A 220,895-nucleotide genomic window follows, 5' to 3' on the forward strand; every position below is an offset into this window, starting at 1 on the left:
CCTCAGCGAAGCAGTTTGAGGTCGACCTGCAGACGATGTCCGCCAACGACGCGGCCCTGAAGTGGAATGACACTCTCGCGGCGCAGAAGCAGGCGTTCATCGACTCGTCGATCGAGGCAGGCTACAACGCCGACCGGGTGCACGACCTCGCCGACGAAGTCTTCAACATGCCGACGCCGGAGCAGATCAAGATCACCGTCGATACCGCGACGGCGAGGACGCAGATCCACGACTTCATGCGCGACTACGGCTCGCAGACGATCAACGTCTGGCTGAACCCGAAGACGCAAGCACTCAACGATGCATTCGCCGGCTACCTCAACGGCATCAAGAAGGCCGACGGCGGGATCGTGAACTTCGCCGACGGCGGGATCCGACCATCCATAGCGGCCTTCGCCCAAGGCGGCATGTCGGAGAATCACGTGGCACAGTTCGCCCGCGCCGGCGAATACCTCATCTGGGCTGAGCCTGAAACGGGCGGCGAGGCGTACATCCCTCTCGCGCCGTCGAAGCGCGCTCGCTCGGAACAGATCATGGCCGTCACCGCCGAACGCCTCGGCGGCAGATACATCCCCTCGGATGCGGCCTCCTACGCCGACGGCGGCGGTTCCGTCGTACCTGGTGGCCCTGCGTCATCTGGTGGGCCCACGTACGTGTTCCCCGCGACCATCCACAACAGTGACCCGCGGTTCGCGGTGCGGCAGGTGGCGGACGAGTTCCGGAGGGAGTTCGGATCCGAATAGGCCACCGGGGTCGACGGACACACCTGGCGCGGAGTACGCTCAGCGGAAGAGCACGGCAGTCGGTTCACTAGGACCTTCCAGCCGTGCTCTTTCCTCTCTCAGCACCTCGGGCCAGTTCGACCGCAGAACCGCTCAATGACTCGGCTGCGCATCGATCCATGCTTCCACGACCTCCGGCTTCCAGCGCAAGTATTTGCCCACCTTGAAAGCGGGCGGCCCGTACTGCTTCGACCGCCAGGCGTAGACCGTGTCCACCGGCACCTGGAGCACGTCCGCTACCTGCTCGATCGTCATCAGCTGATTCATGTGGCGACCGCACCTCGGCCTCGAAGAGTCGCACGGGCCACCGCCGTCACCTTACGTTCGGTTCGACGGATGCACGGTGGCGGCATCAATCGCACGTAGCTCGTCGGCGCTCAGGAAGTAGGCGTCGCGGTCAAATCTCCGCTCACGGGTCTTCATGATCTTCCGGTACTCCGTCAGCATCCGCATATAGATGTCGAGCATCTGCATGTGAGAGTTCCCGTCGTCGGCCGCCTCAGCCTGCGGCTGCAGTTCCGCCCAGTGAAGTTCATCCCGCATCTGGTAACGGACGTACCGCGCCATGTGCCCCTCGAGCGAGTCGTTGTGGTCGAAGCCACGGAAGCGAAGGCCATAGAGCAAGCCCTCGTCCAGCTTCTCGCCCTGCTTCTGCAAGCGCTCGATACTGAACGTGATAATCCGAAACATCTGGAGGATATCGATCACTCGACGGCAGTCCTGCTTCGAGAGCTCGGTTTCGAAGCCGGCAACTTCGAACCAATACTCGCCTGTAAAACCAGATTCGATGATCTGAGCCTTCTGCAGCTGATAGTCCATGTTCCCGTCGTCGCCATCCGCATCCTCCGGAAGAACGCGAGCGAGGATGCGATGGAGCAGAGACAACATCAGGCGATCTCGAGTGCTGAATGAATCGGGCGCGGGTTCGTCGCCATGCTCTCGCGGCAACGGTACGACAAACTCCAGGAGTCGATCACGAACAAACTCACTCAGCGAGCTACCTTCGGCTTCCGCGAGATCCTTGAGGCTCTCGTATGCGTCGTCGTCCAATCGGACGTTCAGAACAGCCATAATTTTCCTTTCATGTTGCGTGTATGACATACCTGTCATACAGTCATACAGTCATACAGTCATACAGTCATCCAAGCATACACTGGAACGGCCTCGCACATCAGGACACGCAAATCACCTGCGATCTCCGGCCGACGCACTCTGCTGCTTGCTCCGTGGTCATCAGCTCGCGCGTCCGATCACATCTCTCAGCAGCCGAACCCGCTCCTGCGGCAACATCGTGGCAACACATCGAGTAATCCGATGGGCACCAAGTCGACCGTCATGAGCAAGAATCTCTGTGCTGACGCGGGATCGCGGGCCGATCCGCGCCATCATGAGGGATCGATTCGGGTTCGAATCCCGCCGTCACCGCCAAACAAGAAGAGAGCCCCCGCACCAGCGGGGGCTCTCTTCTTGTCGATGGGGCGTGGGGGACCCCGAAGGGGCGGGCACCGGGGCCCGCCCTCGCCGCCTGAATCGCGAGGGCTCAGCCGTCGAAGCGCACGCCGTAGATCTGACCCCCCGGCTCCGCCGGCAGGCGCGTCATCCCGAGCCGCTCGTAGAAGGCGGCGGCACCGGCGTTGCTCGGGTCGATCCCCAGGTGCAGCCCGCGCACCCCACGCCGGGTCAGCTCGGCGAACAGCGTCTCGATGAGCTGGCGACCGAGGCCCTGCCCCTGGGTCTCGGGAAGCAGGTCGATGTGCAGGTGGGCCGGGTGATCCGCGACGTTCGGCTCGATGCCGGCGGCGCGGCTGTATCCGTAGTCGATCATCCGATCCTCCCGCGTGGCCACCTCCACCGGCCGGGGGTGGCGTCCCTCGAGCGTCGGCCACCACTCCTCACGGAACCAGGTGTAGAAGGCGTCGGTGTCGTCCGTCGCCACGATGTAGCCGATCGTGCGCTCGTCGTCGCTCTCGACCACCCACGCGAGATCGGGATGACGCTCGGCGTAGGGCACCGCGAACAGGTCGCCCCACAGCGAATCGTCCGACAGCACACCGGTCGCATCCGCCCCGGCATCCGCCGTCTTCACGCAGATCTCGTACAGCGCGGCACGATCGGTGGGGCGGTACGGACGAATGCGGGACACGGCGACTCCTCGGGAGGGAACGGGTCCTGTCAGCCTATCGGCGCCTCGACCGCGACTCTGTTGCGCTGCACCCACGGGAGCAGCCAGGCGGCGAGCACCAGCACGACACCGGCGCCGACCAGCGCACCGCCGAGGGTGTCGGTCGCCCAGTGCACCGAGAGGAAGGTGCGCGAGAGCGCCATCGCGAGCACCCATGCCGCCCCGACGATCGCGACCCAGACCCGCGGGAAGAGCACCCAGAGCACCAGCGCGATCGTCGCGGCGTTCGCGGTGTGACCGGAAGGGAACGAGCCGTAGTCGCTCACCACCAGCATGTCGTCGGGCCGCGCACGCCCGAAGAGCTGCTTGAGCAGCTGCACACCGGCGGCACTCGCGGCGAAGCAGAGAGCGGCGAACAGCGCACCACGCCACCGCCGTGCGATCACGAGGACCAGGATCGTCAGCAGCGGCACTCCGAGGATGGCGACCCAGCCGCCACCGACCCAGTTCAGCGCGAGGGCGAAGTCGACCATCCAGTCCGCACGGGCCCCGGCGATCGTGTCGTTCCACCACCGATCGAACCCGGGGGTCGCCGGGTAGGCGAACACGACCACGGCACCCAGCACCGTCGCGAGCGCGAGGAGGCCCACTCCCCACCACAGCAGCATCCGCCTGTTCATCGTCCCATTCTGTCGGACGATGCCTGAACACTCAGGGAGCGAGCATCCCGACCGTGCGCGGACGCACGACGAACCAGAGCGACAGGATGCCGATCGCGGCGCATCCGACCATGACGGAGGCCATGGTCGTCGCGGTGATCCCGGCGTCGTGCGAGAGCCATCCGACGACGGGCGAGATGAGGCCGGCGACGCCGAAGTTCGTCGCGCCGATGATGGACGCCGCGGTTCCTGCGGCCTTTCCGTGACGGTCGAGCGCCAGCACCTGCACGTTCGGGAACGTGAATCCGCACGCGGTCATGAACACGAACAGTGGGATCACCGTGCCCCACAACCCGAGGCCGAGCTGATCGGTGACGATGATCGCGACTCCGGCGAGCAGCAGCACCGCGGTCGAGTAGGCCATGACCCACTGCGGCCCGAAGCGCGCGGCGAGTCGGGACGCGGTCTGCACGCCGAAGACGACACCGAGCGAGTTCACGGCGAACAGCAGACCGTACTGCTGCGCATCGAGCCCGTGCGTCACCTGGAACAGGAACGGCGATGCCGACAGGTAGGAGAACAGGCCGGAGAAGGTCATCCCGCCGATCACGAGCACGCCGAGGAACACCCGGTCCGAGAGCACGGAGCGGTACCGCTGCAGCATGGTCGCCCCTCCCCGGCCCTGGCGACGTGCGACGGGCAGGGTCTCCGGGATGAACAGGATCGTCGACAGCAGCATCACCACGCCGTAGGCGGCGAGCACGCCGAAGATCCCACGCCAGGGCATGAGCGTGAGCAGCCACGAGCCGATCAGGGGCGCGATGACCGGAGCCACACCCGAGACCAGGGCGAGGCGCGAGAGCATGACGACCAGTCGCCGCCCGCCGAACAGGTCGCGCACGATCGCCATGGCCACGACGCCACCGGCCGCCGCTCCCACGCCCATGAGCACGCGGGCGACGCTGAGCAGTCCGAGGTCCGGCGCGAAGGCAGCCCCGACGCTGGCGAGCACGTGCAGCGCGGTGACCGCGATGAGCGGCACCCGACGCCCGACCTTGTCACTGAGCGGTCCGACCACGAGCTGACCGAGCGCGAACCCGATCATCGTCCCGGTCAGGGTCAGCTGGATCGCGGCGGCCGTGGTCTGGAAGTCCTCCTCCAGCACCGGGAATGCCGGGAGGTACAGGTCGATCGTGAACGGGCCGAGAGCCGTGAGCGCGCCGAGCAGGATGATGTACAGCGTCCGGCGGCCGAGGGAGATGGCATCTCCGGGGTGCAGCATGACCGGAGCGGTCGCGGGGTTCGCGCCGAGTGTGCGGATCGCGCCGGTCGCGCTCGGGATGCGGATGCTTCCCGTCGCGGTGCGCTCCGGCTGCGGGGCCTGCTGCGCGTCGGCGGCGGAATCGTCCGCCTTCACGACGGGGAGGGAATCAGTGCGGGGAGCGTCGGACACGACGTCCTTCCAGAGTTCGGGGGAGTACATGGGTCGAATCGATTCGACCTGGGGAAGCCCCTATGTTACCGCCGCTCTGCCCTCCTCCGACCGCCACAGATCCGAGACGCACCCTGGCAGCTGCGCGGGATGCGTCTCGGATACCGCGTCTCGCGCGGTCAGCGGGAGACGCGGTCGAGCGCCTGCTCGAGGTCGGCGATCAGATCGCTCACGTCTTCGATGCCGACCGAGAGCCGCACGATGTTCTCCGGGACCGCGAGCTCGGTGCCGCGCACGGAGGCATGCGTCATGTCCGGCGGGTACCCGATGAGCGACTCGACGCCGCCCAGCGACTCGGCGAGCTGGAACAGCGAGGTGCTCTCGACGAACGCCCGTGCCGTGTCGGCTCCCGCGGCGAGCCCGAACGACAGCATCCCGCCGAATCCGCTCATCTGCTTCGCGGCGATCTCGTGGCCGGGGTGCGAGGGCAGCCCGGGGAAGTACACCTGCGCGAACTCCGGACGCTCCTGCGCCCACTCGGCGATGGCCTGCGCGTTCTCGGAGTGCTGCCGCATCCGCAGCGCCAGGGTCTTGATGCCGCGAGTGGTCAGCCAGGCATCCAGCGGCGCAGAGACGGCACCGACCGCGAACTGCTGGAACTTGACCTGGTCGAAGAAGCGGTCGTCGGCGAACACGACCGTGCCGCCGAGCACATCCGAGTGCCCGCCCAGGTACTTGGTCGTGGAGTGCACGACCACATCGGCGCCGAGCGCGAGCGGCTGCTGCAGCGCCGGCGAGGCGAAGGTGTTGTCCACGACGACGATCAGACCGGCCGCGTGCGCGATCTCGGCGATCAGGGCGATGTCGACGATCTTCAGGAGCGGATTGCTCGGCGTCTCCAGCCACACGACCTTCGTCTCGGGACGGATCGCCGCACGGAGGGCATCGACGTCGGAGAGCTCGACCGTCGTGGTCTCGATGCCCCAGGGAGCGAGCACGCGGGTGAGCAGCCGGTACGTGCCGCCGTACACGTCGTTGCCCAGGAGGATGTGGTCACCCGGCTTGAGGATCCCGCGCAGCAGTGCATCCTCGGCGGCGAGTCCGGATGCGAACGACAGCGCGCTCGCACCCCCTTCCAGGGTCGCGAGCTGCGTCTCGAGCGAGGAACGCGTCGGGTTGCCCGCACGGTTGTACTCGTATCCGCCGCGCAGACCGCCGACGCTGTCCTGCACATGCGTCGAGGACTGGTAGATCGGCGGGATGATCGCGCCCGTGACGGGGTCTGGCGCTTGTCCTGCGTGGATGGCTCGGGTGGCGAAGGCGTGATCGGACATGCCCCTCAGCCTACGTCCGCCCTCGCGGGGACGGCCTCCCGGTTACGCCCCGGGTCGGGGCATCGGCTCAGCGCGACAGATACGCCAGCAGGTCCTGACGCGTCAGGACCGTGTGAGGCTTGCCGTCCTCGGTCACCAGAAGCGCGTCGGCGTCGGCGAGCGCGGCCTTGGCCTGCGCGACCGAGGTGTGGATGCCGACGAGCGGAAGCCGCTCCCCCACGTGCGCGCCGACGGCATCGGCCGCATTCGCCTCGCCACGGAACAGCAGATCGAGCAGCCCTTTCTCGTCGACCGTGCCGACCACCTCGCCCATCATGACCGGCGGTTCGGCGCTGAGCACGACCAGCTGCGAGACGTCGTACTCGGTCATGATGCCGATCGCCTCGAGCACCGTGTCGGTCGGGTGGGCGTGCACGAGGTCGGGGATTGCGGTGCCCTGCCGGGTCGGACGAGCTGCGAGCACGTCGGCGACGGTCTCCCCGTCCTCCACCTCGCTGAAGCCGTAGGAGCGCATCCATCCGTCGTTGAAGATCTTCCCCAGGTAGCCGCGCCCTCCGTCGGGAAGCAGCACCACCATCACAGCGTCCGCCGGCAGCTCCCGCGCCACGCGCAGCGCACCGACGACGGCCATGCCGCTCGACCCGCCGACGAGGATTCCCTCCTCGCGCGCGAGGCGCCGCGTCATCGCGAAGGACTCGGCATCGTCGACCGCGACGATCTCATGCGGCACCGTCGGATCATACGCGCCGGGCCAGATGTCCTCGCCCACGCCCTCCACGAGGTACGGCCTCCCGGTGCCGCCGCTGTAGACGCTGCCTTCCGGGTCGACGCCGACGATCCGCACCCGTCCTTCCGAGATCTCACGCAGGTATCGGCCCGTCCCCGTGATCGTGCCGCCCGTGCCGACGCCCGCCACGAAGTGCGTGACCTCGCCGTCGGTGTCGCGCCAGATCTCCGGTCCCGTGGTCTCGTAGTGGCTGCGCGGACCGTTCGGGTTCTCGTACTGGTTCGGCTTGAACGCCCCGGGGATCTCCCTGGCCAGTCGGTCGCTCACGCTGTAGTACGACTCCGGGCTGTCGGGAGAGACCGACGTCGGAGTGACCACGACGTCCGCGCCGTAGGCCCGCAGCACGTCGATCTTGTCCTCACCGACCTTGTCCGGCAGCACGAACACGCACTTGTAGCCACGCTGCTGCGCGACCAGCGCCAGGCCCACGCCGGTGTTGCCGCTGGTGGGTTCGACGATCGTGCCCCCGGGCTTCAGATCGCCCGATGCCTCGGCGGCGTCGATGATGCGCGCGGCGATGCGGTCTTTCGAAGAGCCGCCGGGGTTCATGTACTCGAGCTTGACGAGCACCGTGCACGCGACGCCCTCGGTGACGTGCTGGAGCTTCACGAGGGGCGTGTCGCCGACGAGGTCCACGATGGAGTCTGCGTACTTCATGACTTCAGGGTAGACGCGCGGATGCCGCGGCCGGGGATGTGTTGCACCCGACCGCGGCATCCGTCCTCGAAAGGCCCCCGTCGTCTCTCGAAGATCAGCCCTTCGTCGATCCGGCCAGCAGGCCGCGGACGAAGTAGCGCTGCAGGGCGAAGAACACGATCAGCGGCACGATGATCGAGACGAAGGCGCCCGCCGTGAGCAGGTACCAGTCGTTTCCTCTCGTGCCCGTGATCTCGGCGAGCAGCTTCGTGATCGGCGCCGCGGCGCCGTCGGCGAACACCAGTCCGACGAGCAGGTCGTTCCACACCCACAGGAACTGGAAGATCGCGACGGACGCGATCGCCGGCATCGTCAGGGGCAGCACCACGCGGAAGAAGATCTGTCCGCGGGAGGCGCCGTCGACGCGTGCCGCCTCGATGATCTCCCCCGGGATCTCCGACATGAAGTTGTGCAGGAGGTAGATCGCCAGCGGCAGCGCGAACATGGTGTGCGCGATCCACACCTGCGCGTAGCCCGAGGACGCATCCAGCGGTGTCGTGACCTGCAGCCCGAAGAGGTTGATGCCTCGGGAGAACGAGCTCAGCAGCGGCACCAGCGCCATCTGGATCGGCACGATCTGCAGGGCGAACACGAAGATGAACAGCGCGTTGCGGCCCTTGAAGTCGATCCATGCGAAGGCGTACGCGGCCATCGACGCGATCATCAACGGCACCAGCGTCGCCGGGATGGTGATCGCGATGGAGTTGATGAACGATTCGAGGATGGTCAGCTGGGTCGTGCCGGACTGCAGCACGTCGACATAGTTCTCGATCGTCACCTGCGGGTCGGAGAAGAACGTCCACCAACCGGTCGACTGGATCTGATCGCGAGGACGGAACGAGGAGATGAACAGCCCCAGCGTCGGAAGGGTCCACAGCACCGCGATCAGGATGGAGGCGACGGATGCCCAGGGGCGCGACAGCTTCTTGCGAGTGCGCCCTGCGGCGCCGTCGAGGCCGCCTCCGGTCGTGATCGCTCGCGTGCTGACAGCGGTTTCGGACTTCACGGTGTCGGTCATCGGATCTCCCGCTGCTTCTTGATCTGGCGTGCGTTGTAGATGACGATCGGCAGCACCAGGATGAACAGGATGACGGAGAGCGCGGCGCTGCGGCCGGCCTCGAACTTCGAGAACTGCGTGTACATCTCGTTCGCGAGCACCGAGGTTCCGTAGTTGCCGGCGGTCATCGTCCGCACGATGTCGAACACCTTGAGAGAGGCGATGGAGATCGTGGTCAGCACCACGATCAGAGCGGGCCGGATGGACGGGACGGTCACCGAGACGAACCGCTCCCAGGCGTTCGCACCGTCGAGTTCCGCCGCCTCGAGAAGCTCCTGCGGCACACCCTTGATCGACGCCGACAGCAGCACCATCGCGAAACCGGTCTGCACCCAGATGAGCACGACGATGAGGAACAGAGTGTTCCACGGCTCGTTCAGCAGCCACTGCTGCGGCTCGCCCCCGAACCACACCATGATCTGGTTGAGGAGTCCGATCTGCTCGAACTGGGGCCCGCGGTACTCGTACATGAAGCGCCAGATGATGCCGGCGCCAACGAACGAGATGGCCATCGGCATGAAGACGAGGACCTTGTAGATCTTCTCGCCGCGGGTGCGATCGATGAACACCGCGTAAGCCAGACCGACGATCGTCGAGACGGTGGGGACCACGAGCACCCAGATGATCGTGTTGACCACCGCGGTGATGCCGTCGGACTGCGTGAAGATCCACAGATAGTTGGCGAACCCGACGAAGTCCTTGCCCGACGAGCTCAGGAACGACGAGTACATCGTCTGGATCGACGGCAGGATCAAACCGACCAGCAGCAGCAGGATCGCCGGTGCCATGAAGGCGACGAGCTGGATCAGGTATCCCGCGCCATCGCGTGATCGATAGTCCAGCCAGAAGAACAGCGCACCCACGGCGACGGCCACACCCATCGCCCAGTAGTAGGAGTTGAAGAACCACATCACGGCGAGCGGGATGAGCAGGCACATCGCCAGCCGGATGCCGGTGTACAGCGCCCCCCTGCGTGGAGCGATGTCCACGAGGAGCAGGATGACCGCCACGACCACCGCGAATGCGATGACGACGGCGACCGCCTGCAGGATCGGCGGGAGCGAGCCGATCCACTGGAAGAAAATTGTCGCGTTCACGGATTCCCCTTCATCACGCGGAGCGGATCGACGACCGCACATCGACGTGCGGCGTCATGAGAGAAGAAGGGCCGCCCCCCAGAGGGCGGCCCTCCTCTTCTCTCAGCTGGCGGGCCAGCCCGTCTGGATCTGCGTGAGGACGTCGTCCGTGGGGGTGCCGTTGACCCACGCCACCATGCCCTTCCAGAACGTGCCGGCGCCGACAGCACCCGGCATCAGGTCGGACGCGTCGAAGCGGAACGTCGTGTTCGGGTCCTGGAGGATCTTGATGGTCTCCTGCAGGATCGGGTCCTTCGCGTTCGCGGGGTCGAGCCCGTTGTTCGCGGAGGTGACACCGCCCAGGCTGACGCGGCTGTTCGCCCACTCGGGGCTGGACAGGTACGCGAGCACCTTCTGGGTGGCCTCGGAGTCGCTGAACGCTCCGACGATCTCGCCGGCACCGGTGACGGCGGAGTCATCCGCAGACTCACCCGGGAGCATGAACGCCCAGACGTCGCCGTCCTCGGCGACCTCCGTGCCGTCGGGGAAGAAGCCCGAGAGGAACGAGGCCTGGTGGGTCAGCGCGCACTCGCCGCCGGCGAGCTTCGGAGCGACATCACCGAACGCGGTGGAGTTGATCGAGCGCACGTCACCGAAGCCGGCGTTGACGTTGGCCGGGTTCAGCAGGACCTCGCCGACCGAGTCGAACGCCTGCTTGATCTGCGGGTCGGTGAACTTGACCTCGTTGGTGACCCACTGGTCGTAGACGTCCGGACCGGACTGACGCAGCACGTAGTCCTCGACCCAGTCCGTTCCCGGCCATCCGGTCGCGGTGCCCGACTCGAAGCCGGCACACCAGGCGGGAGTGCCGGTCGTCGCCTGGATCTTCTCGGTGAGGGCGCCCATCTCGTCGAGCGTCTTGGGAACCTCGACGCCCCATTCGGCGAACTTTGCCGGCGAGTACCAGATCCAGCCCTTGACGTTGGCCATCAGCGGCGCACCGTAGAACGTGCCGTCGACCGTGCCGTAGTTGACCCAGTCCTCGGTCCAGTACTCGTTGGCGTTCTTCTCGACCTCTTCCGGCGCGGGCTTCAGGTAGTCGCGGTTGGCGAAGTCGGCGAACAGACCCGGCTGCGGGAAGATCGCGATGTCCGGCGGGTTACCGCCCTGCGCACGCGTACCGAGCTGGGTCTCGAAGTCCTGGCTGCCCTCGTACTTGATCGTGATGCCGTTCTCGTCGGCCCAGTCCTTCCAGGACTCCTGGAGGAGCTTCGCCTCATCATCGACGATCGTGCCGTAGATCGTGACGGTGGCGTCGCCCCCGTCACCCCCGTCGGTGCCGGGTGCCCCACCCGGAGCCCCACATCCGGCGAGCGCGATGCCCGCGACCCCCAGCAGGGCGAGCGGCGCGTAACGCCGGGAACGCTGTGACAGAGCCATGTGAATTCTCCTCTTCGAGTACAGGTTCCCGGCTGTGCGATGCCACCCCGGGGCATCGTTAGGGAACCGATTCCAGGCCAACCTACTGGCCATCCGCATCCCTGCACAACACGCTAGGGTCACAAGCTCGCAACCATTCGATGCACCGGCTCCCGACAATATGGGAGCGCTCCCTCGCCGTGCGCCTGGAACCGGTTCCCTTTTTCGGCGACGACGACTACGCTGTGACGCGGCGCGCACCCCGCGTCGAGGCCACGCAGGCCGCGTGATCAGGTCGAGGAGGACCGATGAGCACGATCGCGGATGTCGCGTCACGTGCAGGCGTATCGAAGGCCACCGCCAGTCGCGCCCTGAGCGGCCGCGGATACGTGTCGGAGGCGACCCGGAAGCGCGTCGAGAGCGCAGCTCGCGATCTCTCCTATGTCGCGCACTCCTCCGCTACGAGCCTGGCGACAGGACGCACCCAGACCGTGGGCATCGTCATGCCACCCGTGGACCGGTGGTTCTTCGCCGAGCTGCTCGCCGGGGTGCAGGAGTCGCTGTTCGCCCTCGACTACGACCTTTCGCTGTACGGCGTCCCCGAGGGGTCGAAGACCAGGGAGCGGCTGTTCGAGAGCGTGCTACCCGGGAGGCGCTTCGACGGGATCATCGCCGTGGGCATCCAGCCGAGCGCTCACGAGCTCGAGCGGCTGCAGCGAACAGGACGACCGCTCGTCAGCGTCGGTCCGTACAGCGACGGCTCGAGCGCCGTGTCGATCGATGACACGGCGGCCGCGCGCATCGCCACCGAGCACCTCATCGAACTCGGACACACCGACATCGCCTTCGTCGGCGGCTCGACGGACACCGCGGAGCTGAGCTTCGGCGACGCCCAGCGTCTCGAGGGGTACCGCGGCGCACTGCAGGCCGCAGGACTCGCGGCGCATGCGCGCGTGGCCGGCGCCGCCCCGACCATGCCGGGCGGCTACACAGCAGCGGCGGGGCTGCTCGGCGACCGGCGACGGCGCCCGACGGCCATCGTCGGGGTGTGCGACGAAGCCGCGATCGGCGCGATCATCGCCGCCCGGCGACTGGGAATCGCCGTGCCGACCGAGCTGAGCGTCGTCGGCATCGACGACCACGAGCACGCGGACATGTTCGCCCTGACCACGATCGGGCAGTCGCCACGCGACCAGGGACACGAGGCGGTGCGCCTGCTGACGCGGCAAATGGAACACCCCGATGCCCCGCTCGAACTCGTCGACGCGGCCTCCGCCCTCGTGGTGCGCAGCTCCACGGCTCCCCCGCGCTGAAATCGCGGCACTCCGGCATGCGGGGCGGCCGCGAGACCGGCGGGAAACGCACGAAGGCCCCGGGGCGAACCCGGGGCCTTCGTTGAGAAACGCGTGAGCGTCGCGATTACTTGAGGGTAACCGTTGCGCCTGCCTCTTCGAGAGCAGCCTTGGCCTTCTCGGCGGTCTCCTTGTTGGCGCCCTCAAGGACAGCCTTCGGGGCACCGTCGACGACAGCCTTGGCCTCGCCGAGACCCAGCGAGGTGAGCTCGCGGACGGTCTTGATGACCTGGATCTTCTTGTCGCCAGCAGCCTCGAGGATGACGTCGAAGGAGTCCTTCTCTTCCTCAGCCTCAGCAGCGCCTGCGCCACCCGCAGCACCGGCGACGGCGACGGGAGCAGCAGCGGTGACCTCGAACTTCTCCTCGAACGCCTTCACGAACTCGTTGAGCTCGATGAGGGTCAGGCCGGCGAACTGCTCGAGCAGTTCCTCGGTGGAAAGCTTCGCCATGATGTATCTCCTAGATAGATGGGGTTTGTAGACGAGATCGCAGGTCGCTTACGCGGCCTCTGCGGTCTCCAGCTTTTCGCGAAGAGCATCGATGGTGGCGGCAGCCTTGCCCATCGTCGCCTTCATCATGCCCGCAGCCTTCGCCAGCAGAACCTCACGGCTCTCGAGCGCGGCGTACTTGTTGACCTCGTCCGCGGTGAGGGCGTTGCCCTCGAAGATGCCGGACTTGATCACGAGAAGCGGGTTGGCCTTGGCGAAGTCACGCAGAGCCTTGGCGGTGGCGACGAAGTCACCGTGCACGAACGCGACAGCCGACGGACCCTTGAGGTCGTCGTCCAGCGCGGAGATGCCAGCCTTGTTGGCGGCGATCTTGGTCAGCGTGTTCTTCACCACGGCGTACTCAGCGTCCTGACGGATGCTGTTGCGCAGCTCCTTGAGCTGGGCAACCGTCAGACCGCGGTACTCGGTCAGCAGAACGGCAGTCGAGTTCTCGAATGACTTCGTGAGCTCGGCGACCGATGCATCCTTCTGCGCCATGGTCACTCCTTGGTGTGTACGAGGCGCCGCACGGTGGTGAGGCGCCGACCTGGACCACCTGCAAAGAGAAAAGCTCCGGCGCAAGCGCACGGAGCTTTGGAAAGTTCGTGTCCTGCGCGGGCCCCTGCTGTGCAGAGCTTCGATCGTTGCGCACTTTCGCACACGACGATGACCAGCGGTCTTCGGTTCGGGATAACTGTACCCCACCCGCACCTCTCCCCCCAAATCCACTCGCCCCCGTCCCTCTCCCTCTCCCCCTCCCCTGACGCGACCCACGCGCCCTGATGAGACCCACGTTCCCCGCCGAGGCCCACACTTGGATACGCATCCGAGCATGGGTCTCGGAGACACGCGTGGGTCTCGGTAATGAGATGGCGCGAGAGCAGACCCCCTGATGAGACCCACGTTCCCCGCCGAGGCCCACACTTGGATACGCATCCGAGCGTGGGCCTCGGCGGCACACATGGGTCTCGGAGACGTGGCGCACAGGAGCGCGCGGCGCGGGCCAGCGCACGAGAGGTCTCGAAGCCCGGGATCAGGGGCGGAGGCCGAACGCACCGAGCCGCGCGCCGAGAGCATCTGACGTGACGAGGTGCTCGGATCCCCAGCGGACGATCCGCCACCCGGTGACACCGCGAATCGCATCCTCCCGATGCTTCTCCGCGAGCACCACGGCCTCCGCCGACATCCCTGTACGCAACGTCGGATCGAGGTACTTTCCTCGCCCGTCGAACTCGCCGAACGTCTGCGCTCCCCGAAAGGCGAAGTCGAGCCGATAGTCCTCGCCATGCGGTCCGGTGACGCGCGACTGCAGATCGACCTCGGTGAACCCGAGTCGGTGAAGGTGCAGACGACTCACGCTCTCTCCAGGAAGCTGGGCGCGGCCATCCGAGAACGCGATCACCTCTCGGGCCTGACGGATGCCCCGGTTCGAGAGGGCTTGCGCCCGCCTCCCGAGTTCGTCCCTCCACTCTGCGGCGGCGATATGGTCCTGCTCGTGTCTGCGCACGGCGATGCGCCGCAGCGCCGCGTCGGCGACGGCGATCGCCGCTTCAGGCGTGAGCCGGGACGCCAGATCGAGCACGGTCCTCTCGAGCGAGGTGCATCTGATGCCCTCGACTTCCACGAGGTCGCTCTCACGAAGTGTGAGGTCGTGCCTCGCGACGCCCCACTTCACCCTGCTTCGACTCGTCGGGCCGAGAACCGCGTGAACGTACGTCGTCGAAGTCCGATAGAGCGGGAGTCCGTGGATCACGGCCGCCGAGGCGAAGCAGAATGCGGCACCACCGCCGGCGGATTCCCGATGCACGGCGAGCACCTTCATCAGATGGCGACCTTCGGCCCAGAGCTGCTCCCACTCCGCTGAATCCACATACCAGCCGCGACGCACTCGCACGATCGAGCCGTTGTCGACCATGGCACGGAGTTCGCGCTCAGATACCCCTCGAGCGAGCACATCGCTTCTGGCGAGAAGGAGCCGGCGCGCTTCTTCGATGGTGACGGACTTGCGCATGAACTCGATCCTCACTCGTCGCGCGCGCCACCCGCATCGCGAAGACTCCAACTTCCGAGAGGTGCGGACAAGTCGCTTCACATCGCCGCCGTGCAGAACGGCAGGCAGAGGAGCTCCTGACCGCCTGGCGGCACCCGGACCCATGCTTATCGCCGAGACCCATGCCCCCACGCGACTGCGGGCGTGGGTTTCGGCGACCACCGTGGGTTTCGGCGACCACCTTGGGATGCGGGAGGGGTACGCGGATGCGGGAGGGGCGGACGCGTGAGGGCGGCGTGTACGGGAGGGAGGGTCGGCGGGCGGGGTTAGGGTCGAAGGGTGACACCGGAACTCTCTGCACGCATCGTCGCGGACTCCCGCGACCGCGTGGCGTGGCTGAGGGCGCGCTCGCGAGGCATCACCGCCACCGATGTGGCAGGACTGACCTCGGAGAAGTCGATCGCCAGGGCGGCCGACTCCAAACTGGGCGGAGGGCCCCGCTTCGGCGGCAACGCCTACACCGATCACGGTCGTCGGCGCGAGCCGGAGATCGCCGCATGGGTCGCGGCGACCCACGGCATCCTCCCCTCCTCGGCGCTGTTCCGCGCCGAGGTCGAGCACCGCCACCTCGCCACCCCCGATGGCATCGCGGTCGACGCCGACGGGCGTGTGAAGCTCGCCGAGATCAAGACCACGAACAAGGCTTTCCGCGGCATCCCCCGCACCTACCTGCGCCAGGTCTGGTGGCAGCAGCACGTGCTCGGAGCCGAACGGACCCTGTTCGTGTGGGAGGAGCACGTCGACTTCGCTCCGATCCACGATGAGCCGCGCTGCGTCTGGATCGACCGCGACGACCGCGAGATCGCGAAGCTCGTCGGCCTCGCCACCGACCTCATCGATGAGCTCTACCGACGCACCACCGGCCAGCAGGTACCGAGCCGGATGACGGATGCCGCCGCCAGCCGTCGCGAACAGCTCCGCGAACGCGATGCCTTCCGCGCGCTGGCACTCGCCGACTGACGAGGCATCCGACCGGTGCGACGCACCGCTCAGGTGCAGGTGTTGTTGCCGCCGAGCCCCAGGAGACCGCCGACCGAGAGCGAACGCGTCGCCGGAGTCGAGGTCCACGACGTTCCGCTGTAGGTCGCCTCGACCTTGACCGCATTGGTCGATCCGAGAAGACTCCCCAGCAACGTGTTCAGCACGCCCGAGCTGATCGTGGACGAGAACGTGTAGGGCCCTGATCCGGTTTGAGTGACGTTGGCGTTGTTATCCACGACGACGTTGTTGATGGAGAAGCGCTGCTGCACCTTCGGATAGGGCGACGTCCACGTGATCGTGAAGCCCGTGAAGGTGCCCAAGAAGCTCGTCACCGTGCACGAGGTCACCACGGGCTTCGCCAGCGTCGCGGCCGTGAACGACCCGGCGGCGTACTCGCTGTCCGTGAAGGCGGCGTCGGTCATCTGCACGGCGGGCGATGACCCGACCCCGACCAGCACGGCGAGCCCGACGACGCCGGCGAGGATGCGCGCACGCGCGTTGCGCCTCATGTCCTCCTCCCCTCCTCGGGCACCGCGCCTCTGCGACGGCGGACCGCGAGCACCGCACCCGACACCGCGAGCGCCGCTCCGACCACGACGGCACTCGCGGCTCCCGGTGGCAGTCCCGTCGTCGCGAGCCCGCCACCGGACCCCGCGATCACGGTCTCGCCTGCCCCCTGCGCGTGCACGCGGACATCGGTGCTGCCGGCACCCGAGCCCCCTGCGGGATCGAGGAGGATCGAGAGACGGAGGTGGGCCGTCTCGGTGTCCGCCATCTGCGTGAGCGGAACCTCGACCCCGTCGCGCGGGATGCTCCAGCCCACGCGCAGCGCGGTCGCACCACCAGGGCATCCTGTCTCGGTCCAGGCCTCGGGGCACGTCGAGACGTCGAGGAGCAGCTGCGCCTCACCCGTCGCGCTGACGGCGATCCGCACGACTCCCGGATCCGGGGCATCGGCGCTCACCGCGATGTCCCATTCCACCGGCTGCCCTGGCAGCAGCCTGCCGGCCGCCGCCCAGTCGGCGACCGAGACGAGACGGAGGATCGAGCCCTGGATGACCTGCGTCGTCGGCGCCGCCCATGCGGCGGTCGGCATCGCGAGCGCGAGGACCGCGAGCAGCACGACGGCGACCGCGCGCCTCATGGTCCGCTCCCGTCAGGATCGTGAGCGGACCGACGCTGCCCACGCGGCCAGAACGCCCACACCACCAGGGAGGTCGCGGCGACCGTCAGCGCTCCCAACACGATCGGGTCGCCCATCCCGGCGACGATCAGCGCGATCCCGGGAACGGAGAACAGCACCTTCCGCACCGACGACACCGTGTAGGGGAACGGATCATCTGCGGCATTCGCGTCGCCGCGCATCGTGATCACCCGCTCCTGCGCGCTCGGTCCCGGCGTGATCGTGGTGATGCGATGCGTCACCGGCAGCTCGCCAGGACGATCGACCGTCACCACGTCCCCGACCCCGATCTCGGCCGCGGGGATGCGCTGCACCACGGCCACGGATCCTGCCGGGATGGTCGGCGACATCGAACCGGTGCGGAACATGATGAGCGTGATCTGTGCGGTGAATGCGAGCACGACGAGCAGGATGCACACCGTACCGGCCACCGCGGCGATCCAGAGCAGCACGTCGCCGATCAGCCGCCCGGGGCGGAGCCGGGTGCGCACGTGTTCGGCGGTCGGGTGCGGATCCGCCGGGGCGGGGAACGGGGCCGCCTCACGCAGGCTCCGCCGTGTAGTCGGGGTCGTCATCTCGTCCTCCTCTCCGTGCGCCTGCTCTCGCTGCTGCGACTACGACGACGTCCCGAGGAACTGCCAGGTCTGCGTCATCGTCAGCCCCTGTGCCGCGTTCGGAGCGGCGAGCGGAAGCGTCACCGCGAAGCAGTAGTTGACCTGGGCGGCCCCGTTCGCCGTCACGGCCTGGGTCGTCGCGCCGCCCGCGGTGAGGGCTGAACCGTCCGCCACGACCGCGGTCCCTGCCGCATACGTGGTCGAGTTGCAGGTGGTTCCGGCGATCGTGCGCACGCCGTACGTGAGATGCGCCGCGAGCCCGGTGCCTGTCGGTGTTCCCGCGATCAGTTGCACGGTTCCCGCCACCGACGGGTTCGCGGTCTTCACACTGAACAGCGCATAGGTCGAGTTGCCCGGTGCCATCGCGGTCGGAGCGAGCTGGAAGTTCAGCGTCGCAGCCGTGCCCACGGTCGCGTGGTTCGAGAACGTGGCTCCGTCGACCGCACCCACGATGTCGAACTTCCCGGCCGTGAAGCTGGCGGATCCGTATTCGGAGTCGTTCCAGGCGGCAAGCGTGGCGGCGACGCCGATGCCGAGCACGAGCCCTCCCGCGAGGACCGCTCGCAGTCGACGAGAGCGCAGCCGCCGCCTCTCCCGCACTTCTCTGCGGGTGATCATCACATGCTCAGTTCGTCGACGTGGCCGTGAACTTCCAGGTGGCGTTGGTCACCAGGCTCGGTTCGAGCGCGGCGTCCGCCGTCACTTTGAAGCACAGCTGCACGGCCGTCCCCGGATCCGTGGAGGTCGCCCCCGCGGTGAGCGGCACGGTGGTGACGCCGGTCTGGAGGTCGAGTGTCGTCCCGGTCGCCACCGGTGTTCCTGTCGCGGATGCCGCATCACAGGTCGCTCCCGGCGCCAACTGATAGATCGAGTACGACAGGTGGTCGGAGTTCGACGTGGCCGCGGCATCGGCCGTGGTGCCATCGGCGACGAGATCGGCGCCGCTGGTGGTGCCGGCTGCGAGACGCACCCAGAACCCGGCATAGACCGAGCTGGTCGGCGACATGTTGCCCACGAGTCCGGCCGGCAGGGTGAACGCGAGAGTAGCCGCGCTGCCGGCCGAGTCGTGATCGGCATACGCGGTGCCGTCGGTAGAGCCCTGCAGATTGAACGCGCCGGCGGTGAACGTGCCGTTCGCGAACTCGGAGTCGTTCCAGGCCGCGAGCGTCACGGCGGTGCCGACGCCGAGAACGAGCCCGCCCGCCAGTACCGCCAGCACCTTGCGCTGGGTTGCCTTGGTTGCCATGTCGCTTCCCCCTCAGGAATTCGTGAGTCACGCGAATGCCTGTGTTCCGGTCGCCCCTCAACGACCCCGCATCTGCGCGTTTGCGCCATCCTCTCRTTGCCCCATCCGCAGAACAAGGCGATTTCGCGCACGAGATTCGATCATCCCGCGCAGAATCGACTCCTCGCCCGCCGTGCCCTATCGCGATCGACGGGCCGGGGCGCCGCCGAGAACCCGTCGCGCCTCGGCGGCGATCTCCGCGGCGATGGTGTCGAGCAGGTCCGAGCGCAGGTTCCACTGCTGCCAGAACAGTTGCACGCGAAGGGTCGGTCCGCCCAGAGGAACGAGCCCGCTCGATTCCTGGAGCACCGGGACCATGCCCCAGCCGAGCCCGAGCGTGACGGCGAGGGCGTAGTCGTGGGATGCGGGGACGTAGTGCCGGGGCACTCCCTCCTGCGCCACCGACATCTCCCTGAGCCATTCGTGTTGCAGGGTGTCCCTGCGATCGAAGTCGACGAACGGCGCCGCAGACAGGGCGCTCTCGGTCGCTCCCTCCGGGAACCAGCGCGCGGCGAATGCCGGCTCGGCCATCGCCCGGTATTCGAGCACGCCGAGAGGCGACACCGAGCACCCGGAGACGGCGCTCTCCTCACTCGTGACAGCCGCCATCACGGTGCCCGATTCCAGCAGGCGGGCGGTGAAGTTCTGATCGTCGCGATGCAGGTCGAAGTCGATGTCGTGTCGGGCGGAGAGTCGTGCCAGCGGGGCGAGGAACCACGTGGCCATCGAGTCGGCGTTCACCGCGAGAGGTATCGTGATCCGCCGATTGCCCTCTGCTTCATCGATGCCGACGCCGACGAGCGCGTCGTGCTCCAGGAGCGCGACCTGTCGGGCGAGACGCACGATGGCCTCCCCCGCCTCGGTGAGCCGTGCGGGCTTGGTGCGCACCACCAGGATGCGACCGAGCTGCTGCTCGAGAGTCTTCAACCGCTGACTCACTGCCGAAGGGGTGATCTGCAGCCGCTTCGACGCGGCATCCAGCGTCCCCTCGTCGACGATCGCGGCGAGGGTGGTCGCGAGTTCCGGATCGATGCGCACATTAGTGATGCTAATGGTGCGATAGGAATCTTCGCTTCACTTCATGTATCTCTATTCCTAGGCTGAACCCATGCTCACCGCTCTCGCCGGCCTCGGACTCGGCCTCTCCCTCATCGTCGCGATCGGCGCGCAGAACGTCTTCGTGCTTCGTCAGGGGATCCGGCGCGAGCATGTCCTCGCCGTGGTGATCATCTGCGCCCTCTCCGATGCGGCGCTCATCGCCGCGGGCGTCGCCGGACTCGGCTTCGTCCTCTCCGCCGCGCCCTGGCTGGTCGTGGTCGCGCGTTGGGCGGGGGCCCTGTTCCTGCTGACCTACGCAGCGCTGGCCGCCCGTCGCGCCTGGCGAGGGGGCGAGGAGCTCGAGGTCGACGCGACGGATGCCGCGTCCCCCGATTCCCGCGCGACCGGTGGCGCGAGCGCGACTCTCACCCGCAGCCGGCTGGCCCCCGTGATCCTGACCACCCTCGCCCTCACCTGGCTCAACCCGCACGTGTACCTCGACACCGTGCTGATGCTCGGGTCCATCGCGGCCACGCACGGCGACGAGCGCTGGCTGTTCGCGGCCGGAGCGATGGCCGCCAGCCTTCTGTGGTTCACCGCGCTGGGGTTCGGGGCGCGCTACCTCGGACGCTGGCTGCGCACGCCGCGGTCGTGGCGCATCCTCGACGCCGTGATCGCGGTGGTCATGGTCACGATCGCGATCAGCCTCGTGCTGCCCGTCCTGGGGGGCTGATCGGCTTCAGGCGCCGTCGATCTGGGCGAGCCGAGCACGGACGAGGCGTTCGAGGACCTCGCTCGGAATCGAGTGCTCGGGCTGGAACCGGATGGTCCCCTTGTCGACGCTGACCCCGGGATACCCGTCGAGAACGTCTGCGACAGCGGCGACGGCATCCGGGCTGAACGGGTAGATCCCGATGTGCTTCTTGGCGCGCATCACCGAGAGCAACGGCTTGCCGCCGTGCACGAGCGCGGGCATGCCATACCCCTTGCCCTGCTCCGCATCCGGCGCCTCTCGGCGCGCGACGGCATAGACACGATCGATCGCGTCACGATCAGCGGCAGCGAGGTCTGCGAGGTAGTCGTCGATGGTTCCCACGAGGGCATCCTGCCACCGATCCGCGCGCGGGGCGAGGGTCAGCGGGATTCAGGCGCCGTCGAGCGGACGCATGATGCGGGTGAGGAATCGCTGCGTGCGCTCATGCTGCGGGGCGCTGAAGAGCGCGGCCGGCGGCCCCTGCTCGACCACCACGCCGCCGTCCATGAACAGCACATGATCGGCGGCGTCTCGGGCGAAGCTCAGCTCGTGGGTGACGACCGCCATGGTCCAGTTCTCGTCGGCGAGCTCTTTGATGACGAGCAGCACCTCCCCCACCAGCTCAGGATCGAGCGCACTGGTCGGCTCGTCGAACAGCAGCAGATCGGGCTTGAGAGCGAGCGCGCGCACGATGCCGACACGCTGCTGCTGCCCGCCCGAGAGCTGATGCGGACGCGCATCCGCCTTGTCGGCCAGACCTACGCGATCGAGCAGCGCGAGTGCCTCGGCCACGACCTCGGCCTTCGGTCGACCCTGAACCCGCCACGGCCCCTCGATGACGTTCTCGAGGACGGTGAGGTGCGGGAAGAGGTTGTGGTGCTGGAACACCATCGCCGAGCGGTCGCGCAGTGCGAGCCGCTTCTGCTTCTGCACGCGGGGCGAGGGCTTCGCCTCCGGGGCGAAGTCGATCTCGGGGCCGCCGTCGACGACGATGGTGCCGGCATCCGGTGTCTCGAGGCCGTTGAGAGCACGCAGCACGGTGGTCTTTCCCGAACCGCTGGGCCCGATGAGCACGACGACCTCGCCGCGGTGCAGCGTCAGGTCGATGCCGCGGAGCACTTCGTTGTCGCCGAAGCTCTTGCGCAGGCCACGGGCGGTGAGTAGAGCCTCTGAAGTGTTGTCAGTGCGCGACACGGCTGTCGAGCCTCCTCTCGAGAGCGCTCTGGCCGAACGACAGCACCAGACAGAACACCCAGTAGACCAGCGCGGCGGCGAGGTAGAGCACCATGAACTCGTAGGTGGTCGAGGCGATCTGCTGCGCCACCTTGAACAGTTCGGTCACGAGGATCAGCGACGTGAGAGAGGTGTCCTTCACCAGCGAGATGAACGTGTTCGACAGCGGGGGAACCGACACGCGCGCCGCCTGCGGCAGGATGATGCGAGTGAGCGTGCGGGTGCGGTTCATGCCCACCGTGTACGCAGCCTCCCACTGCCCCTGCGGGACCGACAAGATGGCGGCGCGGACGACCTCGGCACCGTAACCGCCGACGTTGAGCGACAGCGCGATGATGGCACTCGGCCACGGGTCGATCGTGATCCCGATCGACGGCATGCCGTAGAAGATCACGAACAGCTGCACCAGCAGCGGCGTCCCGCGGATCACGGAGATGTAGAACCGAGCGACGCCCGAGAGGATCGGGTTCACCGAGATCCGCATCAGAGCGATGCCGACGGCGATGAGCAGCCCCAGGGCGAACGATGCCAGCGCGAGCGGCACCGTCGCCGTCAGACCCGCCCAGGCGATCGGCCCGAGCGCGTCCAGGAACAGCTGCCAGGGACTCTCCATCGGCTACTGGGAGACGTCTTCGCCGAAGTACTTCTTGCTGATCTCGGCCAGCGTGCCATCCGCGCGCAACTCGTCGAGCGCGGCGTCGACCGCCGTGACGAGGGCTTCCTTGTCCTTCGCGAAGGCGAATGCCTGCTCGCCCGCCTCATCGGTCTCCGCCGCGATCTTCAGACCGGTCGGGCTGTTGGTCGTCTCGTAGTCGAGGAACGTGAGCTTGTCGTTGATGGTGGCGTCGACCCGTCCCTGGCGCAGGAGCTCGACGGCCTGCGCCCAGCCCTCGACACCCTCGACCGTGGCGCCCGACTCGGCGGCGAGGTCGTTCCAGTTGCTCGTGAGCGACTGCGCGGTGGTCTTGCCGTCGAGGTCGGCGAACGACGAGATCGTGTCGTCGTCCTCGGCCACGACGATCACGCCGGGAGAGACGGTGTACGGCGTGCTGAAGAGGTACTTCGCCTCACGCTCGTCGTTGATCGTGACCTGATTGGCGATCACGTCGAACCGACCCGCGTCGAGGCCCGCGAAGATCGCGTCCCACTGGGTCTCTTCGAACTTCACCTCGAGGCCGAGCTTGTCGGCGACGGCTTCGATGATCTCCACGTCGTATCCGGTCAGCTCGCCGGCGCCGTTGTCGCCGTGGAAGCTGAAGGGACGGTAGGTACCCTCGGTCCCGACCGTGAGCGTGCCGTCCTTCGCGAGCCCGAACTCCGAGCTCGCGGAGCTCTCGCCGCTGCCCGCAGTGCTCTCAGGTGTGCTCGACCCGCTGCAGGCGGTCAGAGCCGCGGCGGCGACGACGAGTGCGGTGACGGCGATGAGACGACGGGACATGAACCCTCCTGGGGTGTGAAGCGCGGTGCGAGTTTACGCGACCGTCGCGGGAACTCCCCCACAGTACGTGGCACGGGGCGGTTCGCCGCATCCGATGACGTTTCGTTTCGCAGGAGCTCGGAAGACGCAAAAACGCCCCCGGGAGAACCCGGGGGCGTTTGTGCGAGTCAGACTCAGATGGAGTTGACGTCCAGCGGGATGCCGGGGCCGAACGTGGTCGACACCGCACCCTTCTGGATGTAACGGCCCTTCGAGCTCGACGGCTTGAGGCGGACGATCTCCTCGAGCGCTGCGCCGATGTTCTCGTTCAGCTGCTCAGCGGTGAAGGAGGCCTTGCCGACGACGAAGTGCACGTTGGCGTGCTTGTCGACGCGGAACTCGATCTTTCCGCCCTTGATCTCCTCGACGGCCTTGGCCGGGTTCGGGGTCACGGTGCCGGTCTTCGGGTTCGGCATCAGACCACGCGGTCCGAGCACCTTTCCGAGACGACCGACCTGGCCCATGAGCTCCGGGGTGGAGACGGCGGCGTCGAAGTTGGTCCAGCCATCGGCGACCTTCTGGATGAGCTCGGCGCCGCCGACCTCATCTGCACCTGCGGCGATCGCTGCCTCGGCCGCGGGGCCGGTGGCGAAGACGATGACGCGGGCGGTCTTACCGGTGCCGTGGGGCAGGATGACGGTGCCGCGCACCATCTGGTCTGCCTTGCGGGGGTCGACGGCGAGCTTCAGCGCGACCTCGACGGTCGAGTCGAACTTCGACGATCCGGTCTCCTTCGCGAGCGCGACGGCCTCGGTCGGAGTGTAGAAACGGTCTGCCTCGATCTTCTCGGCGGCAGCCTTGTAAGCCTTGGACTTGGTAGCCATGATTATTCTCCTCAGCCCTCGACCGTGATGCCCATGGAACGGGCGGTGCCGGCGATGATCGAGATCGCGGCCTCGATGTCGTTGGCGTTCAGGTCAGCCTGCTTGGTCTCGGCGATCTGGCGGACCTGGTCCTTGGTGATCTTCGCGACCTTGACGGTGTGCGGGGTCGCGGAGCCCTTGGGGACGCCGGCGGCCTTCTTGATGAGCTCCGCGGCAGGCGGGGTCTTCAGGACGAACGTGAAGCTGCGGTCCTCGTAGACGGTGATCTCCACGGGGATGACGTTGCCGCGCTGCGACTCGGTCGCGGCGTTGTACGCCTTGCAGAACTCCATGATGTTGACGCCATGCTGACCGAGCGCGGGGCCGATCGGCGGCGCCGGGTTGGCTGCACCGGCGTTGATCTGAAGCTTGATCAGGCCGGTCACCTTCTTCTTCGGTGCCATTCTCTTTCCTTTCATCGAATCGGATGCCGGAGCACCCGCTTCTCCCACAGATCCGGCGTTTCCGGACCGTGGTCGTCTGCGCGCACGCCGAAGCGCCGCACAAACCACACAAGTCTACCCGATCGGGAGACCGTTCGCCGCCGAAGGCCACCGAGCGTGCGGGCGATGCCGGCGGTGACGCGAGAACGGCCGCCCCGAAAGGGACGGCCGTTCTCGTGAGGAGGGGTGTCAGATCATCTTGGTGACCTGGTCGAACGACAGCTCGACCGGGGTCTCGCGCTCGAAGAGGGAGACGAGCACCGTGAGCTTGCCGCTCTCGGGCTTGATCTCGCTGATCGAACCGGGAAGACCCGCGAACGAGCCCTCCTTGATCGTGATGGTCTCGCCGACCTCGAAGTCGACCTCGGCCGGGAGCGGACGAGCGACGGCGAGGCCGCCCTTCGACGCGATGTTCTTGGCGGTGGGGACGTCCTTGACCTCGACGAGCGACTTCAGCATGTTGAAGGCCTCTTCGAAGCGCAGCGGCGTCGGGTTGTGGGCGTTGCCCACGAAGCCGGTGACGCCCGGGGTGTGGCGGACGACCGACCAGGTGTCTTCCGTGAGCTCCATGCGCACCAGCACGTAGCCGGGGATGCGCACGCGGGTGACCATCTTGCGCTGGCCGTTCTTGATCTCGACCACGTCTTCCATCGGGACCTCGATCTGGTAGATCTCGTCCTCGACCTCGAGCGTCGACTTGCGCTGCTCGATGTTGGCCTTCACCTTGCGCTCGAAACCGGCGTAGGAGTGGATGACGTACCACTTGCCCGGGAGCATGCGGAGGTCCATGCGGAAGGCCTCGTAGGGGTCTTCCTCGGCATCCTCGTCGTCTTCGTCCGTCGAGGAGTCCTCGTCGCCCTGCACGTCATCGGCACCGAGCTCGGGGCCGTCGTACGGGGTGACCTCTTCGGCCGCCGCAGCATCCAGCTCGGCGACTTCTTCGGCCACAGATTCGTTGAGGACCTCAGCGGCAGCCTCAGACTCAGCCGCTTCGTCCAGGTTGAGAGCGTCGTTCACGATCGCGTCCGCCTCCGGGTCGTCGATGTCGATGTCGGTGTCAACCGTGTCATCCTCTTCGCCGTCCTCGTCTTCGACGTGGACCGCGACGTGCTCAGCCGGGGTGACCGAGAGCTCTTCCTCAGCGAGCACGTTGCCCTCCTGGGCTTCGTCTTCCTCGCTGGACTGCTCTGCGGCGGTCGCCCAGTCGGCGTCGTCGGAATATCGTTCAGACACGTTGTTTCTTCTCCATAGCTGCGGTGTGAGCCGCGGGGGTCATCAGCCAGGGATTCCGAACACCCAGTGCGTCACGAACGCGAACAGCGTGTCCAAGCCGTAGACGATGCCCATGACGATCAGAACGAAGACGAGCACCACCCCGGTGAACTTGAACAGCTCCTTGCGAGTCGGGGTGACGACCTTGCGGAGCTCGGCGATGACCTGGCGGATGAACAGGGCGATGCTCCCGAAGAACCGGGAGAAGGGGTTGCCCGTCTTCTCGCGGGTGGCGCCGGCCGCGACGACCTCGCCGCGCGGTTCGTCCTGATCCATCCTGAATGTACCTTTCGTGTGTCAGCGTTGCGCTGACGCGCAGGGCGGACAGGAATCGAACCTGCAACCTGCGGTTTTGGAGACCGCTGCTCTGCCAATTGAGCTACCGCCCTAGAGACCGGGAGGTCTCGGGGTGTTCCCTCCACTCTGCCACCGTGACCGTGATCGGAAGACCCCAGGCATGGCGAAAGAATGCAGACAACAACTGCCCCTCAAGCATACGGCATCGATCCGGTGGTGCCGAACCGGGATCGCGTTGGCGTGTTCTTGTTAGGCTCAGCGAGCGTATGCAGGAGGAGGGAGCGCCGGTGAGCGCTGAAGTGCAGCAGTTCCAGGTGGATCTGCGCGGAGTCGTCGATCTGCTCAGCCGGCACATCTACTCCAGCCCTCGGGTGTACCTGCGGGAGCTGCTGCAGAACGCCCGCGATGCGATCACCGCCCGCCGCGAGGTCGACGGCGGCGGGGGACGCATCCGCATCACCCCATTGACCGCGGAGAGCGGCGAGTTCGTGCTGCGCGACGACGGTGTGGGGTTGACCCTCACGGAGGTCGCCGATCTGCTGGCGACCGTCGGCCGCAGCTCGAAGCGCGATATCTTCGACCTCCCGCGCAGCGACTACCTCGGCCAGTTCGGCATCGGCCTGCTGAGCTGCTTCATGGTCGCCGACACGATCGTCATCCGCTCCCGCAGCGCCCGCGGCGGCGCCTCGGTGGAATGGACGGGCAGCGCGGACGGCACGTTCCAGGTGGCCGAGATCGACGAGGAGCTGCCGATCGGCACCAGCGTGCACCTCGTCCCGCGTTTCGACGCCGACGAGCTGCTGCGCCCCGCGGCGGTGCACGAGCTGGCGACGACGTTCGGGGAGTTCCTCCCGGTGCGCGTGACGATCGACACCGCAGCCGGAGACATCGACATCACCAGGGATGCGCCGTTCCTCGACGCGGCAGAGGATCCCGAGGCGGCCGTGGGCTACGGGCGGGACCTCCTCGGTGCGAGTCCGCTCGACGTGATCGAGCTGAACGAGCCCGCCACGGGCACCCGCGGCCTGGCGTACGTACTGCCCCTCGCTCCGCCTCCCGGCGCGCGCCAGGCCACGCGCATGTACCTGGGGCGGATGCTGCTCTCCGAGCGCGTGGACGATGTGCTCCCCGACTGGGCGTTCTTCGTGCGCGCCGTGATCGACTCCACCGGCCTCGCCCCGACCGCGAGCCGGGAATCGCTCGTCGAGGACGCGGCGCTCGAACGCGTGCGGGAGCAGCTGGGTGCCGGCATCCGCCGCTGGGTGCTCGAGCTGGGGCTGCGCGAACCGCACCGCCTCGCGCAGTTCGTCGCCGTGCACGAGGTGGGGCTCAAGTCGTTGGTGCGCCACGACGAGGAGCTCGCCCGCTTCATCTCCCGCTGGCTGACCGTCGAGACCACACACGGCACCCTGCGCATCGGCGACCTCGTCGAGCGGTACCCGCACATCCGATACGCGCAGACGGTGGACGAGTTCCGCCAGGTGGCCGGCATCTCCCCCTCCGACGAGGTGCTCGTCAACGGCGGCTACCTCTACGACGCCGACCTGATCCGGATGCTGCCCGACCTCTACCCGCAGATCACGGTCGAGCAGGTCGACGTCACGGGAGAACTCGACCGGCTCGACCCGCCTCCCCTCGATGACCGCGACGCCGCCGTCGCCCTCGAGGCGCGCGCCGGTGCCGTGCTCGCCGCATCCGACTGCTCCGTCGTCGTGCGCTCCATCGACCGCCCCGACCTGGCCGGGCTCTACGTGGCCGACCCCGAGGTGCTGCGGGCGATCGATCGCGGGCGCACCAAGGGCATCACCGGCGCCCTGTGGGGCGGCGTGCTGGATCGCATCGACCAGACCCTGTCCTCCGCGCGCGAGGACGATCTGCGGGCTCGGCTGTGCCTGAACTGGTCGAACCGCGTCGTGCGCGCCCTGGTGCGCGTGCAGGACGACGCGGTGTTCGCCCGCACGGTGCAGCTGCTATACATCCAGGCGCTGCTCGCCGGACACCACCCGCTCGCCGATGCCGACAGGGCGCTGATGACCAGCGCCCTCGCCGACCTCGTCTCACTCTCGGCCGGTCTGGAGGGGGACACCATCCCCTTCGGCGACGCCCGCTGAATCCTCCCCGAAAGGTTCCGTCCATGGCACGTCCGAAGAAGCGCTTCCAGCAGCTGATCGAGGAGATCGATCGCACCCCCTGGGGGCCCGCTGAGCAGGCCCTGGTCGCCGAGGCCGTCGCCCTCGCCGTGGAGATCGGCGACGAGCGTCTCGAATACGAGGCACGGATGCGTCAGACGGCGTCGGCGAACATGAACGGCGCGACCGACGTCATGCTCAATTCGTTCGCATGGTGCCTCGCCCACCACGACGCCGACCCGCAGCGCTTCCCCGCCGACCTCGACAACGGCGGCGCCGACCTGATGTGGCAGTTCAAGTGGATGGCGTCGTCGCTGCGGTCCTCCCCCGCGTTCTCGCAGGAGCAGATCGCCGCCGTGCTCGACGACATGGAGTCCCACTACCGTGCGGCGGGCCTCGGCGTCAGCGGCGTGCTCACCGCCCGCTTCGAAGATGCCTGGGATGCGGGCCGCATGGATGAGGCCGAGGCACTGCGGGTGCAGCTGGAGGCCACGCCGCGCGACGAGCACAGCCACTGCGACGCGTGCGGGCGCAGCCAGATCGCCGGTTTCTTCGCCGACACCGATCGCGACGCGGAGGCGATCGTCCTCGTCGAGGAGATGATCGAGGGCGGCTTCTCCTGCGGCGAGGAGCCGGAGCACGCCCTCTCGCGCGTGCTGCTGCCCTACCTGCGCGCCGGACGCCTGGATGAGGCGAAGACCGCGCACCTGCGCAGCTACCGGCTGGCCAAGGACAACCCCGACAACCTGCGCATCGTCGCCAACAACATCGTGTTCGCGGCCGTCACCGGCAACGAGGCCCGCGCTCTGGCGCTGGTCGAGAAGCACATCGCGTGGCTCGCGCACGACGGGCTGAACGTCGACGCGCACTTCGCGGCCCTCGCCGCCCTCGCCGTGGCGCTCGACCGGGTCACCGCCGTCGGGCACGGCGACTCCCCGGTGCGCGGTGCGGAGTCGGCAGCCCTCGTCCCCTTCTTCGGCGAACACGATGGCGCCTGGAGCGCCGCCGACCTCGCGGCCGCAGCGTGGGCCGCCGCCGAGCGGATCGGAGCGGGCTTCGACGGACGGGACGGGACGGACGGCCACGCGCGCAGCCTCGAGCGGATGCGCGCGCTCGCGGACGAGCAGTACGACGTGCCGATCCGTTCGGATGCCTTCGTGGCCCCCGCCCCCACCACCATTCCTGTGGACGCGGATGGCTGGTTCGAGCGGGCGATGCAGCTCGCGCAGTTCGGTGCGGAGCACGAGACCCTCGAGGCGCTGCCCCACGCCCTCGCGGTCGAAGACCCCGCCAAGCGCGCGCAGCTGCTCTCGATGCGCCTGGGGATCCTGATCGCACTCGATCGCGCAGAAGAGGCCCTGCAGCTGCTGCCGGAGCGTGTCGCCGCGCTGCGGGCGGCCGGCCGTGACGCGCAGGCCGATCTGGAGGAGCGCATCGGCCTTGCCACCTTCGGCCTGAACACCCCGGAGACGACCGCCGCGCTGGAGGAGGAGATCGGCGCATCGGACGACCTCCCCGCCTGGACACGCGGCGACCTCGCCATCAGCCGTGCCGCCCTGCACCTGCAGTCCGGCGAACCCGACGCCGCGCTGGATCACGCCGAGGTGGCCGCACGGTCCTTCGCCGAGGCCGAAGACACCCGGCTGACGAACACCACGACGCTGCTGGCGATCTCCGCCGTGCTGAGCAAGGGCGACCTCGAAGCGGGAAGCGCACTGCTCGACCGTCTCCTCGCGCAGGACGACCTCAGCACCGGCCACCGGGCGCAGGCGCTGCAGACCCGCGCACGTGTGCGCGGCGGCGGCAGCGCCTACGTCGAGGGCGCGGTCGACGCCGATGAGGCCTGTCGGCTGCTCGCCGAGCTGGGGGCGACCCGCGCTCTCGGCGACGCGCACCTGCTCGCCGGCGCCCTCTGGGAGGACGCGGACGAGCCGGAGAAGGCCGTCTCGCGCTACCGCCTCGCCGCCCGCCTAGGAGGCGAATCGGGAGGCGACACGACCGGCCTCGACTTCCGTCTCGCGCGCGCCATGCTGCGTGTCGGCGATGCCGAGGAGGCCGCTGAGCTCTTCGGCGACGTGCTGCAGCGCGAGGAAGAGGCAGAGGTGCCCGCCGGCTCCCGCGCCATGACCGCATCGATGCTCGCACGGGCTCTGAGCGCGGCCGGTGAATTCGGCCAGTCCGTCGGCGCGCACGGCTACGCCTCCGAGCTGTTCGGACAGGCCGAGGAGCACGCGGATCAGGCGATGTCGATGACGGAGCAGGCCAAGATCCTCGCGCGCTTCGACGAGCACGACGACGCGATCGCCCTGCTCGAGTCCGCGACCGAGATCGTGCGGCGCGCGCCCGATGCCGTCGGTGCCCTCACCGAGGTCCTGCACAGCCTCGGTCAGGCCTACGGCGGGCGCGGCGACGAGCGGGCGTTCGGCCTCTTCGACGAGGTCGCCGCTCTCGCACAGCAGCACGAGGCCGGGTGGCTGCTCGCCGATGTGACCGACTCGCGGGCGCGTGCCCTGGCCGAGCTCGGCCGTGTCGACGAGGCGGTCTCGGCCGCCCTCACCGCGGCCGACGGCTTCGCGGCACTCGGCGACGTCGGGTCCGCCGGAGGGTCAGAGCTGTTCGCGGCTCGTGTGCTCGCCGGCAACGACCGCGCAGCCGACGCCGTGCCGGTCTACCGCAGCGCCATCGAGCACGCGGCCAGCCACCCGCCGCTGATGCAGGTGGCCACCCTCGAGCTCGGCAACGTGTTCGAGGCGCTCGGTCGGCACGGCGAGGCCGCCGAGATCCGCGCGCAGCTGGAGAGCTGAGCGCCGACTCAGAACAGCTGGCGCCAATTCGCCTTCGCGAGGTCGAGGAGCTCGTCGCCGCGCCCGGACATGACCGTGCGGATCGCGTAGAGCGCGAAGCCCTTGACCTGGGCGGCCTCGATCGCGGGCGGCATGGAGAGCTCCTGGCGCTCGGTCACCACATCCAGCAGCGCGGGGCCGTCGTGGGCGAGCACCTCGCGCACGGCGTCGGGGAGGTCCTCGCTGCGCTCCACGCGGCGCGCGAAGATCCCCATCGCCTCGGCGATCGCGGCGAAGCTGGGGTTCTCCAGCCCCGTCCCGTAGGTGACGAATCCGGCCGCCTTCATCTCGAGTTCGACGAAGTTCAGCGACGAGTTGTTGACCACGATCGTCTTCACGGGCAGCCGGTTCTGCGTCAGGGTGAGCAGTTCACCGAGCATCATCGAGAGACCTCCGTCTCCGGCCAGTGCGACCACCTGACGGTCGGGATGCGCGGCCTGCGCCCCGATGCCGTGCATGAGCGCGTTGGCCATGGAGCCGTGGGTGAAGGAGCCGATCAGGCGACGGTTCTCGGTCATCGACAGGTAGCGGGCGGCCCACACGGTGGGCGAACCCACGTCGGCGGTGAAGATCGCGTCATCGGCCGCGTGCTCGTCCAGCAGACGCGCGAGGTACTGCGGGTGGATGGGGCGATCGCCCTTGGTCGGCACCGCCAGCTCGTCGAGCTTCTTGCGGGTCTTGCGGTAGTGGGCCGTGGCGTCGTCGAGGTGCGTGCGGTCTTCCTTCCGCGCCACCCGCGGCAGCAGCGCCTCGGAGGTGGCGCGCACGTCACCGACCAGCCCCAGATCGAGCGGATGCCGCTTGCCGAGCTGGGCGCCGCGGATGTCGACCTGGATGGTCGTGGCGTTGTCCGGGTAGAACTGCTCGTACGGGAAGTCGCTGCCCAGCACCAGGAGCGCATCGGCTGCTTCCATCGCCCGGAAGCCCGAGGCGAAACCGAGGAGCCCCGTCATCCCGACGTCGAAGGGGTTGTCGTACTCGATGAACTCCTTGCCGCGCAGAGCGTGCACGATCGGCGCGCCCAGCTTGTCGGCGAGCGCGATCACCTCGTCATGCGCGCCTTCGACGCCCGCTCCGGCGAGGATCGTGACGTTCTTCGCCGCGTTCAGCAGCGTCGCCGCCTTCTCGAGCTCGGGCGCGCTCGGCACGACCACCGGGCGAGCGCGCTCGATCACGACGGCCCGGTCGTCGGCGATGTCGGCGAGGGCGACATCACCGGGGATCACCAGCACGGCGACGCCGCGCTCCTCGATCGCGGCGCGCATCGCGATCTCCATCAGTCGCGGCATCTGCTTCGGGTCGGCGACGTACTCGACGTAGACACTGCACTCGCGGAAGAGCTCCTGCGGATGCGTCTCCTGGAAGTACCCGGTGCCGATCTCGGTGGTGGGGATGTGCGCGGCGATCGCGAGCACGGGAACGCGCGAGCGGTTGGCGTCGTACAGGCCGTTGATCAGGTGCAGGTTGCCGGGTCCGCAGGATCCGGCAACGACGGCGAGCTCCCCGGTCGTGGCCGCATCGGCTGCGGCGGCGAAGGCCGCGGACTCCTCATGCCGCACATGCACCCATCGGATCGTGCCGTCCTTGCGCAGCGCGTCCGTGAAGCCGTTCAGCGAGTCGCCCGGGATGCCGTAGACCCGGTCGATCCCGTTGGCGTGCAGAGTCTTGACGATGTTCTCAGCGACGTTTGCCATGCTTCGACCCTACGCCCGGGTCCGGGGGCGAGGCTCGTCCGGACCCGCCGCGGAGGGTCGGTCAGTACTCCTGGGGACCGTCGAGCTCCGGCTCGGCACTGCGACGGAACGCCCGTCCCGAGACCGACGTCGGGGCGATGCGCACGTACACCCGCTTGACGGTGGGGATCCACGGACGAAGCCCCGCGGTCTCCGCCCGCTGCACGTCGGCATCCGACTCCAGCGCCGTGGCATACCCGCGGATGATCACGCTCCAGGCATCGGTGTCGGTGTGGTCGTCGACCTCGAACAGCACATCGGTGTTGACGGTCAGCTCGAACAGCTTGCTGCCGGGCGCTGTGCGGAACAGGATGCCTTCGCCGTCGACCACGTAGTTCACCGGGAAGATGTCGATCGTCTCGCCCACATGGGTGACGAGTCTTCCCAGTTCCTGCGTGCCGAGCAGCTCCCAGCTCCGGTCGGAGGTCAGCATCTCGATGGGGTCGGTGTGCGCGCTCATGTCGCCATTGTCTCCCACTCGGTGTCCTCACCGACAGGGCATCCGTCACGCGATACGAGGCGGGCACGCGAACGGCCCCTCGCGCTGTGCGAGGGGCCTTTCGTCGTACGCTCAGCCGATGCGGATGAGCTTCTTGTTCACGAACTCGTCGGCGGCCAGGTGACCCAGCTCACGGGCGGTTCCACTGCGCTTCACACCACCGAACGGCAGCTCCGGGCTGTCGGCCAGCACGAGGTTGACGTAGACCATGCCCGCCTCGATCTTGTCGGCGACGCGCGCGGCCTGCTCGGCATCCGTGGTGAAGACGTAGGAGCCGAGACCGAAGGTGGTGTCGTTCGCGAGTTCGACCGCCGCATCCTCATCCGCCACGCGGTAGACGACAGCCGCGGGACCGAAGAGCTCCTCGCTGTACACGTTCATCTCGGGCGTCACATCGGCCAGCACGGTCGGAGCGAAGAACGCGCCGTCGCGGGTGCCACCGGTGAGCAGCGTGGCGCCCTGCTCGACAGCCTGATCGATCTGCTTCTGCAGGTTGACCGCGGCCGTCTCGGACGCGACCGGGCCGAGGACCGTGTCATCGAGCATGGGGTCGGTCGCCGTGACCGCCGCCATCGCGGCCGTGAACTTCTCGACGAAGGCGTCGTAGAGCTCGTCGACGATGATGAAGCGCTTGGCCCCGTTGCACGCCTGCCCGTTGTTGTCGAGACGGGCGTCGACGCCGGCCTGCACGGTCGCGTCGAGGTCGTCGGTGGAGAGCACGATGAACGGGTCGGAGCCGCCCAGCTCCAGCGCGACCTTCTTGAGGTTGCGGCCGGCGATCTCGGCGACCGCCGCGCCGGCGCGCTCCGAACCGGTCAGCGAGACGCCCTGCACGCGCGGGTCGGCGATCATCGTCGCGATCTGCTCGTTCGTGGCGAGCACGTTCTGATACGCGCCCTTCGGGAAGCCGGCGTCCTGATAGATCTTCTCGATCGCGCTCGACGACTCCGGGCACTGCGGTGCGGGCTTGAGCAGGATCGTGTTGCCCACGATCAGGTTGGGAGCCGCGAAGCGCACGATCTGATACGCGGGGAAGTTCCAGGGCATGATGCCCACGAGCGGGCCGAGCGAGGAACGGCGGATGATGGCCGAGCCCTCCCCCAGGATCGCGATCGGCTGGTCGGCCATGATCGACTCCGCCTGGTCGGCGTAGTACTCGGCGATGTCGGCCGCGAAGTCGACCTCGCCGAGGGCGGCCTCGCGGGGCTTGCCCATCTCGCGCACGAAGATGTCGGCGAGCTCTTCACGGCGCTCGCGGTGCAGTTCTGCGGCACGACGGACGAGAGCCGCGCGTTCGGCGACCGTCGACGAGCGCGACCACTCGCGGTGGGCCTCGTCGGCCGCGGCGAGCGCCTCGTCGATCTGGGCGTCCGTGAAGGTGTCGAAGGACGCCAGCGTCTCTCCGGTGGCGGGGTTGATGACGGAGTAGTCGGTCATGACTTGTCCTCTCTTTGGTGGTGCGGGGCCCGACGACGCGGGCCCCGCATCGGAATTCAGGAGACCGGGATCAGCGTGTACTTGGTGGACAGGTACTCGTGGATGCCCTCGAAGCCGCCCTCGCGGCCGACGCCGGACTGCTTGACGCCACCGAAGGGTGCGGCCGCATTGGAGACCACGCCCACGTTCAGACCCATCATGCCCGTCTCGAGCCCGTCGATCATCCGCTGACCGCGCTGCAGGTTCTCGGTGAAGACGTAGGACACCAGTCCGTACTCGGTGTCGTTCGCGAGACGCACGGCTTCTTCCTCGGTCTCGAAGGTCGCGATCGCGAGCACCGGTCCGAAGATCTCCTCGCGGAGGATCGCGCTTCCGGCGACGACGTCGGTGAGCACGGTGGGCTCGTAGAACGTGCCCGTGCCCTCGAGGGCCTTGCCACCGGCGAGCAGCGTCGCACCGCGACCGACCGCATCGTCGACCAGCTCGCCGGCCTTGGCGACGGCGTCCGCATCGATGAGCGGTCCGATCGCCACGCCGTCCTCGGTGCCACGGCCGATCTTCATGCCGTTGACGCGCTCGGTCACGCGCTTGGCGAACTCGCCCGCGACGTCCTTGTGCACGATGAAGCGGTTGGCCGCCGTGCAGGCCTGGCCGATGTTGCGGAACTTCGCGGCGAGCGCGCCCTCCACGGCCTTGTCGAGGTCGGCGTCGTCGAACACCACGAACGGCGCGTTGCCGCCGAGCTCCATCGACACGCGCAGCACGCCCTGCGCCGCCTGGGCGATGAGCTTGCGGCCGACCTCGGTCGAGCCCGTGAAGGAGAGCTTGCGCAGACGCGGGTCGGCGATGATCGGCGCCGACAGCGCGCTCGACTTCGAGGTCTGCACGACGTTGACGACGCCGGCGGGGAGGCCGGCCTCTTCGAGCAGCTTCGTGAAGTACATCGTGGTCAACGGCGTGAGTGCCGGGGGCTTGATCACGACGGTGCATCCTGCCGCGAGCGCGGGGGCGATCTTGCGCGTCGCCATCGCGAACGGGAAGTTCCACGGCGTCACGAAGAACGACGGTCCCACCGGGCGCTGCGAGACGACCATGTGGCCGGTGCCTTCCGGGTTGATCCCGTAGCGACCGCTGATGCGCACGGCCTCCTCGCTGAACCAGCGCAGGAACTCACCGCCGTAGCCGACCTCGCCACGCGCCTCGGCGAGCGGCTTGCCCATCTCGAGCGTCATGAGCAGTGCCAGGTCTTCCTTGTGCTCCTGCACGAGGTCGAACGCACGACGGAGGATCTCGCTGCGCACGCGCGGAGCTGTGGCCGCCCAGCCGTCCTGAGCGGCGACCGCGGCGTCGAGCGCACGGATGCCGTCGGCGGGCGTCGCATCGGCGATGGTGCGGATGACGGCACCGGTCGCGGGATCCTGGACGTCGAAGGTGCCGCCGGTCTCGCCGTCGATCCACTGACCGCCGATGAAGAGGCCGGTGGGGATGCTGTCCAGGAGCGCCTGTTCGGTCTGAGTGCTCATGATTCTCTTTCTGTGGGGAGGGCTAGGAGCGCTTGCGTCGGCTGGGCGGTGCGTCGATGCCCAGTGTCTGTCCGCGGAAGAATGCGGGCCGTCGGACCGCGTTCCAGATCATGACGACGAGGCCGACGACGATGATCAGCATGCCGAGGATGAAGACGATGCCGACCCCGCCGATCTGCGAGCCCGAGCCGTAGGCCGGGTCCATCGAGTCGATCAGCGTGGTGAAGAACAGCACCGCGAGGATCGAGCCGCCGATGAGCGGGAACAGGAACGTGAAGAAGACGTTCCGCGCCGAGTCGAACCACTGCTTGCGGAAGTACCAGACGCACGCGAAGGCGGTGATCCCGTAGTAGAAGCAGATCATCATGCCGAGCGTGAGGATGGTGTCCCACAGCGTGTCCTCGCTCACGATGCGCATCACGGCGTAGAACGCCGAGGCCACCACGGCCGAGACGATGGTCGCGTACCCCGGGGTGAAGAAGCGGGGGCTGACCTTCGCGAACGACTTGGGCAGTGCACCGTAGTGCCCCATCGCCAGCAGGGTGCGCGCCGGTCCCACGAAGGTGGACTGCAGCGACGATGCCGAGCTGGTGAGCACCGCGAGCGACACGAGGAACGCGAGCGGGCCGAGGATCGGGCCGGAGAGGTGGAAGAACACGTTCTCCTGGATGTCCTCGTTGCCGAGTCCCAGCGCGCCGGTGCCGACACCGGCGAACATGATCATGGCGACGGCGAGCAGCAGGTAGAGCGAGACGATCATCAGCACCGTGACGGTGGCCGCGCGACCCGGGGTCTTCTCCGGATCCTTGGTCTCCTCGTTCATGGTGAGAGTGACATCCCAGCCCCAGAAGATGAAGATCGACAGCGACAGACCCGCAGCGACCGCGCTGAAGGACGAGATCGCGAACGGGTTGAACCAGTTCAGATCGAACGGCTGGTAGTCGAAGCCGTTGCCGCTCACGGCCTGCACGATCGCCGCGCCTGCGAAGAAGAGCAGCACGAGGATCTGGAAGCTGACGAGCCAGTACTGCAGCTTCTGGGTCGTCTGCATGTCGCGATAGGAGATCCACGTCGCGCCGAGCATGAACAGCAGGCACACCCCGATGTTGATCCAGGTGACGCTCGCGAGGCCGGCGATGTCCGGGTTGCCGGTGATCTGGGAGATCAGCAGGAACAGGAAGTCGACCGCGATGCCGGCGAGGTTGGACAGGACCAGGATCGTTGCGACCACCAGGCCCCAGCCGGCCATCCAGCCGACCCACGGACCGAAGGCGCGTGCGGCCCAGGTGAACGAGGTGCCGGAGTCGGGCATCCGGTTGTTGAGCTCTCGGTACCCGAAGGCGACCAGGAGCATGGGGATGAAGCCCACCAGGATGATCGCGGGAATCTGCGACCCGACCGTGGAGGCCACAGGCCCCACAGCGGCGGTGAACGTGTAGGCGGGCGCGATGCACGAGATGCCGATCACGACCGCGCCGATGAGGCCGACCGTTCCGGCGCTCAGGCCCTTGGTGGAGATCCCGGTCGTGACACCGGATTCGGGCTCCGTCGCCCGGTTGGTGCTGCTCATCAGCGTTCTCCTGCTTCGTTGCGGGTGCGCGGGACGACGATCATGGGGACGGGCAGCTCGTGCAGCATCTTCGCCGCCGTGGAGCCCAGGAACAGACGACGAGGCTGTGCCAGCCGGCTGGAGCCGACCAGGACGACCTCACCGGGAAGCCACGAGAGGTTCGCGACCGCGTCTTCGACGCTGTCTCCCGGAGCCTTCTCGACGGCGGCGGTGCGTCCGTCCGGAAGCTTCTCGGTCGCCATCGCGAGGACTTCCTGCCCGTGGGTGTCACCGACCGTGCGGATCGCGCCGGTGTCGAGCCCGGGCGGCACATCGAACGGCACGAGCGAGACGAGTCGGAGATCGACTCCGCTGTCACCGGCGAGGGCGACCGCCTCGTCGAGCAGCGCGTCGGCTCCCGGCCGGGAGCCGACGGCGACCGTGACGCGCGGGAGGACGTGATCGTCCTGCAGAGCGGTGCCGGCGGGAGCCAGCGCCACCGGGATGGTGGACGAGTGCAGCAGCTCCGACGCGACGCTTCCGAGTCGGTGCCGCCCGAAGATGCCGCCGCCCGCGGCGCCGATCACGATCACGCGGGCTCCGAACTCCTCACCGGCGGCGATGAGCCCCTCGGCGAACGATTCGGAGAAGCGGACGTGACCGCTGCGGGTCAGCTCCTGCGGCAGCCGGACGACGGCGTCGGCGAGCCACTTCTTCGCCTGCGACCTGATGTGCTCCTCGTAGGCGCGCTCCGGCGGGACCGCGGCGTTGCGCGTGCCCTCGTTCGGCAGCACGATCACCAGGTGCACGGTGGCCCCGAGGCTTCGGGCGATACGCGCGCCCAGCGCTGCGGCATCCGCTCCCGCATCCGTCGCCGTGTAGCCCACGACGACCGAGCCGGTCATCAGCTGCCGCTCTCGACAGCGCCGGCGTCGCGACTGGCGTCGACGATATTGGAGGCGACGAGGTGTCCCATGCGGATCGCGCCGTCGACGTGCTGGTATCCGGCACCGGCCATGTCGCTGCAGGCGAAGTGGATCGGACCGACGGCCGTGCGAAGGTCGGCGCCGTAGCGGTGCAGGCCCCCCATGTCGAAGCTCGCGGCGTAGGCGCCGCGCGTCCACTCCTCGCTGCCCCAGTCGCTCTCGTAGTAGACGACGGGGTTCTTGGCCTCGGGGCCGTAGTAGTGCGACAGCGACTCGAGGATCCGCTCCTTGCGCTCCTCGGCCGACAGCTCGAACACGCCGTCGGCGTTGGCGTCGGACACGAAGCCCACCAGGGTGCCGCGCTCGTCGCCGTGGTTGGTGTTGTCGTAGGCCTCGTGCGAGAGCTCGTACGGGCTGAACGCCGTGCCGCTGAGGCCCTGCTCGCGCCAGAACGGACGGTCGTAGACCGCGTGCACCTTGATGACGAAGCCCATCGAGAGGTGCTGGTGCAGCTGATGCTGGCGACGCGGCAGCGGCGGGTCGAACGAGATACGGCTGTACAGCACGGGAGCGTGCGCGAGGATCGCGTGGCGAGCGCGCACGGTGAGCTCATCGGTGGTGGCCACGACGCCGGCGTCCGACCACTCGAGGCTGCGCACGGGCTGGTTCAGCAGCACGTCCTGGCCCAGGCGCTCGGCCAGGCGCAGCGGAACCTGCTGCAGACCCCCGACCACGCGCTTGTCGAGGATGAAGTCGGCGTCGACGAGGTTCGAGTAGGAGCCGGCGGATGCGGCCATCAGCAGCGACTGCAGCAGCGAGAACGAGTGCGTGGGCTTGGTGAGCATCGCGGAGCCCGTGGCGAAGGCCAGGTTCCGCACGGCCTCGTCGTCGTCGGTCTGCGAGCGCAGCCAGGCGTCCCAGGTGATGGAGTCCCACTCCGCGGCGTTCGGGTGCTCCCACGGCCGGTCGGGGTCGATCTCGGCCACCAGCGCGTCGAGGATCCCGGTGATCCGTGCGATCACGGCCTCTGTCTCGGCGGAGACGGGGAACATCTCGCCGGTGAAGCGGTGCGTCTTCCCGTCGGGGCCGACGTAGACGCTGTCGCCCTCGCGGTAGCGGCTGTAGGTCTCGAGCCCGAGCTCTTCGATCGTCTCCTTGAGAGCATCCTGATCGGGCGAGACCCACTGGCCGCCGATCTCGAGCATGGCGCCGTCGATGACGTCGGTCCACAGGCGCCCGCCGACGCGGTCGCGGGCCTCCAGCACGGCGACCGACAGGCCGGCCTTGCGCAGGTCGTTCGCCGCCGTGAGCCCTGCGGCTCCGGCACCGATGATGAGTACGTCGCGGGTGATCTCAGACATCTGCAACTCCTTCGTTGGGTGAAGTAGTGCCGGTCGCGACCCGAAATCCCCCGATTGGGGTCGCGACCGGACAGGGGGTCAGGCCGCGCGGGAGCGCGGCCTGCATGCTATTCGGCGGCGGCCAGGGCGGCGGCCACGATGTCGAGTCCCTCGTTCAGCAGGTCGTCGCCGATCGAGAGCGGAGGAAGGAAGCGGATGACGTTGCCGTACGTTCCGCAGGTGAGGACGATGACGCCCTGTGCGATGCACGCCTTCGCGACGGCAGCGGTGAGAGCGGCATTCGGCGCCTTGGTCTCGGGGTCGACGAACTCGGCCGCGATCATCGCACCGTGCCCGCGGACATCCCCGACGCGGGGGTCGTTCTTCTGCATCGCGGTGAGACGGTCGGTGAGGATCGTACCGATCTCGCGTGCCCGCTCGATCACACCGTCGTTCTCGAACACGTCGATCGCGGCGAGAGCTGCCGCGCAGGCGATCGGGTTGCCGCCGTACGTGCCGCCGAGGCCGCCGGAGTGCGAGGCGTCCATGATCTCGGCGCGGCCGGTCACCGCGGCCAATGGAAGACCGCCGGCGATGCCCTTGGCGGTGGTGATCAGGTCGGGCTCGATGCCGAAGATCTCGCTCGCGAACATGTGTCCGGTGCGGGCGAAGCCGGTCTGCACCTCGTCGGCGATGAAGACGACGCCGTTCGCGCGGCACCAGTCGACGATCGCGGGCAGGAAGCCATCGGCCGGGACGATGAAGCCGCCCTCGCCCTGGATGGGCTCGATGATGACCGCGGCCAGGTTCTCGGCGCCGATCTGCTTCTCGAGCTGCAGGATGACACGGGCGGCTGCCTCGCGTCCGTCGAGGCCGTCGCGGAACGGGTACGACATCGGGGCGCGGTACACCTCGGGAGCGAACGGACCGAAGCCGCTCTTGTAGGGCATCGACTTGGCGGTCAGCGCCATGGTCAGGTTCGTGCGGCCGTGGTAGCCGTGGTCGAAGGCGACGACCGCCTGGCGACCGGTGTGCTTGCGCGCGATCTTGATCGCGTTCTCGACCGCTTCGGCGCCCGAGTTGAACAGTGCGCTCTTCTTGGCGAAGTCACCGGGGGTGACGCGGTTGAGCGCCTCGGCCACCTCGATGTACGACTCGTACGGCGAGATCATGAAGCAGGTGTGCGTGAACTGCGCGGCCTGTGCGGCGACGGCGGCGGCGACCTTCGGGTGCGCGTTGCCCACCGTGGTCACGGCGATGCCCGATCCAAGGTCGATGAGCGAGTTCCCGTCCGCGTCGACGACGACTCCGCCACCGGCGGCGACGGTCGCGACGGGCACGGTGTGGCCGACACCGGCGGCGACGGCATCCGCCTTGCGTGCCAGGATCTCGGCCGAGCGGGGCCCGGGGAGTTCGGTGACCAGACGACGCTCCTGAGGGAGCTCGGGTCCGCCGAGGGGAACTGCAACAGCTGCGGTGTCGAGGAGTGCCATGCTCGCGAGCGTACGGCTGCGAGAGAGGCGGCTGCACTCACCGCTCTGTATAATCTGGAATAGGTATTCGCCGAGGTGTACAAGAGACGAGGGTGCCGTGCCCGTCATCGCCCAACCGACGCTGCGCGCGCTGCTGCAGCGCCGCGATCTCGGCCTCTCCCTGATCCCCCGTGAAGCCGACGTCCCCGAAGGCGCGCTCGACCGCCCCCTGCGCTGGGTGCACAGCTCGGACCTCGCCGATCCGACCCCGTTCCTCTCCGAGGATCTGGCGCTGCTGACCACCGGAACCCAGTTCGACGACGCCGTGAGCATCGACACCTATGTCGGACGGCTCGCCGACCGCGGGGTGATCGGCCTCGGATTCGGCACCGAGGTGCATCGCTCCGGCATCCCCGAAGAGCTGGTCGACGCGTGCGCCACCCACGGCATGCCGCTGTTCGCGGTCCCGTACCGCACGCCATTCATCGCCGTCGCCCGCGCGCACTCCGAAGCCATCGCGGCCCAGGCCTACGCCCGACGATCCTGGGCTCTGGACACCCAGCGCGCCCTCGCCCTCGCGGCCCTTCGTCCGCACGGCCTCGATGCGACCATCGCCGAGCTCGGACGCCGGCTGGGCGTGTGGGCCGGGATGTTCGACGCCGCAGGCGCCCCGACCTTCTCGCACCCACGCGAGGGCATGGATGCCCGTGTGCTCGACGAGGTCGGAGACCGCGTGGTGGAGATCCTGACCCGCGGACTGGAGGCGGGACAGTCGCTCAGCATCGAGGAGCACTCGTTCATGCTGTTCACGGTCGGTCGCGGCGGGCACCTGCGCGGCGTGATCGCCCTGGCCACCGACAGCCTCGACTCCGAAGCACGGTCGGTCGTGACCTCGGTGATCGCCATGGCAGGGCTCGCGCTGGAGCAGAGCGAGCAGCTCGCCCGCAGCCGCCGACGCCTGCACGCCCAGCTGCTCGGATCGCTCCTCACCGACGATCCCGCCCTCGCCAGGAGAGTTCTGGGCAGTCTCCCTCCGGCTCCCGTGCTGGTGGCCGTCGCCGCCGACGCACCGGCGGGCCCGCTCGCGGACTGGTGGGAGCGCCACCGCGCCGAGCACGGCACCTCGATCTTCCTCGCCGAGTCCGAAGACGGCGTCACGATGTGCGTGTCGGCCGGCGATGAAGGCCTGCTCGACGAGGTCGCCGCACGCTTCGGCATCCGCATCGGCGTCTCCGATTCCGAGGCCTACGATTCCTTCGCCCGCGCCCACGCGCAGGCGCTCACGGCGCTTCGTCAGCAGGGCACGCACGGGGTCGCCCGCTACGCCGACACCGTAGGCTCGAGCATCCTCACCGCACTCGCGACCGACGAGGCCCGGCTGGTCGCCGAGTCCCGCCTCGCTCCGGTGCGCGAGCACGATGCCCGCACGGGAGCCGATCTCGAGCGGTCATTGCGCACCTGGCTGGAGCACGATGCGAAGGCGGAGTCCGCCGCGGTCGCGCTCGGGGTGCACCGGCACACGCTGCGCTCGCGCATCGCCCACGCCGGCGCGCTGCTCGACATCGACCTGTCGACCTTCCCCGCCCGCGCCGAGCTCTGGACGATCCTGCAGACGGCCCGCGACTGAGGCGGGTCAGTCGGCAGCACCCTCGCCGAGGTTGACCGAGACCACCTCGAGGGCGTGGGCGCGCGCCTGGACCGCATCCACGCCGCGCTCGGCCGCGACCGCCGCGGCGAACACCTCGGCGAAAACGAGGTAGGCCACACGGGACGTGTGCTCCAGCTCGTCGCGGAAGCTCACCCCGGTCGGAGCGATCACGAGCGACAGCGACGCCGCCTCGGTCAAGGCCGACGAGGCGAACGACGTCAGGGCGATCACGGTCGCACCGCCCCGCGCGGCCGCCGTCGCGACGCGCAGACTCGCCTCGTTCGCACCGGAACCGCTCACCACGAGGCAGACGTCTTCGGGCGTGAGGTGGCGGGCCGCGATCTGCTGGGCGATGGCGTCGGCGATGAACTCCGCCGAACGCCCGGCGGCGGTCAGCCGCATGGCGAGGTCGTTGGCGATCGGCGACGACAGCCCGTTGGCGAGCACGAGCAGACGACGGGCGGATGCTGAGAGGCGCACGGCCTCGGCGACCGAATCCGGGTCGAGCAGGCTGGCGAGCGCCGGCAGAGAGCCCGCCAGACGATCGATCTCCCCCCGCATGCGTCCGAGCACGCCGGGACCGTGGTCGACGGCCGCCTCCCCGGGCGTGCTGCCGAGTTCGGCTGCGAGGGCGACCCGCAGCTGCGGATACCCGCGATAGCCGATGCCCTGGCAGGTTCGGACCACGGTGGCGCGGCCGACGCCGGCCCGCTCGGCGAGCTCCTGCGCCGTCCATTCCACGACCTCGTCGGCCGATTCGACGATCAGCTCGGCGACGCGGCGCTCTGCCGGCTGCAGGGTGTTGAGCACGGCCGCGATGCGTGCGGTGGGCGGCGCGCTAGGCGAGAACACGGGCTCGGGCTCCCTCCATGATGCGGCGACGGATCGCACCGGATGCCGCATCGATCAGCATCGTTACCACGACGACCACGATGAGCAGGACACCCACCGTCGACCACTCACGGTACTGGGTGTACGAGGTGAGCATGTCGCCGATTCCGCCGACGCCGATGAGTCCGAGCACCGCAGAGGAGCGCACGTTGATCTCGAAGCGGTACAGCCAGAACGACCAGAACGCCGGTTCGACCTGCGGCCAGACACCCCAACGCAGCACCTGGAGGGTGCCGCCGCCGGCCGCGCGCGCCGCTTCGATCGGACCGCGGGGCACGGCCTCGACCGCCTCATACCCCCATTTGCCGAGAGTGCCGACGCCGTTGATGGCGAGGGCGAGCGCACCGGTGAACGGAGTGAGGCCGGTGACCGAGAGGATCACGATCGCGATGATGATCTCGGGGACCGCCCTGATCAGCGAGAAGAGTCCGCGCAGGAGCGCCCTCAGCCACGCGGGGCCGAAGCCGCGCGCGGCGACCAGGCTCAGCGGTGTCGCGAGCACGATGCCGAGGATCGTGCCGACCCAGGCCATCTCGATGCTCCGCCACGTCTGCCACAGCGCCTCCGGCAGCTTCTCCCAGTTCGGATCGGCGAACATCAGGAACGTGTACCGGATAATCTCGGACGGCAGATCGGTGAGACGAGACCAGTCGACGTCGATCGACCAGAACGCTAGGACCACGACGCCGGTGACGAGGGCCCATCCGGCGATCAGCCAGGGCCGGCGAGGCTTGGCGGGGATGACGGTGAGCGCCGCACTCATACGAGCCTCCGTCGGATGGCATCCGAGACGAGGTCGATCACGATGACGACGATGAGGATCTCCAGGATGATGAGCGAGAGCTGGTCGTAGCGGTAGAACGTGCGTACCGCGTCGATCAGCAGGCCCATACCACCGGCGCCGACGAGGCCGAGCACGGTCGAGGCACGCACGTTCAGCTCGAACACGTACAGGGTCTGGTTGGTGAAGGCGGGCCAGGCGTCGGGCAGCGCGAGCGTGCGGTTGATCTTGGTCTGCGTCGCACCCACCGCGCGTCCGGCCTCGAGGGCGCCGCGGTCGTTGGTGTCGATGGCCTCCGAGACGAGTTTGACGATGATGCCGACGTTGAACAGCAGTAGCGCCAGGATTCCGGGGAGCGCACCGACCCCGACCATCGCGACCAGGATCGCCGCGTACAGCAGGTCGGGCACGCTGCGGATGACGTTGAGGATGCCGCGCACGATGACGCGCGCCGTGGTGTTCGGGTTGGTAGCGCGCGCGGCCCAGAAACTGAGCGGCAGCGACACGGCGGCTCCGATGGCGGTCGCGATCACCGCCATCTGCAGGGTCTCGATGAGGGGCGCGACAGTACGGGGGAAGAAGCTCCAATCGGGCAGGAGCAGCTTCACGATCTTGTCGGCGCCGTTCTGCCAGTTGCGCGCGATGGCCGAGAGGTCGACGCCGATGCCGATCACCGGCAGACACATCACGACCGTGACGGCCACGACGGCGGCCAGGATCACGGGCCCCTTCCACGCTCCTCGCGGGCGGGCGGGGATGTCGAGGACGGACGGGTTCGGCGTGCCGCTCATGCGTCCAACCTGTCGTCGGGCGTGAGCGAACGACCGTAGATGCTCTCGAAATCGGCGTCCGTCGCGCTGGTGGCGGGCCCGTCGTAGACGATCTCGCCGGCACGCATGCCGATCATCCGCGCCCCGTACTCACGGGCGAGGTCGAGCAGATGCAGATTGACGAGCACCGTGATGCCGAGGTCCCGGTTGATGCGGCGCAGGTCGTTCATCACCCCGTGCGCGGTGGGCGGATCGAGGCTCGCGACCGGCTCGTCGGCGAGGACGATGCGCGGTTCCTGTGCGAGGGCACGGGCGATCGCGACCCGCTGCTGCTGGCCGCCCGAGAGCTCGGAAGCGCGGGAGTGGAGCTTTGGCAGGATGCCCACGCGATCGAGAGCGTGGTACGCGCGCTGCTTGTCCACTTCGGGATAGACGCCCAGGAGCGTGCGCCAGAGCGGCGTGTGGGCGAGACGCCCGACGAGCACGTTCTGCATCACGCTCGCGCGGCCTGCGAGGTTGAAGCTCTGGAAGACCATGCCGATGTCACCGCGGAGGCGGCGGAGAGTCCGCGACGAGGCGCTGCTCACCCGGTGCTCCCCCACGTCGAGGGCGCCGCTTGTCACCGGCACGAGGCCGTTGATCGTGCGGATGAGCGTGGACTTGCCCGAGCCGGAGAGCCCGACGACAGCGACCATCTCGCCGGCCTCGATGTCGAGCGACACCCGGTTCAGACCGATGGTGCCGTTGGGGTAGCGCACCGTGACCTCATCGAGGCGGATGGACCACGGCGTGGACGCCGCAGCCGGAGCTGCGGCGTCCACGTGCTGGATCTGATCCGACAATTTACTGGAGCCCCAGAGCCTGTGCGGCACGGGCCACGACGTCGAGCGAGTCGGGGTCGGCCGGCGCGAGCTTGGTGATCGAGTAGATGCTGGTGAGGATCTCGGAGCCCTCCGGGGTGTTCGAGAAGTCCTCGAGCGCCTTCGTGATCCGTTCCTGCAGCTGAGGCGACAGCTCAGACGAGAGTGCGACGCCGTCGTTCGGGATCTCCTCGGTCATGGCGAACACAACGACCTTCTGGCCGACGTCGGGGGTGTCCTTCGCGACGATCGTGCGAGCGTCCCAGAAGCTGAAGCCCACCTCCGCGTCGCCGTTGTAGACCGCGAGAACGGAGGCGTCGTTCGCGGTGACGGGGATCTGCTGGATGTCGGTGTCCGTGTCGAGCCCGGCCTCCTGCAACGCGACGATCGGGTAGATGTAGCCGGCGGGTGACCCGGGGCCGAGCACGGCGACCTTCGCGCCCTTCACCTTGTCGATGCTGTCGAGACCCGCAGGGCCCTTCATCGCGTCGGCGCCGTTGCAGAACAGCATCCCGTCGCGCTCGACCGGCTCGTCGTCGCAGTACTTGTCGGGGTTGTTCGTCATGAACTGCGCGGGGTAGGTGATGTTGCCGTTGCGCTCGGTCTGCAGCACGACCTTCGCGTCGTACATGTCGTTCGCTTGCCACAGCTGCAGCGACGGCAGGAAGCCGATCTGCGCTTGGCCTGCACCCATCGCCTCGACGGCGGCCTGGTAGTCCTTCGACACCACGCCGGTGACCTCGATGCCGAGCTCCTCCGTGAGGTAGTCGGTGAGAGGCGCTGCGGTGTCGACGAGTCCGTCCTGGTCCTGCGAGGGCACGAGGGCGAGCACGATCGAGTCGGGGTCAGCAGCGGGGGCTGCGGATTCCTCGGGCGCGGCGGTGCTGCTGGAGCAGCCGGCGAGCACCACGGTCAGCAGGGCGCCGACCGCGACGACGCTCGCTGCAGAAGAGCGGAGAGAGGTACGCATGTTCATCCTTCGATGGGGGTGAGTGTGTGAGAGAGGGGTAGGAGCGGGGAGGGAGAAGTCTCAGCCGCGCAGCCAGGCCTCGAGCTGGGGAACCAGCGTCGAGAACTCGGCGGCGCGGAAGGTAGGGGTGGCGTCTGGGTCGGAGAATCCGCCGATCAGCGCGGTCGCTTGGCCGCGGGCGTGCGCGGGGGCCAGGTCGTTGTGCCAGATGTCACCGATGCTCAGCACTCGGGCGTCGACGGGGAGGTCGTCGAGCACGGCCTCGAGCCCCTGGGGCTTGCCGGCATCGGTGACGATCCGGTCGAACAGTCCGCGAAGACCGAGTGTCTCCAGGGCGTCGACGATGCGGATGGCCGGCGCGTTCGTGACGAGGATCCGCTCGGCGTCGACCCCGGCCAGGAAACCGGCGAGCCCGTCCGGTGCGGTGATCGGAGCGTCTGCTGTGCCGAGCTGCGCGCGACTGGCGAGATAGGCGGCGCTGAGGAGACGGGCATCCGCTCCCCGAGTCTCGGCGACCCGACGCACCGCGTCATAGCCGTCGAGCGCATCCCCGTCGGCTGCAGCGAGGATCGCGCGGACATCGTCGAGGAAGGTGCCGTCGTCACCGAGGCCGGCAGCGACCTGCTGTGCGTAGGCGAGGACCGGACCGTCGCCGAGTGCGATCGTGCCGTCGAAATCGAAGAGGAGGATGGAGTTCACGGAGTTCTTTCTGTGGGGACGCTCCGTCCATGATGAGGAAGGATTGTGGACAGAAGGTCCTGAACGCGTGAACACCGTGTGAACAATCCGTCCACTGGACTCGCGTATGGTGAGCGCCGTGTCCGAACTCGAACAGCTCACGCAGGCGGCGCACCTCGCCACCGACGGAACCGCGGCTGGTGCGCGCGCCGCAATCGACACCCTCTCCTGGCTGGCGAGCGCGATCCACGATGACCGCACGGCCGGTCGATTCATCGCGTGGGGGCGATCCTCGGTGATCGATGAGAACACGGGCGCGGGGATCATCCCCCGCGCGCTGTTCGAGGAATTGCACGTGCAGGCGGATATCGCCGCCGACTGGCCGATCGGCAATGCGGGAGTACTGCACTGCTACGGCTACCTGCTGTCGCTGGAGCCCACCCCGTACGGGCTCAAACGCGAACGCTGGACCGAGGGCGTGCTGGCTCATGCATGCCACCTGCCTCCAGATGCGTTCCACCCCTGGCGCGAGGGTCCGACACTGCTCGCGCGAGCCACCGCCGTCGCATCCGCGCTCCTCAGCTCTCCCGCTGCCGGCGCGACCCAGGTGATCGACGCGCGCGAGACCAGGCTGGCGCTCGGTGCCGTGCGAGGCTCGACCGCCCTCGCCTACGCCGTCGCGCCGAGCGCGGGCGCCACCCCCCTGTTGGTGACGATGTTCCCGGTCGCCGATGCGATCGTCCCTCTCACGGAGTTCCGAACCGATCCGCGCCTGCGCTGGAACGCGGCCTAGCACCCGGCCCCGCTACCTCCGGTCGCACTTCGTGTCGCCCGCGCGGCTTCTGAGCGGCAGGATCCGCGACCGGGGCAGCAAGTCAGTGGCGGATCCGAGCGTGATCGCCCAAGAGAGACCGGCAACGGGCGACGTCGTCCGCGGTCTGCGCGATCAACGCATCGACGCCGTCGAACTGCAGCGTCGGGCGGAGTCGCGCGACGAGGGTCACGAACAGGCGGCGGCCGTACAGATCGAGATCGGCATCATGCAGGTGCACCTCGACCCGTCGCTCGCGGTCGCCGGCGAACGTCGGGTTCGTCCCGACGCTGACACTCGCCGCCCACGGCTGCGGATCATCGTCGATCCGCGTCCAGGCCGCGTAGATGCCGTCGCCGGGCGCCTCTGCGCCGTCGAGCGCCAGATTCGCCGTGGGGAAACCGAGGCCTCGGCCGCGACCGTCGCCCGGGACGACCACTCCGGCGATCGCCCCGAGCGGCGCAGTGCTCACGCGCTCTCGGGGGCGGCGATGGCGCGATAGCGGCTCTGATGGAAGACCAGCGGCTCGACGTCGTCGAACAGGGTGATGTCGGAGATCTCGTACAGCGCGATCTCGTGATCGCCGCCGTCGAAGGTGCTGTGCAGGCGGCAGGTGAGCCAGAGTGCCGCGTCGGAGATCAGCACCGCACCACCGTCGGTGCGCTTCCACTCGTGACCACCGAAACGGTCGCCCTCTCGCGCTGAGAGCGAGCGGCTGAGCGGCTCATGGTGCGCGGCGAGCACGCTCATGCCGAGTTCCGGAACCGTGCGCAGCACCGGCCAGGTCTTCGACGTGCGCGCCGCGCTGATCGCGACGAGCGCGGGTTCGAGCGAGATCGAGGTGAAGGAGTTGACCGCCATCCCGACGGCGCGGTCATCGACGTGCGCGGCGAGAGCCACGACGCCGGTCGGGTACACCGAGAAGGCCCGGCGGAGGGCGAGGTCGCGCGGCAGGGCGTCGGTCACGGCAGTCGTCATTTCGGCTTCCTTTCGTTAGTCAACTTTGACTAGTTTTGATAATAGACAATTTTGATCATGCAAACAACAGGAATCTGTGATGCCAGCCGTTAGCATGAGGGGCATGTCGACCACCCGCCTCGTCGTCCTCGGCGCCGTGAAGCAGTTCCAGCCCGTGCACGGGTACTTCCTCCGCCGAGAGCTCATGACCTGGCACGTCGACGAATGGGCGCACATCCAGCCCGGATCGATCTACAACGCGCTGCGCGCCCTCGAGGTCGACGGCTACATCGCCGAGAGCGGCACCGAGGCCGAGGGGAAGCGCCCCGCTCGCACGACCTACCGCATCACGCCCGCCGGCGAGGTGGAACTGCAGAGGATGCTGCGCGAGAACCTCTGGAACGTGGCGGCCTTCGACACCCAGGCCATCATGACCGTGGCCTCGTTCATGTTCGTCCTCAGCCGGCAGGAGGTGATCGCCGGCCTCGAGCATCGGCTCATCAAGAGCGACGCGATCATCACGCAGAACGGCTTCGACGTGCAGGACACCCTGCGCTCCGAGACGACGCCGAAGTACGTGCGGGAGATCTTCGACCTGTCCACAGCGCGCCTCACGGCCGAGAAGCAGTGGCTGCTCGATCTGCTGGAGCGCCTGCGCGGCGGTGAGTACACCTTCGCCGGTGAGACGGTCGAGGGCGCAGCGCCGGCCGACGCCGCACCCTCGAACTGACCTCAGCGCGACACGACGAGCGCTGCGATCGACGCGGGCGAAAGCTCCGACGTCGTCGCCCCGCGATGCTGAGCCACGACGGCTCCGGCGGCGCAGGCTCGGACCAGCGCCTGCTCGATCCTCTCCCCCTGGGAGAGCGCTGCGGCCAGCGCACCGCAGAAGGCATCGCCGGCACCTGTCGTGTCCACCGGATCGATCCGGAACGCATCGATGTGCAAGGGCTGTTCGCCCGTGCGATGCAGGGTCACTCCCCCGGCACCCTGCGTGAGCACGATGATCCGCGCTCCGGCTGCATGCAACCGGTCGATGCCGCCGAGCTCGGCGCACTCCGTCTCGTTCACGACCAGCACATCGACGTCGCCGAGCATGTCGATCGTCGCGACGTGTGCGGGAGCCGCGTTGAGGATCGTCAGCGCGCCCGCCGCTCGCCCCGCGCGCAGTGCGGCGGCTACGCTCGCGACGGGTACCTCCAGCTGAGCGAGCACGACCGCGGCTCCCTCGATGCCGGCGACGGCGTCGTCTGCGTCGAGTTCTGCGTTCGCGCCGGCCGCGACGATGATGCTGTTGTCGCCATCCTCGAACGCCAGCACGTGGGCGACGCCGGTCGGAGCGACGGCGCTACGGCGCACGGCCGCCGCCACTCCGGCATCGACCAAGGTCTGCTGCAGCACATCGGCCGCCTCATCCGCTCCGACGACGGCGCAGAACCGGGTCGGTGCCCCACTGCGTGCGCAGGCGACGGCCTGATTCAGGCCCTTGCCTCCGGAGAAGCGACCACCGGCCCGGCCCAACAGGGTCTCGCCGACGAGCGGGGGGCGCGAGACCTCGACCACGAGATCGAGGTTCGCGCTCCCCACCACGGCGACACCGGTGAGGGTGTCAGACACGCGACATCGTCCGCCGGTACTGCGAGCCCGTGTGCGAGTCGGCGAGCGCCGGCGTCGGCGTGCCGATCAGGCGCTCGCGCAGCGACTGCGGCTCCGATGAGGGCTCCACGATCGCCCCGCGCTCCTTGAGGATCGGCAGCACGTGCTCGATGAAGTCGACGGTCGATGCCGGCGGGATGACGGGGGCGAACAGGAATCCGTCGAGGTCGGCGCCGTCGGCGAGCTCGATCATCCGGTCCGCCACCTGCTCCGGGGTCCCCACGATCGGGCGGGCGCCGACGCCGTGCGCGTGCCAGTCGCCGAGCACGTCGCCGACGGTCTTGTCGGCGAAGCGGGCGACCTGCGTCTGCGAGAGCTCGGTGCTGAGCTCCGACATCGGGGTGTGGGGCGCGTAGGCCGAGAGGTCGAGCCCGGTGAACCAGGCGTAGGAGGCCACCGTGACGTCGGGGTTCTGCGCGTCGGCCACCTCGGCGTACTTGCGTCGCGCCTCCTCCTCCGTGCTGCCGACGATCGCGGCGAAGGCCGACATGATCTTCACCTCGTCGGCCGCGCGGCCGTTCTTGACGGCCTCCTCGCGGATCGCGGAGGAGTGCGCGCGCAGCTGCTCGACCGAGCCGCTGCCGACGAAGATCGCCTCGCCGTGCTTGCCGCCGAACTCACGGCCTGCGGGCGACGCGCCGGCCTGGAACAGCACCGGCGTGCCCTGCGGCGAGCGCGAGGTGTTCCCGTAGCCGTGCGAGCGGAAGTACGGGCCGTCGTGTGCGATGCGGTGCACCTTGGAGGGGTCGGCGAAGCGGCCGGACTTGTCCCGCTCCAGGGCGCCTTCCTCCCACGCCTGCTCCCAGAGCTTGTAGACGACCTGCATGAAGTCGTCGGCCATGAGGTAGCGCTCGTCGTGTCCGACCATGGGCACGCCGAAGCCCTGCACGGCGGTGTCGGCGGTTCCGGTGGTGACCACGTTCCAGCCGATGCGACCGCCGGAGAGGATGTCCAGCGTCGCCATCCGACGGGCGAAGGAGTAGGGCGGCTCGAGCAGCGTCGATCCGGTGGCGACGAGTCCCAGCCGCGTGGTCTCGGGGATGAGGGCCGCGAGGATGATCGCGGGGTCGAGCCGCGGCAGGTCGAGACCCTCGACCGAGCAGATGTCGGGACGTTCGCCCGCGACGTCGGCCCAGCCCCAGGCATCCGCGAGGAACAGGAAGTCGAACCCGGCGTCCTCGACCATGCGCGCGGTGTCGCGCCAGTACTCGAGCTTGTCGAACAGGTAGCGCCCGTTGTCGGGGTGCCGCCAGGTCGCGGTGCCGGAGTCGTTCGCCTGCGCGTTCTCGAAGAGGCCGAGACGCAGCGGCTTGACGGAGTTCTGATCGGTCATGTGCGGGTGCCTTCCTTGTGGGTGGTTCTGGGTGTTCTGAGGTGGTTCCGGGCACGCCGGAGGAACCCCGGGACGGGTGGGGGCGCCCGTCCCGGGATGAGGGTGCCGCGTCAGCCCTTGGCCGTGACCTCGCCGTCGCTCCACCAGAGCACGCGCTTGCGCACCAGGGCGAGGACGATGATCAGGAGCACGCCGAGCAGGCACAGCAGGGCGATGCTGGCCCAGGTGACGGCGAGGTTCGCCTGCGCCGCAGAGGTCGTGACGAGCGAGCCGAGACCGGCCTGCTGTCCCGCCGCGACGAACTCGGCGACCGCCGCGCCGACCACCGCGAGCGGCAGGGCGATGCGGAGCCCTGCGAACACGTAGGGCATGCTGCCGGGGAAGCGCAGCTCGCGGAAGATCTCCCACCGCGAGGCGTGCAGCGTCTTGAAGACGTCGAGCGCCTTCTGGTCGACATCGCGCAGACCCGCCAGCGAGTTCACGAGCATCGGGAAGAAGACCACGAGCCCGGTCACGATGAACTTCGGCACCATGCCGAAGCCGAAGGCGACCACCAGCGCCGGGGCGATCGCCACGATCGGGGTCACCATCACGATGATCACGAGCGGCATCACGGCCCGCTCGATGATCTGGAACTCGGCCATGATCACGGCCAGCAGGAAGCCGGCCAGGATGCCGGCGGAGGCGCCGACCACGACCTCGAGCAAGGTGACGAGGAAGTTCGACCAGTACATGCCGGCATCGTCGACGAGGCTCGTGCCGATCGCCTCCAGCGTCGGGAGCACGTACGGGTTGGTCCAGGCCACGACCTGCCACAGCAGCGCGGCGATCACGAAGGTGATGAGGGTGGGTCCCCAGGATCCCCAGCGCAGCCACGGCGGGATGCCACGGCGCGGCTGGGCCTTCAGGCGGGCGGTCGCGAGGGTCGCGGTGGTGTCTCTCATCGTCAGCTCAGACATGGGCCTTCTCCGTCTGCGCGCGCAGCGCATCGCGCACGACTGCTTCCATCTCGCGGAACTCCTCCGTGGCATACGACTGCTCGTCGCGCGGCCGCGGCAGGTTCACATCGATCACCTGAGCGATGCGCCCCGGGTGGGCTGCCATCACCACGATGCGGTCGGAGAGCATGATCGCCTCCGGCACCGAGTGCGTGACGAACATGACGGCCTTGCGGTTGGACTGCCAGAACTCCAGCAGGGCGATGCGCTGCAGGTCGCGGTTCATCTCGTCGAGGGCCGAGAACGGCTCGTCCATCAGCATGATGGCCGGGTCGAACACGAACGCCCTGGCGATCGCGGCACGCTGCTGCATGCCGCCGGAGAGCTGGCCGGGGTACTTCTTCATCGCCTGTCCGAGTCCGAAGGTCGCCAAGAGCTCGGCGGGATCGCGCAGTGCGCGTCCGGAGTTCGCCTTGGCGTTGATGCGCACCGGCAGCTCGACGTTCTCGCGCACGGTCTTCCACGGCAGCAGCGCGGGCGACTGCGGCACGAGGCCGATCTTCTTGTCGCGCGAGGCCGCGGTGACGCTCTCGCCGTCGATCGTGACGGTGCCGGAGTCGGCGTCGAGGAGACCGGCGACGACCTTGAGCAGTGTGGACTTGCCGCAGCCGCTGGGGCCGATCACCGACACGAACTCGCCCATGCCGATCGTGAGGCTCACATCGTCGAGCACCGTGACCTTGGCGCCGTCCGCCCCGAAGGACTTCGAGACGTTCCTGACCTCGACGCCTGCTCCCTGTGCGACCGACATCACTTCGCCGGCCATGTGAGGGTGTCACCGTCGTAGAGGTCGGCGACCAGGTCGGCGTCCATCATGTCGGCGATCGCCGGCAGGTTCTTGACGTCGCCGTACTTCTTCACGAGGGCGTACTCCGGCTCCCACATGGATTCGTTCTGCACGCCGGGGTTGCCGCCGGCGCTCTCACGCACCCACGCGGACTCGACCTCCCACGTGCGGGCCAGCTGGTCGCGCGGGAAAGCAGCGCCCTGGTTGTTGTCCTCGGCCAGCTTCGCGAGCTTGTCGATGCAGGCATCCGACTCGTCCAGGCAGTACTGCAGCGCCTTGAGGCTCGCGCGCATGAAGTCGGCGGCGACCTCACGGTGCTCGTCGAGGAACCGGGAGTTGACCTCCATCACGTTGTAGGTGCCCTCGACGCCGAGGTCGGAGGGGAGGAACTCGCTGAACGGCAGTCCCTGCGCCTTGAGCGACTGCGGCTGGTTGGAGGCGTAGCCGACGATCGCATCGACCTGCTCGCGCACCACGACCGTCGGGTCGTAGTTGGTCATCTTGACCATCTCGACCTTCGAGACGTCGACACCGGCCTCATCGAGCATGGCCGAGGCGATCGGGGTCAGGTTGATGAAGTAACCGAGCGATCCGCCCTCGAGGTCCTTGAGGCTCTCGAGCCTCTCGTTGCCGAAGATCGAGAACGGCGGGGTGGTGCCGTAGGTGGCGACCGCCGTGAGGTTCTTGCTGTTCGCCGCGGCCAGCATCACATCGGATGCGGAGCCGAGGGCGGTGAACTGCGCCTGACCGGAGGCGACGAGCTGCTGCCCGTTCGCCCCGGAGGCGTTGATCTCCACATCCAGGCAGAGATCGTCGAAGTAGCCCAGCTCCTCGGCGAGGAACACGTCGAGCTGACCGGCGCTGGCGGAGTAGCCGTAGCCGGAGATGTAGGTGATGGTGCCGGCATCCTGATTCCGCTTGCAGGCGTCGGTGTCGCTCGCACTCGTGGGGGCGGTATCGCCGCCTGGCGTCTGCGCGGAGCATGCTCCGAGCGTCAGCGTGGCGGCGAGAACGCACGTCAGGGTGGCAGTGATGCGGAATCGGGTTTCCGCAGAGGAAGTAGCCATGAGGGTCCCTTCTCGGCCGTTCGTCATTGATGGCTCGATGAAAGTAACATAGTCAAGATTGACTAAGCAAGATCAAACTAACTTTTGACGAACGGCGGGAGCGGACTCCCGCACTCAGCGAGGGGCGTGCGCCTCCAGGAACTCGTACACGTCTGTCGTGTCGACGCCCGGGAAGGCCCCGGTCGGCAGGGTCGCCAGCAGCGTGCGCGGAGTCTTCACGTTGGGCCAGGAGTTCTCGCGCCAGCGATCCTCCAGGTCGGCGGGGGCACGCCGGCAGCAGACCTCGACCGAGTGCTTCGAGACGCCGCGGTGCGAGGTGTCGCGCCCTACGAACCACTTCGTGTCGTCGAAGCGCACCCCGACGCTCACCGAGTGCAGCCCCTCGCTCGAGGACTCGACCCGCGCCGTGCACCAGTACGTGCCGTTGCCGGTGTCGGTGTACTGGTAGTACGGGTTGAAGCGGTCATCCTCATCGAACACCACGCGCGAGGTCCACCGGCGACAGCACATCTGGCCTTCGATGGCCCCGAGGCGGTCGGTCGGGAAGTTCACGTCGTCGTTCTCGTACGCCTTGGTGATCGTGCCCGACTCGTGCACCTTGAGGAAGTGCACGGGGATGTCGAGGTGTCGTGTGGCGAGGTTCGTGAAGCGGTGCGCCGCCGTCTCGTACGATACCGAGTACGCATCGCGCAGGTCCTCGATCGAGATCGCCTTGCGCTGCTTGGCGTCCATCAGGGCGGGGACGACATGCGCCTCCGGGATGAGGAGGGCACCGGTGAGGTAGTTGGTCTCCACGCGCTGGCGCAGGAACTCGGCATAGCTGCGTGGTTCGGAGTGTCCGAGGATGCGGCTCGAGAGCGCCTGCAGCACCGCGGTGCGGGCATCGCCCTTCGCTGGCACGCTGCTCGACAGGTAGAGCCGGCCGTTCGCGAGGTCCGCGACACTGCGCGTGGTCTGCGGCAGGTCGGGGGCGTAGTGCAGGGTGAAGCCCAGATGCGCCGCGATCTCGGACGCCGTGCGCTGCGTCAGAGGACCGCCCGGATGGCCGACCGCGGCCAGGATCTCAGCGGCCTTCGCCTCGAGATCGGCGAAGTGGTTGTCCTGTCGCCGCATGAGGTGCCGCAGCTCGACGTTGGCCCGCCTCGCCTCCTCCGGCGTCGCGGCCCGCTCATCCTTGAGCCGATCGATCTCGCTGTGCAGGGCGAGCAGGGCCTTCAGAGCATCCGTCGGCAGGCTCTTCGCGATACGGAACGGCTCGATGCCCAGCGCCTGGAACGTCTGGCCCTTCATCGCCCGCTCGAGGGCGATCTCGACCGCGCTGCGCTCATCGAGCGGCTCACCTTCCAGCAGCGCATCGATCGTGACCCCGAGCACGCGGGCGATCGCCTGCAGCTGCGTGAGCTTGGGCTCGCGCTTGCCGGTCTCGATCATCGACATCTGACTGGGCGCCCGATCGACGGCGGAGGCCAGGTCGTCGAGGGTCATCCCCTTCGCCGTACGGAGCTGGCGGATGCGCCGGCCGATCGTGAGGGCGTCGGTCTCTTCTGCAGCGTCGATGGTGCTCATGCGGCCGATTCTGTCACAGAAACAGAATTTCGTCCGATCTTCTCTCCCAGATCGGTCGTTGGGGCTTCCGAACTTCACGCACAGTGGAACCACGCCACACCGGCACAGCCGCCGGATCCACCGAGGAGACACCATGACGAACACCGCCCACACCCCGACGCCCCGCCCCGCCGGTCTGCGAGCCGGCGACCAGGTTCAGACGGCCGCCGAGCTCCAGGAGATCTGGGACACCGACCCGCGCTGGGACGGCGTCGAGCGCACCTACTCGGCAGAAGACGTCATCCGCATCCGCGGTTCGGTCCGCGAAGAGGCCACGCTCGCCCACCGCGGCGCCGACAACCTCTGGAACCTCCTGCACACCGAGGACTACGTCCGGGCGCTCGGCGCGTACACCGGGGGCCAGGCCGTGCAGCAGGTGCGGGCGGGGCTGAAGGCCATCTATCTCTCCGGATGGCAGGTCGCCGCCGACGGCAACCTCGCCGGTCAGACGTACCCCGACCAGTCGCTGTACCCCGCCAACTCCGTGCCGGCCGTCGTGCGCCGCATCAACAACGCCCTCATCCGCCAGGACCAGCTGGAGCACGCCGAAGGTGAGACGACACAGGACTGGCTCGCCCCGATCGTCGCCGACGCGGAGGCCGGTTTCGGCGGACCGCTGAACGCCTACGAGCTCGCGCAGTCGCTCATCCAGTCCGGTGCCGCGGGCATCCACTGGGAAGACCAGCTGGCCAGCGAGAAGAAGTGCGGCCACCTCGGCGGCAAGGTGCTCGTGCCCACGCAGCAGCACATCCGCACCCTGAACGCCGCTCGCCTCGCGGCCGACGTGGCGGGAGTGCCGACCGTCATCATCGCCCGCACGGATGCCCTCGCCGCCGACCTGCTCACCAGCGACGTCGACGAGCGGGACCAGCAGTTCACCACCGGCGAGCGCACCACGGAAGGGTTCTACCGGATCCGCCCGGGCATCGAGTCGGTCATCAGCCGCGGACTCGCCTTCGCCCCCTACGCGGACCTGCTGTGGGTCGAGACGGGAGAGCCGGACATCGAGCTCGCCCGCAACTTCGCCGCGGCGATCCACGCCGAGTTCCCCGGCAAGCTCCTGGCCTACAACTGCTCGCCGAGCTTCAACTGGAAGAAGCACCTGTCGGACGCCGAGATCGCGACGTTCCAGCAGGAGCTGGCCGACCTGGGCTACAAGTTCCAGTTCATCACCCTGGCCGGCTTCCACGCCCTGAACTACTCGATGTTCGACCTCGCCCGCGGCTACGCCGATCGCGCCATGAGCGCCTATGTCGAGCTGCAGGAAGCCGAGTTCGCCGCGGAAGCAGACGGGTACACCGCCACCAAGCACCAGCGCGAGGCGGGCACCGGCTACTTCGACGTCATCTCCACCGCGCTCAACCCCGACAGCGCGACGCTCGCCCTCGCCGGCTCCACCGAAGCCGCGCAGTTCCACTGATCCCCACTTTCTCGTCCCCGTCTCGCCGACACCCATCGGCGCCGTCGAGACCCACCGCCGCGATCGCCTGCAGCGATGGGTCTCGACGACCACCGTGGGTCTCGACGGAGCCGAAGGGGACCACCACGCAAAGGACTCACGATCATGACCACTCCCACCACCACGGCTCCGATCCAGACGACCCAGCAGGGTCCCGCGATCGAGGTCACCGGCCCCCTCCGTGACCGCTACGAGGAGATCCTGACCCCGTCGGCGCTCGCTTTCCTCACCGAGCTGCACCACCGATTCGCCGCGCGTCGCCACGACCGTCTGGCCGACCGGATGCGTCGCCGCTTCGAGATCGGCAACGGACACGACCCCCAGTTCCGCGACGACACGGCACACATCCGTGAGGATCGGGACTGGCGGGTGGCCGGCGCCGGCCCCGGACTCGAGGACCGTCGCGTCGAGATCACCGGGCCGACCGACCCGAAGATGACGATCAATGCGCTGAACTCCGGCGCGCGGGTGTGGCTCGCCGACCAGGAGGATGCCACGAGCCCCACCTGGAAGAACGTGATCGAGGGGCAGCTGTCTCTGCGCGATGCGATCCGCGGCGAGCTGTCGTTCACCTCGCCGGAAGGCAAGGAGTACCGCGTCACGGCGGAGCGCACGCCCACGATCGTGATGCGCCCTCGCGGATGGCACCTGCCCGAGAAGCACATCGCCTTCATCGACCGCGCCGGTCGTCGCACGTCGGCATCGGGATCGCTGGTCGACTTCGGCCTCTACTTCCTGCACAACGCACAGGCGCTGATCGACAGCGGGCGCGGGCCGTACTTCTACATCGCCAAGATCGAATCGAGCGAGGAGGCGAAGCTGTGGGACGACGTCTTCTCGTTCAGCGAGGAGTACATCGGCATCCCGCACGGCACGATCCGCGCGACCGTGCTGATCGAGACCCTGCCGGCCGCCTTCGAGATGGACGAGATCCTCTACGAGCTGCGCGACCACTGCGCGGGACTGAACGCCGGCCGCTGGGACTACATCTTCTCGATCATCAAGAACTACCGCGGCCGCGGGGCGCGCTTCGTGCTCCCCGACCGCAGCGAGGTCACGATGACGGTGCCGTTCATGCGGGCGTACACCGACCTGCTCGTGCAGACCTGCCACAAGCGGGGCGCCTTCGCGATCGGCGGCATGAGCGCGTTCATCCCGAACCGGCGCGACCCCGAGGTGACGGCGCGCGCGATCGAGAAGGTCACCGCCGACAAGAAGCGCGAGGCCGGCGACGGCTTCGACGGCACCTGGGTGGCGCACCCCGACCTGATCCCCACCGCCCAGGCGGAGTTCGACGCCGTGCTGGGCGACCGCCCCAACCAGGTCGACCGGCAGCGCGACGATGTTCACGTCGAGGCCCGCGACCTGCTCGACCTGCACATCGGTCGGCCGATCACCGCGCAGGGCGTACGGGACAACGTGTCCGTCGCCATCCGTTACCTGGAGGCCTGGCTGCGCGGGCTCGGCGCCGTGGCGATCGACAACCTGATGGAGGATGCCGCGACCGCCGAGATCAGCCGCTCGCAGGTGTGGCAGTGGATCCACCAGGACCGCACCACGCAGGACGGCACCCCCATCACGGCTGAGTACGTCGAGGATCTGATCACCCAGGTGCTCGCACAGGCGACGCGCAGCCACGGCGACAGGTACGACGACGCGGCGGAGATCTTCCGTGAGGTCGCCCTGCGGGAGGAGTTCCCCACGTTCCTCACGCTGGGCGCCTACAGCCGGTTCCTGGTCGACGAGGACTGAGCGCGCGAAGGAGCCCTCGGGCCGCGGCCGATGCCGTGACCGAGGGCTCTTTCGTGTGCGGAGCCGGTGCCACCGCACGGGCGTAGCCTGGGGGCATGACCGACGTCTGGGCGGATATCTCCTCCGAGTTCCTGCACTTCTACCCGCGCGGCCGGCGCCTGCTCGCGGTGGCCGGGGCGAATGCCGAGCGCTCGCGGCAGGCGGCAGATGACCTCCTGTCCGCGCTGACGGCATCGGGGCAGCAGGTCGTCCGCGAGCACTCGCCGGACGGTGACGAGGTCGAACTCCGCGCCGCGGTCACCGCGTTCCGCGAGGGTCCGAAGAGCGACGACATCCTGCTCGTCTCGGGGCCGTCCGCTCTGCTCGGCGAGCGCACCAGAGGCATGTGGAACTACGCGGTGTGGCAGTTGGCGGGCGATGAGCCGCCGCACACCGTCGCGGGTTCGATCGTCGATGTGACCGACCCCGCGCATCCGGCCCGTCGGTTCGCCGACTACTGCGCGCTGCCCTCCTCCTACGGCGCCTGACCCGCAGCGGCTCCCCGCCTCAGCGGAACGAAGCGGCCACCGAGTTGCGGTGGTAGTCGAACACGATGCTCGTGCGGGTCGAGGCGACGCTGCTCTGCGCCGAGAGGTGCTCGAGCACGAATTCGCGCATCTCGGATGAGTCGGCGACCGCGATGTGCAGCAGGAAGTCGTCGTCGCCGCCGAGGAAGAACAGCTGGATCACCGGAGGCAGCACGCGCACGCGATCCGCGAACTCGACGATGCTCTCCCGCCGTCCGCTCGGACGCAGCGTGACGCCGATGATCGCCTGCAGCCCTGCGCCCAGCATCCGCTCGTCCACACTCGCGTGGAAACCCGTGATCACGCCGCGGTCCACGAGGGCGCGCAGCCGGGTGTGCGCCGTCGAGGGCGCGACGCCGAGACGTGCGGCGAGCTCGGCATTCGTCATACGCCCGTCGGCCGTGAGCAGCTGCACGATCCTGGCATCGATCGCATCCAGGGCCGGTGCCCGAACGGTGTTCGGCTCCGGGGCCTGTGAGGTCGTCTCCATACGAAGCATTATTCAGGATTTCCGCGTCATGCGAATGATCTTCACCGATTCTGTTGTTCTGTCGATGTTTCTGCGATCCTGGGTGCCGCACCGCATCACACCTGGAGGATCAATGAAGATCGGCGTCCCCACCGAGGTCAAGAACAACGAGAACCGCGTCTCCCTCACCCCCGCCGGCGCCGACCGCCTGGTGCGCGAGGGCCACCGGGTGCTCGTGCAGTCCGGCGCCGGGCTCGGCTCGCGCATCACAGACGACGACTACCGCGCGGCCGGCGCCGAGATCGTGGCGACCGCCGCCGAAGCGTGGGGTGAGGCCGACCTGGTCATCAAGGTCAAGGAGCCGATCGCTCAGGAGTACGGCTTCCTGCGCGACGACCTCACCCTCTTCACCTACCTGCACCTCGCCGCCGACCGCGCGCTCACCACCGCGCTCGTCGAGGCGGGAACCACCGCCGTCGCCTACGAGACGGTGCAGCTGCCCGACCGCAGTCTGCCGCTGCTCGTGCCGATGAGCGAGATCGCCGGGCGCCTCTCGGTCACCATGGGCTCGTACTCGCTGCTGCGCTCGCAGGGCGGTCGCGGCATGCTGCTCGGCGGTATCGCCGGCACGCCGCGCGCCAAGACCGTCGTGATCGGCGGCGGTGTCGCAGGAGAGCACGCCGCGGCGAACGCGCTCGGGCTCGGCTCGAAGGTGACGGTGATCGACGTCGCCCTGCCGCGCCTGCGGGAGCTCGAGCACCGCTACGGCGGTGCCCTCGAGACGCGCGCGTCGAGCCGCTACGACATCGCCGAGGAGCTCAAGACCGCCGACCTCGTGATCGGCTCCGTGCTGATCCCGGGAGCTGCGGCCCCCAAGCTCGTGACCGACGACATGGTCGCCGCGATGAAGCCGGGCTCCGTGCTCGTCGACATCGCCATCGACCAGGGCGGATGCTTCGAGGGCTCGCGCCCCACGACCCACGACGACCCCACGTTCGCGGTGCACGACTCCATCTACTACTGCGTCGCGAACATGCCGGGCGCGGTTCCCGAGACGGCGACCCGTGCCCTGACCAACGCGACCCTCCCCTATGTCTCGGCGATCGCCGGGAAGGGCTGGGAGCGCGCGGCGTCCGAAGACGCGGCACTGGCTGCGGGTCTGAACGTGCAGGGCGGGCGCATCACGCTCGCGGCCGTCGCGCAGGCTCACGGTCTCGACGCCGGCTGACCTTCCGCACCCGAAAGAACCTCGGATCTTGGCGGCATCCCACACCTCACCTGCCGCATCGACCCGAGTACGCTCGTAATCGTGACCGAACGCGCTCCTCTCTCCCGCAAGCTGTCCGCCATCGCCGAGTCCGCGACCCTCAAAGTCGACGCCAAGGCCAAGGCCCTCAAGGCCGAAGGCAAGGACGTCATCTCGTACGCCGCCGGCGAGCCCGACTTCGCGACGCCGCAGTTCATCGTGGATGCGGCGGCCGAGGCTCTGGCCGATCCCGCCAGCTACCGGTACACGCCGGCCCCGGGTCTTCCGGCGCTGCGCGAGGCGATCGCCGCGAAGACGCTGCGCGACTCCGGCCTCGAGGTCTCCCCCAGCCAGGTCATCGTCACCAACGGCGGCAAGCAGTCCGTCTACCAGGCCTTCCAGGCGGTGGTGAACCCCGGCGACGAGGTGCTGCTGCCCGCGCCGTACTGGACCACGTACCCCGAGGCCATCCGCCTCGCCGACGGCACCCCCGTCGAGGTCTTCGCGGGCGCCGACCAGGAATACAAGGTCACGGTCGAGCAGCTCGAGGCCGCCCGCACCGCCCGCACCACCGCCCTCGTGTTCGTCTCGCCGTCGAACCCCACCGGCTCCGTCTACACCGCCGAGGAGACCAAGGCCATCGGCGAGTGGGCGCTGGAGCACGGCATCTGGATCATCAGCGACGAGATCTACCAGAACCTCACGTACGAGGGCGTCAAGGCCACCTCGATCGTCGAGGCCGTCCCCGAGGTCGCCGGTCAGACCATCCTGGTCAACGGCGTCGCGAAGACCTACGCCATGACCGGCTGGCGCGTGGGCTGGATGGTCGGCCCCGTCGACGCCATCAAGATCGCCGGCAACCTGCAGTCGCACCTCACCAGCAATGTGAACAACGTCGCCCAGAAGGCGGCGATCGCCGCCCTCACCGGTCCGCAGGACGAGGCCGAGAAGATGCGCCAGGCGTTCGACCGCCGCCGCCAGCTCATCGTCTCGGAGCTGTCGAAGATCGACGGCCTCGTGGTCCCGAACCCGCTCGGCGCGTTCTACGTGTACCCCGACGTGCAGGGCCTGCTCGGCCGCACCTGGGGCGGCGTGACGCCGACCACCTCGCTCGAGCTCGCCGACCTCATCCTCGACCAGGCCGAGGTCGCTGTCGTCCCCGGTGAGGCCTTCGGCCCGTCCGGATACATCCGCATGTCGTACGCGCTCGGCGACGAGCAGCTGCTCGAGGGCGTCCAGCGCCTGCAGCGCCTGTTCGCCTGACCGGCTGCACCTCTGCCGAGACCCATCGTGCGCACCGAGACCCACGCCCCCAGTCGCCTGCGGGAGTGGGTCTCGACGTCGACGATGGGTCTCGACGCGCCTGGGGGAAGCAGGAGGAAGAGCGGATGCCGGTGACTCTGCGGGTGGCCTTCACCATCCTGAGCACGGTGACCGTGCTGGTCTTCTTCCTCTCCCTCGTCGTCGCTCCCTTCATGTGGTACTGGGGAGGAGGGTGGCTCAGTGTGCTCCCCTTCGTACCGGTGGTCGTCTACGCGACCACCACCGTGCTCGTGATGAGACGGAAGTCGTGGGCCCGATACGCGACCCTGCTGTTCCCGCTCCCGCTCGCGCTCTACGTTCCGGCGGCAGCTGCCCCGATCTGGGAGTTCTGGGCCGGCCTCGCGGCCCTCGCCCTCACCACCGCGGCAGTCGTGTTGGTCTTCCTGCCCTCGTCTCGTGCCTACTTCGACGGGAAGCAGGTTCAGTCCTCGGGGTGGAAGCCGATCAGCCAGCGGATGCCGTAGCGGTCGATGAGCGTGCCGTCGTAGTCGCCCCACGGACGCTTCTGCAGCGCGTCGATCACACGGCCGTCGGCCGCGAGCGTGTCGTACCAGCCGGTCAGAGTCAGCGCGTCGGCCGTGCCGAGGAGCGAGAGGAACATACCGCCCATCTGCACAGCGTCGTCGTCGGCACCGGCATCCGCACCGGCGAGCTCGACCAGTCCGCTCAGCTGCCCGTGCGCGATCGCATCGCCCGGCCCGTCGTGCCGGCCCGCGGTGGCGTAGTCGAGCACCTGCAGGTCGCCGCCGAACACCGACTGGTAGTGACGCAGCGCTTCTGCGGCGTTGCCGGGGAACAGCAGGTACGGGATCAGTCCGCTCATGCCGCGAGTGTAGCCCCGCCGTCCGCCGCGGCTGCCGAGCAACGCTCTACAGGTCGACGCCGACGAGCACCGGTTCCGGCTGCAGCACGAGACCGAATTCGGCGTGCACCCTGCTCTGGATGAACCGTGCCAGCTCGGCGACCTCGCCGGCGGTCGCGCCGCCGCGGTTGGTCAGCGCGAGCGCGTGCTTGGTCGACACCGATGCTCGTGAGCGCGGAAGCTTGAACCCCTTGCGGATACCCGCCTGCTCGATGAGCCAGGCCGCGCTCACCTTGACGTCGGAGACGGTCGCGGGCTTCGACGTCGGAACCATTCCGTCGTACGAGGCGAGCGGGATCACGGTCACCGCATCGAGGTCGGGGGCGACCGGCCAGCGCGGGCACTCCGTGGGCAGCGCCCTGGCCACCGCCGCCGTCACGATCGCGTTCTGGAAGAAGGAGCCGACGCCATGCGTGTCGGGGTCGTCCGCGTCGAGCAGCATCCCCTTCGACGCCCGGGTCGCGAGGATGCGCTCGCGCACCCACCCCAGCGGAACGGGCGTCTCATCGGTCAGGCCCAGCGCCCGACGCAGCTGCTCGCCGCGCACCACGCGCTCGCCCGCGATGAGCAGGTCGACGGTCACTGAGAGGATCACGGCTCGGCGCAGCGGCACACTCCCGTGGTGGTGCTTGAGCACCGAGGTGCGAAAGCCGAGTCCGAGCTCGGCGGCGGAAACCGTCGAGATCTCTCCGGTCGACTCGTCGATCAGCTCGACCTCGACCAGCGTCTCCTGGATCTCCTGCCCGTAGGCGCCGATGTTCTGCACGGGGGCGGCGCCGACCGTGCCGGGGATCCCGCTCATCGCCTCGAGGCCCGCGTAGCCGTGGGCGACGGCATAGGCGACCAGGTCGTCCCAGCCGTGTCCGGCCTGCGCGCGCAGACGGATGCGTCCCTGATGCGGTGACGGCAGCTCTTCGATGCCCTCGGTGCGGACGCGGATGACGGTGCCCTCGAAGGGCTCGTCGCCCACGAAGAGGTTGGAGCCGCCGCCGAGCACGAACCACTCGTCACCGCGCGCCCACGTCTCGCGCAGGGCTTCGACCAGGCCGGCGGTCGTCGTCGCCTCGAACATCTGCTCCGGCGCCGCACCCGTGCGCAGCGTGGTCAGCTCCGCGAGTCGGACCGGCTCGATCTCCCGCATCACAGCGTCCTCATCAGACGGCGACGCGCAGCTGCGCCTTGACGAGCACGGTGGTCTCGCCGAACGTGACCTTGAGGTCGATGCGCGCGACCTCGTCGTCGACAGCACCGACGGTGGCGACGACGGTGATGTCAGCGCCCTCGACGGGGTCGACGACGACGGGCTTGGTGAAGCGCACGCCGTAGTCGAGGATGCGGGTGGCCGGGTCGAGCGCCGCGACCACGACCGAGGAGGCGATGCCCATCGTGAGCATGCCGTGCGCGAGCACGCCGGGAAGCCCGACGGACGCCGCGACGTCATCGCGGTAGTGGATCGGGTTGAAGTCTCCGGATGCCCCCGCGTAACGAACGAGCGATTCGCGGGTGAGGTGAACCGTGCGCTCAGCGAGCACGTCTCCGACGGTGTAGCCCATCAGGCGCCCTCTCCTTCATCCGCACTCGGCTCGGCACCGACCAGCAGCACGCTGGTGGCGGTCACGACATGGGCACCCGCGGGGTCGGTGATCTCGGCCTCGCTGGTGATCATCGCGTTGCCGCCCATCATGCGGATGCCGGTGACGCGCAGCTGCGCGGTGAGCTCGTCTCCCGCGACGATGGGGCGCGTGTAGGTGAAGCGCTGCTCGGCGTGGATGGTGCGCGCCAGCACGATGCCGGAGTCCTCCTGCCCCAGCAGCTGCTGGAGCGTGAGGTCCTGGATGACCATCGCGAAGGTCGGCGGCGCCACGACGTCGGAGAAGCCGGCCGCGCGGGCCGCCTTGAGGTCGGTGTGCTGCGGGGCATCGGCGAAGACGGCGCGAGCGAACTCGCGCACCTTCTCGCGGCCGACGAGGTACGGGGCCGTCGGCGGGAACTCCCGGCCGACCAGTTCTTGGTTCACTGCCACCCCTCGATCCTACCGAGGCAGGCGGAGCTCAGCCGCGCTTGCGGCCTCTGATCGCCTTGATCGCCATCTGCACCGCGATCACGACCAGATAGGCCGCGAAGAGCATGTTGCCCAGCGTCGGGTCGACGATCGTGGCCAGCCACGCCCCGAGCGCGGTCGTCGTGCAGGCCGAGATGCCGATGATCAGCGCCGCGAGCAGGTCGACGTTGCGGTTGCGGAGGTTGCCCACGGTGCCGGAGATGGCGGTGGGGATCATCATGAGCAGCGAGGTGCCCTTGGCGACCAGGTCGCTCGTGCCGAAGGCCAGCATCAGCACGGGTACGACGATCACTCCACCGCCGACGCCGATGAGACCGGCGAGGATGCCGGTGCCGATTCCCACGCCGACGAGGGCGATGCCGGTAAGCCAGGAGAGTTCGAACGCGGCGTCGCGTGAGGGGATCACCAGGAAGAGGCTGACGATCACGACGACCAGGAAGCCGACGAAACCCCACCGCAACGCCGTCTGCGAGATGCGCGGCAGCAGCCGTGTGCCGATCTGCGCGCCCACCACGGCACCCGCCGCGAGGATGATCGCGGGCACCCAGGCCACCGAACCGGTCGTGGCGTAGGAGATGACGCCGACGCTCGCCGTGGGCACGATCGCCGCGAGCGAGGTCCCGGCCGCGAGGCGCTGATCGAAGTGCAGCAGGAGCACCAGCAGCGGGACGATGACCGTGCCACCGCCCACGCCGAAGAGTCCGGAGAGGAGGCCGGCGAGAAGGCCGATACCGATGAACGCCGCGTAGGCACGAGGCCCACGTGCGGGGGCCTGTACGTCATTCACCGGATCAGCCTACTCGCGGCCGCCTCCCCTCTCGTACCCGCCGTCTCGAACTCAGACCTCGGAGTCCGCCTTCATCGGCAGCGCGATCGACGCGGTCAGCGCCTGCTCGTACCGACGCTGGCGACGCCGCAGCCACAGTCCGCCGACGATCAGCAGCGCGAGCACGCCGTAGGCGATCGCGGCGAACGGCTGCATGACCAGCGTGCTCAGATCCCCCTGGCTCAGCTGCAGCGCCTTGCGCAGTTGCTCCTCCGCCATCGGCCCCAGGATCATGCCGACCACCAGCGGCGCCACCGGGTATCCGTACCTGCGCATGAAGTACCCGAGGACACCGACGATCAGCAGGATCACGATGTCCGTCGGCGAGCTGTGCAGCGCATACGCCCCGAACACCGCGAACAGCAGGATGCCGGCGTAGAGGTACGGCCGCGGGATCTGCAGCAGCTTCACCCACATCCCCACGAGCGGCAGGTTGAGCACGATCAGGATCACGTTGCCGATGTAGAGGCTCGCGATGAGCGCCCACACCAGGTTCGACTGGCTCTCGAACAGCAGCGGCCCCGGCTGGATGCCGTACGACTGGAACGCCGTGAGGATGATCGCCGCGGTCGCCGTCGTCGGCAGGCCGAGCGTGAGCAGAGGCACCAGCACGCCGGCGGCGGCGGCGTTGTTGGCCGACTCCGGACCGGCGACCCCTTCGATCGCGCCACGTCCGAACTCGTCGCGATGCTTCGACAGCTTGCGCTCGGTCGCATAGGACAGGAATGTGGCCACGTCGGCGCCGCCCGCCGGGATCGTGCCGATCGGGAAGCCGATCGCCGTGCCCCGCAGCCAGGGCTTCCATGACCTCCGCCAATCGGCCTTGGTCATCCAGGAGCGCCACCCGCGTGTCACGGGGATCACGTCGACGCCGCCGTGCCGCAACCGGGCGGCGATGTAGAACGTCTCCCCGACCGCGAACAGCCCGACGGCCACCAGGACGATGTCGACGCCGTCGGACAACGCGGGAAGCCCCAGCGTGTAGCGCTGCTGTCCGGAGAGCCAGTCGGTACCGACGAGACCGAGGAACAACCCGACGCCGAGCGAGAGCATCCCGCGCGAGATCGAGCTGCCGATCAGCGCGCCGACCGTGATGAACGCGATCACGATGAGGGCGACGTAGTCCGCCGGTCCCAGGTTCACCGCGAACTGCGCGAGCAGCGGAGCCAGCAGCGTCAGCCCCAGCGTCGCCAGGGTGCCGGCGATGAAGGACCCGATGGCCGCGGTGGCGAGCGCGGCGGCACCGCGCCCCATCCTGGCCATCTTGTTGCCCTCGATCGCCGTGACTATCGAAGCCGACTCCCCCGGCGTGTTCAGGAGGATGCTCGTCGTCGAGCCGCCGTACATGCCCCCGTAGTAGATGCCCGCGAAGGTGATCAGCGCGGCGGCGGGATCGAGCGTGTAGGTGAGGGGAAGCAGCAGCGCCACCGTCATGGCGGGGCCGATGCCCGGGAGCACTCCCACCGCGGTGCCGACGAAGACGCCGAGGAAGGCGAACGCGAGGTACTGCGGCTGCAGCGCGGTCGCGAAACCCTCCAGAAGCAGGGTCCAACTGTCCATCAGAACATCCTTCCGAGCCAGCCGAGAGCGGGACCCCAGGGCAGCGACAGGCCGAGCAGACCGCCGAACACGACCTGGATCACGAGCGCGACCGCGATCCCGATGAGGAAGGCCATCCACCAGCGCTTGGCGGCGAGCGACCACGCGACCCCGCCGAACAGCAGGGCGGCCGCGGGCGCCCACCCCAGCGGCTCGATCAGGAGCAGGTGGGCGACGACGAGACCCGCCAGCTTGGCGAGGGTGACCCAGTCGGTCGGCAGGCTCTCATCGATGTCCTCCGCCTCCTCCGCACCGCCGCGTTCGCCGCGCAGCACCCCGATCAGGACCGCGACCGCGGAGGCGAGCAGGATGACGGAGACGAAGATCGGGAAGACCGTCGGGCCGGCTTTCATGCCGACGGGGACGTGGATCAGGAAGATGCCGACGACGGCGAAGACGCCGAGCGCAACCATGATTCCGGCGAACACGAGTTCGCCGATGGGGACGGAGGAAGTGCGGCGTGCGGGTCGACCGCCGTGGTCGACCCGCACCCCCTGCTCCCCGGTCCCCGACGATGCGGGGACCGTCATGTCACTGCACCAGGCCGATGTTCTTCAGCGTCGCGGTGACCTCTTCGATGTTCCCGGCGAGGAACTCGTCGAAGTCCGCACCGACCAGGAACGCGTCGGTCCATCCCTTGGTCTCCAGCTGCTCGGTCCATGCCTCCGACTCGTGGAGCTCGGTGATCACACGGACCAGCTCGTCCTTCTCTCCGTCCGAGATCCCACCGGGGGCGATCACCCCGCGCCAGTTCGTCAGGACGACGTCGTAGCCTTCCTCCGTGATGGTCGGGACGTCGGGGAGCTGCGACACCGGCTCCTCGCTCGACACCGCCAGCGCCTTCAGCGCGCCGCTCTCGATGTGCTGGGCGAACTCGCCCACACCCGAGATGCCCGCGGAGACCTTCCCGCCGATGAGCAGCGGAACCGCCTCACCGCCGCCGGAGTTCGGGGTGTAGTTCAGCTTCTCGGCGATCTCCGCACCGTCCAGCCCTGCCTCCTCGAGCATGAGCCCGGCGAGGATGTGGTCGGCGCCTCCCGCGGACCCGCCCGTGACGGTGACCGACTGACCGTTGTCGACGATGTCCTCCACGAGGTCTTCGAGGGTGTCGTACTTCGAGTCCGCCGGTACGACGACGACGAGCGGCTCGTCCGTCAGGCGGGCGATCGGGGTGGTGTCCTCGATCCGCACCGCCGAGGCGTTGGTCTCGACTGCTCCGACCATGACCAGACCCATCACCATGAGGGTGTTCGGGTCCTTCTCGTTGGCGAGCTGAGCGAGGCCGACCGTGCCACCGGCGCCGCCCACGTTGGTCACCGGGGCGGAGGCGACGAGGTCGTCCTGGGTGAGCACCTGCGACAGCGCTCGTCCGGTCTGGTCCCATCCCCCGCCGGGGTCGGCCGGGACGACGATCGAGACGTCGGTGATCGTGGCCGCTTCGGATTCCCCTCCGCCGTCGTCGGTCGCGGCGCTGCCTCCGGCGCACGAGGTGAGGGCGAGGGCTGCGACCGCGGCCATTGCGGCCCACGTTCCGATGCGGGCGGGGGGTGCGATGCGTGCGTTCTTCATGTGCGCTCCTCCTTGAGCGTTGTGATGCTGTCGCTCCACCCTGGAGCGTGGGACACCCGCGGTGCGGCTTCGGAAACCATTGGTCGGAGTTTCGGAACTATTGGTCGCGAGCATCGCTCTCCCTCGCTCGCACCGCACGCGGTGAGGGGCGACAATGAGCAGGTGGCCTCGAAGATGACGCTCCGCGTGCAGCTGCTCGTGCTGCAGGCGCTGATCGTGTTCCTGGTGACCCTTGCGACCGGCATCGTGGCCGGCGCGTTCCAGGAGCACGCCCTCCGTGACGCCTACAAGGACCGGATGCAGGCCGTGGCCCAGTCGATCGCAGCGCTTCCCACCGTGCATGCGGCCTTCGACGACGCCGAGCCCTCCGTCGCGATCCAGCCCATCGCCGAGGTCATCCGCGAGGCGTCCGACCTCGCCTATGTGGTCGTGGCCAACGACGACGGCATCCGGTACTCGCACCCGAATCCGGCGCGCATCGGCGAGAAGGTCTCCACCGACCCGTCGATCCCGCTCTCGGGCGAGGTCTACGTCGGCACGCAGACCGGCACGCTCGGCACCTCCTGGCGGGTCAAGGTGCCCATCCGCGACGACGAGGGCGCCGTGATCGGCACCGCATCCGTCGGCATCCTGGAGTCCGAGCTCAACGAGGAGTTCTCGGCGAACCTGGTGTGGCTGATCTCGGCGATGCTGGCCGCGGCCGTGCTCGGGGTGTTCGGATCCGCATGGGTGACCTCGATCATCCGACGGCGCATCTACCGCCTCGAGCCGCATCAGATCGCCGCCCTGGTGAAGAACCAGGAGACCACGCTGCACGGCCTCAGCGAAGGTGTGATCACAGTGGACGACGCCGGACGGATCACGCTCGTGAACGATGCCGCCGCCCGTTTCCTGGACAGGGACGCCGCCGACCTCGACGGCGAGCTCGCCGCCGAAGTTCTGGGCACGGAGCTTTCGACCGTGCTGCGGGAGGGCGAGTCCGCCGGTCGGCCGGTGATCGTGGGATCGCACGTACTCGTGGCTCGCAGCACCGGGAGCGAGGCCGACCGTGGAGGAATCGGGGCCACGCTCCTGCTACGCGATCACACCGAGCTGCACGATGTGGTGCGACGAGTCGAGGCGGCTGACGCGATCATCGCCTTCCGGCAGCGCCTCGGACTGCCCAAGGGGCTTAGCGCCGAGACGCTCGACCGTGTCTCTGCGGCGCTCGTCGCACGCCCCGACGCCTCGGCCACCGAGATCGGTGAGGACCTCGACATCTCCCGGGTCAGTGCCAGGCGCTACCTCGAGCACCTCGCCGCATCGGGAAGGGCGACGCGCGCGCTCGACTACGCGACCAAGGGTCGCCCGAGCACCCGATACCGCGCCAGCGACGCCGTCTGACCTGCACACAGCCCTGGGACGCAGTGCCATTCTGTGCGACACTGGATCGCATTCGACATCGACGTCAGCCTGCCCGGATCGAAGGAGATCGCATGGTTCGCAGTACCTATCCCGATGTGGAGATCCCCGAGGTCTCCATCCACGACTTCCTGTTCGGCGACCTCTCCGAAGCCGAGCTCGACACCGTAGCCCTCGTCGACGGGATGAGCGGGGCGACCACCACCTACCGGCAGCTCGTCGGGCAGATCGATCTGTTCGCTGGTGCCCTCGCGGCGCGCGGTGTCGGAGTGGGCACCACGGTCGGTGTGCTCTGCCCGAACGTCCCCGCGTTCGCCACCGTGTTCCACGGCATCCTTCGCGCGGGCGCCACGGCCACCACCATCAACTCGCTCTACACGGCAGACGAGATCGCGAACCAGCTCACCGATGCGGGCGCGACCTGGCTCGTGACCGTGTCGCCCTTGCTTCCCGGTGCGCAGGCCGCCGCCGAGAAGCTCGGATTCGATGCCGACCACGTCATCGTGCTTGACGGTGCCGAAGGCCACCCCTCCCTCCCGGAGCTTCTCGGTGAGGGGCGCCAGGCACCGGACGTGTCGTTCGACCCGTCGACGCATCTGGCCGTCCTCCCCTATTCCTCGGGAACGACCGGACGCCCCAAGGGCGTGATGCTCACCCACCGGAACCTGGTCGCCAACGTGTCCCAGTGCCAGCCGGTGCTCGGCGTCGATGCGAGCGATCGCGTGCTGGCCGTGCTGCCCTTCTTCCACATCTACGGCATGACGGTGCTGCTGAACTTCGCGCTGCGCCAGCGGGCCGGGCTCGTGACGATGCCGAGGTTCGACCTCCCCGAGTTCCTGCGCATCATCGCCGAGCACCGCACGAGCTGGGTCTTCGTCGCTCCCCCGATCGCCGTCGCCCTCGCGAAGCACCCGATCGTCGACCAGTACGACCTCTCGGCGGTGAAGGTCATCTTCTCCGGCGCCGCCCCTCTCGACGGCACGCTGGCATCCGCCGTCGCGAACCGCCTGGGCTGCATCGTCACCCAGGGCTACGGCATGACCGAGACCAGCCCCGCCGTGAATCTGATCTCCGAAGCGCGCACCGAAATCGACCGCTCGACCATCGGCCCGCTCGTACCGAACACCGAGGCACGACTCGTCGACCCCGACTCGGGTGAAGACGTGGCGGTGCCCGCAGAGGGTGCGAGCGAGCCCGGCGAGCTGTGGGTGCGCGGACCGCAGGTGATGGTCGGCTACCTCAACCGCCCGGACGCCACGGCCGAGATGCTCGACGCCGACGGCTGGCTGCACACCGGCGATGTCGCCACGGTCACCCACGACGGCATCTACCGGATCGTCGACCGGCTCAAGGAACTCATCAAGTACAAGGGCTATCAGGTCGCGCCGGCCGTGCTGGAGGCGGTGCTGCTCGAGCACCCCGCCATCGCGGACGCCGCGGTGATCGGCGCGTTCGATGACGATGGGCAGGAGGTGCCCAAGGCCTTCGTCGTGCGACAGCCGGATGCCGACCTCGACGCCGACGCGGTCATGGCGCACGTCACCTCGCACGTCGCGCCGCACGAGAAGGTGCGGCAGGTGGAGTTCATCGACGTGATCCCGAAGTCGAGCTCGGGGAAGATCCTGCGCAAAGACCTTCGCGCCCGCTGAGAACACCGCCGGATACACGAAGAAGCCCGCCATCCCTTACGGGGTGGCGGGCTTCTTCGTGAGTGAAGTGCTTACTCGGACTTCTTCTCGACAGCGTCCTCGGCGGCAGCCTCGGCTGCTTCGCCCTCGGCCTGCGACTCGGCGCCGGCGTCGACGGTCTCCTCGGCGGGAGCCTCCTCGACCGGAGCCTCCTCGACGACCTCGGCCGGCTTCTCAGCCTTCTCGGCCTTGGGAGCGGCAGCAGCCTTCTTGGCCGACTTCGCCTTCGGGGTGACGGGCTCGAGAACGAGCTCGATCACGGCCATCGGAGCGTTGTCGCCCTTGCGGTTGCCGACCTTCGTGATGCGGGTGTAGCCACCCTCACGGTCAGCGACGAGCGGCGCGATCTCGGAGAACAGGACGTGCACGACTTCCTTGTCACCGATGACCGACAGCACGCGACGACGCGCGTGCAGGTCGCCACGCTTGGCGAAGGTGATCAGACGCTCGGCGAGCGGGCGAAGGCGCTTGGCCTTGGTCTCGGTCGTCTTGATCGACTTGTGGGTGTAGAGCGCCGCCGCGAGGTTGGCAAGCATCAGGCGCTCGTGTGCGGGGCCGCCTCCGAGGCGGGGACCCTTAGTGGGCTTGGGCATAATCGTCTAGCTCCTGGTCAGAAAGGTCGGGTATCAGAAGGACTCGTCTTCGCTGCCGCCGTAGAAGTGGGCGCCGTCGAAACCGGGCACCGAATCCTTGAGCGACAGACCGAGCGAGATGAGCTTGTCGCGCACCTCGTCGACCGACTTCTGGCCGAAATTGCGGATGTTCATGAGCTGCGTCTCCGACAGGGCGACGAGCTCAGAAACGGTGTTGATGCCCTCACGCTTCAGGCAGTTGTACGAGCGGACCGAAAGGTCGAGGTCCTCGATCGGCATCGACAGCTCGCTGGAGTTCACTGCCTCCACCGGCGCCGGGCCGATCTCGATGCCCTCGGCCTCGACGTTCAGCTCGCGGGCGAGACCGAACAGCTCGGTGAGCGTCTTGGCAGCCGAAGCGACGGCGTCGCGGGGGCTGATCGCCGACTTGGTCTCGACGTCGAGGACGAGCTTGTCGAAGTCGGTGCGCTCCCCGGCACGGGTCGCGTCGACGCGGTAGCTGACCTTGAGGACCGGCGAGTAGATCGAGTCGATCGGAATCTGACCGGCCTCGGCGTACTCGTTGCGGTTCTGCGTCGCCGAGACGTAGCCACGGCCACGCTCGATCGTGAGCTCGAGCTCGAACTTCGCGGTCTCGTTGAGGGTCGCGATGACGAGCTCGGGGTTCTGGATCTCGACACCGGCCGGAGCCGAGATGTCAGCGGCGGTGACTTCGCCCGAACCGGTCTTGCGCAGGTACGCGGTGATGGGCTCATCGCGCTCCGACGAGACGACGAGCTGCTTGATGTTGAGGATGATCTCGGTGACATCCTCCTTCACGCCGGGGATGGTGCTGAACTCGTGCAGCACGCCGTCGATGCGAACGCTGGTGACAGCAGCACCGGGGATCGACGACAGCAGGCTGCGGCGCAGCGCGTTGCCGATCGTGTAACCGAAGCCAGGCTCCAGAGGCTCGATGATGAACCGGCTACGGTTCTCGACGATCTTTTCCTCGGTCAGTGTGGGACGCTGTGCAATAAGCACTCTGTGTTCCTTTCGATCACATGCCCGCTATATGACATGTGGTGGGGTGAGGTCTTGAGTTGTGGAAGTCGATGCCCGCACGCGGGCGTCGAGCCGCTCGGACCACGGAGGGACCGAGCGGCTCGACACGCGAATCAGACGCGGCGACGCTTCGGCGGACGGCAGCCGTTGTGCGCCTGCGGGGTGACGTCCTGGATCGAACCCACCTCGAGGCCGGCGGCCTGCAGCGAGCGGATCGCGGTCTCGCGGCCGGAGCCCGGACCCTTCACGAGGACGTCGACCTTCTTGACGCCGTGCTCCGCAGCCTGGCGGGCTGCCGACTCGGCAGCCATGCCGGCGGCGTACGGGGTCGACTTGCGGGAGCCCTTGAAGCCCACGCCACCCGACGATGCCCAGGCGATGACGGCGCCGGACGGGTCGGTGATCGAGACGATGGTGTTGTTGAACGTCGACTTGATGTGGGCCTGGCCCAGCGCGATGTTCTTCTTTTCCTTGCGGCGCGGCTTGCGCGCGGCGGCCTTGGGTGCAGCCATGAAAGTGTTCTCCTAGTCCCTGAGGCCGCGCTTAGCGGGCCTTCTTCTTGCCTGCGACGGTGCGCTTCGGGCCCTTGCGGGTACGGGCGTTGGTCTTGGTGCGCTGACCACGGACCGGGAGACCACGACGGTGGCGGATGCCCTCGTAGGAGCCGATCTCGACCTTGCGGCGGATGTCTGCTGCAACCTCGCGGCGCAGGTCACCCTCCACCTTGTAGTTGCCTTCGATGTGGTCGCGGAGGGCGATCAGCTGGTCGTCGCTGAGGTCCTTCACGCGGATGCTCTCGTCGATCTCCGTCGCCTTGAGGATCTCGACCGAGCGGGTACGGCCGACGCCGTAGATGTAGGTAAGGGCGATCACCACGCGCTTGTCGCGCGGGATGTCAACGCCGGCAAGACGTGCCATGCGGTTCTCCTGGGTGTTGTGGAGGTATGGAACAGGATCGGTGCCCGGGCCTCCGCCCGAGGTGTCCCCCGCTTGCGCGGGTTCTGATCCTGCCGTTGTGTGTTTTCAGTTGTGAGATGTGCGTGAGCGATGCCGCGCAGCTCGGGACCGTCGAACGGATCGGCGGGCCCGCCGGGGACTCAGCCCTGGCGCTGCTTGTGACGCGGGTTGCTCTTGCAGATCACCATGACGCGGCCGTGACGGCGGATCACCTTGCAGTGATCGCAGATGGGCTTGACGCTGGGGTTGACCTTCATGATGTTTCCTGTTCGCTGTCTTCGTACCGCCCCGGACAGGGGCAGGCCGTTACTTCTCGACCGATCAGCGGTAGCGGTAGACGATACGGCCGCGGGTCAGGTCGTAGGGGCTGAGCTCCACGACCACACGGTCCTCGGGGATGATACGGATGTAGTTCTGCCGCATCTTGCCGGAGATCGTTGCAAGGACCTTGTGCCCGTTGCTGAGCTCAACGCGGAACATCGCGTTGGGCAGAGCCTCGGAGATCACGCCCTCGATCTCGATGACACCGTCTTTCTTAGCCATAGCCTCGCTGACGCTTCTGCAGATCGGTCGATCTGCGGTGGGTGGTTGGTTTGTGGTGCTGCACCGCCGGACACGCCGAAACAAGGCACAAAGCACCAAAGATCTATGTTAGACGCTCCGGAGCCATCCGGCAACTTGACCGCCAGAGGCGGGAAGCCGCCGGCTCAGCTGATCAGGTCGGTGAACTTCTTCAGGTCGGCCTGGTCCTGCAGGTTGAGGCGCGTGCCGTTGATGTCCACCGTCGGCGTACCGGCGATCTCGTGGGACTTCGCCTGCGCGGCACCGAACTTGCGGTACGTCTCGTCGGTGATGCAGGAGACCGCGCCATCCGCACCCACCTGGGTCGCGAAGCCGGCGAGCTGGTCGTTGGTCAGACCGGAGGAGTTCTCCGCGGGCTGGTTCTCGAACAGCGTCTTGGCGAAGTCGAGGTACAGCTCGGGGTTCGACTCGGCGACGCAGAACGCGGCACCGGCCGAGCGCGAGGAGAATTCCGTTCCCTGCGAGAAGCGGTCGAGGATCGCGATCGGGTGGTACTCGAGGGTGATGCGACCATCGGCGGCTGCGGCCTCGAGCTGGGGGCCGAACTGGTCCTCGAAGGTCTTGCACACCGGGCACTGGAAGTCGACGAACACGGCGATGGTGTCTTCCCCGTCGCCGAACGAGATCGCGCCGGTCTCCGGGTCGAAGGTGTCGTTCGCGGTGGGCGCCACGCCAGGCGACGTGGCCTGGTTGTTGAGGAACACCACGAGTCCACCGATCGCCACCAGCACCACGACGACGGCGATCGAGACGCCGATCGCGAACCAGTTGGTGTTGCTCTTCGCCGCTGCCATTACTTTCCGATCTCTCGAGGCTCGACCCCGAACGGGGCGAGTCCGGCTCTTCCACCATCGGGCGCAGTCAGCACCCAGATACCCCCATCATGCAGGGCGACGCTATGTTCCCAATGGGAGCCGTCCGTGCCGTCCACCGTCGTGACGGTCCAGTCGTCCTCTTCGATGAAGGTCGCATCCCCGCCGGCGGTGACCATCGGCTCGATGGCGAGCACGAGTCCGGGCTTGACGTCTTCGCCGCGGTCGGGGGTGCGGTAGTTGAAGACGCTGGGGGCCTCATGCATCTTGCGACCGATGCCGTGACCGACGTACTCGCGCAGGATCCCGTAGGGCTCGCCGGAGACCGCGGACGGCCCCTGAGCCTCGATGTAGTCCTGGATGGCCGCACCGATCTCGTCGATCGACGATACGGACGCCATGGCCGCGATTCCCGCCCACAGAGAGCCTTCGGTGACGCGGGAGAGCTCTTCACGGCGTGCGACCAGCTCAGGCCGCTCCGGGTCGGGCACGACCACGGTGATCGCGCTGTCGCCGTTCCAGCCGCGGAACTGCGCACCGCAGTCGACCGACACGATGTCGCCGGGCTGCAGCACCCGCTCCCCCGGGATGCCGTGGACGACCTGCTCGTTCACCGAGATGCAGGTGGTGTGGTGGTAGCCGCGCACCAGCTGGAAGTTCGACTCAGCGCCACGGGCGAGGATCGTGCGATTCGCCACCGTGTCGAGCTCGAGCGTGGTGACGCCGGCCTTGATCAGCGGGCGGACGGCATCCAGTGCCGCGGCCGTGATGAGCCCGGGCTCGACCATGGCTCGCAGCTGAGCCGGGGTCTTGTAGATCGACCGGCGGAACATCTCAGGAGGCGGAGGCCGCGAGACGCAGGCCGCGCGCCGTCAGCGCCTCGCCGATGCGCTCGGTGATCTCGTCGAGCGAACCCACACCGTCGATGCGGTCGACGATGCCCTTGGCGCCGTAGACCTCGAGGATCGGGGCGGTCTCGCGCTCGTAGATGTCGAGACGGTGACCGATGGCCTCCGGGGTGTCGTCGGAGCGGCCCTGCTCGGTCGCACGGAGCGTCAGACGCTGCAGGCTCTCCTCACGCGGCACGTCGAGGAGGATGACGGCGTCGAGCGCCTGCCCCCGCTCGGCGAGGAACGACTCGAGGTGGGCGACCTGCGCGGTGTTGCGCGGGTAGCCGTCGAGGAGGAACCCGTGAGCGGCGTCTTCCTGCGACAGGCGGTCGCGCACGATCTCGCTGGTCAGCTCATCCGGGACGAGGTCACCCTTGTCGAGGATCGCCGTGACCTGCTGGCCGAGGGGCGTCCCCTCCTTGATGTTCGCGCGGAAGATGTCGCCGGTCGAGACGACCGGGATGCCGTAGGACTCGGCGATGCGCACGCCCTGCGTGCCCTTGCCGGAGCCCTGCGGGCCGACGATGAGAAGACGTGCGGATGCTGTCATCGGAGGAGCCCTTCGTAGTGTCGCTGCTGCAGCTGCGCGTCGATCTGCTTGACCGTCTCGAGACCCACACCGACGATGATGAGGATCGACGCACCACCGAACGGGAAGTTCTGGTTGGCGCCGACGGTGGCCAGAGCGATGAGCGGGATGAGCGCGATCAGACCGAGGTACAGCGAGCCCGGAAGCGTGATGCGGGTGAGCACGTAGTCGAGGTACTCGGCCGTCGGGCGGCCCGCACGGATGCCGGGGATGAACCCGCCGTACTTCTTCATGTTGTCCGCGACCTCGACCGGGTTGAACGTGATCGCCACGTAGAAGTACGTGAACCCGATGATCAGCAGGAAGTACGCGGCCATGTAGACCGGGCTGTTGCCCGTGGTGAAGTTCGTCGTGATCCAGGTCACCCAGGCAGCCGGAGTCGATCCGTCCTGCGGGGTGTTGAACTGCGCGATGAGTGCCGGGATGTACAGCAACGACGAGGCGAAGATCACGGGGATCACACCCGCCATGTTCACCTTGATCGGGATGTAGGTGTTCGTGCCCCCGTAGGTGCGCCGACCGACCATGCGCTTGGCGTACTGCACCGGGATGCGTCGCTGGGACTGCTCGACGAACACGACGAGCCCCATCACGATGATTCCGACCAGCAGAACGAGCAGGAAGACCTCGAAGCCCTTGCTCTCCCAGATCGTCCACATCGCGCCGGGGAACGTCGCGGCGATCGAGGTGAAGATGAGCAGCGACATGCCGTTGCCGATGCCGCGCTCGGTGACGAGCTCGGCGAACCACATGATCAGACCGGTACCGGCCGTCATCGCCATGATGATGAGCAGCTGTGCCCACCACACGTCGTTCGTCAGGAGCTGCTGGCAGGCCGCGAGATCGGTCGTGCCGAAGAGCTGACCGCTGCGCGCGACCGTGACGAGAGTCGTCGACTGGAGCAGCGCGAGGGCGATGGTGAGGTAACGCGTGTACTGGGTCAGACGGGCCTGGCCGGCCTGTCCTTCCTTGTGCAGCGCCTCGAAGTGCGGGATGACCACGCGCAGGAGCTGCGTGATGATCGTCGCGGTGATGTACGGCATGACGCCGAGCGCGAAGATCGACAGCTGCAGCAGCGCGCCGCCGGAGAAGAGGTTGACCAGTCCGAGCAGGCCATCGGTGCCCGCGTTGGCGGCGAGACACTCTTCGACGTTCGGGAAGTTCACGAACGGCGCCGGCACGTTGGAACCGAGCCGGTAGATCGCAACGATGGCGAGAGTGAAACCGATCTTCCGACGCAGGTCGGGGGTGCGGAAGATCCGCGCGATGGCGCTAAACAAGGACGTTCCTCCTGAAAAGGTTGCCGATTCCCGAAGGACGGCTGAAAGACCAGGGTAACGCAAACCGGGCTTCCCGGAATTCGCCACCGATACCAGGCCCGCCGGATGCGGCCCCAGAGCGAGGTCTCGGAGTGTGAAACCACAAGAGGGGCCGGAGATTCTCCGGCCCCTCTTGCTGTGCGGTTACTTGACGGATCCGCCAGCCGCGACGATCTTCTGCTCGGCAGAACCCGAGACCTTGTCGACCGAAACGGTGAGCTTCACGGCGATGTCGCCGTTTCCGAGAACCTTGACCTTCTCGTTCTTGCGAACGGCACCCTTGGCGACCAGGTCGCCGATGGTGACATCGCCACCCTTCGGGTACAGCTCCGCGAGCTTCTCCAGGTTCACGACCTGGTACTCCACGCGGAACGGGTTCTTGAACCCGCGCAGCTTCGGGGTGCGCATGTGCAGAGGCATCTGCCCACCCTCGAAGCCGACGCGAACGGTGTTGCGCGCCTTGGTGCCCTTGGTTCCACGACCAGCGGTCTTACCCTTGGAGCCCTCACCACGGCCGACGCGAGTCTTGGCGGTGTTGGATCCGGGGACGGGACGCAGGTGGTGCACCTTCAGCACGCCGGGGCGGGATGCCGGAGCATCCTTCGCAGGCGTTGCCTTCTTGGCAGCCGGCTTCTTGGCAGCGCCATCAGCCTTGGCGGCAGCGGCAGCGGTCTTGGCCGGAGCCTTCTTCGCAGCCGGCTTCTTCTCAGCGGCAGCCTTGGGAGCTGCAGCCTTCTTCGTGGCCTTCTCAGCCTCGACGGCCTCGTTCTTCTCAGCCATTAGTCGATCTCCTCAACCTTGACGAGGTGTGCGACGGTCTTGACGTAACCGCGCGTCTGCGCGTCGTCGGGGCGAACGGTGGTGTCACCGATCCGCTTCAGACCGAGGCTGCGCAGCGTGTCACGCTGGTTCTGCTTCTCGCTCACCTTGGACTTGATCTGCGTGACCTTCAGTCGCGCGGCCATCAGGCACCTACCTTCTGTGCGGCGATGGCCTCGGCCTCGGCGCGCACGAGACGCGCAGGGGCGACCTGGTCGAACTCGAGGCCACGACGTGCGGCGACCGCACGAGGCTCCTCGAGCTGCTTCAGGGCGGTGACCGTCGCGTGCACGATGTTGATCGTGTTCGACGAGCCGAGCGACTTCGACAGCACGTCGTGGATTCCGGCGCACTCGAGCACGGCGCGGACGGGACCACCGGCGATAACACCGGTACCGGCAGCGGCCGGACGGAGCAGGACCACACCAGCGGCGGCCTCACCCTGCACGGGGTGCGGGATGGTGCTGCCGACGCGCGGCACGCGGAAGAAGTTGCGCTTGGCCTCTTCGACACCCTTCGAGATCGCCAGAGGGACCTCGCGAGCCTTGCCGTAACCGACACCGACCAGACCGTTGCCGTCACCGACGACCACGAGGGCGGTGAAGCTGAAGCGACGACCACCCTTCACGACCTTCGAGACGCGGTTGATGGTGACGACGCGCTCCAGGAACTGGTTGTCGCCACGGTCACGCGAGTTGCGGTCACGACCGCCACCCTGGTTGCGGTCACGACCGCCGCGGCGGCCATCACGCGAATCGCGAGCCGGCTCAGCCTGCGTGGTGCCGGCAGCCGTCTCGGAAGTGGCAGCAGCCGCTTCGGTCACTTCGTTCTCCTTGTTGTCACTCACAGTGCCAGACCCCCCTCGCGGGCGCCGTCGGCGATGGCGGCGACACGACCGGCGTAGCGGTTGCCGCCACGGTCGAACACTGCCTCGGAAACGCCGGCAGCCTTCGCACGCTCGGCGAGGAGCTCGCCGACCTTGCGGGCCTTGGCGGTCTTGTCACCCTCGAGCGAACGCAGGTCGGTCTCGAGCGTCGATGCCGACGCCACGGTGTGACCCTTGCTGTCGTCGACCAGCTGCACGAAGACGTGGCGGGCCGAGCGGTTGACGACGAGACGCGGACGCGCCTCGGTGCCGACGACCTTCTTGCGAAGGCGGGCGTGACGACGCGCGCGGGCGTCAGACTTTGACTTGAGAGCCATGGTTACTTACCACTCTTTCCGGCCTTGCGACGCACGTTCTCGCCGGCGTAGCGCACACCCTTGCCCTTGTACGGCTCGGGCTTGCGGATCTTGCGGATGTTCGCAGCTGCCTCACCGACAGCCTGCTTGTCGATCCCGCTGACGGTGAGCTTGGTGGTGCCCTCGACCGTGAGCGTGATGCCGGCGGGCGGGTCGATCAGGACCGGGTGCGAGAAGCCGAGAGCGAACTCGACCGAGTTGCCCTTCTGCTGCACGCGGTAACCGGTGCCGACGACCTCGAGACCCTTGGTGTAGCCCTGGGTCACGCCGATGATGTTGTTGTTGATGAGCGTGCGGGTCAGGCCGTGAAGCGACCGCGACTCGCGCTCGTCGTCGGGACGGGAGACCAGAACCTGGTTCTCCTCGACCGCGACCTCGATGGGGCTGGCCACCGTGAGGGTGAGTTCACCCTTGGGGCCCTTCACCGCGACCTCACGGCCGTCGACCGAAACGGTCACGCCCGCAGGAACGTCGATGGGAAGTCGTCCGATACGCGACATTTCGAATTACCACACGTAGGCGAGAACTTCTCCGCCCACGCCCTTCTGCTCAGCCTGACGGTCGGTGAGAAGACCGGAGGAAGTGGACAGGATTGCCACGCCAAGGCCGCCGAGGACCGTGGGAAGCTCGGTGGACTTCGCGTAGACGCGGAGGCCGGGCTTCGAGACGCGCTTGATACCAGCGATCGAGCGCTCGCGGTTCGGGCCGTACTTCAGCGTCAGCGTGAGGTTCTTCCCGACGCGAGCGTCAGAGGTCTCCCAACCGGCGATGTAGCCCTCCTGCTGGAGGATCTGAGCGATGTGCGTCTTGAGCTTGCTCGACGGCAGGGTCACAGAATCGTGGTGCGCCGAGTTCGCGTTGCGCAGACGGGTCAGCAGATCTGCGACCGGGTCTGTCATTGTCATTGTTGATTTCCTTTGTTCATGAGGTTCCGGCTGCCGTTACACGACAGACGGCCTGCGATGACACGCAATTTTCAATTGTACGTGCACATCGACGGGCTCAGTGACACGAGACCACTGAGCCCGTCAAGGTTGTTACGCCTGTGCGTCTTCCGAGCGGAACGGGAAGCCGAGGTGGCGGAGCAGTGCCCGACCCTCGTCATCCGTCTTCGCGGTGGTGACGACGGTGATGTCGAAACCGCGAACCCGGTCGATCTTGTCCTGATCGATCTCGTGGAACACGCTCTGCTCCTGGAGACCGAAGGTGTAGTTGCCGTTGCCGTCGAACTGCTTGGCCGAGAGACCGCGGAAGTCGCGGATACGGGGCAGTGCGAGCGAGACGAGGCGATCCACGAACTCCCACGCGCGGTCACCACGGAGGGTGACGTGCGCGCCGATGGCCTGACCCTCACGCAGCTTGAACTGCGCGATGGACTTGCGAGCCTTCGTGACGATCGGCTTCTGGCCGGTGATCTTGGTGAGATCCTCGACCGCGCCATCGATCACCTTGCTGTCGCGAGCTGCCTCGCCGACACCGGTGTTCACGACGACCTTGACCAGTCCGGGGATCTGCATGACGTTCGCGTAACCGAACTCTTCCTGCATCGCCTTCTTGATCTCGGCGTTGTACTTCGCCTTCAGGCGGGGCTGGATCTTGCCAGCCACCGCGGCGTCGGTGCTTGCCATCAGAGGTCCTTACCGCTCTTCTTCGCGTAGCGCACGCGGACGGTGCGCTTCACGCCGTCCTTCGTCTGCTCCTCGACCCGGTGGCCGACCTTGGTCGGCTTCTTGGTCGAGGGGTCGACGAGTGCGACGTTCGAGATGTGGATGGAGGCTTCGACGGTCTCGATGCCTCCGGTCTTGGTGCCACGCTGCGTCTGTCCGACGCGGGTGTGCTTGGTGACGTAGTTCACGCCTTCGACGATGACGCGGTTCTTCTCGGCAAGGACGTCGAGGACCTTGCCCTGCTTGCCGCGGTCGCCGCCACGCTCCTGCGTGGCACCGGTGATGACCTGAACCAGGTCACCCTTCTTGATCTTCGCCATGATTAGATGACCTCCGGCGCCAGCGAGACGATCTTCATGAACTTCTTGTCACGAAGCTCACGACCGACCGGCCCGAAGATACGGGTGCCGCGGGGCTCCCCGTCGTTCTTCAGGATCACTGCGGCGTTCTCGTCGAACTTGATGTAGGAGCCGTCCGGACGACGGACCTCCTTCTTGGTGCGGACGATGACCGCCTTGACGACGTCGCCCTTCTTCACGTTGCCACCGGGGATCGCGTCCTTGACGGTCGCGACGATGGTGTCGCCGAGGCCCGCGTAACGACGCTTCGAGCCACCGAGAACGCGGATGGTGAGCAGCTCCTTGGCGCCGGTGTTGTCGGCGACCTTGAGTCGGGATTCCTGCTGAATCACTTGGCCTTCTCCAGAATCTCCACCAGGCGCCAGCGCTTCGTGGCGCTCAGCGGGCGGGTCTCGTTGATCAGGACCAGGTCGCCGATGCCGGCGGAGTTCGCCTCATCGTGCGCCTTGACCTTCGAGGTGCGGCGGATGACCTTGCCGTAAAGCGGGTGCTTCACGCGGTCCTCGACCTCGACCACGATGGTCTTGTCCATCTTGTCGCTGACGACGTAGCCGCGACGTGCCTTGCGGTAACCGCGGGCAGCGGCGTCGCGGACGTCGTGCTCGGACGACTCGTGTCCTGCGGCCTGCGTCTCCACAGTCGCTTCCTTCTTGGTGGCCATCACTCAGCCTCTTCCTTCACGGCGTCGTCGGCGGAGTCCGCCTTCTTCGCCTTCGACTTGGTCGCCTTCTTGGCCGGAGCCTCGACCGGAGCAGGCGTCGCACGGATGCCCAGCTCGCGTTCGCGGATCACGGTGTAGAGGCGCGCGATGTCGCGCTTGACGGCGCGGATGCGGCCGTGGCTCTCCAGCTGGCCGGTGGCCGACTGGAAACGGAGGTTGAACAGCTCCTCCTTGGCCTTGCGCAGCTCCTCAACGAGGCGCTGGTCTTCGAATGTATCGAGCTCTGCCGGGGCGAGCTCCTTGGTGCCGATCGCCATTACGCGTCGCCCTCCTCGCGCTTGATGATGCGTGCCTTGAGCGGCAGCTTGTGAATTGCACGGGTCAGAGCTTCGCGTGCGAGCTCCTCGTCGACACCCGCGACCTCGAAGAGGACACGGCCCGGCTTGACGTTGGCGACCCACCACTCGGGGGAACCCTTACCGGAACCCATGCGGGTTTCGGCAGGCTTCTTCGTGAGCGGACGGTCGGGGTAGATGTTGATCCACACCTTTCCACCACGCTTGATGTGACGGGTCATCGCGATACGAGCGGACTCGATCTGACGGTTCGTCACGTAAGCGGGCGTGAGGGCCTGGATACCGTACTCGCCGAAGGAGACCTTCGTGCCGCCGGTGGCCTGACCCGAGCGACCCGGGTGGTGCTGCTTGCGGAACTTGACCTTACGGGGGATGAGCATTATGCCGACGCTCCTTCTGCGACAGGTGCCTCGTTGCGCGGGGCACGGCGGCGGTCGCCACCACGGTCGTCACGACGAGCCTTGGGTGCGTTGGCCTGCTCGCGAGCGAGCTCCTTCGCGGTCAGGTCGCCCTTGTAGATCCAGACCTTCACGCCGATGCGGCCGAAGGTGGTCTTCGCCTCGTAGAAGCCGTAGTCGATGTTCGCACGAAGCGTGTGCAGCGGCACACGGCCTTCGCGGTAGAACTCCGAACGGCTCATCTCGGCGCCGCCGAGACGGCCGGAGACCTGGATGCGGATGCCCTTGGCGCCGGCGCGCTGAGCGCCCTGCAGACCCTTGCGCATCGCACGACGGAACGCCACACGAGCAGAGAGCTGCTCGGCGATGCCCTGTGCGACCAGCTGAGCGTCGGCCTCGGGGTTCTTGACCTCGAGGATGTTCAGCTGGATCTGCTTGCCCGAGAGCTTCTCGAGGTCGCCGCGAATGCGCTCGGCCTCGGCTCCACGACGACCGATCACGATGCCCGGACGGGCGGTGTGGATGTCGACGCGGACGCGGTCACGGGTGCGCTCGATCTCGATGTTCGAGACACCGGCGCGGTCGAGCTGCGTCTTGAGCAGGTTACGGATCTTGATGTCTTCGGCGACGTAGTCGGCGTAGCGCTGACCCGGCTTCGTCGAGTCAGAGAACCAACGCGAGACGTGGTCCGTCGTGATGCCGAGACGGAAGCCGTACGGGTTTACCTTCTGTCCCATTACTTGCTCGCCTTCTTGTTGCTGTCGCCCGCGGCGGCCGGAGCTGCCTCAGGCGTCGAGAGCACGACCGTGATGTGGCTCGTGCGCTTCTTGATCTGGAAAGCGCGACCCTGTGCACGGGGCTGGAAACGCTTGAGCGTGGTGCCCTCGTCGACGTACGCGTTGGCCACGTACAGGTCCTTCTCGTCGAGGAACTCGCCGTCGCGATCCGCCTTCACCTGCGCGTTGGCCATGGCCGACGCGACAAGCTTGTAGATCGGCTCGCTGGCGCTCTGCTGCGCGAACTTCAGGATCGCGAGAGCTTCCTGTGCCTGCTTGCCCTTGATGAGCGCGACGACACGACGAGCCTTCTGAGGGGTCACGCGGATGTGTCGCACGCGTGCGATCGATTCGACCATTAGCGGCGCCGCCCCTTCTTGTCGTCCTTCTCGTGGCCGCGGAAGGTGCGGGTGGGCGCGAACTCGCCCAGCTTGTGACCGACCATGGTCTCGGACACGAACACAGGGATGTGCTTGCGTCCGTCGTGGACCGCGATCGTGTGACCCAGCATGGCCGGGATGATCATGGACCGACGGGACCAGGTCTTGATGACGTTCTTGGTGCCGGCTTCGTTCTGCACGACCACCTTGCGAAGCAGGTGATCGTCGACGAAGGGGCCCTTCTTAAGACTGCGAGGCATCTTCTCTTACTCCTACTTACGCTTCTTGCCGGCGTTACGACGACGCACGATGTACTTGTCGCTTTCCTTGTTGGCGTGACGGGTACGACCCTCAGCCTGGCCCCACGGGGAAACGGGGTGACGACCACCGGAGGTCTTACCCTCACCACCACCGTGCGGGTGGTCGACCGGGTTCATCGCGACACCACGCACGGTCGGGCGGACGCCCTTCCAGCGCATGCGGCCGGCCTTACCCCAGTTGATGTTCGACTGCTCGGCGTTGCCGACCTCGCCGATGGTCGCGCGGCAGCGCGCATCGACGTTGCGGATCTCGCCCGAGGGCAGACGCAGCTGGGCGTAGGGGCCGTCCTTGGCGACGAGACGGACGGATGCACCGGCCGAACGTGCCATCTTCGCGCCGCCGCCGGGGCGGAGCTCGATCGCGTGGATGACCGTACCCGTGGGGATGTTCTTCAGCGGGAGGTTGTTGCCCGGCTTGATGTCAGCCCCGGCACCCGACTCGACGATGTCGCCCTGCTTCAGCTTCGCCGGAGCGAGGATGTAGCGCTTCTCACCGTCGAAGTAGTGCAGCAGCGCGATGCGCGCGGTGCGGTTGGGGTCGTACTCGATGTGAGCGACCTTGGCGTTGACGCCGTCCTTGTCGTTACGACGGAAGTCGATGACGCGGTACTGGCGCTTGTGGCCACCACCGATGTGACGGGTCGTGATGCGGCCCTGGTTGTTGCGACCACCGGTCTTCGAGAGCGGGCGCAGCAGCGACTTCTCCGGCGTCGATCGAGTGATCTCGGCGAAGTCAGCCACCGACGAGCCGCGACGGCCCGGGGTCGTGGGCTTGTACTTGCGAATAGCCATTATTGTCCTTATCCCCCGGATCAGCCGATTGCCGTGAAGATGTCGATGGTGCCCGACTTCAGGGTCACGATGGCGCGCTTGGTGTCCTTGCGCTTGCCGGTGCCGAAGCGGGTGCGGCGAGCCTTGCCGACGCGGTTGAGGGTGTTGACCCCTGCGACCTTGACGCCGAAGATCTTCTCGATGGCGAGCTTGATCTCGGTCTTCGAAGCGCGCGGGTCGACGAGGAAGGTGTACTTTCCTTCATCGATGAGCCCGTAGCTCTTCTCGGACACGACCGGCTTCAGGATGATGTCGCGCGGGTCCTTGTTCAGGGCCGTCTGGAGAACAGATGCCTGCTCGCTCATGCGGAGACCTCCTGGTTGGCGCCGGACTTGGAGGCGATGAAGCCCTCGAGCGCGGCCTGGGTGAAGACGATGTCGTCGGAGACGAGCACGTCGTATGCGTTGAGCTGGTCGAACGTCAGCACGTGCAGGTTCGACAGGTTGCGGATGCTCTTCAGCGTCACGTCATCGTTGCGCTCGATCACGACGAGCACGTTCTTCGACGAGACGACGTTGGTGAGGAAGTTCACCGCGGTCTTGGTCGAAGGCGTGCCGTCGATCCCGAAGGACTCGATGGCGTGGATGCGGTCACCGCGGAAGCGGTCGCTGAGCGCGCCCAGCAGGGCTGCAGCGATCATCTTCTTGGGGGTGCGCTGCGAGTAGTCGCGCGGCTTGGGGCCGTGGACGATGCCACCACCGGTCATGTGCGGCGCGCGGATGGAACCCTGACGGGCGTTACCCGTGCCCTTCTGCTTGAAGGGCTTGCGGCCGGCACCGGAGACCTCGCCACGACGCTTGGTCGAGTGCGTGCCCTGGCGAGCCGCCGCGAGCTGCGCGACGACGACCTGGTGGATGAGCGGGATGTTCGTCTTGGCGTCGAACAGCGCGGCGGGAAGCTCGATGGAGCCTGCCTTCTTGCCGTCTGCCTTGAGGACGTCGAGCGCGAGAGTGGAGTCAGCCATGATCAGGCACCCTTCACTGCGTTGCGGACATAGACGATGCGACCACGAGCACCGGGGACGGCGCCCTTGACGAGCATGAGTCCCTTCTCGATGTCGATGGCGTGCACCGTGAGGTTGAGGACGGTCACGCGCTCGCCACCCATACGGCCGGCCATGCGCATGCCCTTGAAGACGCGGCTCGGGGTCGACGATGCGCCGATGGAACCGGGCTTGCGGTGGTTGCGGTGCGAACCGTGCGAAGCCGAGACGCCCTTGAAGTTGTGACGCTTCATGACACCGGCGAAGCCCTTGCCCTTGCTCGTGCCGACGACGTCGACGAGCTGGCCTGCTTCGAAGGTGCCGTCGACCGTGAGCTCCTGGCCCAGGGTGTAGTCGCCGGCGTCCGCGGTGCGGATCTCGGTGACGTGACGACGCGGCGTGACGCCGGCTGCCTCGAAGTGGGCGGTGAGCGGCTTGTTCACCTTGCGGGGGTCGATCTGGCCGTACGCGATCTGCACGGCGTTGTAGCCGTCCTTCTCGGGCGTGCGGACCTGGGTGACCACGTTGGGTGCCAGCTCGATGACGGTGACGGGAACCAGCTTGCCGCTCTCGTTCCACACCTGGGTCATACCGAGCTTCGTGCCCAGCATGCCCTTGGAAACCTTGGAGTTGATGTCAGCCATGTCGAACCTCAGAGCTTGATCTCGATGTTGACATCGGCAGGCAGGTCGAGGCGCATCAGCGAGTCGACAGCCTTGGGCGTCGGGTCGACGATGTCGATCAGACGCTTGTGGGTGCGCATCTCGAAGTGCTCGCGGCTGTCCTTGTACTTGTGCGGCGACCGGATGACGCACACGACGTTCTTCTCGGTCGGAAGGGGCACGGGTCCGACGACGGTCGCGCCCGCACGGGTCACGGTGTCGACGATCTTGCGTGCGGACGTGTCGATGACCTCGTGGTCATACGACTTCAGGCGAATGCGGATCTTCTGTCCCGCCATTGTCTGCTCTCTCTCTTTAGGCGTCTTACCGTCCGGGACCGGGTGGCCCTGGGGCATTGGACGCACGTCGGCGCTGTTCGCGCCTCGGCACGAGAACGGCTCTCACGAGTCGATCTGCTGCACCACTGTTCTTCTGTCAGCCGGACGCTGCGAAGCGACCGGATGCCGACCTTCCGCCGCGCACGGCAGAACCCTTCATGAAGAGGGGTGTCGGGGTGTGTTCTGCTACCCGCGGCCTAGAACCCTGCACCATCCCGGAGGAGGCGCCGTCTATGCACAGCCCTGGCAGTGATCCATCGCACGCACAGCGGCGACGGAATATCGAACCTGTCTATTCTGCCACGGCTGATTTCACTTCCGCAAACCCGGGCGTGTCGCGCCCGGTCGGCCGACCTCGGAACGGGTCGGGAACCGCGTCAGTTCGCCGGGGAGAGCGGGGCGAGGCATCCCCATGCCTCGCCCCGCTTGGGGAGGGCGTTCAGTGCGAGGGGGCACACCGAACGCGAGTAGTCCGGCGTGAAGGGACGCCGAACTCCTCGACCGAGGGCGCGGCGGAAGACCCGCCGCGCAGGCAGGGAGACGCTCAGGCGCAGTGACTGCGCGCGTCGCACGATGATCCCCAAGATCGCTATCCCCAGTTTGTACGCGGAAGACCGCGTGCTTCGGGAGACCGAACCCCTTCGGCTTCCCCGACCGCAAGATCCCCAGGCAGTCGAGTCGATCCTACTGGATGCAACCGTGAATACGCCACATCCGACGGCATTCCGAGCCTGATGCCCGGTGCCCGCACGCGCAAGAGCGGCGATCCACCCGTGGTGGATCGCCGCTCAGGAGACGCGGAGTTCTACTCGTTGCCGACGGCCTTGTCGGCGCCGTCGCGGATCTCGTCGATCTTGTCGGCCGCACCGGGAGCGATCTTCTTCGCGAAGTCTGCGACGCCGTCGAGCACCTTGTCGCTGATGTCCTCGGCCTGCTCGCTCTTCACGGCCTCGGCGATCTTGTCCTTGTTCTGCTCGTACAGGTCCTTGCCCTTGTTCACGGCGTCTTCGATACCCATGTGTTTCCCCTTCTGAAGGTGTGCCGCCGACCGATCGGGCCGACCACACTCATTGTGCATGTCCGCAATCGTAAACGGAACCCTCGAGACGCCGTGTTAACGACAGAGGGGCCGGACCCGAAGGTCCGACCCCTCTGCGAGGAAGCAGATGCTTACTTGATGATCTTCGTGACCGTACCGGCGCCGACGGTGCGTCCACCCTCACGGATGGCGAAGCCGAGGCCCTCCTCCATGGCGATCGGCTGGATCAGCTCGACCGTCATGTCGGTGGTGTCGCCGGGCATGACCATCTCGGTGCCCTCAGGCAGCGAGATGACGCCGGTGACGTCGGTGGTGCGGAAGTAGAACTGCGGGCGGTAGTTCGTGTAGAACGGGTTGTGACGGCCACCCTCGTCCTTGGACAGGATGTACGCGGTGCCCTCGAAGTCGGTGTGCGGCGTGACCGAACCCGGCTTGACGATGACCTGACCGCGCTCGACGTCCTCACGCTTGGTGCCGCGGAGCAGCAGACCACAGTTCTCGCCGGCCCAGGCCTCGTCGAGCTGCTTGTGGAACATCTCGATACCCGTGACCGTGGTCTTGACGGTCGGACGGAGTCCGACGATCTCGACCTCGGAGTTGATGGCCAGCGTGCCACGCTCGGCGCGACCCGTGACGACGGTTCCACGACCGGTGATCGTGAAGACGTCCTCGACGGGCATCAGGAACGGCTTGTCACGGTCACGCTCCGGGTCCGGAACGCTGTCGTCGACAGCCTGCATCAGGTCCAGGATCGCCTGGGTCCACTTCTCGTCGCCCTCGAGGGCCTTGAGAGCGGAGACGCGGACGACAGGAGCGTCCTCGTCGAAGCCCTGGCCGGCGAGCAGCTCGCGGACCTCGAGCTCGACGAGCTCCAGGATCTCCTCGTCGTCGACCATGTCGGACTTGTTCAGCGCGACCAGCAGGTACGGCACGCCGACCTGCTTGGCGAGCAGCACGTGCTCGCGCGTCTGAGCCATCGGGCCGTCGGTGGCGGCGACCACGAGGATCGCGCCGTCCATCTGAGCCGCACCGGTGATCATGTTCTTGACGTAGTCGGCGTGGCCGGGAGCGTCAACGTGCGCGTAGTGGCGCTTCGGGGTCTCGTACTCGATGTGCGAGATGTTGATGGTGATACCACGCTGGCGCTCTTCCGGCGCCGAGTCGATGGAAGCGAAGTCGCGCTGCACGTTGGTGTCGGACGGGTACTTGTCAGCAAGCACCTTCGAGATCGCTGCGGAGAGCGTGGTCTTGCCGTGGTCGACGTGACCGATCGTTCCGATGTTGACGTGCGGCTTGGTCCGCTCGAACTTGGCCTTAGCCACTGGGTCCTCCTCAGGACGTCGTTGTAGAGGTGACCGGGCACTGGTTTGCGACCGGTTCTCTACGGGTTAGGTTCTCAGTTTAGTAGAGAGGGAATGTGAAGTTGTAGGTGACCTGGGAACCCCGCGGCGCTTCGCGGTGCTCGGCGCCGCGGGGAACCCAGAAGGGTGATTACTCGCCCTTGGTCTTCTGGACGATCTCGTCGGCCACAGCGCGGGGAACCTCAGCGTAGCTGTGGAACTCCATGGAGTAGACGGCACGACCCGAGGTCTTCGAGCGCAGGTCGCCGATGTAGCCGAACATCTCGGACAGCGGAACCTGTGCACGGACGACCTTGACGCCTGCGGCGTCTTCCATCGACTGGATCTGGCCACGACGCGAGTTCAGGTCACCGATGACGTCGCCCATGTACTCCTCAGGAGTACGGACCTCGACGGCCATCAGCGGCTCGAGCAGCACGGGGTTGGCACGGCGCGCGGCCTCCTTGAAGCCCATGGAGCCCGCGATCTTGAACGCCATCTCCGAGGAGTCGACGTCGTGAGCCGCACCATCGACGATGGTCGCCTTGACGCCGACCATCGGGTAGCCCGCGAGCACACCGACGTTCATCGCGTCCTGGAAACCGGCATCGATCGAACCGATGTACTCACGAGGGATGCGACCACCGGTGACGGCGTTCACGAACTCGTAGATCTTCTCGGAGTCGAGGTCGAGCGGCTCGATGGTGAACTGGATCTTTGCGAACTGTCCAGAACCACCGGTCTGCTTCTTGTGCGTGTAGTCGTGCTTCTCGACGGTCTTGCGGATCGTCTCGCGGTACGCCACCTGCGGCTTGCCGACGTTGGCCTCGACGTTGAACTCGCGCTTCATGCGGTCCACGAGGATGTCGAGGTGCAGCTCGCCCATGCCCTTGATGGTCGTCTGACCGGTCTCGGGGTTCAGCTCCGTGCGGAAGGTCGGGTCCTCTTCAGCGAGCTTCTGGATGGCGACACCCAGCTTCTCCTGGTCGGCCTTGGTCTTCGGCTCGATCGCAACCTCGATGACGGGCTCGGGGAACGTCATCGACTCGAGGACGACCGGAGCTGCCGGGTCGGTCAGGGTGTCACCGGTGGTGGTGTCCTTCAGACCGATGACCGCGTAGATGTTTCCCGCGGTGACCGAGGGGACCGGGATCTCCTTGTTGGCGTGCATCTGGAAGATCTTCCCGATGCGCTCCTTCTTGTTCTTGGTCGAGTTGATGACCGCAGAACCGGAGTCCAGGTGACCCGAGTAGACGCGCACGTAGGTGAGGCGACCGAAGAACGGGTGCACCGCGACCTTGAACGCGAGGGCGGCGAACGGGTCATTGGCGTCGGGGTGACGCTCGATGATCGTGTCGTAGTCCTTCGGGTCGTGCGCCTCGATCGAGCCCACGTCGAGCGGGTTCGGGAGGTAGTCGACGACCGCGTCGAGCATCGGCTGGACGCCGCGGTTCTTGAACGCGGAACCGCAGAGCACCGGGTAGATCTCCGAGGCGACGGTCAGCTTGCGGATCGCACCCTTGATCTCGGCGACCGTGAGCTCCTCGCCACCGAAGAACTTCTCGAGCAGAGCGTCATCGGTCTCGGCGACGGTCTCGAGGAGCTGCTGACGGTACTCCGCAGCCTTCTCCTTGAGGTCTTCCGGGATCTCCTGGATCTCGTAGGAGGCACCCATGGTGACGTCACCCTTGGAGTCTCCGGCCCAGACCAGTGCGCGCATCTCGACCAGGTCGACGACGCCGATGAAGTCGCTCTCCGCGCCGATCGGCAGCTGAATCACGAGGGGCTTGGCGCCCAGGCGGTTGATGATCGTGTCGACGGTGAAGTAGAAGTCGGCGCCGAGCTTGTCCATCTTGTTGACGAAGCAGATGCGCGGGACGTTGTACTTGTCGGCCTGACGCCAGACGGTCTCGGACTGGGGCTCGACGCCCTCCTTGCCGTCGAACACAGCGACAGCACCATCGAGGACGCGGAGCGAGCGCTCCACCTCGACCGTGAAGTCCACGTGGCCGGGGGTGTCGATGATGTTGATCTGGTTCTTGTTCCAGTAGCAGGTCACGGCGGCAGACGTGATCGTGATGCCGCGCTCCTTCTCCTGCTCCATCCAGTCGGTGGTCGAGGCGCCGTCGTGCGTCTCGCCGAGCTTGTGGTTGACGCCCGTGTAGAACAGGATGCGCTCGGTCGTCGTGGTCTTGCCGGCATCGATGTGCGCCATGATGCCGATGTTGCGGACCTTGCTCAGGTCCGTGAGCACGTCTTGTGCCACAGGAGTGTCCTTATCTTTTGGAGCAGTCGTACTGCGAAGAGGGGGTGCCCGCCCCTCGGCGAATGGCCGAGGGGCGGGCGAAGCTGTTTACCAGCGGTAGTGAGCGAACGCGCGGTTCGACTCGGCCATCTTGTGCGTGTCCTCGCGGCGCTTGACCGCGGCACCCAGGCCGTTGGAGGCGTCGAGGATCTCGTTCTGCAGACGCTCGGTCATCGTCTTCTCACGACGGCCCTTCGCGTAGCTCACGAGCCAGCGCAGAGCGAGCGTGTTGGCGCGGTGAGGCTTGACCTCGACCGGCACCTGGTAGGTCGAGCCACCGACGCGGCGGCTGCGGACCTCGAGCGTCGGGCGCACGTTGTCGAGCGCCTTCTTCAGCGTGGCGACGGCGTCCTGACCGTTCTTCGCCTCGACGCCGCGGAGGGCGCCGTAGACGATCGACTCGGCCAGCGACTTCTTGCCGTCGACGAGGATCTTGTTCACCAGCGAGGTGACGATCGGTGCGCCGTATACCGGGTCGTTGACGACGGGGCGCTTCGGGGCGGGTCCCTTACGAGGCATCTAACTCAACCCTTCTTCGCGCCGTAGCGGGAACGAGCCTGCTTACGGTTCTTGACTGCCTGGGTGTCCAGGGCGCCACGGACGATCTTGTAACGCACACCGGGGAGGTCCTTGACACGACCGCCACGCACGAGCACGAGCGAGTGCTCCTGCAGGTTGTGGCCCTCACCGGGGATGTACGCGGTGACCTCGGTGCCGTTGCGGAGCTTCACACGAGCGACCTTGCGCATCGCCGAGTTCGGCTTCTTCGGGGTGGTGGTGTAGACGCGGGTGCAGACCCCGGCCTGCTGCGGGTTCGACTTGAGCGCCGGTGCCTTGGTCTTGGTGACCTTGGGCGAGCGACCCTTGCGAACCAACTGCTGAATGGTTGGCACGTTCTCTCCTCATAGTGCTGCACGGTGACAGCGTGATGGGTTTCACATCATGACCCACCGGCACGTCGGAAATGACGAGCTTTTGGTGTGATGGGTATGCCGTGGGGGCGGACCGGCAGGTGCCGGCGCCCAGCGCACACGCAGAGGCGTGCACACACCTGATCAAGTGTAATGCCGCGTAACCTGACGGTCAAATGAATGCCCCTCCGACCGTGTGCGTCGGCCGCACACGTCAGGGCAGGTCGGGGTCGAACGGCGAGTCCAGCGACTCGGTGAGCTCGGCCAGCAGTGCCTCGATCTGCGGTTCCACATGCTGCGAGATCGCGGCCTGGATCGAGATGCGGTGCCGCAGCAGGATGCCGCAGATCTCGCGTCCGACCATGTTGGCGTACTCGTCGGCGAGGGCGACCTCCTGCCGGAGGGCGACCTTGGCTTCCTCCGTCAGCGGAGGAAGAGCGGGCAACTCGGCGGCGGAGTCGTCGGCCAGCCCGGCGATGGTGAACAGGAACGGAGCCCCTGGTACAGGGTCGGGGTCGAGGGGCAGACCGTCGAACTCGGGATCGAGATCCTCGGCCGGACGGTAGCTGCGAGCGCGGTTGCGCGCGGCCTGCTGATCGAGCTCGCGCTGCAGCATCGGCAGATTCCGTGCGGTGTACTCCGCAACGGCGTGATCGACGATGGTCTTGATCCGCGTGGACAACCCGTGCTGCACGCCGTGCGGCACGTTCGCCCCGATGCCGGCTGCCGAGAGGATGGGCGATCCGAGACATCGGCGACACGGCGCGACGCGACCACGGTGGGTGGCCGGCTCCCAGCGCGGCACCCAGCGCAACCATGCCTCGACGGCCTGGTCCACCTGCGTCTCCAACGAACGCTCCACCCCACCAGCGTACGGCGCGTCGCCCGTCGCCGTCGCGATTTCCCGCTCCCGGCGGGGCGGGAGGGGAACGATCACTCGCGGGTCACTCGTCGTCGTCGCGCTCCCACGGCCACCGCGGATGCTCGGCACGGGTGCGACGCAGCGCGATCCCGCCCCACGCGGCGATCAGCGCCGCCAGCACGAGCACCGCACTCGCTCCCTCGCGCACGAGATGACCTGCGACCGCGGTTGCGAGCACGAAGCTCCCCGCGGCGATGAGCACACCGACCCATACGGCTGCCAGATGGACGAGACCTGCGACCAGGGCGATCGCGATCGTCGCGACATACGACGGCTGTGGTCGACGCAGCGTCGACCACAGCATGAGCGCGAACGAGACCACGGCGGCCAGCATCCCGATCACCCCAGGCGTCTGCCCGAGGTCCGGTACCGCGATGATGTCCGTGTCGGTGGCGATGCTCAGCGCTCCGAGCCCGAAGACCGCCAGCGCGAAGAAGCTGATGGTGGCGAGCACGACCGCCAGGACAGCCGAAACCCCCGCGGACTCGGGTCCGCGGGGGTTCGGCATGGTGGAGTTCGTGATTACCTCGACAGCGTCGGGCCGGCTTCGAGGGTGCGCTCGTACTCGCGCTGCGCCTCGGCGTTCAGCTCGGTCTTGCGGGCACCGCTGCGGGCGACCCAGGCCCCGAACCAGATGGTCAGCTCACGGGCGAACACGAAGGCCGCGATCGCGAGCGGGGCGAGCAGCTGCTCTCCGACGAGGTCGAGCCCCTGACTCGCGCTGAGCTTCCAGAACGGCGCCTCGAACAGCTGGCCGAGGATGTGTCCTCCATAGGCGATGACGCCGACGATGATGCCGAAGACGACCCAGAGTCCCCAGCGACCGCGGTTGATGATCGCACCGAGCAGCCAGAAGCCGAGGAAGAAGACCACGACGGGCGTCCAGAATCCCCAAGTCGTCAGCGGAGCGATCGCGGTCTGCCCGATGTTCTCCCCGGTCACATCACCGGTGATCGCGCCGAGCCCCAGCGCCGCACCGAGGTACAGCACCGCGAAGACGAGCGTCGCGAGGAGTCCGATGGCTCCCGCGGTGCCACGGTTTCCGCGGTCGCGCGGCGGCTCGGGAGCCTGCACGAAGATGGGCTGCGGCTGTGCCGCGGCTGCAGCGACCAGCGGTTCGGACGGCACGACGCGCGTGTCGGCCTCATCGCCGTACTGGGCGTAGGCGGCACCCGCCATGCCCGACTGCTCATGACCGAACGCGACGGGCTCGCCGATGACCGGCTCAGGGAAGAAGGAGGAGGACTCGGCGTCGGCGCGCGTCCTGACCTCGTCGGCGTAGTCGTTCGACGCGACGGACGCAGCGGGGGTCACTGCCGGGGGCGGCGACGCGAAAGTCCCGGGGTGATCGCGCTCGGCCTCTTCGAACGCAGCGAGGTCGGGATCGACCGGCGCAGCGGCGGGCTTCTCCTCCACGCCGTCGTTCGAACCGGGAACATCCGCACCTGCGGCAGCGGCGGCATCCAGACCCGCGTTCGCACTGCCGACGACGTCGTCAACGTCAGCCGGCTTCTCGGGCTGGGGAACGTCGGGGTCACTCATGGGGTGCGCCTCTCATCGGATACGTGCATTGTGAGGGTACCTCCGCGCAAACGGCCGCTCGCGGAGGCGTGCCGACGTGTCGTCATACGCGAGGACACCGCACTGTCTCTTGGGTTTCAGGGGAGCGCGTTGCGCAGTGCATCACCGGCGAACTGCGCGAGCACGGGAACAATCGGCAGCGACAGCCACACCAGGGCTCCGATGATGGCGACGCACACGATGCCGGCGAACCAGCTCATCCCGAGGTTGCGACCACCCACGCGTGCCATGCCTCCACGCTACGACCGAACGGTGCGAGAGCCCGGGCGCAACGCCGACAGCGGCGGTTGCCCCGCGGCAGTCAGCGCGCGACGCGACCGCGCAGGCGCCAGAGCAGCCAGAGACCCGAGAGCGGGATGAGGAGGATGCCGATTCCCGCGAGACCGCCCCAGATCATGTCGTACCACGCAGGAAGCAACGGATTGTTGGCGGGCGGCGGGGTTCCTGTTCCCGAGGAGCTGCCGCTCGATTCCCACGCGGAGATGGTGACCATCGTCGAGATGACGAGGATCGACAGACCGCCCGCGACGAACGGCACGACGATCGCCACGACCTTCTCCCCCGTCTTCCAGAGCGAGCTCAGACTCACGAGCACGGCACCGACGAACCACCCGACGATCGGCACGACGATCCCGCCGAAGCTCAGCGTCAGAGCCGCGGCGATCGCGAACCCGCGCGTGGACGTCGTCGACGGACCCGGTGCCGACGGTGCGGACGCGGTCGTCGGCACCGCGAGAGGCGAACCCGCCGGCAGCTCGGCCTGTGCCTCGCGGACGATCGCGCCGGGATCGCCGAGCTGAGCGATGCGCACGGCCGTGGCTTCGGCGTCGAGTCCCTGGAGCTCTTCGACGATGCCCCCGCGGATGTCCGTCGCGATGCCGTGCGGCAATCCGCGCATCGCCTCATCGAGTCGTGTGAGGAAGTCCTCTCGCAGGGCGACAGCGGTGGTTTCGGTCATGATCGTCCCTCTCCGACGATGCCCGTGACGACACGGGCGAACGGTGCCCACTGGGCGCGGAATCGCTCGAGCTGATCGACGCCGACCTCGGTGAGCCGGTAGTACCTGCGCACCGGGCCCGACTCGGACGGCTGATCGAACGTACTGACCCAGCCGTTGTCACGCAACCGCCCCAGCAGCGGATAGAGCGTGCCGATGCTGGCGATCAGGCCGGCGCCGGTGAGAGCCTCAGCCAGCTGCCATCCGTACATAGGCTCCCGCGCGAGCAGGCCGAGCACGCAGTACTCGACCACTCCCTTGCGCATCTGGGCGCCGACATCGGCTGTCATGCATGACAAGGTAGCATGCGAGACAAGAGAGCGGGAGAACCGCCCGCGCGACTGCGGGCGTCGCCGAGGCGACACCCGCAGGAAGCGCTCAGCCCTTGGTCGCTCCGGCGGTCAGCCCACCGACGATGTACTTCTGCAGGAAGAGGAAGAGGATCATCACCGGGATCGCCGCCATCACCGCACCGGCGGAGAAGGCCGACCAGTCCGCGTAGCGCGGGTTCGCCACGAGCTTGGTGAGTCCGACGACGAGGGTCTGCTGATCCACGTCGACGAGCATGACGCTCGCGATCACGTACTCGTTGACCGTGCCGATGAACGACAGGAGCCCGACTACCGCGAGGATCGGAGCGACCAGACGCAGGATGATCGTGAAGAAGATGCGCGCGTGACCGGCGCCGTCGATGCGCGCCGCCTCGTCGATCTCCTTCGGGATCGTGTTGAAGAAGCCGTACATCAGGTATGTGTTCACCCCGAGCGCTCCCCCGAGGTACACCAGGATCAGACCGGTGTGGGTGTTCAGACCGATCGCGGGGAACCAGTCCCCCAGTGTCGACATGAGCAGGAAGATGGCGACCACGGCGAGCAGCTGCGGGAACATCTGCACGACCACGATCGTCACGAGCCCCACACGGCGCCCGGCGAACCGCATGCGCGAGAAGGCATATGCCGCGCAGGCGCCGATGAAGACGGTGACCGCTCCGGTGACCACCGCGATCAGCAGCGTGTTGAGGAACCACGTGCCGTAGGGGTTCTGCGGGTCGCTCAGGATGCGCACGTAGCTGTCGATCCCGATCGCGGAGAAGAGCTGGTTCGATCCCGTCAGCGTCCCCTTCGGGTTCAGCGAGGCGGAGATCACGTACAGCAGGGGGAACAGGGCGAACGCACTCACAACGATCGCCACGAGGTGGCGCCATCCGGTGTCGGCGAACCAGGCGCCGAAGCTGCGACGGCGGGGGGCGAGGCTCTGCACGCTATCGGTGGAGCGAGTGGCGGCGGATCGCTCGGTGGTGGGGCTGGTGGTGCTCATGTCAGTTCAGCTCCTCGAGGGCCTTGGTCTTGCGGAAGCTGATGATCGAGATCGTGGCGACCACGATGAAGATCAGGATCGTGAAGGCAGAGGCCAGACCGTAGTCACGCGTCTGCCCCGTGAAGGCCACCTTGTAGACCATCGAGATGAGGATGTCGGTGTGCCCGACGGGGATGGACACGTCGCTGAAGCGCGGGCCCCCCTTGGTGAGCATGTAGATCAGGTTGAAGTTGTTGAAGTTGAACGCGAAGGACGAGATGAGCAGCGGTGCGACGGTGACCAGCAGCAGCGGCAGCTTGATCCGGCGGAAGACCTGCCACGGGTTCGCGCCGTCCATCACCGCGGCTTCGTTCACATCCTCGGGGATGCCCTGCAGGGCGCCCATGCAGACGAGGAACATGTACGGGAAGCCGAGCCACAGGTTCACCAGCAGCACCGACACCTTCGCGAGGGCGGGGTCGGTGAGCCACGGGATCTCGGCCCCGCCGAAGATCACCTGGTTGATGAAGCCGAAGCTCTCGTTCATCATTCCGGCCCAGACGAGCGCCGACAGGAACGCGGGGAACGCATACGGGAGGATCAGGATGATGCGGTAGCCGTTGCGGAACCGCATGCGGGTGTTGTTGAACACCAGGGCCAGGAGAAGGCCGAGGAAGAACGTCGTCGCGACCGAGATCAGAGCGAACGCGAACGTCCAGAGGGTGACCGAGATGAGCGGTCCGCGGATGGAGGAGTCGGTGACGGCGCGGATGAAGTTGTCGAAGCCGACGGTCGTCTGCCAACCGGGGAGCAACTGCTCGCCGCCCTCGGCGGTGAAGGCCCCGTCGCCCGTATCGGAGTAGACGGTCCCTGTCGTGGTGTCGGTGATGGTGTCTGCGGCCTCGTCGTACTCCAGCGTCGAAACGTACAGGTAGCCCTTCTGCCCGTCCGGGGCGCGCAGGCTGCCGTCGTTCGGGTCGTCGCTGAACGGCACCGACAGCTTCTCGAGCTCTTCGGAGAGCGTGAAGACGGTCGCGAGCGGAAGCGTGGTCCACCCGTCGACGGCGACGGCCGTGCCGTCTTCGAACCGGGCGTCGACCTCTTCCAGCGGCTGTTGCGCTGTACCGAGGAGCGCGTCGCCGGATTCCGGGTCGGTCACGAGCAGACCGTAGGTGCCGAACTGCTCGACGACCGTCACGGGATAGGTCGGCGAGTCCTCGACCCGCTCCTGCGCCGAGGCGAGGAGGGAGGAGATCGCCTGGTCCTTGGTGCCGTTGTGGCCTGTGCCGTAGTTCGTGAACCCGATGTACCCGGTGTAGAGCAGCGTGAACACCTGGAAGATGACCAGGAAGATGATCCCGGGAGTGAGGTACTTCGCGGCGATGCGCTTGCGGGAGAAGTAGATGTAGTTGACGAGGACGGCGACCGCCACGACGATGCCGAGGATCAACCACTCCCGCTGGGCGAAGAGCACGAAAGCGGCGTAGAGCGCGATCGCGTCGACGACGGCCAGCAGGAGGATCTTCAGCAGCATCCAGCCGATCGGTCCGGATGCGGCCTCCGCGATCTTCGCGGCCTGGCGCTGACGTCTGGTCGGAGGAGCTGTGCGCTCGTCGGTGTCTGTCATGTCATCCTCGTCATGATCCTGCCGGGGCGGGCGAAGGCCCACCCCGGCAGAGTCCGTGTTCTGGCTGTTACTTGATCGCGGCGGTCACGTCGTCGACGAGCTTCTGCCACGTCGTCGCCGGGTCTTCGCCGTTGATGACCGCGGCCTCGGCCACGCCCCAGAACTCCCAGACCGCGCCCATGGCCGGGATCGCGGGCATCGGGACGGCGTCGGCGCCGACGGCCTGGAAGCCGGCGATGATCGGGTCGGCGGCCGCGGTGTCGGCGGCTGCGGTCAGGGCGGGGAGGATGTTGCCGGCCTTGAACAGGTCGAGCTGCACATCTTCGGTGCCGATGTAGTTGACGAGGAAGTCGTTCGCGGCGACCTTGTTCTTCGACTCCGAGCTCACGAAGAAGCCCTTCACGCCGGCGAACGGCGAAGCGGTCTCACCGGTCGGGCTCGGGATCGGGTCGATCGCGACGTTGATGCCCGCGTCGGTTGCCGCGCCCACGTTCCACGGACCGGTGAGCCAGAAGGCCGCGGTGCCGTCGAGGAACTGCTGCTTGGCGATCTCGCCGTCGACGTCGGTGTTCAGAACACCCGCAGCGCCCTGTGCGCCCAGCCAGTCCGCGAACGCGAAGCCGCCCTCGCTGCCGAGCTGGAGGTCGGTGGAGTCGTAGCTGCCCGTGTCGTCAGTGCCGAACACCGGGGCGCCGAACGCCGTCTGGAACGGGTAGAGGTGGTACGGGTTGCCCTCGGTACCCTGCTCGACGACGAAGGTGCCCTTCGAGAGCATGTCGTCGAAGCTGGTCGCGGCGGCCGGAACCAGGTCGGCGTTGCGCAGCACCGCGATGTTCTCGACGGCGTACGGGAGCATGTAGACGGTGCCGTCGTACGTGGCGGCCTGGAGCGCGACCGGGAGGTAGTCCTCGGAGCTGTCGCCGAGCTCGATGGGTGCGACGACGCCGTTCGTGGAGAGCTCGCCCAGCCAGTCGTGCGCGCCCATGACGATGTCGGGGCCCTTGCCGGTCGGAACCTGCTGGATGAAGTCGTCCTTCATGTCGTCGACCGACTTGCCCGTGAGCTCGACCTTGACGCCGGTCTTCTCCTGGTAGGCGTCTGCAGCGCCCTGCAGTGCGTCGACGCGCTCGGCGTCGACCCACACGACCAGCTTCCCGCTGTCGTCGGAGCCGGAGGTGTCGTCGCTGCTGGTCCCCGTGGAGCAGCCGGCAAGCGTCAGAGTCGAAACGATGGCGATCGCGCCCGCGGCGACGATGCCCCTCTTGTTCACCTTCATTGGTGTGTGCCTCTCTCAGTGCTGATCACCTGCAAGGACTGCAAGCGCTTACAGTATGCATCGAAATCAGCGGCGTTTGCAACGAGAGAAGGCGTTGATATCAACCCGTGATAGAGAACGGAGCGCTGCTGGGATGTGAAAACGCTTCCATGAGACGGGGAAGCGAGACCCGTAGACTGCCGGAATGACTCACGGTTCGCACCGCATCGCCCGAATGACGACAGGTCTCGTGCTGGCGCTGTCGGCGGCCGCACTGAGCGGGTGCACCGCGTTCACCACGGACTACGCGGTGCTGGAGCGCGATGTCGAACCCGCGGACGCGTTGCCGGACGCGTTCATCGAGCAGGACTCCGGCGACGGCGCCGAGCTCTCGTCTGCGCGGTTCGTCGGCGAGCATTCCGGCAGCTCGCTGTGGGTGCTGCGCGGGGTCGACCAGGGAACGGTCTGCGTGCTCGCCTACCGGGACGAGACCGCGGGAACCATGGCGTGTGGCGGCGAACGCGGCCCCGTGGAGATGAGCGGCCCGGCCGGTCACTTCGTGCTGGTCCCCGACGACCACCCCACGCCGGACGGAGCCACCCGGATCTCCGACAACGTGTACGCCCTGAGCCCCTGAGTAGGATGAAACCATGGCTGACAGCTCATTTGACATCGTCTCGAAGGTCGACCACCAGGAGGCGGAGAACGCCCTGAACCAGGCCCGCAAGGAGATCGAGCAGCGCTACGACTTCAAGGGCACGGGTGCGTCGATCGCCTGGAGCGGCGAGAGCATCCTGATCATCGCGAACACCGAGGAGCGGGCCAAGGCCGTGCTCGACGTGTTCCAGTCCAAGCTCATCAAGCGCGGCATCTCGCTGAAGAGCCTCGAGTCGGGCGACCCGTTCGCCAGCGGCAAGGAGTTCCGCATCGTCTCGACGCTCAAGGACGGCATCTCCTCGGAGAACGCGAAGAAGATCAACAAGATCATCCGCGACGAGGGCCCCAAGGGCGTGAAGAGCCAGATCCAGGGCGACGAGCTGCGCGTGCAGTCCAAGAGCCGCGACGACCTGCAGTCGGTCATCGCGCTGCTCAAGGGCGCCGACCTCGACCTGGACCTGCAGTTCATCAACTACCGGTAAGCCACCGGGACACATCGAAAGAGGGGGTCGAGTGCAGCACACTCGACCCCCTCTCTCGTCATTGTTGGATTGCATACTGATATATGGGTTTAGGTACCCAAGACTGGAAGCGGTCGACTCGATGCGACCGATGACGCGAACGCCGCGTGACGCACTGCCGTCGTAGGGCTACGCGATTTCGGGATTGCGAGCTTGCCCTCGTGGGGACGAGGCCGCGGCAGTTCCATGCGCTCGCGTCTTCGGTGGCCGGCGGATGCCCAGCATCCGCCGGCCACGGAACCCACGAGTACGAAGAACACGGGCACGACGAGCCCACCTGAGCCACGATGCGCGCCCCCACGCGGACTGCCGACTCAGGTGGGGGATATTGGCATCCGACGCGACTTCATGATGTAGTTGCCCTCCCGGGCGAATCATGGGGCGCTCGGGATCAGAAGGGCAACTGGGGGCGGATCCATGGGGAATATCGGATCGACGAACGTCGGCGAGAGCAAGCAGCTCTTGGCCGAAGAGGTCTTCCACCACATCGGCAGGCAGATCATCGACGGCACGCTTGCCGCGGGTGAGCGCATCCGCGATGTCGATGTCGCGGAAGAACTGCACGTGTCACGGACACCGGTACGCGAGGCGCTGCAGCGGTTGGAACGGCTGGGCATGGTCACGATGTACCCGAGCCGGTACACGGAGGTCACGGCGGTGACGGCGGAGACCATCGCCCAATCGCTCGTGTTCGCCGGCTACCAGGCGGGAATCGCCGCGCGACTGGCGGTGCCGCAGATCACGGCCGCTCAACGCGAGCATGTGCTCGCGCTGGTCAACGCCATGCGCGCAGCTCTGGAAGACGGTGCCGGCACCTCGAACGCCCGATGGGCGGTGTTCTCCTACCTCGGCGAGCACAGCGGCAACGCGCAGCATCGCACGCTGATCGACGACGCGAGCATGGTCCTGTTCCGCAACCTCCGCGACTGGGTGGTCCCGCCGTCCGATCGCGCACGGATGGCGCAGATCTACGTCGACTTCGGCGACGCCGTGCGCAGCGGCGACGGCGACGGCGCCGAGCGCCTCGTCAGGGAGATGTACTACCTGTGAGAGCTCACTGCGCTGCGCGCCATCCGGTCACCCATCGGTCCAACCGCCGGTAGGCGTCTTCGCGCGCCTCGTGCCGGGAGAGGAAGACGTCGTGCAGCGCGCCGTCGATGCGCTCCACGGTGACGCTGGGACCGAGCCGGAGCGCTGCGCGGGCGATGTCGTCGACCACGAGCACCGAGTCGGCCGACGTGAGGTCGTCCGACCACCGGGTCGGCGGCACGAATCGTGCCGACAGCAGCACGCATACGGGCGCCGTGATCGACAGCCCCGACGCCACCGCCTTGTGGCCGGAGAGGATGGCGTGCAGCCAGCCCGCGTACACCGCCATGGTCTGCGCGGGCCGCCATACCGGGTTCACATCCATCGGATCGTCCGGGTCGGCGACCTCCTGCTGCGCGCGGGTGTAGAAGCCGAGGTCGACCTGCGGCGCGGCCTCCATCGGTCGCAGCCTCGCCTGCAACTCGACCATCGGCGCGATCGCCGCGCGGGCCGGCGCGAACTGGAACTCCAGCCACGGGCTGTTCAGGATCACCGCGTCGGCGGAGCCCGGATGGCGGGAGGCCCACAGACTCAGCGTCAGCCCCCCGGTGGAGTGCCCGAGCAGGAGGAGTCGACGGGCGGACTCGGCGCCCCCCTCCCCGCGGCCCATCGCCTCCAGCGCAGCTCCGATGTCCTCGTCGTAGATGGCGAGGTCGGCGACGTAGCCGGGAGTCTGGCCGTCGCGCAGGCTGCGACCGTACTTGCGCAGGTCGAGAGCGAAGAACCGGGCGCCACGCGAAGTCCAGAAGCGGGCCAGCCGCTTCTGGAAGAAGTAGTCGGACCAGCCGTGCACGTACAGCACATCGACCCCGTCGAGAAGCGGTCGGCGGCCGCTCGCCCGCGCCCACAGGCTCGGCCTCCTCGGCAGCGCGCGCACGAGGGTCGCAACGACAGGCCCCTGGTCATCCGTGCCGAGATCGAGCGTCAGCTGCTCGAACTCGTCACCGAGAACATCCGGGATCCACTCGGTCATGCGTTCCTCCCCCGTCGTCGCCAGGCTAGCCGAGCGCGCGACCGGGTGCGGGAGGCCCGACCGTGACGGCTCTACTCGCCGCGTGAGACCCGGACCATCTCGTCACGCGGGACGACCTTGACCCTGGCGCGCTCCGCCGGAGCACCGAGGGCGATCTCGTGCTCGTCGAGCCGGTGCCACCCGTCCAGGTCGGTCCAGCGCACGCCGCGCTCCTGAAGGAGCTCGACGATGGACTCCTCCGAGGGGTCCTCCGGGTGCCACCACGCGCTCTGGTCGTTGATGATGTGACGCACGGTCTCCATCGCGTCGGACTTGGTGTGCCCGATCAGCCCCACGGGGCCGCGCTTGATCCATCCGGTCGCGTAGATGCCGGGCACGCGTTCGTTCGAGTCCTTGGCGAGCACCTGACCCTCACGGTTCGGGATGACACCGTGCTTCTTGTCGAAGGGAACCCCGGGAAGCGGCGAGCCGAAGTAGCCGATGGCACGGTACAGCGCCTGGAGGGGCACCTCGCGCAGCTCTCCCGTGCCGACCGCGCCACCCTGGCCGTCGGGCCGGGTGCGCTCGTACACGAGGGCCGCGACGCGACCGTTGTCGTCCTTGCGGACCTCGACCGGCTTCGCCCAGAAGTGCAGGTGCAGGCGTCGCGACGCCGTGCCTCCGGCGTTGTTGACCGAATCGCGCTTGCGCCAGGACTGCAGGATGCGGTCGATGACCATCACCTGCTTGTTGCTGGCGACGGCGTCCTTCGCGGCGTCGTCGTAGTCGAAGTCCTCGTCGTAGACGACCATGTCGACATCGCGCAGTTCGCCGAGCTCGCGCAGCTCGAGCGGCGTGAACTTGACCTGCGCCGGTCCGCGACGCCCGAAGACGTGCACGTCGGTGACCTGGCTGGCCTTGAGGCCTTCGTAGACGTTGGCCGGCACCTCGGTGACGAGCAGGTCCTCCGCGTGCTTGGCCAGCATGCGGGCGACATCGAGGGCGACGTTGCCGTTGCCGAGCACGCCGACCGAGGCGGCATCCAGCGGCCATTCACGCGGAACATCGGGGTGGCCGTCGAACCAGCTGACGTAGTCCGCAGCGCCGTACGAGGCGACCGCATCGATGCCGGGGATGTCCAGCGACGTGTCGCGGATGGCCCCGGTCGCGAAGATCACCGCGTTGTAGTGCTTCTTGAGGTCGTCGAGAGTGATGTCCTCGCCGAAGCGGACGTTGCCGAACAGGCGGATGTCACCACGGTCGAGCACGTCGCGGAGGGCGTTGACGATGCCCTTGATGCGCGGGTGGTCGGGCGCGACGCCGTAGCGCACCAGCCCGTACGGTGCGGGGAGCTGCTCGAAGAGGTCGATCGAGACGTCGAACTTGCGCTCCGCCTTCAGCAGGATGTCCGCCGCATAGATGCCGGCGGGGCCCGCACCGACGATGGCCAGTCTGAGCTTGGTCATGGGAGGTCCTTTCGTATGCCGTCGCAGAGCCGGCGCGCAACCCTGACGGGCCGCACGCACAGAGTCAGCTGGAGCGTTCGGCGAGGGTCTCAGCGAATCGGGTCAGCGCCTCGCGCACAGTGCCGCGAGGGAGCAGCTGGAGAGCGTCGACGGCATCCCGGGTCCACGCGTGCGCGAGCTCGAGGGTCTTCTGCGTCACCGGGTGGTCGCGCAGCGCGTCCAGCGGCCCGTCGAGGATGGCGGGGTCGGCTCCGTCGGCGATGAGGGCCACACCCTCGTCGATGCGGGCTGCGAGGTCGATGGCGTCCGCGTCTCCCTCGGCCTTGAGCAGCAGGTAGGGCATGGTCGGAACGCCCGCACGCAGGTCGGTCCCCGGCACCTTGCCCGTCTCCTCCGGCTTCGCCGAGAGGTCGATCACGTCGTCGAGAAGCTGGAACGCGACGCCGATCTTCTCGCCGTACACGCGTACCGGCTCTTCGTACTCCGAGGGGGCGTTGGAGAAGATCACGCCGCCCTGCGTGGCCGCGGCGATCAGGGAACCCGTCTTGTCGGCGAGCACCTGGATGTAGAACTCGATGGGGTCGTCGCCCTCTTGCGGGCCCAGGGTCTCATGCATCTGACCGAGCACGAGTCGCTCGAAGGTGTCGGCCTGGAGCCGGATGGCGCGTTCGCCCAGCCGGGACATCAGCTGGCTGGCGCGGGAGAACAGGATGTCGCCCGTGAGGATCGCGATGTTGTTGCCCCACACGGCGTGGGCGGCGGGTACTCCGCGGCGGCGGTCGGCTCCGTCCATGACGTCGTCGTGGTACAGCGAGCCGAGGTGCGTGATCTCGAGCGCCTTGGCCACGTCGATGACCTCGGGGGTGTTCCCGTCGCCGAGCTGTGCGGCGAGGAGCGTGAGCACCGGACGGATGCGCTTGCCGCCGGCCTCGTACAGGTAGCGGCTGGCGGCGTCGGCCAGTGGATCGGCGACGCGGACGTCGTCTGCCAGTCCGGTCTCGACGAGCTCCAGCCCGTCTTCGATGGCGCGCGCGACACGTCGGGCGGCAGGACCGATGAAGACGCGATCGCTGAAGCCGAGACGGCTCGCCAGTCGCGAACCCGGGGCGATGGGGCTCGAAGTCACGTTCCCAGCCTACCTTCGTCGGATGTCACGGTTTCGCCCGGAAGGTTCACTCCGGCTTGCGCGCTCTGTGCAGGGCCACGATGCCGAAGGTGAGGTTGCGATAGGCGACCTCGGCCCAGCCCGCCTCGCGGATCCAGGCGGAGAGTCGCTTCTGGTCAGGCCATTGAATGATCGACTCGTTCAGATAGTCGTAGGCGTCGCCGTTGGTGCCGGCGACGCGAGCCACCCGCGGCAGCACCTGGGCGTTGTAGAAGCGGTACGCCCCGCGGAAGAGCTTGCCCGGCGGGGTCGAGAACTCGTTGATGACGAGCCTGCCCCCCGGCTTGGTCACGCGGTAGAGCTCGCTCAGGGCTTTCTTCGGGTCGTTGACGTTGCGCAGCGCGTACGACATGGTGACCGCGTCGAACGTCGCGTCGGGGAACGGCAGATCGGTGGCATCGGCCTGCACGAACGACAGGTTGCGCATCGCGCCGTGTCGACGCTCGCCCTCCGCGAGCATGCCCGGGGAGAAGTCGGCCGCGACCACCTCGGCCCCGCTGCGTGCGAGGGAGGCCGACGATGACGCCGTGCCCGCGCCGAGGTCGAGGATCCGCTCCCCCGGCTTCGGAGCGACCGCCCGGGTGGTCGCCGCGCGCCACAGGACGTCGTTGCCGAACGTCATCGCCGTGTTGGTGCGGTCATACCCTGCGGCGACCTGGTCGAACATGCCGCTGACGCGGGCGGGGTCCTTGCCGAGATCGGCGCGGTTCTTCTCGTTCGAGGTCACGAGTTCAGTCTAGGCGCGAGGCCCAGGGCTTCGAGGCGGTCGAGCCAGGGATCGGCGGTGGCGTCGTCGAACGGAGCCATCTGCGCGCGCACCCGCTCCTCGAGGTCGAGCGCGAGGCCCTCGAGGTGCGCCATGACGTCGGCCGGGTAGCCGTAGCGCGCACTGTGCTCGGCCCACTCGTCGCGATCGTCGACCCAGGTCCCTCGTGCACCCTCGACGCGCACCACATCGAGGTCCATGTCGATCCCGGTCGCCAGCAGCGGATCATCGGACCAATGGATGTCCCACCCCAGGTCGATGTAGATGCGCATCCCCCGGCGATGGCGGCGGTTGACGGTCAGCGCGTGGTCACCGCTCGGGGGAACCAGGGTGACGTTCGGACCCCCGGCATGGAACTCGGCGCCGGGGCGCACGCTGTGCCATCCGACGGGCTGCCCGATCCAGTCCCCCCACTCGTCGGCGCCGAGGTAGACGCACTCGTGCCGCCAGTGCGGTGATCCGTCCCACTTGCGCCATTGGAAGACCATCTCCGTGCCGGGTGCGGGGCGTGCATCGCTCATCCGCTCACCCTACGACCACGAGAATCCACGCTCCCTGAGCGGCATAGGCTGGACGCGTGCACACCACCCACCTGGTCGTGGAGACCACAGAGATCGAGCCGGTCGAAGACCTCCTGGCCTATGCGGACCCTTCCCGCCCGCTCGCGTGGCTGCGCCGCGGAGACGGGATCGTCGCCGTCGGCGAGACCCTGGCGGAGCTGCGGCCTCCCGCGGGCGGCGATCAGTCGCGCACCGAGAAGCTCGCGACCCTGTGGCGGGACATGGCAGCGCAGGCCGAGATCTCCGACCCGATAGGACTCCCCGGCACCGGGCTCGTGGCCTTCGGCGCGTTCACGTTCGACGAGGACTCGGCAGCGGACAGCGTGCTCATGCTTCCGACGCAGGTTCTGGGACGACACGGGGACCGGTTCTGGCGCACGACGATCCGCGTCGCCGATGCCCCGGGGAACGCTGATGAACTCGCGACGCAGCCCTACGGCCCGCACTGGGCCGGCACCGTCGGCCCCGGAGCGCAGAGCCCGCAGGGCTACCAGGACTCGGTGCGCCGCGCCCTGGCCCGCATCGCCGACGGAGAGCTCAGCAAGGTCGTGCTCGCCCGCGACCTGACAGGCAGCATCCCGGCGGGGTCCGACCTGCGCCGACTGGTGCGTGCCCTCTCCAGCGGCTACCCCGACACCTGGGCGTTCGCGGTGGACGGGCTGATCGGCGCGAGTCCGGAGACCCTCGTCACCGTGCACGAGGGAACCGTGACCGCGCGGGTGCTGGCCGGCACGATCGGCCGCGGCGCCGACGCGGATGCCGACACCGCCGCTTCCGCACACCTCGCCTCCAGCACCAAGGACCTCGACGAGCATCAGTACGCCGTGCAGAGCGTGCTCGCCTCGCTGCGGGCCCACACACGGGCGCTGGCCGCGAGCGAACAGCCTTTCCTGTTGAAGCTGCCGAATCTGTTCCACCTGGCGACCGACGTCGAGGGCGAACTGGGCGACGGCGAGTCGGCGCTCGACCTGGTGCGGGTGCTCCACCCCACCGCCGCCGTCGCCGGCACACCGACCCCCTCGGCCATCGCCGCGATCCGCGAGTTCGAGCCGTTCGACCGGGGTCGCTACGCGGGACCTGTGGGCTGGGTGGATGCCGCGGGCAACGGCGAGTGGGCGATCGCCCTGCGCTGCGCCCAGTTCACCGTGCGCCAGGACGAGATCGGGGTCACGGCCTACGCGGGCGCCGGGATCGTCGCCGGATCCGATCCGGAGAGCGAACTGCTCGAGACGCGCGTGAAGTTCCGCCCCCTGGTCGACGCCCTGGCCTGACCGCAGAGACCGACGCTCAGCTGGCGGCCAAGCGTTTCTTCTCGGACTCGACGTCGAAGTCGGCGCGCGGCCACTCGGGGTCGATGTCCTCCAGCGCCGCGAGCAGCAGCTCCTGCACGGCCAGTCGCGCGTACCACTTGGCGTTCGCCGGAATCACGTGCCACGGAGCCACCGCGGTCGAGGTGCGATCGAACACGGTCTGGTAGGCCTGCATGTACTGCGGCCACACCAACCGCTCGTCCACATCGCCCGGGTTGTACTTCCAGTGCTTGTCCGGACGGTCGAGGCGTTCCATCAGCCGCGTCTTCTGCTCTTCGGGCGAGATGTGCAGCATGACCTTGACGATGCGCGTACCGGATGCCGCGACGCGGGCCTCGAACTCGTTGATCGCGTCGTAGCGGCGCTCGATCTCCGCGGGCGGGGCGAGCTCGCGAACCCGTCCGATCAGCACGTCCTCGTAGTGGGAGCGGTCGAAGACGCCGATGAAACCGGGATCGGGCAGACGCTTCTCGATGCGCCAAAGGAAGTCGTGCTCGCGCTCCTCGGCCGTCGGCGCCTTGAACGCGGCGAGCGCGACACCCTGCGGGTCGACACCCCCGACCACGTGCCGCACGATCCCGCCCTTGCCGGCGGAGTCCATGGCCTGAAGCACCAGGAGCACCGCATCCTTGGCCACTCCGGCACGGCTCTCGGCGAACAGCCGCTCCTGCAGCACGTTCAGGTCTGCCAGGCGGGCGGCGAGGTCGGCGACCCCGCGAGCCTTGCCCTGGTCGTATCCGGGCTTGGCGTCCGGGTCGAGATCGGCGAGGCGGAATCCCTCGTCGACTCGCAGCGTCTGCGTCCAGGTGTGCGCGTCCATACGCACATCCTGCCAGTCAACGCTCCAGCGGCACCTCAATGATCTGACGTCCGCCGCGGGGCGAGGTCAGCGCCTGATCGAGTGCGGTGCGGGTGGTGACCCGCTGATACTCCCAGCCGTAGGCGAGGGCGAGGTGCTCGAAGCGGACGGTGTGCGGCGTGTAGAAGGCGCGGTCGAGGTCGCCGGGGCGGGCGGAAGACGCCACCTCGAGGGAGTCGAAGATCGTCCCCCCGCCGTCGTTGCCGACGATGACCTGCAGTCGGGGCTCTGTCTCGTCGGGCGGCAGCAACAGGGCGCCGACGTCGTGCAGGAACGCGAGGTCGCCCAGCAGCACCCTGGTGACCCCGGGCGCACCGGCGGCCTGACTGGCGATGGCGATGCCGGTCGCGGTGGCGATCGTGCCGTCGATGCCGGCGAGGCCGCGGTTGGCGTGGACGGGGACCTTCTTGCCGCCCAGCACCTGATCGGCGACCCGGACGAGCCGGGAGGAGCCGAACACCAGACGGTCGTGCGGCCAGGTGGCGCGCCACACCGCGTCGGCGAGCAGTTCACGGTCGAGCGGACGGCGGACCGCGTCGAGCTCGGCCTTCACCGCCTCCCTGCGCGCCGCGAAGTCGGTGGAGGCCAGCGCCTCGGGATCGGGGGCGTGCTCGCTCAGATCGACGATCTCCGCAGCGGACGCCCGCATCCACTCGCCGAGCCAGGTGCGGTCGACGGCGCCGGGGGCGACGATGACGGCGTCGACCCCGCGCGTGCGGTGGTTGAGGTTGAGTTCCTCGCCGCCGCGGTGCACCGCCACCACATCCACGTCGTGACGGGAGAGGAGCGACGCGACCTCGCGGCTGAGCGTCGGGTGCCCGAGCACGACGACCCGTTCGATGCGTCCGCCGAGGTCCTCCCGGGCCAGCAGGCGACGGTAGCCGTGCACGACCTGCCGCCCGAACCGCGCACCGCTCACGATCTCGGCGATCAGCGGCCAGCCCCCGGAGTGCGCGATCTCTTCGGCATCGGGACCGGCGTCGGCGCCCGCGATCACGACGGTGCGCGGCCCGCGGTCGAGCACGAAGGGTTCGTCGCGCAGCGCCTCGGGCGCCTCGCCCCTGAGGACGACGATGGAGGGCAGATCGCCCGAGAGGGGCTCTCTGGACGGAAGATTCAGATGCACTGGTCCGGCGATGCCACGGAGGCCGCTCTCGACCTCGCGAGCGCCCATCGCGGCGGCCACGGCCTGTTCGGCGAGCCCGGTCCACTCGCCGTCGCCCGGCACCGGAGCATCGAGCTCGTCGCGCACCCACGGGTGGAACAGAGCGTTCTGGATCGTCGCCTGGTTGGCGCCGACCCCGCGCAGCTCGGGCGGACGGTCGGCGGTGAGCAGCAGCATCGGCACCCCGGAGTGGAACGCCTCCATCACCGCGGGAAGGAGGTTGGCGACGGCCGTCCCCGAGGTGCACACCACCGCGGCCGGCACTCGGGTCTCGCGAGCGATGCCGAGTGCGGTGAAACCGGCGACACGCTCATCGATGCGCACATGCACGCGCACGTGTCCGTCGTCGGCGGCGCGCACCGCGGCGAGCGCGAGGGCCTGCGAACGCGAGCCCGGAGACACCACGATGTCGCGCACGCCCTGGGCGACGAGGTCGGCGATCAGGGACGCCGCAGCATCCATCGCCGGCGATGAGGTCACGGGCGCTGGTCCGTGGCGGGAGGCTCGTCGGTCTCCTCGTCCAGACGGGCGAGCTCCTCTTCGAGACGGCGGATGCGCGCATCCTGCTCGGTCTTGCTGATGCTGCGGAGGAACGCGGGGTCGTCATCCGGTGCGATCACCGGACGGACACCGGGATCGTTCGCGCGCCGGCGGCCGATCACGAACCAGAGGATGCCGCCGATCACGGGGAGGATCACCACGATCGCGAGCCAGACGGGCTTGGACACACCACGGTGCCGCGTCGCCGGCTGCACTGCGCAGTCGACGATGCTGAACACCCAGAACACGGCGGCGAGGAAGCCGCCGACGATCAGTAGTCTCGCCACCCTTCCAGTGTAGGCGTGTCGAGGGTGCCACGGCCCCGGAGACGGCAGAGGCTCCGTTGCTAGACTGCGCGGGAAATGCTGCCCCCCTCGCCGGATCTGATGCCGCGAGCGCGGGCCGAGCGGATGCTGGTCGCCCGGGTGATCATCGCCGTCGGCCTCGCGCTCCTGCTCGTCGTGGGCGCGTGGTCGACCTCTCGTGGCTCCGCCGATGTGCACGCGACGCTGTGCCTCGCCTCCGGTGTCTCGGAATCGCAGGGGGCCGCGCCCGTCGCAGACGGCCAGGAGGCGACGACGACGATCGATGTGCTCTCGTCGAGCGTGGGGATCTGCGTGCTCGCCGTCCTCGGCGGGGTCGCGCTGGTCCTGGTGTTCCGGCAGCTCATCGCCCACAGAACCCGACCGCTCGGCACCCGGGGCCTCGGCACGTCGTCGCCCCGCCGCGCCGGTCCGCTCGTCATCGTCCCGGCTCTCAGCCTCACCCAGCTGTCGATCTCCCGTACCTGACACCGACGCGCGCATCGAGCCGCCCACGGCGGCATCCTTCCCTCGTCGTACCCCTGTGTCTGGAGACCCCATGAAGAACTCTGTCAAAGCGACCCTGATCGCCATCGCCGTCGCCATCGTCCTGCTGATCGCCGGTGTCGTGTTCGCGATCAGCCAGCAACAACCCACCGCACCGGCCGAAGGCGGGGAGCCGAAGCCGACCGTCCGCACCGATTCCCATGTGCTCGACGACGGGGGCGAGGGCGCCGTCACCGTCGTCGAGTTCCTCGACTTCGAGTGCGAGGCGTGCGCGGCGTTCTACCCCGTCGTCGAAGATCTCCGAGAGAAGTACGACGGCGAGATCACCTACGTCGTGCGCTACTTCCCCCTGCCCGGTCACATCAACTCCACCCAGGCGGCCCTGGCCGCGGAGGCCGCCGGTCAGCAGGATCGCTTCGAGGACATGTACCACCGCCTGTTCGAGACCCAGGCGCAGTGGGGCGAGCAGTCCGAGGAGACGCCCGAGGTGTTCCGCGGGTTCGCCGAGGAGCTCGGCCTCGACATGGCCGCGTACGACGCGGCTATCGCGGATGCGGCCACCGCGGAGCGCGTGCAGTCCGACAAGGCCGATGGCGAGAAGCTCGGGGTGGACAGCACGCCGAGCTTCTTCGTGGATGGTGTGAAGGTCGAGCTGCAGGAGTGGGACGACGTCGAGGAGGCCATCGAGAAGGCCGTGAACGGCTGACCCGGCGGGCGGGGTCGCGCCGCTTCCGTGTCGAAGCCGCGCGGTCCCGCCGCACCGATATTCTGGCCGCATACCCAGGAGAGGGCCAGAATGACCATCGATATCTCGACCGCTTTGCAGACGACACACAACGCTCGTGAACTCGCCGGGTTCCCGACCTCCGGAGGCGGTCGGCTCGCATCGGGCCTCCTCTTCCGGTCGGATGCCCTCGCTTCGCTCACCGACGAGGGGCTGCAGGCGCTCGCCGACCTCCGCATCGGCACCGTGATCGATCTGCGCACCGATGGCGAGCGGGCCCGTGCCGCAGATCTTCTGCCCGATGACGGCAGCGTGACGCTGCTGGCTCTGCCCATGCAGGGCGGCGCGATGGACGAGATGGTCAAGAAGCTGCTCCCTGCGGCTGGCAGCGCCGGACTCTCGGTGACCCAGGTCGCCGAGGTGCTGAAGCGGGTGCCCACCCTGGAGGAGCTGTACATCTCGATCCTGGAGGCGAGTGCAGCGCAGTTCGCGACCATCGCCCGCACGGTGCTGGAGTCGTCCCGCACCACTCGGCCCGGCGTGCTGTTCCACTGCACCGCGGGCAAGGACCGCACCGGTCTCGCCGCCGCGATCCTGCTGCTCGTCGCCGAGGTGCCTCGAGAGGCGATCGTCGCGGATTACACGCTGACCGAGAAGAACCTCGCGCGCGGGTTCGCCGAAGCGCTCACGGGGCTGATCACCTCGCTCGGAGTTCCGCTCACCCCGGCGCTGACGACCCTGGCGACCAAGTCTCCGGCGTCGGCCATCGAGGCGGCGATGGACTGGATCATCGCGAACCACGGCGATGTCGCGGGGTATCTGCGAAGCGGCGGCATGGCCGCTGAGGAGATCGCCGATCTCCGCCGGGTTCTCCGCGGCGAGTAGGAGCGGCCTCCGCGGAGACGGGGCCTCCCTCGCTACGCTGAGCGCATGACTGAGGAGCACTCCCCCTCTCCGCGTCCGTGGATCGCCGTCGTCCGGCGGATCCCGGCGACCCTCACGATGGTGCTGCTCATCCTCGTGGTGGGGATCATCTGGGGTGGACTCTGGTCGCCCTTCGAAGACACGGCGCTGTTCAAGACCGTCGCCTACGGACTGCCGAACCTCGTCGACGGCAAGTGGTGGACGCCCGTCACCGGCACGTTCTTCGTGAATCAGCCCTGGGTGTATGTGTTCACGATCGCCGGCTTCTGGGGAATGGCCTACCTGGAGTACCGTCGCGGATCGCGCGTGGCGGTGGCCTACTACGCGATCGGTCAGCTGTTCGCGATCTTCGCCACCGCACTGCTGCTGTACCTGCTCTCGCAGTTCCCCTGGGCCTGGGCGACCGAGCAGGCGCAGGCGCTCGACGTGGGGGCGTCCGGCGGCACCATGGCGTGCATCGCCGCGGCGGTCGGCCTCTTCCGCCCGCCGTGGAGGGTGCGCGGCTGGCTCATCCTGCTCGGCTTCGTGTTCATCGCGATGCTCTTCTGGGGCAAGGTCGCCGACCTCGAGCACCTGCTCGCCGTGCTGCTGATCCTCGTCGTGGACCGCACGCTGCGGGTTCGGCACACCACCGTGCGCGAGCAGCGGCTGATCGCGGTCGTGGCGATGCTGGTGCTCGGCGCGGTCGAGATCATCACCACGCTCCTGCCGACGGACGGCCCGTTCGGCCCGACGGAACCCGTCTCCGGCGGATTCATCAGCCTCGCGATCGACCTGGTCGTGATCCTCGTGCTCGTGAACGGCCTGCGCCGGGGCCGACGCTTCGCGTGGGTGCTCGCCCTCCTGCTCGGGATCTTCAACGTCGTGATCGCCGCCCTCGTGCTCACCCTGATCACCGTGTTCAGCCAAGCTCAGCTCGACGTGCGCTGGGATGGAGAGACCGAGCTCGAGCTGGCCAACGGCTTCCTCTGGCTGATCATGCTCGTGTACCTGGTCTGGGTGCGCCGTGCCTTCCGGGCCAAGCGCCGTGCGAAGCTCGGCATCCAGCCCGCGCCCACCGTGGACGACGTGAAGCACGAGCTGCGCACGCACGGCGGCGGAACGCTCTCGTGGATGACGACGTGGGACGGCAACAACTACGCCAGGGTGAACGGCGGCATCGTGGCCTACCAGCGCCGCAACGGTGTGGCACTGGCGCTGGCGGATCCGATCGGCCCCTCGGAGGCGCGCGCCGAGGCCGTCACCGACTTCATCCACGCGGCCGAGCTGGCCGGTCTCGTCCCCTGCTTCTTCAGCGCGGACGAAGCCACCCGCGCCGCCGTGCCCCCGAGCTGGCGGAGCATCGTCGTCGCCGACGACACGATCGTCGACCTGCCGGGACTGGAGTTCACGGGCAAGCGCTGGAACTCGGTGCGCACATCGCTCAACAAGGCCGGCCGGGAGGACATGACCTTCCGGATGACGCAGCTCAAGGCGGAGCCCTGGGGTGTGCAGCAGCAGCTGCGTGCGATCTCGGAGGCCTGGGTCGGTGACAAGGATCTGCCGGAGATGCGCTTCACCCTCGGCACGCTCGATGAGGCCGAGGACCCGGAGGTGCGGCTCGCCCTGGCCCTCGCGCCCAACGGCGACGTCGACGGGTTCCTCTCCTGGCTGCCCGTGTACGGCGACGAGGGTGCCGTGCGCGGCTGGACCCTCGACCTCATGCGTCGCAGGGAGGGCGGCTTCGGACCCGTGATGGAGTACCTGATCGGATCCTCGGCACGGCAGTTCGCCGATGAGGGCGCGCAGATCATGTCGCTCTCGGGAGCCCCACTCGCCCATGACTATCCGCCGGACGCCGGGATGATCGCCGCCCTGAGCGACCGGCTGGCCGATGCCCTGGAACCGGTGTACGGCTTCGGGTCGCTGCATCGGTTCAAGCAGAAGTTCCACCCCCGCTACGAGACCATGTATCTCCTCTTCCGCGACGAGAGCGACCTCACCCGCATCGGTGGAGCACTCACGAGGGCGTTCCTGCCGGATGCGACGCTGCGACAGTTCGCGGGTGCCGGGCTCGAACTCGTGCGGGGCGGGAAGGACTGAAGTGACCGTCCGCTTAGAGCGTCCGATCCGGACGTGATCCAGAGCCTCGGGAACCACCCTGCAGTGCTTCTCGAATGCTCTGGACGTTGTCCCACATCGTCTTGGTGCGCTCGTCGCCCTCGCCGTACACGACGATGTGGTCGCGCAGCAGTTCCTCGTAGAGCGCGAGGGGGCGCGGAAGCTCACCGCCGCGCAGGCGAGCATACGTATGACTCACGCGCGCGTTGAGTGAACTCGGGTGCAGCGATCCGAGCACTCGCTCGTGCTCGGCGACGGCGAACTCGAGCAACCGGATCGCCCCGCGCAGGTCGCCAGACGCTTCGTATGCGTTCCCCACGTTGTTGCGGGAGACCAGCGTGTGCGGGTGATCGGGTCCGAGCACCCGCTCACGGTCCTCGAGCGTCCTTTCGTGCAGGCGCACCGCACGTGCGGCGTTCCCCGCCAGTTCGAAGGTATGGGCGAGGTTGTTCCGGCTCGTCATCGTCTCCACGTGATCGTCACCGAGCCGGTTCTCGCGCAATGCCAGCGCGAGCTTTCGCGACTTGAGCGCTTCCACCCATCGCCCCTGGGCGTCGCGAATATGACCGATCGTGTCATGGATGCTCATCGTGAGCAGGCTCTCCGTCCCCGTCACGTCGACGGACAGGGCCAGCGCTTGCTCAATCTGCTCGGACGCGTGCTCCAACTCACCGACATCGGCGAGCACCTGGGCGAGGTTGTGCCGGGTGATGATCGTGTCGACATGTCGAGAACCGAGGTGCTGCAGCCGGTCGGACAACAACTGTTCCAAAAGCGGGAGGGCCTTCGCGGGTTCCCCGTTGGAGCCATGAGCGTAGGCGAGGTTATTCCGTGACAGCCAGGTGTGCCGGTGGTCGACGCCCAGGACGCGTTCTCGTTCCGCGAGGGTGCGAGCGAGCAGAGGCATCGCGCGCGCGAGATCGCCTGAGGCCTCGTAGGCGGTGGCAAGGTTGGCCCGAGATGCCAGGGTGTCCGGGTGCTGGTCGCCGAGTGCCGATACCCGCGCGTCGAGAGTCTCCTCATGAAGAGCGACGGCGCCGACCAGGTCGCCAGCGTCTTCGCATGCGTTGGCAAGATTGTTCTGGCACATGAGCGTGAGCGGGTGCGACCGTCCGCGGACCTCACGGAGCTGCGCCACCGCCGTCTCGAACATCTGCACAGCGAGCGCCGCCTGCCCCTGGGAGGCGGCATACGTTCCCGCGGCATTGAGAAGGAGGGCGATCGGTTCGCTCGGGGTTCCCTCTGCATGTCGGGCCAGCACCTCGATGTGCGGCGTGAAGATCTGCCACCGCGGCCAGCTCTCCGGCATGTCCGCGTCTTCCTCCGGGACGAGCGCGAACAGCGCCTCGAGCGCCGCTCTCAGTGCTCGCTGAACGAGGGCGCCATCTCGATGACGATCAGAGCTGTCCGGTGTGCGGTACACCACCTGGACCACATTGTGCACGGAGACGGCACCCTGCGGCCCGTGACGGAGAAGGCTATAGGCTGCGAGCCGTCGGACTGCCTCCGCTGCGACGAACGGGTCCGGTTCGATTGCCGCGATGACCTCACGGGAGACGGCGGATCCGTCGAGCCAGGACAAGATCCTAAGCAGGTCCGCCGCTTGGGGCGTGTCGTCGATGCGATCGAGCGTGAGGCTCCACAAGCGGGAGATGGTGCGAGCGCTCTCCACACCCTCAGCGTGCGCTGCGAAGGTTTCCGCGGGGTGCGTCGACAAGAGCCGACGGTACTCGCCCACCGAGATTCCACTTTCCGCGATGTATGCCGCTGCTTGTTCGAGAGCCAGGGGAAGATGCCCCAGCTCCGCGCACAGCTCGACCGCCTCGGCGTGATCCCGCTCCCCGGGGGCGACCGCCAGGCCAGCGCGGCGCTGGAGAAGCTCCATGGATTCCGTCTCGGGTAGATCGTCGAGAGGCAGAACTTCGAAGAGATCGGTCCATCCGCTCGGTCGCAGAGTCGTGACCATGAACGTGCCTCGGCCGCGCAGCCGCGCGACGAGCTCATCGACGTCCTGGGGATGGGCGACGTTGTCCAGGATGATGAGCCATCCGGGATGTGAGTCGAGCCATTGGATCGCCCTCTCGCTGAGGGCCGCCGTCCCGAGGGGGACGGCGTGGATCTCGAGAGCGGAAGCCAGGGCGGCTAGACCCGCCTGCACTCGTGCTGCCGAGTCCGCTGCGATCCATCGCACGGGTCGTGTCCACCGACGCCGAGCCCATTCAGCCGCAAGGCTGCTTTTGCCTCGACCACCCAATCCGTAGATCACCGCCGCGCGGTCACCCCCGGAGAGGATCCCATCGAGGCGATCGAGTTCGTCCCGCCTGCCGACGAAATCGCGGGGCGCGGGAAGCGAGGAGAACCCTGCTGGCGCTTCGACGAGGGTGATGGGTGTCGGCGGGTCGTAGACGTTCACCACGTCGGCCTGAATGTTGGTCGCGAAGTCGCCTGTGCTGAGGATCCCTCGGTTGCCCCCTCGGATCAGCTGACGTCCGATCCCTCGCGAGCGATCTGACCCGGTCACTTCGGTTCGCGTCGATGCTGCATGTTGGTCGCGTTATCGCCGAGCGACACGATCCCCGAATTGTCGCCGCGGAGCGAGACGGAACGTCCGGCCGAAGTCCGCTTCCGCCTGTGCACGACGGCTGCAGCCATCAGTGACAAGCCGGCCAGCGTTCCCACAGCGGACCCGATCACCGGCAGCCGGTTCATGGCGACGCCGTTGATGACCAGATCGGCGATGAGCCAGATGGCGAACAAGACGGTGAGGGCGCCACCTATCCAGATAAGAACGCGGTTGAGCATTGACTCAAAATAGCGAACGACGAGACGACACGCGAGCGGTGATCACGTGGAAGGCGAACGGCTCTTCTCCCGAGAGGAAGGAAGAGGACGGTCACGCCGCAAAGCGGTTTCGTGTGAGTACGATCGGTGTCGTGCTCGACGAAGAACGCCTCCGCTCCATGGCCGATGAACTGAGCCGGGTGTCCGGCGTGCGGGCCGTCGCACTGGGAGGCAGTCGCGCCCGCGGCACGCATCGTCCCGACTCCGACATCGATCTGGGTCTGTACGTCGACGCGGACCTCGACCGCGCCGGCCTGGCACGGGTGGCGAGCGGCTGGACCGGCGAAGCCGTCGAAGTCGCCGAGCGGGGCGGATGGGGACCATGGGTCGACGGTGGGGCCTGGCTGATCGTCGACGGCGTGCCGGTCGACCTCATCCTCCGCGATGTCGCCCGCGTCGAGGAGCAGTGCGCCCGTGCAGTTCTTGGCGAGTTCGCCTTTCACGCCCAGCCGGGGCATCCCCTGGGCTTCCTCGACGTCGCCTACGCGGGCGAAGTGGCGACGAGTGTGCCGCTTCGCGATCCGGAGGGGATCCTGGTCGCGCTGGCGCGCAGTGTCACCCCTTACCCCGAGACTCTCCGCGACGCATTCATCGCCAACCTCTGGCAGGTCGATTTCCTGCTGAACGCGGCCATGAAGGGCGCGAAGGCGGGTGACGTCGCATACGTGTCGCTGTGCGGGACCACGACGACGATGCTCACCGCGCACGCCTGGCATGCCTCTGCCGGCAACTGGGTCACGAACGAGAAGGGCCTGGTGCCGAACGTGGCTCGCCTCGCCATCGACACCCGCGGGTTCAGCGCGGCAGCGGCAGCGGCGCTCGGAAACCTCGGAACGTCGCCGGAAGAGCTTCTGGCCACGATCACACGACTGCGGGAGCTGCCGCGCCCGGCAACTCCCGCAGGTGGATCAGACCTCAGCTGATCGACGCCTGACCGGTCTTCAGCCGACCGTCTCGGCGAGCTCTGCGGGAGTCTCGCCGGTCGTGTCGCCGGTGGGACGCTTGGCCGTGTTCGCGATGTGCGCACGGCTGACGACGACCGCGGCGACGATCATGAGCGCGACACCGAGCCAGTAGGGCGCGGCGTGGCTGACCAGGGCGTAGAGCGCACCCGCGATGAGCGGCGCTGCCGTGCCCATCGCCGCGTTCAGCGACTGGGTCGCCCCGCCGAGCCAACCCTGCTCGTCATCGCCGACGGCGTTCGACATCGCGCCGTCCATGGCGGCCTGCGATGCGCCCTGGCCCGCCGCGAGCATGAGCGCGCCGACGATGAAGACCCAGGGCTGGGCGAAGACGGAGGCGACGATGGCGAGGGCCGCGAGACCGATCATCTGCGCGATGATGCCGCTCACGATCACGCCGCGCTCGCCGATGCGCGGAAGCAGGATGCCCAGCAGCACACCCTGGATGACGATGTCGATGATGCCGACGGCCGCGGTCAGCAGACCGATCTGGGTCGGGCCCCACTGGATGGAGTCCAGGGCGAGCACGCTGAAGTTGTTCACGAAGAACCCGAACGGCAGGGCGAGCAGACCGAAGCCGATCATCAGTCCGCGCAGCTCCTTGCGGCCGAACGCGTCCTTGAAGACGGCGAACGGCTGGACGTCGCGCAGCTTGATCGTGGCGATGCGATTGCCTGGTTTGAGGCTCTCGGGGAGCAGGAAGATGCTGAGGATCGCGATCGCGAGGGCGACGGCGGCAGTGAGGAAGACCGGGAGCTGGATGCTCACGGCGGCGAGCAGTCCGCCGATGGCCGGCCCGATCATCGTGCCGATGCCGGAGAGCGCACCGAGGAGGCCGAAGCGCTTCGCGCGCTGCTCCGGCGGGGTGATGTCGGCCAGGTAGGCGAAGAGGGCAGGGAGATCGCCCGCAGTCAGGCCCTGGATGACACGGGCGAGGACGAGGACCCAGATCGCGCCGCCGAACCCGAACAGCGCCATCGAGAATGCGGCGCCGAACGCGGCGACGATGATGACCGGTCGCCGCCCGAAGCGGTCGGACAGCCTGCCGAGGAAGGGAGCGGCCAGGAAGGCGCAGAGTCCGTTGACCGCTTCGAGCACACCCACCCAGATGGCGAGGTCGCTCTCGTGCGAGACGTATTGCAGGACGACGAAAGGGAGAACGGGGAGGACGACCGTCATGCCGATGACGGTCAGCATCGTGAGCACGATGAGCATGATCCACGCGCGGTTCTGGTCCCGCCGCGTAAGGGAGATAGGTGAAGTCATACCGAAAGTGTATCGATACCACTTTTGGTGTCAAGCCAGTTTCGGAGTCGATCGGTAGGCTGGTTCCATGACGAACCCAGAGCCCCTCGGACGTCGCGAGCGCAAGAAGGCCGCGACCCGCAAGGCGATCTCCGACGTCGCGACGATGATGTTCCTCGAGCGCGGCTTCGACAACGTCAGCATCCGCGAGGTCGCGGATGCCGCCGATGTCTCCCCCACGACGGTGTTCGCGCATTTCCCGCAGAAGGAGGCCCTCGTCTTCGACGAGGATGACGAGCAGCGCGACCGTCTGGTCTCGGCCGTGCGCGACCGGCCCGACGGACGCACGATCAACCGCGCGATCCACGACTTCTTCGCCGCCGAGATCAGGGCGAACGTCGACGAGCACGGCGATGACGTCACCCGTGTCTTCATGCGCTTCCTCAACGAGACACCTGCCCTGCGCGACTACGCCGCGAAGATGTGGCTGCGACACGAGGATGCCCTCGCCGCCGCCATCGCCGAAGAGCTGGGCCTCACGGAGCCCATCGCCGAGATCCGCGTCTACGCCCGTTTCGTGTTGCAGATGCAGCTGCTCATCAACGACAGCACGGACCCGCTCGAAACCGTGGACGCGGGGTTCCGAGTTCTCGAGAGCGGTTGGGCCCCCGTCGAGGAACGCCTCGCCGGGTGATTCGCCGGCGCCGGGTCAGTCGTCGCGGGGACGCCGACGCAGGCTCTTGACGTCGGTACGCCGCTGCTTGGCCTTAAGCCGACGCTCCTTCGATCCACGACTCGGCTTCGTCGGCCGCCGCGGAGGTGCCGGCGGGCGCAGCGCCTCGGCCACCAGAGCGACGAGCCGCTCCCGCGCCGCATCCCTGTTGCGCAGCTGCGCGCGGTGCTCGGATGCGGCGATCGTCAGCACGCCATCCACCAGACGGCCGCTCAACCGGTCGAGGAGCCGTTCCCGCTGATGCGGCGAGAGCACCGTCGAGTTCGCCGCATCCCAGACGAGTTCTGCGCGGGAATCCGCGGTGTTCACCCCCTGCCCTCCGGGCCCGGAAGACCGCGAGAAGCGCCACGACAGCTCGGCCTCGGGGATCGTGAGACCCGACGAGACGCGCAGACCGGGGCGATGGGCGGAAGGCATGCCTCCATCATCGGTCCTCACGGAGCAGTCGCGCCTCACCCCGTTAGCATGGCGGGGGTGGCAGAACCGATCTTCCCGAGCGTTCGGGGCGGCCGTCACGCGGAGCACGAATGAACTCATATCGGCAGGACGACTGGGCGGCGAGCCCCACGTATCCGTCGACCGTGAACGAGCCGTACCTGATGGGCACCGGCGTGGTCACCGCCGACGACACCGGCACCCGCCCGCTCTCTCCGCCGCACAGCCACGCCGATCCGATGCTGGCCTGGTGCTACCGCGGCTCGGTGTGGGTGCATCTGCAGGATGCGCGGTGGCGACTCGCCCCCGGACAGGGCGTGTGGATCCCCGCGCGCACCCCGCACACGGCCCATCACGAACCCGACTCCATCGGCTGCTACACCTACATTCCCGACTCGTCGCTGATCGCCCCGATCGATGACATCACCCGGGTGCTGGTACCGCGCGCCGTGCAGGAGATGCTCCTCCATCTCGGCATCAACGACATGCCCACCGACCTGCGTGTGCGCATCCAGTCGGTGCTCATCGAGATGCTGCAGCAGCCGCTGCCCGAGGCCGCCAGCGACTGGGGCGAGGTGCCGATGCCTGCGGATGAGCGGGTCGTCCCGCTGGTTCAGGCCGTGCTCGCCGACCCCGGTGACCCCCGCAGCGCGATCGAGCTCTTTCTCGCGCACGGGCTCCACGAGCGCACAGTGCTGCGCATCTTCCAGCACGACGTGGGCATGAGCTTCGGGAGATGGCGCACCGGTGTGCGCATGACCCTCGGCGCGCGACTGATCGTGGACGGCACCCCGATCGGTGCGGCCGCGCACCGCTGCGGGTACGCCACGACGAGCGCCTTCTCCGCGGCGTTCAAGGAGCGCTTCGGCCTCACTCCCCGGCAGCACGTGGCGCGCGTGCAGGCCGACGCGGCGCACCAGCTGTACTGGCGATGACCCCGCGGCGGTCCTGATCGCGACCGCGCATGGGCGACTGCGAGCCCTCTTTGTCGGTTCCGCGACATAAGTCGTCGCTCCCGCGACACTGGGCGTCGCATCCGCGTCCTAGCATCGATGTGTTAGGGCATGCTTACCTAACTTCTCGCCGCGTCGACGCGGCAAAACCCCTCCCCCCCCTTCCCGAAGGAGAACTATGTCGCACGCTTCTGCGCGCCCGAAGATCCGCCGAGGCTCGGCCCTCGTCGCTGCGGCCGTCGCCGCCGCCCTCACCCTCGCCGGATGCTCGTCCACCCCGGAAGAATCCCGCACCGACTCCACGGCAACGGACGGCGTCGTCATCGAGCACGGCCACGGGAAGACCGTGATCCCCGAGAAGCCGCAGCGCATCGTCACCCTCGGGTGGATGTCGGCGGACATCGTCGCCGCACTCGGCACCAACCCCGTCGGCATGGAAGAGGTCTGGGGCGCGGGCGAGAGCGGCTACCAGCCCTGGTTCGAGGACTACGTCACCGAGGAGTACGGCGAGACCCCCGAGATCATCCCGTTCCTCGAAGACGGCCCCAACTACGAGGCGATCAAGGAGCTCAAGCCCGACCTGATCCTGAGCCTCTACTCGGGAGTCTCCGACATCGAGTACGAGCGCCTCACCGAGATCGCCCCGACCGTCCCCTACATCGAGGGCCCCTGGAACCCGGGCACGTGGGAGGACATGACCCGCACGGTCGGCAAGGCGCTGTCGGAGGAGGACAAGGCCGACGAGCTGATCGCCGAGACCGAGGAGCAGATCACCACCCTCGCCGGCGCGCACCCCGAGTTCGAGGACAAGACGTTCGTGTGGGGTCTGACCCTGAACGAGGGCGGCACCGATCTGGGCGTCTACCTCGAGTACGACCCCCGCGTGCGCATCACCGAAGCACTCGGCTTCACCTCGACCTCGGCGATGGACAGCTTCCTCAAGACCGCCGAGGGCGACAACTGGTACACCGGCGTGAGCCTCGAGAACCTCTACGACGTGGAGGCCGACCTGTTCGCCGCCTGGGGCGGCAGCGCCGACGAAGGGGCCTACACGGTCGAGAACAAGGTGATGTCGCGCTGGAACCCGATCGCCAACGGCTCCTACGTGATCTACGGCGACGCCGCCGAGGCCTCGGCCATCAGCGCGCCCACCGTGCTCTCGCTGAAGTACGTCCTGCCGAAGTACGTCGACGACCTCGCCGCCGCGCTGCAGGGTGAACCGACCATCACCGGCAAGTGACCCCCGAGATGTCCCTGGCGACGCACGACGGCACGGACGTCTCGAACACGGGTGCGGGGAGTCGCACGGACGACTCCCCGCACCGCAACGGGACGCTCGTGACGGGACTGGTCATCTCCGTGGCGGTGCTGGTCATCGCCGCCATCGCCTCGCTCGCGGTCGGCAGCCGTGCGATCGACCCTGCCACCGTGCTGCAGTCCCTCTTCTCGTACGACGACGAGAACCCGCTTCACCTGATGATCATGGAGCTGCGCGTGCCCCGCACCCTGCTCGGCATCGTCGTGGGTGCTGCTCTCGCCGTGTGCGGTGGCCTGATCCAGGCGTTCACGCGCAACCCGCTGGCCGACCCCGGCATCCTCGGGGTCAACGCCGGTGCATCGTTCGCCGTCACCTTCGCGGTCGGCGTGCTCGGGTTCACCACCCCCGGCGCCTACGTGCCCTTCGCCCTCGGCGGAGCCTTCGTCCTCACCGTGCTCGTCTACATCCTCGGCTCGTTCGGCGCTTCGGGTGCGACCCCCATGAAGCTCACTCTCGCCGGCGTCGCCCTCGGCGCGGCCTTCACCGGATTCACCACCGCGATCGTGCTCCGCGACCACAGCACCCTGCAGGTCATGCGCTTCTGGGGTGTCGGCTCGATCGGCGGACGCACCCTCGACCAGCTCACCTGGGCCGTGCCCCTGATCGTCGCCGGCCTGCTGATCGGACTGCTGTGCGCGCGCTCCCTGAACGCCCTGGCCCTCGGCGACGACCTGGCGCAGGCCCTCGGCGCCCGTGTGCGGGTGACCCGCATCCTCGTCATCATCGCCGTCACCCTGCTGGCCGGGACCAGCGTCGCCGCCGCCGGCCCCATCGCCTTCGTCGGGCTCATGATCCCGCACGTCGTGCGCTGGTTCACCGGTCCCGATCAGCGCTGGGTGCTCGCCTACTCCATGATCATCGGCCCCGCCTTCCTGCTGTTCGCCGACATCCTCGGGCGCATCGTGCTCCCCAACGGCGAGATGCGCGTCGGCATCGTCACCGCCCTTCTCGGAGCCCCGATCCTGATCGTGCTCGTGCGCCGCAAGCGGGTGAGCGAGCTGTGAGCATCGACCAGAAGCCGGTCACCGCGCCGAGCTCGCCGACCCCGGCAGCCGTGTTCCCTCCCGTGGATCACGGGCGACGCCTGTTCCGGATCGAGACCTCGCGCATCGCCACGCTCATCCCCGTGCGCGCGGTCGTCGTCAGCGTCGTGCTCGTCGTCGTGATCATCGGAGCAGGTCTCGCCTCCATGACGCTCGGCGCCTACGAGGTCGACTTCGCCGCCGTCATCCGGGCGATCGTCGACCCGGCATCCGATCCCGACATCCGCCAGGTGGTGTTCGAGTGGCGCCTGCCGCGTGTGCTGTTCGCCGTGCTGTGCGGCGCGGCCCTCGCCCTCGCCGGTGGGATCTTCCAATCGCTCACACGCAACCCGCTCGGCTCCCCCGACATCATCGGCTTCGGCATCGGCGCGCAGTTCGGCGTGACGCTCGTGATGATCGTCTTCGAGCTGAACACCTACATGTTCAAGGCGGCGGGTGCGCTGATCGGCGGCCTGTTCACCGCGCTGCTGGTCTACGTGCTCGCCAACAAGAACACGATGTCGTCCTTCCGGCTCATCATCGTCGGCATCGGCGTCTCGGCCGGACTCGGATCGCTCACCTCGTGGATCCTGATCTCGGTCAGCGTCGAGAAGGCGATGATGGCGGCGACCTGGGGTGCGGGTTCGATCGCCTCGCTCGGCTTCGATCAGCTCATCCCGGCGGCGATCGTGTTCGCGATCGTGACCCTGCTGTCCCTCCCCCTCGCCCGCACGCTGCCGGTGCTCGAGATGGGCGACGATGCGGCGACCGCCCTCGGGATCAGTCCCGGTCGCACCCGCCTCGCGGCGATGGTGTTCGGTGTGGCCCTGGTGGCGCTCGTGACCGCCGCCGCCGGACCCATCTCGTTCATCGCCCTCGCGGCCCCGCAGATCTCGCAGCGCCTCACCCGCTCGAACACCCCGATGGGCACGGTGCCGGTGATGCTGACCGGCGCCGCTCTCGTGGTGGTGTCGGATGCGGTCGCCCAGCTCGTCGCCGTGCCCGTGGGCGTGGTGACGGTCTCGGTGGGCGGCCTCTACCTCGCCTGGCTGCTCGCCGCCCAGTACGCGCGCCGCACCTGAAAGGAACACCCATGACCGCTTCGTTGCTGGCCCGCGACATCACGCTGGGCTACGGGGAGACCCCGATCATCTCGGACCTCACGCTCGAGGTGCCCGACAACTCGTTCACGATCATCATCGGACCGAACGCGTGCGGCAAGTCGACCCTGCTGCGCGGATTCGCCCGATTGCTGCGCCCGACCACCGGTGCGGTGCTGCTCGACGGCGACGAGCTGCGTGCGCTCAAGCCGAAGGAGGCCGCCCGCAAGCTGGGGCTGCTCCCCCAGTCGTCGATCGCCCCCGACGGCATCACGGTCGCCGACCTCGTCGGTCGCGGGCGCTTCCCGCACCAGAGTGCCCTGCGCACATGGAGCAGCGCCGACGAGCGCGCCGTTTCCGAGGCCATGGCCGCAACCGGGGTCACCGACCTGTCGCGGCGCCTGGTCGACGAACTCTCGGGCGGGCAGCGGCAGCGCGTATGGGTGGCGATGGCCCTCGCGCAGCAGACCAAGCACCTGCTGCTCGACGAGCCGACGACCTTCCTCGACATCGCGCACCAGATCGACCTGATGGAGCTGTTCGCCGACCTGCACCGCGACGGCACGACACTCGTCGCCGTGCTGCACGACCTGAACCACGCCGCCCGCTACGCCACACACCTGGTGGCGATGCGCGACGGAGCCATCGTGGCGCAGGGCGACCCGCGCGAGATCATCACCGCCGAACTCGTGCAGGCCGTGTACGACCTGCCCTGCAGGGTGATCACCGACCCCGTCTCGGGAACCCCACTGGTGCTGCCGCTCGGACGGCGGACGCCGTGACGTCCACCCCGCGGAGGCTCTTCGGGATCGCGCTGAAGTCCGAGGGACGCGGTATCGCGCTCGCCGGGGCGACTGGTCTGCTCATCGTGCATGCACTGGCCGAGGCGACGATCCCCGTCATCATCGGCGCGACGATCGACCGCGCCGTGCTCCCCGCCGACCCCGCCGCCCTCGCGCTCTGGCTCGGCGTGCTGGTGGCCACGTTCCTCGTGCTGACCGCGAGCTACCAGTCGGCTTCCCGTCTCATGGTCTCGATCTACGGCTACGGCGAGCAGGCGCTGCGACACCTCACCCTCTCCCGCATGCTGCGCCCCCGGCTCTCCCGCCGCACGTTGACCCCCGGGGAGGCGCTCACCTTCGTCACCTCCGACACCTACCGCGTCGCGGGTGTCGCCTGGTCGGTGGCGCAGCAGTGCTCCACGATCGCCGCGATCATCGGAGCCGGACTCGCGATGCTGGTGATCTCACCCGTCGCGACCATCGTCGTGTTCGGCTCGACCGTCGCGATGATGTTCGTGATGCAGGTCGTCTCGCGTCCCCTCGAACGCCGGGGGTTCGCCGAGCAGCAGGCGGCGACCGAGGCAGGAGCGGTCGCCGCCGACTTCATGAGCGGATTCCGGGTGCTCGTGGGCATCGGTGCCCGTGAAGAGGCTGTGCGCAGGTACGTCGCCGCGAGTGATGCCTCTCGTCGGGCGGCCACGGCGGCCGGTCGTTCGCTCGCCTCGTATGAAGCCATCAGCGGCACGCTGGCTGCGGTCGCCACGACCGCGCTCGCGGGGATGTCGGCGTGGTTCGCCACTGAGGGCCGCATCAGCATCGGTGAGCTGGTCACGGTGCTCGGGCTCGCCCAGTTCATCAGCGGCTACCTGGCGTACGCCGGCTCGTTCCCCTCGAACTGGATCCACAAGCTCGCCTCGGCCAAGAGGCTCGCCGAGGTGATCGACGCCGAAGACCTGCTCGACCCTCCTGCGGCGTCTTCGACCCTGGCGGATGCGGCCGGTGATGTCGTGCTGACCTTCCGCGCGGGATCTTCCGCGGATCCGGTCGAGGTGCGGGGACGGGAGATGCTGGGCATCCGCCCCGCCGACAGCGACTCGGCACGTGCCCTCTCGCGTCTCCTGGGCCTGCGCACCCGGGTCGATCGCGGCCGGGTCGCGCTCGCGGTCGAGGGAGAGCTCCGCGACCTGACCGACCTCGACCCGGTGGAGTACCGGCGTCGGGTCATCGCCCCTCCCCACGGACAGACGATCGTGAGCGGGTCCCTGCGCGAGGCGGTGCGCGGTCACGGCGTGGAGGAGCCCGCGCACCCGCCCTTCATCGAGATGGCGGCGCTGCACGACACCGTGGTGCAGGTCGGCGGGTGGGAATCACAGGTCGGTGAAGCCGGACGCCGTCTCTCGGGCGGGCAGCGGCAGCGCATCGGCATCGCCCGCGCCCTGCATGCGGATGCCGATGTGCTGGTGCTCGACGAGCCGACCTCGGCCGTCGATGCCATCACCGAGGCGCACATCGCCCGCGCCCTCGCGGAGCACACCGAGACGGTGGTGGTGATCACCACTTCGCCGGTGCTTCTCGCAGCCTGCGATCGGATCATCGATCTCCCCTCCGAACGATCGGATGCGCACCATGCATGAGTCGAGCTCGACCACGGCCCTGCTGCCGATCGCCTCCAGCGCACGGGTGCGCGGCGTCGTCGGCGCACTGCTGCGGCAGCACCCCGGTCGCACGGCGGCTGTCGCCGCGCTCTTCCTCGCGGCATCCGCCCTGGGCATCGTGATGCCGACGTGCCTGGGACGCATCGTCGATGCCGTCTCCTCCGATGCCGGTTTCGCGATCATCGCCGCCTGGGTCGCCGGTGCGGGCCTCGGCGCGATCGGCGCCGCCGTGGTGATGCTGTGGGCGGTGCGGGTGCTGACCGGGCTGGTGCAGGACATGCTCGCGACCCTCCGCGAAGACGTGTTCGCCTCGGCGATGCGACTGCCGGTGAGCGAGGTCGACGACGGCGAGAGCGCCGACCTGCTCTCCCGGGTCACCGGCGATGTCGATGCGGTGGCCGAAGCCGGCGGGAACGTCGCCCCCACCCTGCTCTCGGCGGCGTTCGCGATCGGGGTCTCGGTGGTCGCGCTGACTGCACTCGACCCCTGGCTCGCGCTCGCAGGACTCGTCTCCGCTCCGTTCTACGTGCTCGGCACCCGGGCGTTCCTGCGCAGGTCGCGCGTGGTGTTCCGTGAGGTGCGGGTGCGCGAGGCCGCCCGCAGCCAGGCCGTGCTCGACGCGGTCGAGGGCATCGAGACCCTCACCGCCTTCAATGAGCAGGAGCACGCGCTCGATCGCGTGCGGGAGCGGGCAGAGGCGTCGATCCGGATGCAGATCGAGGGCGTGCGGGTGACGAACCGGCTGTTCCGCTGGATCAACGGCGGCGAGCTCGTCGGCCTGGCTGCGATCCTCGGCACCGGCTTCCTCCTGCAGTCCGCAGGAGCGATCACGGTGGGCGCTGTCACCACGGCGGCCCTGCTGTTCCACCGACTGTTCGGACCGGTCGGGCAGCTGATCTTCGGGCTCGACGACATCCAGCGGGCAGCCATCGGGCTCGCGCGACTCGTCGGGGTCATCGACCTCGCGCCCCCGGATGTCACGTCGCATCGGCAAGCGGATACCGCGCCGCAGTCCTGTGCGGGCATCGAGGTGCGCGGCGTCACGTTCCACTACCCGACCACCGGCCGCGGCATCAGCGACGTGAGCCTGCGCGTCGATCCGGGCACCACGGCGGCACTCGTCGGCACCTCGGGGTCGGGCAAGAGCACGCTCGCTCGCGTGATCGCCGGACATCACCCGCCCAGCTCGGGTAGCGTGCACCTCGCATCCGACAGGGAGGCGCCCTACTACCTGTCGCAGGAGCTGCACCATTTCCGGGGCACGATCGCCGACAACCTGCGGCTCGTCGCTCCCGAGGCGGACGACGACGACATGGTGGCGGCGCTGCGGGCGGTCGGCGCACAGTGGGCGATCGAGGCGCTGACCTCCGAGAACGAGGGCGCGGCGTCGGAGGCCGTCGTGCCGTTGGACGAAGGGCGCATCCAGCAGCTCGCGGTCGCCCGGGCCTTCCTCGCCGACCCGGATGTGGTGATCCTCGACGAAGCCACCGCCGATGTCGGACTCCACCACCGGGAGGCCGTGGAAGACGCGATCGCCGCGCTGCGCGAAGGACGCACGGCGCTGCTCATCGCGCATCGGCTGCAACAGGCCGTCTCCGCCGAGCAGATCATCGTGTTCGCCGACGGTCGGACGACGCAGCGCGGTACGCACGAGGAGCTGCTCGCCGCCGACGGGCTGTACCGAGACTCCTGGCTCGCCCAGACCCGCACCACTCCTATCCCCCCTTCCCCCATCCCCACGGGTCAGAACCCCGGCCCAGAGACGGAGACACCGTGAGCATCCACCGCGGCATCGTCAGCAGCACGACCACCCTCACCCCGACCCTCGTCCGCGTCACGCTCGGCGGCGAGGGGGTCGCCGACTTCCTCAGCACCGGCATCGGCGATGAGTATGTGCGGGTGTTCTTCCCGCACGGTGACGACCCGAAGGACGTGTCGCTGCCCGTGCCGGCGGGTGACTGGTGGGAGACGCCGGAGGGAGCCCCCGAGGCGCCGATGCGCACCTACACGATCAGCGGTGTGCGCCCGGATGCCGGCGAGCTCGACATCGACTTCGTGATCCATGCGGCGGGTGTCGCGGGCCCCTGGGCCGCGCGTGCGGAGCCGGGACACGTGCTCGGGCTGAACTCCCCGACCGGCCTGTACTCACCGCCGGAGGGCATCACGTGGCAGGTGCTCGTCGCCGATCTGACCGGGCTTCCGGCCGTGGCGCGCATCATCGCCGAGGCTCCCGAGGGCGTGCGCACCCGGGTCGTGCTCGAGGTGCCGAGCGAGGCGGATCGCGTCGCCCTCACGACGGGCGCGGATGTCGAGGTCACCTGGGTGGTCGGCGGCAACGGCCATGGCCCCAGCGCGCTCGGTCCGCTCGTGCGCGGCATCGTCGACGACCGCCTCCCGCTCGACGAGGGTTATGTGTGGGTGGCCGGTGAGACCGTGGCACTGCGCGACGTGCGCAAGTACCTGCGCAAGGAGCTCGGTCTGCCCGCGACCCGCTTCAAGGTCGTCGGCTACTGGACGCCGGTCGCCGCCTGGGACGAGAAGTTCGCTGCGCTCCCCGACTCCGTGCAGAAGGAGCTGGACGCGATCTGGGCCGATGCCGACGGCGATGAGCCCGAAGACGTGCAGGTGCGCTTCGAGGAGCGGCTGGACCAACTGGGGTTGTGAACCGTCGTCTGCGCTTCCCCTACCCTGACCGGAGCGGGGCCGACACTGTCGAAGTGGACGCGACGGCGGGAGTCGAACCCGCAACGCCTTCAGGTATGAACTGAGGCCCGGGACCGCCCGGATCGCCGCGATGAGATCGACGTTACCCGGCCGTGATCTTTCCCGCCAGGATCATTGCCTGGGATAACACCATGAGTCCGCGGATGACGGACACCGGACATCCGCGGAGCGCAGGATGGCGCACCTCGGACGCTGAGCGCACCGACGCCCCGAAGGTTCAGCGCCGGAGGGAGTCGTCGAACGGGTTCGGCTCGAGCGTGTAGTCGGTCGAGGCGTCGGCCCAGGTGCCGCCGCCCGACGGCGGCCTGCGCCGACGCAGCGCGGCGAGTGCCCTGGTCGCCGGAGAGCCCACGGCGAGCGCCAGAGCCCCCTGCACCGTGGGGTCTTCCGCACCGAGCACACTCGCCCGATGCCAGGCCTCGTGCAGTGAGCCACCGCGGGCCGCGGGCACACGACGGGCCGGCAGAGCCCCGGAGCGCCGCAGCGCCACGAGCCGTTCCACCCGCTCCCACCACGTCGACTCGCCCTCGGGGTGGAAGTAGTTGTCTCGAAGCCAGTCGGGATGCGGATGCCGGAAGCGCCCGGCCACGACCTCGCTGCGGCCGCCGAGCAGTCCACTGCCCACGAACACCGTGTTCAGCAGGCTCTTGCTCACGCCGAAGGAGTCGAGCGCGATCACGGGCACGCCGAGCGCCGTGGCCTCGATCGCGGCCGTGGAACTCACCGTGACCAGACCCGCCGCCGTCTCCAGCGCGGTGCTCATCGAGTCGTAGGAGTAGACGAGGTTCTTCGGAACACGCGACGGCAGCAGCCCGGCGTACGGGTCACGTTCCCGGTGCGTCTCCGACTCCCCCGGCCGCGACCGCAGCTTCACCACCACGCGGCGTCCTGGCTCCGCTTCGGCGGCCCGCACGAGCACGGCCGCGATCTCGGCGCGCTCCTCCCTCGCGACGGGCACGAGCGCCTGCGCGGCGAAGACGATGTCCGTCGCCGGCGGCTTGACCGGAGCGGTCTGCGGAGGGCGTTCGGCGACCGCCACACCACCGCGCCGCGCGGCCACGGCGTCGATCCTCATGCGTTCGGGGCGCAGCATCCGCTCCCTCCGCCGGGCGAACGGGAGGGTCGCGAGCGCCACCGGCGTCTGCACACCGATCCTGCGGCCGAGGTCCTCGAAGGCCCGCACCTCACGGTGGGAGTGCACCACCAGCAGGTCGCTGTGGCGGCGATAGTCGAGTGCCCCGCGCTGGGCGGGGATCGCCATCCCGGGCAGCCCGGAGACCGTGACCGGCCGATGCTCCAACGTGTCGATCACGCGTCCCATCAGCCGCACGAACGGTCCGCGCCCCGCGAGCAGCACCACGTCAGGGCACTGCGCGGCCAGCCAGGCCGCCGTCTGCGCGAACCCGATGCGGGTGACGTCCCGCGGCCCGAGCGTCGTACCCGCGAGCGCGGTGCGCTGCTGCTCGACGCTGGCCGTGAGCGGGGTGCGCACGAGCAGCAGGTGCGGACGCAGCCCCGGCACGGACCCGAGCAGGGCGGCGGCCCACTTCACGAAGGAGTCGGCGTCCGCGATCGCGACGACACGGATGCCGGTGGCACCGCTCATACCGAGATGCGGCGCAGCTTCGCCATCGGCGCGCGCTCGCTGTCGAACACGCGCTTGACCCCGTCTCCGGTCGCACGCTCGATCACGCGGATGTCGCGCACGAGGTGCTCGAGGCCGGTCGGCTCGAGCGAGGCCGCGTGATCGGAGCCCCACATGGTGCGATCGAGCGTGATGTGGCGTTCGACGGCGACGGCGCCGATGGCCACGGCGGCGAGCGAGATCTGGAGTCCGCGCTCGTGCCCCGAGTAGCCCACGGGCACACCGGGGTAACGGTCGCGCAGTGTGGCGATCACCCGCAGGTTCGCCTCCTCAGGCTCCAGCGGGTAGGTCGAGGTGGCGTGCATGAGGACCACGCGATCGGTGCCGAGGGTGTCCAGCGCCCGGTCGATCTGCTCGATGGTCGACATGCCCGTGGAGAGGATGACAGGTTTGCCCGTCTCGCGCAGGGCGACCAGCAGCTCGGTGTCGGTGAGGCTGGCCGAGGCGACCTTGTGCGCCACGACACCCAGGTCTTCGAGGAAGGCGACGCTGGGCACGTCCCACGGCGAGGCGAACCAGTCCAGGCCGAGCATCGTGGCGTGGTCGCCGATCTCGACGTACTCGTCGCGGCCGAACTCGACCCGGCGGCGGTAGTCGAGGTAGCTCATCACGCCCCACGGCGTCTCGCGAGGGACATCGCGCATGTGCTCAGGAGTGGAGATCTCCGGCGTGCGCTTCTGGAACTTCACGGCGTCGGCACCGGCGCGAGCCGCGACGTCGATGAGCTTCTTGGCGATGTCCACGTCACCGTTGTGGTTCAGGCCGATCTCCGCGATGACGTAGGCAGGACGCCCGCCGCCGATCACTCGTGAGCCGATGCTGACAGTCATGATTCCTCCGGTGTTCGAGCGTTGGTGCAACCCCTCCCTCCTGAGTACGGGCCGAGGATGAACACCGGGCGACCACCGGGTTACCGGGATCGGTCAGCTCGACAACACCCGTTCGATCAGCTCCCGCACGGCGCCTTCTCCACCCCGACGGCTCAGCACGACACGGGCCTCTTCGAGCACCAGCGGATGCGCGTTCGCGACCGCGACCGGCCACCCCACGATCCGCATCGCCGGCAGGTCGTTGACGTCGTTGCCGAGGTAGGCGATGTCGGCGAGTGGCAGCTCGTTGTCCCGCGCCCAGTTGCGCAGCGCCTTCTCCTTGTCGTCGATGCCGTGCAGCACCGGCACCCGGAGCTTGTCGGCGCGGGCGCGGACCACCGGGTTGACCTCGGTCGACAGGATCAGCAGCGGCACACCGGCACGGCGCAGCAGCGCCACCCCCATGCCGTCTTCACGGCTCACCCGCACCCGCTCGCCCCCGTCGGCGTCGATGATCGCGGTGTCGTCGGTGTGAACGCCGTCGAAGTCGGTCACGACGGCGCGGACCGGGATGGGGCCGGGAACCTCATGCAGCGACGCGAGTGCACGGGCGGCGCGGAGCTGATCCGCATCATCGATCTCGATCGCTGTCCATTCCGGCACCGCGGCGATGCGGGTCCTGCCGAAGAAGCGATGCCTGCTCTCGCGGAAGCCCGCCGCACGGAACACATAGAACGCCCCGGTCTCAAGATGGTGGGGCTCGCGGTCCTGCCGGCGCGGGCGGTGCGCGGCCTCGTGATTGATCGCCACCGCGTCACCGCGGTCATCCTCCCGCCACAGGAACCCGTACGTCTCGTGGGCCGCGAACACGCTGTCGGCCCGGTCTGCGCGGATCTCCTCCACCGCCGCGGCGAGCGCGTCGCTCGGGATGAACGGTGATGTCGCCTGCAGGAACGCCACGATCCCGACGCTGTCTCCGCGTGCCTCGAGCTCGTCCAGCGCGTGCAGGAGCGCGCTCTCCGAGGTCGCCGTGTCTCCAGCGAGCTCGGCAGGGCGGCGGATGACACGGGCGCCCGCAGCCGTCGCCACCGCTGCGATCTCGTCATCGTCGGTGGAGACCACGACCAGGTCGATGCCGGAAGCTGCGGCCGCGGCGCGAACCGCGCGCTCGACCAACGGCACCCCGCCGACGCGCTGCAGGTTCTTGCGCGGCACCTGCTTCGACCCTCCGCGCGCCGGAATGATCGCCACCGTGCGGGGCTTCTGCTCGTCCATCGTCCACATCCTCGTCGTCGTCATCGTCATCGTCATCGGCCGCGTATCGCCCGCCAGGCGCGCCCGGCACGTCGCCGCGCGCCGAGGGCGTGGAGCCGCCACTCCTCGATCCTGCCCACTCCCCCGGCGGGACGCAGTGCACGACGCACGACGTTCTCGATCGGCGCGCCGGGCAGTCGCAGCTCGGCGAGCCGTCGGGGCGTGAAGTACCGATCGCGCTCATCCGGGTCGAGTCCGCGCAGCAGTTCCTCGGCGCGACCGCGCAGATGCCCGGCGATCTCCGGCTGCATGGCGTAGCCGACGGCGTCGATCAGCAGTTGCAGCCGCGCGGGATCGGCATACGGAGAGCCCTCGCGCGTGAGGGCGTCGACCAGGGTCGCGGGAATCCGGTTGCTGTTCTCGAACGGCGTCAGTGCGGCGAGGACGGTGTCGTTCCCCGCCGAGCCGATCGCCCGTCCGAAGAGGGTGTGCACGGTCGGCAGCGCCGTGGAGAACCCCGCGACGACGGCCACCGCGTCCAGCCGCTCGGCGAGCAGTTCGGCGGCGAGAGGCCCGCTGTACTCGACGAATTCGATACCGTGCGCGGCCGCGCGCCCTCTGACGGCTGCGGTCACCAGGGGCGGCGCGGCCGGATGCGGCTTGAACACGATGCGCTGCGGTGCCCACTGCGCGGCACGGTCGATCAGGCGCTTCTGCAGATCGATCTCCTCGGCCGGCGTCATCAGCCCGAGGGCCGACAGATACTGGCCGAGCACGAGCACCGTGGAGGCACCGTCGTCGCGGGGATCGCACGCGGTGGCATCCGTCTCCCGCAGCGCCGCGGCGAACGACGCCGGAGGCACCGGCACGACCTCTGCACGGGGAGACCCGACGAGGGGTCGCACTCCCGGCACGACGTCGGCGTGCACGACCCGCTCGATGCGTGCGGCGACGGGGTACGGCATCCGCACGCGCATCGGCGAGTAGGTCATGAGGCCGTCGCCGACGATCGTGATCCGCGCGTGGGGGAACAGCGCCATCAGGGTGCGGGCCGGCGCGACCTGCGGGCTCTGCACGAACAGCTCGAGGTCATGGGGGTCGATGTGCCAGGCGCGAGCGAACAGCCGTTCCAGCAGGGGGAGGTCGGCATCGGCCGGTTCCCAGGAGCTCGGATGCAGCGGGCCGAGCAGGTCCGCCAGTGGCTCGATGCGGTCGAAGCGCGCCCGCAGCGAGCGCAACCCCGGGTCCTCCGCGATCCCGACGACGGTCTCAGGCACACGGGAGGAGGTGAAGGGAACCAGGAGGCGCTCGCCCGCGGACACGGAGGACGGGGCATCGAGGAGTCCGGAATCGATCGCGGCGGCGGCGGTCGCGAGGCCGTAGCCGCTGTGCAGGGCGAAGATCTGCGTCATGCCGCCCTGCCCGTCTGCCGGAGGATGCGCGCGAGCACGCGGCGGCGCGGCCCGTCGAAGCGTCCCAGCACCGCGGTCACCTCGTCAGCGGGCAGTCGACCGAGCATGTCGCGGATCGCGGCCCGCATCTCCCTGCGCAGCGGCGGGCTCATCCGGCGGGCCCGCACGAGATGGTGGGAGCTGAGGGCGAGCGCCGTCCAGACGACCTTCGGCAGGAAGCGCTCGGCCTCCGCATCCTGCTCGACCACCGAGATGACCTCGTTCATCGCCCTGGCGAAGTCGAGCTGCCGGCGGTCACGCACCTGTGTGAGCGATGTGGCGACGCCACGGCGGTAGAGGAGGGCGGGCGCATCGACCACGGCGAACGATTCGGCCTGCAGGTGCAGTCGCCAGATCCAGGGCCGGTCCTCCGCCGTGAAGAGTCCCTCGGGGAATGCCGCCAAGCCGCTGTCGATGACCCTGCGGTGGAAGAGCCCGGCCCAGGCGTAGGGATAGTCGACCATGGTCGACTCGTTCTCGGGCAGGATCGCGTCTCGCGGCGAGGTCACCCGGTCGCGCCACGGGTGCGGTGCGCGGATGAGCGCCCGCTCGCCGCCGGTGACCGTGACGTGATCGGTGCGCACGAAGTCGCACTCGAGCTCGCGCAACCGCGACACCAGCACCTCGAGCCGTCGCGGCTGCATCCAGTCGTCGCCGTCGAGGAAGCAGAAGGCATCGCCCTCGACGTGCGCAAGCCCCTGGTTGCGGGCCGTCGCCAGCCCGCGTGCCGTCGGATTCCGCAGCACCGTGGCGTGCGGGAACCGCTGCGCGCACTGCTGCATGAGAGCACCCGTGTCGTCGCGGGATCCGTCGTCGATCGCGACGAGCTTGACGGCTGCGGCATCGTCGAACTGCCGGGTGAGCGTCTTGAGCGTCGTCCCGATGTACTCCCCGGCGTCTTTCGCGGGCAGGATGACGGTGAGGAGGGGTGTGCGCACAGGACTCCCGGAGACGGACGGTGTCCGGGAATGGTGCCAGGCGGTCGTTGCCGGATGGGGACGCGCAGGTGAACGACGAGTGTCCGCGAGACATGCGCGGGGCCGGCACTGCGGTGTGGTCCCGTACCCGAACGGGACCACACCTTCCAGTGCTCAGCACTGCCGAACGTGACACGTTCGGGATGCGGGATCGCGCAGATGCGATCCCGCCTGCCACGCGGCCGCCTGACCCCCATCAGGCGACCCCGAGACCGTTGTGGTCGCCGCGTCGACTTCGAGAAGACGAACGCGGCGCCACGGTAAAATAATACCCGCTGGAATGATGTGGGCGGTTCGGTTCGCACGCGCTCGCCGCATCGGCGACGATGGGGAGCATGCTCTGGCCCTTCGGATCGACCTGGCGCCCCGTGCGTCAGCGGCGTGGCGACACCGTCGATCTGCGATGGCTCAGCGCGAGGACCTGGACCAGACGCTGGTACCCGCAGGGGATCGACGTCGGCGAATGGCGCGGGCGGCGCACTCTGGCCGTCAGCTGGTTCCGACAGGAGCTCTCGGGGGAGCATCTCGCCTCCCGCGTGACCCTCATCGACCTGGCGCGCTCCCGTCATCTCGACGTCCTGCTCGCGGTCATCGACGACGATGGCGAACTCCAGCCGGCGCGGATCCACGCCGGCGGGCTCGCCTGGTTCGGGGATCGGCTGTTCGCGGCGGCGACCGGCCGCGGCATCTGGGAGTTCGACCTCTCCGACATCCGCGAGGTGCAGGGAGCACGGGCCCACCGGCTCGCCGGGGCCCGTCGTCGCGGCGGTCGCGGCACCGCGCTCATCGCGGTGCGCACCCGGGTGCATCCGATCCCGCTGCGCTGCTCGTACATCGGCCGCGTGTTCGACGACGGCGGCACCCCCCTCCCCCGCGTGCTCATCGGCGAGCACCGCACGGACGAGAGCGGACGGATCGGTGAGTTCTCGATCGCCGAGCACGTCGACGACGCATTCACCGAGGTGGACCGCTTCACCCCCGGCATCAAACGGATGCAGGGCGCGGTCCGCCGGGGGGACCACCACTTCGTCTCGCAGTCCGACCGCCTGCACCCCGGCACACTGTGGAGCGGTCGGCGCGACGCGCTGACCCCGGATCCCGTCCGACTCCCGGTCGGATGCGAGGACCTGGCCCTCGACCTCGAGGCCGGGCTGCTGTGGTCGCTCGGAGAGCACCCGTGGCGGCGCGTGGTGCGCGGTATCCCGCTCCACCGTCTCGGCATCGCCTCCGGCACCGGCGACGGAGCCTCTTCGCGGCGAACGTAGACTGGAGAGGTGAAGAAGCCCGCGCCTTTCCTCGTCTACACCGTGCTGCGGCTGCTGGCGTTCCTCGTCCCGCTCGCCATCCTCTGGATCTTCCCGATCTTCCGAGAGTTCTGGTGGCTGGCCGCGATCTTCGCCGCACTGATCGGCATGAGCATCTCGATGCTGTTCCTGCGCACGCCGCTGACGGATGCCTCCGCCCGGCTGCAGGAGCGCCGCGAGAGCCGTTCCTCCGGCGGCCAGGCCGACGCGGACGCCGAGGACGAGGCGATCGAAGGCTCGACCGACCCCGTCGACGGCGACGCCAAGGCCTGAGGCCGGCTCAGCCCACGAACGCCCAGAACAGGGCACCTGCGTACAGCAGCGACGTCAGCGACGTGAGCGCGAGTGCGGTGACCAGCTCCTTCGGCTGACGGTAGGACCAGACGATCGCGATCGCCGGGAGCCCCGCGAGCAGAGCCAGCAGTGAGATCCACGCGATCGGGAACAGCAGGGCCAGGAAGGCCGCGATGCCGAACGGCGCGAGCACGAAGAGCGTGAACAGCACCTGGGTCGCCCTGCGCCCGATCAGCACCGTCAGGGTGCGCTTGCCGACCTCGCGGTCCTGGTCGATGTCGCGCAGGTTGTTCGCGAGCAGCACCGCACAGGCGAACAGCCCCGCGGCGATCGCACCGAGCCAGGCCTGCTGCGGCAGGGAGAAGATCTGCACCCAGGTCGTGCCGAGCGTGGCGACGAGCCCGAAGAAGACGAAAACGAAGACCTCGCCGAGTCCGGCGTAGCCGTAGGGGCGCTTGCCGCCGGTGTAGAACCATGCGGCGACGATGCAGGCCGCGCCCACCGCGAGCATCCACCACTGACCGGTGCGCACCACGATCGCCAGACCCACGAGGCCGGCAAGCGCGAAGAACACGAGTCCGATGATCAGGACCGTGCGAGGCTTCACCCGCCCGGAGGCGGTGAGACGCGCGGGACCGACCCGGTGGGCGTCGGTGCCGCGGACGCCGTCGCTGTAGTCGTTCGTGAAGTTCACGCCGATCTGCAGCAGCACCGCGACGGCGAGGCAGGCGAGCGCGATGACCCAGTGGAACTCGGGTCCGGTGCTGCGCGCGGCTCCCGTGCCGATCACGACCGGTGCAATCGCGAGAGGGAGGGTGCGCAGACGAGCCGCCCCGATCCAGTCGGCAGCCGTCACCGGGCCTGCTTCGACGGCAGGACGCTTCGCCGGGTTGCCGCTCGTGCGGACCGGCGTGCGCTTCGCGGTCGGGGTCTTCTTCTTGCGCTGGGAGGATGCTGCCACGCAGGGAATCCTACTGGCCGGGCCCATGCCCGACCTCAGCGGGACGACGGATCAGGCGTTCGGGTTGCTGTCCTTGCCGTCGAGCCACAGGGTGTCGGACGCATCGCCATGAGCGCCACCCTTGCCCACGTGCTTGTCGCTGATCTGCGGCCCCTTGGTGATCACGTGCACGAGTGCCATCGCGTGCCCCTGACCCAGCTGGTAGTCCTCTTTCAGCCAGGCGACGATCGGCGTCGCCTTGGTCGTCTGGTCGAACCCCTTCTCGGTGGCGAGTTCGATGAACTGCCGCGGGGTGAGACCGGTCTTGGTCTCGATGTTGTCGAGGTATGCCTGGAAGGACATGTGTGCTCCTGATGGTCAGTCCTCGTCGAGGAAGGTCTGGATGATGGTGGCGGAGGCGTGGACGCCGATGATCGTGAGAACCCCGTCCCCCACGTTGGTGAAGCGGTGCGGGATGAAAGCGGGGCCGGTGGCGGTGTCTCCCGCTCCGGCCACGAAAGTCTCCTCGCCCACTGTGATGGAGGCAACACCCTCGATCACGACCCAGGTCTCAGGATAGGGATGCCAGTGCAGCCCCGGCCCCTCCCCCGGCTGGTTCTCGACGAAGAAGTACGACACCTCGGCACCGTGCTCGGCCCCGACGAACCTGCGGCTGCGCCCCGAGCCGATGCGGATGTCACTCCCGGCGACGATCCCCGAATGAGGTGATGTGCTGTTCATGATTCCAGTCTCGACAGCCTCGCGAGCAGCCCCTAAAGTTTCGATGTGGATCGAAACTCCGGCCCGATCGAGGGCGTCGAGCACCCTGACCATCGCGTCGAGTTCCATCTGAGCCCGGGCGACGTCGAGGCGGTGCGGTTCGGCATCTCGCCCGGGCACGAGCTGGCCCACGCCGTTCGGGTGTTGCGGCGCCCCGCCGCGCATCCGCTGCAGTGGGGCTGGCTGCGAGCCGTGCGCGACCGCCTGCCCCGCGAGGACTTCGCGCTGCTCACGACCGTGATCGGCGACGACGGCTATCTGCCCGACTTTCTGACGACCGCACCCCGTTGGGACCTGACGCCCGAGGTAGAGCTCGACGAGCTGCGAACCGCCCCTCTCGACCCCATGCGCGTCGATTTCCGGAAGATGGTGGTGCGATCGAGCGGAACCAGGCAACAGGCTCTGCGCGAGATGCAGGATCACCCCGAGCGGGCTCGCGGGATGATCGCCGATGCCTGGGCCGCCGTGTGGGAAGCGGTGCTCTCTCCGGTGTGGCCGCAGCTCGAACGACTGTTGCGTGCTGACATCGCCGTCCGCACGCGCACGATCGCGAGCACGGGCATCGCGGGCATGGCCGGTGATCTGCACCGACAGGTGACCTGGGGGTCGGGTGCGGTCCGCGTCTCGCTGCGACGCCACAGCGAACAGGTCGACTGCCGGGGAGGTGGCCTGGTGCTCGTCCCCTCGGTCATGTCGGCGTGGGGCTGCATGGTGCTCACCGAGCCACCAGCGCAGCCCACCCTGTTCTATCCGGCCCGTGGCGTCACCGCCGGCTGGGCCCGCGACGCCGCCGACATCACCGCCGCTCTCAGCGCCCTGCTGGGTCCGGCACGAGCGGGCATGCTGCTGCGCGCCGGCACCGCCCGCACGACGTCGCAGGTCGCCCGTGATGCCGGCCTCGCGATATCGACCGCCTCGCATCACCTGGCCGTGCTGCGCGGTGCAGGACTGATCGCCAGCGAACGCGACGGCACCAGGATGCTCCATCTGCGCACCCCGCTGGGTGAGGCGATGGTGGGCGCGGTGCTCTGACTCCCGGCGCCTACTCGGCCGAGCCCACCGGGATGATCGGTCGGTGCTCGTAATAGGTCTGCAGCACCACGGTCGTGCGGGTGCTGACGTTCGCCGCGAGTCTCACATCGCGCACCAGCTCTTCGAGCGCACGGGGGGACGGCACCCGCACGAACAGCATGTAGCTGGCGTCGCCGGCGATGGAGTGGCAGGCCTCGATCGCGTCGAGGTGCTCGAGCAGCTCGGGGGCGTTGTCCGGCTGGGCAGGGTCGAGCGGCGTGATCTCGATGAACGCCGAGAGCGGGGTGCCCACCTGCTCGGGGTCGAGGATCGCCTGATATCCGGAGATGACCCCCCTCGTCTCCAATCGGCGCAGGCGCGACTGCACCGCAGAGACCGACAGGCCGACGGCGTCCGAGAGCTGGGAGAGCGTGGCGCGGCCGTCGCGGGAGATGGCGGTCAGGATCGCGCGGTCGACAGAGTCATCCATAGCTGTAAGATTATCGTCAGGATTCCGTTTGCACAGGAATCTTTCCGTCAAAAACTCCGATCGGAGGTCCCGATGTCCCTTCTTTCCGCCAACAGTTCCGCTGTCCAGGCCATCGTCGGCGAACCCGAGGTCGTCGAGGACGCATCGATCGCCGAGCAGTCCGCCGCCTGGGCGCAGCTCAAGGACGCCGCGATCGCGATCCGCGAGATGCAGATCAAGGACGGCTCGATCCCGGACGCCGCGCACCACGCCGCGGCCCGCGAGCTCGTCGGTGCGCTCACCGCCGCGATCCGCGCTCTGGCCCCCGCCTTCCCGCACGACGCCGAGTACCTCGCCGCTTCCGTGGTCGACTTCGACCGTTGGGCCGCCTCGGACTTCGGGGTGCCCGACTTCCTCGACTCGCTGATGGCTTTCCAGCCGCAGCAGCACCGTGTCGACGGCATCCGCCACCTCGTGGTCTTCCCGATGTACACGCAGAACGGATCGAGCGACCGCCTGGTCGAGGCGCTGATCGTCGAGACGATCTGGCCGGAGTTCATCGCGGCGCTCGAGGCCGGCGACTACGGCAACAAGCTGTTCGTCTCGCTGCGCCTGGTCGACTTCACGCCCGGCTACGACACGAACTCGGCTGTGCTGTTCCCCGAGACCGTCGCGATGCGCGAGATCCCGACCTTCACGTGGGGCGCGATCTTCCAGGACCGCGAGGCCGCCCGGTACCGCCGCGTCACGCGCGCCGCTGCCGCGATCACCAACCTCGACCTGCCGGAGCGCGCGAGCGCGATGCTCGACGACCAGCAGGTGGCCGAGAAGACCTTCGTGATGTGGGACATCATCCACGACCGCACCCACATGCGCGGCGACCTGCCCTTCGACCCGTTCATGATCAAGCAGCGGATGCCGTTCTTCCTCTACTCGCTGGAGGAGATGCGCTGCGACATGACGGCGTTCCGGGAATCGGTGAAGATCGAGCGTGCTCTCGCTGCCCGCATCGCCGCCGGTGAAGAGCTCACCGAGACCGAGCAGGAGATGCACGACTACGCGCACCTCGTGCAGTACGCGGTGATCTTCGACCGGATCTTCCGCTTCTCGATCACGGGCACCCGCACGCGCAACTACGACGCGGTCGGCGGACAGCTGCTGTTCGCGTGGCTGCACCAGCGCGGTGTGCTGCACTGGACCGACACCGCTCTCGCGTTCGACTGGGACAACGTGCCCGACGCCGTGGTCGCTCTGGGCGATGCGATCGACGATCTGTACTGGCACTCGATCGACCGTCCCAAGGTCGCGCACTGGCTCGCCGCGTACGAGCTCGTCCGGGGCACGCTCACCCCACACCCCGCATCGCAGTGGGCCCGCGGCCTGTCGGACGAGATCCTCGCCGGCGCACCGAAGGGCTACACGGATGCCGTGATGGACGACGAGTTCCCGCTGTCGATGTTCTTCGAGACACTCGACAAGAAGATGAAGCCGATCATCGAGTCGACCGTGGGCATCCGCGGCACCGACGACTGACGATCACGCGCGCACCGCGCGCGTTCCGAGTGTGACGCTGGGGCGCACCGCACTGCGGCCGGAACCTGTCCTGCGGATACCTCCGCGGGTTCCGGCCGCAGAAGCCCCTCCGACCCGGAAGAGTGGAAGACATGGCTGAACACACCGACTCGACGGCTTCCACGCGCACCGTGGTCCTCGCCGGAGCCACCAGCGCGGCCGGTCTCGCCACCGCGCGTGCGCTGATCGCTGCGAACGCCCGCGTCATCGCCACCGGTCGCTCGGTCGAGCGCCTGCAGGAGCTCGCCGACGCCGGGGCTCAGATCGAGATCGCGGATGCGACCTCCTTCGAGGGCATGACCGCCCTGGCTTCCCGGATCGGGCCCGTGGACGCGGTGGTGCCGCTGGTCGGAGGCTGGCGCGGAGGCGGGGGTCTGGCCGGGCAATCCGATGAGGACTTCGCCGCCCTGCTGCCGGCCCTGCACGCCGTTCGCGCCACGAGCCGGGCTTTCGACGATGCGCTGCGCGCCTCCGATGCCGGACGCTTCGCGATCGTGTCGTCGACGTCTGCCGCACGTCCCCTGGCCGGTGGGGCGAACTATGCCGCCGTCAAGGCCGCGAGCGAGGCTTGGACCAGAGCCGTCGCTCAGGGCTATGCCAAGGCCGCACGCGAGTCCGGAGAACGGCTGCGCGCAGCAGCCGTCGTGTTCCGCGCGAAGGCACTCGATCCCGAGGCCCTGGCCGCACGGATCGTCGCGCTGTGGGCCGAGGACGCCGCCGAGCTCAACGACCGGGTGTTCGATCTGGGCTGAGCCGTCGGTGTGATCACGGCCTCGTGCGCCTGCTCCGTCATCGGGTTTCGGGCGGCATCCCCGGGACGACGGGCGGTGCATCGGCGTACCTGGTCGCGGACTGACCGTTCTCACGGTCGAGCGCGACCGTGGTCTCGCCCGCGCTCTCGTTCCCTGGCTCCTCGATCTCCTGCTCCGGAGCCTCGGCATAGAGTTCGGTGAGCCTGCGGTAGGACCGGGTGAAGAACGCCAGCGTGGCGGCGACGACCATGATCAGTCCGGCGAACAGGCAGATGAGGGCGATGCCCCGGGCCTCGCCCTCACCGAGCAGCCACCCCCACTGCTGCTGCCCCTCGGCGGTGTTCATGTACGGGATGATCAGGAACTCGGCGATCGGGGCGATCATGAACGCCGTGATCGGCGCGGCGGCGGCCTCCATCGCGGCAGCCACGCCGAAGACGCGGCCCTGCCGCTCGAAGGGCACGACCTTCTGGATCACGGTCTGCTCGGCGGCTTCGACGGGCGGCACCAGAGCCATGTACACCCACATGCCGACCACATACAGCGGCCACCACTCCCGCAGCATGAACACCGACCCGAGCAGCCCCATCGCGATGACCACGAGCAGCATCGTGCGCATGGGTCTGGGCCCCAGACCGAACTTGGCGACCAGCCCGCCGCCGACCAGGAATCCCGTCGAGGCGAACGCCAGCGCGAAGCCCCACGTCTGCGCGTCGAAGAGTGTCAGTCCGTAGGGATCCATCAACGCCATGTAGACGCCGCCGATGAGGTTGTTGAACGTGGAGAAGATGATCAACGCGAAGAGCCCGGGAGCCAGACGGATGGCGCGCACGCTTCCGCGGAAGTCGAGTGCGCTGGAGGCATTCGGGTCGGGTTCGGGAGTCCCCTCGGGGATGCGCACGAACAGCAGATGCACGAACGTCATCGCCATGGCCGCGATGGCGATCGCGAGCGTCCACCCCATGCCGAGGAAGCCGATCGAGAGCCCCGAGAAGACGCTCGTCACCAAGAAGGCGATGCCCTGCACCGTGCCGACCAGGCCGTTGGCGTTCGCGCGCTTGTCTTCGGGGATGAGCAGGGTGACCGTCGTCGACAGCGCGATGTTGCGCAGCTGCTCGATCACACCGCCGAACAGGATGACACCCGAGAACAGCCAGAACCAGGGCCCTCCCAGATCGAGAAGAGCGGCCTCGGGCTGCCACAGGTATAGCGCTCCGGCCACGAGGAACGCGCCGGCGGAGATCACGCTCGAGATCACCATGACGGTGTGTTTGCGGTTGCGGTCGACGATCGTGCCGAACGCCATCGCGAAGAACGCGACGAAGAGCATGTAGGCGCCGCCGATGATGCCCGTGGCCAGCACCGACCGCGTCTCGATGTAGACCCAGAACGTGAGCGCGAACCACAGGAAGCTCGTCGTCACGTTCGCGATGAGCGTGTTGACGAGGACGTTGGCGAAAGCCCTCTTCGCTGAGGTGCGCTCCATGGTTTCGAGGGTAGAACCGACCCCCGACATTGGGAAGTCCCCACCGGGTCGGAGGCCCGATCACCGGACCGAGAGCAGCACCGGGACAATTAGGCTGGGGAGGTGAGCATCCAGCATGACCCCGCGATCCGGGGCTTCGCCAGTGACAACTACTCCGGCATCCACCCCGAGGTCCTCGCGGCGATCGCCGTGGCCAACGGCGGCCACCAGAGCGCCTACGGGGAGGACGCGTACACCGCGCGCCTGCAGGAGGTGTTCCAGGAGCACTTCGGTGACGGCGTGCAGGCGTTCCCGGTGTTCAACGGCACCGGCGCCAACGTGACCGGCCTGCAGTCGATGCTGCCGCGCTGGGGCGCGGTGATCGCCGCCTCCACCGCGCACATCAACGTCGACGAGGCCGCGGCCCCCGAGAAGATCGGCGGCTTCAAGCTGCTCACGGTCCCCACCGACGACGGCAAGCTCACCCCGGAGCTGATCGACCGCGAGGCGTGGGGCTGGGGCGACGAGCACCGCGCGCAGCCGCTGGTCGTCTCGATCACCCAGACCACGGAGCTCGGCACGCTGTACACGGCGGAGGAGATCCGCACGATCGCCGACCACGTGCACGAGCGCGGCATGAAGCTGCACCTCGACGGCGCCCGTCTGTCGAACGCCGCCGCCGCCCTCGATCTGCCGCTGCGTGCATTCACCCGCGACGCCGGCGTCGACGTGCTCACCTTCGGCGGAACCAAGAACGGCGCCATGCTCGGCGAGGCGATCGTCGTGCTGAACCCCGAAGCCGCCGACGGTCTCACCTACTCGCGCAAGTTCAACATGCAGCTCTCCTCGAAGATGCGGTTCGTCTCCGCCCAGCTGATCGCGCTGCTGGAGGGCGACCTCTGGCTGCGCAACGCCCGGCATGCCAATGCCATGGCGGCGCGCCTGCGCTCCGAGATCGAGGCCGGGATCGCCGACGGATCCATCCGCGGTGTGGAATTCACCCAGCCGACCCAGTCCAACGGCGTGTTCGCCACGCTCCCCGACGGCGTCGCCGACCGGCTCCGCGACTCGTTCCGCTTCTACGACTGGGACGCGGCACGCAAGGAGGTGCGCTGGATGTGCGGCTTCGACACCGAGGAAGCCGACGTCGACGCGTTCGTCGCCGAACTCGCCCGCCTCACCACGGCCTGAGCTTCCGGAGAAGTCAGCGCAGGAGGCCGAGGCTCGCGAGAGCCTGGCGGATGAGCGTGCCGCGACCGTTCTCCATTTCGGCGGCGACTGCATCGGATGCGGCGGCCTCCGGCGAGAACCAGGTGACCTCGAGGGCATCCTGGCGCGGCTCGCACGTACCGGTGACCGGCACGACGAAGGCCAGGGACACGGCGTGCTGCCGGTCGTCATGGAAGGCGCTCACGCCGGGCATCGGGAAGTACTCCGCGACGGTGAAGGGCAGCGGCTGCGGCGGCATCAACGGGAAGGCCATCGGACCGAGGTCGTTCTCGACATGCCGGAACAGGGCGTCGCGCACCGTCTCCCCGAAGCGGACGCGCCCCGACACGATCGTGCGCGTCATCTCCCCCATCGGCGTGGAGCGCAGGAGGATGCCGATCTCAGTCACCTGGCCGGAGCCGTCGGTGCGTACGGGAATCGCCTCGACGTAGAGCATCGGCAGACGGCGTCGCGCCTCTGCGAGCTCGAATTCGCTCAGCCAGCCGGGGTTCGCATCCGGGGAGGGCGGGTTCGACTCCCGGAAAGCGCCGAGACCTTCGTCGTCGGGCTCCGGCTCGGGATCAGGTGTGCGGACCGCCATGTGTCCTTTCTACCAGCCGCCTTCCTGAACCGACACCGTGTGCACGTCGGTCGCCCCTGGCAGGATGACGATGTGAGCGAGAACCTGACGATCGACGACACCGCGACCAGATGGTCATCCCCCGACCGCGGCGGGATGCCGCTGCTGGTCCTGCTCCACGGCTACGGTGCCGACGAGCACGACCTGTTCGGACTCGTCCCCTACCTCCCCGAGGGCATCGCCGTCGCATCCGTCGCCGCGCCCCTCGCACCCCCGTGGCCGATGCCAGGGCGCTCGTGGTATCCGATCGAGGGACTCGACGGGCGCAGCTCCGCTGCCGTCACCCTCGCGGCGGAGTCCTTCCTGCGCTGGCTCGACACGGCGGCGACCGAGGCCCCCTCGATCGCGCTGCTCGGCTTCTCGCAGGGCGCGGCGGTATCGCTGCAGGCCCTGCGGCTGGCACCCGAGCGGTTCGGCGCGGTGGTGGCGCTGAGCGGCTATGCGTCCCCGGGAGAGCTTCCGAACGACGAGGCCCTGGAAGAGCTGCGCCCACCCGTGTTCTGGGGCCGAGGAACGCACGACGACGTCATCCCACCCGCGCTGATCGATCACACCGCGCAGTGGCTGCCCACGCACTCAGAGCTGTCGGGCCGGGTGTACACCGGGCTCACCCACAGCATCTCCGAGGAGGAGCTCACCGACGTGCACCGGTTCCTCACGAAGTGGCTCGACGGGGTCGCCGCGAGCTAGCCACATCGTCGTGGTCGACGACCGAGCCACGAACCGACACGCCCGGGGTTGCGGGAATGCGACACGCCCGGGTATCGTCGGGGAGTCCTGTCCGCCGTGTCTGGAAGTCCTTTGATCTGATCCGTCGCCTCCGCGCTCTTCTTCCCGCGCGCTGACCCGACGATCGCCGACTCCACGGCAGACCCTCCCCTCCGCATCCTGTGACGCGTGTCACGAGCCGGTAGGGCTCGGTGTCAGTGCACCCATGCACTCGACAGGAGACACTCATGTCAACCCCCACCGCTCTTCACCCATCGGTCGTGCTCGACCGACTCACCTTCACCTGGCCCGACGGCTCGATCGCGCTCGACGGCGTCTCGGGCGCATTCGGCTCGGGACGCACCGGCCTCGTAGGTCGCAACGGCGCGGGCAAATCCACGCTGCTGCGGCTGATGGCAGGCTCGCTCGAAGCCACATCGGGCGCCATCACGGCATCCGGCGAGGTCGCGTACCTTCCGCAGCAGTTGACTCTCGACGTCGACCGCCGCGTCGCCGAGCTCCTCGGCGTGTCCGCGGCACTCGACGCCGTGCGGGCGATCAGCGCGGGCGACGTCGACCCCGCCCACTTCGATGCGGTCGGCGACGACTGGGACATCGAGGCGCGCGCCGAGGCGTCGCTGGCGGAGGCCGGGCTCGCTCCGGAGTTCCTCGACCGCAGGGTCGGCGAGCTGTCCGGCGGCGAGGCCGTGCTCGTCGCGATCGCCGGCATCCGCCTGCGCCGTGCACCGATCACGCTCCTCGACGAGCCGACCAACAACCTCGACCGCGACGCCAGGACCAAGCTCGCGGCGATGGTGCAGGCCTGGAAGGGCACGCTCATCGTCGTCAGTCACGACCTGTCGTTGCTCGAGCTGATGGATGACACCGCCGAGCTGTACGCCCAGACGCTGAGCGTGTTCGGTGGCCCCTATTCGCAGTGGCGCGCCTGGCTGGACGCCGAGCAGGATGCTGCGAGACAGGCCGAGGTCACCGCCGCCCAGGCGTTCCGCAAGGAGAAGCGCCAGCGGATCGAGGCCGAGGTGAAACTCGCCCACCGCACCCGCACCGCGAAGAAGGCGGAGATCGAGAAGCGCGTCCCGAAGATCGTGGCGCACGGCCGCAAGATGGCCGCCGAGGTCTCAGCGGGCAAGCTCCGCACCGAGGTCGGGGCGAAGGAGGATGCCGCGCGATCGGTGCTCGACGAGGCCGGGCGACGCGTGCGCTCCGACGCCTCGATGAAGATCGAACTGCCCGACCCGCAGGTGTCGCGCAGCCGCCGTATCGCGACGATCGGCGATCACGAACGGGCCTGGGTGATCCAGGGGCCGGAGCGTGTCGCGCTGATCGGCCGGAACGGTGCCGGGAAGACCACGCTGTTGGAGCGGTTGATCGCCGCCGGTGTTCACGACTCGGAAGGAACGGCTCCCGACGGGCCAGAGGGGGCGGAGCGCGTCGGATCCGGGACGGAAGCCCTGGGTCGTGCGCGGCCGCCTTTGCATGCCGAAGCCCACACCGATCTGATCGGCTACCTGCCGCAACGCGTGGACGGCCTCGACGAGCGGCGGTCGGTGTTCGAGAACATCGCCGCCGCGGCGCCGCACGTGCCGGAGAAGGAGCTGCGCAACCGGCTCGCCCGTTTCCTCATCCGCGGGGCCACCGCGGAGCGTCCGGTCGCCGCCCTCTCCGGCGGCGAGCGCTTCCGCGTCGCGCTGGCGAAGCTGCTGCTCGCCGACCCCGCACCGCACCTCGTGGTGCTCGACGAGCCGACCAACAACCTCGACCTCGACACGGTCGCCCAGCTCGTCGAAGCCCTCCACGCCTACCGGGGCGCGGTGCTCATCGTGAGTCATGACGATGCGTTCCTGCGGCGGCTGGATCTCGACCTGACACTCGAGATCGATGCGGAGGGCGCGCTCCAGGAGGTCTCACTGGAAGCGTGATGCGCGGGAGATCGGAGAGGCGGGTGTCGGGGCGAGGGCCTTCCCGACACCCGCCTTCGCCGGACCCGTGCTGTCAGACCACCCCGGCCTCGTAGGCGAGGATGACGGCCTGTACGCGGTCGCGCAGATCGAGCTTCAACAGGATGCGGCCGACGTGGGTCTTCACGGTCGACTCGGACACGAACAGGCTCTTGCTGATCTCGGTGTTGTTGTAGCCCTTGGCGATCGCGAGGAACACCTCGCGCTCCCGCTCGGTCAGCACCCCCAACCGCGGATCCACCGTCTCGGACTCCCGGGGCAGGCGGGTGGCGAACAGGTCGAGCATCGATCGGGTCACACGCGGCGAGACCAGGGCGTCACCCGCGGCGATCGCTCGGATAGCGGTGGTCAGCTGCCCGGGAGGCGTGTTCTTCAGCAGGAATCCGCTCGCTCCTGCGCGGAGGCTCCCGAACGCATACTCGTCGAGGTCGAAGGTCGTGAGCACCAGCACGCGGCTCGACGGCGTGCCTCTGACGATGCGGCGGGTCGCCTCGATGCCGTCCATCTCCGGCATCCGGATGTCCATCAAGATCACATCGGGTCGCAGATCCGCGGCCATGTGCACGGCCTCCGCACCGGAAACCGCCTCGCCCACCACCTGCATGTCGTCCTCGGCGTCGAGCACCATTCGCATACCGCGCCGGATCAGCTCGTGATCGTCGACGATGAGGAGTCGGATTCGTTCCTCGGTCATCGCTGTTCCTCCTGCTCGGGGATCTCCACCCGCACGCGCCATCCGCCGCCGGGCGCGGGGCCCGCCTGCACGGTTCCGCCTGCGAGTCGTGCACGCTCCCGGATTCCGAGGAGGCCACGTCCCGACCCGACGGATGCCGCCGGCGGGCCCTGCCGTCCGTCATCCGAGACCTCGACCGTCAGGACCTCTCCACGGAAGTCGAGGTTCACGAGCACCTCGCGCGGATCCTTCGCGTAGCGCAGCGCGTTCGTGAGCGCCTCCTGCACGATGCGGTGGATCGTGTTCTGCAGAGCCGGTGATGAGGGCGCCGCTCCCTGCGTGCGCACCGTGACCGGCAGCCCGGCCGTGCGGAAGGTCTCGACCAGAGCGGTGAGCTCGCTCAGCCCGGGATTGGGGCGCAGCGGACTCTGCTCGTCCGCGTCGACGGTGTCGTCTCCGAGGGCTCCCAGCAGCTGCCGCATCTCGATGAGAGATTGCCGACCGACCTCGCCGATCTCCTGAACGGCACTCCGCGACCGCTGGGGGTCCTTTTCGGCCAGCGCGCTCGCACCGTCCGCGAGAGACACCATGACCGACACGCTGTGCGCCACGACATCGTGGATCTCGCGGGTGATCCTCGCACGCTCGGCCAGTGTCGCGATCCTCGCCTGCTGGTCGCGTTCGCGCGCGAGCTGGTTGGCGCGGTCGAGGATCGCCCCGATGTAGCGGCGCCGGTCACCCACGGTCACTCCGAGGAGTGCGGCGATCAGCATCACGACGAGGAAGAGCAGGCTCACCGCCACGGAGAACGAACCGCCGAGATCGCCCCGCCGCAGGCCGTCCAGCAGCGGGAACACGAGGATGCCGCCGAGGACCGTGATCCCGAAGGCGATCCAACCACTGCGGTTCGAGCGATAGACGAACACCGCGTACAGCGCCAGGGCGATGCCGATCGGGTCGGCGGGGGTGTCGATCACGATCGTGATCGCCGCGACGATGACGAACACCGCGAAGGTGATCCAGGGACGATGGCGCCGGACGAGCAGGCCCGCGGCGCCGACGAGCGCGAGGATCAGCGGGATGAGAATCGGTGGGAGCGGCGACCACTTTCCCGACGACAACGGGGTGACCAGCACCCAGAACCCGCTCAGAAGGAGATAGAAGAAGGCGAGCAGCCCGTCGAAGAGCCAGGGGTGACTCCCCCAGAACCGCCGCACCACTCCCGGTGGCCGTGGCAGGTCCACCGCACGGACCCCTCCATCGCCGGCCGGTGCTGACTCTCGCATGTGACGACTCTACGCACCGCACTCGCGGCTCCCTCAGCGGGAGACGGCGACGAGAGAGATCGTTCCCGTGCTGCGCGCGGTGCTCCTGCGGACTTCGACGGCCTGCAGCACCGGCTTCCATGTCTTGCGCCGCACCCGCCGCTGCGCGACCGCGGTGTCCATTCCGAGGATCGCGAGCCACCCCATCCCGATGGTGGTAGCGACGAGTTCGAGGATGCTCCCGATGTCGGTGCGGAACTGCAGGAGCGAGAGGATGCCGCCGGCCGCCGCGATCGCTGCGGTGGAGACACCGGCGCCGAGCGAAAGCACCCGCAGCGTCCGTCGACCCTCCACGAACGAGACCTGGAGCATCGCGAAGGCGGCGAGCGCGAAGGCGAGAACGGCGACGGTCGTGTGCACGAGGTCCTGCCACGTGAACGCGGGCCCGACCGGCAGCGGGCATCCGGTCGTGCACGTGACCTGCGAGGCCACCAGGAACAGCGACGACGCCATCGCCACCGAGAACGACGGCGACCAGACGCTCAGCCACGGCACCGTGGAGCGCAGCCCGCGCGCGGCCCAGGCCACAGCGAAGCCCCCGACGACGAGCAGGAGCAGCGCGAGTTCGAACCATCCGGCAGTCGGCTCACCGTCTGCGCCGAGACCACTCACGTACAGGACCCGATCGATGCTCAACCTGGCGATCCAGATGATGCTCAGCGCGACGGCGACGAGCACGCTTCCGACGATCGAGGCGATGACGCGCAACGCGGTTCCTGCGGGATGGGAGACGGTGTTTCCGGTGGGCATAGGGAGACGGTATGAGCGCAGGCCGCCCCGTCGCGTCGGCCCGAAGTGCCCACTGCGCCGGGGCGTCGTACTGCGGTACGACGCCCCGGCGCAGGTGGCCTGCTCGGCCGGACAGACCTCGGCGACCTCGATGAAGGTGTCGAGGTCGCCCTCCGCCGACATCGTCACGACCCCGATGTCCCCGGCCTGCACGAAGATGGAGGGATGAGCGATGTGCTCGACCGCTTCACCCCCGCGACGCAGGACTGGTTCCGGGGTGCCTTTCCCGCGCCCACTCCCGCTCAGGCGGGCGCGTGGGACGCGATCTCCGCAGGCAAGCACGCCCTCGTGGTGGCCCCGACCGGCTCGGGCAAGACGCTCTCGGCCTTCCTGTGGGCGATCGACAGCGTGTTCCGCGAGCGCATGGCGGAGACCTCCGCGCCTGCGAAGGGCGAGCCGCGCACGCGCATCCTCTACATCTCCCCGCTGAAGGCGCTCGGCGTCGACGTCGAGCGCAACCTCCGCTCCCCGCTCATCGGCATCGGGCAGTCGGCGAGACGGCTCGGAGTGCCCTCGCCTGCGGTGACGGTCGGCGTGCGATCGGGCGACACGACCTCGAGCGACCGGCGCAAGCTCGTGTCAGATCCGCCCGACATCCTCATCACGACCCCCGAGTCGCTCTACCTCATGCTCACGAGCCGGGCGGGCGAGACCCTGCGCGGGGTGCACACCGTGATCATCGACGAGGTGCACGCCGTCGCCGCCACCAAGCGCGGCGCACACCTCGCCGTGAGTCTCGAGCGTCTCGACGCCCTGCGCCGCGCGAACGGCATCGAGAAGCCGGCGCAGCGCATCGGGCTCTCGGCCACGGTGCGTCCGATCGACGAGGTCGCGCGGTTCCTCGGCGGGTCGGCTCCGGTCGAGATCGTCGCACCTCCCGCATCCAAGACCTTCGAGCTCGGCGTGGTCGTGCCGATGGACGACATGACCAACCCGCCGCCCCCTCCCGGTGTGCCGGGGGACGCGGCCGATGCCGAATACTCCGAGGTCACCGGATCCGTCTGGCCGCATGTCGAGGAGGCGATCGTCGACCGCATCCTGCAGAACAACTCGACGATCGTGTTCGCCAACTCCCGCCGGCTCGCCGAGCGCCTGACGGGCCGACTGAACGAGATCTACTCCGAGCGCATCGGCATCGAGCTGCCGGCGGCGACCATACCCGCCGCCATGATGGCGCAGGCCGGAGCCACCGCGGGCGCCGATCCCGTGCTCGCGAAGGCGCACCACGGGTCGGTCTCGAAGGATCAGAGGGCTCAGGTCGAAGAGGAGCTGAAGTCGGGGGTGCTGCGCTGCGTCGTGGCGACGAGCAGTCTCGAACTCGGCATCGACATGGGTGCGGTCGACCTCGTGATCCAGGTCGAGGCGCCCCCGTCCGCGGCTTCGGGCCTGCAGCGCGTCGGCCGCGCCGGGCACCAGGTGGGCGAGATCAGTCGCGCCGCGCTCTTCCCGAAGCATCGCGGCGACGTGCTGCACACCGCGATCGTGACCGAGCGGATGCTGGCGGGCAAGATCGAGGCCATCCAGGTGCCACGCAACCCGCTCGACATCCTGGCCCAGCAGACGGTCGCGGCGAGCGCGCTCGGCGCCATCGGCGTGGAGGAGTGGTTCGAGACGGTCCGCCGGTCGGCGCCCTTCCAGGCCCTTCCGCGTTCGGCCTACGAGGCGACTCTCGACCTGCTCGCCGGCCGCTTCCCCTCCGACGAGTTCGCGGAGCTGCGGCCGCGACTGGTGTGGGATCGCGACGCCGGCACCTTGACCGGACGCCCCGGTGCGCAGCGCATCGCGGTGACCAGTGGCGGCACGATCCCCGACCGCGGCCTGTTCGGGGTCTTCGTCGCCGGCGAGACGACCGGAGCACGCGTGGGCGAGCTCGACGAGGAGATGGTCTACGAGTCCCGGGTGGGAGATGTGTTCACGCTCGGCACGACGAGCTGGCGGATCGCCGAGATCACCCACGACCGCGTCAACGTGATCCCCGCCTACGGCCAGCCCGGCAAGGTGCCGTTCTGGCACGGCGACGGCATCGGCCGGCCGTTCGAACTCGGCGAGGCGCTGGGCGCGTTCTCCCGCGAGGTGTCGGCGGCCACCCCCGAGAAGGCGGCGCAGCGACTCATCGATGCCGGGCTCGACGAGCAGGCACGGGCGAACCTCATGGCCCACCTGACCGAGCAGCGCGAGGCGACGGGCACGCTCCCCACCGACCGCACCCTGACGGTCGAGCGGGGACGCGACGAGGTCGGCGACTGGCGCGTCATCCTGCATTCCCCGTACGGGATGAAGGTGCATGCCCCCTGGGCGCTGGCGATCAACGCGCGGGTGCGCGAGCGTCTCGGCGTCGAGGGGTCGGCGGTCGCGAGCGACGACGGCATCATCGTGCGCATCCCCGACGCCGAGGCCGAGCCGCCCGGCGCCGAGCTGTTCGTGTTCGACCCCGACGAGCTGGAACACCTGGTCACCGAGGAGGTGGGCGGTTCCGCCCTGTTCGCCTCCCGGTTCCGCGAGTGCGCGGCGCGCGCGCTGCTCATGCCGCGCATGAACCCGAACAAGCGCACGCCGCTGTGGCAGCAGCGGCAGCGGTCGGCGCAACTGCTCGAGGTGGCCAGACGTCATCCGACGTTCCCGGTGATCCTGGAGACGCTGCGCGAGGTGCTGCAGGACGTCTACGACCTCCCCTCACTGCGCACACTCGCGACGTCGATCGCGGATCGCCGCATCCGCCTGGTCGAGACCGAGCCCGGGCAGCCGTCGCCCTATGCCCGCGACCTGCTGTTCGGCTACGTGGGCGCGTTCATGTACGAGGGCGACTCCCCTCTCGCCGAGCGCCGAGCGGCCGCACTCTCGGTCGACCCCGCGCTGCTGGGCGAGCTGCTGGGCACGGTCGAGCTGCGCGAACTGCTCGACCCCGATGTGATCGCCCAGTTCGAGCGCGAGGCCCAGCGTCTCGACCCCGATCGCCGGGCACGCGGGCTCGAGGGCGTCGCCGACCTGCTGCGGATGCTCGGGCCGCTCGACGCCGACGAGGTGGCCGCGCGCCTCGACCCCGAGTCGATCGCCGACACCTCGGCCGGAGCGCTGCTCGACGAGCTGATCACCGCGCGCCGGGCGATCCCCGTCACGATCGCCGGCACGAGCCGCGTCGCCGCGATCGAGGATGCGGGGCGTCTGCGCGATGCGCTGGGAGCGGCGCTGCCCACCGGCATCCCTGTGGCGTTCCTCGAACCCGTCGCCGATCCCCTCGGCGACCTCGTCGCCCGCCATGCCCGCACGCACGGCCCGTTCACCACGGATGCCGTCGCCACGCGGTTCGGACTCGGCGCCGCCGTCGCCCGGCACACGCTGCAACGCCTCGAGACCGCAGGGCGGATCACGAGCGGGTACTTCCTGCCCGAGGCGGCCGGCAGCGCAGACGCCATCGAATGGTGCGACACCGAGGTGCTGCGCCGCCTTCGGATGCGCTCGCTCGCCGCGATCCGCGGATCGGTCGAGCCCGTCTCCCCCGAGGCCTATGCCCGATTCCTGCCGGACTGGCAGCACATCGGACGACCGCTCGAAGGCGTCGACGGCGTGCTCACCGTGATCGAGCAGTTCGCGGGCGTGCCGATCCCCGCGAGCGCGTGGGAGTCGCTCGTGCTCCCCTCCCGGGTGCGCGACTACTCGCCCGCGATGCTCGACGAGCTGACGGCCGCCGGAGAGGTCATCTGGTCAGGCCACGGCACGCTGCCGGGGCGCGACGGCTGGGTGTCGCTGCATCCGGCAGACCTCGCCCCCTTCACCCTGCCGGAGCGCGACGCCGAGATCGCGTCCGATTCCCTGGAGTCGCGCATCCTCGTCGCCCTCGACGTGGGCGGTGCCTACTTCGCCGGGCAGTTGAAGGAGATGGCGGCGGCCGAGAACGAGCAGTCCGTGCTCGAGGCGCTGTGGTCGCTGACGTGGTCGGGCCACGTCACCAACGACACGTTCGCCCCGATCCGCTCCCTTCTCGCGGGCGGCTCGCAGGCGCACAAGGTCAAACGCCGCGCTCCCCGTGCCCGCACCTACCGTGGCGTGTCCTTCACGGGTGCCGCAGCTCCCCGGCCGCCCTCGATCGGCGGGCGCTGGTCACTGCTGCCCGCACTCGAGACCGATCCCGCCCGCCGGGCGACCGTCACCGCCGGGCTCCTGCTCGACCGCTACGGCGTCGTCACCCGCGGCGCCGTGCAGGCCGAGGGCGTTCCCGGTGGTTTCGCCCAGGCCTACCGGGTGCTCGCCGGTTTCGAGGAAGCCGGCCACTGCCGCCGCGGCTACGTGATCGAGAAGCTGGGAGCCGCGCAGTTCGCCGCCTCCGGAACGGTCGATCGTCTGCGCACCTACGCCGGACTCGCCGACCCGCCTCCCCGCAAGGCCGTGACCCTCGCGGCGACCGATCCCGCGAACCCCTACGGTGCTGCGCTCGGCTGGCCCAAGCTCGACGGGGTGTCGCACCGCCCCGGGCGCAAGGCGGGCGCTCTGGTCGTGCTCGTCGACGGCACCCTCGTGCTCTCCCTCGAACGCGGCGGCCGCACGGTGCTGTCGTTCAGCGACGACCCCGAGGTGCTGCGCGCCGCAGCCGCCGACCTCGCGACCACCGCGCGCAGTCGCCGCCTCGACACCCTGACCGTCGAGAAGATCAACGGCGAGGGCGTCTACGGCACGGGACTCGCCCTCGCCCTGCAGGAGGCCGGCTTCGTGGCGACTCCGCGCGGGTACACGCTCCGCAAGGCCGTCTGAGCGATGCACCTACGCTGGAACCCATGATCCGAGAGTTCGCGACCGGCATCCGCACCCTGCTGCGCGGGTTCGGGCTGTGGCGCACCAGGCCCGGTCTCATGATGCTCGGGCTGATCCCCGCGATCATCGCCGTGGTCGTGCTCGCGGCCGCCCTCATCCCACTGGTGCTCAGCATGCCGTCGCTGTCCGCCTGGCTGACCCCGTTCGCCGAGGGATGGTTCGAGCCGTGGAGGGGTCTGCTGCGCGCCGCCGTGGGCCTCGTGATCGTGGCGGCCGCACTCGCGCTCGCCAGCGTCGTCTTCAGTGCCCTGACCCTGACCATCGGCGACCCCTTCTACCAGCGCATCTGGCACGCGGTCGAGGTCGACCTGGGCGAGGCGCCTCCGGCGGACGGCGGCAGCTTCTGGACAACGCTCGGCGAGGGGCTCCGGCTGATCCTGCTCGGCATCCTGATCGCGATCCTCGTGCTCCTGATCGGCCTCATCCCGGCGGTCGGCGGGTTCCTCGGCGCCATCTCCGGTGTGGTGCTCACCGGTCGGCTGCTCGCCCGCGAGCTCACGGGGCGCGCCTTCGACGCGCGCGAGCTCAGCCCGGCCGATCGCGCCGCCCTGTTCTCGGGCAGCCGGGCGCGGGTCCTCGGTTTCGGCTTCGCGACCCAGCTCTGCTTCCTGATCCCCGGCGGCGCGGTCGCGATCATGCCCGCAGCCGTCGCCGGCAGCACCATGCTGGCGCGGGACATGCTCGCCCGCACGGGCGCCACCGCACCGAGCCTGCCGGCGACCCCGCCACCACCCGCAGCACCGCAGCAGGCACCGCGCCCGCCCCACGCGCCCCTCGGAGCGCCCTGATGCCCGAGGGCGACACCGTCTTCCGCACCGCACGGCGCCTCGACGAGGCCCTGTCGGGTGCGGAGGTCACCCGATTCGACCTCCGGGTCCCCCGGTTCGCGACCCTCGATCTGACCGGGCAGCCGGTGCACGGTGCACTCGCGCGCGGCAAACACCTGCTGCTGCGCGTGGGCGACAGCACACTGCATTCGCATCTGCGCATGGACGGCGCCTGGTTCGTCTACCGACCCGGCGAGAAGTGGCGCCACCCGGCCTTCAAGGTGCGCGCGATCGTCGGCACGGCGCACCGCGAAGCCGTCGGCGTGGACATCGCCGAGATCGAGGTCGTCCCCACCCGGGACGAAGACCAGCTCGTCGGTCATCTGGGTCCGGATCCCCTCGCCGCCGACTGGGATGTGGCAGAGGCGGTCCGGCGCCTCGGAGCCGACACCCGCAGCATCCATGTCGCCCTGCTCGATCAGCGCAACGTCGCGGGATTCGGAAACGAGTACGCCGCAGAACTCCTGTTCCTGCGGGGAATCCTGCCGACGACGCCGACCCCGGAGGTCGATGTCGCCGCCCTCCTCGACCTCGGCGTGCGCACGATCCGCGCCAACCGCGATCGCGCCGACCGCACGTTCACCGGCGTCAATCGCGGCGGCCAGACCACCTGGGTGTACGGCCGCGCCGGACGCCCGTGCCGACGCTGCGGCACCCTCATCAGACGCGGTGAGCAGGGCGCAGATCCGACCCGAGAACGCATCACTTTCTGGTGCCCGTCCTGTCAACGCTGACAACATCCATCCGCGGGAATGAATCCGACCTCGCCGTGGTTGTTGGTATATCCGGAGAACTCCGGAGCACGGGAGGAATCGTGGGCAAGAACTACGTCGACATCGAGAACGACCAGGGCGCGACGCTGCGGTACCGCAAGCACGCGAACGGCCGGGGTCTCGTCGCGCATGGCGCGAAGGTGCACCCGAAGGCGCATATCGAGGCGGGTGCCTATATCGAACCGGGAGCGCGCGTCGGCGCCGGCGCGACGATCGCGCGCGGCGCCTGGATCGACGAAGACGCAGTGATCGGCGAGGGCGCGTTCGTGGACGCGCACGCGCACGTCGGCCACGGCGCGGCGATCGGCGATCACGCCTACGTGGGCGTGCGCACCGACATCGGCGCCGGGGCGCGCATCGTGCGCGGCGCGAGGATCGGCGACGACGAGACGGTTGCCGCCGGGCTCACCATCGCGACGGATCAGAAGGGTCTGTGGCTCGCCGCCTGAGGCGTCCGACCGCAGAGCCGGCTCACAGCAGGCGCCGCTCCGAGGCCCAGGCCGTGAGCTCGTGACGCGACGACAGCTGCAGCTTCCGCAGCACGGATGACACGTGTGTCTCGACCGTCTTGATCGAGATGAACAGCTCCGACGCGACCTCCTTGTACGCGTAGCCCCGGGCGATGAGGCGCATGACCTCCTGCTCGCGCGCCGAGAGCCGGTCGAGTTCGTCGGTCGCCGTCGCTGTCTCGCCGGCCACCGCACCGAACGCGTCCAGCACGAAGCCGGCGAGCCGCGGAGAGAACACCGCATCCCCGTCGGCCACTGCGCGCACCGCGCTGCTAACCTCCACACCCGACGACCCCTTGGTGATGTAGCCCCTGGCGCCGGCGCGGATCACGCGCACGACATCGGCCGCCGCGTCCGACACGCTCAGCGCGAGGAACCGGGCGGCGGTGGGAGACGAGCCGCGGATCACGGCCTCGCCTCCGGCCGCATCGTCTCCGCTGCCCCCTGGCAGGTGCACGTCGAGGAGCACGACATCGGGCTGCGTCTCGCCGATCACCGCGATCGCGGACGGCACGTCGGCGGCCTCTCCGACCACGTCGACGCTCGCGTCGAGGTCGGCGCGCAGCCCGGAGCGGAAGATCGAGTGGTCGTCGACGATCACGACCCGGATGCTGTCAGCCATGGTTCTCCTCCCGCGAAGGGGTCTGGCGCGGCGCCGGTCGATCCTGGAGCGCGCTCGTGGTGATGCGAAGGCGCACCTCGGTGCCGTTGCCATCGCTGCGGACCTCTCCGGTGCCGCCCGCACGGCGCATCCGGCCGATGATCGACTCCCGCACTCCCAGGCGATCGCTGGGCACGTCGTCGAGTCGGAATCCCGCCCCCCGATCGCGGATGAACACGTCCACCCCCGAGGCGCTTCCCTCGATGTACACGGAGATCTCCCCACCCGCGTGCCGGGCCGCGTTCAGGATCGCCTCCCGCGCCGCCGCGGCGAGCTCCCCGCTCGCCCGCTCGGTCGACAGCCCGGCCGAGACGACGTCGATGCGCACGGGGTAGTCGAGTTCGAGCGCTCCCGCATAGTCGCGCAGATCGGTCGGAAGATCACTGTCGGCGGGGGCATCGCCGTCGTACAACCAGGCACGCAGCTCGCGTTCCTGCGCCCTGGCGAGCCGTGCGGCTTCGCTGGAGGCCCCCGCCCTGTTCTGTATCAGCGCCAGTGTCTGCAGCACCGAGTCGTGCAGGTGGGCGGCCATCTGACTGCGCTGCTCCTCCCGGATGCGGCGCACCCGCTCGCCCGACAGCTCCCGCCACCGCGGGATCAGCGTCGACGACACCACGGCGGCGAGCCCGACCAGCGGGAGGAGCACCAGCGCCACACCCGACCGCGCCACCGGCCAGGACAGCAGAACCGTGACCAGCAGGGCGAGCAGCAGGATCGAGAGGATCCGGATGCTCAGGGTGTGCCGGGGCCCGCGCGCGGTGTCGGTGCGATCTATGAGCGTGGCCCAGAGACCGGCACCCGTCGCGAAGGCCACGGTGCCACCGACGACGACGGCCGCGGTGCCGGGCGGGATCGATCCGCTCAGCCAGTCGCTGCCTCCTCGCCAGACGAGGACGACGAGCATCCCGACCGCGGCAGGGGCAAGCAGCAGCCAGGCCACCGGCATCCGTCTGGTCGGCGCGCTCTCGCCCTCCGCCCAGGGCGTGAACATCCAGCACCATGCATAGAGGAGGATGCCGGCGCCGCCGCACAATGTCAGGGCGATGAACAGCGCCCGCACCAACGACACCCGCACACCGAGATGGCGGGCGAGCCCCGTGCTGACGCCGGCCACCAGGCACTCACGATCCCGGGTCAGCGGCGGGCGCGGTGGAGCGGCCACGCGCGGAGGCCGCGCAGGAGCGTGCGCCGAAGAGGACATGGGGCAATCCAATCACCCGCGCGCCCGCTCGGGGTGCTCCCCTGCCCAGAATCAGGGGCCGCTCAGGGGTTCCCCCCATGGCAGGCATCCCCCTGCGGCCGCCAGGATCGAAGCATGACGATTCCGACTGCGCCCCCGCCCCCTGCCGACCCCGCCGCTCCGGCCGGTGGCGCTGAGGGCACCGATATCCCGCGGGGCGCCGATCGCTTCCTGCTCTGGGTCGCCGGTCTCGGCGTCGCCCGCTCCGAGGGCTGGCTGGGCGGGGTCGCCGCTGGCATCGCCGCGCGCCTGCGCATCGACCCGCTGATCGTGCGGGGCGTGCTCGTGGTCGCCGCGCTGTTCGGACTGCCGGTGATCTTCCTCTACGCCGCCGCCTGGGCGCTGCTGCCGGACGTCGACGGACGGGTGCACGTGCGCGATCTGCTGCGCCGCGACTATCAGCCCGTGCAGTGGGGCATCCTGGCGATGGCCGTCATCGGCCTGTTCCCCACGGCTCCGCTCGCGGGCCGCCTGTTCGGGCTCGGATACGACGGCTGGACGGCTCTCTCCCTCATCAGCTGGATCCTCGGGCTCGTGCTCGTCGCCAGCCTGCTCTTCCTGATCGTGCGTGCTGCCAGCCGCACTCCGGGTGCTTCCGCGCCTGATCTGCCGATGGCTTCCGCAGATCAGGCGGCCCCGGCCGCATCCGCCCCCCTCGCCGGTTCGGGTACCGTCGAGGGGGCGGATGCCACTCTCCCGACCGAGGCAGACGCCGCGGCCGACACCGTGACGGAGCCTGCGGCACCGGATGCCTCGCTCGCCCTCACCCCGCCCGCACCGCCGGTTCCGCTGCCGCCCGGTTCTCAAGACCCTGCGGCCCTCGAGGCCTGGCGCGCTCAGCACGCCGCCTGGAAGGAACAGGACCAGGCATGGCGGCGCCAGCAGCAGGATGTCGAACGGGCTGCCCGTGACCAGCTGCGCCGCGAGCGCCAGGCCGAGGCCGCGGTGTTCGCCGCAGAGGCGGCCGAGCGCCGCCGCATCCGCCGGGCATCGAACCCGCGGGCGGGCTTCGCTTTCGCCGCGACCATGATCGGTCTCGCCATCATCACGGGTGCCGCCGTCGGTCTCGTCACCGGCGGTGAGGCCCTCGGCGGAGCGCTGGGACTTCTCGCCGCCGCACTCATCCTCGCGCTCGGCATGATCGTCGCCGGAGCGTTCCGTCGCCGCAGCGGCTTCCTGGCCTTCGTCACCGTGCTCACGCTGGTGGGAGGTCTCGTGGCCGGCGCATTCTCGACCCTTCAGGGCTTCACGCTCGGCTGGGCGTCGATCTCCAACAACCGGGCGGAGCACATCCGTCAGCCGTTCGGAGACCTCTATCTCTCGCTGAACCAGCATGACGGCGCGCCCCGGCCGATCGTGATCGAGAAGGGTTCCGGCACCACCGAGATCTACGTCGATGCGGGAGTGGAGCTCGAGCTTCGCGCGACGCTCGACACCGGAACGGCGCACTGGACGCGGGTGGAGGGCGAGACCGCGACCATCATCGACAGCGGCGTCTGGTCCTTCGAGGACCGCGGCGGCGAGTCCGTCATCGTCCAGGACATCTCCTCGGACCGTGTGTCTGCGACCACCGTCCAGCCCGTCACCATCGATCAGACCAGTGGTGCCATCAACGTCACCATCTACGAGCCCGTGAAGGAAGACCAGTGATGAGCACGCCCACGATCATCGAACCGGCCACCCCGCCCCGCACCCGCTGGGCCGCCATCATCTGGGGCTTCCTGTTCTCCTCCGTCGCGGCGATCGCGCTCTGGATGCTCGCCGACGCCGATCGGCGCGAGACCCTCGCAGACGGGCTGCTGGCCCTGACCCCGACCACCGTCAACATGATCCTGGTGTTGACGATCGGTGTGCTGCTGCTCGTCGGCGGAGCCGTCGGGCTGATCCGCCGCGCCCAGCGCACGCTCGCTGCCACGGCACCGGCGCCGCTGCACGAGGTTCCGGAACCGCTCGCCGAGTAACCTTGACCCCATGGCGAATCAGGGAAGACGGCCCGCGAAGGGCGCAAGCAGGGGCACGCCGGTGCGCCGGAACAAGGCCGCCCCCGCCGAGCGGTTCCCCCCACAGAAGCCGAAGAAGCCGACGGCCAAGGTCGTCTTCGACGCTCCTCAGCCCGAACCCGAGGCACCGCGCACCTTCCGGCTGGGCGCGGTGCCAGGGGCGACACCCGGCAAGTGGATCGATGCGTGGAAGCAGCGGATGCCACGAGTGCCGCTCGAGCTCGTTCCGATCGAGGCCGCTACACAGCGGGCCGCGCTCGACGGGGTCGACGCGGCGCTGGTGCGTCTGCCGCTCACCGACGATTCTCTGCACATCATCCCGCTGTACGACGAGCTCCCCGTCGTCGTCGCCGCGGTCGATTCGCACCTGATGGCGGCCGCTGAGCTCACGGGCTCCGACCTCGAGGGCGAAGTCGTGATCGGCCTGACCGACGATGTGCTCGGCCCGCTCGATCTCCCCGGGACTCTCCCGGCGACCTTCGCCGCACTCCCGACCGGCGAAGCCGTCGCGACCGCCGCGTCCGGTGTCGGAATCGTGATCGTCCCGATGTCCCTCGCCCGCCTGCACCACCGCAAGGATGCCGATCACCGGGTGCTCGCGGACGGACCGACATCGACGGTCGCCCTGGTCTGGCCGCGCGAGCGCACCACGCCCGACGTCGAGACCTTCGTCGGCATCGTCCGCGGTCGCACGACCAACTCCTCGCGGTGACCGCGTCGGCTCGGCCTCGCGCGATCGTTAGAATCTCCTGATGGCCTCGCTTCTCTACGTCTGCGTGCGGCCCGAGATCGGGGCGGCGGATGCCGAGCATGCCTCTTTCCGCCGGGCCCTCGGTGTCGACGTGGTCGACCGGCTCGATCTGCTGCAGACGCCGCTGCACATCGAGCGTCTCCGGGGGTACCGCGGCGTCGTGGTCGGGGGCTCGCCGTTCAACGTCTCCGACACGGTGAAGTCCGCGGAGCAGCTGCGGGTCGAAGCCGACCTCCGCACGCTGGCGGACGCGGCGATGGCGGCCGAGATCGCGGTGTTCTTCACCTGCTTCAGCATCGGCGTGGTCACCCGCATGCTCGGGGGCGAGGTCGTGACCGACACCCCTGAACCCGCGAGCGCCACCGTGATCGACACGACCGCAGCCGGTGCAGCCGACCCCGTGTTCGGCCCCAGCGGCTCGGCTCTCACGGTCTTCACGGCGCACAAGGAGAGCGCGGCGAGCACGCCTCCCGGTGCCGTGCTGCTGGCGACGAACGAGACCTGTCCGGTGCAGGCCTACCGCGTGGGCACGCACCTGTACGCGGCGCAGTTTCACCCCGAGCCCACTCCGCGCGACTTCGCCGACCGCATGACGTTCTACCGCACCACCGGCTACTTCGACCCCGACGAGTTCGACGCGGTGCAGCAGCAGGTGCTCGCGGCATCGGTGACCGAGGGCGCAGCGCTCCTGCGCCGCTTCGCCGAGACCTTCGCCTGAGTCGGGGAACCCGCGTCAGCTCGCGGTCGCGTCCCGCAGCAGCGCCACACGCTCGCGCAGATATGCCTCCAGCGGCATGAAACCGCCCGCGGTGCTCCAGCGCACGGACGGCACCCCGTCGATCAGGGCGAGCGGCCCGGAGGAGCCTCCGGCATCCACCCCGTCGACGTCGATGACGCTCCACCCCACGTGCACGACCTCACCCTCGCCGAAGCCACCGCGCAGTGCCTCGGCTCGGCGCTCGGCACGCTCCCTGGCCGACTCCGCGGTGTAGCCGCGGCGCCCGGGGTCGGCCGCGCGCAGCACCTCCGCCGTCGCCAGCGCGTGCGTCTCTGTCAGCAGCAGCACGCCCAGGTGCCAGGCGTCTCCGACCCGCACGATGCGACGCCCGCGCCAGCGGGAATCGCGCTGCTCGCCGAGTCCCTCCTTCGGCGCGTCCTGCAGGTCCTTCACGGCCTGGGTCAAGAGTGCGGATGCGGTGGTCACAGTTCTCCCTGCGTGGACTCGGCGGCCCGCTCCGGCCCGACGACCTCCGCGCGGTCGCCGCGGAGAGTCATGCCGATGAGCGGATACAGCAGCACCGACAGCATGCCGGCGCCGACCAGCGCCGCGGCCGTGCCGGTGTCGATCATGTCCTGGTCGACACCGATCGCCGTCACGGCGACGATGATCGGCAGACCGGTCGCGGCGAGGAGCCCCAGAGCCGCGCGATCGCGAGCACTCGCTCCGGGCGGGGCCGACAGCTGCGCCGCCGATCCGCGGATCACGAGCAGAGCGATCAGGAAGATCGGCACCAGAGCCAGCGCCGACGGCGATGTGAGCAGCGCCTGCAGGTCGAACGTGACACCCGTGTAGAGGAAGAAGATCGGCACGAGGAATCCGAAGGCGATCGCCTCGATCTTGCTCTCGACCTCTTCCGCATCCTTCTTCGGCGCGCGCGCCATGATGATGCGCCAGATCGCGCCGGCCACGAACGCCCCCAGCAGCATGTCGAGGTCGAGCATGACGCTGAGCCCCACGAGGGCCGCGATGAGGAGGATCACGAAGCGCACGCCGAACTGATCCGAGGTGTGCAGGGTGGCACGGACGATGCGGTGCAGCCGTCCGTGCGACACGCGCGTGGCCAACAGCACGGCGAGACCGGCGAGCACGACGAAGGTCAGGAGCACAGCGGTGGCGATCGGAGTGGTCCGCGTGCTCAGGAAGATCGAGATCGCGATGAGCGGCAGGAACTCGCCGACCGCACCGATCGCGCTGATCGCACGACCGAAGGGCGAGTCGAGCTCTCGGGCGTCGCGCAGGATCGGCATCAGCGTTCCCAGCGCCGTCGAGCTGAGGGCGATCCCGATCACCACCATCCCCTCACCCGGCGCGAAGAAGAAACCCAGGCCGATGCCCAGCAGCACGCTGAGCAGCCACCCGAGCGATGCCCGGGCGAGCGGCTTGCCCGCGACCTTCGTGAAGTCGATCTCGGTGCCCGCGACGAAGAACAGCAGCGCCAGGCCGAAGTCGCTGAGCTTCTCCAGCAGCGGTCCCGTCTCGACCCAGCCGAGAACCGCGGGACCGATGAGGATGCCGAGAACGAGCTCGAACACCACGATCGGCACCCGGACCACCGGCCGCACGCCACGGGCGAGCAGGGGTGCGGCGACAGCCAGCAGGGGCACCAGCACCAGGCCGAGGTCGCTCGCTTCCATGCTCTCAGGGTAGGTGAGGCGGCCGTCGCGCGGGTGCAGGGCATCGCGCGGTGCTCTCGCGATTCGCCCGCTCGGCGCATCCACGGCAGAATCGATGCACACCCTCGAGGAGTCCCCATGTCTCAGCCCGATACCGCCCGCCTGCTCATCGCCTGCGACGATCAGCCCGGCATCGTCGCCGCCGTCGCCGGCGTGCTCGCTCAGCACGGGGCGAACATCATCTCCCTCGACCAGCACTCGACGGACTCCGAGGGCGGACGCTTCTTCCAGCGCACCGTCATCCACCTCGACGGGCTCTCGGCCGCGCGCCCCGCGCTCGAAGCCGACATCGCCGGCGTCGCCGAGCGCTTCGGCATGGAGTGGTCGCTGCACGACGTGGCCCGGCGCAAGCGCGTCGCGATCTTCGTCTCGAAGTACGACCACTGCCTGATGGAGCTGCTGTGGCGCACTCAGCGCGGGCAGCTCGACATCGACATCACGATGGTCGTCTCCAACCACCCCGACCTGGCCGAGGCCGTCCGGTCGTTCGGCGTGCCGTTCGTGCACATCCCCTCCGGCGACAAGGCCGCCATGGAGGAGCGCCAGCTGGAGCTGCTGCGCGGCAACGTCGATCTCGTCGTGCTCGCGCGCTACATGCAGATCCTCACCGATGACTTCATCACCCGGCTCGAGGCCCCGGTGATCAACATCCACCACTCGTTCCTGCCCGCCTTCATCGGTGCGAACCCGTATGCGCGGGCCAAGGATCGCGGCGTCAAGCTGATCGGTGCGACCGCGCACTACGCGACGGCCGACCTCGACGAGGGGCCGATCATCGAGCAGGACGTCACGCGCGTGACCCACTCCGAATCGGCCGCCGAGCTGCAGAGCCGCGGCGCCGACGTCGAGCGTCTGGTGCTCGCGCGCGCCGTGCAGTGGCATGCCGAGGATCGCGTGATCGTGCACGGCAAGTCCACGGTCATCCTCTAGAGGAGCGAGCGTCCCGCCTCGCGAACACAGAGAATCCTCAGCGGGGCCGCGTCAGGATCGGGCACCGATCACGTCGACCGCGAGCCCGTGGGAAGCATCTGCGAGGCGTCTGTCGTTCGTCCACAGTTCGGTGCAGCCCGCGATCTGAGCCGCAGCGAGATGCACGGCATCTGGCGTCTTCAACCCGAAATCCGCCCGGAGTTCCGCGGAACGGATGAAGACCGTCGCGTCCAGCGTCACTTCTTCGAGGTGTTCGAACATCGCGAGGTAGCGGTCGCGCAGCTCGGGATTGCGCCCGCGCAGCGGGCCGACCAAGCACTCCTGAAGCGCCAGAGGACTCGAGGCCACCGCGACGTCCACCTCTCGGAGTGCGTTTCGGACGGCGTCACCCCGAGGCCCGTCGTCTTCGATGGCGTAGATCAGGATGCAGGAATCGAGGTAGATCATTCCCAGGCGTCTCGGCTTTCCGCGATCTGCGCGTCGAGCTCGGCGGCCGAACGGGCCAGCCGCCCTGGCAACGGGTCGCGCTCGAGCCACTCGACGAGGAGCCGCCCGCTGCGGACGAGATCGACCGGCCCGATCGGGACGAGCTTCGCTACCGGCTTCCCCCGCTTGGTGATGACGACGTCTTCGCCCGCCTGAGAGTCCGCGATCAGCCTCGAGAGACTGTTGCGCGCGTCGAGAACATTGTGACTGCTCATATGTCCATGTTAGCCATGAACCTGGCTATGTTAACACTCAGTGCACCTTCGCCTCCAGGCAGTCCCTTCACGCTCTTGTTCGTCGATGAGCTTCAGGGAGCGACCGGAACCCCCGCGACCAGTTCGGCGAACACGTGCGCGGCGGTCTCGTGGCGCACGAGCGGCGCGCCCTGCCCCATCCACAGCGACTGTAGCGCGCCCAGGTTCTGCTCCCCCGCGGCAGCCCGGAAGCGACCCGTGAGCCAGTTCTGCATCGGGAACGGCGCGATCGTGCCGCTGGCTTCGATGGCGCGCACGACGCGGTTGCGCGCACCACGGGCCAGACGCCCGCTCATCGCCCGCGTGAGCACGGTCTCGTCGGCAGCGGTCGAGCGGATCGCGTCGCGGTGCGCCTGGTTGGTCGCCGACTCCGAGGCGGCGAGGAAGGCCGTCCCGACCTGCACGCCCGCGGCCCCGAGAGCGAACGCCGCGGCCACACCGCGTCGATCGGCGATGCCTCCGGCCGCGATCACGGGCACGTCCACCGCATCGACGACCTGCGGGATCAGGGCGAAGGTCCCGACGAGCGACTCCTCGGCAGGGCGCAGGAACGACACCCGATGCCCGCCGGCCTCCGCCCCGGTCGCGACCACGGCATCCACTCCCGCTGCGGCGAGCGCGACCGCCTCGGCCACGGTGGTCGCCGTGCCGACGATCCGGATACCGCGATGGTGCGCCTCTCGGACCACATCGGCGGACGGCACCCCGAACACCACGCTCAGCACCGTGGGCTCGATCTCCCAGATCGCGTCGAGCTGCTCCTCCAGGGCGGGGGTGTAGCGCTCCGGTCTGCTCGGCACGTCGAGACCCACGGCCTCGTAGAAGGGTTGCAGCGCCTGGGCGAACACCGTGTGCTGCGGGTTCGGTTCGACCTCGTCGCCCGTGGGAAGCCAGATGTTCACCGCGAACGGCCGATCGGTCGCCGCACGCAGCTCAGCTCCGGTCGCGCGGATGCGGTCGCCCTCGTAGCCGTACAGGCCGAATGAGCCCAGTCCGCCGGCGTTGCTCACCGCGGCGGTGAGCGCGGTCGAGGAGAGCCCGCCGAACGGGCCGAGGATGATCGGATGCTCGATCCCGAGCAGGGCGCGAAGGTCACTCATGCTTCGACGTTACGCCCGCGCCGCACCCCCGGGGTCGACCGTGACGGGTCCGACCTGTAGACCCCGGTGATACCCTCGCTGCAGGAGGGAGAGCGCACATGAGCGAGTGGTTCGGGCAGATGCTGAGCTTCGTCGCGACCGCGCTCGGACTCGTCTCGATGCCCGATGCGGCAGCTCTCAGCCTCGCGATCGCGGTGCTCGCGGTCACGGCCCTCACGCTCGCGATCGTGCTGAGCGTGCGCCCCGAAGCCACCGCAGACGCCCCGCATCCGCTGCGGGCGATCGACATCGGCACCCTCCTCACGCAGAGCGATCCTGATGCCGCAGGCCACCCACGGCCTCGGGCGCCGGGAGTCGCGAGCGCCGCGTAGTCCGTTCACACGACGGGATCACGCGGCCTTCGCCAACCCTTCCCGACGCCACGAACGGACTCTTGCATGGACATCTTCGCCTTTCCCCCTCTCGCCGCCCTCCTCGACGCCGCCTACGGCGCCCTGACCGGGCTCTCCGACCTGCTCACCCCTCTCGCCGGAGCCTCGGCCGCCGCCCTCGCCGTCATGCTCGTCACCCTGCTGGTGCGGGCGCTGCTCATCCCCGTCGGCATCTCCCAGGCCAAGGCCGAGCAGACCAGGGCGCGCCTCGCGCCGAAGCTGCGCGAGCTCCAGCGCCGCCACAAGAAGAACCCCGAGCGTCTGCAGAAGGAGACGATGGCGCTGTACCGCGCCGAGAACACCTCGCCGTTCGCGGGGATGCTCCCGGTGCTGGCGCAGGCCCCCGTCGTCGGCATCCTGTACACGCTGTTCCTGCGCCCGGAGATCGCGGGACACGCGAACGAGCTGCTCGCGCACGACCTGTTCGGCGCACCTCTGGGCACGAGTCTGATCGCGGCGCTCTTCGGCGGCACGGCGACTGCGGCCACGTTCCTCGTCTTCGGGGTGCTCCTGGCGGTGATGATCGCGGCCGCGGAGGTCACCCGCCGCATGTTCCGCCCGACACCGGTCGACGCCGACGACTCCCCGCTGAACTCCCCCACCATGCTGCGCGTCGTCTCGGCGATGCACTACGTGACCGCGGTCTTCGCCGTGTTCGTGCCGCTCGCCGCCGCGCTGTACCTCACCGTCACGGTGGTCTGGACGCTCGCACAGCGCATCATCCTGCGTCGGCGGTTCCCGCTGCCGACGCCGGTGGTCAGTCGGGCAGCGGTATCGGCGCGGTGAAGGGGCCGGAGGGACCTCCGTCGCGGCGGTCCCTCCGCACACCGAGCGTGGTCCCCACGCTCGCGGCGATCACGAGGGCGATGGCCAGCAGTCGCAGCGGGGTCGCATCCTGCCCGAGGATGAGCCATCCGGCGAGGGTGGCGAAGGCGGGCTCGAGGCTCAGCAGCACGCCGAACACCCGTTGCGGCAGACGGCGCAGCGCCGCGAGCTCGAAGCTGTAGGGGATCACCGACGACAGCACCGCGGTGATCGCCGCGAGCAGCAGGAGTTGCGGATCCATCGCCACCGTCGATGCGGCCGGGATACCGACCGGGATGAGCAGCACCGCGGCGACCACGAGCCCCATGGCCAGGCCGCTGCTGCCGGGGATGAGCGCGCCGACGCGGGCGCTCATCCGGATGTACATGGCCCAGAAGCCGGCGGCGATGAGGATGAACACCACCCCGAGCGGGTCGAGCGGTTCGGCGCCGATCAGGCCGTCGATGCCCAGCACGACCATGCCGAGCAGGGCCACGCCGACCCAGGTGAAGTCCGAGAGCTTCCGGGTGAGCACGGCGGCGAGCACCAGTGGCCCGAGGAACTCGATCGCGACGGCCGGCCCCAGGGGGATGCGATCGATCGCGGCGTAGAAGAAGCCGTTCATCGCGGCGAGGGAGACGCCGAAGAGCACGGCGGCCAACCACTGCGGGCGGGTCCACTTCCGCGGCCGCGGCCGCACGATGACGACCAGCAGGACCGCGGCGATCGCGACGCGCAGCGAGGTCACACCCCAGGGTCCCAGAACCGGGAACAGCTGAGCGGCGACCGCGGCCCCGAAGGGAAGAGAGAGGCAGGAGCCGATGACGAGCGCGACCCCCACGAGGGGGCTGGACGCGGCGGGCTTCTGCACCAGACAAGCTTAGGCGGCGGCCCCTCTCCGGGCCGCCGCCTCGGCGCGGATCAGAGGGACTTGCCGCCGGTGACCGCGATGACCGATCCGGAGGTGTATGACGATTCCGCCGACGCCAGGTACACGTAGGTACCGGCGAGCTCCGCGGGCTGGCCCGCCCGCCCCAGCGGGGTGTCGGCACCGAAGGTCGCCAGCCGTTCGGCATCCCATCCGGTCGCCGGGATCAGCGGCGTCCAGATCGGGCCTGGTGCGACGGCGTTGACGCGGATGCCCCGCGGGCCCGCCTCTTCCGCGAGGGCCTTCACGAACGCCACCTGCGCGGCCTTCGTCATGGCGTAGTCGATGAGTCCCGGCGAGGGGTTGTAGGCCTGGACGGATGCCGTCACGATGATGCTCGCTCCGGGCGGGAGGTCGGGATAGGCCGCCCGTGCCGAGAACAGCATGCCGGCGAGGTTCGTGTCGAACACCCGGCGCATCCGCTCCGTCTCCAGGGTCTCGAAGCCGTCGATGTCGTGCTGGTAGCCGGCATTCAGCACGAGCACGTCCAGTCCGCCGAGTTCGCGCCGCGTCCGGGCGACGATGTCGGTCGCGAACGTCTCGTCGCGCAGGTCACCCGCGAAGCCCACTCCTGCGCGCCCCGTCTCGCGCACCAGGGCGAGCGTGTCCTCCGCGTCGTCCTGCTCTTCGGGCATGTGCGCGATGGCGACGTCGGCGCCCTCCCGTGCGAAGGCGATCGCGACGGCTCGTCCGATGCCCGAGTCTCCGCCCGTGATGAGGGCGCGGCGTCCCTCCAGACGACCATGGCCGACGTAGGTGCGTTCGCCGTGGTCCGGTTCCGGGCGGGTCTGTTCTGTCAGGCCCGGCTGATTCTGATGCTGTGCGGGAAAGCCCTCTTCGCGGTGCGCGTGGCGGGGGTCGGTGGTGTCGTCGGTCATGGGTCCCACCCTCTCCGATCGTCTCGTGCTCCGTCAGGGGGTTGACAGCTCCGGCCGACCGACCAGCTCTCGTCGACACCCATGCTCGACGACGAAACCCACCGGTGGACGCGCGTCCACGAGTGGGTTTCGACGATGCAGGTGGGTCTCGAGGCGAGCCCGAAGGTCAGAGAGGAGGAGTGACCGGGACCTCGCCGGCGCCGGGCTCCTCGCCCGCCTCGGCGGGCTCGGGAACGAGGTAGAGACCGCTGGGCGCGTTCGCGGTGAACGCGAGCGCCTCGATCCAGGCCCGGTTGATGGAGGGCTGACGGCTGCCGAAGTATTTGAACACGAGAGAGCTGCCGGGCTGGATCCACACGGTGGTGCGCCCGCCGCCCACGCTCGCGTCTTCGCGCCAGCTGAAGGGGAAGGGCTCCCCGCGCCGCAGCTTCGCGGTGATCACGAGCTGCAGGTGGGTGAGGGCGCGGTCCTCGATCTCGGTCTTCACGCCGCCTTCGTAGACGAACTTTCCCATTGGTGGTGCTCCTTGGTCGCTGTCTGGCCGGGACGACGGCTTCGCTCCATTCTCGCGCACTCCGCCGCCGGATACCTCCTGTCCCCGCGGTCGCGCCCGATGCCCACTCGACGCCCCGAAGTCAACCCCCTCGGCGAGACGTCGCCCGGAGCCTAGCCTCGGGACACTCGACTCGAAGGGCACTGCCATGAACGACCGACACATCGACGACCGTCCCGACGAGGGCTACACGCCCACGACCACGCACGCCGCCTGGGGCGCGGGCAACCCCCGACTGCGCATCACCAGGGACGACGAGCGCACCGAGTTCGCGCTGAGCGACGACGTGGTTCGGATCGGCTCCGCCGAGGACAACGAGCTGCGCCTGCCCGACACCGATCCCGTGCATGCCACGATCACACACGACGACCGCGACGAGTACGTGCTGACGCTGCACGGCGAGGGTGAGACGAACGCGAGCCTGGGCGTGGACGCGACCCACGCCGACGAGAACTCCGAGACGCTGCGCACCGGAGCGCACTTCACGGCGGGCCCGTGGACCCTGGTCTTCGCACGCGAGGAGTTCGCCGATCACGGACGGCCGTACGGAGGCCGTGCGGGTGGGGAGTACTCCGACCAGCCGTTGCAGCCGCCGCGTCCGGACTACGACGAGGGCGAAGAGCGATGACCACCGCGCGCGACCTCATGACTCCGAGGCCGCGCTGCATCGGGGTGAACGATTCCTTGCGCATCGCCGCCTCGGTCATGGCGGATCTGGATGTCGGAGCCCTGCCGATCTGCGGCGAGGACGGCAAGCTGAAGGGCATGCTCACCGACCGCGACATCGTGGTGGGTGCGATCGCCCTGGGCATGGACCCGGAGACCACCCCGGCGTCAGCGCTCGCTAAGGGCAAGCCGGTCACGGTGGATGCGGATGACGACATCCGCGTGGCCCTCGACCGGATGCAGGAGAACCAGGTGCGACGGCTGCCCGTGATGACCGACCGTCGTCTGGTCGGCATCGTGAGTCAGGCCGACGTCGCACGCTCGCTGTCCGCATCGACGACCGGCAAGACCGTGGAGAGCATCTCGCGGTGAACCTGCACGACGACACCCCCGATGCTGCGCGGACCCCCGGCGCCGAGGCGATGAGCGGCCCCGATACGCGCGGCCACATCGCACGGTTGAGCGAACTCGCCGCCGCGCGGGGGCTGCGCATCGCCGTGGCGGAGTCACTCACCTCGGGCATGCTCGCGCACACGATCGGCGCCGGCGAGGGTGCCTCCGAGTGGTTCGCCGGCGGCATCGTCGCCTACATGACCGCCGTGAAGGAGCGCGTTCTCGGGCTGACGCCCGGGACGGATCCGTGCTCGGCGGCATGCGCGGAGCAGCTCGCCGTGGGGGCACGTCGCCTGTCCGACGCCGACCTCACCGTGTCGACCACGGGCGTCGGCGGCCCCGACGCGCAGGGCGGGCATCCCGCAGGGACCGTCTTCCTGGGCTGGGCCACCGCCGAGGACCAGGGCCACCGCAGGCTCGCCCTGGTCGGCGACCCCGAGGAGATCCTGACCGCGACCGTCGATGCGGCCGTCCGCCTGCTCGCCTTCCACGCCGAAGGGCTGCGCCCACTCGGCCCCCGACGAGGGCAGGACGACGGCGTCTAGGGCCTGTGTTCCGGGCGCGTCACTGCCCCGGAACGAGTCCGATCCGAAGAGGAGCCCCCGGGGAGGCCGCCTCCACGAGCGCCGCGTCGATCTCGAAGAGTCCGCGCACCGCGCCGACCGCGTCCGCGAACGGGTACGCCCGCCCTCGTCCGGCGAGGAAGGCCACGGCTTCGGCGAGTTCGGCCCCCGTGTAGTTGTGGATGCCGGCGACGGTGACCAGGCGCCGCACGATGCTCTCGGCGTCGAACGGCACCGGATCGGCCGGGAACACACTGCCGACGAGCACGACGGTTCCCCCGACCGCGACGCCCGAGAGAGCCTCGCCCACCGCGTGCCCCGAGGCTTCGATAACGACGTCGGGCTCGCCGTCGAGGCCGGTCGCACCGAAGCGTGCGGCGAGGGCACGTCGCTCGGGGTTGGGATCGAGCACCTCCACGGTCGCACCCTGCTCGGCGGCGATGGCCGCGGCGGAGAGTCCGACCAGTCCCGCGCCGTGGATCCGCACACGCGCTCCGTCGAGATCGCGGTCCTTCGCGGCCCTGGCCACCGCAGCCCAGGCTGTCGCCGTGGCGCAGGACGCGGGCGCGAGAACGGAGGCGGGGAGCGCCTCGGGAACCCGCACGATGGCCGTCCCCTCTCGCAGCTGCACGTGACTCGCGAAGGCTCCGGTGAGGTCGCCGTGCGCCCCGACCTTGTCGTGCCCGTACTTCCCCAGGTCGCGGCACTTCTGCGGCATCCCCTGCAGGCACCGGTCGCAGCTCGCGCACGACACCGTCACCGACCAGACCACCCGGTCGCCGATGCGCAGCGGAGTGCCGTCGACCGTGTGCGCCCCGCCGTCACCGGTCGCGATGACCCGTCCGACGCTCTCGTGTCCGAGCACCAGAGGAGTCGGGGCCGAGCGGCGCCCCTGCACGGTGTGCACATCCGAGCCGCAGATCGTCGACATCTCGACGGCCACGAGCACGTCGCCGTCACCGAGCGCGACGCCCGGCACGGCGATCGTCTCGTGCGGATGGCCTTCGCCGACCCACACCATCGCGGTCGCGGCAGGGCGCAGCGCGACGTCCCGGCGATGGCCGGGAGGACGGATCAGCAGCGTTCCCATGTCGAGTCCTCTCAGGAGGTCGCGACGAGCGGGAGCAGGTCGCGCTGGGCGAGCACACCGCGCAAAGCGGTGACGTCGCTCAGCACGGCATCCGCCCCCGCGGCGCTCAGAGCCGGGCGATCGTGCGCGCCGGTCAGCACACCCGCGACGAAGCCGGCGCCGGCCCGACGTCCCGACTCGACGTCGCTGACGGTGTCGCCGGCGACCGCGACCGCGTGCACCGACGAGGTCTGCGTGCGCAGCAGCGCCGTCAGCACGAGGTCGGGTGCGGGACGCCCGCGACCGGCATCGATCGGCGACAGGGCGAGATCGATCAGCTCGCGCCAGCCGAGGCCGTCGAGCAGGGCGTCCCGGGTCACCGGAGCGAAGCCCGTGGTGAGCACGACCTTCAGCCCGGAGTCCTTCAACCCCTGGATCGCGTCGGCGGCGCCGGGGATCTCGGAGACGCCCTGCTCGGAGACGATCTCGGCATAGGCGCCCTCGAAGGCGGCCGTCGCCCGTGCTGCCGCCTCGGCATCGCCGCCGGAGAGGTGCGTGAAGACGTCGATCTTCGACTGCCCCATGGTCACGCGCACGTAGTCCAGCGCCTCGTCCCACGGCATCCGGCCCGCGACGCCCGTGCGCTCGGCGGCGCGCTGGAACGCCTGCTCGACGACGCCGTCGTCGAGCACTGTGGTTCCCGCCATGTCGAGCACGACGAGTTCGAGAGGAGTGGTCATGATGTTCCTTCCATTGCTGCCGCCCACCCGAAGGCGGCGGCGAGGTTCTCTTCGGCAAGTCCCAGGCCCGTGGTCATCCCGATGCCGGTGGTCGCGGCGAGCACCAGCACGCCGTCGTCGCCACGATCGATCAGGAATTCCTGCGGCCCCTTCGCGTACACGCCCTGCCAGCGCTCGATCACGCGCGGCGCCGGGGCGTCGAACAGCGCTTCGGCCTCCGCGAGGAAGGCGGTGAACGCAGCCTCGGGCTGGAACGGCGCCGGGGCTGTGGCGGTCGAGTGCGAGTCGCCGATGATGAGCGTCCCGTCGGGAAGCTGCGTGTACATCTGGTTGAGGTCGATCGCGGCGAGGTCAGGGCGCTCGGCGTGCAGGCGCTCGCGCAGGGCCCCGGCTTCCGGCCCGTCGGCGAAGCGACCGTACCGCACGAGGGACCAACCGGTGAGCAGGGGAGCTGCGAGCGGATGCCGGAACGACACGGCCGCCCGCATCATGTCGAGGGCGCAGCGCACGACCCCGTGCCGCTCTGCGACGTCGGGGAGCAGCTGATCGATGTCGTGGTTCACGGCGACGACGACGCTGCCGCAGGTGATCGGACCGCGCGTCGTGTCCACGTGCCCCTCCCCCACTGCGGTCACCGCGGTGCGGAACCGGAAGTCGACGCCGAGTCCCGCGAGGTGGCGCACGATCGCATCGGCGGCCGTGCGGGGGTCGGTCTGCAGATCGCTCTCGATGTGCGCTCCACCGACGAGGCCCTCGGCGCGCAGCGGAGCGAGGCGCCGCAGCTCGGCCGCCTCCAGCAGTCGGATCCCGCCCTCGCGGGATGCGGCGTCGAGCACGGCGAGCTCGTCATCGTGCCGGGCGGCGACCAGCGTGCCCGACTCGCGCAGCCAGAAGCCCGCGTCCTGGGAGAGACGCAGCCACAGCTCGCGGGAGACGTCGGCGTAGTGCCGCGCCTGCCCGCCCTGCGCGCCGATGCAGAGGTGTCCGAAGTTGCGGATCGTCGCCCCGACGGGAGCATCGGTGCGGTCGACGACGATCACGCGCAGGCCGCGCCGGACCGCCGCGTACGCCGCTCCGAGCCCGACGATGCCGGAGCCGACGACGACCACATCCGCCGTGTCGAGAGGGCGGTTCATCGGAACACCTTCCGCATCCACATCGCGAGTCCTTCGACCACGAGCACGGTGGCGAGGATCATCAGCACGATCGCCGTCACGGTCTCGTATCGGGAGCCCTGGCTGGCATTGAGGAGGTAGTAGCCGACACCGCCACCGCCGACGATGCCGAGGATCGTCGCCGCGCGGATGTTCGTGTCGAGCATGTAGAAGCTGTGACCGATGAGCGCCTGCATCCCCTGCGGCACGGTGGCCGAGGTGTAGGTCTGCAGACGTGTCGCCCCCACCGCGCGCAGCGCCCGCTCCGGTCCGCGATCGACCTCTTCGAACGAGTCGGCGATGAGCTTGCCCAGCAGTCCGATACCGCCGATCGCGAGGGCGATGACACCCGCCTGGGCCCCGAGACCGGTGATGACCACGAGCACGATCGCGAGGATCAGCTCCGGAATGCCGCGGATGCCGACGAGCAGGAGTCGCGCCGTCCCTCGGGCGCCAGAGCTCGGGGCGACGTTGCGCGCTGCGAGCGAGCCGAGCAGGAGCGAGGGGAGCAGGGTGAGCACGGTGGCGGCGAGAGCGATCGCGACGGTCTCACGCATCGCCTGGAACATGGCGCTGGCGTCGTAGTTGCCGAACGACGGGGGCCAGAACTTCCCGGCGACCTCGGGCAGCTTGGCCCAGAAGGTGATGAGGTCCATCCAGTTGATCTGGCTGACGACCACGCTGCCGATCACCACGAGCACGGCGACGACACCGGCGATGGTGTGGCGCACGCGCTGTGCGGTCCAGGGCCGGCGCACCGCCGTCTGCGGGCTCGCGGCCCAGGCGGGGCGGCCGACGGCTGCGGACGCGGACCGGCTGCCGAGGCGCGGATGCAGGATCCTGTCGATCCACGACCGGGTGTGCGCCTGCTCCCCGAGCATCGCCCCGCGGACCATGCTGGAGACGATCTCCATCGCGACGCACAGGATGAAGATCACCAGGGCGATTCCGAGGCCCTTGCCGTAGTTCAGCGACTTGAACGCGTACGACATCTCGAGGCCGAGCCCGGCGACGCCGACGTAGCCGAGCACGACACTGCCGCGCAGGTTGATGTCGTTGCGGTGCAGCACGGTGGCCACCCAGCTGGGCAGCACCTGCGGCAGGATGCCAGAGGTGAACTCCTGCATCTTCGAACCGCCGGCGGCACGGATCGCGAGGCGCGGCCCTTCGTCGATCTGCTCGATCGCGTCGGCGAACATCTTCGAGATCATGCCGATGGAGTGGATGCCGATGGCCAGGATGCCGGGAAGGGTACCGAGGGAGAACATCAGCACGAACGCCATCGCGAGGACCACGTCGGGCAGAGCCCGGGTGAGCACGCCGATGAACCTCGCGGCGGCTCGCCATCCGTTGCCCGGGGTCGTGTTGGAGGCGGCGAGGTAGGCGATCGGCACCGACAGCACGGCCGCGAGCAGTGTGCCGACGAGCACGAGACCCACCGTGAGCGCGATCAGCCAAGCGAGGTCGCCGGGAGCCGGGAAGCTGAGCCCGCCGACGCGGGCCATGAAGTTCTCGGCATTGCCCCAGCTCTGCACCATCGCCGGGATCGAGATGTCGACGTCGCGGACGGCGAGGATGCCGAGCACCACGAGGGCTATGAGCGTGAGGGAGGCGGCGATCCGCTCGGGCGAGATCGGGCGCCGGGGGGCTCGTTCGGCGACCGTCGGTCCGCTCCCCTGGTGGGACGATCCGCCACCGCGGGGCGCGGCGGAGTCGGTCGACGCGTCGAGCGCCGTCATGATGCGGCCACCTGGGCCGCTGCCTCGACCAGTTCCTCCTGCACGGCGCGGATCTCGGCCGTCGTGGTGGCCACGCGACCGTAGATCTCCATGACCTCGGCCTTGGTGAGGTCTCCGGTCGGGGTGTCCAGCACCACTTCACCGTGGCGGAGCCCCACGATGCGGTCAGCCCACGAGATGGCGAGGTCGACCTGGTGCAGGCTGCACACCACGGTGAGCCCCTCATCGGCGGCGATCTCGCGGATCAGGGCCATGACCTGCTCGCTCGACTCGGGGTCGAGCGAGGCGACCGGCTCGTCGGCGAGCAGGATCGCGGGCTTCTGCATGAGAGCGCGGGCGATGGCCACGCGCTGCTGCTGCCCGCCCGAGAGGGTGTCGCTGCGCTGGTAGGCGCGGTCGAGCAGACCGACGCGGTCGAGGTGCTCGAGTGCGGTGAGCTTCGCTGCTCGCGAGTAGCCCCAGAGGCCGAGGCGCGGCCCGCGCACACCCGACAGCGAACCGGTGAGCACGTTCTCGAGCACGGTCAGAGAGGGCACGAGCTCGAACTGCTGGAAGATGAAGCCCACGCGGCTACGGAGGTCGCGCAGCGCCCGCCCCTTCAGCGTCGGGACCTGGGAGCCCAGCACCTCCACCGAGCCGGAGGTGGGGATCTCCAGGCCGTCGAGGTGGCGCAGCAGGGTCGACTTCCCCGAGCCGGAGAGGCCGAGGAGCACGACGATCTCGCCGCGGGACACCTCCAGAGAGGCCCCCTTGAGTGCAGTGGTCGTCCCGAAGGTCTTCGTCACGCCGTCGAGGCGGATGAGGGCGTCGGATGCCGAGGCGGTCATGTCGTAGCTCCTGTGGTGTCGTGAGTCGTGCGGTGGTGCCCTCCGTCTCGCCCGCACGAGAGGCGGACGAGACGGAGGGCGCCGTGTATGGCGAAGGGGTCAGGCCGGGCTCAGCCCTGGCACTGCTCCGCTTCGGTCTCCTTGCAGATGTCGCGGATCAGGTCGTAGTACGCGTCGTCGACCGGCTTCGTGGCGTAGAAGACGCTGCGGAAGGCATCGGTGTCCGCGCCGTCGACCCCGGCGGCGATGATGTCGTCGATCGTGATCTCGGAGAGACCGTCGATGAGCTTCTTCGAGACGTCATCGGGGAGCGTCGACGAGTAGACCAGCGGCGCACCGGGGACCATCGTCTCGTCGATGACCTTGACCTTGTCCGACTTCTCGACCTCGGAGTCCTCGGCGAAGCCCGCCTCGCACTCGACGCCCTCGCCGACCTTGGTGACGCTGACATCGTGCTTGCCGGCGAAGACCGGGGTGATGTCGGTCTTGGGGTCGATGCCGGCCTTGAGCAGGTTGTACGACGGGAACAGGTAGCCGGAGGTCGAGGACGGGTCGACGAAGCAGACCTTCTTGCCCTTGAAGTCCTCGATGCTCGTGATGTCGCTGCCCGCGGGCACGATCGCCTGCGAGTAGTAACCGGGCTCCTGGCCCTCTTCGGTCACGATCGAGGAGATGGGGGTGAGCTTGGCGCCGTTGTTGGTGGCGGTCACGTAGGTGAAGCCGGAGAACGACGCGACGTCGACCTTGCCGGCGACGGCGGCCTCGATCAGGGCGGCGTAGTCGGTGGACTCGTGGTACTCGACCGTCTTGCCGGTGATCTCGGCGATGTAGTCCATGAGCGGCTGGTAGTTCGTCTCGGTGTCGACCGAGTCGGGCACGACGCCGAAGACGAGCGTGTTCTCATCGACAGCGAATCCGCTGGCGGAGGACGACTCGTCGGCGCCGGGAGTGCCGGCGGCATCTGCCGAGCCGGAGCACGCGGCGAGGCCGAGGGCGAGGAGCGCGACGCCGGCGAGGGCGGGGAGAGCGCGAAGCTTCATGAGGACCTTTCAGGGTGTGAGGGGTGATCCACGGAAGACTCTCTCAGGTGCAGACGCGAGATATGTACCTAACTCGGAAGAGTTCAGGGCTCGTTTACCGAGCATTCTTCTGGATGAACACTCCCGGAACGCGGTCGCGCCGCTCGAGCTGACGAAGTAATGTACCTATGTGGCTGAAGCTGTGTACACCCAGATCGCCGATGACCTTCGCGCGCAGATCGCTGCGGGCGCGCTGCGTCCCGGCGACGACGTCCCGACCGAGGCCGACCTCGCCGAGAGGTGGCATACCTCGCGCGGGCCGATCCGCAACGCCCTGGCCGCGCTGCGCGGCGAGGGCCTGATCGAGACGAGCCGCGGCAGACCCGCTCGCGTCGTCGCCCGCAAAGCCAACCAGGCCGTCGACGTGTCGGTGCCGTTCACGCGGTGGGCGCGCGAGCTGGGCGTCACCCCCGGCGCCCAGACGCAGGAGTTGAGCCTGCGCCGTGCCGGCGAGCTGGGAGCGGCGCTGGGCGTCGACGCGAGCGACACGATCGTGAGCGTGGTGCGGCTGCGCCTGCTCGACGGCAGGCCCACCATGTTGGAGCGCCTCAATTACACGGAGGTCGCCGGACGCCGGCTGTTCGAGGTGAACCTCGACGAGGTCTCCATCACGGAGTACCTGTCATCGGTCGGGCATCCGATCGTCACCCTGCAGCACGTGATCGATGCCGTGGCCGCCGACGATCAGGATGCCGCGCTGCTGCGAGTGCCCCGGGGCACGCCCATCCTGCGTCTCACCCGCACATCGCGCGACGCGGAGGGACGGATCTTCGAGGCTTCGGAGGATCGGTACCTCAGCGAGGTGGTGCGCTTCACGGTCGCCGCCTCGGGGATCTCCACGGACGGCCACTACATGCGAGCGGTGGGCGGCTAGCCGGGCATGCGGAACCCCGTGGCGGGAGGCCGGAGAATCGGCCGTTAACGCAGAAGGCGATCGCGAGCGCGCAAAGTGTTTCAGAAGCCAGAAAGACCGCGCCCGCGATCGCAGCGCTGGGGACGCTTTATCTGGGGAGCTTTCAGATTACGGCTGATCGCAACGCGTTCCACAGGGTCGAACGTCGAGACTTCTCTAGACTTTCGTCTAGGCTCTCGCGGATCGTGGAAAGGGTGCTCACACACTCTAGAGCATCAGACGACGGGAAGTCGGGCCGACACGACCCAGAATCCGTCGACTTCGCCGGCACTGAACTCGCCGCTCGCTCCCATCACCCGCTCCGCCATCCGGCCGAGGCCGGTGCGACTGGAGGAGAGCTCGCGGCGTGGGGTCGTCGGGAGGGGGCTGCGCAGCGTGAGGTGCGCGACCTCGTCGTCCACGGCGAGGTCGATCTGCACCTCGCCGGGGCCTGCGTATTTGAGGATGTTGGTGGCTGACTCGCGCACGATGCGCGCGAGGACGATCTCGACCGCACGCGGGATGCGCTCGTCACGAGGGTCTCCCTCGCGGGCCACGGAGTGACCGGCCGATTCGAACTCGCCCTGCGCCTCGTCGATCGCTGCCGCGAGGTCGCCGGTCTGCACACTGGAGGACTGCGGACCGTCGTCCGCGAGTTCGATCACGAAGCGGAGATCTGTCATCGCCTTGCGCGCGGCGACGCGGATCGCTTCTTGCGAGTCGTTGCTGGTCTCGGGGTCTTCGAGCATCTGCACGTGCAGCGCCACCACCGTGAGGTGGTGCGCGATGCTGTCGTGCAGCTCACCGGCGATCCATCGCCGCTCGGCGAGTACGGCCTGACGTTCCTGCTCGGCTCTCTCCTCGAGCTCGCGCTCGAGACGACTCCCCCGGGCGAAGGCGAGCCGAAGGGCGAACCCGACAGCTCCTGCCACGGTGGCGAAGATGAGATACAGCGCGACGTTGACGCCGGAATCGGCGTCGCCGTTGGCCACGATGGCCGCCGCGACCAGGAAAACGCCGGTGTAAGAGAGGATCAGCGATGTCCACCCCAGTCTCATGACGAAGCCGGCCGCGACTGCGGCGGCCGTCAGGACCTGGAGCTCTGATCCGGTGAGGAAAGACGATGCGAACACGACCCCGAGGGCACATGTCGCGATGAGCGGCTTCCAGAGGTAGAGGACGAACGCTGCAGTGGATGCAACGCTCACCAACAGTGCGACCGGGTTGACACCCGGTGTGGTGAAGAAGCCTATGAGGTCCGTGGCGACGGTGATGGTGACGATGACCAAGACGACGATGCGCTCGATCGCGCTGAGCTTCTCACCGCGGGTCAAGCGGAGCGTATCCGCCGATCCTCGAGTGGATTGGTCGAAGGCCATGGTTCACTATCTCCTTTTCGCCAGGTACTCTAGCGGTGAAGACCGAAGAACTTGCCAACCTGCTGCCAGAAAGTCATTACATTCACCTCCATTATGTAGTCGTTTGTCGATGTCTGTATTCATCTTCTCGGCGATCTGCGTGGCGCACATCTGTCTCACGTCCAGAGGTTTTTGGCCAAAGGTCTACATGACGTCGTCCGGGCGCCCACGCCGTTAGGCTTCCCCCTATGCAGGAAATCCGTGTCGTGATCGTCGACGATGATCCACTGGTCCGTTCGGCGTTGTCGCACTTCGTGTCGCGCGACCCGGAGATCACCGTGGTCGCACAGGCGGAAGACGGCGTGGAGGCGATCGCCACCGTCGAACGCGAGCAGCCCGACGTGGTGATGATGGACGTGCAGATGCCCGAGATGGACGGCATCGAAGCCACCGGTGTGATCGCCGAACGCTGGCCTCACGTTCGCGTGCTCGCCGTCACGACGCTCGATGGCAGCGACACGGTGCTTCCGATGCTGAGCGCCGGCGCCTCCGGCTACCTGCTCAAGGACTCCAGCGCCGACGACATCGTCACCGGCGTCCGCGAGGTGCACAGCGGTGCCAGCTCGCTCTCCCCTCGCATCGCCTCGATGCTCATCAAGCACGTGCGCGACTCGACCCCCGTGGCGGCGGATGCCGCCGCACTCGAGCCGCTCACCGAGCGCGAGGTCGAGGTGCTGCACTGCCTGGCACAGGGCATGTCGAACGCCGAGATCGCCAAGGCGCTCATCGTCTCCGAGGGCACGGTGAAAGCCCACCTCGGACGCATGATGTCCAAGTGGCACCTGCGCGACCGCGTGCAGATCCTCGTGACGGCCGCGCACGCGGGTCTCGTCAGCTTCCGCTGATCACCACGCGAGCAGCACGATCCCGGCGACCACGACGAGCGACGCCGCGATCCGCCAGGCCGGGCGCGACTCCCGCAGCACGAACACCCCGAACAGGCTCACCAGTACGACGCTGACCTCGCGCAGCGGCGCCACCAGCGCGACCGGGGCGATCTGGATCGCCGTCAGCACAAGGATGTACGACAGCGGCGACAGGATGCCGAAGGCGAGGATGCGGCGCCACTGCGTGCGCCCGAGCGCGCGGACCGCACTCCAGCGCCTGCGCACCGCGATCGAGTAGAACGGGATCTGCAGCAGCGTGGTGCCGACCATGAAGGCGACCGGCGAGAGGTTCCAGGTGCGCACGGCGTGCGCATCCCAGATCGTGTAGACCGCGATCGCGACCCCGGTGAGCAGACCGAACACGATGCCGGGATCGAGTCGGCGTGCGCCCGCTCCTCTCCCCCTGTCGACGAGGCCGATGGCGACGACGCCCACGATCACGGCGGCGACGCCGACGAGAGCGACCAACGACGGGCGCTCGCCGAGCAGCAGCACCGCCACGATCACCGAGAGGAACGGACCCGTGCCCCGGGCTGTCGCGTACACGGTGGAGAGGTTGCCCTCGCGGTAGCCGCGCTGCAGCACGGCCATGTACCCGACGTGCAGCACCGATGAGACGACGACACCGAGGGCGAACGACCACAGATCGTCGGCGCCGAGACCGCCGGTGAACGGCACGGCGCCGATCCAGACGACCGTGCTGGCGACAGCACCCCACCACAGGAACGGAGCGCCGGCCCTGCTGATGCCGTGGGCGATGATGTTCCATGCCGCGTGTGCGATGGCCGCACCGAACACCAGGACGAATGCGAGTGAGGACATGACGAGACCCTTCCGTCCGGCGCACGGCGCGACGAACAGGGTCCTCCGGGCTTTTGTCCTGTCAGATGACGACTCTCCTGCGGAGGAGTGCCGTGGCGCCGCTCGGACCAGACGGGTGCGAACCCCGGAACCCTAGGCGCTATCGGGACGACCCTATCGCGCCAGGATGAACACCGGGGAAACGACGAAGCGCCCCGCTCGATCATCGGGCGGGGCGCTTCGTGCGGATGGTGCGGGATCAGACGCCGATCTCGCGACGACGCACACGGGCAATCAGCAGCACCAGGGCTCCGACCGCCAGCAGTGCGAGCGCCCACCCGATCCCGGTGATCACGCCACCCGTGGCCGCCAGCCCGTTCAGGTCGACCGTGGCGGTCGCGGCTGCCGTGACCGTCACCGCCCCGCCGATCGCGCTCGCTGTGGCGACGTTCACGACCGTGCTCGCCGCGACGTCCGCCGTGGTGAGGCGGTAGGTGACCGGGCCGCAGTTCGCGGTCGCACCGGGCGCGAGATCCGGGATCACGCAATCGAGGGCGCCGCCCAGCTTCGGATCGTCGATCTTCACGTCGGTCAGGGTCACCGCTCCCGTGTTGGTCACGGTGAACCGGAACGCGATCGTGTCCCCCGCGTTCATCTTCCCGTTGCGATCGACGTCGACGTAGTCGCCGCCGGTCTTGGTCAGGGCGATGGCCGGCTGCGCCACGAGCGGCGTCACCACGGTGTCGGTGGCCACCGGCGGGATCTCCGAGGTGCCGGTGCCCGTCGCCGTCGCCGTGTTCTCGATCTCCCCGGCATCGATCTCCGCCTGCGTGAGCACCGCGGGCGATCCTGCCGAGCAGACGGTCGATTCCCCCGGGGCGATCTCGGTCGCATCGCAGGTGATGACCCCGGCGAGACGCGGGTCGCTGACGGAGATACCCGTGAGGGTCGTGGTTCCCGTGTTCGTCACGGTGAACGTGTAGGCGATCGTGTCACCGGCATCCGTGCGTCCGTTGCCGTTGGCGTCGACCACGGCAGCGGCAGACTTCAGCAGGGAGATGTCGTCAGTGCCGGCGACGGGGACGTCGACCTCATCCTCGTCCTCGGCGCTGCCGTTGCGCGACTGCCCCACGACGGTGGCCACGTTGTGCACGGTCCCGTCGTCGACGTTCTGCTGCGTGAGCGTGTAGTCGACCGGTCCGCAGGTGACCTCGTCGCCCGGGTTCAACGCGAGGCCGTCGAGCGCGGCGCAGTCGACCGCACCGCCCAGGAGCGCATCGTCGAGCACGATGTCACGGAGCACCGTGGTGCCCGCGTTGCGGATCCCGAACGTGTAGCCGACCGTGTCTCCGGCGCCCACCCTGCCGTCCGCTCCGAGCACGATCGCTCCGGCCGTCTTGGTGAGCTCGATGGCGCTCGTGCCCGTGATCACGACATCCGCCGAGGCGTCATCGGCGACCGGTCCGAGCGGGCTCGTCCCCGTCGTCGTCGCCGTGTTGCGCACGATCTCTGCCTCCACGTCGGCCTGCGTCAGCGTGTACGTGAGCGGACCGCAGTCGGCCGCTGCGCCCACGGCAAGGGTGCCGATCGTGCACAGTGTGCCGGCGCCCAGCAACGGGTCCGAGATCACCACATCGCTGAGGGTTGTGGTGCCGCGGTTGCGCACCGAGAAGGTGTAGTCGACGGTGTCACCCGCCCCGATGAAGCCGTCGCCGTTGACGTCGAGCACGCGCCCGACGTTCTTGAGCAGCTCGATCGTGGCCGTGCCGGTGATGTCGACGTCGGCCTGCGCGGTGTCGGTCACCGTGCCGATTGGGGCGTTCGCGGTGACGGAAGCCTCGTTGTGCACCAGGCCGCCGTCGACGTCATCCTGGGTGAGCGTGTAGGTGATCGGCGTGCACGACACCGACTGCCCCGGTGCGAGTGCGACTGCGCTCAGCTCGGGGCACGTGACGGTTCCGCCGAGCATGGCGTCGGTGATCACGGCATCGCGCAGCGTCGTGGTTCCGTTGTTCGTCACGGTGAACGTGTAGTCCACGGTGTCACCGGCACCGACGGCGGTGTCACCGTCCACATCGACCACGGTCGAGGGGACCTTGGCGAGGCTGATGCTGTTGGTCGCCGCGATGGTGACGTTCGCCTCGGCATCGTCGGTCGCGGGCCCCTGGGCGGACTGCGCGGTCACCGACGCGGTGTTGCGCACCGTTCCGGCATCCGCGTCCGCCTGTGTGAGCGTGTACGACACCGGCGCACACGTGACCGAGCCGCCGGGCAGCAGCGGAGCGGAGAACGCCGCACAGGCCACAGCGCCCCCGAGGAGCGGATCGGTGATGGCCGCGCTCGTGAGCGTGACATCACCGGTGTTGCGGATCGTGAAGGTGTAGGCGACCGTGTCGCCGGCACCGATGCGCGCATCCCCGTTGGTGTCGGTCGGGATACCCGCGCTCTTCACGAGCTCGACCTGCGGCGCACCGGAGACGGGGACGGTCACGGTCGAGGTGTTGTCGCTCGGGTCGGGATCGGACGTGCTCGAGGTGACCGTCGCGGTGTTCGACAGCGTCGTGCCCGAGGTCGACGGGTCGACCGTGCCGGTCACGGTCACCGTGAAGGTGGCATCGACGGCGAGCGTCGGCCGCGTGCACTCGAGCTGCGATCCCGTGACGGTGCATCCGGAGGTGGCGGTCGACGGGTTCAGCAACCCGGCGGGGAGCGCATCGGCGACCGTGACGGCGGAGGCGACGCTCGGTCCGTTGTTGGTCACGACGATCGTGTAGGTCACGGCGCCGTTGAGCGGAGCAGGGTTCGCCGAGATCGTCTTGACGATCGCGAGGTCGGCGGACGGCGTGACGGTCACGGTCGCCGTGCCGGTGTTGTTCGACGTGTCGGGATCCGGCGTCTGCGAGGAAGCGACGGCCGTGTTGACCAGCTGCCCCTCCACGTGGACGGTCGCGGTCACGGTGATCGACGCCGATTCTCCGGGAAGCAGCGTCCCCACCGTCCAGCGCGCATCCTCCATCGACCAGGTGCCGACCGACGGCGTGGCACCGGTGAGCATGAAGCCCGCGGGCATGAGCTCGTTCAGCACCACGCCGGAGGCGGCAGACGGGCCCTCGTTGGTCACGGTCACCTCGAACGTGGCCGTTCCGCCGAGCGGGACGGACGGGGTCGAGGTCGTCTTGACGACGCGCACATCGGTGTTCGGCGCGAGCGTGACGTCGACGGTCGAGGTGTTGTCGCCGGTGTTCGGATCGGGGGTCGCCGATGTGGTCGTCGCCGTGTTCGAGACGATCCCGGTGGCCGTCGTGCTCCAGGTGCCGGTGACCTGGACGACCACCGACCCACCAGGGGCGATGTCGCCGAGTTCGCACCCGACGGTTCCGCCGACGATCGAGCACCCGGAGCCGTTGACGGCGACATCCAGGAAACCGGCCGGCAGCGTATCGGTGAGCGAGGCGCCACGGGCGACGGATGGACCACCGTTCGCGACCGTGAGCGTGTAGGTGAAGGCGCTGCCGGGCTCGCCGGTCGCCGGAGCCGTCTTGACGATGCTCAGGTCGGCGCTCTGGACGACCTCGACGTCGACGGAGCTGGCGTTGTTCGTGGTGTCCCGGTCGTCGGCGGGGGCTGCGACGGCCGCGGTGTTCGTCACGGTGCCGATGGGGGCGTCCGCGGCGACGACGGCGTGCACGACGACGTTCGACGGCCCTCCGACGAGGAACGAGGCCCAGTTGCATGTGATCGAGCTCGCGGTGGACGTGCACGTCGCGCCGGGAGGAGCATCCACTCCGGTCACGGAGAAGCCGTCCGGCATGGTGTCGGCGAGCACGACGTTGACGGCGTCCGAGGAACCGAGGTTGCGCACCGCGAGGGTGAAGTCGATCGCATCGCCCGCCGAGACCTGGGCCGCGGAGGCCGTCTTGACGACGGTAATGTCCGCGATGATCTCCGGCTCGAAGCTGGTCGACGACACGTTGTTCGCGGGGTTCGTGTCGGTCGTGCTCGTCGTCACCGTCGCCGTGTTCTGGAGGACGGCTGTGGCACCGGAGGCGACCTGCACCACCACGATGGTCTCGACAGAGGCCCCGGGCGCGAGCGTTCCGATCTGGCACGTGACGACCGAGGCGTCCACGGTGCACGCTCCCTGTTCGGGAGTGGCGCTGATGAAGGTCGACTCGGGGTCGAGGGGGTCGGAGATCACGACGTTGCGCGCCTCGGACGGCCCGGCGTTGGAGACGGACAGGGTGTAGGTCACGTTCTGGCCGGCGACCGGGTCCGACGGGGAGAACGTCTTGATGATCGACACGTCGGTCGCCGTCGTCAGCGTGCCGATGACGCTCGCGGTGTTGTTGCCGAGGTTCGGGTCGGTGCGGGTGCCGGAGACGGTGGCCGTGTTCGACAGCGAGGCTCCGGGATCGCTCGACGGCGAGAGCGTGCCTGTCACCTGGATCTGCACGCTCTGACCGACGGCCATGTCGGGGACGGCGCAGCTGACGGTCGCCGCGACCGTGCAGGTCGCGCCGGGAGAGGTGGCGGAGACGTTCGTGACACCGGAGGGGATCGGGTCCGTCACGGTCACCCCGGTCGCCGTCTGCGGCCCGTTGTTCGTCACGCCGATCGTGAACGTGACCGGCTGTCCGGCGACGAGCGGATCGGTGTCGAGCGACTTGGTGATGGCGAGATCCGCCGCCGCGCCCACGGGCGTCTGGGTCTCCGGGCTGACCGAGGTGCGGTCCTGGCCCACGACGTCGTCGCGGAAGGCGACCCGCGCCTCGTTGACGATGGTGCTCGCCGCAGCCGAGAGGTTGACCTTGGCGTCGAACGTGTAGCTGGTGCTCGCGCCCACGCCGATGGATCCACCGGCGGTGGCGGTGCCGCCGGTGCCGAGACGCACCTGCACCGTGCGGTTGCCCGAGGTGTACGAGCCCCGGTCGTCGCCGGCGGCATCGGTGAGTGTGCCGGCGCCCGCACCGCTGATGATCTTGAGGGAGCCGGGCACGAAGTCGATCCCCGAGGCGAGCACGTCGGACGACACCGACTGCAGGGCCGGGTTTCCGCCGCCGTTGTTCGTCGTGACCGTGTAGCGCAGCGTGTCTCCCACTTCGGCGGTGGTGCCCCCGCGCGTGAGGTTGGTCACCGACTTGGTCGTGAGCAGGCACGGCCCTGTTCCGAAGGTGATGTCGTCGAGGAAGTTGCCCACGGAGGAGACGCCCCCTGCCGAGCTGACCGCCTGGAAGCCGAAGCGCGTCACCGTCTGCCCTGCGGGGACGGTGTAGGTGCCGGTGTGGGAGCCCCAGGCCGCACTCCCGTCCGAGAGGTTGGGGCCGTTCTGCACGAGAGTGCCGGTGGGCGACCCGATCACGACGCGCATCACATCGGTGCCGCTGCGTCCTCGGTGCTTCAGCGACCAGGAGAGCGTCTGCCCCGGGGTCGTCGCGACGTCCTGGAAGAGCCTGCTCGGAGAGTTGGCGTTGAGCTCGGCGAACTGCCGACCCGCGGCCGCGGTGACGCCGTTGAAACCGCTGCTCCAGAGCTCGATCTGGTTCAGGCTGTCGGTGGTTGACCACCCGGGAACCAGCGGGGCCGACGTGAGCGACACCGAGGCGTTCGGGAGCACCGGCGCCTCGAAACCGCCGTTGACCAGCGCCACCGTTCCCTGACAGCTCGTCGGGTCCTGCGCGGCCGAGGCCGGTGTCGGTGCGATCGCGTCGGTCACGACGGTGAGGCCTGCTGCCAACAGCAGTGCTGATGTGGCGCCCGCGACGGCGCGACGAATGGACAGACGTGTGTTCGCACGCATGTGAAAGCTTCTCCCCGAATACCGGAGACCCCGAACCGGCATCTCCCCCAGTGGAAGGTTAACCCGGGCGGGCGCGAAAACGATAGCGCCGTTGCCGAACGGAGACCGCGACTACGCTCGAAGGACCGCGCTCTTCAGGAAGGTCACGACATGCCCGTCACCCCCGCAGCCCTCGCCCACGCCGAGGATCTCGCCGACTTCGTCGCCGCGTCGCCCTCGAGCTACCACGCGGCGGAGGAGGTCGCGCGACGGCTGGCAGCCGCAGGGTTCACGCGGCTGCGCGAAGAGGATGCCTGGCCGACACCGGCCGGCGGTCGGTACGTGGTCGTGCGCGACGGTGCGGCGATCGCCTGGGTCGTGCCAGCGGATGCCGTGGCGACCACACCCGTGCAGATCTTCGGTGCGCACACCGATTCCCCCGGTTTCAAGCTCAAGCCGCAGCCGACCACCGGTTCGCGCGGCTGGCTGCAGGCCGCCGTCGAGGTGTACGGCGGCCCGCTGCTGAACTCGTGGCTCGACCGCGAGTTGCGCCTCGCCGGGCGACTGGCCCTGGCGGACGGCCGTGTCGTGCTGGCGGACACCGGTCCGCTGCTGCGACTGCCGCAGCTGGCGATCCACCTCGACCGCGGCGTGAACAACGGCCTGGCCCTGGACAAGCAGACCGAGACGCAGCCGGTGTGGGGACTGGGAGAGGCGACGGATGCCGACATCCTCGCCGAACTCGCCGCGTCTGCGGACGTCTCCGCGTCCGAGATCCGCGGCTACGACGTGGTCGTCGCCGACTCCGCACGCGGAGCGGTCTTCGGCAAGGACAGCGCGTTCTTCGCCTCGGGCCGCCTCGACGATCTCGCCTCGGTGCACGCCGGTGTGGTCGCCCTCGAGGCGCAGGAACCGGCACCCGGAGCGCCGATCGCCGTGCTCGCCGCGTTCGACCACGAGGAGCTCGGCTCGGAATCGCGCTCGGGCGCCGCCGGCCCCTTCCTCGAAGACGTGCTCGAGCGCCTGTACGCGGGACTCGGCGCCGACGGATCCGCACGGCGCCAGGCCTATGCCTCGTCGTGGTGCCTGTCGAGCGACGTCGGCCACTCGGTGCACCCCAACTACGCCGCCAAGCACGATCCCGTGGTGCAGCCGGTGCTCGGCTCCGGCCCCATCCTGAAGATCAACGCCAACCAGCGCTACGCGACGGATGCGATCGGCACGGCGTCGTGGCGGACCTGCTGCGAGCGCGCCGGCGTCGCGACGCAGGAGTTCGTGTCGAACAACAGCGTGCCGTGCGGCTCGACGATCGGCCCGATCACGGCGACCCGCCTCGGCATCCGCACGGTAGACGTGGGCATCCCGATCCTGTCGATGCACTCCGCACGAGAGCTCGCCGGGGTCAGCGACCTTCACGATCTGGCCCGCACGGCGCAGTCGTTCTTCGCCGGCTGACCCCGGCGGCGGATCCACCCCCTCACGAAAGCCACCCGGCCGCTCCCCGGCAGTGCCAGGATGTGAGGATGACGGACATCAAGCCGGCCCTCATCGAGCGTGCGGGCATCGAGATCATCCCCGAGTCCGAGCGCACCGCGAAGCCTCGCGACCTGTTCTGGCCGTGGTTCGCCGCGAACGTGTCGGTGTTCGGCATGTCGTACGGGTCGTTCGTGCTCGGCTTCGGCATCTCGTTCTGGCAGGCGACCATCGTCTCGGTCATCGGCATCGTGGTGTCGTTCCTGCTCTGCGGGCTCATCGCCATCGCCGGCAAGCGCGGCTCGGCGCCGACCATGGTGCTCTCCCGCGCGGCGTTCGGCGTGCAGGGCCAGAAGGTGCCGGGCATCGTCTCGTGGCTGACTTCGATCGGGTGGGAGACGTTCCTCGCGATCCTGGCCGTGCTCGCCACCGCGACCGTCATCACGCAGCTCGGAGGCGACGGCGACAGCGTGTGGCTCAAGGTCGTCGCGACCGCGATCGTCGCCGCACTGATCGTCACGGCATCCGTGCTCGGCTATCACACGATCATGAAGCTGCAGTCGGTGCTCACGTGGATCACCGGCGTCGTGACCGTGCTCTACATCATCCTCGCCGCACCGGCGATCGACCTCGCCGCCGTGCTGGCCCGACCCGACGGCGGCATCGGCCAGGTGATCGGGGCGCTCGTGATGGTGATGACCGGATTCGGCCTCGGCTGGATCAACATCGCCGCCGACTGGTCGCGCTACCAGAAGCGCACGGCATCCGACGGAGCGATCGTCGCCTGGAACACGATCGGAGGATCGGTGGCACCGGTGATCCTCGTGGTGTTCGGTCTGCTGCTGGGCGGATCCGACGAAGATCTCATGAACGCGATCGCTGCGGATCCGATCGGCGCGCTCGCCTCCATCCTGCCGACGTGGGTGCTCGTGCCCTTCCTGCTCACCGCCGTGCTCGCGCTCGTCTCGGGAGCGGTGCTGGGCATCTACTCCTCCGGTTTGACGCTGCTCAGCCTCGGCATCCGCATCCCCCGTCCGTCGGCCGCGGCGATCGACGGCGTGATCCTCACGATCGGCACCGTCTTCGTGGTGTTCTTCGCCACCGATTTCCTCGGTCCGTTCCAGAGCTTCCTGATCACGCTCGGTGTGCCGCTCGCCTCGTGGGCCGGAATCCTGATCGCCGACATCCTGCGCCGGAAGAAGGACTACGACGAAGAGGCCCTGTTCGATCAGAACGGTCGCTACGGCGCGTGGGACTGGACCTCGATCGGCACCCTGGTCGTCACGAGCGTGATCGGCTGGGGCCTGGTCGTGAACAACTTCGCCGAGGATGCCGCGTGGAACAACTGGCAGGGCTACCTGCTGTTCCTCATCGGCGGCAGGGACGGCGAGTGGGCGTATGCGAACCTCGGGGTGTTCTTCGCGCTGGTGCTGTCGTTCCTCGTGACCTACTTCGCCAGGGCCGCGAAGATCCGGCGCCAGGAGGCGGTGTGAGCGCCCCGGCGACCGGCGACACCTGGCTCGTGGTGATCGATCCGCAGGCGATCTTCGCCGCGCCCGACTCCGCGTGGGGTTCACCGTTCTTCGGCGAGGCGATGCCACGCATCCGCGCCCTCGCGGACGCGTTCGGCGACCGTGTGCTCGTCACCCGCTGGATGCCGACGGCCGATCGGTCCACCTCGTGGGGTGACTACTTCGCGGCATGGCCGTTCGCCGACCAACCGCCGAGCGACCCGCTGTTCGCCCTGGTGCCCGAAGCCGCCAGCCTCTCCCCGCATCCGAGCATCGACCTGCCGACGTTCGGCAAGTGGGGGCCCGAGCTCGAGGCGATCGTCGGACGCGGAGGGCATCTCGTGCTCGCCGGGGTCTCGACCGACTGCTGCGTGATCTCGACGGCACTGGCCGCCGCCGACGCCGGCGCTCACGTCACGATCGCGGCCGACGCGTGCGCCGGATCGAGCGCCGAGAACCATGCGGCCGCCCTGCAGGTGATGGGGCTGTATCCCCCGCAGATCATCGTCAGCGACACCGATACCGTGCTCGGCACCCCCTGACCGCGAGCGTCAGGCCGAGGCCCGCACCGCGGCGGCGATGTCGGCCGGGGAGCCGTGCCAGGGCGCTCCGTGGCCGGGAAGCACCCACGATGCCGAGACTCCCGCCAGTTTGTCGAGGGAGGCGAGCGCCCGCTCCGGCTCGTCGGTGAACGGCGCGGGCTGAGCCCCGGTCCGCCCTGTCAGCACGTGCCGGGTGGTCAGCGCATCGCCGACGAACACCGCGTCGACGGCCGGCACGTGCACCGCGATGCTCCCCGGCGAGTGGCCGGGCATTCCGATGACGACCGGAGCACCGGGCAGATCGAGCACGTCGCCGTCGGCGACTTCCGTGACGACGGACACGTGCGGTGTGCGCAGGGCGCCCTTGCGCAGGCCATAGGCGAAGAAGCCGAGCGTGGGCCCGATCTTCGCCGGTCCCATCGGGGTCTTGGGCTTCTCTCCGGTGCGGACTCGATGCGCGTCGGCCGTGTGGATGTACACCGGCACCTCCGCCTCGGTGCGCAGCCGCTCGGCGAAGCCGATGTGATCGCCGTCGCCGTGAGTCAGGACGAGGCCGCGGATATCGGACAGCGGACGACCGATCAGTTCGAGCTCGCGCTGGAGGTCGCGCCAATGCCCGGGAAGGCCCGCATCGATCAGGGTGATCCCCTCCGGCAGGTCGATGAGGTACGAGGCGACGATGTCGTTGCCCAGGCGGTGCAGGCGGGGTGCGAGCTTCATGACGGATCCTCTCGGGATGATTGCGATGGCTACGTTACGTAGCTATGATGGCTATTGTCAATAGCCATCCAGGAGGATCCGATGCCGACACCCGAACGCACGTCCACCGAGGAGATCGTCGCGGCGGGGCGGGAGATCCTCGAGGTCGCCGGCCCCTCGGGCCTCACGATGCAGGCGGTCGCGGATCGGGTGGGCGTCCGCGCCCCCTCGCTCTACAAGCGGGTGCGGGATCGGGACGCCCTGCACGCCGCCGTCGCCACCGCGTCGATCGACGCTCTCACCGCGCGGCTCGAAGCTGCGGGCGACGACATCGGTGCGCTCGCGCACGCCTATCGCGGCTTCGCGCAGGAGCACCCCGAGGGCTTCCGCCTCATGTTCACGATCGCCGCGCCGCACGATGCCCTCGAGCGCTCGGCCGCTCCGCTGATCCGCGCAGCATCCGCCCTGGTCGGCGAAGAGGACGCGCTCGACGCTGCCCGCCTGTTCACCGCCTGGGCGACCGGGTTCCTGCAGATGGAGCTGTCCGGAGCGTTCCGCCTCGGCGGCGACGTCGACCGCGCTTTCGACTACGGCCTGCGTCGACTCACCGCCGGGATGGCCGGCTGAGCCGCAACGGGCACGGGCATGACCCCACCGGCGCGCGCACCAGCGGCGGCGGGGTTACTTCATCGTGTCGAGGATGCCGACGAGGTCTTCGAACGTGGTGAGCGGGTTCAGGATCGCGAATCGCGTGTTCGGGCGCCCGGCGTGCGAGCTCGGCACCACGAACGCGCGCTGCGAATCGAGCAGCGCCGCCGACCACCGGTCGTAATCGGCGCGCTCCCACCCTTCCCGCTCGAACACGACGATCGACAGCTGCGGATCGCGCACCAGTCGCAGCTCGGGGCGACGGGCGATCTCGTCGGCGATGCGTCGGGTCAGCGCGAGTCCCGCACTCACCGCATCACGGTAGGCGGTGACGCCGTACGTCGCGACCGAGAACCACATCGGCAGGCCTCGCGGGCGGCGTGTGAGCTGGATCGAGTAGTCCGAGGGGCTGAACTCGTCGACCTCGGTCAGGATGTCGAGGTACTCGGCGTGCTGCGTGTGCGCCCGTCGTCCGCTGTCGGGATCGCGGTAGATCAGAGCGCAGCAGTCGAACGGCGCGAAGAGCCACTTGTGCGGATCGACGATGACAGAGTCGGCGCGCTCGACGCCCTCGAAGATGTGTCGCGCCTCCGGTGCCAGCATGGCGGTGAGGCCGTAGGCGCCGTCGATGTGCAGCCAGAAGTCGAACTCGTCCTTGAGCGCGGCGATTCCCTTGATGTCGTCGACGATGCCGAAGTTGGTCGACCCGCCGGTGGCGACCACCGCGCAGATCTCGTCGCCGTGCTCGACGAGGGCCTCGCGCACGCCATCGGCGCGGAGCACGCCGTCGTCGCCGGCCGGGACCAGCAGCACGTCGACGTCCATGATCTTCGCGGCCGACTTGTTGGAGGAGTGCGCCTCGACGCTGCACACGATCTTCCACCGGGTGGGCAGCTCTTTGCCTTCTGCGATCAGCCGGGCCTTCGCGGCCTCGCGTGCCGCGACCAGCGCCGACAGGTTCCCGATCGTGCCACCCTGCACGAACACCCCGCCCGCGGTCTCGGGCAGCCCGAACTCGCTCGCGAGCCACGACAGCACCTCGTTCTCGGCGTGCACGGCCCCCGCGCCCTCGAGCCAGCTTCCGCCGTACAGCCCCGACGCGGAAACGACCAGGTCGAACGCGATCGCGGCCATGGTCGGCGCGGTCGGGATGAACGACAGGTACAGCGGGTGGCTCGTGGTCAGGCAGGCCGGAGCGAGGACGTGCTCGAACACACTGAGGGCGCGCGCGGCGCCGAGTCCCGCATCGGTGATCGTGGGCCCGACCAGACGGTTCAGCTCCGCCTCGGACTGGGGCTTGTCCAGCGGCACGTCGGAGGCGAGCATGCGGCGGCGCGAATAGTCGAGCACGGCGTCGACGATCGCGGTCGATTCGGGCGAGGCCGCGTGCATGCGCACAGCATCCATGGGCGTTCCTTTACTTGTCATCGGATCGGGGGTCCGTGGGTCGGGGGTCGGGGGAATGCGAGACGGTGGCGCGCGAGCCGGTGACCTCGGCCTCGGGCGTCGCGCTGTCGAGCACCGCAGCGAGCGCCCGTCTGGCGAGGTCGGCACGGTCGCGGGGCGCCCACTTCACCAGTGAGTGCGCGTTCATGCCGTCGACCATCGCGAGCAGCAGCCATGCTGCGGTGTCGGCACGACCGGCGGCGATGGCTCCGGCCGCAGCGGCACGGGCGAAGATCTGCTCGAGCGCACTCTGCCACCCGTCCATCTCCTGCCGCACGCGCGCGGCGAGCGCATCGTTTCGGGCTCCGAGCGCCCAGGCCTGCACCCAGATGAGGGTGACGTCGTCGCGGTCGGCATCGAGGAGCGTCTCGATGAGTCGCAGCAGACCATCGCGCAGGTCGTCGGTGTCGTCGAACGCGGCGATCACCTCTTCGCGCTCGGCCGCCACGATCAGCCCGAAGACGTCGGCGACGAAGGTGTCCATCCCCGGCCGGTAGTGCGCCACGAGTGCGGGGGTGACCCCGACGCGAGCCGCGACCGCGCGGACGGTGAGGCTCTCGAGTCCGCTCTCGCGGGCAAGGCCGATCGCACCGTCGAGGATCGACTGATCGCGCTCCTCCGGCGACATCCGCCGAGTGGACGTACCTGTTGACGTGGTCTTCATCAGGGGTTACCGTAACACCTGTTGATCGCATGTTCAATAGACGAACCGGCAGCAGCGAGGAGATCACGATGAGCTGGCGCATGCCCACCGAGACCGCACGTCACGAGCGCACCTGGATGGCGTTCCCCGCGGAGGGCGAGACCCTCGGTGACACCGACGCCGCCCGCGAGGAGGGCTACGCCACCTGGACCGCCGTCGCCCACGCCGTCGCCGAGTTCGAGCCCGTGTCGATGCTGGTCGATCCGAGCGAGGTCGCCAGGGCCCGGCGCATGCTCAGCAGCAGCATCGAGATCGAGATCGCGCCCGTGGACGAGTTCTGGATGCGCGATTCGGGGCCGACCTTCGTGGTCGACGACGAGCGTCCTGGCGTGCTCGGCGCGGTCGACTGGATCTTCAACGGCTGGGGCGCCCCGGAATGGGCCGAGTGGCGCAAGGCCGCACAGCACGCACGCATCGTGGCGGACGCCGTCGGCGCCGAGCTCGTGAGTTCGACGCTCGTGAACGAGGGCGGCGGCATCCACGTCGACGGCGAGGGCACCGTGCTCCTCACCGAGACCGTGCAGCTGGACCCCCGGCGCAACCCCTACGCCGACAAGCAGCGGATCGAGGCCGAGATGGCCCGCACGATCGGCGCGACCACGGCGATCTGGCTCCCCCGTGGACTCACTCGCGACTACGACGACTTCGGGACGAACGGTCACGTCGACATCGTCGCCACCATCGTGTCGCCCGGGCGGCTGCTGCTGCACGACCAGCAGAACCCCGACCACCCCGACCACGCGGTCACGCGCGAGCTGCGCAGCCTGCTCGCGGAGCAGACGGACGCCGCCGGCCGCCGCTTCGAGGTGATCGGGCTGCCCGCTCCTTCGACGCTCTCCGACGATGAGGGCCCTGTCGACTGGAGCTACGTCAACCACCTCGTCACGAACGACGGCGTCGTGGCCTGCGGCTTCGGCGACGAGAAGGCCGATGCCGCAGCGCGCGAGATCCTCGCCGATGCCTACCCCGGACGCCGTGTGGTCACGGTCGATGCGCGCCCGCTGTTCGCCCGCGGCGGCGGCATCCACTGCATCACCCAGCAGCAGCCCGCCCTCGACGGAAGCCGCTGATGTTCGACGTGGTCGAGGCGTCCATCGCCGACCTGCGGCGCGCCCTCGACGCCGGAGACACGACCGCCGTCGAACTGGTCGACGCATACCTCGCGCGCATCTCCGCCTTTGACGCCCCCGGCACCGAGACCGCCCTGAACGCGGTCGTCGTCGCCAATCCCCACGCGCGGAGTGAGGCCGCCGCTTCCGACGCGCGTCGCGCCCGCGGGGAGACGCTCGGGTCGCTCGACGGCATCCCGTACACCGCGAAGGACAGCTACCTCGTGCGCGGCCTCACCGCCGCCGCGGGGAGTCCCGCCTTCGCAGAGCTCGTGGCCCAGCGCGATGCCTTCACGATCGAGCGGCTGCGCGCGGGCGGCGCCATCTGCCTCGGGCTGACGAACATGCCCCCGATGGCGAACGGCGGCATGCAGCGCGGCGTCTACGGTCGCGCCGAGAGTCCGTACAACGCGACCTTTCTCACGGCGCCCTTCGCCTCCGGTTCGTCGAACGGCTCCGGCACGGCGACGGCGGCGAGCTTCGCCGCCTTCGGCCTCGGCGAGGAGACCTGGTCGAGCGGCCGGGGCCCAGCGACCAACAACGCGCTGTGCGCCTACACCCCCTCACGCGGGGTGATCTCGACCCGCGGCAACTGGCCTCTCGTACCGACCATGGACGTGGTGGTGCCGCACACCCGCTCGATGGCCGACCTGCTCGAAGTGCTCGAGGTCATCGTCGCCGACGACGCCGAGACCCGTGGCGACTTCTGGCGCGCGCAGCCGTGGGTGGCGTTGCCTGCGGCATCGACGGTGCGACCGGAATCGTATCCGGCACTCGCGACAGGCGGCCCCCTCGCCCTCGTCGGCGCGCGTATCGGGATCCCCCGGATGTACATCAATGCGGACCCGGATGCCGGCACTGCCGAGCACCCGGGCATCGGCGGGCCCACCGGCCGGCGCATCGAGACACGGGCGAGCATCATCGAGCGCTGGGAAGTCGCCCGCCGCGACCTCACCGCCGCCGGAGCGACCGTGATCGAGGTCGATTTCCCGGTGGTGTCGAACTACGAGGGCGACCGTCCGGGGGCGCACACCATCGCGACCCGCGGCCTGGTATCGCCGGAGTACCTGCGCCGCGAGATCGTCGATCTCTCGGCCTGGGCATGGGAGGACTTCCTGCAGGCGAACGCCGACCCCGCTCTGCACTCGCTCGTCGACGTCGACGGCGCCACGATCTTCCCCCACCCCCAGGGCGCACTCCCCGACCGCTACACAGGCTTCGACGACGACATCGCCGAGTATCCGGACTGGGTGCGCCGCCACCCCGATGCCTCGTTCACGGACATGCCCGAACTCGAAGACGGCCTGCGCGGCCTGGAGGAGACCCGTCGTCGCGACCTGGAGGTGTGGATGGATGTGCTGCGGCTGGATGCCGTGGTCTTCCCGGCGGTCGCGGATGTGGGTCCGGCTGACATGGACGTGAACCCCGAATCCGCCGACCGCGGCTGGCGCAACGGCGTCTGGATCGCGAACGGCAACCTCGCCGTGCGCCACCTCGGCATCCCGACCGTCACCGTCCCGATGGGGGTGATGAGCGACATCGGCATGCCGATCGGCCTCACCTTCGCAGGTCGGGCGCATGACGACACGCGACTGCTGCGCCTCGCGGCGGCGTTCGAAGCGACAGGCGGCCCTGGCACGCGTCGCACGCCGCCGCCGCGCACCCCCGCACTCTGAGGGACGTCGACGCAGAACATATCACTCCTGTGACGCTCGCCACGAAAGTGATATATTCGGCGCATGCACACCGAGAACGAACGCGCCCTGGAATCCGGCATCGTCACCGACCTCTCCGGCCGGATGACGTACGGCTCCTACCTGGCGCTGGACCAGCTGCTCACCGCGCAGCATCCGGTGAGCGAACCGCAGCACCACGACGAGATGCTGTTCATCATTCAGCACCAGACCACCGAGCTGTGGCTCAAGCAGCTGCTGCATGAACTGTCCTCGGCGCGTGAGCTGCTCGCCCGCGACGACCTCCGCGAGGCCCTGAAGCGCATCGCCAGGGTCAAGCGCATCCAAGACGTGATGACGCAGCAGTGGTCCGTGCTCGCGACCCTCACCCCCACCGAGTACGCGCAGTTCCGCGGGGCACTGGGCAACTCGTCGGGCTTCCAGTCCGTGCAGTACCGGGCGGTGGAGTTCGCCCTCGGCAACAAGAACGAGAAGATGCTGAGCGTCTTCGCCGACCACCCCGCCAACCTCGCTCTGCTCACCGCCGAGTGGGAGAAGCCGACGCTCTACGACGAGTTCCTGCGCTTCGCCGCCCGCCGCGGGCTGCCGATCCCGAGCTCGATCCTCCAGCGCGATGTGCGCGAGCCCTACCGGGAGACCCCTGAGCTGGTGCCCGCGATCCGCGAGATCTACCAGGACCCGAGCCGGTACTGGGACCTCTACGAGGCGTGCGAAGACCTGGTCGACCTCGAGGACAACTTCCAGTTCTGGCGCTTCCGACACCTCAAGACCGTCGCGCGCACGATCGGCATGAAGGTCGGCACCGGCGGCTCCAGCGGCGTCGGCTTCCTGCAGCGCGCGCTGGATCTGACCTTCTTCCCCGAGCTCTACACCGTGCGCACCGAGATCGGCAGCTGATGCACGCCGCGACGTTCTTCGACGGAGTCGAGTGGCGCGAGGGCGTCGTCGAGTTCGTCGACGGGCACCTGCGGCTGCGCGATGCGGTGCCCGCGTCGGGAGCTCCCCGGCTCGATGGTGTGGTCGTGGGCGGATTCACCGACCACCACGTGCACCTCCAGCTCATCGAGCATGGCGTGCTGGCAGAGTCACGCCTCGGCCGCGTGGTCGACCTGGGCGGAAACCCCGAGGCGCTGCGTCTGATCGCCGTGCCGGAACCGGTGTCTGTCCACTTCGCCGGAGCCTTCCTGACCGCCCCCGGCGGGTACCCCTCCGACCGCGGTTGGGCGCCGGAGGGCTCGGTGCGCGAGATCGCCGACGCCGCGGCCGCAGCCGACGCCGTCGCGGAGATGGCCGACGCCGGCGCGACCTGCATCAAGGTCACCAGCAACAGTGCCGCAGGACCCGTCCTCACCGACGATCTGTTCCGCACGATCGTGCGGCTCGCTTCCGCGCGCCGTCTCCCCGTCGTCGCCCACGCCGAAGGGGCGGGCGAAGCGCGGCGTGTGGTCGGTCTCGGAGCCGCCCGGCTCGCCCACGCCCCGTTCACGGAGCGGCTCGACGATGACGAGATCGCGCGCCAGGCCGCCTCCGCCTCCTGGATCTCGACGCTCGCCATCCATGACGATCCCGAGCGTGCGATCGCGATCGACAACGTGCGCCGCTTCCGCACCGCAGGCGGCAGCGTGCTCTATGGGACCGACCTGGGCAACGGACCGATGCCGGTCGATCTGAACCCGCGCGAGGTCGCCGCTCTCCGCGAGGCAGGACTCGACGATGCCGCCCTGCTGCAGGCTCTCGCCCCCGTGGACCCGCGCGAACCCCGATCCGCTCTCCTCCTCATCCCCGGCGGAACCCCGTCGAGCGCCGATCCGCTCGACGCCCGCCCCCTCACCCCCGCAGACCTGAAGGTGTGACATGACCATGACGCCCGACTCCTCACTCCTCGAGCTCGCCCGCGCTCTCGATGCGGCCGATCCGCTGCACGCCCACCTCGATGCGTTCGCCGAGGCTCCTGGCGTCACCGCGTACCTCGACGGCAACTCGCTCGGGCGTCCCCTGCGCGATGTCCCCGAGAAGATCGCCGCCTTCGTGCGGGACGACTGGGGCACGCGGCTGATCCGCTCGTGGGACGAGCAGTGGATGGCGCTGCCGATGGAGCTGGGCGACCGCATCGGACGGGTCGCTCTCGGCGCCGCCCCCGGCCAGACCGTCGTGGCCGATTCGACCAGCGTGCTGATCTACAAGCTCATGCGCGCCGCCGCGTCGGCCGATCCGGACCGTACCGAGCTCGTGATCGAGGCGGGCAACTTCCCCACCGACCGGTTCCTCGCCGAGGGCGTGGCCGCCGAGACGGGGATGACGCTGCGGTGGATCGAACCCGACCCGGTGCACGGGGTGACCATCGCCGATGTCGAGGCCGTCGTCTCCGCACGCACCGCCCTGGTGTCGCTGAGCCATGTCGACTATCGCTCGGGAGCCCTGGCCGACATGCCGGGTATCACCGCGACGGCACGCGAGGCCGGCGCCCTGATGATGTGGGATCTGTGCCATTCGGCCGGCGTCGTGCCGATGCAGCTCGACGAGTGGGGTGTCGACATGGCTGTCGGCTGCACCTACAAGTACTTGAACGGCGGGCCGGGCTCCCCCGCCTTCGCCTACCTCCGACACGGACTGCAGGGTGTGCTGCGCCAGCCGATCCAGGGCTGGTGGAGCGCGGCCGACATCTTCGCGATGGGGCCGGAGTACGTACCGTCCGGCGACATCCGCCAGCTGCTCAGCGGCACTCCCCCGGTGACATCGATGCTCGCGATGCAGGGGATGCTCGACCTCATCGAGCACTCGACGATCGAGGGCGTGCGGGCCAAGTCGCAGTCGTTGACCGATCTCGCCGTGCGTGCCTACGACGAGGTGCTCGCCCCTCTCGGTGTGCGACTGCTCAGCCCTCGCGATGCCGAGCTGCGAGGCGGACACGTGACGATCGGGCATCCGGACTTCCGCGACGTCACACGTCGCCTGTGGGCCGACGGCATCATCCCGGACTTCCGATTCCCCGACGGCATCCGCCTCGGACTCTCTCCGCTGAGCACCTCGCACGTCGAGACCGTCACCGGCGTGCTCGCGGTGCGCGACGCCTTGGAGTCCGGTGACTTCTGACCGTGCCGCCGCGCCCGTCCTCGACGACATCGATGCGCGCCCCGGCAGCACCGCATCGTTGCTGCGGACGTTCATCGGCGTCTTCCTGCGCCCGCTCGGCGGGTGGATCTCCGCCGCCGACCTGGTCGCCCTCGCCGGCGACCTCGGCATCGAACCGGCCCCGGCGCGCACCGGTGTCGCACGCCTCAAGCAGAAGGGCCTGCTGCTCGCCGCCCGTGAGAAGCAGATCGGCTACCGGCTGAACCCGGCAGCGATCCCGATGCTCGAACGCGGCGATCGGCGCATCTTCGAGATGCGCGAGATGACGGACGCCGACACGTGGTGCCTGGTCTCGTTCTCGATCCCCGAGAGCGCGAGGAGCGTGCGCCATCAGCTGCGTCGACGACTGCAGTGGATCGGTGCGGGAGTCGTGTCGCCCGCCCTGTGGATCTGCCCCGGCCACCTTCAGGACGAGGTGGTGCAGATCCTCGACGAACTCGATGCGCGCCCGTGGGCGACGCTGTTCCCGGCGTCCGCCCCCGTTCCCGCCGGCAGCCTCGTCGACGCTGCGGCGCAGTGGTGGGATCTGGATGCGCTGCGCGACGAGCACCTCGCCTTCCAGGCGTCGCTCGCAGATCTGCCCGCGGAGCCGTTCGCCGCGTACGTGCAGCTGATCGACCGCTGGCGGGTGCTGCCGTACACCGATCCGGGGCTTCCCCCGTCGATGCTGCCGGCCGATTGGCCCGGTCGTGACAGCTTCGACGAGTTCGCCCGCCGGTCGGCGGCGCTGACAGCACCCGCCTGGGCGCACGTGCGCGCCCGGATCGTCTAGCCCGCCCGCCCCGCGACCTCGGCGAGGAAGCCCGCCACGTGCTCCTGCAGTCGCAGGATGCGCAGGTCGCGCGCGAACTCGCGGTCGAACCCCTGGTAGGCCAGCGGCGGCAGGACCCGCACGTTGTGGTTGCAGCCGAACTCGGCGCAGGTGAGCACACCCACGCTGTCGCCCTTGCGCCCGGCCGGTCCGGCCTTGCGCGCCACGTACAGCTGCACGTCGTTGCGGAGCGTCACGTCTTCGCACCACGAGCACTGCGCTCTGGCGATCACGCGCTGCTCGGCGCGCTGCAGGAAGACACCGACCGGGGCGTCATCGATCCAGGTGACGACGTAGGCCCGGCGGGGCATCTTCGGGTCGGCCCACCCGAGGAAGTCGAGCCGGTCGAAGTCGATCTCGGCGAATCCGGGCGGAAGGGTCAGGTCGGAGACCTCTTTGCGGGAGGCGTTGAGGAAGGAGGCGCGGATGGCGCGCTCGTCGATGGGACGCATGGGAGTGGTGCTTTCGGAGTGGTCGCCGCGAAGGCGGGTCGATGAGAGGAAGGATCCCGGACACGGTGGCCGGGTACGTCGCGACACCGGGGACGGGGGTTCCGCCTCCGGTGGGTCCTCAGCCTCTGCCTGCGGCGCGGGAAGCGCCTGCAGCTCCGCTCTGCGCCCCGAGGGCGCTCATCGACGACAGCACCCGGCGAGCCTACACCCGTTTGTTTCACTCCATGTCGGCCCGCCTGGGCACCACGCGAAGGGCGTCTTAGTCTTTCCGGAACGTCCGACCAGAAGGAGACCACCGTGTCCACGCCGCTGAACCGCCTTTCGCCCCTCCCGGTGCGTGAGCGTGCGGCGTGCATGTGCAGCCACGGCGGCCGGTGCTCCTCCTTCGCCCCCGGCCATGCTCTGCACCTCATCCAGGCACGCATCGCCTCGGCGACGCCCGCCGGGTGGATCGACGCCCTCGTCGAGTCCGCCGACGCCAGCTCCGGTGACCTCGTGGTGCGCACGCTCGAGGGCGAAGCGCATGCGCTGTGGAACGGTTCCGGTGCCGCCCTCGAGGCCGCCCCCGGCACCCCCGTCGCGCTGCACGCGCGCTACGGAGTGCTCGCCGTCGGCGGCACGCAGTTCAACGTCGCCGCCGTCTGATCGTTCTTCCTGAGCCCGCCTCCGGTTCAGGCGCTCGCCATCAGCATGTCCTTCATGGCCGAGCAGGCGTCCATGCAGGCCTGGCACGCCTGAGCGCACATCCGACACACGTCGCTCTCGTCGGCATGCCGCGCACACGCGTCCATGCACGTCTTGCACATCGCGATGCAGGCGTTGAGCATCGCCATCATCGACGCCGGGGTCATCCCCTGCATCCGCATCATCGACCGCATCATGGTGCCTGCCATGTCGGCGCAGTTCATGCAGGCGGGAGAGCAGTCCATCATCTGCGTCGAGCACACCGTGCAGGCCTGTTCGCATGCGGCGCACGCATCCATGCACGCCTGCATGACGGACATGTCCATCATCTGCATGTCGGGCATCGACTCCATGCTCTTCGACATGGCGCCCATCATCATCGAGTCCATCGCACACCGCTTCCTTGGTCGAGGTCCGCGGGCAGGACCACCCGCCTGGCGCCAGGCTAGTCCTTCGCGAGGCGTGAGTCGATGGCGACCGAACGTTGTCACGGCCCGGGCGGATTGTCAATCCCGTGGCCGCTTCTCCGAAGGAGTGAGAGTGTCGGAGGCAATCGATCCGCCTACGAGAGGAGCCGCACATGAGTGCCGCAGACGACATCAAGAACGCCGCCGAGAAGGCCGCCGGAAAGGTCAAGGAAGGCGTCGGAAAGCTCACCGACAACGAGAAGCTCGAAGCCGAGGGCAAGGCGGATCAGGTCAAGGCCTCCGCCAAGCAGGCCGGCGAGAACGTGAAGGACGCCGCGGGCAAGGCCGGCGACAGCGTCCGGGACGCGTTCGAGAAGTAAGGCGCCCCACACACCGAAGAGGTGAGGTCCGCCGAAGGGCGGGCCTCACCTCGATGGGTCAGACGTGTGGTGTCGTCAGACCTTGCGGCTGCCGCTGATCGCTCGGATCAACCAGGCGATCACGGCGATCGCGAGGAGGACGAGCCCGACCCACAGGAGGAACTGGAGCGACTGCACCAGCCCTCCGGTGATCGCAAGAATCACTGCGATGACGATGACGATGATCAGGAGGATGTTCATCGGTCTTTCCCTTCTTTCGGCAGGCGCGAACGCCCGACTGTGGTGCCCCCACGCTAGCCGCGGTGGGAGTTCTGTCCGAGGGGGTTGACTTCCGCCCTCCGAGTGCGCGAAGGAGATGGGAACATGCCAGGAAGACGCGACAACGCGCTGAAGGATCCCGAGCTGTACGAAGAGCTCAGGAAAGACGGGGCCTCCAAGGAGAAGGCCGCGCGCATCTCGAATGCCGCGGCGAAGGAGGGGCGCAGTGCCGTGGGGCGTCGCGGCGGCGAGCACGGCGACTACGAGGACTGGACCGTTCCCCAGCTGCGTGCGCGCGCGAAGGAGCTGGGGCTGACCGGCTACAGCGGCAAACGGAAGTCCGAGTTGATCTCCGCGCTCAGGAATCACTGAGGCCGCCGATGTCGCGCTTCGGCGTCGAGGAGGAGTTCCTCTTCCTCGATGAGCATTCGCTGGTGCCCGTGGCCCTCGCCTCCGGCACTCGCGAGCGCATCACGCGCCTCCGCACGGGCGGAGAGGTCACCACGGAGTATCTGACCTCGCAGATCGAGTGCCTGACCGAGCCGGTCGCGACCGCGGTGGATGCCGAGGCGCAGCTGATGCACCTGCGCGGGCTCATCGGCTGGCATGCCCGGGAGCAGCACGCGATCGCCGCCGGTACCGGCACGCCGTTCGCCACGACCCGCTCCTCCACCGTGTCGCCCTCACCCCACTACGACGAGGTGGCCGAGCAGCTCGGACACCTCACACGCGACCACGAGGTCAACGGGCTGCACGTGCACGTCGAGGTCACCGATGACGAGGACAGGGTCCGCGCGCTCGATCGCGTGCGCGGCTGGCTCCCCGTGCTGCTGGCGCTCACCGGCAACAGCCCCTTCGTGAACGGACGGGATTCCGCCTTCGCCAGCTGGCGCAGCATCCTGATCCGTCGCCTGCCCTCGTCTTGGGCGCCGCCGCGGTTCCGCGACTACGACGAGTACCGGGCAGGTGTACAGCGCCTCGTCGACGTCGGAGCCCTCGCCGATGCGGCGTCGCTGTCGTGGTCGGCGCGAATCTCGGAGCGCTACCCCACCGTCGAGGTGCGGGTCTTCGATGCGCAGCTGACGGCCGAGGACGCGGTGTTCGCCGCCCTCCTCTCCCGAGCGATCGTGCTCACCGACGATCAGCCCCTCGCCGACATCGGAGTGGACGGCATCGACGCCTCGCTGTGGACGGCGGCCCGCAGAGGCATGGGGGCGCGCCTGGTCGATCCGACGACGGGCGAGATCGAGGATGCCTGGACCGTGGCCGACCGGATGCGGGCATCGATCGCCCCCGCCCTCCGCGAACTCGGTGACGAGGAACGGGTGTGGGAGGGCTTCGAGCGCCTGCGCACACTCGGCACCGGCGCCGACCGGCAACGCCGCGCCGTCCACGACGGTGGAGCGCCCGCACTCGTCGAGCTCCTGCGCGCGGGGACACCGGCCCCGTTCCCCGCCTCCCCGCCGGCAGCTCCGCGCGTGACCGCGCCGAAGCCCTGACCGACCTGGCCAAACCGCCCCGACGTCGGCTGCCGGGGGTAGTGTCGGCCTGTGGCATCCTTCGCTCCGCTCCAGCGGCTCGTCATCTCCATCGCGGTGCTCGCGTCATTCGTGACCTTCCTCGACGGCACGGTCGTGAACGTCGCGCTACCCGCGATCAGTCGTGAGCTCGGCGGCGGCATCACCACCCAGCAGTGGGTCGTCGACGCGTATCTCATCACTCTGAGCGCTCTGATCCTGCTCGCCGGTTCGGTGTCGGACGCCTACGGCCGTGTGCTCGTGATGCGGATCGGACTGATCGCCTTCGGCGTCGCCTCCATCGCGGTCGCCGCAGCGTTCGATCCGCTCACACTGATCATCGCCCGCGCCGCCCAGGGAGCCGCGGGGGCGCTGCTGGTGCCCAGCTCGCTCGCCCTGATCACCGCCACGATGCGCGCCGACGTGCAGTCGCGGGCCATCGGGGTCTGGACCGCCTTCACCACCGGTGCGCAACTGGTCGGTCCGCTGCTGGGCGGGCTCTTCGTCGACTACCTCTCCTGGCGCTTCGTGTTCCTCATCAACGTCATCCCGATCGGGATCACGCTCCTGCTGCTCTCCCGCCTGCGTCTGCCCGAGCATCCCCGCGGCGTCACCGTCGACTGGTGGAGCGGGGCGCTGTGCGCGATCGGTCTCGGCGCCGTGGTCTTCGCGCTCATCGAGCAGCCGAACCTGGGATGGCAGTCGCCCGCGATCTGGATCCCCGCGGTGGCCGGCGCCGCCCTGTTCGCGCTGTTCCTGTGGCGCCAGCAGCACTCCGCGTCGCCCCTCATGCCGCTGTGGCTGTTCCGCGTGCGCGACTTCGGCTGGGGCAACCTCGCCACGTTCTTCGTCTACGCCGCGCTGTCGCTCAACGGCTTCGTGGTCGGCGTCTACCTGCAGCAGGGCGCGGGGCTCAGCGCGACTGCCGCAGGCCTGGCGAGCCTCCCCATGACGATCCTGATGATCCTCGTCAGCTCGCGCGCAGGTCAGTGGGCGGGCCGATGGGGACCGCGTATCTTCATGACGGTCGGGCCGCTGCTCATGGCCGTCGGCGCCCTGATGCTGCTTCTCGTCTCCACCGACTTCGACTACTGGTGGCAGGTGCTGCCGGCCATGATCGTGATGGGTCTCGGACTCTCCCTCACGGTCGCCCCGCTGACGGCCGCGATCCTCGGGGCGATCGATGAGAACCACTCGGGCATCGCCTCGGCCGTGAACAACGCCGTCTCCCGCGTCGCCGGTCTGCTCGTCGTGGCCATGCTGTCGACCATCGTCGGCGGCACGCTCGACCTCGACGGCTTCCACAACGCCGCGTGGTTCACGGCGATGCTGCTCGTGATCGGCGGCGTGGTCTCGTGGATCGGCATCCGTCGTAATCCGGCCGCGCCGGCGCCGGTCGACGCGGCGGCGACCGGACCCGCCCCGCATTGACCGTGTCGGCGGCCGCGCGCAGACTGGACGCAGAGTCGCTCAGCATACGGAGGTCACCGTGAGCACAGGAAAGCTGCCCCTTCCCCGCGTCGTCGACGCTGCGACCTGGCGCCGTGAACTCGACGCTCTGCGCGTACGAGAGAAGGCCGCGACCAGGGAGCTCGACGCCATCGCCGCGCATCGTCGCCGCCTGCCCATGGTGGAGCTGCCGGACTACACCCTCGTCGGCGCCGAAGGACGGGTCCGCCTGGCCGACGTCTTCGACGGACACTCGCAGCTCATCGTCTACAACCACATGTGGTCAGACGGTAGCGAATGGCAGTGCCCCGGCTGCACCGGCTTCACCTCCCAGTTCACCCGGCTCGACGTGATCGAGCGCTACTACGACGCCCGCTTCGTGATCGTCACGAATGGCCCGATCGATGAGGCGCTGGCCTACCGCGACCGGGTCGGCAACACGATGGCGTGGTACTCGAGCGCCGACAGCACATTCGGCGCCGACGTGGATGCTCCTGCGAACGCGGGCTTCGGAGTGAATGTCTTCCTCCGCGATGGCGATACCGTGTATCGGACGTGGCACACCGAGGGTCGCGGCACCGAGCGGCTCAGCCACCTGCAAGGCCTGGTCGATCTGCTTCCCTACGGCCGGCAGGAGGAATGGGAGGAATCCCCGGAGGGATGGCCCCAGCATCCGACATATGCCCAGGGGATGGGTTCGAAGGAGATCGCGGAGCTGTACGGGGCGAGGCGCTGAATCGGATGCTCCGCCGCGCGGCACTCCCCGCCGTCGCCGCGTTGCTGATCGCACTCGGCGGCTGTGCCAACGCAACGGATCCGTCGTCGCCCACCATCGTCCTCCCACCCTCCGGCGCCGTGCCCGACTACCAGCTTGGTGGCGCCTACGACCCTTCGCCAGAGGTCGGCATCGTGGGGCGCGACCGGGGCGCGGAGCCCGCACCCGGCGTGTACTCGATCTGCTACGTCAACGGCTTCCAGACGCAGCCCGGTGAACTCGATGCCTGGCCCCGTGAGCTGCTGCTGCAGCGCGACGGCGAGGTCGTCTTCGATCCGGATTGGCCCGGTGAGGCACTCATCGACACCTCGAGTGCGGCGCACCGGGAGAAGATCGCCGACACGGTGATCCCCTGGATCGAGGGCTGCGCGGGTGCCGGCTTCGACGCGGTCGAGTTCGACAATCTCGACTCGTACTCGCGGTCGGGTGGTTCCCTCTCGCTCGATGACAGCCTGGCCCTGGCCGCGCTGCTCGTCGACGCCGCGCACGCCGTGGGGCTCGCCGCCGGCCAGAAGAACGCCGCAGAGGATGCGGCGCTGCTCCACGAGTGGGCCGGTTTCGACTTCGCGGTCACCGAGGAGTGCGCGGCCTATGAAGAGTGCGGCGCCTACACCGCTGTCTACGCCGACCATGTGATCGACATCGAGTACACCGACGAGCTTCCGCGCCCCTTCGCCGAGATGTGCGCCGACGACAGCTCTCCGGACTCCATGGTGCTCCGCGACCGTGACCTCGTCACTCCCGACGACGACGCCTACGCGTTCGAGGCCTGCGACTGAGCGGCACTTCTCCTCACAGACCGTCATCCTCGTGCCAGTGCTCCTGCCAGCGCCAGTCGATCGGCTCGGATGCCCGCTGATAGCGGATGTCGGTGGAGAGGCGGATGCGCCCCTGCGGATCGACGTTGTCGGTGCTGGCGTGCACGATGTAGGAGGAGTGCACCATCACGTCGCCCGCGCGATAGTCCGCCATCAGCCAGCGGGCGTCGCGCGCGTCGGCGAGCGCGGGGAGGTCGGCCGTGATCGATGCGGCCGGGCGCCTGTCGCCGCGCGCGCGTTCTTCGGCGAGCGCCCAGTGATGGCTGCCTTCGAGGTAGGTGAGACCGCCCTGCTCGGCGGGGCAGTCTCCCAGGGGGATCCACATCGAGAGCACGCGCTCGCTGCCCTCGCGCAGATAGACGAGGTCGTAGTGGGCCTGCGTGGCCGTGCCGATCCCCGACTCGCCGGGACGGATGTGGCGGATGATCTTGCGCCGGTGCAGATGCACGTCGTCGCCCAGGAACCACTCGAACCATCCGCGGATATCGGGGTGTGCGGTCAGCGCCGCGTACCGCTCACCGGGAACGATGTCGTCGAACAGGACCGCGCGGATCTTCGCCCTGTCGATCGCTCCCTGCGCTCCGACGCCGACGGCGGGATCGGAGCCCGGCTCCACGATCCCGGTGTCCGCCATCGCGGTGAAGTAGTGCTCGCGGAACGCGGTGACGAGCTGCGGATCGAGCTGCTGCGGCAGGAACAGGTAGCCGTCCCTGCGCAGGCGGCTCCACAGCGCCTGCTTGTCGGTGCGGATGGCGTCCGGCACGGGCTCGATCCACCCGAGCCGAGACGGCGAGTCGTCGAGCGTGTATCCGTTGGAGGTGAACATGATTCCAGGATCGGCTAGACCTGGACTTCCGTCCATGGACTTTCTCGTCAGATCATTGGATTTTCCGGGACGCTCTCGGCACGACTTGGACGATTCTCGTCAATATGTTCTCGGGATTGCTGTCGCCGGAACGCCGAGGGCGCAGCTCCTGTGCGGCGGTGGAAGATGCGGGAGAAGTAGGCAGCGTCGTCGTAGCCGACCTGCGCGGCGATCTGACCGACATCGAGAGCCGTCTCCGCCAGGAGCGACTGCGCCCGCGCGATGCGCACCTCGATGACGAAGTCGTTCACGGTGAGCCCGGTCGCGGCCCGCACGAGCACCCCCAGCTCGCGGGTGGAGAGCCCGACCGCAGCCGCGCGCGCGGCGACCGAGAGGGTGCGGGTGGCGTCGCGGCTGACGAGGTCGATGACGCTCGCGCCGTCCGTCGTCCCCTCCACCGGATCGGCGGCATCGAGGATGGCGAGCAGAAGCCGCTGGGTCGCGACGGAGGCGGCGATCTCCGCTCGCGGACCCACCGCACCCACGGCCTCTCGCAGCTGATCGAAGATCTCGTCCGCGTCGTCCACCGGACGCGCGAGCGCCTGCACCGGGCGATGGTGTCCTCCCAGTCCGCTCGCCTCGAACGCCGCGAACGACTCGCCCTCGAACAGCACCCAGTGCTCGGACCATCCCCGGGCGTCGGAGCCGTACCCGTGGAGTGTTCCGGGAGTCAGCCAGATCACCGCCGGCCCCAGGACCGGCACCTTCCGGCCTTGCGGTTCGTACTCTTCGTATTCCCCGTGCCCCTCGGAGATGTAGACCAGCCCGCGGGTCGGAAGCGACCGTCGACGAAACGGCGGCTGCGGGCCCGACTGCTCCCCCGCACCGTGGCACGAGATCAGCAGTCGCCGCATCGCATGTCGCGGTGCGGCGTAGTGGGACCAGGAGGACGGCTGCGTCATCGACGTCAGCCTATCTCCGCGCCCGCCGTCGACTCCGCCGCCGAGACGGGTACCCGCGCGCATGCCCCGCGCGGCGCGGCCCGTCAAGTCCCTGGCCGGATCTGCTCCTCGACCGCAGGATACGGATGTGCGCATCGATTGGGAACCCCGACACATGACCTCATCCGCCCCGGCATCCACCCCGCCTCTCGCGTTCTCCGACAGAGGGGCGTTGAGCCGCGCCGTTATCGCGCACCTCACCGGATCCGGCGAGGGATGCGGCCACGCGGCACTCGCCGAGGAGGCCGTCGCGGCGAGCGCCGACATCGCCCGCGACGACGACATCCAGCTGGCACTGTTCGTGCTCTACGCCTCCGCGTACGGGTCACTCCCGCAGCTCGACCCCGATCTGGAATGGGACCCCGCGCTTGTGACCACCCGGCGCATCCTCGAGGCGGCGTTCGAGCGCGAACTGCGTGCCGGCGTGCCGATGCCGAGCCTGCCGGAGCCGACCGTCGATGCCGTCGGTCGGTCGCTCTTCGCTCTCGCGGAGGCCGACACGGGGCCGAGCCTTTCCCGGTACTTCGTCAAGAAGGCCACCGCGACGCAGGCGCAGGAGATGCTCATCCAGCGCTCGGCATACACGCTGCGCGAGGCGGACCCGCACTCCTGGGCTATCCCCCGACTGGACGGACGCGCCAAGGCCGCGCTCGTCGAGATCCAGTCCGACGAATACGGCGGTGGCCGTCCGCACCGTGTGCACGCTGCGCTCTTCGCGCGCGCCATGCGGGCGGCAGGTCTCGATGACACCTACGGTGCGTATGTCGACGACCTGCCCGCCGTCACTCTCGCCTCTCTCAACATGATGTCGATGTTCGGCCTCAACCGCCGCCTGGTGGGTTCGATCGTCGGCCACCTCGCCGCTTACGAGATGACCTCGTCGATCCCGTGCCGTCTGTATGCCGACGGCCTGCGTCGTCTGGGCTTCGGCTCCGATGTCTCGGACTACTTCGACGAGCACGTCGAGGCCGACGCGGTGCACGAGCAGATCGCCGCGCGAGACCTCGCCGGCAGCCTCGCCGAGGATCACCCCGAGCTACTGCCCGACATCATGTTCGGTGCCGCCGCGTGCCTGACCGTCGACGGCTGGGGAGGCGCACACATCCTGGACGCCTGGTCCACGGGCACCTCCTCGCTTCGCACGCGGATGCCATCATGAGCGCCGGCCACGACCGCCCGACGATCACGCCGTACCCCGACGGCCCGTTGCTCGTGCGCGGCGACGTGGAGCTGCAGACGACCGAGGGCGAGCCGATCGCACCCCACCGCCGCACGGTGGCCCTGTGCCGATGCGGACTCTCCGCCCTCAAGCCGTTCTGCGACGGCACCCACAAGGCGACGGGTTTCCGCACCGACGACTGAGCGGTGCCCCTGCGTCAGTCGCGCTCGTCGACCTCCTTCCCCAGCCGTTGCGAGATCCACACCGGGAGGAAGGAGGCGACGATGACGACCGTCGCGACCACGTTGACTACGTTCGCCTCGTTGGGCCTGGCCATCTGGTTCATGATCCACAGCGGCAGGGTGTCGACGCCCGGCGGGGCGGTGAAGATCGTGACGTAGACCTCGTCGAAGCTGAGCGCGAAGGCGAGGATGGCCCCCGCGATCAGCGCACTGCGGAACTGCGGGAGCGTGACGAGCCGGAAGGTCTGCCACGGACTCGCACCGAGGTCCTGCGAGGCCTCCTCGATGCTCGGGTTCATCCGCCGAAGCCGCGCGAGCACGTTGTTGAAGACCATGACGATGCAGAAGGTGCCGTGCGCGATGATCATGCCGTAGAAGCCGACCTGGATGCCGATCGGCTCCAGCAGCTGGTTGTAGGTGTTGTTCAGGGCGACGCCGGTGACGATGCCGGGGAGAGCGATCGGCAGCACCACCAGGAGGTTCACGGCGCGCTGCCCGAAGAACGAGTACCGCTGCAGTGCGAAGGCCACGAGGGTGCCGAGGATGACGGCGATCACGGTCGCCCCGGATGCGACGAGGACCGAGTTCAGGAGGGCGGCGCGCACAGGCTCGCTGGTGAACGCCTTGCCCCACCATTCGAGGGAGAAGCCGCTCACCGGCCAGCTGACGATACGCGCGGAGTTGAAGGAGTTGAGCACGACCAGCGCGAGCGGGATGTACATGAACGCGAGGACGAT

Annotated in this window: 234 protein-coding genes and 2 tRNA genes (2 of these 236 only partly in view); 78 read left to right on the forward strand and 158 right to left on the reverse strand. The window is 68.7% G+C overall.

Translation table 11 applies throughout. From position 1 onward, the window contains the following. Window positions 1-743 carry the final stretch of a phage tail tape measure protein gene (locus tag ASD13_RS02390; protein WP_268776180.1) on the forward strand. The gene continues 1,654 nt to the left of window position 1, outside the view, so the window shows 743 of its 2,397 coding nt (coding positions 1,655-2,397); its start codon lies off the left edge, out of view; its stop codon occupies window positions 741-743. 132 nt (window positions 744-875) lie between these two features. On the opposite strand, the gene ASD13_RS02395 is transcribed toward ASD13_RS02390, so the two are convergent. The 10 genes from ASD13_RS02395 to ASD13_RS02440 all read right to left on the reverse strand — a co-directional run bounded on the left by ASD13_RS02395 (window position 876) and on the right by ASD13_RS02440 (window position 11,385). Then, on the reverse strand, window positions 876-1,037 hold the full coding sequence (locus ASD13_RS02395) for a helix-turn-helix transcriptional regulator (protein WP_200942435.1): 162 nt from the start codon (window positions 1,035-1,037) through the stop codon (window positions 876-878). 63 nt (window positions 1,038-1,100) lie between these two features. Then, the gene (locus tag ASD13_RS02400; RefSeq protein ID WP_055865423.1) at window positions 1,101-1,853 is read right to left on the reverse strand and encodes a YfbU family protein; all 753 of its coding nucleotides are present in this window, start codon (window positions 1,851-1,853) and stop codon (window positions 1,101-1,103) included. Window positions 1,854-2,322: 469 nt separating this feature from the next. Continuing rightward, complete coding sequence (locus tag ASD13_RS02405; protein WP_055865427.1) at window positions 2,323-2,925, reverse strand: GNAT family N-acetyltransferase; 603 nt, start codon at window positions 2,923-2,925, stop codon at window positions 2,323-2,325. A 29-nt stretch (window positions 2,926-2,954) separates the two neighbouring features. Further along, entirely contained in the window at window positions 2,955-3,584 is a 630-nt protein-coding gene (locus ASD13_RS02410; protein WP_055865430.1) for a phosphatase PAP2 family protein, read from the reverse strand. Window positions 3,585-3,615: 31 nt separating this feature from the next. After that, complete coding sequence (locus ASD13_RS02415) at window positions 3,616-5,046, reverse strand: multidrug effflux MFS transporter (protein WP_371861282.1); 1,431 nt, start codon at window positions 5,044-5,046, stop codon at window positions 3,616-3,618. A gap of 128 nt (window positions 5,047-5,174) precedes the next feature. After that, on the reverse strand, window positions 5,175-6,329 hold the full coding sequence (locus ASD13_RS02420; RefSeq protein WP_055865432.1) for a cystathionine gamma-synthase: 1,155 nt from the start codon (window positions 6,327-6,329) through the stop codon (window positions 5,175-5,177). Between the two features lie 67 nt (window positions 6,330-6,396). Then, a complete protein-coding gene (locus ASD13_RS02425) occupies window positions 6,397-7,773 on the reverse strand; it encodes a cystathionine beta-synthase (RefSeq protein ID WP_055865435.1) in 1,377 nt (458 codons plus the stop codon). A gap of 94 nt (window positions 7,774-7,867) precedes the next feature. Beyond that, complete coding sequence (locus tag ASD13_RS02430; RefSeq protein ID WP_055865437.1) at window positions 7,868-8,830, reverse strand: carbohydrate ABC transporter permease; 963 nt, start codon at window positions 8,828-8,830, stop codon at window positions 7,868-7,870. After that, a complete protein-coding gene (locus ASD13_RS02435) occupies window positions 8,827-9,966 on the reverse strand; it encodes a carbohydrate ABC transporter permease (protein WP_200942436.1) in 1,140 nt (379 codons plus the stop codon). The genes ASD13_RS02430 and ASD13_RS02435 overlap by 4 nt, the downstream gene beginning before the upstream one ends. 102 nt (window positions 9,967-10,068) lie before the next feature. Continuing rightward, on the reverse strand, window positions 10,069-11,385 hold the full coding sequence (locus ASD13_RS02440; protein ID WP_055865444.1) for an ABC transporter substrate-binding protein: 1,317 nt from the start codon (window positions 11,383-11,385) through the stop codon (window positions 10,069-10,071). 287 nt (window positions 11,386-11,672) lie between these two features. Here ASD13_RS02440 and ASD13_RS02445 point away from each other — a divergent pair, with 287 nt between their 5' ends. Then, window positions 11,673-12,677, forward strand: coding sequence for a LacI family DNA-binding transcriptional regulator (locus tag ASD13_RS02445; RefSeq protein ID WP_055865446.1), 1,005 nt, complete (start codon window positions 11,673-11,675; stop codon window positions 12,675-12,677). 106 nt (window positions 12,678-12,783) lie between these two features. On the opposite strand, the gene rplL is transcribed toward ASD13_RS02445, so the two are convergent. The 3 genes from rplL to ASD13_RS02460 form a co-directional block, all read right to left on the reverse strand. Further along, window positions 12,784-13,167: a 50S ribosomal protein L7/L12 gene (gene rplL, locus ASD13_RS02450; protein ID WP_017829128.1), complete on the reverse strand. Its 384-nt coding sequence runs from the start codon at window positions 13,165-13,167 to the stop codon at window positions 12,784-12,786. 48 nt (window positions 13,168-13,215) lie between these two features. Then, window positions 13,216-13,704, reverse strand: a complete 489-nt coding sequence (rplJ, locus tag ASD13_RS02455; RefSeq protein WP_017829129.1) for a 50S ribosomal protein L10 — start codon at window positions 13,702-13,704, stop codon at window positions 13,216-13,218. 535 nt (window positions 13,705-14,239) lie between these two features. Next, complete coding sequence (locus ASD13_RS02460) at window positions 14,240-15,217, reverse strand: hypothetical protein (protein WP_055865449.1); 978 nt, start codon at window positions 15,215-15,217, stop codon at window positions 14,240-14,242. Window positions 15,218-15,535: 318 nt separating this feature from the next. Between ASD13_RS02460 and ASD13_RS02465 the strand changes: the two genes are divergently transcribed. Further along, a complete protein-coding gene (locus ASD13_RS02465; RefSeq protein ID WP_017829132.1) occupies window positions 15,536-16,216 on the forward strand; it encodes a YqaJ viral recombinase family protein in 681 nt (226 codons plus the stop codon). A gap of 29 nt (window positions 16,217-16,245) precedes the next feature. Here the strand turns inward: ASD13_RS02465 and ASD13_RS02470 are convergent, their stop codons facing one another. The 6 genes from ASD13_RS02470 to ASD13_RS02495 form a co-directional block, all read right to left on the reverse strand. Beyond that, entirely contained in the window at window positions 16,246-16,746 is a 501-nt protein-coding gene (locus ASD13_RS02470) for a hypothetical protein (RefSeq protein ID WP_055865452.1), read from the reverse strand. Continuing rightward, window positions 16,743-17,381 carry a hypothetical protein gene (locus tag ASD13_RS02475; protein ID WP_055865455.1) on the reverse strand — a complete coding sequence of 213 codons (639 nt, stop codon included), beginning with the start codon at window positions 17,379-17,381 and terminating at the stop codon, window positions 16,743-16,745. Before ASD13_RS02475 ends, ASD13_RS02470 begins: the two co-directional genes overlap by 4 nt. Further along, on the reverse strand, window positions 17,378-17,995 hold the full coding sequence (locus tag ASD13_RS02480) for a signal peptidase I (RefSeq protein ID WP_055865458.1): 618 nt from the start codon (window positions 17,993-17,995) through the stop codon (window positions 17,378-17,380). The genes ASD13_RS02475 and ASD13_RS02480 overlap by 4 nt, the downstream gene beginning before the upstream one ends. Window positions 17,996-18,034: 39 nt before the next feature. After that, window positions 18,035-18,652 carry a SipW-dependent-type signal peptide-containing protein gene (locus tag ASD13_RS02485; RefSeq protein ID WP_055865460.1) on the reverse strand — a complete coding sequence of 206 codons (618 nt, stop codon included), beginning with the start codon at window positions 18,650-18,652 and terminating at the stop codon, window positions 18,035-18,037. A gap of 7 nt (window positions 18,653-18,659) precedes the next feature. Then, window positions 18,660-19,280, reverse strand: a complete 621-nt coding sequence (locus ASD13_RS02490) for a SipW-dependent-type signal peptide-containing protein (protein ID WP_055865465.1) — start codon at window positions 19,278-19,280, stop codon at window positions 18,660-18,662. A 177-nt stretch (window positions 19,281-19,457) separates the two neighbouring features. Next, window positions 19,458-20,357: a LysR family transcriptional regulator ArgP gene (locus ASD13_RS02495; RefSeq protein WP_055865468.1), complete on the reverse strand. Its 900-nt coding sequence runs from the start codon at window positions 20,355-20,357 to the stop codon at window positions 19,458-19,460. A 70-nt stretch (window positions 20,358-20,427) separates the two neighbouring features. On the opposite strand from ASD13_RS02495, the gene lysE reads away from it, so the two are divergent. Further along, window positions 20,428-21,090 (forward strand): L-lysine exporter, encoded by a 663-nt coding sequence (lysE, locus tag ASD13_RS02500; protein WP_055865469.1) that lies wholly within the window; start codon window positions 20,428-20,430, stop codon window positions 21,088-21,090. A gap of 6 nt (window positions 21,091-21,096) precedes the next feature. On the opposite strand, the gene ASD13_RS02505 is transcribed toward lysE, so the two are convergent. The 9 genes from ASD13_RS02505 to ASD13_RS02545 all read right to left on the reverse strand — a co-directional run bounded on the left by ASD13_RS02505 (window position 21,097) and on the right by ASD13_RS02545 (window position 26,788). After that, entirely contained in the window at window positions 21,097-21,453 is a 357-nt protein-coding gene (locus ASD13_RS02505) for an iron chaperone (RefSeq protein ID WP_055865474.1), read from the reverse strand. A gap of 48 nt (window positions 21,454-21,501) precedes the next feature. Continuing rightward, entirely contained in the window at window positions 21,502-22,305 is an 804-nt protein-coding gene (locus tag ASD13_RS02510; RefSeq protein WP_055865477.1) for an amino acid ABC transporter ATP-binding protein, read from the reverse strand. Then, complete coding sequence (locus ASD13_RS02515; protein WP_055865481.1) at window positions 22,292-22,957, reverse strand: amino acid ABC transporter permease; 666 nt, start codon at window positions 22,955-22,957, stop codon at window positions 22,292-22,294. The genes ASD13_RS02510 and ASD13_RS02515 overlap by 14 nt, the downstream gene beginning before the upstream one ends. A gap of 3 nt (window positions 22,958-22,960) precedes the next feature. Continuing rightward, window positions 22,961-23,782, reverse strand: a complete 822-nt coding sequence (locus tag ASD13_RS02520) for an amino acid ABC transporter substrate-binding protein (protein ID WP_055865483.1) — start codon at window positions 23,780-23,782, stop codon at window positions 22,961-22,963. A 173-nt stretch (window positions 23,783-23,955) separates the two neighbouring features. Further along, on the reverse strand, window positions 23,956-24,645 hold the full coding sequence (gene rplA, locus ASD13_RS02525; RefSeq protein ID WP_017829144.1) for a 50S ribosomal protein L1: 690 nt from the start codon (window positions 24,643-24,645) through the stop codon (window positions 23,956-23,958). An 11-nt stretch (window positions 24,646-24,656) separates the two neighbouring features. After that, window positions 24,657-25,088 carry a 50S ribosomal protein L11 gene (gene rplK, locus ASD13_RS02530; RefSeq protein WP_017829145.1) on the reverse strand — a complete coding sequence of 144 codons (432 nt, stop codon included), beginning with the start codon at window positions 25,086-25,088 and terminating at the stop codon, window positions 24,657-24,659. Between the two features lie 228 nt (window positions 25,089-25,316). Continuing rightward, window positions 25,317-26,360, reverse strand: coding sequence for a transcription termination/antitermination protein NusG (nusG, locus tag ASD13_RS02535; protein ID WP_055865485.1), 1,044 nt, complete (start codon window positions 26,358-26,360; stop codon window positions 25,317-25,319). A gap of 42 nt (window positions 26,361-26,402) precedes the next feature. Further along, a complete protein-coding gene (gene secE, locus ASD13_RS02540; protein ID WP_017829147.1) occupies window positions 26,403-26,675 on the reverse strand; it encodes a preprotein translocase subunit SecE in 273 nt (90 codons plus the stop codon). Between the two features lie 40 nt (window positions 26,676-26,715). Continuing rightward, a tRNA-Trp gene (locus tag ASD13_RS02545) sits at window positions 26,716-26,788 on the reverse strand. 195 nt (window positions 26,789-26,983) lie between these two features. Here ASD13_RS02545 and ASD13_RS02550 point away from each other — a divergent pair. Together ASD13_RS02550 and ASD13_RS02555 are read left to right on the forward strand one after the other, a co-directional pair. Then, window positions 26,984-28,807 (forward strand): HSP90 family protein, encoded by a 1,824-nt coding sequence (locus tag ASD13_RS02550; RefSeq protein WP_162246275.1) that lies wholly within the window; start codon window positions 26,984-26,986, stop codon window positions 28,805-28,807. Between the two features lie 23 nt (window positions 28,808-28,830). Further along, window positions 28,831-31,629 (forward strand): hypothetical protein, encoded by a 2,799-nt coding sequence (locus ASD13_RS02555; protein WP_055865490.1) that lies wholly within the window; start codon window positions 28,831-28,833, stop codon window positions 31,627-31,629. 8 nt (window positions 31,630-31,637) lie between these two features. On the opposite strand, the gene poxB is transcribed toward ASD13_RS02555, so the two are convergent. From poxB to gabT, 8 genes are all read right to left on the reverse strand, one after another. Continuing rightward, complete coding sequence (poxB, locus tag ASD13_RS02560) at window positions 31,638-33,362, reverse strand: ubiquinone-dependent pyruvate dehydrogenase (RefSeq protein ID WP_017829150.1); 1,725 nt, start codon at window positions 33,360-33,362, stop codon at window positions 31,638-31,640. 61 nt (window positions 33,363-33,423) lie between these two features. Continuing rightward, window positions 33,424-33,861, reverse strand: coding sequence for a pyridoxamine 5'-phosphate oxidase family protein (locus tag ASD13_RS02565; RefSeq protein WP_055866816.1), 438 nt, complete (start codon window positions 33,859-33,861; stop codon window positions 33,424-33,426). Between the two features lie 111 nt (window positions 33,862-33,972). After that, the gene (locus tag ASD13_RS02570) at window positions 33,973-35,337 is read right to left on the reverse strand and encodes an NAD-dependent succinate-semialdehyde dehydrogenase (protein ID WP_055865492.1); all 1,365 of its coding nucleotides are present in this window, start codon (window positions 35,335-35,337) and stop codon (window positions 33,973-33,975) included. Between the two features lie 56 nt (window positions 35,338-35,393). Further along, the gene (locus tag ASD13_RS02575; protein ID WP_017829153.1) at window positions 35,394-36,860 is read right to left on the reverse strand and encodes an NAD-dependent succinate-semialdehyde dehydrogenase; all 1,467 of its coding nucleotides are present in this window, start codon (window positions 36,858-36,860) and stop codon (window positions 35,394-35,396) included. Window positions 36,861-36,882: 22 nt separating this feature from the next. Further along, on the reverse strand, window positions 36,883-38,430 hold the full coding sequence (locus tag ASD13_RS02580) for an APC family permease (RefSeq protein ID WP_055865495.1): 1,548 nt from the start codon (window positions 38,428-38,430) through the stop codon (window positions 36,883-36,885). Then, entirely contained in the window at window positions 38,430-39,314 is an 885-nt protein-coding gene (locus ASD13_RS02585; protein ID WP_017829155.1) for a universal stress protein, read from the reverse strand. The genes ASD13_RS02580 and ASD13_RS02585 overlap by 1 nt, the downstream gene beginning before the upstream one ends. Continuing rightward, window positions 39,314-40,696: a flavin monoamine oxidase family protein gene (locus tag ASD13_RS02590; RefSeq protein WP_017829156.1), complete on the reverse strand. Its 1,383-nt coding sequence runs from the start codon at window positions 40,694-40,696 to the stop codon at window positions 39,314-39,316. The genes ASD13_RS02585 and ASD13_RS02590 overlap by 1 nt, the downstream gene beginning before the upstream one ends. A 107-nt stretch (window positions 40,697-40,803) precedes the next feature. Beyond that, window positions 40,804-42,168: a 4-aminobutyrate--2-oxoglutarate transaminase gene (gabT, locus tag ASD13_RS02595; RefSeq protein ID WP_055865498.1), complete on the reverse strand. Its 1,365-nt coding sequence runs from the start codon at window positions 42,166-42,168 to the stop codon at window positions 40,804-40,806. Window positions 42,169-42,265: 97 nt separating this feature from the next. Here gabT and ASD13_RS02600 point away from each other — a divergent pair, with 97 nt between their 5' ends. Beyond that, window positions 42,266-43,774 (forward strand): PucR family transcriptional regulator, encoded by a 1,509-nt coding sequence (locus tag ASD13_RS02600; protein ID WP_055865500.1) that lies wholly within the window; start codon window positions 42,266-42,268, stop codon window positions 43,772-43,774. A 6-nt stretch (window positions 43,775-43,780) separates the two neighbouring features. On the opposite strand, the gene ASD13_RS02605 is transcribed toward ASD13_RS02600, so the two are convergent. The 6 genes from ASD13_RS02605 to ASD13_RS02630 are packed head-to-tail and all read right to left on the reverse strand — an operon-like array spanning window position 43,781 to window position 48,766. Beyond that, window positions 43,781-44,647: a MurR/RpiR family transcriptional regulator gene (locus tag ASD13_RS02605; RefSeq protein ID WP_055865503.1), complete on the reverse strand. Its 867-nt coding sequence runs from the start codon at window positions 44,645-44,647 to the stop codon at window positions 43,781-43,783. Beyond that, complete coding sequence (phnE, locus tag ASD13_RS02610) at window positions 44,634-45,449, reverse strand: phosphonate ABC transporter, permease protein PhnE (protein ID WP_055865504.1); 816 nt, start codon at window positions 45,447-45,449, stop codon at window positions 44,634-44,636. Before phnE (ASD13_RS02610) ends, ASD13_RS02605 begins: the two co-directional genes overlap by 14 nt. After that, on the reverse strand, window positions 45,446-46,258 hold the full coding sequence (gene phnE / locus ASD13_RS02615; RefSeq protein WP_055865508.1) for a phosphonate ABC transporter, permease protein PhnE: 813 nt from the start codon (window positions 46,256-46,258) through the stop codon (window positions 45,446-45,448). Before phnE (ASD13_RS02615) ends, phnE (ASD13_RS02610) begins: the two co-directional genes overlap by 4 nt. After that, the gene (phnC, locus tag ASD13_RS02620) at window positions 46,255-47,079 is read right to left on the reverse strand and encodes a phosphonate ABC transporter ATP-binding protein (protein WP_235562449.1); all 825 of its coding nucleotides are present in this window, start codon (window positions 47,077-47,079) and stop codon (window positions 46,255-46,257) included. The genes phnE (ASD13_RS02615) and phnC (ASD13_RS02620) overlap by 4 nt, the downstream gene beginning before the upstream one ends. 1 nt (window position 47,080) lies before the next feature. After that, window positions 47,081-48,067 (reverse strand): phosphate/phosphite/phosphonate ABC transporter substrate-binding protein, encoded by a 987-nt coding sequence (gene phnD / locus ASD13_RS02625; RefSeq protein WP_055866821.1) that lies wholly within the window; start codon window positions 48,065-48,067, stop codon window positions 47,081-47,083. 60 nt (window positions 48,068-48,127) lie between these two features. Then, window positions 48,128-48,766 carry an HAD family hydrolase gene (locus ASD13_RS02630; RefSeq protein ID WP_055865510.1) on the reverse strand — a complete coding sequence of 213 codons (639 nt, stop codon included), beginning with the start codon at window positions 48,764-48,766 and terminating at the stop codon, window positions 48,128-48,130. Between the two features lie 118 nt (window positions 48,767-48,884). On the opposite strand from ASD13_RS02630, the gene ASD13_RS02635 reads away from it, so the two are divergent. Beyond that, a complete protein-coding gene (locus tag ASD13_RS02635) occupies window positions 48,885-49,538 on the forward strand; it encodes an amino acid deaminase (RefSeq protein ID WP_235562450.1) in 654 nt (217 codons plus the stop codon). Between the two features lie 82 nt (window positions 49,539-49,620). Here the strand turns inward: ASD13_RS02635 and ASD13_RS02640 are convergent, their stop codons facing one another. Together ASD13_RS02640 and ASD13_RS02645 are read right to left on the reverse strand one after the other, a co-directional pair. Next, window positions 49,621-50,028 carry a riboflavin kinase gene (locus ASD13_RS02640; protein ID WP_055865516.1) on the reverse strand — a complete coding sequence of 136 codons (408 nt, stop codon included), beginning with the start codon at window positions 50,026-50,028 and terminating at the stop codon, window positions 49,621-49,623. Further along, window positions 50,025-50,534 carry a flavin reductase family protein gene (locus ASD13_RS02645; protein ID WP_055865519.1) on the reverse strand — a complete coding sequence of 170 codons (510 nt, stop codon included), beginning with the start codon at window positions 50,532-50,534 and terminating at the stop codon, window positions 50,025-50,027. Before ASD13_RS02645 ends, ASD13_RS02640 begins: the two co-directional genes overlap by 4 nt. 103 nt (window positions 50,535-50,637) lie before the next feature. On the opposite strand from ASD13_RS02645, the gene ASD13_RS02650 reads away from it, so the two are divergent. After that, the gene (locus ASD13_RS02650) at window positions 50,638-51,243 is read left to right on the forward strand and encodes a PadR family transcriptional regulator (RefSeq protein WP_055865521.1); all 606 of its coding nucleotides are present in this window, start codon (window positions 50,638-50,640) and stop codon (window positions 51,241-51,243) included. Between the two features lie 2 nt (window positions 51,244-51,245). On the opposite strand, the gene ASD13_RS02655 is transcribed toward ASD13_RS02650, so the two are convergent. The 6 genes from ASD13_RS02655 to ASD13_RS02680 form a co-directional block, all read right to left on the reverse strand. Then, a complete protein-coding gene (locus tag ASD13_RS02655) occupies window positions 51,246-52,130 on the reverse strand; it encodes a ribokinase (protein WP_055865524.1) in 885 nt (294 codons plus the stop codon). Continuing rightward, the gene (locus ASD13_RS02660) at window positions 52,123-53,502 is read right to left on the reverse strand and encodes an NtaA/DmoA family FMN-dependent monooxygenase (protein WP_017829163.1); all 1,380 of its coding nucleotides are present in this window, start codon (window positions 53,500-53,502) and stop codon (window positions 52,123-52,125) included. Before ASD13_RS02660 ends, ASD13_RS02655 begins: the two co-directional genes overlap by 8 nt. Before the next feature lie 110 nt (window positions 53,503-53,612). After that, window positions 53,613-54,461: an ABC transporter permease gene (locus tag ASD13_RS02665; protein ID WP_055865526.1), complete on the reverse strand. Its 849-nt coding sequence runs from the start codon at window positions 54,459-54,461 to the stop codon at window positions 53,613-53,615. After that, window positions 54,454-55,266 (reverse strand): ABC transporter ATP-binding protein, encoded by an 813-nt coding sequence (locus ASD13_RS02670; protein ID WP_235562451.1) that lies wholly within the window; start codon window positions 55,264-55,266, stop codon window positions 54,454-54,456. The genes ASD13_RS02665 and ASD13_RS02670 overlap by 8 nt, the downstream gene beginning before the upstream one ends. Further along, window positions 55,251-56,354 carry an ABC transporter substrate-binding protein gene (locus ASD13_RS02675; protein ID WP_235562452.1) on the reverse strand — a complete coding sequence of 368 codons (1,104 nt, stop codon included), beginning with the start codon at window positions 56,352-56,354 and terminating at the stop codon, window positions 55,251-55,253. The genes ASD13_RS02670 and ASD13_RS02675 overlap by 16 nt, the downstream gene beginning before the upstream one ends. A gap of 114 nt (window positions 56,355-56,468) precedes the next feature. Beyond that, window positions 56,469-57,920 (reverse strand): XRE family transcriptional regulator, encoded by a 1,452-nt coding sequence (locus ASD13_RS02680; RefSeq protein WP_055865529.1) that lies wholly within the window; start codon window positions 57,918-57,920, stop codon window positions 56,469-56,471. Window positions 57,921-58,053: 133 nt separating this feature from the next. On the opposite strand from ASD13_RS02680, the gene aceA reads away from it, so the two are divergent. The 3 genes from aceA (at window position 58,054) to ASD13_RS02695 (ending at window position 61,697) form a co-directional block, all read left to right on the forward strand. Beyond that, window positions 58,054-59,379 (forward strand): isocitrate lyase, encoded by a 1,326-nt coding sequence (gene aceA / locus ASD13_RS02685; RefSeq protein ID WP_017829168.1) that lies wholly within the window; start codon window positions 58,054-58,056, stop codon window positions 59,377-59,379. 144 nt (window positions 59,380-59,523) lie between these two features. Then, window positions 59,524-61,170 carry a malate synthase A gene (gene aceB, locus ASD13_RS02690; RefSeq protein WP_055865532.1) on the forward strand — a complete coding sequence of 549 codons (1,647 nt, stop codon included), beginning with the start codon at window positions 59,524-59,526 and terminating at the stop codon, window positions 61,168-61,170. Between the two features lie 95 nt (window positions 61,171-61,265). Next, complete coding sequence (locus tag ASD13_RS02695; protein ID WP_055865536.1) at window positions 61,266-61,697, forward strand: hypothetical protein; 432 nt, start codon at window positions 61,266-61,268, stop codon at window positions 61,695-61,697. A gap of 19 nt (window positions 61,698-61,716) precedes the next feature. On the opposite strand, the gene ASD13_RS02700 is transcribed toward ASD13_RS02695, so the two are convergent. Then, complete coding sequence (locus ASD13_RS02700; protein ID WP_017829172.1) at window positions 61,717-62,235, reverse strand: Lrp/AsnC family transcriptional regulator; 519 nt, start codon at window positions 62,233-62,235, stop codon at window positions 61,717-61,719. A gap of 103 nt (window positions 62,236-62,338) precedes the next feature. On the opposite strand from ASD13_RS02700, the gene ald reads away from it, so the two are divergent. The 3 genes from ald to ASD13_RS02715 all read left to right on the forward strand — a co-directional run bounded on the left by ald (window position 62,339) and on the right by ASD13_RS02715 (window position 65,238). Beyond that, window positions 62,339-63,433 (forward strand): alanine dehydrogenase, encoded by a 1,095-nt coding sequence (gene ald, locus ASD13_RS02705; protein WP_017829173.1) that lies wholly within the window; start codon window positions 62,339-62,341, stop codon window positions 63,431-63,433. Window positions 63,434-63,514: 81 nt separating this feature from the next. Next, window positions 63,515-64,714, forward strand: a complete 1,200-nt coding sequence (locus tag ASD13_RS02710; RefSeq protein ID WP_055865540.1) for a pyridoxal phosphate-dependent aminotransferase — start codon at window positions 63,515-63,517, stop codon at window positions 64,712-64,714. A gap of 125 nt (window positions 64,715-64,839) precedes the next feature. Then, window positions 64,840-65,238: a hypothetical protein gene (locus ASD13_RS02715; protein ID WP_055865542.1), complete on the forward strand. Its 399-nt coding sequence runs from the start codon at window positions 64,840-64,842 to the stop codon at window positions 65,236-65,238. Here ASD13_RS02715 and ASD13_RS02720 read toward each other — a convergent pair. The 8 genes from ASD13_RS02720 to ASD13_RS02755 are packed head-to-tail and all read right to left on the reverse strand — an operon-like array spanning window position 65,196 to window position 71,692. Continuing rightward, complete coding sequence (locus tag ASD13_RS02720; RefSeq protein WP_055865543.1) at window positions 65,196-65,597, reverse strand: VOC family protein; 402 nt, start codon at window positions 65,595-65,597, stop codon at window positions 65,196-65,198. The genes ASD13_RS02715 and ASD13_RS02720 overlap by 43 nt on opposite strands. Before the next feature lie 46 nt (window positions 65,598-65,643). After that, entirely contained in the window at window positions 65,644-66,777 is a 1,134-nt protein-coding gene (locus ASD13_RS02725; RefSeq protein WP_055865547.1) for a UDP-N-acetylmuramate dehydrogenase, read from the reverse strand. A gap of 13 nt (window positions 66,778-66,790) precedes the next feature. Continuing rightward, window positions 66,791-67,189, reverse strand: coding sequence for a MaoC/PaaZ C-terminal domain-containing protein (locus ASD13_RS02730; RefSeq protein ID WP_055865549.1), 399 nt, complete (start codon window positions 67,187-67,189; stop codon window positions 66,791-66,793). Further along, the gene (locus tag ASD13_RS02735) at window positions 67,189-67,659 is read right to left on the reverse strand and encodes an FAS1-like dehydratase domain-containing protein (RefSeq protein ID WP_055865553.1); all 471 of its coding nucleotides are present in this window, start codon (window positions 67,657-67,659) and stop codon (window positions 67,189-67,191) included. The genes ASD13_RS02730 and ASD13_RS02735 overlap by 1 nt, the downstream gene beginning before the upstream one ends. Before the next feature lie 28 nt (window positions 67,660-67,687). Further along, window positions 67,688-68,485 carry a sulfite exporter TauE/SafE family protein gene (locus ASD13_RS02740; protein WP_055865556.1) on the reverse strand — a complete coding sequence of 266 codons (798 nt, stop codon included), beginning with the start codon at window positions 68,483-68,485 and terminating at the stop codon, window positions 67,688-67,690. A 51-nt stretch (window positions 68,486-68,536) separates the two neighbouring features. Next, window positions 68,537-70,084 (reverse strand): tripartite tricarboxylate transporter permease, encoded by a 1,548-nt coding sequence (locus ASD13_RS02745; protein WP_055865560.1) that lies wholly within the window; start codon window positions 70,082-70,084, stop codon window positions 68,537-68,539. Beyond that, window positions 70,084-70,653, reverse strand: a complete 570-nt coding sequence (locus ASD13_RS02750; RefSeq protein ID WP_229778799.1) for a tripartite tricarboxylate transporter TctB family protein — start codon at window positions 70,651-70,653, stop codon at window positions 70,084-70,086. Before ASD13_RS02750 ends, ASD13_RS02745 begins: the two co-directional genes overlap by 1 nt. Before the next feature lies 1 nt (window position 70,654). Beyond that, window positions 70,655-71,692, reverse strand: coding sequence for a Bug family tripartite tricarboxylate transporter substrate binding protein (locus ASD13_RS02755; protein WP_055865564.1), 1,038 nt, complete (start codon window positions 71,690-71,692; stop codon window positions 70,655-70,657). 162 nt (window positions 71,693-71,854) lie between these two features. On the opposite strand from ASD13_RS02755, the gene ASD13_RS02760 reads away from it, so the two are divergent. Then, window positions 71,855-73,075: a PAS domain-containing protein gene (locus tag ASD13_RS02760; RefSeq protein WP_055865568.1), complete on the forward strand. Its 1,221-nt coding sequence runs from the start codon at window positions 71,855-71,857 to the stop codon at window positions 73,073-73,075. Between the two features lie 92 nt (window positions 73,076-73,167). Next, window positions 73,168-74,742: an AMP-binding protein gene (locus ASD13_RS02765; RefSeq protein ID WP_055865571.1), complete on the forward strand. Its 1,575-nt coding sequence runs from the start codon at window positions 73,168-73,170 to the stop codon at window positions 74,740-74,742. A 71-nt stretch (window positions 74,743-74,813) separates the two neighbouring features. Here ASD13_RS02765 and rplQ read toward each other — a convergent pair whose 3' ends face one another. The 44 genes from rplQ to ASD13_RS02980 all read right to left on the reverse strand — a co-directional run bounded on the left by rplQ (window position 74,814) and on the right by ASD13_RS02980 (window position 104,652). After that, the gene (rplQ, locus tag ASD13_RS02770; RefSeq protein WP_055865573.1) at window positions 74,814-75,374 is read right to left on the reverse strand and encodes a 50S ribosomal protein L17; all 561 of its coding nucleotides are present in this window, start codon (window positions 75,372-75,374) and stop codon (window positions 74,814-74,816) included. A 33-nt stretch (window positions 75,375-75,407) separates the two neighbouring features. After that, on the reverse strand, window positions 75,408-76,397 hold the full coding sequence (locus tag ASD13_RS02775) for a DNA-directed RNA polymerase subunit alpha (RefSeq protein ID WP_017829188.1): 990 nt from the start codon (window positions 76,395-76,397) through the stop codon (window positions 75,408-75,410). A gap of 134 nt (window positions 76,398-76,531) precedes the next feature. Next, on the reverse strand, window positions 76,532-76,930 hold the full coding sequence (gene rpsK, locus ASD13_RS02780; RefSeq protein ID WP_017829189.1) for a 30S ribosomal protein S11: 399 nt from the start codon (window positions 76,928-76,930) through the stop codon (window positions 76,532-76,534). A 31-nt stretch (window positions 76,931-76,961) separates the two neighbouring features. Then, window positions 76,962-77,336: a 30S ribosomal protein S13 gene (gene rpsM / locus ASD13_RS02785; protein ID WP_017829190.1), complete on the reverse strand. Its 375-nt coding sequence runs from the start codon at window positions 77,334-77,336 to the stop codon at window positions 76,962-76,964. A gap of 179 nt (window positions 77,337-77,515) precedes the next feature. Next, window positions 77,516-77,632 (reverse strand): 50S ribosomal protein L36, encoded by a 117-nt coding sequence (gene rpmJ, locus ASD13_RS02790; RefSeq protein ID WP_005050492.1) that lies wholly within the window; start codon window positions 77,630-77,632, stop codon window positions 77,516-77,518. Between the two features lie 64 nt (window positions 77,633-77,696). Then, on the reverse strand, window positions 77,697-77,918 hold the full coding sequence (gene infA / locus ASD13_RS02795; protein WP_017201569.1) for a translation initiation factor IF-1: 222 nt from the start codon (window positions 77,916-77,918) through the stop codon (window positions 77,697-77,699). A 164-nt stretch (window positions 77,919-78,082) separates the two neighbouring features. Then, window positions 78,083-78,751, reverse strand: a complete 669-nt coding sequence (locus ASD13_RS02800) for a DsbA family protein (RefSeq protein ID WP_055865576.1) — start codon at window positions 78,749-78,751, stop codon at window positions 78,083-78,085. Then, complete coding sequence (gene map, locus ASD13_RS02805; protein WP_055865579.1) at window positions 78,751-79,602, reverse strand: type I methionyl aminopeptidase; 852 nt, start codon at window positions 79,600-79,602, stop codon at window positions 78,751-78,753. Before map ends, ASD13_RS02800 begins: the two co-directional genes overlap by 1 nt. 1 nt (window position 79,603) lies before the next feature. Further along, on the reverse strand, window positions 79,604-80,209 hold the full coding sequence (locus ASD13_RS02810; RefSeq protein WP_055865582.1) for an adenylate kinase: 606 nt from the start codon (window positions 80,207-80,209) through the stop codon (window positions 79,604-79,606). Beyond that, window positions 80,206-81,528, reverse strand: coding sequence for a preprotein translocase subunit SecY (gene secY / locus ASD13_RS02815; RefSeq protein ID WP_017829194.1), 1,323 nt, complete (start codon window positions 81,526-81,528; stop codon window positions 80,206-80,208). Before secY ends, ASD13_RS02810 begins: the two co-directional genes overlap by 4 nt. A gap of 183 nt (window positions 81,529-81,711) precedes the next feature. Beyond that, window positions 81,712-82,347 (reverse strand): 50S ribosomal protein L15, encoded by a 636-nt coding sequence (rplO, locus tag ASD13_RS02820; protein WP_017829195.1) that lies wholly within the window; start codon window positions 82,345-82,347, stop codon window positions 81,712-81,714. Further along, on the reverse strand, window positions 82,347-82,532 hold the full coding sequence (gene rpmD / locus ASD13_RS02825) for a 50S ribosomal protein L30 (RefSeq protein WP_017201575.1): 186 nt from the start codon (window positions 82,530-82,532) through the stop codon (window positions 82,347-82,349). Before rpmD ends, rplO begins: the two co-directional genes overlap by 1 nt. Beyond that, complete coding sequence (rpsE, locus tag ASD13_RS02830; RefSeq protein ID WP_017829196.1) at window positions 82,532-83,209, reverse strand: 30S ribosomal protein S5; 678 nt, start codon at window positions 83,207-83,209, stop codon at window positions 82,532-82,534. Before rpsE ends, rpmD begins: the two co-directional genes overlap by 1 nt. Window positions 83,210-83,229: 20 nt before the next feature. Next, entirely contained in the window at window positions 83,230-83,589 is a 360-nt protein-coding gene (gene rplR / locus ASD13_RS02835; RefSeq protein WP_017201578.1) for a 50S ribosomal protein L18, read from the reverse strand. A 2-nt stretch (window positions 83,590-83,591) separates the two neighbouring features. After that, window positions 83,592-84,128 (reverse strand): 50S ribosomal protein L6, encoded by a 537-nt coding sequence (rplF, locus tag ASD13_RS02840; protein WP_055865585.1) that lies wholly within the window; start codon window positions 84,126-84,128, stop codon window positions 83,592-83,594. Window positions 84,129-84,134: 6 nt separating this feature from the next. Next, on the reverse strand, window positions 84,135-84,533 hold the full coding sequence (gene rpsH, locus ASD13_RS02845; RefSeq protein WP_017829198.1) for a 30S ribosomal protein S8: 399 nt from the start codon (window positions 84,531-84,533) through the stop codon (window positions 84,135-84,137). 132 nt (window positions 84,534-84,665) lie between these two features. After that, window positions 84,666-85,256 (reverse strand): 50S ribosomal protein L5, encoded by a 591-nt coding sequence (rplE, locus tag ASD13_RS02850; RefSeq protein ID WP_017829199.1) that lies wholly within the window; start codon window positions 85,254-85,256, stop codon window positions 84,666-84,668. Continuing rightward, a complete protein-coding gene (gene rplX / locus ASD13_RS02855) occupies window positions 85,256-85,615 on the reverse strand; it encodes a 50S ribosomal protein L24 (protein WP_017829200.1) in 360 nt (119 codons plus the stop codon). Before rplX ends, rplE begins: the two co-directional genes overlap by 1 nt. A 2-nt stretch (window positions 85,616-85,617) precedes the next feature. After that, complete coding sequence (gene rplN / locus ASD13_RS02860; RefSeq protein WP_017201583.1) at window positions 85,618-85,986, reverse strand: 50S ribosomal protein L14; 369 nt, start codon at window positions 85,984-85,986, stop codon at window positions 85,618-85,620. After that, entirely contained in the window at window positions 85,983-86,315 is a 333-nt protein-coding gene (rpsQ, locus tag ASD13_RS17715) for a 30S ribosomal protein S17 (protein WP_017829201.1), read from the reverse strand. The genes rplN and rpsQ overlap by 4 nt, the downstream gene beginning before the upstream one ends. Then, a complete protein-coding gene (gene rpmC, locus ASD13_RS17605; RefSeq protein WP_017829202.1) occupies window positions 86,315-86,632 on the reverse strand; it encodes a 50S ribosomal protein L29 in 318 nt (105 codons plus the stop codon). The genes rpsQ and rpmC overlap by 1 nt, the downstream gene beginning before the upstream one ends. After that, entirely contained in the window at window positions 86,632-87,051 is a 420-nt protein-coding gene (gene rplP, locus ASD13_RS02875; protein ID WP_017829203.1) for a 50S ribosomal protein L16, read from the reverse strand. The genes rpmC and rplP overlap by 1 nt, the downstream gene beginning before the upstream one ends. Continuing rightward, complete coding sequence (rpsC, locus tag ASD13_RS02880; protein WP_017201587.1) at window positions 87,051-87,806, reverse strand: 30S ribosomal protein S3; 756 nt, start codon at window positions 87,804-87,806, stop codon at window positions 87,051-87,053. The genes rplP and rpsC overlap by 1 nt, the downstream gene beginning before the upstream one ends. Continuing rightward, complete coding sequence (rplV, locus tag ASD13_RS02885; protein ID WP_017829204.1) at window positions 87,806-88,204, reverse strand: 50S ribosomal protein L22; 399 nt, start codon at window positions 88,202-88,204, stop codon at window positions 87,806-87,808. Before rplV ends, rpsC begins: the two co-directional genes overlap by 1 nt. Further along, on the reverse strand, window positions 88,204-88,485 hold the full coding sequence (gene rpsS / locus ASD13_RS02890; protein WP_017829205.1) for a 30S ribosomal protein S19: 282 nt from the start codon (window positions 88,483-88,485) through the stop codon (window positions 88,204-88,206). The genes rplV and rpsS overlap by 1 nt, the downstream gene beginning before the upstream one ends. 12 nt (window positions 88,486-88,497) lie before the next feature. Continuing rightward, window positions 88,498-89,337, reverse strand: a complete 840-nt coding sequence (gene rplB / locus ASD13_RS02895) for a 50S ribosomal protein L2 (RefSeq protein ID WP_017201590.1) — start codon at window positions 89,335-89,337, stop codon at window positions 88,498-88,500. Between the two features lie 20 nt (window positions 89,338-89,357). Next, complete coding sequence (rplW, locus tag ASD13_RS02900) at window positions 89,358-89,681, reverse strand: 50S ribosomal protein L23 (protein ID WP_017829206.1); 324 nt, start codon at window positions 89,679-89,681, stop codon at window positions 89,358-89,360. Next, window positions 89,678-90,340 carry a 50S ribosomal protein L4 gene (rplD, locus tag ASD13_RS02905; protein WP_021201122.1) on the reverse strand — a complete coding sequence of 221 codons (663 nt, stop codon included), beginning with the start codon at window positions 90,338-90,340 and terminating at the stop codon, window positions 89,678-89,680. The genes rplW and rplD overlap by 4 nt, the downstream gene beginning before the upstream one ends. Before the next feature lie 2 nt (window positions 90,341-90,342). Next, entirely contained in the window at window positions 90,343-91,002 is a 660-nt protein-coding gene (gene rplC, locus ASD13_RS02910) for a 50S ribosomal protein L3 (RefSeq protein ID WP_055865588.1), read from the reverse strand. An 8-nt stretch (window positions 91,003-91,010) separates the two neighbouring features. Then, on the reverse strand, window positions 91,011-91,319 hold the full coding sequence (gene rpsJ, locus ASD13_RS02915) for a 30S ribosomal protein S10 (RefSeq protein ID WP_017201594.1): 309 nt from the start codon (window positions 91,317-91,319) through the stop codon (window positions 91,011-91,013). Window positions 91,320-92,163: 844 nt separating this feature from the next. Continuing rightward, window positions 92,164-92,376 carry a hypothetical protein gene (locus ASD13_RS02920; protein WP_021201124.1) on the reverse strand — a complete coding sequence of 71 codons (213 nt, stop codon included), beginning with the start codon at window positions 92,374-92,376 and terminating at the stop codon, window positions 92,164-92,166. Between the two features lie 152 nt (window positions 92,377-92,528). Further along, window positions 92,529-93,719 (reverse strand): elongation factor Tu, encoded by a 1,191-nt coding sequence (gene tuf, locus ASD13_RS02925; RefSeq protein WP_017829210.1) that lies wholly within the window; start codon window positions 93,717-93,719, stop codon window positions 92,529-92,531. 169 nt (window positions 93,720-93,888) lie between these two features. Beyond that, window positions 93,889-96,003 (reverse strand): elongation factor G, encoded by a 2,115-nt coding sequence (gene fusA / locus ASD13_RS02930; protein WP_055865589.1) that lies wholly within the window; start codon window positions 96,001-96,003, stop codon window positions 93,889-93,891. Between the two features lie 87 nt (window positions 96,004-96,090). Further along, the gene (gene rpsG, locus ASD13_RS02935; RefSeq protein ID WP_017201608.1) at window positions 96,091-96,561 is read right to left on the reverse strand and encodes a 30S ribosomal protein S7; all 471 of its coding nucleotides are present in this window, start codon (window positions 96,559-96,561) and stop codon (window positions 96,091-96,093) included. A gap of 5 nt (window positions 96,562-96,566) precedes the next feature. Continuing rightward, the gene (gene rpsL / locus ASD13_RS02940) at window positions 96,567-96,935 is read right to left on the reverse strand and encodes a 30S ribosomal protein S12 (RefSeq protein ID WP_017201609.1); all 369 of its coding nucleotides are present in this window, start codon (window positions 96,933-96,935) and stop codon (window positions 96,567-96,569) included. Between the two features lie 232 nt (window positions 96,936-97,167). Next, complete coding sequence (locus ASD13_RS02945) at window positions 97,168-97,815, reverse strand: hypothetical protein (protein WP_055866829.1); 648 nt, start codon at window positions 97,813-97,815, stop codon at window positions 97,168-97,170. An 82-nt stretch (window positions 97,816-97,897) separates the two neighbouring features. Continuing rightward, complete coding sequence (locus ASD13_RS02950; protein ID WP_235562453.1) at window positions 97,898-98,383, reverse strand: hypothetical protein; 486 nt, start codon at window positions 98,381-98,383, stop codon at window positions 97,898-97,900. 14 nt (window positions 98,384-98,397) lie between these two features. Then, on the reverse strand, window positions 98,398-99,417 hold the full coding sequence (locus ASD13_RS02955; RefSeq protein ID WP_055865592.1) for a hypothetical protein: 1,020 nt from the start codon (window positions 99,415-99,417) through the stop codon (window positions 98,398-98,400). Window positions 99,418-99,533: 116 nt separating this feature from the next. Beyond that, complete coding sequence (locus ASD13_RS17525) at window positions 99,534-99,686, reverse strand: hypothetical protein (RefSeq protein WP_164743708.1); 153 nt, start codon at window positions 99,684-99,686, stop codon at window positions 99,534-99,536. Between the two features lie 71 nt (window positions 99,687-99,757). Further along, entirely contained in the window at window positions 99,758-100,414 is a 657-nt protein-coding gene (locus ASD13_RS02960) for a hypothetical protein (protein WP_055865594.1), read from the reverse strand. Then, a complete protein-coding gene (locus ASD13_RS02965; protein ID WP_055865598.1) occupies window positions 100,411-100,743 on the reverse strand; it encodes a PadR family transcriptional regulator in 333 nt (110 codons plus the stop codon). The genes ASD13_RS02960 and ASD13_RS02965 overlap by 4 nt, the downstream gene beginning before the upstream one ends. 88 nt (window positions 100,744-100,831) lie before the next feature. Continuing rightward, window positions 100,832-101,770, reverse strand: a complete 939-nt coding sequence (locus tag ASD13_RS02970; RefSeq protein ID WP_200942437.1) for a sugar ABC transporter permease — start codon at window positions 101,768-101,770, stop codon at window positions 100,832-100,834. A 1-nt stretch (window position 101,771) separates the two neighbouring features. Further along, window positions 101,772-103,376 carry an ABC transporter permease subunit gene (locus ASD13_RS02975; RefSeq protein WP_055865601.1) on the reverse strand — a complete coding sequence of 535 codons (1,605 nt, stop codon included), beginning with the start codon at window positions 103,374-103,376 and terminating at the stop codon, window positions 101,772-101,774. 67 nt (window positions 103,377-103,443) lie between these two features. Beyond that, entirely contained in the window at window positions 103,444-104,652 is a 1,209-nt protein-coding gene (locus tag ASD13_RS02980; protein ID WP_055865604.1) for a sugar ABC transporter substrate-binding protein, read from the reverse strand. Between the two features lie 184 nt (window positions 104,653-104,836). On the opposite strand from ASD13_RS02980, the gene ASD13_RS02985 reads away from it, so the two are divergent. The 3 genes from ASD13_RS02985 to ASD13_RS02995 all read left to right on the forward strand — a co-directional run bounded on the left by ASD13_RS02985 (window position 104,837) and on the right by ASD13_RS02995 (window position 106,859). Then, a complete protein-coding gene (locus ASD13_RS02985) occupies window positions 104,837-105,268 on the forward strand; it encodes a hypothetical protein (RefSeq protein WP_055865606.1) in 432 nt (143 codons plus the stop codon). A 13-nt stretch (window positions 105,269-105,281) separates the two neighbouring features. Then, the gene (locus ASD13_RS02990; protein ID WP_017829222.1) at window positions 105,282-105,770 is read left to right on the forward strand and encodes a YajQ family cyclic di-GMP-binding protein; all 489 of its coding nucleotides are present in this window, start codon (window positions 105,282-105,284) and stop codon (window positions 105,768-105,770) included. Between the two features lie 456 nt (window positions 105,771-106,226). Then, the gene (locus tag ASD13_RS02995; RefSeq protein WP_055865609.1) at window positions 106,227-106,859 is read left to right on the forward strand and encodes a GntR family transcriptional regulator; all 633 of its coding nucleotides are present in this window, start codon (window positions 106,227-106,229) and stop codon (window positions 106,857-106,859) included. 4 nt (window positions 106,860-106,863) lie between these two features. Here the strand turns inward: ASD13_RS02995 and ASD13_RS03000 are convergent, their stop codons facing one another. The 5 genes from ASD13_RS03000 to ASD13_RS03020 all read right to left on the reverse strand — a co-directional run bounded on the left by ASD13_RS03000 (window position 106,864) and on the right by ASD13_RS03020 (window position 111,768). Beyond that, on the reverse strand, window positions 106,864-107,871 hold the full coding sequence (locus tag ASD13_RS03000) for an alpha/beta hydrolase (protein ID WP_055865612.1): 1,008 nt from the start codon (window positions 107,869-107,871) through the stop codon (window positions 106,864-106,866). A gap of 71 nt (window positions 107,872-107,942) precedes the next feature. Continuing rightward, the gene (locus ASD13_RS03005) at window positions 107,943-109,316 is read right to left on the reverse strand and encodes an FAD-dependent oxidoreductase (RefSeq protein ID WP_055865615.1); all 1,374 of its coding nucleotides are present in this window, start codon (window positions 109,314-109,316) and stop codon (window positions 107,943-107,945) included. 64 nt (window positions 109,317-109,380) lie between these two features. Further along, window positions 109,381-110,442 carry a polyprenyl synthetase family protein gene (locus ASD13_RS03010; protein WP_017829226.1) on the reverse strand — a complete coding sequence of 354 codons (1,062 nt, stop codon included), beginning with the start codon at window positions 110,440-110,442 and terminating at the stop codon, window positions 109,381-109,383. Window positions 110,443-110,488: 46 nt separating this feature from the next. Continuing rightward, window positions 110,489-111,208 (reverse strand): class I SAM-dependent methyltransferase, encoded by a 720-nt coding sequence (locus tag ASD13_RS03015; protein ID WP_055865619.1) that lies wholly within the window; start codon window positions 111,206-111,208, stop codon window positions 110,489-110,491. Beyond that, complete coding sequence (locus ASD13_RS03020) at window positions 111,205-111,768, reverse strand: hypothetical protein (protein WP_055865624.1); 564 nt, start codon at window positions 111,766-111,768, stop codon at window positions 111,205-111,207. Before ASD13_RS03020 ends, ASD13_RS03015 begins: the two co-directional genes overlap by 4 nt. 56 nt (window positions 111,769-111,824) lie before the next feature. On the opposite strand from ASD13_RS03020, the gene ASD13_RS03025 reads away from it, so the two are divergent. Further along, complete coding sequence (locus ASD13_RS03025; RefSeq protein ID WP_055865627.1) at window positions 111,825-113,078, forward strand: isochorismate synthase; 1,254 nt, start codon at window positions 111,825-111,827, stop codon at window positions 113,076-113,078. A gap of 16 nt (window positions 113,079-113,094) precedes the next feature. Here ASD13_RS03025 and ASD13_RS03030 read toward each other — a convergent pair whose 3' ends face one another. The 3 genes from ASD13_RS03030 to ASD13_RS03040 are packed head-to-tail and all read right to left on the reverse strand — an operon-like array spanning window position 113,095 to window position 115,968. After that, window positions 113,095-113,937: a PPK2 family polyphosphate kinase gene (locus tag ASD13_RS03030; protein WP_055865630.1), complete on the reverse strand. Its 843-nt coding sequence runs from the start codon at window positions 113,935-113,937 to the stop codon at window positions 113,095-113,097. A 16-nt stretch (window positions 113,938-113,953) separates the two neighbouring features. After that, window positions 113,954-115,603, reverse strand: a complete 1,650-nt coding sequence (gene menD / locus ASD13_RS03035; RefSeq protein WP_055866842.1) for a 2-succinyl-5-enolpyruvyl-6-hydroxy-3-cyclohexene-1-carboxylic-acid synthase — start codon at window positions 115,601-115,603, stop codon at window positions 113,954-113,956. Between the two features lie 14 nt (window positions 115,604-115,617). Further along, a complete protein-coding gene (locus ASD13_RS03040) occupies window positions 115,618-115,968 on the reverse strand; it encodes a PLD nuclease N-terminal domain-containing protein (RefSeq protein WP_017829232.1) in 351 nt (116 codons plus the stop codon). 75 nt (window positions 115,969-116,043) lie between these two features. Here ASD13_RS03040 and ASD13_RS03045 point away from each other — a divergent pair, with 75 nt between their 5' ends. The 4 genes from ASD13_RS03045 (at window position 116,044) to ASD13_RS03060 (ending at window position 120,220) form a co-directional block, all read left to right on the forward strand. Continuing rightward, on the forward strand, window positions 116,044-116,472 hold the full coding sequence (locus tag ASD13_RS03045) for a hypothetical protein (RefSeq protein ID WP_235562454.1): 429 nt from the start codon (window positions 116,044-116,046) through the stop codon (window positions 116,470-116,472). Between the two features lie 70 nt (window positions 116,473-116,542). Then, on the forward strand, window positions 116,543-117,196 hold the full coding sequence (locus tag ASD13_RS03050; protein WP_055865633.1) for a DsbA family protein: 654 nt from the start codon (window positions 116,543-116,545) through the stop codon (window positions 117,194-117,196). 90 nt (window positions 117,197-117,286) lie between these two features. Next, window positions 117,287-118,099, forward strand: coding sequence for a tyrosine-protein phosphatase (locus ASD13_RS03055; protein WP_055865636.1), 813 nt, complete (start codon window positions 117,287-117,289; stop codon window positions 118,097-118,099). A gap of 45 nt (window positions 118,100-118,144) precedes the next feature. After that, a complete protein-coding gene (locus tag ASD13_RS03060; protein ID WP_055865640.1) occupies window positions 118,145-120,220 on the forward strand; it encodes a bifunctional lysylphosphatidylglycerol flippase/synthetase MprF in 2,076 nt (691 codons plus the stop codon). A 13-nt stretch (window positions 120,221-120,233) separates the two neighbouring features. Here the strand turns inward: ASD13_RS03060 and ASD13_RS03065 are convergent, their stop codons facing one another. Both ASD13_RS03065 and ASD13_RS03070 read right to left on the reverse strand, forming a co-directional pair. After that, a complete protein-coding gene (locus tag ASD13_RS03065) occupies window positions 120,234-122,429 on the reverse strand; it encodes a tetratricopeptide repeat protein (protein WP_162246276.1) in 2,196 nt (731 codons plus the stop codon). Between the two features lie 326 nt (window positions 122,430-122,755). Next, entirely contained in the window at window positions 122,756-123,040 is a 285-nt protein-coding gene (locus tag ASD13_RS03070; protein WP_055865646.1) for a hypothetical protein, read from the reverse strand. Window positions 123,041-123,153: 113 nt separating this feature from the next. Here ASD13_RS03070 and ASD13_RS03075 point away from each other — a divergent pair, with 113 nt between their 5' ends. Beyond that, a complete protein-coding gene (locus tag ASD13_RS03075) occupies window positions 123,154-124,002 on the forward strand; it encodes a nucleotidyltransferase domain-containing protein (RefSeq protein WP_082531373.1) in 849 nt (282 codons plus the stop codon). Between the two features lie 18 nt (window positions 124,003-124,020). Here ASD13_RS03075 and tet(42) read toward each other — a convergent pair whose 3' ends face one another. Then, a complete protein-coding gene (tet(42), locus tag ASD13_RS03080) occupies window positions 124,021-125,307 on the reverse strand; it encodes a tetracycline efflux MFS transporter Tet(42) (RefSeq protein ID WP_235562455.1) in 1,287 nt (428 codons plus the stop codon). A 67-nt stretch (window positions 125,308-125,374) separates the two neighbouring features. On the opposite strand from tet(42), the gene ASD13_RS03085 reads away from it, so the two are divergent. After that, on the forward strand, window positions 125,375-125,980 hold the full coding sequence (locus tag ASD13_RS03085) for a TetR/AcrR family transcriptional regulator (RefSeq protein WP_017829240.1): 606 nt from the start codon (window positions 125,375-125,377) through the stop codon (window positions 125,978-125,980). A 15-nt stretch (window positions 125,981-125,995) separates the two neighbouring features. Here the strand turns inward: ASD13_RS03085 and arfB are convergent, their stop codons facing one another. After that, on the reverse strand, window positions 125,996-126,436 hold the full coding sequence (gene arfB, locus ASD13_RS03090) for an alternative ribosome rescue aminoacyl-tRNA hydrolase ArfB (protein WP_055865652.1): 441 nt from the start codon (window positions 126,434-126,436) through the stop codon (window positions 125,996-125,998). Between the two features lie 110 nt (window positions 126,437-126,546). Between arfB and ASD13_RS03095 the strand changes: the two genes are divergently transcribed. The 8 genes from ASD13_RS03095 (at window position 126,547) to ASD13_RS03130 (ending at window position 135,948) form a co-directional block, all read left to right on the forward strand. After that, window positions 126,547-127,389, forward strand: a complete 843-nt coding sequence (locus tag ASD13_RS03095) for a helix-turn-helix transcriptional regulator (RefSeq protein WP_055865657.1) — start codon at window positions 126,547-126,549, stop codon at window positions 127,387-127,389. A 196-nt stretch (window positions 127,390-127,585) separates the two neighbouring features. Next, window positions 127,586-128,647, forward strand: coding sequence for an iron-siderophore ABC transporter substrate-binding protein (locus tag ASD13_RS03100; protein ID WP_055865660.1), 1,062 nt, complete (start codon window positions 127,586-127,588; stop codon window positions 128,645-128,647). Then, complete coding sequence (locus ASD13_RS03105; RefSeq protein ID WP_082531374.1) at window positions 128,644-129,729, forward strand: FecCD family ABC transporter permease; 1,086 nt, start codon at window positions 128,644-128,646, stop codon at window positions 129,727-129,729. Before ASD13_RS03100 ends, ASD13_RS03105 begins: the two co-directional genes overlap by 4 nt. Then, a complete protein-coding gene (locus tag ASD13_RS03110) occupies window positions 129,726-130,829 on the forward strand; it encodes a FecCD family ABC transporter permease (protein WP_082531375.1) in 1,104 nt (367 codons plus the stop codon). Before ASD13_RS03105 ends, ASD13_RS03110 begins: the two co-directional genes overlap by 4 nt. An 11-nt stretch (window positions 130,830-130,840) precedes the next feature. After that, on the forward strand, window positions 130,841-131,629 hold the full coding sequence (locus tag ASD13_RS03115; RefSeq protein WP_055865663.1) for an ABC transporter ATP-binding protein: 789 nt from the start codon (window positions 130,841-130,843) through the stop codon (window positions 131,627-131,629). Further along, complete coding sequence (locus ASD13_RS03120) at window positions 131,626-133,263, forward strand: ABC transporter transmembrane domain-containing protein (RefSeq protein ID WP_055865666.1); 1,638 nt, start codon at window positions 131,626-131,628, stop codon at window positions 133,261-133,263. Before ASD13_RS03115 ends, ASD13_RS03120 begins: the two co-directional genes overlap by 4 nt. Continuing rightward, entirely contained in the window at window positions 133,256-135,061 is a 1,806-nt protein-coding gene (locus ASD13_RS03125) for an ABC transporter ATP-binding protein (protein WP_162246277.1), read from the forward strand. The genes ASD13_RS03120 and ASD13_RS03125 overlap by 8 nt, the downstream gene beginning before the upstream one ends. Further along, a complete protein-coding gene (locus tag ASD13_RS03130; RefSeq protein ID WP_055865673.1) occupies window positions 135,058-135,948 on the forward strand; it encodes a siderophore-interacting protein in 891 nt (296 codons plus the stop codon). The genes ASD13_RS03125 and ASD13_RS03130 overlap by 4 nt, the downstream gene beginning before the upstream one ends. Before the next feature lie 54 nt (window positions 135,949-136,002). Here the strand turns inward: ASD13_RS03130 and ASD13_RS17320 are convergent. The 6 genes from ASD13_RS17320 to ASD13_RS03155 all read right to left on the reverse strand — a co-directional run bounded on the left by ASD13_RS17320 (window position 136,003) and on the right by ASD13_RS03155 (window position 142,105). Continuing rightward, window positions 136,003-136,078 (reverse strand) — tRNA-Met (locus tag ASD13_RS17320). A 147-nt stretch (window positions 136,079-136,225) separates the two neighbouring features. Continuing rightward, window positions 136,226-137,614: a DUF6716 putative glycosyltransferase gene (locus ASD13_RS03135; protein ID WP_055865676.1), complete on the reverse strand. Its 1,389-nt coding sequence runs from the start codon at window positions 137,612-137,614 to the stop codon at window positions 136,226-136,228. Then, window positions 137,611-138,483 (reverse strand): N-acetylneuraminate synthase family protein, encoded by an 873-nt coding sequence (locus ASD13_RS03140; RefSeq protein WP_017829251.1) that lies wholly within the window; start codon window positions 138,481-138,483, stop codon window positions 137,611-137,613. Before ASD13_RS03140 ends, ASD13_RS03135 begins: the two co-directional genes overlap by 4 nt. A 93-nt stretch (window positions 138,484-138,576) precedes the next feature. Continuing rightward, on the reverse strand, window positions 138,577-139,737 hold the full coding sequence (locus ASD13_RS03145) for an acylneuraminate cytidylyltransferase (protein ID WP_055866854.1): 1,161 nt from the start codon (window positions 139,735-139,737) through the stop codon (window positions 138,577-138,579). A gap of 32 nt (window positions 139,738-139,769) precedes the next feature. Further along, complete coding sequence (locus ASD13_RS03150; protein WP_055865678.1) at window positions 139,770-141,128, reverse strand: polysialyltransferase family glycosyltransferase; 1,359 nt, start codon at window positions 141,126-141,128, stop codon at window positions 139,770-139,772. Further along, window positions 141,125-142,105: a glycosyltransferase family 2 protein gene (locus ASD13_RS03155; RefSeq protein ID WP_055865682.1), complete on the reverse strand. Its 981-nt coding sequence runs from the start codon at window positions 142,103-142,105 to the stop codon at window positions 141,125-141,127. Before ASD13_RS03155 ends, ASD13_RS03150 begins: the two co-directional genes overlap by 4 nt. Window positions 142,106-142,479: 374 nt before the next feature. On the opposite strand from ASD13_RS03155, the gene ASD13_RS03160 reads away from it, so the two are divergent. Both ASD13_RS03160 and ASD13_RS03165 read left to right on the forward strand, forming a co-directional pair. Continuing rightward, on the forward strand, window positions 142,480-143,409 hold the full coding sequence (locus tag ASD13_RS03160) for a hypothetical protein (RefSeq protein ID WP_055865685.1): 930 nt from the start codon (window positions 142,480-142,482) through the stop codon (window positions 143,407-143,409). 9 nt (window positions 143,410-143,418) lie between these two features. Continuing rightward, on the forward strand, window positions 143,419-143,721 hold the full coding sequence (locus tag ASD13_RS03165) for a DUF4229 domain-containing protein (RefSeq protein WP_055865688.1): 303 nt from the start codon (window positions 143,419-143,421) through the stop codon (window positions 143,719-143,721). Window positions 143,722-143,728: 7 nt separating this feature from the next. On the opposite strand, the gene ASD13_RS03170 is transcribed toward ASD13_RS03165, so the two are convergent. From ASD13_RS03170 to ASD13_RS03180, 3 genes are read right to left on the reverse strand one after another with little or no spacing between them, the layout of a single operon-like run. After that, entirely contained in the window at window positions 143,729-144,703 is a 975-nt protein-coding gene (locus ASD13_RS03170; protein WP_200942440.1) for a 1,4-dihydroxy-2-naphthoate polyprenyltransferase, read from the reverse strand. Window positions 144,704-144,754: 51 nt separating this feature from the next. Further along, window positions 144,755-145,045 (reverse strand): DUF4287 domain-containing protein, encoded by a 291-nt coding sequence (locus ASD13_RS03175; protein ID WP_017829257.1) that lies wholly within the window; start codon window positions 145,043-145,045, stop codon window positions 144,755-144,757. Between the two features lie 15 nt (window positions 145,046-145,060). Then, window positions 145,061-145,423, reverse strand: a complete 363-nt coding sequence (locus tag ASD13_RS03180; protein ID WP_017829258.1) for a cupin domain-containing protein — start codon at window positions 145,421-145,423, stop codon at window positions 145,061-145,063. A 45-nt stretch (window positions 145,424-145,468) separates the two neighbouring features. On the opposite strand from ASD13_RS03180, the gene ASD13_RS03185 reads away from it, so the two are divergent. Beyond that, window positions 145,469-146,494: an ArsR/SmtB family transcription factor gene (locus ASD13_RS03185; protein ID WP_082524270.1), complete on the forward strand. Its 1,026-nt coding sequence runs from the start codon at window positions 145,469-145,471 to the stop codon at window positions 146,492-146,494. A 10-nt stretch (window positions 146,495-146,504) separates the two neighbouring features. On the opposite strand, the gene ASD13_RS03190 is transcribed toward ASD13_RS03185, so the two are convergent. Continuing rightward, entirely contained in the window at window positions 146,505-146,963 is a 459-nt protein-coding gene (locus ASD13_RS03190) for an Lrp/AsnC family transcriptional regulator (protein ID WP_055865693.1), read from the reverse strand. Window positions 146,964-147,035: 72 nt separating this feature from the next. Here ASD13_RS03190 and ASD13_RS03195 point away from each other — a divergent pair, with 72 nt between their 5' ends. Together ASD13_RS03195 and ASD13_RS03200 are read left to right on the forward strand one after the other, a co-directional pair. Further along, window positions 147,036-148,475 (forward strand): DUF6421 family protein, encoded by a 1,440-nt coding sequence (locus ASD13_RS03195; protein WP_055865696.1) that lies wholly within the window; start codon window positions 147,036-147,038, stop codon window positions 148,473-148,475. A gap of 131 nt (window positions 148,476-148,606) precedes the next feature. Beyond that, window positions 148,607-149,266, forward strand: a complete 660-nt coding sequence (locus ASD13_RS03200; protein WP_055865699.1) for an SDR family NAD(P)-dependent oxidoreductase — start codon at window positions 148,607-148,609, stop codon at window positions 149,264-149,266. A gap of 37 nt (window positions 149,267-149,303) precedes the next feature. Here ASD13_RS03200 and ASD13_RS03205 read toward each other — a convergent pair whose 3' ends face one another. Next, window positions 149,304-150,752, reverse strand: coding sequence for an MFS transporter (locus ASD13_RS03205; RefSeq protein ID WP_055865701.1), 1,449 nt, complete (start codon window positions 150,750-150,752; stop codon window positions 149,304-149,306). Between the two features lie 102 nt (window positions 150,753-150,854). On the opposite strand from ASD13_RS03205, the gene ASD13_RS03210 reads away from it, so the two are divergent. Further along, window positions 150,855-151,922: a threonine aldolase family protein gene (locus ASD13_RS03210; RefSeq protein ID WP_055865703.1), complete on the forward strand. Its 1,068-nt coding sequence runs from the start codon at window positions 150,855-150,857 to the stop codon at window positions 151,920-151,922. A gap of 13 nt (window positions 151,923-151,935) precedes the next feature. Here the strand turns inward: ASD13_RS03210 and ASD13_RS03215 are convergent, their stop codons facing one another. Continuing rightward, on the reverse strand, window positions 151,936-152,541 hold the full coding sequence (locus tag ASD13_RS03215) for an NUDIX hydrolase family protein (RefSeq protein WP_017829271.1): 606 nt from the start codon (window positions 152,539-152,541) through the stop codon (window positions 151,936-151,938). A gap of 72 nt (window positions 152,542-152,613) precedes the next feature. On the opposite strand from ASD13_RS03215, the gene ASD13_RS03220 reads away from it, so the two are divergent. Then, window positions 152,614-153,270, forward strand: coding sequence for an alpha/beta hydrolase (locus tag ASD13_RS03220; RefSeq protein ID WP_200942441.1), 657 nt, complete (start codon window positions 152,614-152,616; stop codon window positions 153,268-153,270). Between the two features lie 266 nt (window positions 153,271-153,536). Next, window positions 153,537-155,228, forward strand: a complete 1,692-nt coding sequence (locus tag ASD13_RS03225) for an ABC-F family ATP-binding cassette domain-containing protein (RefSeq protein WP_055865705.1) — start codon at window positions 153,537-153,539, stop codon at window positions 155,226-155,228. Window positions 155,229-155,301: 73 nt separating this feature from the next. Here the strand turns inward: ASD13_RS03225 and ASD13_RS03230 are convergent, their stop codons facing one another. From ASD13_RS03230 to ASD13_RS03240, 3 genes are read right to left on the reverse strand one after another with little or no spacing between them, the layout of a single operon-like run. Then, complete coding sequence (locus ASD13_RS03230; protein ID WP_055865708.1) at window positions 155,302-155,961, reverse strand: response regulator; 660 nt, start codon at window positions 155,959-155,961, stop codon at window positions 155,302-155,304. Continuing rightward, a complete protein-coding gene (locus ASD13_RS03235; protein WP_157535562.1) occupies window positions 155,958-157,226 on the reverse strand; it encodes a sensor histidine kinase in 1,269 nt (422 codons plus the stop codon). The genes ASD13_RS03230 and ASD13_RS03235 overlap by 4 nt, the downstream gene beginning before the upstream one ends. A gap of 33 nt (window positions 157,227-157,259) precedes the next feature. After that, window positions 157,260-158,015, reverse strand: a complete 756-nt coding sequence (locus ASD13_RS03240; protein ID WP_200942442.1) for a DUF998 domain-containing protein — start codon at window positions 158,013-158,015, stop codon at window positions 157,260-157,262. A 204-nt stretch (window positions 158,016-158,219) separates the two neighbouring features. Between ASD13_RS03240 and ASD13_RS03245 the strand changes: the two genes are divergently transcribed. From ASD13_RS03245 to ASD13_RS03260, 4 genes are all read left to right on the forward strand, one after another. Continuing rightward, window positions 158,220-162,800 (forward strand): ATP-dependent helicase, encoded by a 4,581-nt coding sequence (locus ASD13_RS03245; RefSeq protein ID WP_055865713.1) that lies wholly within the window; start codon window positions 158,220-158,222, stop codon window positions 162,798-162,800. Window positions 162,801-162,823: 23 nt separating this feature from the next. After that, window positions 162,824-163,648 (forward strand): EI24 domain-containing protein, encoded by an 825-nt coding sequence (locus ASD13_RS03250; protein ID WP_055865716.1) that lies wholly within the window; start codon window positions 162,824-162,826, stop codon window positions 163,646-163,648. Continuing rightward, window positions 163,648-164,421: a DNA-formamidopyrimidine glycosylase family protein gene (locus ASD13_RS03255; protein ID WP_055865718.1), complete on the forward strand. Its 774-nt coding sequence runs from the start codon at window positions 163,648-163,650 to the stop codon at window positions 164,419-164,421. The genes ASD13_RS03250 and ASD13_RS03255 overlap by 1 nt, the downstream gene beginning before the upstream one ends. 80 nt (window positions 164,422-164,501) lie before the next feature. Next, entirely contained in the window at window positions 164,502-164,909 is a 408-nt protein-coding gene (locus tag ASD13_RS03260) for a DapH/DapD/GlmU-related protein (protein ID WP_017829277.1), read from the forward strand. A gap of 22 nt (window positions 164,910-164,931) precedes the next feature. Here ASD13_RS03260 and ASD13_RS03265 read toward each other — a convergent pair whose 3' ends face one another. Next, window positions 164,932-165,591: a LuxR C-terminal-related transcriptional regulator gene (locus ASD13_RS03265; RefSeq protein WP_055865721.1), complete on the reverse strand. Its 660-nt coding sequence runs from the start codon at window positions 165,589-165,591 to the stop codon at window positions 164,932-164,934. Continuing rightward, window positions 165,584-166,792 (reverse strand): ATP-binding protein, encoded by a 1,209-nt coding sequence (locus ASD13_RS03270; protein ID WP_235562456.1) that lies wholly within the window; start codon window positions 166,790-166,792, stop codon window positions 165,584-165,586. Before ASD13_RS03270 ends, ASD13_RS03265 begins: the two co-directional genes overlap by 8 nt. Before the next feature lie 153 nt (window positions 166,793-166,945). On the opposite strand from ASD13_RS03270, the gene ASD13_RS03275 reads away from it, so the two are divergent. From ASD13_RS03275 to ASD13_RS03290, 4 genes are read left to right on the forward strand one after another with little or no spacing between them, the layout of a single operon-like run. After that, the gene (locus ASD13_RS03275; protein WP_055865727.1) at window positions 166,946-168,520 is read left to right on the forward strand and encodes a PspC domain-containing protein; all 1,575 of its coding nucleotides are present in this window, start codon (window positions 166,946-166,948) and stop codon (window positions 168,518-168,520) included. Then, the gene (locus ASD13_RS03280) at window positions 168,520-168,831 is read left to right on the forward strand and encodes a hypothetical protein (protein WP_055865730.1); all 312 of its coding nucleotides are present in this window, start codon (window positions 168,520-168,522) and stop codon (window positions 168,829-168,831) included. Before ASD13_RS03275 ends, ASD13_RS03280 begins: the two co-directional genes overlap by 1 nt. Window positions 168,832-168,841: 10 nt before the next feature. Further along, window positions 168,842-169,582, forward strand: coding sequence for a substrate-binding domain-containing protein (locus ASD13_RS03285; protein ID WP_235562457.1), 741 nt, complete (start codon window positions 168,842-168,844; stop codon window positions 169,580-169,582). Between the two features lie 40 nt (window positions 169,583-169,622). Continuing rightward, on the forward strand, window positions 169,623-170,339 hold the full coding sequence (locus tag ASD13_RS03290; protein WP_055865736.1) for a glutamine amidotransferase-related protein: 717 nt from the start codon (window positions 169,623-169,625) through the stop codon (window positions 170,337-170,339). A 15-nt stretch (window positions 170,340-170,354) separates the two neighbouring features. On the opposite strand, the gene ASD13_RS03295 is transcribed toward ASD13_RS03290, so the two are convergent. Next, window positions 170,355-170,825, reverse strand: coding sequence for a hypothetical protein (locus ASD13_RS03295; protein ID WP_055865740.1), 471 nt, complete (start codon window positions 170,823-170,825; stop codon window positions 170,355-170,357). Then, window positions 170,822-172,036: a cation:proton antiporter gene (locus ASD13_RS03300; RefSeq protein WP_055866860.1), complete on the reverse strand. Its 1,215-nt coding sequence runs from the start codon at window positions 172,034-172,036 to the stop codon at window positions 170,822-170,824. The genes ASD13_RS03295 and ASD13_RS03300 overlap by 4 nt, the downstream gene beginning before the upstream one ends. A gap of 117 nt (window positions 172,037-172,153) precedes the next feature. Here ASD13_RS03300 and purU point away from each other — a divergent pair, with 117 nt between their 5' ends. Continuing rightward, on the forward strand, window positions 172,154-173,005 hold the full coding sequence (gene purU / locus ASD13_RS03305; RefSeq protein ID WP_017829285.1) for a formyltetrahydrofolate deformylase: 852 nt from the start codon (window positions 172,154-172,156) through the stop codon (window positions 173,003-173,005). Between the two features lie 51 nt (window positions 173,006-173,056). On the opposite strand, the gene ASD13_RS03310 is transcribed toward purU, so the two are convergent. From ASD13_RS03310 to ASD13_RS03320, 3 genes are all read right to left on the reverse strand, one after another. Next, window positions 173,057-173,452 (reverse strand): type II toxin-antitoxin system VapC family toxin, encoded by a 396-nt coding sequence (locus ASD13_RS03310; RefSeq protein ID WP_055865743.1) that lies wholly within the window; start codon window positions 173,450-173,452, stop codon window positions 173,057-173,059. Continuing rightward, the gene (locus ASD13_RS03315; protein WP_017829287.1) at window positions 173,449-173,706 is read right to left on the reverse strand and encodes a type II toxin-antitoxin system Phd/YefM family antitoxin; all 258 of its coding nucleotides are present in this window, start codon (window positions 173,704-173,706) and stop codon (window positions 173,449-173,451) included. The genes ASD13_RS03310 and ASD13_RS03315 overlap by 4 nt, the downstream gene beginning before the upstream one ends. 92 nt (window positions 173,707-173,798) lie before the next feature. Then, a complete protein-coding gene (locus tag ASD13_RS03320) occupies window positions 173,799-174,845 on the reverse strand; it encodes an NAD(P)H-dependent flavin oxidoreductase (RefSeq protein ID WP_055865746.1) in 1,047 nt (348 codons plus the stop codon). 98 nt (window positions 174,846-174,943) lie between these two features. On the opposite strand from ASD13_RS03320, the gene ASD13_RS03325 reads away from it, so the two are divergent. After that, on the forward strand, window positions 174,944-175,216 hold the full coding sequence (locus ASD13_RS03325; RefSeq protein WP_055865751.1) for a DUF6412 domain-containing protein: 273 nt from the start codon (window positions 174,944-174,946) through the stop codon (window positions 175,214-175,216). Between the two features lie 66 nt (window positions 175,217-175,282). Then, entirely contained in the window at window positions 175,283-176,062 is a 780-nt protein-coding gene (locus tag ASD13_RS03330) for a YidC/Oxa1 family membrane protein insertase (RefSeq protein WP_055865753.1), read from the forward strand. Here the strand turns inward: ASD13_RS03330 and ASD13_RS03335 are convergent. The 3 genes from ASD13_RS03335 to ASD13_RS03345 all read right to left on the reverse strand — a co-directional run bounded on the left by ASD13_RS03335 (window position 176,034) and on the right by ASD13_RS03345 (window position 178,400). Further along, window positions 176,034-176,951, reverse strand: coding sequence for an EamA family transporter (locus ASD13_RS03335; protein ID WP_055865756.1), 918 nt, complete (start codon window positions 176,949-176,951; stop codon window positions 176,034-176,036). The genes ASD13_RS03330 and ASD13_RS03335 overlap by 29 nt on opposite strands. A 50-nt stretch (window positions 176,952-177,001) precedes the next feature. Then, entirely contained in the window at window positions 177,002-177,886 is an 885-nt protein-coding gene (locus ASD13_RS03340; protein WP_055865759.1) for an SDR family oxidoreductase, read from the reverse strand. A 166-nt stretch (window positions 177,887-178,052) separates the two neighbouring features. Then, window positions 178,053-178,400, reverse strand: coding sequence for a DUF7882 family protein (locus ASD13_RS03345; RefSeq protein WP_017829293.1), 348 nt, complete (start codon window positions 178,398-178,400; stop codon window positions 178,053-178,055). Window positions 178,401-178,587: 187 nt separating this feature from the next. Between ASD13_RS03345 and ASD13_RS03350 the strand changes: the two genes are divergently transcribed. From ASD13_RS03350 to ASD13_RS03360, 3 genes are read left to right on the forward strand one after another with little or no spacing between them, the layout of a single operon-like run. Beyond that, window positions 178,588-179,067: an FHA domain-containing protein gene (locus tag ASD13_RS03350; RefSeq protein ID WP_055865762.1), complete on the forward strand. Its 480-nt coding sequence runs from the start codon at window positions 178,588-178,590 to the stop codon at window positions 179,065-179,067. Further along, the gene (locus ASD13_RS03355; RefSeq protein ID WP_055865765.1) at window positions 179,064-179,477 is read left to right on the forward strand and encodes a CBS domain-containing protein; all 414 of its coding nucleotides are present in this window, start codon (window positions 179,064-179,066) and stop codon (window positions 179,475-179,477) included. The genes ASD13_RS03350 and ASD13_RS03355 overlap by 4 nt, the downstream gene beginning before the upstream one ends. Then, window positions 179,474-180,043 (forward strand): CinA family protein, encoded by a 570-nt coding sequence (locus tag ASD13_RS03360; RefSeq protein WP_082531378.1) that lies wholly within the window; start codon window positions 179,474-179,476, stop codon window positions 180,041-180,043. The genes ASD13_RS03355 and ASD13_RS03360 overlap by 4 nt, the downstream gene beginning before the upstream one ends. 19 nt (window positions 180,044-180,062) lie before the next feature. Here ASD13_RS03360 and ASD13_RS03365 read toward each other — a convergent pair whose 3' ends face one another. From ASD13_RS03365 to ASD13_RS03390, 6 genes are all read right to left on the reverse strand, one after another. Continuing rightward, complete coding sequence (locus ASD13_RS03365) at window positions 180,063-181,151, reverse strand: alcohol dehydrogenase catalytic domain-containing protein (RefSeq protein WP_055865767.1); 1,089 nt, start codon at window positions 181,149-181,151, stop codon at window positions 180,063-180,065. An 11-nt stretch (window positions 181,152-181,162) separates the two neighbouring features. After that, window positions 181,163-181,870 (reverse strand): phosphonatase-like hydrolase, encoded by a 708-nt coding sequence (locus ASD13_RS03370; protein ID WP_055865770.1) that lies wholly within the window; start codon window positions 181,868-181,870, stop codon window positions 181,163-181,165. Beyond that, complete coding sequence (locus ASD13_RS03375) at window positions 181,867-183,006, reverse strand: TIGR03364 family FAD-dependent oxidoreductase (RefSeq protein ID WP_055865773.1); 1,140 nt, start codon at window positions 183,004-183,006, stop codon at window positions 181,867-181,869. The genes ASD13_RS03370 and ASD13_RS03375 overlap by 4 nt, the downstream gene beginning before the upstream one ends. Continuing rightward, window positions 183,003-184,763 carry a phosphonate ABC transporter, permease protein PhnE gene (phnE, locus tag ASD13_RS03380; RefSeq protein WP_055865776.1) on the reverse strand — a complete coding sequence of 587 codons (1,761 nt, stop codon included), beginning with the start codon at window positions 184,761-184,763 and terminating at the stop codon, window positions 183,003-183,005. Before phnE (ASD13_RS03380) ends, ASD13_RS03375 begins: the two co-directional genes overlap by 4 nt. Next, the gene (phnC, locus tag ASD13_RS03385; RefSeq protein ID WP_017829301.1) at window positions 184,760-185,590 is read right to left on the reverse strand and encodes a phosphonate ABC transporter ATP-binding protein; all 831 of its coding nucleotides are present in this window, start codon (window positions 185,588-185,590) and stop codon (window positions 184,760-184,762) included. The genes phnE (ASD13_RS03380) and phnC (ASD13_RS03385) overlap by 4 nt, the downstream gene beginning before the upstream one ends. Before the next feature lie 110 nt (window positions 185,591-185,700). Continuing rightward, on the reverse strand, window positions 185,701-186,630 hold the full coding sequence (locus tag ASD13_RS03390) for a phosphate/phosphite/phosphonate ABC transporter substrate-binding protein (protein ID WP_055865779.1): 930 nt from the start codon (window positions 186,628-186,630) through the stop codon (window positions 185,701-185,703). Between the two features lie 169 nt (window positions 186,631-186,799). Here ASD13_RS03390 and ASD13_RS03395 point away from each other — a divergent pair, with 169 nt between their 5' ends. Continuing rightward, entirely contained in the window at window positions 186,800-187,543 is a 744-nt protein-coding gene (locus tag ASD13_RS03395; protein ID WP_031205666.1) for a GntR family transcriptional regulator, read from the forward strand. Between the two features lie 254 nt (window positions 187,544-187,797). Here the strand turns inward: ASD13_RS03395 and ASD13_RS03400 are convergent, their stop codons facing one another. Then, window positions 187,798-188,895, reverse strand: a complete 1,098-nt coding sequence (locus ASD13_RS03400; RefSeq protein WP_235562458.1) for a sensor histidine kinase — start codon at window positions 188,893-188,895, stop codon at window positions 187,798-187,800. Between the two features lie 272 nt (window positions 188,896-189,167). Here ASD13_RS03400 and ASD13_RS03405 point away from each other — a divergent pair, with 272 nt between their 5' ends. Then, the gene (locus tag ASD13_RS03405) at window positions 189,168-189,824 is read left to right on the forward strand and encodes a response regulator (RefSeq protein ID WP_031205669.1); all 657 of its coding nucleotides are present in this window, start codon (window positions 189,168-189,170) and stop codon (window positions 189,822-189,824) included. On the opposite strand, the gene ASD13_RS03410 is transcribed toward ASD13_RS03405, so the two are convergent. Then, the gene (locus ASD13_RS03410; RefSeq protein ID WP_055865784.1) at window positions 189,825-190,688 is read right to left on the reverse strand and encodes an EamA family transporter; all 864 of its coding nucleotides are present in this window, start codon (window positions 190,686-190,688) and stop codon (window positions 189,825-189,827) included. It lies immediately after the preceding gene. Window positions 190,689-190,926: 238 nt separating this feature from the next. Next, window positions 190,927-196,464 (reverse strand): DUF7507 domain-containing protein, encoded by a 5,538-nt coding sequence (locus ASD13_RS03415; RefSeq protein ID WP_055865788.1) that lies wholly within the window; start codon window positions 196,462-196,464, stop codon window positions 190,927-190,929. A gap of 150 nt (window positions 196,465-196,614) precedes the next feature. On the opposite strand from ASD13_RS03415, the gene ASD13_RS03420 reads away from it, so the two are divergent. The 3 genes from ASD13_RS03420 (at window position 196,615) to ASD13_RS03430 (ending at window position 199,969) form a co-directional block, all read left to right on the forward strand. After that, window positions 196,615-197,898 carry a M18 family aminopeptidase gene (locus ASD13_RS03420; RefSeq protein WP_055865791.1) on the forward strand — a complete coding sequence of 428 codons (1,284 nt, stop codon included), beginning with the start codon at window positions 196,615-196,617 and terminating at the stop codon, window positions 197,896-197,898. A 68-nt stretch (window positions 197,899-197,966) separates the two neighbouring features. Further along, window positions 197,967-199,409, forward strand: coding sequence for a purine-cytosine permease family protein (locus ASD13_RS03425; protein ID WP_055865793.1), 1,443 nt, complete (start codon window positions 197,967-197,969; stop codon window positions 199,407-199,409). Then, window positions 199,406-199,969 carry a cysteine hydrolase family protein gene (locus ASD13_RS03430; protein ID WP_055865795.1) on the forward strand — a complete coding sequence of 188 codons (564 nt, stop codon included), beginning with the start codon at window positions 199,406-199,408 and terminating at the stop codon, window positions 199,967-199,969. The genes ASD13_RS03425 and ASD13_RS03430 overlap by 4 nt, the downstream gene beginning before the upstream one ends. Before the next feature lie 9 nt (window positions 199,970-199,978). Here the strand turns inward: ASD13_RS03430 and ASD13_RS03435 are convergent, their stop codons facing one another. After that, the gene (locus ASD13_RS03435; RefSeq protein ID WP_055865798.1) at window positions 199,979-200,689 is read right to left on the reverse strand and encodes an MBL fold metallo-hydrolase; all 711 of its coding nucleotides are present in this window, start codon (window positions 200,687-200,689) and stop codon (window positions 199,979-199,981) included. Window positions 200,690-200,770: 81 nt separating this feature from the next. On the opposite strand from ASD13_RS03435, the gene ASD13_RS03440 reads away from it, so the two are divergent. Then, entirely contained in the window at window positions 200,771-201,295 is a 525-nt protein-coding gene (locus tag ASD13_RS03440; protein ID WP_055865800.1) for a TetR/AcrR family transcriptional regulator, read from the forward strand. A 54-nt stretch (window positions 201,296-201,349) separates the two neighbouring features. Here ASD13_RS03440 and ASD13_RS03445 read toward each other — a convergent pair whose 3' ends face one another. Together ASD13_RS03445 and ASD13_RS03450 are read right to left on the reverse strand one after the other, a co-directional pair. Next, the gene (locus tag ASD13_RS03445; RefSeq protein ID WP_141388180.1) at window positions 201,350-202,723 is read right to left on the reverse strand and encodes a pyridoxal phosphate-dependent decarboxylase family protein; all 1,374 of its coding nucleotides are present in this window, start codon (window positions 202,721-202,723) and stop codon (window positions 201,350-201,352) included. A 10-nt stretch (window positions 202,724-202,733) separates the two neighbouring features. Beyond that, complete coding sequence (locus ASD13_RS03450; protein ID WP_082531380.1) at window positions 202,734-203,426, reverse strand: TetR/AcrR family transcriptional regulator; 693 nt, start codon at window positions 203,424-203,426, stop codon at window positions 202,734-202,736. Between the two features lie 68 nt (window positions 203,427-203,494). Between ASD13_RS03450 and ASD13_RS03455 the strand changes: the two genes are divergently transcribed. The 6 genes from ASD13_RS03455 to ASD13_RS03480 all read left to right on the forward strand — a co-directional run bounded on the left by ASD13_RS03455 (window position 203,495) and on the right by ASD13_RS03480 (window position 210,172). Beyond that, window positions 203,495-204,535 carry an agmatine deiminase family protein gene (locus ASD13_RS03455; RefSeq protein WP_055866864.1) on the forward strand — a complete coding sequence of 347 codons (1,041 nt, stop codon included), beginning with the start codon at window positions 203,495-203,497 and terminating at the stop codon, window positions 204,533-204,535. Further along, window positions 204,535-206,250: an amidase gene (locus tag ASD13_RS03460; protein WP_055865807.1), complete on the forward strand. Its 1,716-nt coding sequence runs from the start codon at window positions 204,535-204,537 to the stop codon at window positions 206,248-206,250. Before ASD13_RS03455 ends, ASD13_RS03460 begins: the two co-directional genes overlap by 1 nt. 63 nt (window positions 206,251-206,313) lie before the next feature. Continuing rightward, window positions 206,314-207,165 carry a tryptophan 2,3-dioxygenase gene (locus ASD13_RS03465; RefSeq protein WP_055865810.1) on the forward strand — a complete coding sequence of 284 codons (852 nt, stop codon included), beginning with the start codon at window positions 206,314-206,316 and terminating at the stop codon, window positions 207,163-207,165. Further along, window positions 207,165-208,121 carry a hypothetical protein gene (locus ASD13_RS03470; RefSeq protein WP_055865814.1) on the forward strand — a complete coding sequence of 319 codons (957 nt, stop codon included), beginning with the start codon at window positions 207,165-207,167 and terminating at the stop codon, window positions 208,119-208,121. Before ASD13_RS03465 ends, ASD13_RS03470 begins: the two co-directional genes overlap by 1 nt. 1 nt (window position 208,122) lies before the next feature. Beyond that, complete coding sequence (locus ASD13_RS03475) at window positions 208,123-209,361, forward strand: kynureninase (protein WP_200942443.1); 1,239 nt, start codon at window positions 208,123-208,125, stop codon at window positions 209,359-209,361. Next, window positions 209,351-210,172, forward strand: a complete 822-nt coding sequence (locus tag ASD13_RS03480; RefSeq protein ID WP_055865816.1) for a PaaX family transcriptional regulator — start codon at window positions 209,351-209,353, stop codon at window positions 210,170-210,172. The genes ASD13_RS03475 and ASD13_RS03480 overlap by 11 nt, the downstream gene beginning before the upstream one ends. Here ASD13_RS03480 and ASD13_RS03485 read toward each other — a convergent pair. Continuing rightward, on the reverse strand, window positions 210,169-210,663 hold the full coding sequence (locus ASD13_RS03485) for an FBP domain-containing protein (protein WP_055865818.1): 495 nt from the start codon (window positions 210,661-210,663) through the stop codon (window positions 210,169-210,171). The two genes, ASD13_RS03480 and ASD13_RS03485, sit on opposite strands and share 4 nt — an antisense overlap. A 297-nt stretch (window positions 210,664-210,960) precedes the next feature. Between ASD13_RS03485 and ASD13_RS03490 the strand changes: the two genes are divergently transcribed. Next, window positions 210,961-211,308, forward strand: coding sequence for a hypothetical protein (locus tag ASD13_RS03490; protein WP_055865820.1), 348 nt, complete (start codon window positions 210,961-210,963; stop codon window positions 211,306-211,308). Window positions 211,309-211,334: 26 nt separating this feature from the next. Here ASD13_RS03490 and ASD13_RS03495 read toward each other — a convergent pair whose 3' ends face one another. Further along, window positions 211,335-211,691 carry a hypothetical protein gene (locus ASD13_RS03495; protein ID WP_167497454.1) on the reverse strand — a complete coding sequence of 119 codons (357 nt, stop codon included), beginning with the start codon at window positions 211,689-211,691 and terminating at the stop codon, window positions 211,335-211,337. A gap of 236 nt (window positions 211,692-211,927) precedes the next feature. Between ASD13_RS03495 and ASD13_RS03500 the strand changes: the two genes are divergently transcribed. After that, window positions 211,928-212,134 carry a CsbD family protein gene (locus ASD13_RS03500; protein WP_017829324.1) on the forward strand — a complete coding sequence of 69 codons (207 nt, stop codon included), beginning with the start codon at window positions 211,928-211,930 and terminating at the stop codon, window positions 212,132-212,134. A 75-nt stretch (window positions 212,135-212,209) separates the two neighbouring features. On the opposite strand, the gene ASD13_RS17530 is transcribed toward ASD13_RS03500, so the two are convergent. Next, complete coding sequence (locus ASD13_RS17530; protein WP_017829325.1) at window positions 212,210-212,374, reverse strand: hypothetical protein; 165 nt, start codon at window positions 212,372-212,374, stop codon at window positions 212,210-212,212. A gap of 123 nt (window positions 212,375-212,497) precedes the next feature. Here ASD13_RS17530 and ASD13_RS03505 point away from each other — a divergent pair, with 123 nt between their 5' ends. From ASD13_RS03505 to ASD13_RS03525, 5 genes are read left to right on the forward strand one after another with little or no spacing between them, the layout of a single operon-like run. Then, on the forward strand, window positions 212,498-212,764 hold the full coding sequence (locus ASD13_RS03505) for a DUF7218 family protein (RefSeq protein WP_017829326.1): 267 nt from the start codon (window positions 212,498-212,500) through the stop codon (window positions 212,762-212,764). A gap of 8 nt (window positions 212,765-212,772) precedes the next feature. Continuing rightward, a complete protein-coding gene (locus ASD13_RS03510) occupies window positions 212,773-213,891 on the forward strand; it encodes a carboxylate-amine ligase (RefSeq protein ID WP_055865825.1) in 1,119 nt (372 codons plus the stop codon). Window positions 213,892-213,942: 51 nt separating this feature from the next. Beyond that, window positions 213,943-215,340 carry an MFS transporter gene (locus tag ASD13_RS03515; RefSeq protein WP_055865828.1) on the forward strand — a complete coding sequence of 466 codons (1,398 nt, stop codon included), beginning with the start codon at window positions 213,943-213,945 and terminating at the stop codon, window positions 215,338-215,340. Between the two features lie 58 nt (window positions 215,341-215,398). Then, on the forward strand, window positions 215,399-216,094 hold the full coding sequence (locus ASD13_RS03520; protein WP_055865831.1) for a DUF899 family protein: 696 nt from the start codon (window positions 215,399-215,401) through the stop codon (window positions 216,092-216,094). Between the two features lie 5 nt (window positions 216,095-216,099). Continuing rightward, window positions 216,100-216,912, forward strand: a complete 813-nt coding sequence (locus tag ASD13_RS03525) for an endo alpha-1,4 polygalactosaminidase (protein WP_055865833.1) — start codon at window positions 216,100-216,102, stop codon at window positions 216,910-216,912. Window positions 216,913-216,925: 13 nt separating this feature from the next. Here ASD13_RS03525 and ASD13_RS03530 read toward each other — a convergent pair whose 3' ends face one another. Then, the gene (locus ASD13_RS03530) at window positions 216,926-217,777 is read right to left on the reverse strand and encodes a phytanoyl-CoA dioxygenase family protein (RefSeq protein WP_055865836.1); all 852 of its coding nucleotides are present in this window, start codon (window positions 217,775-217,777) and stop codon (window positions 216,926-216,928) included. A 47-nt stretch (window positions 217,778-217,824) separates the two neighbouring features. Further along, window positions 217,825-218,718: a helix-turn-helix domain-containing protein gene (locus tag ASD13_RS03535; protein WP_055865837.1), complete on the reverse strand. Its 894-nt coding sequence runs from the start codon at window positions 218,716-218,718 to the stop codon at window positions 217,825-217,827. Between the two features lie 154 nt (window positions 218,719-218,872). On the opposite strand from ASD13_RS03535, the gene ASD13_RS03540 reads away from it, so the two are divergent. Together ASD13_RS03540 and ASD13_RS03545 are read left to right on the forward strand one after the other, a co-directional pair. Next, window positions 218,873-219,916: an iron-containing redox enzyme family protein gene (locus ASD13_RS03540; RefSeq protein WP_055865841.1), complete on the forward strand. Its 1,044-nt coding sequence runs from the start codon at window positions 218,873-218,875 to the stop codon at window positions 219,914-219,916. Further along, window positions 219,913-220,119 (forward strand): CDGSH iron-sulfur domain-containing protein, encoded by a 207-nt coding sequence (locus ASD13_RS03545; RefSeq protein WP_055865842.1) that lies wholly within the window; start codon window positions 219,913-219,915, stop codon window positions 220,117-220,119. Before ASD13_RS03540 ends, ASD13_RS03545 begins: the two co-directional genes overlap by 4 nt. Window positions 220,120-220,133: 14 nt before the next feature. Here the strand turns inward: ASD13_RS03545 and ASD13_RS03550 are convergent, their stop codons facing one another. Further along, window positions 220,134-220,895: the 3' portion of an ABC transporter permease gene (locus tag ASD13_RS03550; RefSeq protein WP_055865846.1), read on the reverse strand. Its footprint extends 51 nt past the window's final position; only the last 762 of its 813 coding nucleotides appear in the window; the start codon falls outside the window, past its right edge — the gene reads right to left on this strand; it ends in the stop codon at window positions 220,134-220,136.

It is taken from the genome of Microbacterium sp. Root1433D1 (assembly GCF_001426835.1).
GTDB classification, from domain to species: domain Bacteria; phylum Actinomycetota; class Actinomycetes; order Actinomycetales; family Microbacteriaceae; genus Microbacterium; species Microbacterium maritypicum.

Bases quoted from the DNA above. Each gene is read 5' to 3' on its own strand.
- ASD13_RS02395 (WP_200942435.1), bottom strand. From the start codon at position 1,037: ATGACGATCGAGCAGGTAGCGGACGTGCTCCAGGTGCCGGTGGACACG.
- ASD13_RS02400 (WP_055865423.1), bottom strand. From the start codon at position 1,853: ATGGCTGTTCTGAACGTCCGATTGGACGACGACGCATACGAGAGCCTC.
- ASD13_RS02410 (WP_055865430.1), bottom strand. From the start codon at position 3,584: ATGAACAGGCGGATGCTGCTGTGGTGGGGAGTGGGCCTCCTCGCGCTC.
- ASD13_RS02415 (WP_371861282.1), bottom strand. From the start codon at position 5,046: ATGTACTCCCCCGAACTCTGGAAGGACGTCGTGTCCGACGCTCCCCGC.
- ASD13_RS02420 (WP_055865432.1), bottom strand. From the start codon at position 6,329: ATGTCCGATCACGCCTTCGCCACCCGAGCCATCCACGCAGGACAAGCG.
- ASD13_RS02425 (WP_055865435.1), bottom strand. From the start codon at position 7,773: ATGAAGTACGCAGACTCCATCGTGGACCTCGTCGGCGACACGCCCCTC.
- ASD13_RS02430 (WP_055865437.1), bottom strand. From the start codon at position 8,830: ATGACCGACACCGTGAAGTCCGAAACCGCTGTCAGCACGCGAGCGATC.
- ASD13_RS02440 (WP_055865444.1), bottom strand. From the start codon at position 11,385: ATGGCTCTGTCACAGCGTTCCCGGCGTTACGCGCCGCTCGCCCTGCTG.
- ASD13_RS02445 (WP_055865446.1), top strand. From the start codon at position 11,673: ATGAGCACGATCGCGGATGTCGCGTCACGTGCAGGCGTATCGAAGGCC.
- rplL (WP_017829128.1), bottom strand. From the start codon at position 13,167: ATGGCGAAGCTTTCCACCGAGGAACTGCTCGAGCAGTTCGCCGGCCTG.
- rplJ (WP_017829129.1), bottom strand. From the start codon at position 13,704: ATGGCGCAGAAGGATGCATCGGTCGCCGAGCTCACGAAGTCATTCGAG.
- ASD13_RS02460 (WP_055865449.1), bottom strand. From the start codon at position 15,217: ATGCGCAAGTCCGTCACCATCGAAGAAGCGCGCCGGCTCCTTCTCGCC.
- ASD13_RS02470 (WP_055865452.1), bottom strand. From the start codon at position 16,746: ATGAGGCGCAACGCGCGTGCGCGCATCCTCGCCGGCGTCGTCGGGCTC.
- ASD13_RS02475 (WP_055865455.1), bottom strand. From the start codon at position 17,381: ATGAGGCGCGCGGTCGCCGTCGTGCTGCTCGCGGTCCTCGCGCTCGCG.
- ASD13_RS02480 (WP_055865458.1), bottom strand. From the start codon at position 17,995: ATGACGACCCCGACTACACGGCGGAGCCTGCGTGAGGCGGCCCCGTTC.
- ASD13_RS02485 (WP_055865460.1), bottom strand. From the start codon at position 18,652: ATGATCACCCGCAGAGAAGTGCGGGAGAGGCGGCGGCTGCGCTCTCGT.
- ASD13_RS02490 (WP_055865465.1), bottom strand. From the start codon at position 19,280: ATGGCAACCAAGGCAACCCAGCGCAAGGTGCTGGCGGTACTGGCGGGC.
- lysE (WP_055865469.1), top strand. From the start codon at position 20,428: ATGCTCACCGCTCTCGCCGGCCTCGGACTCGGCCTCTCCCTCATCGTC.
- ASD13_RS02515 (WP_055865481.1), bottom strand. From the start codon at position 22,957: ATGGAGAGTCCCTGGCAGCTGTTCCTGGACGCGCTCGGGCCGATCGCC.
- ASD13_RS02520 (WP_055865483.1), bottom strand. From the start codon at position 23,782: ATGTCCCGTCGTCTCATCGCCGTCACCGCACTCGTCGTCGCCGCCGCG.
- rplA (WP_017829144.1), bottom strand. From the start codon at position 24,645: ATGGCTACCAAGTCCAAGGCTTACAAGGCTGCCGCCGAGAAGATCGAG.
- rplK (WP_017829145.1), bottom strand. From the start codon at position 25,088: ATGGCACCGAAGAAGAAGGTGACCGGCCTGATCAAGCTTCAGATCAAC.
- secE (WP_017829147.1), bottom strand. From the start codon at position 26,675: ATGGATCAGGACGAACCGCGCGGCGAGGTCGTCGCGGCCGGCGCCACC.
- ASD13_RS02555 (WP_055865490.1), top strand. From the start codon at position 28,831: ATGGCACGTCCGAAGAAGCGCTTCCAGCAGCTGATCGAGGAGATCGAT.
- poxB (WP_017829150.1), bottom strand. From the start codon at position 33,362: ATGGCAAACGTCGCTGAGAACATCGTCAAGACTCTGCACGCCAACGGG.
- ASD13_RS02565 (WP_055866816.1), bottom strand. From the start codon at position 33,861: ATGAGCGCGCACACCGACCCCATCGAGATGCTGACCTCCGACCGGAGC.
- ASD13_RS02570 (WP_055865492.1), bottom strand. From the start codon at position 35,337: ATGACCGACTACTCCGTCATCAACCCCGCCACCGGAGAGACGCTGGCG.
- ASD13_RS02575 (WP_017829153.1), bottom strand. From the start codon at position 36,860: ATGAGCACTCAGACCGAACAGGCGCTCCTGGACAGCATCCCCACCGGC.
- ASD13_RS02580 (WP_055865495.1), bottom strand. From the start codon at position 38,430: ATGAGCAGCACCAACCGGGCGACGGAGCCCGAATCCGGTGTCACGACC.
- ASD13_RS02585 (WP_017829155.1), bottom strand. From the start codon at position 39,314: ATGACCGGCTCGGTCGTCGTGGGCTACACGGCGACGGATGCGGGAGCG.
- ASD13_RS02590 (WP_017829156.1), bottom strand. From the start codon at position 40,696: ATGTCTGAGATCACCCGCGACGTACTCATCATCGGTGCCGGAGCCGCA.
- gabT (WP_055865498.1), bottom strand. From the start codon at position 42,168: ATGGCACTCCTCGACACCGCAGCTGTTGCAGTTCCCCTCGGCGGACCC.
- phnE (WP_055865504.1), bottom strand. From the start codon at position 45,449: ATGAGTGCGGCGCTCACCGTCATCCCCGCCAAGCCTCGCCGGCCCTGG.
- phnE (WP_055865508.1), bottom strand. From the start codon at position 46,258: ATGAGCGGCACGCCGAACCCGTCCGTCCTCGACATCCCCGCCCGCCCG.
- phnD (WP_055866821.1), bottom strand. From the start codon at position 48,067: ATGCGTACCTCTCTCCGCTCTTCTGCAGCGAGCGTCGTCGCGGTCGGC.
- ASD13_RS02645 (WP_055865519.1), bottom strand. From the start codon at position 50,534: ATGACGACTGCCGTGACCGACGCCCTGCCGCGCGACCTCGCCCTCCGC.
- ASD13_RS02650 (WP_055865521.1), top strand. From the start codon at position 50,638: ATGTCGACCACCCGCCTCGTCGTCCTCGGCGCCGTGAAGCAGTTCCAG.
- ASD13_RS02660 (WP_017829163.1), bottom strand. From the start codon at position 53,502: ATGACCGATCAGAACTCCGTCAAGCCGCTGCGTCTCGGCCTCTTCGAG.
- ASD13_RS02665 (WP_055865526.1), bottom strand. From the start codon at position 54,461: ATGTCTGAGCTGACGATGAGAGACACCACCGCGACCCTCGCGACCGCC.
- ASD13_RS02670 (WP_235562451.1), bottom strand. From the start codon at position 55,266: ATGGCCGGCGAAGTGATGTCGGTCGCACAGGGAGCAGGCGTCGAGGTC.
- ASD13_RS02675 (WP_235562452.1), bottom strand. From the start codon at position 56,354: ATGGCTACTTCCTCTGCGGAAACCCGATTCCGCATCACTGCCACCCTG.
- ASD13_RS02680 (WP_055865529.1), bottom strand. From the start codon at position 57,920: ATGAGCACCATCGACGCTGCAGAAGAGACCGACGCCCTCACGATCGGC.
- aceA (WP_017829168.1), top strand. From the start codon at position 58,054: ATGACGAACACCGCCCACACCCCGACGCCCCGCCCCGCCGGTCTGCGA.
- aceB (WP_055865532.1), top strand. From the start codon at position 59,524: ATGACCACTCCCACCACCACGGCTCCGATCCAGACGACCCAGCAGGGT.
- ASD13_RS02695 (WP_055865536.1), top strand. From the start codon at position 61,266: ATGACCGACGTCTGGGCGGATATCTCCTCCGAGTTCCTGCACTTCTAC.
- ASD13_RS02700 (WP_017829172.1), bottom strand. From the start codon at position 62,235: ATGCTTCGTATGGAGACGACCTCACAGGCCCCGGAGCCGAACACCGTT.
- ald (WP_017829173.1), top strand. From the start codon at position 62,339: ATGAAGATCGGCGTCCCCACCGAGGTCAAGAACAACGAGAACCGCGTC.
- ASD13_RS02715 (WP_055865542.1), top strand. From the start codon at position 64,840: ATGCCGGTGACTCTGCGGGTGGCCTTCACCATCCTGAGCACGGTGACC.
- ASD13_RS02720 (WP_055865543.1), bottom strand. From the start codon at position 65,597: ATGAGCGGACTGATCCCGTACCTGCTGTTCCCCGGCAACGCCGCAGAA.
- ASD13_RS02725 (WP_055865547.1), bottom strand. From the start codon at position 66,777: ATGCGGGAGATCGAGCCGGTCCGACTCGCGGAGCTGACCACGCTGCGC.
- ASD13_RS02730 (WP_055865549.1), bottom strand. From the start codon at position 67,189: ATGGGCTACACCGTCGGAGACGTGCTCGCTGAGCGCACGGTTCACCTC.
- ASD13_RS02745 (WP_055865560.1), bottom strand. From the start codon at position 70,084: ATGGACAGTTGGACCCTGCTTCTGGAGGGTTTCGCGACCGCGCTGCAG.
- ASD13_RS02750 (WP_229778799.1), bottom strand. From the start codon at position 70,653: ATGACGGTCCCCGCATCGTCGGGGACCGGGGAGCAGGGGGTGCGGGTC.
- ASD13_RS02755 (WP_055865564.1), bottom strand. From the start codon at position 71,692: ATGAAGAACGCACGCATCGCACCCCCCGCCCGCATCGGAACGTGGGCC.
- ASD13_RS02765 (WP_055865571.1), top strand. From the start codon at position 73,168: ATGGTTCGCAGTACCTATCCCGATGTGGAGATCCCCGAGGTCTCCATC.
- rplQ (WP_055865573.1), bottom strand. From the start codon at position 75,374: ATGCCCAAGCCCACTAAGGGTCCCCGCCTCGGAGGCGGCCCCGCACAC.
- rpsK (WP_017829189.1), bottom strand. From the start codon at position 76,930: ATGGCTGCACCCAAGGCCGCCGCGCGCAAGCCGCGCCGCAAGGAAAAG.
- rpsM (WP_017829190.1), bottom strand. From the start codon at position 77,336: ATGGCACGTCTTGCCGGCGTTGACATCCCGCGCGACAAGCGCGTGGTG.
- rpmJ (WP_005050492.1), bottom strand. From the start codon at position 77,632: ATGAAGGTCAACCCCAGCGTCAAGCCCATCTGCGATCACTGCAAGGTG.
- infA (WP_017201569.1), bottom strand. From the start codon at position 77,918: ATGGCTAAGAAAGACGGTGTCATCGAGATCGAGGGCGTGATCTCCGAG.
- ASD13_RS02800 (WP_055865576.1), bottom strand. From the start codon at position 78,751: ATGGCAGCGGCGAAGAGCAACACCAACTGGTTCGCGATCGGCGTCTCG.
- map (WP_055865579.1), bottom strand. From the start codon at position 79,602: ATGTTCCGCCGGTCGATCTACAAGACCCCGGCTCAGCTGCGAGCCATG.
- ASD13_RS02810 (WP_055865582.1), bottom strand. From the start codon at position 80,209: ATGACAGCATCCGCACGTCTTCTCATCGTCGGCCCGCAGGGCTCCGGC.
- rplO (WP_017829195.1), bottom strand. From the start codon at position 82,347: ATGGCTGAGAAGAACGAGGCCGTCGAGGCTGAGAAGGCCACGAAGAAG.
- rpmD (WP_017201575.1), bottom strand. From the start codon at position 82,532: ATGGCCGCGCGACTGAAGGTCACGCAGATCAAGTCCAAGGTGAGCGAG.
- rplR (WP_017201578.1), bottom strand. From the start codon at position 83,589: ATGGCTCTCAAGTCAAAGTCTGACGCCCGCGCGCGTCGTCACGCCCGC.
- rplF (WP_055865585.1), bottom strand. From the start codon at position 84,128: ATGTCGCGTATCGGACGACTTCCCATCGACGTTCCTGCGGGCGTGACC.
- rpsH (WP_017829198.1), bottom strand. From the start codon at position 84,533: ATGACAATGACAGACCCGGTCGCAGATCTGCTGACCCGTCTGCGCAAC.
- rplE (WP_017829199.1), bottom strand. From the start codon at position 85,256: ATGGCAAGCACCGACGCCGCGGTGGCTGGCAAGATCCAGCCCCGCCTG.
- rplX (WP_017829200.1), bottom strand. From the start codon at position 85,615: ATGGCGAAGATCAAGAAGGGTGACCTGGTTCAGGTCATCACCGGTGCC.
- rpsQ (WP_017829201.1), bottom strand. From the start codon at position 86,315: ATGGCCACCAAGAAGGAAGCGACTGTGGAGACGCAGGCCGCAGGACAC.
- rpmC (WP_017829202.1), bottom strand. From the start codon at position 86,632: ATGGCGATCGGCACCAAGGAGCTCGCCCCGGCAGAGCTCGATACATTC.
- rplP (WP_017829203.1), bottom strand. From the start codon at position 87,051: ATGCTCATCCCCCGTAAGGTCAAGTTCCGCAAGCAGCACCACCCGGGT.
- rpsC (WP_017201587.1), bottom strand. From the start codon at position 87,806: ATGGGACAGAAGGTAAACCCGTACGGCTTCCGTCTCGGCATCACGACG.
- rplV (WP_017829204.1), bottom strand. From the start codon at position 88,204: ATGGTCGAATCGATCGCACGCGTGCGACACATCCGCGTGACCCCTCAG.
- rpsS (WP_017829205.1), bottom strand. From the start codon at position 88,485: ATGCCTCGCAGTCTTAAGAAGGGCCCCTTCGTCGACGATCACCTGCTT.
- rplB (WP_017201590.1), bottom strand. From the start codon at position 89,337: ATGGCTATTCGCAAGTACAAGCCCACGACCCCGGGCCGTCGCGGCTCG.
- rplW (WP_017829206.1), bottom strand. From the start codon at position 89,681: ATGAGCGAGCAGGCATCTGTTCTCCAGACGGCCCTGAACAAGGACCCG.
- rplD (WP_021201122.1), bottom strand. From the start codon at position 90,340: ATGGCTGACTCCACTCTCGCGCTCGACGTCCTCAAGGCAGACGGCAAG.
- rplC (WP_055865588.1), bottom strand. From the start codon at position 91,002: ATGGCTGACATCAACTCCAAGGTTTCCAAGGGCATGCTGGGCACGAAG.
- rpsJ (WP_017201594.1), bottom strand. From the start codon at position 91,319: ATGGCGGGACAGAAGATCCGCATTCGCCTGAAGTCGTATGACCACGAG.
- ASD13_RS02920 (WP_021201124.1), bottom strand. From the start codon at position 92,376: ATGGGTATCGAAGACGCCGTGAACAAGGGCAAGGACCTGTACGAGCAG.
- rpsG (WP_017201608.1), bottom strand. From the start codon at position 96,561: ATGCCTCGTAAGGGACCCGCCCCGAAGCGCCCCGTCGTCAACGACCCG.
- ASD13_RS02950 (WP_235562453.1), bottom strand. From the start codon at position 98,383: ATGCCGAACCCCCGCGGACCCGAGTCCGCGGGGGTTTCGGCTGTCCTG.
- ASD13_RS02955 (WP_055865592.1), bottom strand. From the start codon at position 99,417: ATGAGTGACCCCGACGTTCCCCAGCCCGAGAAGCCGGCTGACGTTGAC.
- ASD13_RS17525 (WP_164743708.1), bottom strand. From the start codon at position 99,686: ATGGCACGCGTGGGTGGTCGCAACCTCGGGATGAGCTGGTTCGCCGGC.
- ASD13_RS02960 (WP_055865594.1), bottom strand. From the start codon at position 100,414: ATGACCGAAACCACCGCTGTCGCCCTGCGAGAGGACTTCCTCACACGA.
- ASD13_RS02965 (WP_055865598.1), bottom strand. From the start codon at position 100,743: ATGACAGCCGATGTCGGCGCCCAGATGCGCAAGGGAGTGGTCGAGTAC.
- ASD13_RS02970 (WP_200942437.1), bottom strand. From the start codon at position 101,770: ATGAGCACCACCAGCCCCACCACCGAGCGATCCGCCGCCACTCGCTCC.
- ASD13_RS02975 (WP_055865601.1), bottom strand. From the start codon at position 103,376: ATGACAGACACCGACGAGCGCACAGCTCCTCCGACCAGACGTCAGCGC.
- ASD13_RS02980 (WP_055865604.1), bottom strand. From the start codon at position 104,652: ATGAAGGTGAACAAGAGGGGCATCGTCGCCGCGGGCGCGATCGCCATC.
- ASD13_RS02985 (WP_055865606.1), top strand. From the start codon at position 104,837: ATGACTCACGGTTCGCACCGCATCGCCCGAATGACGACAGGTCTCGTG.
- ASD13_RS02990 (WP_017829222.1), top strand. From the start codon at position 105,282: ATGGCTGACAGCTCATTTGACATCGTCTCGAAGGTCGACCACCAGGAG.
- ASD13_RS02995 (WP_055865609.1), top strand. From the start codon at position 106,227: ATGGGGAATATCGGATCGACGAACGTCGGCGAGAGCAAGCAGCTCTTG.
- ASD13_RS03000 (WP_055865612.1), bottom strand. From the start codon at position 107,871: ATGACCGAGTGGATCCCGGATGTTCTCGGTGACGAGTTCGAGCAGCTG.
- ASD13_RS03005 (WP_055865615.1), bottom strand. From the start codon at position 109,316: ATGACCAAGCTCAGACTGGCCATCGTCGGTGCGGGCCCCGCCGGCATC.
- ASD13_RS03020 (WP_055865624.1), bottom strand. From the start codon at position 111,768: ATGAGCGATGCACGCCCCGCACCCGGCACGGAGATGGTCTTCCAATGG.
- ASD13_RS03030 (WP_055865630.1), bottom strand. From the start codon at position 113,937: ATGGACGCGCACACCTGGACGCAGACGCTGCGAGTCGACGAGGGATTC.
- menD (WP_055866842.1), bottom strand. From the start codon at position 115,603: ATGGATGCTGCGGCGTCCCTGATCGCCGACCTCGTCGCCCAGGGCGTG.
- ASD13_RS03045 (WP_235562454.1), top strand. From the start codon at position 116,044: ATGCTGCCCCCCTCGCCGGATCTGATGCCGCGAGCGCGGGCCGAGCGG.
- ASD13_RS03050 (WP_055865633.1), top strand. From the start codon at position 116,543: ATGAAGAACTCTGTCAAAGCGACCCTGATCGCCATCGCCGTCGCCATC.
- ASD13_RS03055 (WP_055865636.1), top strand. From the start codon at position 117,287: ATGACCATCGATATCTCGACCGCTTTGCAGACGACACACAACGCTCGT.
- ASD13_RS03060 (WP_055865640.1), top strand. From the start codon at position 118,145: ATGACTGAGGAGCACTCCCCCTCTCCGCGTCCGTGGATCGCCGTCGTC.
- ASD13_RS03070 (WP_055865646.1), bottom strand. From the start codon at position 123,040: ATGCTCAACCGCGTTCTTATCTGGATAGGTGGCGCCCTCACCGTCTTG.
- ASD13_RS03085 (WP_017829240.1), top strand. From the start codon at position 125,375: ATGACGAACCCAGAGCCCCTCGGACGTCGCGAGCGCAAGAAGGCCGCG.
- arfB (WP_055865652.1), bottom strand. From the start codon at position 126,436: ATGCCTTCCGCCCATCGCCCCGGTCTGCGCGTCTCGTCGGGTCTCACG.
- ASD13_RS03095 (WP_055865657.1), top strand. From the start codon at position 126,547: ATGAACTCATATCGGCAGGACGACTGGGCGGCGAGCCCCACGTATCCG.
- ASD13_RS03100 (WP_055865660.1), top strand. From the start codon at position 127,586: ATGTCGCACGCTTCTGCGCGCCCGAAGATCCGCCGAGGCTCGGCCCTC.
- ASD13_RS03115 (WP_055865663.1), top strand. From the start codon at position 130,841: ATGACCGCTTCGTTGCTGGCCCGCGACATCACGCTGGGCTACGGGGAG.
- ASD13_RS03125 (WP_162246277.1), top strand. From the start codon at position 133,256: ATGCATGAGTCGAGCTCGACCACGGCCCTGCTGCCGATCGCCTCCAGC.
- ASD13_RS03135 (WP_055865676.1), bottom strand. From the start codon at position 137,614: ATGAGCGGTGCCACCGGCATCCGTGTCGTCGCGATCGCGGACGCCGAC.
- ASD13_RS03140 (WP_017829251.1), bottom strand. From the start codon at position 138,483: ATGACTGTCAGCATCGGCTCACGAGTGATCGGCGGCGGGCGTCCTGCC.
- ASD13_RS03145 (WP_055866854.1), bottom strand. From the start codon at position 139,737: ATGGACGAGCAGAAGCCCCGCACGGTGGCGATCATTCCGGCGCGCGGA.
- ASD13_RS03150 (WP_055865678.1), bottom strand. From the start codon at position 141,128: ATGACGCAGATCTTCGCCCTGCACAGCGGCTACGGCCTCGCGACCGCC.
- ASD13_RS03160 (WP_055865685.1), top strand. From the start codon at position 142,480: ATGCTCTGGCCCTTCGGATCGACCTGGCGCCCCGTGCGTCAGCGGCGT.
- ASD13_RS03175 (WP_017829257.1), bottom strand. From the start codon at position 145,045: ATGTCCTTCCAGGCATACCTCGACAACATCGAGACCAAGACCGGTCTC.
- ASD13_RS03180 (WP_017829258.1), bottom strand. From the start codon at position 145,423: ATGAACAGCACATCACCTCATTCGGGGATCGTCGCCGGGAGTGACATC.
- ASD13_RS03190 (WP_055865693.1), bottom strand. From the start codon at position 146,963: ATGGATGACTCTGTCGACCGCGCGATCCTGACCGCCATCTCCCGCGAC.
- ASD13_RS03195 (WP_055865696.1), top strand. From the start codon at position 147,036: ATGTCCCTTCTTTCCGCCAACAGTTCCGCTGTCCAGGCCATCGTCGGC.
- ASD13_RS03200 (WP_055865699.1), top strand. From the start codon at position 148,607: ATGGCTGAACACACCGACTCGACGGCTTCCACGCGCACCGTGGTCCTC.
- ASD13_RS03205 (WP_055865701.1), bottom strand. From the start codon at position 150,752: ATGGAGCGCACCTCAGCGAAGAGGGCTTTCGCCAACGTCCTCGTCAAC.
- ASD13_RS03215 (WP_017829271.1), bottom strand. From the start codon at position 152,541: ATGGCGGTCCGCACACCTGATCCCGAGCCGGAGCCCGACGACGAAGGT.
- ASD13_RS03225 (WP_055865705.1), top strand. From the start codon at position 153,537: ATGTCAACCCCCACCGCTCTTCACCCATCGGTCGTGCTCGACCGACTC.
- ASD13_RS03230 (WP_055865708.1), bottom strand. From the start codon at position 155,961: ATGACCGAGGAACGAATCCGACTCCTCATCGTCGACGATCACGAGCTG.
- ASD13_RS03235 (WP_157535562.1), bottom strand. From the start codon at position 157,226: ATGCGAGAGTCAGCACCGGCCGGCGATGGAGGGGTCCGTGCGGTGGAC.
- ASD13_RS03240 (WP_200942442.1), bottom strand. From the start codon at position 158,015: ATGCCCACCGGAAACACCGTCTCCCATCCCGCAGGAACCGCGTTGCGC.
- ASD13_RS03245 (WP_055865713.1), top strand. From the start codon at position 158,220: ATGAGCGATGTGCTCGACCGCTTCACCCCCGCGACGCAGGACTGGTTC.
- ASD13_RS03250 (WP_055865716.1), top strand. From the start codon at position 162,824: ATGATCCGAGAGTTCGCGACCGGCATCCGCACCCTGCTGCGCGGGTTC.
- ASD13_RS03255 (WP_055865718.1), top strand. From the start codon at position 163,648: ATGCCCGAGGGCGACACCGTCTTCCGCACCGCACGGCGCCTCGACGAG.
- ASD13_RS03265 (WP_055865721.1), bottom strand. From the start codon at position 165,591: ATGGCTGACAGCATCCGGGTCGTGATCGTCGACGACCACTCGATCTTC.
- ASD13_RS03275 (WP_055865727.1), top strand. From the start codon at position 166,946: ATGACGATTCCGACTGCGCCCCCGCCCCCTGCCGACCCCGCCGCTCCG.
- ASD13_RS03280 (WP_055865730.1), top strand. From the start codon at position 168,520: ATGAGCACGCCCACGATCATCGAACCGGCCACCCCGCCCCGCACCCGC.
- ASD13_RS03285 (WP_235562457.1), top strand. From the start codon at position 168,842: ATGGCGAATCAGGGAAGACGGCCCGCGAAGGGCGCAAGCAGGGGCACG.
- ASD13_RS03290 (WP_055865736.1), top strand. From the start codon at position 169,623: ATGGCCTCGCTTCTCTACGTCTGCGTGCGGCCCGAGATCGGGGCGGCG.
- ASD13_RS03300 (WP_055866860.1), bottom strand. From the start codon at position 172,036: ATGGAAGCGAGCGACCTCGGCCTGGTGCTGGTGCCCCTGCTGGCTGTC.
- purU (WP_017829285.1), top strand. From the start codon at position 172,154: ATGTCTCAGCCCGATACCGCCCGCCTGCTCATCGCCTGCGACGATCAG.
- ASD13_RS03310 (WP_055865743.1), bottom strand. From the start codon at position 173,452: ATGATCTACCTCGATTCCTGCATCCTGATCTACGCCATCGAAGACGAC.
- ASD13_RS03315 (WP_017829287.1), bottom strand. From the start codon at position 173,706: ATGAGCAGTCACAATGTTCTCGACGCGCGCAACAGTCTCTCGAGGCTG.
- ASD13_RS03320 (WP_055865746.1), bottom strand. From the start codon at position 174,845: ATGAGTGACCTTCGCGCCCTGCTCGGGATCGAGCATCCGATCATCCTC.
- ASD13_RS03325 (WP_055865751.1), top strand. From the start codon at position 174,944: ATGAGCGAGTGGTTCGGGCAGATGCTGAGCTTCGTCGCGACCGCGCTC.
- ASD13_RS03330 (WP_055865753.1), top strand. From the start codon at position 175,283: ATGGACATCTTCGCCTTTCCCCCTCTCGCCGCCCTCCTCGACGCCGCC.
- ASD13_RS03340 (WP_055865759.1), bottom strand. From the start codon at position 177,886: ATGACCGACGACACCACCGACCCCCGCCACGCGCACCGCGAAGAGGGC.
- ASD13_RS03345 (WP_017829293.1), bottom strand. From the start codon at position 178,400: ATGGGAAAGTTCGTCTACGAAGGCGGCGTGAAGACCGAGATCGAGGAC.
- ASD13_RS03350 (WP_055865762.1), top strand. From the start codon at position 178,588: ATGAACGACCGACACATCGACGACCGTCCCGACGAGGGCTACACGCCC.
- ASD13_RS03355 (WP_055865765.1), top strand. From the start codon at position 179,064: ATGACCACCGCGCGCGACCTCATGACTCCGAGGCCGCGCTGCATCGGG.
- ASD13_RS03365 (WP_055865767.1), bottom strand. From the start codon at position 181,151: ATGGGAACGCTGCTGATCCGTCCTCCCGGCCATCGCCGGGACGTCGCG.
- ASD13_RS03370 (WP_055865770.1), bottom strand. From the start codon at position 181,870: ATGACCACTCCTCTCGAACTCGTCGTGCTCGACATGGCGGGAACCACA.
- ASD13_RS03375 (WP_055865773.1), bottom strand. From the start codon at position 183,006: ATGAACCGCCCTCTCGACACGGCGGATGTGGTCGTCGTCGGCTCCGGC.
- phnE (WP_055865776.1), bottom strand. From the start codon at position 184,763: ATGACGGCGCTCGACGCGTCGACCGACTCCGCCGCGCCCCGCGGTGGC.
- phnC (WP_017829301.1), bottom strand. From the start codon at position 185,590: ATGACCGCCTCGGCATCCGACGCCCTCATCCGCCTCGACGGCGTGACG.
- ASD13_RS03390 (WP_055865779.1), bottom strand. From the start codon at position 186,630: ATGAAGCTTCGCGCTCTCCCCGCCCTCGCCGGCGTCGCGCTCCTCGCC.
- ASD13_RS03405 (WP_031205669.1), top strand. From the start codon at position 189,168: ATGCAGGAAATCCGTGTCGTGATCGTCGACGATGATCCACTGGTCCGT.
- ASD13_RS03410 (WP_055865784.1), bottom strand. From the start codon at position 190,688: ATGTCCTCACTCGCATTCGTCCTGGTGTTCGGTGCGGCCATCGCACAC.
- ASD13_RS03415 (WP_055865788.1), bottom strand. From the start codon at position 196,464: ATGCGTGCGAACACACGTCTGTCCATTCGTCGCGCCGTCGCGGGCGCC.
- ASD13_RS03420 (WP_055865791.1), top strand. From the start codon at position 196,615: ATGCCCGTCACCCCCGCAGCCCTCGCCCACGCCGAGGATCTCGCCGAC.
- ASD13_RS03425 (WP_055865793.1), top strand. From the start codon at position 197,967: ATGACGGACATCAAGCCGGCCCTCATCGAGCGTGCGGGCATCGAGATC.
- ASD13_RS03435 (WP_055865798.1), bottom strand. From the start codon at position 200,689: ATGAAGCTCGCACCCCGCCTGCACCGCCTGGGCAACGACATCGTCGCC.
- ASD13_RS03440 (WP_055865800.1), top strand. From the start codon at position 200,771: ATGCCGACACCCGAACGCACGTCCACCGAGGAGATCGTCGCGGCGGGG.
- ASD13_RS03445 (WP_141388180.1), bottom strand. From the start codon at position 202,723: ATGGATGCTGTGCGCATGCACGCGGCCTCGCCCGAATCGACCGCGATC.
- ASD13_RS03450 (WP_082531380.1), bottom strand. From the start codon at position 203,426: ATGAAGACCACGTCAACAGGTACGTCCACTCGGCGGATGTCGCCGGAG.
- ASD13_RS03455 (WP_055866864.1), top strand. From the start codon at position 203,495: ATGAGCTGGCGCATGCCCACCGAGACCGCACGTCACGAGCGCACCTGG.
- ASD13_RS03460 (WP_055865807.1), top strand. From the start codon at position 204,535: ATGTTCGACGTGGTCGAGGCGTCCATCGCCGACCTGCGGCGCGCCCTC.
- ASD13_RS03465 (WP_055865810.1), top strand. From the start codon at position 206,314: ATGCACACCGAGAACGAACGCGCCCTGGAATCCGGCATCGTCACCGAC.
- ASD13_RS03470 (WP_055865814.1), top strand. From the start codon at position 207,165: ATGCACGCCGCGACGTTCTTCGACGGAGTCGAGTGGCGCGAGGGCGTC.
- ASD13_RS03475 (WP_200942443.1), top strand. From the start codon at position 208,123: ATGACCATGACGCCCGACTCCTCACTCCTCGAGCTCGCCCGCGCTCTC.
- ASD13_RS03485 (WP_055865818.1), bottom strand. From the start codon at position 210,663: ATGCGTCCCATCGACGAGCGCGCCATCCGCGCCTCCTTCCTCAACGCC.
- ASD13_RS03495 (WP_167497454.1), bottom strand. From the start codon at position 211,691: ATGCCCGACATGCAGATGATGGACATGTCCGTCATGCAGGCGTGCATG.
- ASD13_RS03500 (WP_017829324.1), top strand. From the start codon at position 211,928: ATGAGTGCCGCAGACGACATCAAGAACGCCGCCGAGAAGGCCGCCGGA.
- ASD13_RS17530 (WP_017829325.1), bottom strand. From the start codon at position 212,374: ATGAACATCCTCCTGATCATCGTCATCGTCATCGCAGTGATTCTTGCG.
- ASD13_RS03505 (WP_017829326.1), top strand. From the start codon at position 212,498: ATGCCAGGAAGACGCGACAACGCGCTGAAGGATCCCGAGCTGTACGAA.
- ASD13_RS03510 (WP_055865825.1), top strand. From the start codon at position 212,773: ATGTCGCGCTTCGGCGTCGAGGAGGAGTTCCTCTTCCTCGATGAGCAT.
- ASD13_RS03525 (WP_055865833.1), top strand. From the start codon at position 216,100: ATGCTCCGCCGCGCGGCACTCCCCGCCGTCGCCGCGTTGCTGATCGCA.
- ASD13_RS03530 (WP_055865836.1), bottom strand. From the start codon at position 217,777: ATGTTCACCTCCAACGGATACACGCTCGACGACTCGCCGTCTCGGCTC.
- ASD13_RS03535 (WP_055865837.1), bottom strand. From the start codon at position 218,718: ATGACGCAGCCGTCCTCCTGGTCCCACTACGCCGCACCGCGACATGCG.
- ASD13_RS03540 (WP_055865841.1), top strand. From the start codon at position 218,873: ATGACCTCATCCGCCCCGGCATCCACCCCGCCTCTCGCGTTCTCCGAC.
- ASD13_RS03545 (WP_055865842.1), top strand. From the start codon at position 219,913: ATGAGCGCCGGCCACGACCGCCCGACGATCACGCCGTACCCCGACGGC.